161 protein-coding genes, 1 other RNA gene, 3 pseudogenes and 1 riboswitch are annotated in these 186,845 nt (G+C 33.7%); of the genes and pseudogenes, 60 read left to right on the top strand and 105 right to left on the bottom strand.

Going from position 1 to position 186,845, the window contains the following annotated elements:
- Positions 1-600: 600 nt before the first annotated feature.
- The 3 genes from EKL95_RS10555 to nagB form a co-directional block, all read right to left on the bottom strand.
- Positions 601-2,220, bottom strand: a complete 1,620-nt coding sequence (locus tag EKL95_RS10555; protein ID WP_126453416.1) for an ABC-F family ATP-binding cassette domain-containing protein — start codon at positions 2,218-2,220, stop codon at positions 601-603.
- Positions 2,221-2,406: 186 nt separating this feature from the next.
- Positions 2,407-4,434 (bottom strand): beta-N-acetylhexosaminidase, encoded by a 2,028-nt coding sequence (locus EKL95_RS10550; protein WP_126564203.1) that lies wholly within the window; start codon positions 4,432-4,434, stop codon positions 2,407-2,409.
- Between the two features lie 24 nt (positions 4,435-4,458).
- On the bottom strand, positions 4,459-6,396 hold the full coding sequence (gene nagB / locus EKL95_RS10545) for a glucosamine-6-phosphate deaminase (RefSeq protein ID WP_126564202.1): 1,938 nt from the start codon (positions 6,394-6,396) through the stop codon (positions 4,459-4,461).
- Between the two features lie 346 nt (positions 6,397-6,742).
- Between nagB and EKL95_RS10540 the strand changes: the two genes are divergently transcribed.
- A complete protein-coding gene (locus tag EKL95_RS10540; RefSeq protein ID WP_126562186.1) occupies positions 6,743-8,404 on the top strand; it encodes an MFS transporter in 1,662 nt (553 codons plus the stop codon).
- A gap of 120 nt (positions 8,405-8,524) precedes the next feature.
- On the opposite strand, the gene fsa is transcribed toward EKL95_RS10540, so the two are convergent.
- From fsa to ffs, 3 genes are all read right to left on the bottom strand, one after another.
- Complete coding sequence (gene fsa, locus EKL95_RS10535; RefSeq protein WP_126564201.1) at positions 8,525-9,181, bottom strand: fructose-6-phosphate aldolase; 657 nt, start codon at positions 9,179-9,181, stop codon at positions 8,525-8,527.
- Between the two features lie 140 nt (positions 9,182-9,321).
- Entirely contained in the window at positions 9,322-10,125 is an 804-nt protein-coding gene (locus tag EKL95_RS10530) for an SDR family oxidoreductase (protein ID WP_126564200.1), read from the bottom strand.
- Between the two features lie 111 nt (positions 10,126-10,236).
- Positions 10,237-10,334, bottom strand: an RNA gene (ffs, locus tag EKL95_RS10525) — signal recognition particle sRNA small type.
- 86 nt (positions 10,335-10,420) lie between these two features.
- Here ffs and EKL95_RS10520 point away from each other — a divergent pair.
- Positions 10,421-11,497 carry a glutaminyl-peptide cyclotransferase gene (locus EKL95_RS10520; RefSeq protein ID WP_126562189.1) on the top strand — a complete coding sequence of 359 codons (1,077 nt, stop codon included), beginning with the start codon at positions 10,421-10,423 and terminating at the stop codon, positions 11,495-11,497.
- An 11-nt stretch (positions 11,498-11,508) separates the two neighbouring features.
- Positions 11,509-12,747, top strand: coding sequence for an imidazolonepropionase (hutI, locus tag EKL95_RS10515; protein WP_126562190.1), 1,239 nt, complete (start codon positions 11,509-11,511; stop codon positions 12,745-12,747).
- A gap of 48 nt (positions 12,748-12,795) precedes the next feature.
- Here hutI and EKL95_RS10510 read toward each other — a convergent pair whose 3' ends face one another.
- Entirely contained in the window at positions 12,796-13,680 is an 885-nt protein-coding gene (locus EKL95_RS10510; RefSeq protein WP_126453393.1) for a hypothetical protein, read from the bottom strand.
- A 100-nt stretch (positions 13,681-13,780) separates the two neighbouring features.
- Between EKL95_RS10510 and EKL95_RS10505 the strand changes: the two genes are divergently transcribed.
- Positions 13,781-14,818: a formimidoylglutamase gene (locus EKL95_RS10505; protein ID WP_126459968.1), complete on the top strand. Its 1,038-nt coding sequence runs from the start codon at positions 13,781-13,783 to the stop codon at positions 14,816-14,818.
- A gap of 111 nt (positions 14,819-14,929) precedes the next feature.
- Positions 14,930-16,183, top strand: a complete 1,254-nt coding sequence (locus EKL95_RS10500; RefSeq protein WP_126453388.1) for a DEAD/DEAH box helicase — start codon at positions 14,930-14,932, stop codon at positions 16,181-16,183.
- A 538-nt stretch (positions 16,184-16,721) separates the two neighbouring features.
- Here the strand turns inward: EKL95_RS10500 and EKL95_RS10495 are convergent.
- The 3 genes from EKL95_RS10495 to aroC all read right to left on the bottom strand — a co-directional run bounded on the left by EKL95_RS10495 (position 16,722) and on the right by aroC (position 20,536).
- Complete coding sequence (locus tag EKL95_RS10495; RefSeq protein WP_126459974.1) at positions 16,722-18,008, bottom strand: dicarboxylate/amino acid:cation symporter; 1,287 nt, start codon at positions 18,006-18,008, stop codon at positions 16,722-16,724.
- Positions 18,009-18,087: 79 nt separating this feature from the next.
- A complete protein-coding gene (locus tag EKL95_RS10490; protein ID WP_199736821.1) occupies positions 18,088-19,368 on the bottom strand; it encodes a dicarboxylate/amino acid:cation symporter in 1,281 nt (426 codons plus the stop codon).
- A 106-nt stretch (positions 19,369-19,474) separates the two neighbouring features.
- Positions 19,475-20,536, bottom strand: coding sequence for a chorismate synthase (gene aroC, locus EKL95_RS10485; RefSeq protein WP_126453382.1), 1,062 nt, complete (start codon positions 20,534-20,536; stop codon positions 19,475-19,477).
- Positions 20,537-20,719: 183 nt separating this feature from the next.
- On the opposite strand from aroC, the gene EKL95_RS10480 reads away from it, so the two are divergent.
- Positions 20,720-21,559 carry a UDP-2,3-diacylglucosamine diphosphatase gene (locus EKL95_RS10480; protein WP_126459977.1) on the top strand — a complete coding sequence of 280 codons (840 nt, stop codon included), beginning with the start codon at positions 20,720-20,722 and terminating at the stop codon, positions 21,557-21,559.
- A 103-nt stretch (positions 21,560-21,662) separates the two neighbouring features.
- Positions 21,663-22,172: a hypothetical protein gene (locus EKL95_RS10475; RefSeq protein WP_126459978.1), complete on the top strand. Its 510-nt coding sequence runs from the start codon at positions 21,663-21,665 to the stop codon at positions 22,170-22,172.
- A gap of 46 nt (positions 22,173-22,218) precedes the next feature.
- Here EKL95_RS10475 and EKL95_RS10470 read toward each other — a convergent pair whose 3' ends face one another.
- The 11 genes from EKL95_RS10470 to EKL95_RS10420 form a co-directional block, all read right to left on the bottom strand.
- A complete protein-coding gene (locus tag EKL95_RS10470; RefSeq protein ID WP_126564198.1) occupies positions 22,219-22,650 on the bottom strand; it encodes a protease complex subunit PrcB family protein in 432 nt (143 codons plus the stop codon).
- Positions 22,651-22,696: 46 nt separating this feature from the next.
- Positions 22,697-23,830: an N-acetyl-alpha-D-glucosaminyl L-malate synthase BshA gene (gene bshA / locus EKL95_RS10465; protein WP_126459984.1), complete on the bottom strand. Its 1,134-nt coding sequence runs from the start codon at positions 23,828-23,830 to the stop codon at positions 22,697-22,699.
- Between the two features lie 77 nt (positions 23,831-23,907).
- Positions 23,908-25,920, bottom strand: coding sequence for a heavy metal translocating P-type ATPase (locus EKL95_RS10460; RefSeq protein ID WP_126564197.1), 2,013 nt, complete (start codon positions 25,918-25,920; stop codon positions 23,908-23,910).
- 1 nt (position 25,921) lies between these two features.
- On the bottom strand, positions 25,922-27,103 hold the full coding sequence (locus EKL95_RS10455; protein ID WP_126459990.1) for an MFS transporter: 1,182 nt from the start codon (positions 27,101-27,103) through the stop codon (positions 25,922-25,924).
- 46 nt (positions 27,104-27,149) lie between these two features.
- Positions 27,150-27,770, bottom strand: coding sequence for a phosphatase PAP2 family protein (locus EKL95_RS10450; protein ID WP_126564196.1), 621 nt, complete (start codon positions 27,768-27,770; stop codon positions 27,150-27,152).
- A gap of 144 nt (positions 27,771-27,914) precedes the next feature.
- Positions 27,915-30,911 carry a glycoside hydrolase family 3 N-terminal domain-containing protein gene (locus EKL95_RS10445; RefSeq protein WP_126564195.1) on the bottom strand — a complete coding sequence of 999 codons (2,997 nt, stop codon included), beginning with the start codon at positions 30,909-30,911 and terminating at the stop codon, positions 27,915-27,917.
- 13 nt (positions 30,912-30,924) lie between these two features.
- Positions 30,925-31,407 carry an ABC transporter ATPase gene (locus tag EKL95_RS10440; RefSeq protein WP_126459999.1) on the bottom strand — a complete coding sequence of 161 codons (483 nt, stop codon included), beginning with the start codon at positions 31,405-31,407 and terminating at the stop codon, positions 30,925-30,927.
- A gap of 90 nt (positions 31,408-31,497) precedes the next feature.
- On the bottom strand, positions 31,498-32,289 hold the full coding sequence (locus EKL95_RS10435; RefSeq protein ID WP_126453357.1) for a (Fe-S)-binding protein: 792 nt from the start codon (positions 32,287-32,289) through the stop codon (positions 31,498-31,500).
- A 111-nt stretch (positions 32,290-32,400) separates the two neighbouring features.
- Positions 32,401-33,732 (bottom strand): (Fe-S)-binding protein, encoded by a 1,332-nt coding sequence (locus EKL95_RS10430; protein WP_126564194.1) that lies wholly within the window; start codon positions 33,730-33,732, stop codon positions 32,401-32,403.
- A 5-nt stretch (positions 33,733-33,737) separates the two neighbouring features.
- Positions 33,738-34,703 (bottom strand): MlaD family protein, encoded by a 966-nt coding sequence (locus EKL95_RS10425; protein ID WP_126460005.1) that lies wholly within the window; start codon positions 34,701-34,703, stop codon positions 33,738-33,740.
- Between the two features lie 562 nt (positions 34,704-35,265).
- A complete protein-coding gene (locus EKL95_RS10420) occupies positions 35,266-36,423 on the bottom strand; it encodes an N-acetylmuramoyl-L-alanine amidase (RefSeq protein WP_126460009.1) in 1,158 nt (385 codons plus the stop codon).
- Between the two features lie 83 nt (positions 36,424-36,506).
- On the opposite strand from EKL95_RS10420, the gene EKL95_RS10415 reads away from it, so the two are divergent.
- Both EKL95_RS10415 and EKL95_RS10410 read left to right on the top strand, forming a co-directional pair.
- On the top strand, positions 36,507-39,257 hold the full coding sequence (locus EKL95_RS10415; protein WP_126564193.1) for a putative LPS assembly protein LptD: 2,751 nt from the start codon (positions 36,507-36,509) through the stop codon (positions 39,255-39,257).
- Positions 39,258-39,306: 49 nt separating this feature from the next.
- Positions 39,307-39,687 (top strand): RidA family protein, encoded by a 381-nt coding sequence (locus EKL95_RS10410; protein WP_126460017.1) that lies wholly within the window; start codon positions 39,307-39,309, stop codon positions 39,685-39,687.
- A gap of 155 nt (positions 39,688-39,842) precedes the next feature.
- On the opposite strand, the gene EKL95_RS10405 is transcribed toward EKL95_RS10410, so the two are convergent.
- The 4 genes from EKL95_RS10405 to EKL95_RS10390 all read right to left on the bottom strand — a co-directional run bounded on the left by EKL95_RS10405 (position 39,843) and on the right by EKL95_RS10390 (position 47,728).
- Entirely contained in the window at positions 39,843-40,694 is an 852-nt protein-coding gene (locus EKL95_RS10405) for an N-acetylglucosamine kinase (RefSeq protein ID WP_126460020.1), read from the bottom strand.
- 140 nt (positions 40,695-40,834) lie between these two features.
- Complete coding sequence (gap, locus tag EKL95_RS10400) at positions 40,835-41,839, bottom strand: type I glyceraldehyde-3-phosphate dehydrogenase (protein WP_126460023.1); 1,005 nt, start codon at positions 41,837-41,839, stop codon at positions 40,835-40,837.
- Between the two features lie 75 nt (positions 41,840-41,914).
- Entirely contained in the window at positions 41,915-42,901 is a 987-nt protein-coding gene (gene pfkA / locus EKL95_RS10395; RefSeq protein WP_126460027.1) for a 6-phosphofructokinase, read from the bottom strand.
- Positions 42,902-43,285: 384 nt separating this feature from the next.
- Positions 43,286-47,728 carry a translocation/assembly module TamB domain-containing protein gene (locus tag EKL95_RS10390; protein ID WP_126460030.1) on the bottom strand — a complete coding sequence of 1,481 codons (4,443 nt, stop codon included), beginning with the start codon at positions 47,726-47,728 and terminating at the stop codon, positions 43,286-43,288.
- A 193-nt stretch (positions 47,729-47,921) separates the two neighbouring features.
- On the opposite strand from EKL95_RS10390, the gene tsaD reads away from it, so the two are divergent.
- The 8 genes from tsaD to EKL95_RS10350 all read left to right on the top strand — a co-directional run bounded on the left by tsaD (position 47,922) and on the right by EKL95_RS10350 (position 55,949).
- On the top strand, positions 47,922-48,944 hold the full coding sequence (tsaD, locus tag EKL95_RS10385; RefSeq protein WP_126555958.1) for a tRNA (adenosine(37)-N6)-threonylcarbamoyltransferase complex transferase subunit TsaD: 1,023 nt from the start codon (positions 47,922-47,924) through the stop codon (positions 48,942-48,944).
- A gap of 3 nt (positions 48,945-48,947) precedes the next feature.
- Complete coding sequence (locus EKL95_RS10380; RefSeq protein WP_126460036.1) at positions 48,948-49,652, top strand: 16S rRNA (uracil(1498)-N(3))-methyltransferase; 705 nt, start codon at positions 48,948-48,950, stop codon at positions 49,650-49,652.
- A 76-nt stretch (positions 49,653-49,728) separates the two neighbouring features.
- On the top strand, positions 49,729-50,367 hold the full coding sequence (locus EKL95_RS10375; protein ID WP_126564192.1) for a DUF4159 domain-containing protein: 639 nt from the start codon (positions 49,729-49,731) through the stop codon (positions 50,365-50,367).
- A 508-nt stretch (positions 50,368-50,875) separates the two neighbouring features.
- Positions 50,876-51,823, top strand: a complete 948-nt coding sequence (locus EKL95_RS10370) for a zinc metalloprotease (RefSeq protein ID WP_126564191.1) — start codon at positions 50,876-50,878, stop codon at positions 51,821-51,823.
- A gap of 261 nt (positions 51,824-52,084) precedes the next feature.
- On the top strand, positions 52,085-53,029 hold the full coding sequence (locus EKL95_RS10365; protein ID WP_126453317.1) for a zinc metalloprotease: 945 nt from the start codon (positions 52,085-52,087) through the stop codon (positions 53,027-53,029).
- 75 nt (positions 53,030-53,104) lie between these two features.
- Positions 53,105-54,196, top strand: coding sequence for an AI-2E family transporter (locus EKL95_RS10360; protein ID WP_126460045.1), 1,092 nt, complete (start codon positions 53,105-53,107; stop codon positions 54,194-54,196).
- 2 nt (positions 54,197-54,198) lie between these two features.
- Entirely contained in the window at positions 54,199-55,380 is a 1,182-nt protein-coding gene (locus EKL95_RS10355; RefSeq protein WP_126564190.1) for a THUMP-like domain-containing protein, read from the top strand.
- 2 nt (positions 55,381-55,382) lie between these two features.
- Positions 55,383-55,949 carry a hypothetical protein gene (locus EKL95_RS10350; protein ID WP_126460051.1) on the top strand — a complete coding sequence of 189 codons (567 nt, stop codon included), beginning with the start codon at positions 55,383-55,385 and terminating at the stop codon, positions 55,947-55,949.
- A gap of 4 nt (positions 55,950-55,953) precedes the next feature.
- Here the strand turns inward: EKL95_RS10350 and EKL95_RS10345 are convergent, their stop codons facing one another.
- Complete coding sequence (locus EKL95_RS10345; protein WP_126564189.1) at positions 55,954-56,613, bottom strand: M15 family metallopeptidase; 660 nt, start codon at positions 56,611-56,613, stop codon at positions 55,954-55,956.
- 31 nt (positions 56,614-56,644) lie between these two features.
- Between EKL95_RS10345 and EKL95_RS15320 the strand changes: the two genes are divergently transcribed.
- Positions 56,645-56,773, top strand: a complete 129-nt coding sequence (locus EKL95_RS15320; RefSeq protein WP_255416245.1) for a hypothetical protein — start codon at positions 56,645-56,647, stop codon at positions 56,771-56,773.
- Between the two features lie 96 nt (positions 56,774-56,869).
- Here EKL95_RS15320 and EKL95_RS10340 read toward each other — a convergent pair whose 3' ends face one another.
- Positions 56,870-58,789 (bottom strand): amino acid permease, encoded by a 1,920-nt coding sequence (locus tag EKL95_RS10340; protein ID WP_126515645.1) that lies wholly within the window; start codon positions 58,787-58,789, stop codon positions 56,870-56,872.
- Positions 58,790-59,025: 236 nt separating this feature from the next.
- Positions 59,026-61,941, bottom strand: coding sequence for an FAD-binding and (Fe-S)-binding domain-containing protein (locus EKL95_RS10335; RefSeq protein WP_126564188.1), 2,916 nt, complete (start codon positions 61,939-61,941; stop codon positions 59,026-59,028).
- Positions 61,942-62,177: 236 nt separating this feature from the next.
- Here EKL95_RS10335 and EKL95_RS10330 point away from each other — a divergent pair, with 236 nt between their 5' ends.
- The 5 genes and pseudogenes from EKL95_RS10330 to EKL95_RS15440 form a co-directional block, all read left to right on the top strand.
- Positions 62,178-63,707, top strand: coding sequence for a glycoside hydrolase family 10 protein (locus tag EKL95_RS10330; RefSeq protein ID WP_126564187.1), 1,530 nt, complete (start codon positions 62,178-62,180; stop codon positions 63,705-63,707).
- A 26-nt stretch (positions 63,708-63,733) separates the two neighbouring features.
- Positions 63,734-65,008 (top strand): MFS transporter, encoded by a 1,275-nt coding sequence (locus EKL95_RS10325; protein ID WP_126460066.1) that lies wholly within the window; start codon positions 63,734-63,736, stop codon positions 65,006-65,008.
- Between the two features lie 167 nt (positions 65,009-65,175).
- A complete protein-coding gene (locus tag EKL95_RS10320; RefSeq protein WP_126562204.1) occupies positions 65,176-66,789 on the top strand; it encodes a glycoside hydrolase family 3 protein in 1,614 nt (537 codons plus the stop codon).
- A gap of 204 nt (positions 66,790-66,993) precedes the next feature.
- Complete coding sequence (nhaC, locus tag EKL95_RS10315) at positions 66,994-68,460, top strand: Na+/H+ antiporter NhaC (protein WP_126556001.1); 1,467 nt, start codon at positions 66,994-66,996, stop codon at positions 68,458-68,460.
- A 94-nt stretch (positions 68,461-68,554) separates the two neighbouring features.
- Positions 68,555-68,785: pseudogene (locus tag EKL95_RS15440) on the top strand (integrase core domain-containing protein); the annotation flags it as partial.
- Positions 68,786-68,895: 110 nt separating this feature from the next.
- Here EKL95_RS15440 and EKL95_RS10305 read toward each other — a convergent pair.
- The 7 genes from EKL95_RS10305 to EKL95_RS10280 all read right to left on the bottom strand — a co-directional run bounded on the left by EKL95_RS10305 (position 68,896) and on the right by EKL95_RS10280 (position 74,545).
- The gene (locus EKL95_RS10305; RefSeq protein ID WP_126460076.1) at positions 68,896-70,680 is read right to left on the bottom strand and encodes a DUF885 domain-containing protein; all 1,785 of its coding nucleotides are present in this window, start codon (positions 70,678-70,680) and stop codon (positions 68,896-68,898) included.
- 166 nt (positions 70,681-70,846) lie between these two features.
- Positions 70,847-71,026: a hypothetical protein gene (locus tag EKL95_RS10300; protein ID WP_126460079.1), complete on the bottom strand. Its 180-nt coding sequence runs from the start codon at positions 71,024-71,026 to the stop codon at positions 70,847-70,849.
- Between the two features lie 9 nt (positions 71,027-71,035).
- Entirely contained in the window at positions 71,036-72,328 is a 1,293-nt protein-coding gene (locus tag EKL95_RS10295; RefSeq protein ID WP_126562206.1) for a type II toxin-antitoxin system HipA family toxin, read from the bottom strand.
- Complete coding sequence (locus EKL95_RS10290; protein ID WP_126556010.1) at positions 72,328-72,675, bottom strand: helix-turn-helix domain-containing protein; 348 nt, start codon at positions 72,673-72,675, stop codon at positions 72,328-72,330. The genes EKL95_RS10295 and EKL95_RS10290 overlap by 1 nt, the downstream gene beginning before the upstream one ends.
- Positions 72,676-72,941: 266 nt before the next feature.
- The gene (locus EKL95_RS10285) at positions 72,942-73,823 is read right to left on the bottom strand and encodes an IS3 family transposase (RefSeq protein ID WP_233589413.1); all 882 of its coding nucleotides are present in this window, start codon (positions 73,821-73,823) and stop codon (positions 72,942-72,944) included.
- Entirely contained in the window at positions 73,820-74,119 is a 300-nt protein-coding gene (locus tag EKL95_RS15215; RefSeq protein ID WP_233589295.1) for a transposase, read from the bottom strand. Before EKL95_RS15215 ends, EKL95_RS10285 begins: the two co-directional genes overlap by 4 nt.
- 60 nt (positions 74,120-74,179) lie before the next feature.
- Positions 74,180-74,545, bottom strand: coding sequence for a hypothetical protein (locus EKL95_RS10280; protein WP_126564186.1), 366 nt, complete (start codon positions 74,543-74,545; stop codon positions 74,180-74,182).
- Between the two features lie 1,224 nt (positions 74,546-75,769).
- Between EKL95_RS10280 and EKL95_RS10270 the strand changes: the two genes are divergently transcribed.
- The 4 genes from EKL95_RS10270 to EKL95_RS15060 are packed head-to-tail and all read left to right on the top strand — an operon-like array spanning position 75,770 to position 77,409.
- Entirely contained in the window at positions 75,770-76,525 is a 756-nt protein-coding gene (locus EKL95_RS10270) for a hypothetical protein (protein WP_126515701.1), read from the top strand.
- Between the two features lies 1 nt (position 76,526).
- Positions 76,527-76,952 (top strand): DUF5675 family protein, encoded by a 426-nt coding sequence (locus EKL95_RS10265; protein WP_126564185.1) that lies wholly within the window; start codon positions 76,527-76,529, stop codon positions 76,950-76,952.
- A 15-nt stretch (positions 76,953-76,967) separates the two neighbouring features.
- The gene (locus EKL95_RS10260; protein WP_126564184.1) at positions 76,968-77,246 is read left to right on the top strand and encodes a hypothetical protein; all 279 of its coding nucleotides are present in this window, start codon (positions 76,968-76,970) and stop codon (positions 77,244-77,246) included.
- Positions 77,233-77,409: a hypothetical protein gene (locus EKL95_RS15060; RefSeq protein WP_199736819.1), complete on the top strand. Its 177-nt coding sequence runs from the start codon at positions 77,233-77,235 to the stop codon at positions 77,407-77,409. Before EKL95_RS10260 ends, EKL95_RS15060 begins: the two co-directional genes overlap by 14 nt.
- Before the next feature lie 198 nt (positions 77,410-77,607).
- Here the strand turns inward: EKL95_RS15060 and EKL95_RS10255 are convergent, their stop codons facing one another.
- From EKL95_RS10255 to EKL95_RS10115, 34 genes and pseudogenes are all read right to left on the bottom strand, one after another.
- Complete coding sequence (locus EKL95_RS10255; protein ID WP_126564183.1) at positions 77,608-78,450, bottom strand: macro domain-containing protein; 843 nt, start codon at positions 78,448-78,450, stop codon at positions 77,608-77,610.
- Positions 78,451-78,453: 3 nt separating this feature from the next.
- Positions 78,454-79,020, bottom strand: coding sequence for a TIR domain-containing protein (locus tag EKL95_RS10250; protein ID WP_126564182.1), 567 nt, complete (start codon positions 79,018-79,020; stop codon positions 78,454-78,456).
- A 170-nt stretch (positions 79,021-79,190) separates the two neighbouring features.
- Complete coding sequence (locus EKL95_RS10245; protein ID WP_126564181.1) at positions 79,191-79,613, bottom strand: DUF6943 family protein; 423 nt, start codon at positions 79,611-79,613, stop codon at positions 79,191-79,193.
- Positions 79,614-80,318: 705 nt separating this feature from the next.
- Positions 80,319-80,822, bottom strand: a complete 504-nt coding sequence (locus EKL95_RS15210; RefSeq protein WP_233589412.1) for a DUF4372 domain-containing protein — start codon at positions 80,820-80,822, stop codon at positions 80,319-80,321.
- Between the two features lie 590 nt (positions 80,823-81,412).
- Positions 81,413-82,627, bottom strand: a complete 1,215-nt coding sequence (locus EKL95_RS10235; RefSeq protein ID WP_126564180.1) for an efflux RND transporter periplasmic adaptor subunit — start codon at positions 82,625-82,627, stop codon at positions 81,413-81,415.
- Complete coding sequence (locus tag EKL95_RS10230; protein ID WP_126564179.1) at positions 82,624-83,877, bottom strand: efflux RND transporter periplasmic adaptor subunit; 1,254 nt, start codon at positions 83,875-83,877, stop codon at positions 82,624-82,626. Before EKL95_RS10230 ends, EKL95_RS10235 begins: the two co-directional genes overlap by 4 nt.
- Positions 83,878-83,879: 2 nt before the next feature.
- Positions 83,880-85,133: a TolC family protein gene (locus tag EKL95_RS10225; protein ID WP_126564178.1), complete on the bottom strand. Its 1,254-nt coding sequence runs from the start codon at positions 85,131-85,133 to the stop codon at positions 83,880-83,882.
- The gene (locus EKL95_RS15315; RefSeq protein WP_126564177.1) at positions 85,120-87,057 is read right to left on the bottom strand and encodes an efflux RND transporter permease subunit; all 1,938 of its coding nucleotides are present in this window, start codon (positions 87,055-87,057) and stop codon (positions 85,120-85,122) included. Before EKL95_RS15315 ends, EKL95_RS10225 begins: the two co-directional genes overlap by 14 nt.
- Positions 87,054-88,352 carry an efflux RND transporter permease subunit gene (locus EKL95_RS15310; RefSeq protein ID WP_126564176.1) on the bottom strand — a complete coding sequence of 433 codons (1,299 nt, stop codon included), beginning with the start codon at positions 88,350-88,352 and terminating at the stop codon, positions 87,054-87,056. The genes EKL95_RS15315 and EKL95_RS15310 overlap by 4 nt, the downstream gene beginning before the upstream one ends.
- An 8-nt stretch (positions 88,353-88,360) precedes the next feature.
- A complete protein-coding gene (locus EKL95_RS10210; protein ID WP_126564175.1) occupies positions 88,361-88,828 on the bottom strand; it encodes a heme-binding domain-containing protein in 468 nt (155 codons plus the stop codon).
- Between the two features lie 86 nt (positions 88,829-88,914).
- Entirely contained in the window at positions 88,915-89,649 is a 735-nt protein-coding gene (locus tag EKL95_RS10205; protein ID WP_126564174.1) for a DUF3347 domain-containing protein, read from the bottom strand.
- A 210-nt stretch (positions 89,650-89,859) separates the two neighbouring features.
- Entirely contained in the window at positions 89,860-90,003 is a 144-nt protein-coding gene (locus EKL95_RS15435) for a heavy metal-binding domain-containing protein (RefSeq protein ID WP_410503655.1), read from the bottom strand.
- Positions 90,004-90,033: 30 nt separating this feature from the next.
- Entirely contained in the window at positions 90,034-90,198 is a 165-nt protein-coding gene (locus EKL95_RS14960) for a heavy metal-binding domain-containing protein (RefSeq protein WP_158614861.1), read from the bottom strand.
- 81 nt (positions 90,199-90,279) lie between these two features.
- On the bottom strand, positions 90,280-90,840 hold the full coding sequence (locus EKL95_RS10200) for a helix-turn-helix domain-containing protein (RefSeq protein ID WP_126564173.1): 561 nt from the start codon (positions 90,838-90,840) through the stop codon (positions 90,280-90,282).
- Position 90,841: 1 nt separating this feature from the next.
- Positions 90,842-91,702 (bottom strand): DUF3347 domain-containing protein, encoded by an 861-nt coding sequence (locus tag EKL95_RS10195; RefSeq protein ID WP_126564172.1) that lies wholly within the window; start codon positions 91,700-91,702, stop codon positions 90,842-90,844.
- A gap of 153 nt (positions 91,703-91,855) precedes the next feature.
- Positions 91,856-92,224, bottom strand: a complete 369-nt coding sequence (locus EKL95_RS10190) for a hypothetical protein (RefSeq protein ID WP_126564171.1) — start codon at positions 92,222-92,224, stop codon at positions 91,856-91,858.
- 672 nt (positions 92,225-92,896) lie between these two features.
- A complete protein-coding gene (locus EKL95_RS10185; RefSeq protein WP_126564170.1) occupies positions 92,897-94,921 on the bottom strand; it encodes a heavy metal translocating P-type ATPase in 2,025 nt (674 codons plus the stop codon).
- A gap of 17 nt (positions 94,922-94,938) precedes the next feature.
- Positions 94,939-95,157, bottom strand: coding sequence for a GDCCVxC domain-containing (seleno)protein (locus EKL95_RS15200; protein WP_233588609.1), 219 nt, complete (start codon positions 95,155-95,157; stop codon positions 94,939-94,941).
- A 51-nt stretch (positions 95,158-95,208) separates the two neighbouring features.
- Positions 95,209-95,547 (bottom strand): annotated as a pseudogene (locus EKL95_RS15195) (MerC domain-containing protein); the annotation flags it as partial.
- 28 nt (positions 95,548-95,575) lie between these two features.
- The gene (locus tag EKL95_RS10175) at positions 95,576-96,829 is read right to left on the bottom strand and encodes an efflux RND transporter periplasmic adaptor subunit (protein ID WP_126564168.1); all 1,254 of its coding nucleotides are present in this window, start codon (positions 96,827-96,829) and stop codon (positions 95,576-95,578) included.
- Between the two features lie 11 nt (positions 96,830-96,840).
- Complete coding sequence (locus EKL95_RS10170) at positions 96,841-101,163, bottom strand: CusA/CzcA family heavy metal efflux RND transporter (protein WP_126564167.1); 4,323 nt, start codon at positions 101,161-101,163, stop codon at positions 96,841-96,843.
- Positions 101,164-101,309: 146 nt separating this feature from the next.
- The gene (locus EKL95_RS10165) at positions 101,310-101,627 is read right to left on the bottom strand and encodes a DUF6660 family protein (RefSeq protein WP_126564166.1); all 318 of its coding nucleotides are present in this window, start codon (positions 101,625-101,627) and stop codon (positions 101,310-101,312) included.
- Between the two features lie 30 nt (positions 101,628-101,657).
- The gene (locus tag EKL95_RS14955; protein WP_158614860.1) at positions 101,658-101,801 is read right to left on the bottom strand and encodes a hypothetical protein; all 144 of its coding nucleotides are present in this window, start codon (positions 101,799-101,801) and stop codon (positions 101,658-101,660) included.
- A gap of 199 nt (positions 101,802-102,000) precedes the next feature.
- On the bottom strand, positions 102,001-102,186 hold the full coding sequence (locus EKL95_RS15430) for a protein kinase domain-containing protein (RefSeq protein WP_126564165.1): 186 nt from the start codon (positions 102,184-102,186) through the stop codon (positions 102,001-102,003).
- A 79-nt stretch (positions 102,187-102,265) separates the two neighbouring features.
- Positions 102,266-102,403 carry a 5'-nucleotidase gene (locus EKL95_RS15425; protein WP_126564206.1) on the bottom strand — a complete coding sequence of 46 codons (138 nt, stop codon included), beginning with the start codon at positions 102,401-102,403 and terminating at the stop codon, positions 102,266-102,268.
- A 14-nt stretch (positions 102,404-102,417) separates the two neighbouring features.
- Complete coding sequence (locus EKL95_RS15055; RefSeq protein WP_199736825.1) at positions 102,418-102,600, bottom strand: hypothetical protein; 183 nt, start codon at positions 102,598-102,600, stop codon at positions 102,418-102,420.
- 8 nt (positions 102,601-102,608) lie between these two features.
- Positions 102,609-103,856 carry a type II toxin-antitoxin system HipA family toxin gene (locus EKL95_RS10150; RefSeq protein ID WP_126564164.1) on the bottom strand — a complete coding sequence of 416 codons (1,248 nt, stop codon included), beginning with the start codon at positions 103,854-103,856 and terminating at the stop codon, positions 102,609-102,611.
- 191 nt (positions 103,857-104,047) lie between these two features.
- A complete protein-coding gene (locus EKL95_RS10145; RefSeq protein ID WP_233584074.1) occupies positions 104,048-104,284 on the bottom strand; it encodes a helix-turn-helix domain-containing protein in 237 nt (78 codons plus the stop codon).
- A 328-nt stretch (positions 104,285-104,612) separates the two neighbouring features.
- The gene (locus EKL95_RS15190; protein WP_126564163.1) at positions 104,613-106,664 is read right to left on the bottom strand and encodes a hypothetical protein; all 2,052 of its coding nucleotides are present in this window, start codon (positions 106,662-106,664) and stop codon (positions 104,613-104,615) included.
- Complete coding sequence (locus EKL95_RS10135; protein WP_126564162.1) at positions 106,642-109,839, bottom strand: Eco57I restriction-modification methylase domain-containing protein; 3,198 nt, start codon at positions 109,837-109,839, stop codon at positions 106,642-106,644. Before EKL95_RS10135 ends, EKL95_RS15190 begins: the two co-directional genes overlap by 23 nt.
- A 146-nt stretch (positions 109,840-109,985) precedes the next feature.
- Positions 109,986-110,657 (bottom strand): hypothetical protein, encoded by a 672-nt coding sequence (locus EKL95_RS10130; RefSeq protein WP_126564161.1) that lies wholly within the window; start codon positions 110,655-110,657, stop codon positions 109,986-109,988.
- Between the two features lie 131 nt (positions 110,658-110,788).
- Positions 110,789-111,448 (bottom strand): ATPase, encoded by a 660-nt coding sequence (locus tag EKL95_RS10125; RefSeq protein WP_126564160.1) that lies wholly within the window; start codon positions 111,446-111,448, stop codon positions 110,789-110,791.
- Positions 111,432-112,370 carry a transcriptional regulator gene (locus EKL95_RS10120; RefSeq protein WP_126564159.1) on the bottom strand — a complete coding sequence of 313 codons (939 nt, stop codon included), beginning with the start codon at positions 112,368-112,370 and terminating at the stop codon, positions 111,432-111,434. The genes EKL95_RS10125 and EKL95_RS10120 overlap by 17 nt, the downstream gene beginning before the upstream one ends.
- Before the next feature lie 186 nt (positions 112,371-112,556).
- Positions 112,557-112,892 (bottom strand): helix-turn-helix domain-containing protein, encoded by a 336-nt coding sequence (locus tag EKL95_RS10115; RefSeq protein WP_199736816.1) that lies wholly within the window; start codon positions 112,890-112,892, stop codon positions 112,557-112,559.
- 214 nt (positions 112,893-113,106) lie between these two features.
- Between EKL95_RS10115 and EKL95_RS14950 the strand changes: the two genes are divergently transcribed.
- Positions 113,107-113,280 (top strand): hypothetical protein, encoded by a 174-nt coding sequence (locus EKL95_RS14950; protein ID WP_158614859.1) that lies wholly within the window; start codon positions 113,107-113,109, stop codon positions 113,278-113,280.
- Between the two features lie 178 nt (positions 113,281-113,458).
- Here EKL95_RS14950 and EKL95_RS10110 read toward each other — a convergent pair whose 3' ends face one another.
- Both EKL95_RS10110 and EKL95_RS10105 read right to left on the bottom strand, forming a co-directional pair.
- Positions 113,459-115,114 carry a helix-turn-helix domain-containing protein gene (locus EKL95_RS10110; RefSeq protein WP_126564158.1) on the bottom strand — a complete coding sequence of 552 codons (1,656 nt, stop codon included), beginning with the start codon at positions 115,112-115,114 and terminating at the stop codon, positions 113,459-113,461.
- A gap of 149 nt (positions 115,115-115,263) precedes the next feature.
- Positions 115,264-115,515, bottom strand: a complete 252-nt coding sequence (locus EKL95_RS10105) for a hypothetical protein (protein ID WP_072944922.1) — start codon at positions 115,513-115,515, stop codon at positions 115,264-115,266.
- Between the two features lie 4 nt (positions 115,516-115,519).
- Here EKL95_RS10105 and EKL95_RS10100 point away from each other — a divergent pair, with 4 nt between their 5' ends.
- Positions 115,520-116,128 carry a hypothetical protein gene (locus EKL95_RS10100; RefSeq protein ID WP_126564157.1) on the top strand — a complete coding sequence of 203 codons (609 nt, stop codon included), beginning with the start codon at positions 115,520-115,522 and terminating at the stop codon, positions 116,126-116,128.
- 427 nt (positions 116,129-116,555) lie between these two features.
- Here EKL95_RS10100 and EKL95_RS10095 read toward each other — a convergent pair whose 3' ends face one another.
- A complete protein-coding gene (locus EKL95_RS10095) occupies positions 116,556-117,401 on the bottom strand; it encodes an RteC domain-containing protein (RefSeq protein WP_126564156.1) in 846 nt (281 codons plus the stop codon).
- 321 nt (positions 117,402-117,722) lie between these two features.
- Here EKL95_RS10095 and EKL95_RS10090 point away from each other — a divergent pair, with 321 nt between their 5' ends.
- Complete coding sequence (locus EKL95_RS10090; RefSeq protein ID WP_126564155.1) at positions 117,723-118,565, top strand: HipA family kinase; 843 nt, start codon at positions 117,723-117,725, stop codon at positions 118,563-118,565.
- Between the two features lies 1 nt (position 118,566).
- Positions 118,567-119,454 (top strand): hypothetical protein, encoded by an 888-nt coding sequence (locus tag EKL95_RS10085; protein ID WP_126564154.1) that lies wholly within the window; start codon positions 118,567-118,569, stop codon positions 119,452-119,454.
- Positions 119,455-119,577: 123 nt separating this feature from the next.
- Here the strand turns inward: EKL95_RS10085 and EKL95_RS10080 are convergent, their stop codons facing one another.
- From EKL95_RS10080 to EKL95_RS10070, 3 genes are all read right to left on the bottom strand, one after another.
- A complete protein-coding gene (locus tag EKL95_RS10080) occupies positions 119,578-120,513 on the bottom strand; it encodes a hypothetical protein (RefSeq protein ID WP_126564153.1) in 936 nt (311 codons plus the stop codon).
- Positions 120,514-120,775: 262 nt separating this feature from the next.
- Positions 120,776-121,735 (bottom strand): hypothetical protein, encoded by a 960-nt coding sequence (locus tag EKL95_RS10075; RefSeq protein WP_126564152.1) that lies wholly within the window; start codon positions 121,733-121,735, stop codon positions 120,776-120,778.
- A 147-nt stretch (positions 121,736-121,882) separates the two neighbouring features.
- A complete protein-coding gene (locus EKL95_RS10070) occupies positions 121,883-123,484 on the bottom strand; it encodes a DUF4435 domain-containing protein (RefSeq protein WP_126564151.1) in 1,602 nt (533 codons plus the stop codon).
- A gap of 1,742 nt (positions 123,485-125,226) precedes the next feature.
- Between EKL95_RS10070 and EKL95_RS10060 the strand changes: the two genes are divergently transcribed.
- The 3 genes from EKL95_RS10060 to EKL95_RS10050 all read left to right on the top strand — a co-directional run bounded on the left by EKL95_RS10060 (position 125,227) and on the right by EKL95_RS10050 (position 132,255).
- Entirely contained in the window at positions 125,227-128,277 is a 3,051-nt protein-coding gene (locus EKL95_RS10060; RefSeq protein WP_126564149.1) for a SusC/RagA family TonB-linked outer membrane protein, read from the top strand.
- 239 nt (positions 128,278-128,516) lie between these two features.
- The gene (locus EKL95_RS10055) at positions 128,517-129,680 is read left to right on the top strand and encodes a RagB/SusD family nutrient uptake outer membrane protein (RefSeq protein ID WP_233589409.1); all 1,164 of its coding nucleotides are present in this window, start codon (positions 128,517-128,519) and stop codon (positions 129,678-129,680) included.
- A complete protein-coding gene (locus EKL95_RS10050; RefSeq protein WP_126564147.1) occupies positions 129,667-132,255 on the top strand; it encodes a S9 family peptidase in 2,589 nt (862 codons plus the stop codon). The genes EKL95_RS10055 and EKL95_RS10050 overlap by 14 nt, the downstream gene beginning before the upstream one ends.
- Before the next feature lie 45 nt (positions 132,256-132,300).
- On the opposite strand, the gene EKL95_RS10045 is transcribed toward EKL95_RS10050, so the two are convergent.
- The 3 genes from EKL95_RS10045 to EKL95_RS10035 form a co-directional block, all read right to left on the bottom strand.
- Positions 132,301-132,552 (bottom strand): hypothetical protein, encoded by a 252-nt coding sequence (locus tag EKL95_RS10045; RefSeq protein WP_126564146.1) that lies wholly within the window; start codon positions 132,550-132,552, stop codon positions 132,301-132,303.
- Between the two features lie 116 nt (positions 132,553-132,668).
- The gene (locus EKL95_RS10040) at positions 132,669-134,177 is read right to left on the bottom strand and encodes a MauE/DoxX family redox-associated membrane protein (protein ID WP_126564145.1); all 1,509 of its coding nucleotides are present in this window, start codon (positions 134,175-134,177) and stop codon (positions 132,669-132,671) included.
- Positions 134,178-134,278: 101 nt separating this feature from the next.
- Positions 134,279-135,184 (bottom strand): helix-turn-helix transcriptional regulator, encoded by a 906-nt coding sequence (locus tag EKL95_RS10035; protein WP_126564144.1) that lies wholly within the window; start codon positions 135,182-135,184, stop codon positions 134,279-134,281.
- A 439-nt stretch (positions 135,185-135,623) separates the two neighbouring features.
- Here EKL95_RS10035 and EKL95_RS10030 point away from each other — a divergent pair, with 439 nt between their 5' ends.
- The 8 genes from EKL95_RS10030 to EKL95_RS09995 all read left to right on the top strand — a co-directional run bounded on the left by EKL95_RS10030 (position 135,624) and on the right by EKL95_RS09995 (position 143,682).
- On the top strand, positions 135,624-135,917 hold the full coding sequence (locus EKL95_RS10030; RefSeq protein WP_126564143.1) for a hypothetical protein: 294 nt from the start codon (positions 135,624-135,626) through the stop codon (positions 135,915-135,917).
- Between the two features lie 423 nt (positions 135,918-136,340).
- A complete protein-coding gene (locus EKL95_RS10025; RefSeq protein ID WP_126564142.1) occupies positions 136,341-137,393 on the top strand; it encodes a DUF4917 family protein in 1,053 nt (350 codons plus the stop codon).
- Positions 137,394-137,585: 192 nt separating this feature from the next.
- Entirely contained in the window at positions 137,586-138,545 is a 960-nt protein-coding gene (locus EKL95_RS10020) for a hypothetical protein (RefSeq protein WP_126564141.1), read from the top strand.
- Between the two features lie 243 nt (positions 138,546-138,788).
- A complete protein-coding gene (locus EKL95_RS10015; protein ID WP_126564140.1) occupies positions 138,789-139,244 on the top strand; it encodes a hypothetical protein in 456 nt (151 codons plus the stop codon).
- A 167-nt stretch (positions 139,245-139,411) separates the two neighbouring features.
- A complete protein-coding gene (locus EKL95_RS10010) occupies positions 139,412-140,191 on the top strand; it encodes a hypothetical protein (protein WP_126564139.1) in 780 nt (259 codons plus the stop codon).
- A 209-nt stretch (positions 140,192-140,400) separates the two neighbouring features.
- The gene (locus EKL95_RS10005) at positions 140,401-141,318 is read left to right on the top strand and encodes an alpha/beta hydrolase (protein WP_126564138.1); all 918 of its coding nucleotides are present in this window, start codon (positions 140,401-140,403) and stop codon (positions 141,316-141,318) included.
- Between the two features lie 210 nt (positions 141,319-141,528).
- The gene (locus EKL95_RS10000) at positions 141,529-142,557 is read left to right on the top strand and encodes a DUF2971 domain-containing protein (RefSeq protein ID WP_126564137.1); all 1,029 of its coding nucleotides are present in this window, start codon (positions 141,529-141,531) and stop codon (positions 142,555-142,557) included.
- A gap of 225 nt (positions 142,558-142,782) precedes the next feature.
- A complete protein-coding gene (locus EKL95_RS09995) occupies positions 142,783-143,682 on the top strand; it encodes an alpha/beta hydrolase family protein (protein WP_126564136.1) in 900 nt (299 codons plus the stop codon).
- Positions 143,683-143,764: 82 nt separating this feature from the next.
- On the opposite strand, the gene EKL95_RS09990 is transcribed toward EKL95_RS09995, so the two are convergent.
- The 7 genes and pseudogenes from EKL95_RS09990 to EKL95_RS09960 form a co-directional block, all read right to left on the bottom strand.
- Positions 143,765-144,007, bottom strand: coding sequence for a hypothetical protein (locus EKL95_RS09990; protein WP_126564135.1), 243 nt, complete (start codon positions 144,005-144,007; stop codon positions 143,765-143,767).
- A gap of 122 nt (positions 144,008-144,129) precedes the next feature.
- Positions 144,130-144,360: pseudogene (locus EKL95_RS09985) on the bottom strand (tyrosine-type recombinase/integrase); the annotation flags it as partial.
- Positions 144,361-144,595: 235 nt separating this feature from the next.
- Positions 144,596-146,767, bottom strand: coding sequence for a TonB-dependent receptor family protein (locus EKL95_RS09980; protein ID WP_126564133.1), 2,172 nt, complete (start codon positions 146,765-146,767; stop codon positions 144,596-144,598).
- 26 nt (positions 146,768-146,793) lie between these two features.
- Positions 146,794-147,891, bottom strand: a complete 1,098-nt coding sequence (locus EKL95_RS09975) for a cytochrome-c peroxidase (protein ID WP_126564132.1) — start codon at positions 147,889-147,891, stop codon at positions 146,794-146,796.
- 402 nt (positions 147,892-148,293) lie between these two features.
- Positions 148,294-150,522, bottom strand: coding sequence for a carboxypeptidase-like regulatory domain-containing protein (locus tag EKL95_RS09970; RefSeq protein ID WP_126564131.1), 2,229 nt, complete (start codon positions 150,520-150,522; stop codon positions 148,294-148,296).
- 60 nt (positions 150,523-150,582) lie between these two features.
- Positions 150,583-150,921, bottom strand: a complete 339-nt coding sequence (locus EKL95_RS09965) for a heavy-metal-associated domain-containing protein (protein ID WP_126564130.1) — start codon at positions 150,919-150,921, stop codon at positions 150,583-150,585.
- A gap of 77 nt (positions 150,922-150,998) precedes the next feature.
- Complete coding sequence (locus EKL95_RS09960) at positions 150,999-151,349, bottom strand: hypothetical protein (RefSeq protein WP_126564129.1); 351 nt, start codon at positions 151,347-151,349, stop codon at positions 150,999-151,001.
- Between the two features lie 528 nt (positions 151,350-151,877).
- Between EKL95_RS09960 and EKL95_RS09955 the strand changes: the two genes are divergently transcribed.
- The 13 genes from EKL95_RS09955 to EKL95_RS09900 all read left to right on the top strand — a co-directional run bounded on the left by EKL95_RS09955 (position 151,878) and on the right by EKL95_RS09900 (position 164,286).
- Entirely contained in the window at positions 151,878-152,969 is a 1,092-nt protein-coding gene (locus tag EKL95_RS09955; protein ID WP_126564128.1) for a phosphatase PAP2 family protein, read from the top strand.
- A 12-nt stretch (positions 152,970-152,981) separates the two neighbouring features.
- A complete protein-coding gene (locus EKL95_RS09950; protein ID WP_126564127.1) occupies positions 152,982-153,758 on the top strand; it encodes a phosphatase PAP2 family protein in 777 nt (258 codons plus the stop codon).
- Positions 153,759-153,766: 8 nt separating this feature from the next.
- Positions 153,767-155,953: a TonB-dependent receptor gene (locus EKL95_RS09945; RefSeq protein WP_126564126.1), complete on the top strand. Its 2,187-nt coding sequence runs from the start codon at positions 153,767-153,769 to the stop codon at positions 155,951-155,953.
- Positions 155,954-155,961: 8 nt separating this feature from the next.
- Positions 155,962-157,137: an MFS transporter gene (locus EKL95_RS09940; RefSeq protein WP_199736814.1), complete on the top strand. Its 1,176-nt coding sequence runs from the start codon at positions 155,962-155,964 to the stop codon at positions 157,135-157,137.
- A gap of 329 nt (positions 157,138-157,466) precedes the next feature.
- Positions 157,467-157,533, top strand: a riboswitch (Fluoride riboswitch).
- A gap of 30 nt (positions 157,534-157,563) precedes the next feature.
- The gene (locus tag EKL95_RS09935; RefSeq protein WP_199736812.1) at positions 157,564-158,874 is read left to right on the top strand and encodes a voltage-gated chloride channel family protein; all 1,311 of its coding nucleotides are present in this window, start codon (positions 157,564-157,566) and stop codon (positions 158,872-158,874) included.
- 3 nt (positions 158,875-158,877) lie between these two features.
- Entirely contained in the window at positions 158,878-159,225 is a 348-nt protein-coding gene (locus tag EKL95_RS09930) for a DUF190 domain-containing protein (RefSeq protein WP_126564124.1), read from the top strand.
- Positions 159,219-159,797, top strand: a complete 579-nt coding sequence (locus EKL95_RS09925; protein ID WP_126564123.1) for a phosphatase PAP2 family protein — start codon at positions 159,219-159,221, stop codon at positions 159,795-159,797. Before EKL95_RS09930 ends, EKL95_RS09925 begins: the two co-directional genes overlap by 7 nt.
- 100 nt (positions 159,798-159,897) lie before the next feature.
- The gene (locus EKL95_RS14850) at positions 159,898-160,077 is read left to right on the top strand and encodes an MFS transporter (protein WP_148103995.1); all 180 of its coding nucleotides are present in this window, start codon (positions 159,898-159,900) and stop codon (positions 160,075-160,077) included.
- 77 nt (positions 160,078-160,154) lie between these two features.
- Positions 160,155-160,427: a thioredoxin family protein gene (locus EKL95_RS09920; protein WP_126564122.1), complete on the top strand. Its 273-nt coding sequence runs from the start codon at positions 160,155-160,157 to the stop codon at positions 160,425-160,427.
- Between the two features lie 62 nt (positions 160,428-160,489).
- The gene (locus EKL95_RS09915; protein ID WP_126564121.1) at positions 160,490-160,852 is read left to right on the top strand and encodes a metal-sensing transcriptional repressor; all 363 of its coding nucleotides are present in this window, start codon (positions 160,490-160,492) and stop codon (positions 160,850-160,852) included.
- 1 nt (position 160,853) lies between these two features.
- Positions 160,854-163,256 carry a heavy metal translocating P-type ATPase gene (locus EKL95_RS09910; protein ID WP_126564119.1) on the top strand — a complete coding sequence of 801 codons (2,403 nt, stop codon included), beginning with the start codon at positions 160,854-160,856 and terminating at the stop codon, positions 163,254-163,256.
- Between the two features lie 5 nt (positions 163,257-163,261).
- On the top strand, positions 163,262-163,603 hold the full coding sequence (locus EKL95_RS09905; RefSeq protein WP_126564118.1) for a heavy-metal-associated domain-containing protein: 342 nt from the start codon (positions 163,262-163,264) through the stop codon (positions 163,601-163,603).
- A complete protein-coding gene (locus EKL95_RS09900) occupies positions 163,600-164,286 on the top strand; it encodes a cytochrome c biogenesis CcdA family protein (RefSeq protein ID WP_126564116.1) in 687 nt (228 codons plus the stop codon). Before EKL95_RS09905 ends, EKL95_RS09900 begins: the two co-directional genes overlap by 4 nt.
- A 289-nt stretch (positions 164,287-164,575) precedes the next feature.
- Here the strand turns inward: EKL95_RS09900 and EKL95_RS09895 are convergent, their stop codons facing one another.
- Both EKL95_RS09895 and EKL95_RS09890 read right to left on the bottom strand, forming a co-directional pair.
- Positions 164,576-164,818 carry a hypothetical protein gene (locus tag EKL95_RS09895; protein WP_126564114.1) on the bottom strand — a complete coding sequence of 81 codons (243 nt, stop codon included), beginning with the start codon at positions 164,816-164,818 and terminating at the stop codon, positions 164,576-164,578.
- A gap of 122 nt (positions 164,819-164,940) precedes the next feature.
- A complete protein-coding gene (locus EKL95_RS09890) occupies positions 164,941-166,188 on the bottom strand; it encodes a site-specific integrase (protein ID WP_126564112.1) in 1,248 nt (415 codons plus the stop codon).
- Between the two features lie 1,062 nt (positions 166,189-167,250).
- Between EKL95_RS09890 and EKL95_RS09880 the strand changes: the two genes are divergently transcribed.
- From EKL95_RS09880 to EKL95_RS15045, 4 genes are read left to right on the top strand one after another with little or no spacing between them, the layout of a single operon-like run.
- Positions 167,251-168,006, top strand: a complete 756-nt coding sequence (locus tag EKL95_RS09880; protein WP_126564110.1) for a hypothetical protein — start codon at positions 167,251-167,253, stop codon at positions 168,004-168,006.
- Position 168,007: 1 nt separating this feature from the next.
- Positions 168,008-168,412 (top strand): DUF5675 family protein, encoded by a 405-nt coding sequence (locus tag EKL95_RS09875; protein WP_126564108.1) that lies wholly within the window; start codon positions 168,008-168,010, stop codon positions 168,410-168,412.
- Between the two features lie 4 nt (positions 168,413-168,416).
- Positions 168,417-168,695 carry a hypothetical protein gene (locus EKL95_RS09870; protein WP_126460100.1) on the top strand — a complete coding sequence of 93 codons (279 nt, stop codon included), beginning with the start codon at positions 168,417-168,419 and terminating at the stop codon, positions 168,693-168,695.
- A complete protein-coding gene (locus EKL95_RS15045; RefSeq protein ID WP_199736810.1) occupies positions 168,682-168,858 on the top strand; it encodes a hypothetical protein in 177 nt (58 codons plus the stop codon). Before EKL95_RS09870 ends, EKL95_RS15045 begins: the two co-directional genes overlap by 14 nt.
- Positions 168,859-168,965: 107 nt before the next feature.
- Here EKL95_RS15045 and EKL95_RS09865 read toward each other — a convergent pair whose 3' ends face one another.
- Both EKL95_RS09865 and EKL95_RS09860 read right to left on the bottom strand, forming a co-directional pair.
- Positions 168,966-169,919 carry a Fic family protein gene (locus EKL95_RS09865; RefSeq protein ID WP_126564106.1) on the bottom strand — a complete coding sequence of 318 codons (954 nt, stop codon included), beginning with the start codon at positions 169,917-169,919 and terminating at the stop codon, positions 168,966-168,968.
- A gap of 83 nt (positions 169,920-170,002) precedes the next feature.
- Positions 170,003-170,338 (bottom strand): DUF6943 family protein, encoded by a 336-nt coding sequence (locus EKL95_RS09860; protein WP_233589408.1) that lies wholly within the window; start codon positions 170,336-170,338, stop codon positions 170,003-170,005.
- A 220-nt stretch (positions 170,339-170,558) separates the two neighbouring features.
- Between EKL95_RS09860 and EKL95_RS14945 the strand changes: the two genes are divergently transcribed.
- Complete coding sequence (locus tag EKL95_RS14945) at positions 170,559-170,711, top strand: hypothetical protein (protein ID WP_158614858.1); 153 nt, start codon at positions 170,559-170,561, stop codon at positions 170,709-170,711.
- Between the two features lie 670 nt (positions 170,712-171,381).
- Here EKL95_RS14945 and EKL95_RS09855 read toward each other — a convergent pair.
- The 16 genes from EKL95_RS09855 to EKL95_RS09780 all read right to left on the bottom strand — a co-directional run bounded on the left by EKL95_RS09855 (position 171,382) and on the right by EKL95_RS09780 (position 186,725).
- Entirely contained in the window at positions 171,382-171,837 is a 456-nt protein-coding gene (locus EKL95_RS09855; protein WP_126564104.1) for a hypothetical protein, read from the bottom strand.
- Positions 171,827-172,231, bottom strand: a complete 405-nt coding sequence (locus EKL95_RS09850) for a multiprotein-bridging factor 1 family protein (protein ID WP_126564102.1) — start codon at positions 172,229-172,231, stop codon at positions 171,827-171,829. The genes EKL95_RS09855 and EKL95_RS09850 overlap by 11 nt, the downstream gene beginning before the upstream one ends.
- Before the next feature lie 12 nt (positions 172,232-172,243).
- Positions 172,244-172,783, bottom strand: a complete 540-nt coding sequence (locus tag EKL95_RS09845; protein ID WP_126564100.1) for a hypothetical protein — start codon at positions 172,781-172,783, stop codon at positions 172,244-172,246.
- A 278-nt stretch (positions 172,784-173,061) separates the two neighbouring features.
- Positions 173,062-173,706, bottom strand: coding sequence for a hypothetical protein (locus EKL95_RS09840; protein ID WP_126564099.1), 645 nt, complete (start codon positions 173,704-173,706; stop codon positions 173,062-173,064).
- A gap of 147 nt (positions 173,707-173,853) precedes the next feature.
- On the bottom strand, positions 173,854-174,240 hold the full coding sequence (locus EKL95_RS09835; RefSeq protein ID WP_126564097.1) for a hypothetical protein: 387 nt from the start codon (positions 174,238-174,240) through the stop codon (positions 173,854-173,856).
- Between the two features lie 92 nt (positions 174,241-174,332).
- The gene (locus tag EKL95_RS09830; RefSeq protein ID WP_126564095.1) at positions 174,333-174,875 is read right to left on the bottom strand and encodes a murein L,D-transpeptidase family protein; all 543 of its coding nucleotides are present in this window, start codon (positions 174,873-174,875) and stop codon (positions 174,333-174,335) included.
- Between the two features lie 87 nt (positions 174,876-174,962).
- On the bottom strand, positions 174,963-175,784 hold the full coding sequence (locus EKL95_RS09825) for an endonuclease/exonuclease/phosphatase family protein (RefSeq protein ID WP_126564093.1): 822 nt from the start codon (positions 175,782-175,784) through the stop codon (positions 174,963-174,965).
- On the bottom strand, positions 175,765-176,133 hold the full coding sequence (locus EKL95_RS09820) for a TIGR02281 family clan AA aspartic protease (RefSeq protein WP_158614857.1): 369 nt from the start codon (positions 176,131-176,133) through the stop codon (positions 175,765-175,767). The genes EKL95_RS09825 and EKL95_RS09820 overlap by 20 nt, the downstream gene beginning before the upstream one ends.
- A gap of 160 nt (positions 176,134-176,293) precedes the next feature.
- Positions 176,294-176,902 (bottom strand): hypothetical protein, encoded by a 609-nt coding sequence (locus tag EKL95_RS09815; RefSeq protein WP_126564089.1) that lies wholly within the window; start codon positions 176,900-176,902, stop codon positions 176,294-176,296.
- Positions 176,903-176,904: 2 nt separating this feature from the next.
- Entirely contained in the window at positions 176,905-178,206 is a 1,302-nt protein-coding gene (locus tag EKL95_RS09810) for a hypothetical protein (protein ID WP_126564088.1), read from the bottom strand.
- Between the two features lie 14 nt (positions 178,207-178,220).
- Positions 178,221-178,721: a hypothetical protein gene (locus EKL95_RS09805; RefSeq protein ID WP_126564086.1), complete on the bottom strand. Its 501-nt coding sequence runs from the start codon at positions 178,719-178,721 to the stop codon at positions 178,221-178,223.
- Between the two features lie 2 nt (positions 178,722-178,723).
- Positions 178,724-179,932 (bottom strand): hypothetical protein, encoded by a 1,209-nt coding sequence (locus EKL95_RS09800; protein ID WP_126564085.1) that lies wholly within the window; start codon positions 179,930-179,932, stop codon positions 178,724-178,726.
- Positions 179,929-183,366 carry a hypothetical protein gene (locus tag EKL95_RS09795; protein WP_126564083.1) on the bottom strand — a complete coding sequence of 1,146 codons (3,438 nt, stop codon included), beginning with the start codon at positions 183,364-183,366 and terminating at the stop codon, positions 179,929-179,931. The genes EKL95_RS09800 and EKL95_RS09795 overlap by 4 nt, the downstream gene beginning before the upstream one ends.
- A 5-nt stretch (positions 183,367-183,371) precedes the next feature.
- Entirely contained in the window at positions 183,372-184,811 is a 1,440-nt protein-coding gene (locus EKL95_RS09790) for a hypothetical protein (protein ID WP_126564082.1), read from the bottom strand.
- Between the two features lie 10 nt (positions 184,812-184,821).
- The gene (locus tag EKL95_RS09785) at positions 184,822-185,247 is read right to left on the bottom strand and encodes a hypothetical protein (RefSeq protein WP_126564080.1); all 426 of its coding nucleotides are present in this window, start codon (positions 185,245-185,247) and stop codon (positions 184,822-184,824) included.
- A gap of 2 nt (positions 185,248-185,249) precedes the next feature.
- Positions 185,250-186,725 carry a hypothetical protein gene (locus EKL95_RS09780; protein WP_126564078.1) on the bottom strand — a complete coding sequence of 492 codons (1,476 nt, stop codon included), beginning with the start codon at positions 186,723-186,725 and terminating at the stop codon, positions 185,250-185,252.
- Positions 186,726-186,845: the final 120 nt, after the last annotated feature.

Raw genomic sequence — 186,845 nt, 5'->3', positions numbered from 1 at the left:
AATTTTGCGGACTTGTTTCATAGGCTAAAATTAAGATTATTTCTTAACTTAATGTGATGGCTAAGTTAGCATGTCCAATTTGACCATATTCATCTACAACACGTTTTTCTTTTGATAGAATATTAATGAAATTATGACCTAATAATTCTTTAAATTCATCTTCTAATATAATATCATCTTTGGTTTTATTATATTACTTTTATGTTTAATTATGGTGGTTAACCACTATTTTGTGATTTTATCCTCTAAATTTCACAATAAACTTAAATAATTATGTAACAACGCTATACTTGAAACCTGTAATTTTATATTTCAAATTAAAGATAGAAATCATGCTAAAAAAATTAACCAGACTATTAATGCTTTCATTGGTACTAATATCATTTTCAAGTTGTTCAATAATAGGAGGAATATTCAAAGCTGGAGTAGGTGTTGGTATATTTATAGTTGTTGCCGTTATCGTTATTATCATTTTTATCATTAATAAGATTTTCGGTAAGAAATAATGATCGTTTAATTAAGATTGACAATTAAAAACTTCTTTTAATAAAAATATCCCGCAATTGCGGGATATTTTTAATCTTAAATATAAATTACTTTTTATACAATATACATTTTAGCTCTCAATTCCTGAACTTTTTCATCATCTAGGTAATCATCAAAAGTCATGTAACGGTCAATCGCTCCATTAGGCGTTAATTCAATTACTCTATTAGCAACCGTTTGCGAGAATTCATGATCATGAGTGGTGAAAATCACAGAACCTTTGTAGTTTTTTAATGAATTATTAAAAGCTGTAATGGACTCTAAATCCAAGTGATTGGTAGGTTCATCCAGCATTAAAACATTCGCTCGTTCCATCATCATTCGAGACAACATGCAACGCACTTTTTCTCCTCCGGATAATACTCTGCAGGTTTTTAAGGCTTCTTCTCCTGAAAAAATCATTTTTCCAAGAAAACTACGAATATTTACTTCATCACGCTCCTCTTCAGTTTTTACCCATTGACGCAACCAATCTACAAGAGAATAATCGTTTTCGAAAAACGAATGATTATCTCCTGGTAAATACGCTTGGTTTGTTGTAACTCCCCAATCATAAGTTCCGGAATCCGCTTTTTGATTTCCATTTAGAATTTCGTAGAAAGCGGTAGTGGCACGTGAATCTTTTGAGAAAAGAACGATTTTATCGCCTTTGGCCATATTCAAATCTACGCCTTTAAATAAAATATCTCCATCTACAGAAGCGCTTAAATTTTGCACATTCAAAATTTGATCTCCTGCCTCACGCTCTTGGTCAAAAATAATTGCCGGATAACGACGACTTGATGGTTTTATTTCGGAAATATTCAGCTTGCTAATCATTTTTTTACGAGAAGTAGCTTGTTTTGATTTGGCTACATTCGCACTAAAACGACGAATAAATTCTTCTAATTCCTGTTTCTTTTCTTCTGCTTTTTTGTTTTGTTGCGCGCGTTGTTTTGCTGCTAATTGACTTGATTCATACCAGAATGTATAGTTTCCGGAATAATGATTTATTTTACTGAAATCTATATCCGAAATATGCGTACAAACAGAATCCAAAAAGTGTCTGTCGTGAGAAACTACAATTACGGTATTTTCATAATTGGCCAAGAAATTCTCTAACCAGGCAATGGTTTCAAAATCCAGATCATTGGTAGGCTCATCCATAATAAGTAAATCCGGATTTCCAAAAAGCGCTTGTGCCAAAAGGACACGAACTTTAATTTTTCCCTCAAGATCTCCCATTAAAGTATAATGATGTTCCTCTGTAATGCCTAGATTTGATAACATCGATGCCGCGTCGGAATCAGCATTCCAACCGTTCATCTCTTCAAATTGCACTTGTAACTCGCCTATCCTGTCCGCATTTGAATCATTGTAATCTAAATATAAAGCATCCATTTCTTTTTTGATCGCATACAAGGTTTTATTCCCCATCATAACGGTCTCCAATACGGTGCTTTCGTCAAACATATTGTGGTTTTGGTTTAAAACCGACATACGTTTTCCTGGTTCCAAATGAATATGTCCCGAAGTTGGGTCCATTTCACCGGCGATTATTTTAAGAAAAGTAGATTTTCCAGCGCCATTGGCTCCGATAACTCCGTAGATATTACCGTGAGTGAAGGTAGTATTTACTTCGTCAAACAAAATTCGTTTGCCAAACTGAACTGATAAATTATTTACTGTTAACATGAATATTTATTTTATAAAATTTTTGCAAAAATACGAAAAAAATAACGATTTACTGAATTCCAAAAAAATCCATTTTTAACGGTTTTAATTTACGGATTAGAACAATAATTAACAGAAAAAAATCCTGACACAAATTATCAGGATTTCAAAATTCTTACTTCATAAAGCCAATGTTACTTTTCTTGTTTACAGCAATTTTTTTAAACTACCGTAAACTGCTAATTCTACATCGGCGGGACTTCTGGTATTGCATTTCTCTAATAAATCTTCCAATACAGTTTGACTTACTTTTTGTTTTTTATCTATTAAAAGCAATAGCTGCTGGGATACATCACTCAAACTTTTAGACAAGGGCAAAAGAGGTTGCGCCAGCGGCGCATTGGCACTTAAAGCAATTAAATCGGAATTTAGGACGATCCACTTCTTAAAAAAGTCAGTCACTATCCCTTTATTCTCCTTGCTTTTATTTGCTAAATATACATTGACTGCAACATTAAAATCTAGTGCTTCCGAAGCATCCGCATTACAAGCATCCGCAAATAAGGTCAACGGAGAATGCATGCGGTATTTCTTTCCGCCACCATTACGTTTGTAATTTTTCAGTGGTTCACAAAGGTTTGAAAAATCATTCAATGCACGCGTATCTTGATTGTTGCTGATGTTTCTTAAAATCACTTCTTTGTTTCTAATGTGAGTAATTCCGAGTTCTTCTAATCGAAAAGAAATCGTTTTCAACCTTTTGCGTAAGCTGTTCATATCGGTAACAGATTCATCAGACCATAATCGCTCAGCTATCGCAGCGGTTCGTGGCCAAATTCTGGAATCTATATTTAATGGCGTTACGAGTTCACTCCACATCGCTGCTTCTCCTCCTAAAACCCTTGCTTTTTCCTCTGGACTAAGAATTATCTTTTTGGGTATGGGATCATTCAAATAATGACTTTCAATACCAAGCATCAAATCAATATAATATCCATTTGACAACACTGTATTGTAACCGCTTTTTGCAGCTTTGATCAATGCTCCACCGGCTTCTTGCCCTTCGTTAGTTCCTCGCCAAGCATGAATTATGGCGTCTTTAGACATGTTTTCAGTCATTATTTCTTCCCAACCCATTAATTTTTTGTTGTATTTTTTCAAGATTGGAATCAACTTCATATTAAAATAAGTTTGCAAATCATGATTACTGGCCAGATTATTATCCTTTTTAAATTGCTGAATAGCAGGATTTGCATTCCACTCCTTCCCATTGTTTTCGTCACCTCCAATATGAAAATAACTACTTGGAAATAACGGGCACACTTCATCAAAAATCGAACTTAAAACTTCGTAGGTTTTTGGATTTATAGGGTCTAAAGTCGCATTGAAAATCCCTGAATTTCTTTGTACTTCATACGTGATTTCCCCCTCACCTACTTTACTTCCTATTTCAGGATAGGCAGTCAGCAATGCCGATGCATGTCCAGGAACATCTATTTCAGGAATAACCAGAATCCCTCTTTCATCAGCATATTTTACAATATTTTTAATTTCTTCCTGAGTATAAAAATTTCCATCTGAGGCTAATTCTGTCAATTTTGGATGATTTTTTAATTCAATTCTCCAACCTTGATCATCGGCTAAATGCCAATGGAAAACATTCATTTTCATCGAAGCCATAGCGTCCAGATTTCTTTTGATAACATCTACCGGTTGAAAATGTCTTGCCGCATCAATCATCAGGCCTCTCCAGGTAAAACGTGGCGAATCCGAGATTTCAACAACCGGAAAGTAAAATGACGTACTATTATTCTGAAGCAATTGTAATAACGTCTCCAAACCATGCAAAGCCCCTAAATCACTTGTGGCATTAATGGTTATTTGATTAGAAGCAATTTTCAATTCGTAACTTTCATCTTCATTAATTTCTATTTTTCCGTTGCGAACACAATTTATCTGCAATTCAGCTTCCGGACTTTCGTTGACTTCTGTCAAAAAACTTTGTTCGAGAAACAATCCCGTTCTGCCATCTAATCGTCGCAGGAAATTGGTTGCGCCTATAAAAATTCTGGGATTAGGATTCCCGGTAATATTCACTTTAAATTTTTTGCTTAAAGCAAAAGTGCCAGCGGTCAACTTTATATTTTGTGGCCAAGGCATCAGGTTTAATTGCTCGGTGGTAATTTGTGCATTCGAAACAAAACTTACTAATAATAGGATCAAAAAGTATTTCATAGTTTATAGGTATTCAATATGTTTTTAATAGTCAAAACGTTTAAAAGCTTCGATGGCTTCATATTCTGCCAGTCCTAAATCATCATATAATTTTGCTGTATGTTTATTGCGGTCTTCGGCACGCACCCAAAATTCTCTGGAATCATTACCTTGAAACATCACGCGGTCTTTTTGCGATTGATGGTATAAAATTGCGTGTCTTTTTAGCATTACTTCTTCTGGACTTAATGGTACTGCCATGTCTATTTCATGAATTTCCCATTCATGCCAAGCACCACGATATAACCACAGCCAGCAATCATTCATAAACGATTGTGGTTTCAACGCTGCCATAGCAGTAAAAATAGCATTAAGACAAACTTCATGCGTTCCGTGCGGATCCGCAAGATCACCAGCGGCAAAAACCTGATGCGGTTTTATTTTTTCGATAATCGCTTTTACAATAGCAATGTCATCCGCGTGGATTGGGTTTTTCTTTATTAGTCCCGTCTCATAAAAAGGCATATCCAGAAAATGGATATTCGATTCATTTAACCCAATGTACCGAACGGCTGCATACGATTCTCTGCGTCTGATAAGTGCTTTAAGTTTCCGAACTTCAAGAGAATCTATTTGATTTTCTGACTTGTTCCTCAGGAAATCAATAACGGATTGAAAATCAATTTTAGTTTTAGCATCTCCAATGAAATCAGTACAAACCTCAGCAAATTTTAAGGCTTCGTCATCTGTAACAGCGATGTTTCCTGAAGTTTGATACACTACATGAACATCATGTCCTTGTTTTATTAATTTAGAAAAAGTTCCTCCCATGGAAATCACGTCATCATCTGGATGCGGACTAAAAAGAATCACTCTTTTCTTATCAGGATTAGCCCTTTCCGGTCTATGGGAATCATCAGTATTAGGTTTACCTCCTGGCCATCCGGTTATGGTGTGCTGCAACACATTGAACATGTTTATATTCAAGTCGTAAGCTGAACCTTCTAATGCTAAAAGATCAGACATTCCATTATTATTGTAATCTCTGTCGGTCAATTTCAAAATAGATTGATTGGTACTTTGACACAGCCAAACAATTGCTTTGCTTTTTAACTCTTGAGTCCAAATACATTCGCCCACTAACCACGGTGTTTTGAAACGGGTTAATTCTGAAGCTGCCAATTGATCTAAAACGAACGTAGCATTAGCATGATTTTGCAAAAATGTCGCAGGAACTTCAGAGCTAATATCGCCTTGAATTGTTCTTTTTATTATATCTGCTTTGTTTTGGCCCCAGGCCATTAATACAATTCTTTTAGATCTTAGAATCGTAGAAACTCCCATGGTAATTGCTCTTTTAGGAACATTGTCAATCCCATTAAAATCAGATGAGGCATCGACTCTTGTAATGTGATCCAAAGTAATTATGCGAGTGCCCGAGTTGATATGGGATCCTGGTTCATTGAACCCAACGTGACCCGTACGACCAATTCCTAATAATTGAAAATCAAGTCCGCCAGCATTTTTAATATTCATTTCATAATCAATACAGTATTGATTCAGTTCTTCAATAGCTATCGTTCCATCTGGGATATGTATGTTTTCAGGCTTAATATCGATATGATTAAAAAGATGCTGGTGCATGAAATAATGATAGCTTTGGTTATTTTCTTTTGTCATCGGATAATATTCATCCAGATTAAAAGTGACTACATTGCTAAAACTAAGTCCTTCTTCTCTATACATTCTAACTAGTTCTTCATACACTTTAATAGGTGAAGAGCCAGTAGCCAAACCAAGAACACAAGATTTATTTTGCTTTTCTTTTGATTTAATCAATTCAGCAATTTCCTGCGCTACAATTACAGAGGCTTCTGTTGAGTTTTTGAAAATTTCATTATGAATTTTTTCAAATCTAGTTTCTTCGAATTTACCGGCACTTTTATAATTGATATCTTTTTTTCTTCTTAAATCACTTTTCATATCGTGTTTTTCATACTGAATTATAAAGATAGTTTTTTTAAAAGAGTAAGGAAAATAAAAAATACCATAAATCAGATTGCTTCGAGTATCCAAAAAAATGGAGATTATGAAAATCTTAAACTATTTCTATAGATAAAGTACATTTAATCCCAATTTCAAAGTTACCGTCGTTTTAGAATTAGCAAAAAGGTTAAAAAAAAAGCATCATTTTTTAATAAAACGTGGTGATTCAATAATTATAACAATATTTAGTCTAAATTATTTTTTTTTAATTTACTTAACAAATATATTTACGGTCTTACAGCTATAAAAGTATTTAGTTTTAATCATTAACCAATGTATACTTATGAATTCAGAACAAACAAAGTCTAACAATTCCGCGCTTTACACGCTCATAACCGTATTTTTCTTTTGGGGTTTTATTGGAGCATCAAACGGAATTTTTATTCCATTTTGCAAAGCTAAATTTGGCTTAGACCAATTTCAAAGTCAACTTATCGATTTTGCTTTTTATGGGGCTTATTATATCGGAGCTTTATTGCTTTTTATTTTTAGCAGTATCGCCAAAAAAGATATTTTAAACGGTTGGGGATTCAAAAAAGGAATTATTTACGGATTATTGATAAGTACGTTTGGAGCTCTGCTTATGATTTTAGCGGTAACACAAGGAAGTTATTTGTTTATTCTTGGTGCATTATTCATTGTAGCTCTTGGTTTCTCACTGCAACAAACATCGGCACAGCCGTTTGCTGCTTCACTGGGCGAACCACATTCAGCATCAAGCAGACTAAATCTTGCTGGTGGAATCAACTCATTGGGCACCACAATAGGACCGATAGTGGTTTCTATCGCCTTGTTTGGTGTTATTGCAGGAGTTAATATCGAAGAATTTGCTCAAAAACCAGATTCATTAGATTCTATGAGAATCCTTTATGTATTTGTTGGTGCACTCTTTTTATTGGCAGCAGCCTTATTCCATTTTTCTAAAAAGTTACCGGCCGGAAAAAGTGATTCTACTTTTGAAACGGCGAATAAAGCAATGAAAACACTAATTGCGATCACTGTAATTTTGGTTGCTATTTTTGCCTATATCTTTTCTCGTTATGAAGATGCTGAATTTATTACTCGTTTTATCGAGAACAAAGAAAAAGATTACTTAGGATTAGCCTTAACGGTTTCTACACTTTTGGTAGTTGTTATTGGATTATTTTTCGCCAATACAACGGCTCAAAAAAATCCTGAAGGATGGGGAGCCATGAAATACCCACAATTAGTTTTGGGAATGTTAGCCCTTTTCGCTTACGTAGGTGTCGAGGTAACTATAGGAAGTAACCTTGGTGAATTATTGGTGACTGCTGATTTTGGTTCAATAGCTGGACCTGCTTTAGCGCCCTATATGTCTATGTATTGGGGAAGCTTAATGATTGGGCGTTGGGCAGGAGCCATTACAGTTTTCAACCCGTCATCTCAACTAAAGAAAATTTTACTTATCGTAGTTCCTTACATAGCTTTTGGAGTCGTATTAGCCGCTAACGCTATTTCCGGACAAGATGTAACACCTTTATATGCTTATGCATTTGTAATTTTGTTCCAAATCGCTGGTTTCTTTTTAGGAAAAGATCAACCGTCTAGAACCTTAATGATTTTTGGTTTAATGGGAATGACAGCCATGCTTATTGGTTTATTCACTACGGGTACAATCGCTATTTTTGCTTTCATGAGCGGTGGATTATTCTTAAGCATCATGTGGCCTTCTATTTTCTCATTAGCAATTGCAGGTTTAGGAAAATATACCTCCCAAGGTTCAGCCTTCTTGGTGATGATGATTTTGGGTGGTGGTATTATCCCGCCATTACAAGGAAAACTAGCAGATATTATAGGAATTCATGCTTCTTACTTCATTCCTGTTTTATGTTTCGCATTCATCGCATTCTACGGATGGAAAGTAATTGGAATTTTGGAAAAACAAGGAATCGGAAAAGAAGTAGAAGTTGGTGGCGGACACTAATCAAAAATATAATACCAAACCATATTGAAACCAAACCAATAAAAAAAATCCCATTTCAAATTTGAAATGGGATTTTTTTATTCAATTCGCTGAGACTCAAAATGGCTCACCGAGCATTTTTTATTTATTTCCTTTCTCAAAATCAGCCACAAATTGCGCCAATCCGATATCAGTCAATGGGTGTTTTAATAAGCCGTAAATGGCAGAAAGTGGTCCGGTGATCACATCAGCACCAATTTTCGCACAGTTTACAATGTGCATCGTGTGACGCACTGAAGCAGCCAGAATTTGAGTTTCGTAACCGTAGTTATCATAAATTAATCTTATTTCTTCAATCAAAGCCAAACCGTCTGTAGATACATCGTCTAAACGACCAATAAACGGAGAAACATAAGTAGCTCCCGCTTTAGCAGCCAATAAAGCCTGACCAGCCGAGAATACTAAAGTTACATTTGTTTTTATACCTTTATCCGAAAAGTATTTAGCAGCCATCACTCCCTCTTTAGTCATCGGCAATTTTACCACGATTTGCTCGTGTAAATCCGCCAACTCTTCACCTTCTTTTACCATTCCGTCGTAATCCAAAGCATTTACTTCGGCACTAACATCACCATCAACAAGATTACAAATGTCAACATAATGTTTCAAAATGTTGTTTTTTCCTGTGATTCCTTCTTTTGCCATTAATGTTGGATTAGTTGTAACACCATCCAAAACGCCCAACGCCTGTGCTTCCTTAATCTGAGCTAAATTAGCCGTGTCAATAAAAAATTTCATATTATATAATTTAATTGTGTGTTTCTAATTCTTTGGGCGTGACCCAAGGGTCGGGCTTTCCGCTTCAATCTTTTATTTTTTAAAGAAAAAATAAAAGGATTTTCACTGTAATCCCTCACGCTAATAAATTCGGTGCAAAATTACAACTTATAATGGCTCATCAGCATTTTTTCATATACTTTATCTGGTAAAATTCTTTTCAAAACAATTGAAATTTTTTGCATAAAAACGCCCACTTTATAATGAATTTTAGGTTCTGGAGTTTGGATAATCTGATAGACCGCTTCAGCCATTTCATTTGGATTACTGCCGCTGTCCACATGTTCATCCATCGTTTTCAAGGTGTTTCCGTACGGAGTTTCGTAAGCGGAACCCTTTAGCACCGGAGCATGAAAACGTCCCGAAGCAATATTTGTCGCAAAATCTCCCGGAGCTACATTCGTAATATGAACTCCAAAGGATTTCACTTCCATTCGCAACGCTTCAGTGATGAGTTCAAGGGCACCCTTTGAAGCAGAATAAACACTTCGATACGGCAAACCCATATATCCCGCAATAGAAGTCACGTTGATGATTAATCCTGATTGTTGTGTACGCATTTGTGGTAACACTGCTTTCATTACTTCAATTGGGCCAAAAAGATTAGTCTCAAAATTATTCTTAATTTCATGCATCGGAATTTCTTCCAATGGTCCCGTAATCCCAACACCAGCGTTGTTAATGACAACATCAAGCCTTCCGGAGGTCGCAATCACTTTGGCTACAGCTGCATGAATCGAATCCGAATCCCGAACATCTAAAGCAATTAGAGGAAAAACCGAATTTAAAATTCGTTCCGGATTTCTACTAGTTCCGTACACAACAAAACCTTTATGGTGTAAAAATTCGCCAATAGATTTCCCTATTCCTGAAGAACCGCCTGTTATTAAAACTACTTTATTCATGATTATTGATGTTTATTGTACGAAAGATCCAAAAATAAAAAAATCCTCCCGAAGGAAGACTACTTATTTGTGTGAATTTAGAAAAGAATCTGAAATAAATTTAGATTAAAAAAATGGCAAGCGACCTACATCGCACCGCTCAACCACGTACCCTTGCTATGTTCCCATCCTGGGGGAGTCTGCAGGAGCTGGTCGTGTAGGACTTGCCGGTGCAAATATACAATCTTTTTATATTTTTACAAGAGCTTTAATCATTAAAAAATAACGTTATATTGGGGTATCAAAAATTCAAACAATGAAAAATCATAACTTCCTATCTATCATTTTATTAGGAATCACTTTAGCAAGTTGCAACGAGGAAAAAAAAGGCCAAAACACTTTATTTACCTTTGATAATTCTAAATTTTCAGCATTATATACCCCACAAGAAGTCCTTTCTTTAGCGGTTTTGAATCCCAATTCAAAAAAAGTAGATAGCATTATTTACTACGTCAATGATAAAAAAATTGCTTCTAAGAAAGGTCTTGATAAACTATCATTGGAATTAAAAGATCAAAAATTAGGAAACCAAGACCTGAAAGCCCTTGTTTATTATGAAGGACAAACCGCTGAGGCTACTGGAAGAGTAGAATTAGTTTCCGGCATTCAACCAAAACTATTAAAATATACCATTGTAAATACCTATCCGCACGACATTCAAGCCTACACGCAAGGATTAGAGTTTTACCGTGACACGCTGTATGAAGGAACTGGAAACGGTTCTGGAAACAGTTCTGGAATAAAAGGGATTTCGAGTTTAAGAAAAACAAACTATAAAACTGGAGAAGTATATAAAAAAGTAGAACTGGCTGACAATTATTTTGGGGAAGGAATTACGATTCTCAACAACAAAGTATACCAACTGACTTGGCAAAACAATGAAGGATATGTGTATAATGCTGATACTTTCAAAAAAGAAAAAACGTTCCCCTATTTCAAATCAATTGAAGGTTGGGGATTGACAAATGACGGAACTTATTTATACCAATCAGACGGAACCGAAAAAATTTGGATCATTGATCCAATCACATTCAAAGAAGTAGATTACTTGAACGTATATTCCTTTGAAACAAAAATAAAAGCAATCAATGAACTCGAATGGATTGATGGTAAAATTTATGGAAATGTGTACCAGAAAGATGCCATTGCAGTCATCAATCCTAAAAATGGAGCCGTTGAAGCAATTATCAATCTTGCTGATTTGAAGAAAAAAATTACCCAATTACCTGATACAGATGTCCTAAACGGAATTGCCTACAACCCAAAAACCAAAACCATTTTTGTGACCGGAAAAAACTGGGATAAAATGTTTGAAATCAAAGTTTCTGAATAATTTTATATAAAATGACAACGCTACTTATCAATATCAAAGAATTACTCCAGATTAGGGAAACTGCTATTGCTAAAGTTTCCGGTGCTGAAATGGCAATTCTTCCCACCATCAAAAATGCCTTTTTGGTCATTAGTGACAACCTGATTGCTGATTTTGGATCAATGGATAATTTGCCGGAATTACATGCTGACAAAATAATTGATGCCACTGGCAAAATAGTTTTACCTTCATGGTGTGACAGTCACACGCACATTGTGTATGCGGGAAATAGAGAACAGGAATTTGTAGATCGGATTAATGGCTTGTCGTATGAAGAAATCGCCAATTGTGGTGGTGGAATTTTAAATTCAGCTACAAAACTCAACGAAACTCCCGAAGATGAAATTTATAACCAATCCAAGGTGCGTCTGGAGGAAGTCATGCAACTGGGAACCGGAGCTGTAGAAATCAAATCAGGATATGGCTTGACGCTGGATGGAGAATTGAAAATGCTTCGAGTGGTTCAGCGGCTATCAAAAAATTATCCCATTACTATAAAAGCAACTTTTCTGGGTGCTCACGCTTTTCCATTGGAATATGCAACAAACCATCAAGGTTATATCGATTTAATTATCAACGATATGCTTCCTGAAATTGCCAAAAACAAACTGGCAGATTTCATCGATGTGTTTTGTGAAGCGGGTTATTTTACTGTTGAAGAAACCCGAAAAATTATGGAAGCCGGAATTAAATTTGGCTTAAAGCCAAAAATTCACGTCAATCAGTTCAACTCAATTGGCGGAATTCAAGCAGGAATTGAATACAACGCGTTATCAGTAGATCATTTAGAGGTTATGAAACCGGAAGATATCAAAGCGTTGAAAAATACCGACACAATGCCTGTTGCATTGCCTTCTTGCTCATATTTTTTAAGCATTCCCTACACTCCCGCACGAGCAATGATCGCGGCAGGACTTCCTATTGCCCTTGCAACGGATTACAATCCGGGCTCTACTCCTTCAGGAAACATGAATTTTGTTGTAGCAACGGCATGCATCAAAATGAAAATGACTCCCGAAGAAGCCATCAATGCTGCCACAATAAATGGAGCTTACGCCATGGGAATTTCTGAAACTCATGGAAGCATTACTATTGGCAAAAAAGCAAATCTAATTATTACAAAACCCATTACATCCTATTACCAGCTTCCATACGCTTTTGGCAGTACTCTAATTGAAACGGTACTGATTGAAGGTGAAATTATTTCATAAAAAAAGAGGAACAGCACGTTCCTCTTTCCTAATTATTTCAATTTTTGATTATCTCAACACAAAACTTGTTTTTGAAACTAAAACATCTTTATTAAAAATATTGATAAAATACGTTCCTTTAGCAAAATCTTTCCCTTTTAAATCCTCAGAAACTAGAATTGTTTTGTTTTCATATTTCACATTAGTTGCAAAACTGTATGTTAACGTATTCTCACCAAAATTTTCCGTTTTCTTGTCTCCTAAAACATTGTTTTTGCTGTCAATTACTTGTACGTAATACATTTTGTCACCGGACATAGCAATTTGATTTTCAGCAATCGTAAAATTAACTCTTAAAACATCGGCTCTACTTGCTTTGTCTGTTTCAATTTGTTTTCCAGAACTTCTTAATTTAAAAGCTGTTCCTCTAGTATTTAAAACCGTTAATTTAGATCCTTTTTCAACCGCTTTAGATAATTCTTCGTTTTGTCCAACTAATACTTCGTTGTATTTTTTAGATTCTCCCAAGACCACTACAGTACTGTCTCGTTGTGTAGTTAAGGTTGTGTTTTCTTTTTTCAACCCTTCATTTTCAGCCATTAAAACTTTCATATTTCCCTGCAAAGCATTGAATTGAGTTCTGTATTTAGATAATGAAGCTACATCCCCTTTGGACTTACTCAAATCATTCATCAAGTTTACTACTTTATCTCTTTCTTGAATTAACTCATCAGACATGGATGTGTTTTCAGCAATTGCGGCATCATACGTTGATTTTAATTCCTGCAAATCTTTCATAACCGATTCTTTTTCGGTCAATGTAGTTTTCAATTCTGTTTTAACGGTATCTGCGTCGGAAGTCATTTTAAAAATGTAAACCAAACTCCCCACTAATAAAATAGCCAACACTGCTATAACCGCCTTAAGACTTGAACTGCTTTTTTGATTTTCCATCTTTTAATTAATTTAATTTCTACAAATTTAACAATATATAACTAATGAATAACGCAAGTTGATACATTTATATTATTTTTGGGAAAAAATATTTTTTTTAATGGAAAAAATTATACGCTTTACAATTCATGATCTTGCAAAAATTACGAACCACAGAAGTGGCGAGATAAAGTTTGGAGAAAAAATGATAACCATCCCAAAAGATGTTGATTCAATTGATTTTCTAACAACCTGTGAGGCTAAATATGTATTATTTGGTATTCCCGAAGACATTGGAATAAGAGCTAATTTTGGCCGACCCGGGGCGGCTTCAGCTTGGGACAGTGCCATAAAAAGTATCGCTAATATTCAGCACAATCGTTTTTGTAAAGGAAGTCAGTTAATTGTTTTAGGGCAATTAGACGTAAGTGAGAAAATGCAGGAAGTAGAACACCTTGATTTTAATGATATTGATGATCGTTTTAAGTTAAGCCAATTAGTTGAAAAAATAGACAAAGATGTCTCTCATATCATTTTTAACATTATAAAATCAGGTAAAACTCCAATAATCATTGGTGGCGGACACAATAATTCATACGGAAATATAAAAGGAACTGCACTCGCCAAAGGCAAACCTATTAATGCAATCAATTTTGATGCGCATTCTGATTTTAGGATTATAGAAGGACGTCACAGTGGCAATGGTTTTTCGTATGCTTATGAAGAAGGTTTTTTGAAAAAATATTTTATTTTTGGACTACATGAAAACTACACTTCAAAAAGTGTGTTGGATATCATTAAGAAAATAGAGGATCGAGTTCGTTTTAACACCTATGATAGTGTAAGTATTAGAAGAGAAAAAAACTTTGATCAGGAAATGGCGCTCGCTTCGGAATTTATAAATGATGATTTTTTTGGAATAGAGATCGACTTGGATGCTATTCCTAATATTGCCTGCAGTGCCATGACTATGAGTGGATACTCTGTGGAGCAACTTAGGCAATTTATATACTATTTTGCCAAAAATAAAAATGCTGCCTATTTACACATTTGTGAAGGCGCACCGGATTTAGGCGAAGAAAAAAACAATCATTTAATAGGTAAACTGATAGGCTATCTGGTGACTGATTTTATTAAATCGAACCAGCAGATTGTCTAACTGGTTAAATGATAAATTGCTTAAACGAATACCTATTAACCTAATCGATAAATAACACTACCTTTGCAGCACTATCTATGTACTTAATACATGATATTTAATATTTAAAATATGTTATTCGAAGATTTATCACTTTCAAAAAGTATACAAAAAGCCGTATTTGAACAAGGCTATTTAGAAGCAACTCCAATACAAGAACAAGCCATTCCAATCGTATTATCAGGTAGAGATATGATTGGTTGTGCCCAAACCGGTACCGGAAAAACGGCCGCATTTGCCATTCCTATTATTCATCAATTGCATAGAATAGTAGGGTCCTCTAAAAAAGCAAGTCCAATCCGTGCTTTAGTCATCACCCCAACCCGAGAATTGGCCGTTCAAATTGGACAAAATTTTGACCAATATGGAAAATACACAAACTTAGTGCAACTTACTATTTTTGGTGGCGTTTCTCAAGTGCCACAGGTAGAAATGCTAAAAAAAGGAATTGATATCCTGATTGCTACTCCAGGACGTTTGCTAGACTTAGTCAAACAAGGTTTCATCGATTTAGACCATTTGCATACTTTAGTCCTTGACGAAGCGGACCAGATGCTGGATATGGGATTTGTAAATGATGTCAAAAAAATTGTAAAACTGACCCCTAATAACAGACAAACCTTATTTTTCTCGGCTACAATGCCAATGGCCATAAGAGAATTAGCCGAAATGTTTCTGAAAGATCCTGCAACAGTTACCGTATCTCCTGTTTCTTCTACAGCTGAAAACGTAGAACAACGCGTATATTTTGTTGAAAAAGCAGAAAAAAGAAATTTGCTGTATCATTTAATTAAGAACGAAAAACTGTCTAATGTTTTGGTTTTTTCAAGAACAAAACACGGAGCTGACAACGTTGTAAAAGCATTGCGCAAACACGATATTGCTGCCGAAGCGATTCATGGTGACAAGTCTCAAAATGCCAGACAACGCGTTTTAGAAGGATTCAAGAATAAAGAAGTGAATGTTTTAGTGGCTACTGATATTGCAGCCAGAGGAATTGATATTGATCAATTACCATTTGTCATTAATTTTGATTTACCCAATATTCCCGAAACGTATGTACACCGAATTGGCAGAACCGGTCGTGCCGGAAATGAAGGTGTTGCAATTTCTTTTTGTAGCAAAGATGAGCACCAATATTGGAAAGACATTCAGAAATTAATAAAAGTAGATGTAAAAACCGTAAGTGATCACCCATACGGTTGGCATTCAGGAAGTCCTGAAACCGCTCCCGCGGGAACTCAAAAGAACTCAAACCGCAGTGGTGGAGCTCATAAATCAAGAAAATCAGAGGTTTCCAAACAAAATAAAAAACGCTGGTATTAAATTCGTTATACTGACTTACATCTGTAATAAATCACTTTTTAACTGTCGTTAAAAAGTGATTTATCGTTAACGTGTTATTTTTAAGCGTTTTAATGAAAATATTATTTGAATTAAATGACCTTAATCTTCTTGAATTTCAATACTATCTATTTTTGTCATGTACTAAAGAAATTACTATAGAAAATTTATCCTTTTGAGTAATGGCTTTGTACAAGGCAATTTTCGAAATTTTCAAGGATTTTTCGAAATCAGCATTCTTCAGGTATTGTGACGCATGATCCGTTAATTTTACGATCTCATTGTTTCATGCCGTTTACGTTTGTGCAAGTACGTCATCACTGAAAAAGTTAAATACAAACACTATTAATAACACAATATACACCTGATTCATAAGTGATTAAGTTTAATTAAATATAAATTTATGCGCCAATAAATAATAATTTATTTTAATCAATTAAGTGTCAAAAGTGAACTATTTTGAAGTCTCATGAATTTCAAATATATTAAATCCACTTCATGGTGTACAAAGAACTATTAGTTAAAAATTAATTTCTTTTGGTTTATTTAATTTCCCTACAGATTTGGCGACAATAGTTGCAATAGTTGCATCACTTGTTACATTGACTACAGTTCTGCACATATCCAAAGGTCTGTCAATAGCAAAAATAAGCGCTAGCCCAGCTTCTGGAATTCCAGCTTGACCAAGAACAATAACAAGCATCACCATTCCGGCACTAGGAACCGCTGCTGATCCTATAGAAGCCAGTGTTGCAGTAACAACTATCATCAATTGTGTACTGAGGTCTAAAGCTTCCGGAAGCATTGCTTGAGCTATAAATATCGCAGCTACTGCTTGATACAAGCTAGTTCCATCCATGTTTACTGTTGCTCCCAGAGGCAAAACAAAACTGGAAACCTCTTCATCAACTCCTAAACGCTCGGTAACACATTCCATGGTAACGGGCAGTGCAGCTGCACTTGAACTTGTTGAAAAAGCCAATAATTGGGCGGGCGCAATGGCGTTAAAAAACTGTATTGGATTTACTTTTGCAAAAATCATTAATAAGCTTGGATAAAACACAAACATCATCAAAAACAAGCCAAGCAAAACCGTTAATCCATAGATTCCCAGCGCTCCTAATGTTGAAAAATCTGGAATTTCGACCATCAGTGCGGCCATCAGTGCGAAAACACCAACTGGTGAAAAAAGCATGATAATGTCAATAATTTTCAGAATTACATCATTCAATCCCTTAAAGAAATCAACGACAGGTTTTGATTTTTTTTCTTCAATTAAAATGAGACCGATCCCAATTAAAATAACAAAAAAAATGACTTGCAACATACTTCCATTATCACTTAAAGCTTTAAAAAAATTATCTGGTACAATATCTATCAAAGGTTGCAGTGGCCCACTATTTTTAGCTTTTACCGCCAATTCAATTTTTTGAGAAGCATCAACCGAAAAATTTTCAAGTAAGCTTATTCTGGATTCTTCGTTAATGTAAGTTCCGGGCTTAATTAAATTGGCTAACAACAAACCAATAATGACTGCTATTACTGTGGAACATAAGTAAAAAAAGACTGTCCTTCCTCCTAATTTAGAAAGTTTAGAAATATCTTTTAAATCTGCTAATCCAACAATCAATGAAACCACAATTAAGGGAACAGCAATCATTTTGAGTAAGTTTATAAAAATAGTTCCAAAAGGTTTTATCCAGTCAATTACGATTCCTTTTTGTTCTAAGTTTTTCATTACTAATCCAAAAAGGAGTCCTAGAATCATTCCTAAAAGAATTTTCCAATGTAAAGCAAGTTTTTTCATAATTTTAAATTCATTTGAATCAGACAAACTGATATTTTACAAAAAAAAACTCCTCATTATTTGAGGAGTTTTTTATTATTTAGTCTAATGAAACCGTTTCGGAATCCTCGTCTTTTTCCCAGCTTCCAACTACCGATGTTGCTAAAGCATTTCCTAACACATTGGTTGCGCTACGAAACATATCACAAAAATGGTCAATAGGTAAAATTAAAGCAATTCCTTCGATTGGAATGTCAAACATACCACAAGTTGCAGCAACAACCACTAAACTCGCTCTTGGTACTCCTGCAATTCCTTTACTGGTAAGCATCAAAACTAAAAGCATGGTCATTTGCGTACCCAAATCCAAATCAATTCCGTAGGCTTGCGCAATAAAAATACTGGCAAAAGTCATGTACATCATACTTCCATCCAAGTTAAAAGAATACCCGAGCGGCAACATGAAAGAAACAATTCTGTCCTTGACTCCAAAACGTTCTAATTCTTCGGTCAATTTTGGAAAAACAGCTTCACTGCTGGTTGTTCCAAAAGCAATAATCAATGGACTTACAATTCTTTTTAGCAAAACGGTCATTCTGCTTTTTAGAAATACATACCCCACAACAATCAACACGACCCAAAGTGAGGAAATTCCAATTAAGAAAGAACCAAAGAACTTGAAATAGGTAATTGCCAATTCCTGAAAATCTCTAACCGCAAATACTCCTGCTATAGCACCAAATACTCCTATTGGGGCAAACTTCATAACGTAGTTTACCATTTTCAGAACAATATGAGATATTTTATCCAAAGCATTTGTCACTGGCTTCACATAATCACCTAATGCAGCCGCTGCCAGACCAAAGAAAATCGAAAATATTACAATTTGTAAAATTTCATTAGTAGCCATTGCTTCAAAAATACTTTTAGGTACTATATGCTCAATAAAGTTTTCAAAAGATATGTTTTGTGTTTTCGCTGTGACTTCTGAAACTGATCCCATATCAACATTTGATAAATTAAGGCCAACTCCCGGTTCTAGTATGTTTACAAAAAACATCCCCAATAACAAAGAGATAAATGAAGCTGTAAAAAACCATCCCATCGCTTTTCCTCCAATTCTCCCCACCGCTTTGATATCCCCAAGTTTCGCAATTCCTACCACCAACGTCGTAAATACCAATGGCGAAATAATCATTTGAACCAGTCGAATAAAAATAGTAGCCAGAATTTTAATTTTGTTACTAAAATTTTGAGCTGCTTCCGGTGAAATAGAATTATGAATGATAATGCCTAAAATAGCACCCAAAACCATAGCTATTAATATTTGCCCTGTTAATCCTGAAAAAAAGGACGGCTTTTTAGTTGTATTCATATTCATTAAATTGGTTATAAGATTGTAGGATCAACCTTGATTATAAAAAAAATTTTACTCGCAGTCAGGTAAAAAATGGTATTGTAAAAAACATAAAAAGTATCAACAATTACTACTGATATGTTTTATTTATCAAATAAAAATCAGCTAATACAATGGCTGCCATTGCCTCAACAATAGGCACAGCACGCGGTACTACACAAGGATCATGACGCCCTTTTCCAGTCATTTCTGTAATATTGCCTTTATTGTCCAGTGATTCTTGTTTTTGCATAATGGTGGCCACAGGTTTGAAAGCCACGCGAAAATAAATATCCATTCCGTTACTGATTCCTCCTTGAATTCCACCTGAAAGATTGGTTTTTGTCGTTCCGTCAGCATTGTATAAATCATTATGCGCACTTCCTTTCATCTTAGCGCCTTCAAAACCACTTCCAAATTCAAATCCTTTTACGGCATTAATAGAAAGCATTGCTTTGCCAAGTTCTGCGTGAAGCTTATCAAAAACGGGCTCTCCTAAACCAATAGGTACATTTTGAATCACACAGGTTACGGTTCCGCCCACAGTATCCCCTTGTTTTCGGATATCACGAATATATTCTTCCATGATTACCGCTGCCTGTTCATCTGGGCAACGAACCGGATTATTTTCGGTTTTCGAAAAATCTAAATCTTGGTAGGGTTTGTCTAAAAAAATAGGTCCTACAGAAGAAACGTATGCATTAATTTTTATGTCTGGCAACATTTGTTTTGCTACAGCTCCCGCCACAACTCTACTGGCAGTTTCCCGCGCAGAACTGCGTCCACCGCCACGATAATCCCTAACCCCATATTTTTTTTCATACACATAATCCGCATGACTGGGTCTGTAATTGTCTTTTATATGAGAATAATCATCTGATTTTTGATTGGTATTAGGAATAATAAAACCTATGGGTGTACCGGTGGTTTTACCTTCAAAGATTCCGGAAAGAAATTGAACGTCATCCGGTTCTTTGCGTTGAGTAACTATTGCTGATTGGCCTGGCTTTCTGCGGGACATTTCAAATTGAATTGCTTCTAAATCTATTGTTATTCCGGGAGGACAACCGTCTATTATCCCTCCTAAAGCGTCACCGTGAGATTCTCCAAAAGTTGTTATTCTAAATAGTGTTCCGTAGCTATTTCCTGCCATACTGATTAGTTTTGAACAAAAGTAGTATTTTAGTTTAAAGTTCAAAATTTTAACCACTAAACTTTTGAATAGCAATATCTATTTATTGACTTTAAATTAATATTGAAAACTATTTATTAACCTTTAATCGCATTTCAATTCAGTAGAATTCCATTAATTTGATAAAATTCAAATTCAAACACCTTGAAAAAAAGAAAAGTCGAGTTAGTGGTGATTTCTGATGTACATCTGGGGACTTATGGAAGTCATGCTAAAGAACTTTATAATTATTTATCTGCAATTAAACCTAAAATTTTAGTCTTAAATGGAGATATTATTGATGTATGGCAATTTAGAAAATCCTATTTTCCCAAAGCGCATTTAAAGGTTATCCAAAAAATCATCAGTTTTGCTTCAAAGGGAACAAAAGTCTATTATATTACTGGAAATCATGATGAAATGCTCCGAAAGTTTAGCGATATGAGTATGGGTAATTTTGCATTGGTGGACAAGTTAGTCTTGGATCTTGATGACAAAAAAGCCTGGATATTTCACGGTGATGTCTTTGATGCTTCCGTACAACACTCAAAATGGATTGCAAAATTAGGCGGTTTAGGATATGATTATCTGATACTTTTGAATCGATTTGTAAATTGGTGCTTATCAAAAATAGGGAAAGAGCCCTACTCTTTTTCTAAACAAATAAAGGCTGGTGTAAAAAAGGCAGTAAAGCACATTTCGGATTTTGAAAAAACAGCCACGGAACTCGCCATCGAAAACAACTACGATTATGTAATTTGCGGTCATATTCACGAGCCAAAAATAATCAAAAAAGAGAATAAAAACGGGGCTACTTTGTATTTGAATTCCGGGGATTGGGTGGAGAATTTAACCGCATTGGAATACAATAAAAAACGTTGGAAATTATTTCACTACTCAGAAACTAATTATGCTGAAGATGAAAATCTTTTTGAGATGGAGGATTTAATCAGTACTCAGTATGTTACACCTGCTATTTTCTTTAAAAAAACTATTTTAGATTAATGGTGGTTTTATATCAAAAGTGTGAATTATGAAACATTTACAATTAATTTTGTAAATTTAATCACAAAGTTAGTAATATCTTTGTATTTATAAAAATTTACTTATGAAAAAAATTATTTTATCGGTTATAATGCTAATTGGATTAGCATTCACCTCACAAGCACAAGAGATTTCAAAAAATGCACTAGGCCTTCGTTTTGGTGACAGTGGTGGTTTTGGTACTGAGATCACCTATCAAAGAGGTTTAGGCGATAACAATCGTTTAGAATTAGACTTAGGTTGGAGAAACAGAAATAATTATAACAATGATAATTATGATGACAATGCCATCAAATTAACTGGTTTGTATCAGTGGGTATGGAACATTGATGGTGGATTCAACTGGTATGCAGGTATTGGTGGTGGTGTAGGAAACTACAATAGAGATTATTATGATAATAGAAATTATAATAATGGAACTTTCGCATTTGTTGCCGGAGATATAGGTATCGAATATAATTTTGATATTCCATTGTTAATCTCTTTAGATTTCAGACCAGAGTTTGGTGGTAGCGATTATTACAGAAACAATTACGGTTCTGATGTAGCTTTAGCTCTTAAATACCAATTCTAATATTTCAAAAGAATAAAAAAAATGCCACTAGAAATAGTGGCATTTTTTATTTTATAAGAATCTCTTTCTTGGAATTTATTTTCACAACACAAAAAGGAGTCGTAAAAGCTTGTGTCACCATACTACCCGGCTCAGGATTTGTTTCTTGAACTGTTATAATTATATTTTTATCCGTTTCAATTACATTATCAATTCCTATGGCATATCCGCCAGTGGTTTTCTCTCCCATATTCAAAACAACAAAATTAGCATTCAGAATATCATTAGCATTAATCTTATTTTTTAAGTTTGCATCATTCTGCAGCATTCTAATTTCGCTTGGCTCAGAAAGAATCTCAAAAAAACGGATACTAGCTCCACCATTAGTTTGCTGAGTCAAAACTTCATATAGCGCTGTAGTGGCATCTGTACTTTTTAAAGAAACGCTACCGCAGGAAACGACAGTTATAGCAAGGAACGACAGCATTACTTTTTTCATTTTTATGTTTTTACATTTAATAATTTCAAAAATAATTCCTGTGTGTCTATAAGTATTTATTAATGGCTTTTTGATATAACTCTTCGTAAAGGGGCAAAATATTTTTTATGTCAAATTGTTTGGCAACAGCTAATGCGTTTTCTTTAAATTTAGCAAGCGTCAAATCATCTTTTAGAATTTTCAATGCGTTTTGAGCCATTTCCTCTGTATTTCCTACATCACTTAAATAGCCGGAAATGCCTTCAAAATTAACTTCGGGTAAACCGCCTGAATTACTAGAGATAACAGGAACTTTACACGCCATAGCTTCAAGGGCTGCCAAACCAAAACTTTCTGTTTCAGATGGGAGTAAAAACAAGTCAGTTAAGCACAAAATCTTATCAATTTCGTTGCTGTTACCAAAAAAGATTACCTTGTCTAGTATACCCAATTCCTGACATAAATATTCTGCTTTTTCTTTTTCAGGGCCATCACCAACCATCATCAATTTAGCCGGAATCTCTTTTTGAATATTATAGAAAATTTTAATGACATCCGGAATTCGTTTTACTTTTCTAAAATTACTGATGTGCGTTATAATTCGTTCATTTTCCTTGGCCATGACTGAACGTTGACAAGGAATGTTCAGGTTATTTGTATTTTTATTCAATTCAATAAAATTAGGAATAACCTCAATTTCATTTTTTATATTGAATAATTTAAGCGTGTCGTCTTTTAAACTTTGGGATACTGAGGTAACAAAATCTGATTTATTGATACTAAAAGTGACTGCTGGCTTATAAAACGGGTGATTCCCTACCAAGGTGATGTCTGTTCCGTGTAATGTTGTCACCATTGGAATATCAATGCCTTCGTCTTTCAGCATTTGTTTTGCCATATAGCCCGCATAGGCATGAGGAATAGCATAATGTACATGAAGCAATTCTATTTTATATAATTTTACCATATCGACTAATTTGCTCGATAAGGCCAATTCATACGGTTGGTAATGAAACAATGGATATTCAGGCACATTTACTTCGTGGTAATGCACATTTGGACTTAAAAGTGCCAAACGTACGGGCTGACTGTAAGTTATGAAATGTATTTCATGCCCGCGACGAGCCAATTCCAGTCCTAATTCTGTAGCGACAACACCACTACCTCCAAAGGTAGGATAACAAACTATTGCAATTTTCATGTATTTAATTTAATGAAACGAAATTAAGAAAAATAGGAATGTGTTTTATGGAATTTTAAGTTAAATGCAATACAAATTTAAAATTTCATTCGCTGAATTCGAACGGCATTTAAAATCGCCAATAAGGCCACCCCCACATCTGCAAAAACCGCCTCCCACATAGAGGCAAGTCCAGCAGCTCCCAGAATGAGAACTATTAGTTTTACGGAAAAAGCCAATCCAATATTTTGCCAAACGATTTGTTTTGTTTTTTTTCCAATGGTGATAGCGGTAAAAATCTTAGTGGGCTGGTCATTTTGAATGACAATATCAGCCGTTTCAATAGTAGCATCGCTTCCTAAACCACCCATAGCAATTCCCGCATCTGCCAGAGCAATGACTGGAGCATCATTTACTCCGTCTCCAACAAATGCAACTTTTAATTTTTGGTTTAAAAGTGCGGTTACTTTATTGACTTTATCTGCTGGCAACAAATTTCCGTAAGCTTCATCAATATTTAATTCTTTGGCTACAGCCAAAACTACCGCTTGATTGTCCCCAGAAAGTAATATTGTTTTGATATTTATTTTATGTAAACTTTCAATAGCTGCTTTTGCATCTTCTTTTATTTCATCGGCAACAAGAAAATAACCTGTATATTTTTGATTGATGGCAACTACAACAATAGTGTACGGAATAGCATCAAGATCTGTGTCATAATCAATATGGAATTTTTTCATCAGTTTAGGACTTCCCACCAAGATTTCATTTCCATCTACAACACCTTGCAAGCCAAGGCCTGGAATCTCAGTGAAATTAGAAACAACAATTTCATTTTTAGGATTTTTGGCAAATTCTACTATTGCGGAACCAACCGGATGCGTCGATTTAGCTTCAATTGCTGCAGTATAGTTAACTAAATCAGACTCCAGAATTCCTATCGACACTACTTTCTGAACTTTAAAAACGCCTTTGGTTAAAGTCCCTGTTTTATCCATCACCACTACCTGAATAGCTGCCATAGTATCCAGAAATGTAGATCCTTTAAACAATATTCCGTTTTTACTTGCGGCGCCAATTCCGCCAAAATACCCTAACGGAATGGAAATCACCAAGGCACACGGACAGGAAACCACCAAGAACAGTAAGGCTCTGTACAGCCATTCCTTAAATATATACGTTTCTGCAAATAAGATTGGCACTACACATATAGCAATAGCGAGATACACTATTATTGGCGTGTATATTTTAGCAAACTTCCTAATAAATAATTCTGTTGGTGCTTTTTTAGCAGTGGCATCCTGCACCATCTGGAGGATTTTAGATAATTTGCTGTCTGTAAATGCAGTAGTCACTTCTACTTGAGCAATAGAAGTGCCATTGATCATTCCGGTAAGAATTGTATCTCCTTTTGACTTAGAATCCGGTTTGCTTTCGCCTGTTAATGCAGCAGTATTGAAAGTGGCATAATCCGAAAGCAACATTCCATCTAATGCTAATTTTTCTCCGGGTTTTAATTCTATGACAGCTCCAATAGCCACTTCCGAAGCTTTAATTGCAATCACATTTTGTCCCATTACAACGTTTGCAACATCAGGTCTTTGATCCAGTAATAATTTTATATTTAATTTTGCTCTTTTAACGGCGAGCATTTGGAATAATTCACCAATGGAGTAAAATAACATGACAGCCACTCCTTCGGCATATTGACCAATTCCAAACGCACCTAATGTAGCTATTCCCATTAGAAAAAATTCAGAAAAAATAGCTCCTTTACCAATACTAGCGTAAGCTTCTTTCAAAACTGGAAGCCCTACCGGAATGTAAGCTGCAACATACCAAACGATTCGAAACCAACCATTAAACCAAGATTGAGGAAAGTAATTATCAAACAATAAAGCAATCAGCAATCCTATAAAACTAATTATAGATGGTAAAAACATTCTGAGGGTGCTTTCATTTCCGTTAGAATGATCGTGATCTTCCTCATCGTGATTTTCTGACTCACTGTGAGAGGAACAACATCCTGCATCTTGCTCTGCTTTATTTACTTTTTTTTCTTCTACTGCGCAACATTTGTTGTCAGGTAAAGTTTTATGTTGGGATGCCATTTTAAATTGTTTTATATTTAATGAAAAACGAAAAATAAATAATAATAAGTAATGTGGTTATCCCAGTAATAAAAAATGTAGTATTCGCACCAAATTGATACCAAAGGACCCCGGCAAAAGAACTGGCCAATAAGGCGCAAATACTTTGAAATCCAGAATAAGTTCCAATAGCAGTCGCAGTATCTTTTTTATCAGAAATATTACTGATCCATGCTTTCGAAATCCCTTCGGTTGCAGCAGCATACACACCGTAAATTAAAAATAATCCACCAATAATATAACTGTTTTTAGTAAATGCCATTCCAAAATAGACAATTGCAAATAGAAAAAGTCCAAAAGTAAACATTTTCTTCAATCCAATTTTATCAGCAAAAATTCCTAATGGAAATGCACAAAGAGCATAAACCAAATTGTAAAAAATATAAATCTCTATTACCACAGTATCATTTAAACCTGCTTGCTTCGCTTTTAAAAGTAAAAAAACATCGGAACTATTGAATAAGGCAAAAGCTAATAGTCCTGTTACTACTCTTCGATATTGTGCAGGACTTGTTTTCCAATAGCTAAGAAACGAGAAAAACGAAATCTGTTTTACCTCCTTTGCCTGTACCTTAAGTTTATCGTTAAGCAAAAAAGAAGCAAATACCGCTAGTAAACCTGGAATAAAAGCAACATAAAAAAGCATTTTATACTGTTGTGGATAAAAATGCAGATAAATCAAAGCCATAACAGGTCCTAGAACGGCACCAAACGTATCCATTGATCTATGAAATCCAAATATCTTTCCTTTCGTTTCAGCAGTTGCTTCATCAGATAAAATCGCATCTCTTGCACCAGTACGAATTCCTTTTCCGAAACGATCAATTGCTCTGGCAAAAAATATCCAAAGAGGGAAGACGAATACCGCCATCATGGGTTTTGAAATAGCACTTAAACCGTAGCCCAGACGCACAAATGGAACACGTTTACCTGAACTATCAGATAACTTACCAAAATATCCTTTACTTAATCCAGCTAAAGCCTCGGCAAAGCCTTCTAAAACACCAATTAATACAATCGAGAACCCAATCGATTTAAGGTATATAGGCATTATTGGGTAAAGCATTTCGCTCGCTGTATCCGTAAATAGACTAACCAGTGATACTATCCAGACTGTTTTTGAAATATAATTTAATCTTTTCATTTTGAATTATTTTACGTTTTCATAGAACAGTAAACAGTATAAACCGTTATTTTTCCATTCTTGATCTTTTCTTGTTAAGCCATTTATTAGCCTTATAGGTTAGGTAGGCCGACCCACTTCCTAAAACGGCTCCTGCCACTACATCGCTTGGATAATGAACGCCTAAGTGCATTCGAGAATATCCCACGGCACTTGCCCATACAAAAGACGGTGCAATAACATACCATTTATGATACGCTAAACTAAGTGACGTTGCCGTTGCGAAAGCTGACGAAGTATGTCCCGAAGGAAATGAATAACCCACGGTCGACGCTGCTTGATCAATATCAGGATAGGTTTTAAATGGTCGCTGTCTTTTTATAGTATGTTTCAAAGCGGTAGTAATAAATGCATTTACTAAGAATGCTTCTCCAACAAAAATTGCCTCTTTCTTGGCGGCATTATCTTTCTTTAATAAACCAACCGAATATATAATAATAGGAGTAACAAGACCGATGGGAACCGCACTATTCGTTATTAATTTAAAAGTAGGATCTAAATTCTTATTTCGATCAACATTGATATCTCGTAGAATATTTATATCATTATTTTGAGCATTTACAAAAGTCATGCAAAAAAGCCATACAATTAAATTGATTTTTGCAATTACAGTATTCTTATTTTTCATCCTATTGTTTTTATCTCAAATATACTATAATACAGGTGAACTTTGTAACGAAACACTTCTAACAAAATCATTTTAAAAAAAATAGTTCAAATGAAATTGACTATAATTTCATTTGAACTATTTTATTATTACGTTAACGTTTGCTTAGTTTATAATCGCTTCATAAATTACCCTTTGGATATCTTCCCGAATATTTTCTTTCGATAATCTATTTTCACTTGCAATTGGGAAAGTTCTATTAGATAAAAACACATAAACAATTTGCGTTTCAGGATCAGCCCAAGCCATTGTACCTGTATAACCAGTGTGACCAAAACTCGTCATTGAAGCACAACCGCACGTAGGTCTTACAGCACCTAATTGTGGTTTATCAAAGCCCACTCCTCTCCTATTTCCGGCGGCACAAAAATAGCACGTATTGAAATCATCAAATGTTTTTTCAGAAAAATATTGCCGGTTTCCATAATTTCCTTTTTGTAAATAAAGTTCCATTATTTTAGCCACATCCATAGCATTCGAAAAAACACCTGCGTGACCAGAAACACCGCCTTCTAAAGCAGCGGACAAATCATTGACATACCCTTGTAAAAGTTGACGACGGAAATAGGTATCTGTTTCCGTTGGCGGAATTCTGTTTTTATCAAATTTAGTCAATGGATTAAAACTTGAATTGTTCATCCCGAGTGAACGATAGAAATTTTCTTGAATTAAAACATCTAATGGTTTACCCGTTGTCTTTTCTAAATAATCCTTCAGAATCATAAAAGTAAGATCACTGTATTTGTATTCTTTTTTTAATGACAGTTTACTCTCAACAATCATTTTCATAATTGTGTCACTAAAATCATTTCGTATAAAAAGACTGTCTCCTAGTTTTTTCGAAAACTGCTCTTCAGCAATTTTTCTAAAATAAACATCAGAAGGAGATTGCGATTTATTCATTGTAGCCTTGTAAAATGGTATTCCTGCTGCTAAACCTGCATAATGCGACAATAAATCCTTGAAATTAATATTTGCCTTATTGGAATCTTTAAAAATAGGAGACATTGATCCTAATGTTGTTTCCAAATTTATTTTTTGCTGATCGTATTGCTGCATCACATTAGGCAATGTAGCTATAATTTTCGTTAATGAGGCAACATCATAAATATCGGAGTCTTGCACTTTAATCGTTCTATCATACGTATGATGACCGAATGATTTTTGATAAATAACTTTTCCTTTTCTGGCTACCAATACCTGAATTCCAGGAGTCATTTTAGCGTCAATTGCTTTAGTAGCAATACTGTCAATTTTTGATAAAATCGTTGAATTCATCCCAACATTTTCTGGAGTTGTGAATCCCAGCCGATTCAATTTTTCTGTTGGCAAACCATCATTTACATTAAAACTAGTATTAATAGAAACCGGTAGTTTCCCTTTGGCTTCAATAGCCCCAAAAATTAGTTCTGCCGAAACGACCTGTGCAACTGCACTATTTTGATAAGAAACAACTAAACCTTCAATATCTTCAAAATTTATAATTGGTAATAAAGCGTATGGTTTTGCAAAAACATCCAGAATTACAGTATTATTTTGGGCTAGAAATTTAATTTTTGCCAACTCATCCAATCTTAGATCATGATTACTAAAAGCAACATCTGATTTGTGATAACCAATGATTACGGTTGTAAAAGGGTGTAATTTCACCTGAAGACTATCCAAATTCACATCTGAAATCACAGTTACTTCAGTGTATTTTTTTAAAGTTGAAACAAAAACATCATTGTTGTCATCTCCCATTTTTACATAAGCGATTTTTTGTTTGTCCAAATTTTTAATCGGCAAAACAGCAGCCGTGTTTTTTAGAACGGTAATTGCATTTTCATACAACTCATAGTGTAAAGCTTTATTTTCAACTGAATTCAAATCGGTGTATAAATTTTCAGTGGCAATTGGTTTAAAATTATTCAAATTCGCTTTGTACTTGAATTTCAGAATTTTTTTTACGGAAAAAGCCAATCGTTCCTCCGTAAATAAATTTATAGAATACGCAAATTTAAATTTCTCAATAGCAGCAGGAACATTTTCAGGAAACAGCAGCACGTCATTACCGGCTATAAAAGCTTCAAAATTGATTTCACTGGGTAATTTAAATTCGCTTACACTTTTCATATTCAAAGCATCTGTAAAAATAAGTCCTTTGAAACCCAATTCTTTCTGAAGAATATCAGTAACCACATTATAGGAAATTGAGGAAGGAAAATTAGGTCTTGGTTCTATGCTGGGAACGTTTAAATGGGCTACCATAACGGACGAAAGTCCTTCATGAAACATTTTTTTGTAAGGATAAAACGCTAGGTCTTGTAATTGTTCTTTTGAGGAATTTATGGTCGGTAATTTTTTATGAGAATCCGTATCCGTATCGCCATGTCCCGGAAAATGCTTTCCTGTTGAAAATATGCCTTGACTTTGCACCCCTTTCATCAAAGCAATAGCATGTGCTGTAACCTTGAATTTATCTTCACCAAAAGAACGAAAACCTATGATAGGATTTTTAGGATTGGAGTTGATGTCAAGAATTGGAGCAAAGTTAAATTGCAATCCCAATCGCTTGCTTTGTTGTCCTATTTGAACACCTACTTTCTCCAATAATTTCATGTCTTGGATGGCTCCAAGAGTCATATTCCAGGGATAACTGTAGGTAGAGTCCAATCGCATACCCAAACCCCATTCCGCATCACTACCAATAAACAATGGAGTTTTTGACTTGGATTGAAAACGGTTGGTTAATTTTGCCTGACGAACAGGTCCACCTTGAAAGAAAATTAATCCTCCAATTTTATGATCTGTTATGAGTGTATCAATAGCTTTAATATGCGTCGAATCTTTATTGGAATAAGCGGCAACCATAAACAATTGTCCAAATTTTTCCTCTAAAGTCATTGCACTGTAAACACTATCAACCCATTTGTTGCCTTGAGGAGACAACTCAAAAAGTGTGGGCATATTACTTAAAGCAATACTGTCTAAATTTTCAATTTTGGACGGAATGTTGGTTACAATTACTTTATTCTTATTTGTTTTTGTACCAACACAACCAACAGCAATAAAAAGAAATAAGACATAAAAAAAACTATTTCTGATGCTTATCTTTTTCATCTGACTATTTTGTTTAAAAAAAACGACTGTGCCAGCTATCAATGGCAGGAACTTCCCAGGATTCATTGTATTCTTCTATATTATTAACTAAATTATTGAAAACGATGGTATTTTCAGTAACCGCTTTATCTTTTACCATTTTCTTGAAATCAATCAACGGCTTGTGTGCTATATGTTCTCCAAGTTTGAAGGTAACGTTCATTTTATCCAATAAATCTACGGTATATTTTTGTTCTAAATTTTGAATAAATTCTACAGAGGAATCTATAGAGCATCCTGTTGCAGCTTGTACATCCTGATTTACGGCAATAATGATAAACCGGTTGTATTTTAATTGGTACGAGGATTCTAGACTAGTACCATGCGCAGCCCAACCTTCCAGAAAAGATTGCAAGGCGCTTTCTATTTCAGAAAATTCGGCATCCGAAAATTTTCTGTTTGATTGATAAATCCAGATTTTAGATTCTTCGGGTAAATTTTCAAATGGAACGTACATACGATTTTAGATTTGTGATTTTAGATTGTAGATTTATGAAGTTAGGTGTAATAAATTATAGAGCATTGCTGATTACTTAGACACTGTACACTAAAGATCCTGCGCATTAGCAATTAGTTCCGCAATATCCATCACTTTTACTTCGCCTTCTTTTTCTTTATTTTTAATACCGTCCGTCATCATGGTATTACAAAAAGGACAGCCTGCGGCAATAATTTCTGGTTTTGTTTCTAATGCCTCCTCGGTTCTTTCTATATTGACTTCCTTATTTCCAGGTTCAGCATCTTTAAACATTTGGGCTCCACCTGCACCGCAACATAAACCGTTAGCTTTAGAACGCTTCATTTCAACTAATTCAGCATCCAATTTAAGAATCAATTCTCTTGGTGCTTCATACACATTATTAGCTCTTCCTAAATAACAAGGATCGTGAAAAGTAATTCGTTTACCCTTGAATTGTCCACCTTCAATGGTCAGCCTTCCGTCATCTAACAAGGATTTCAAAAACTCCGTGTGGTGAACCACTTCATATTTTCCGCCTAATTCCGGATATTCATTTTTTAGTGTATTGAAACAATGTGGACAAGCGGTAACAATTTTTTTTGCTTCGTATGCATTCAAAACCTCAATATTCATCATGGCCTGCATTTGAAACAAAAACTCATTACCAGCTCTTTTGGCAGGATCACCTGTACAGCTTTCTTCAGTACCTAAAACGGCAAAAGGAACATTAGCCCGATTTAAAATCCGAACAAAAGCCTTCGTTATTTTCTTCGCTCTATCGTCAAAACTTCCTGCACAACCCACCCAAAATAAAACTTCTGGTTGTTTCCCTTGAGCTAACATTTCGGCCATGGTAGGCACTATTAAATTCTCTGACATACTATCTTGTTGATTCGGTTATTTGCTTATTTGGTTAATGACAAAATCTTCATTTGTAAATCGGTTATTCGTAATACAAATAGCCTATTAAACAGTGACGCGATTTAACGCCTATTCGTTTTTCCAATTCAATCGGTCTTGCTGATTGTATTGCCATGGCGCACCGTTATTCTCTATATTAGTCATCATGGCGTTTATTGGCATTGGTGCCGCACTTTGTTCCATTACTAAATAGCGACGCATATCCATAATAATTGAAAGCGGGCTAATGTTTACAGGACATTCTTCCACGCACGCATTACAAGAAGTGCATGCCCAAAGCTCTTCTGGTGTGATGTAATCGTTTAATAATGTTTTGTTGTCCGGAATAAAAACACCTTTATTGGCATCAATATTTCTTCCTACTTCTTCCATTCGATCTCTGGTATCCATCATAATTTTACGTGGAGACAATTTTTTTCCTGTAATATTGGCTGGACAAGCTGACGTACAACGACCACATTCTGTACAGGTATACGCATTCAATAATTGAACCCAGTTTAAGTCCTGAATATCACTGGCACCAAATTTACTTGGAACCGCATTCTCATCCACTGGTGCTGCCGCAAAAGGATCAGCATTAGGATCCATCATTAACTTCACTTCTTTAGTAACGGATTCTAAATTATCAAATTGTCCTTGCGGATTTAGATTTGCAAAATACGTATTTGGGAATGCTAACAGAATATGTAAATGTTTTGAAAAATACAAGTAATTCATAAAAATTAAAATACCCACAATATGCAACCACCAGAATATCTCTGAAAGCAACATTACCAATTCATTTGATATTCCGTTAAAGATAGGTTCAATAAATTGACTGATAGGAAACCAACCGGCTTTTATAAAATGAGAAAAACCTCCGGGGACATTTTGTAAATGCAAATCAGAAGCGTTCATCAATAAAAATAATGTCATAAGAACCACCTCAAAATACAAGATATAGTTTGCATCATTTTTTGGCCAGCCTTTTAAATCAGAGCTTACAAATCTTTTCAATTTGATGGCATTTCTTCTGCTCCAAAAAGCAAAAACTGCTACTAAAACTAAAAAAGCTAAAATTTCGAAAGAAGCAATCAGCACATCATACGTAGTTCCTAAAAAAGCAAAAACACGATGTGTCCCAAAAAGTCCGTCGATAATAATTTCTAGCAATTCAATATTTATAATAATAAAACCCACATAAACAATAACATGCAATGCTCCAGCGATAGGTTTTTTGACCATTTTTGATTGACCAAGAGCTATCATGGCCATATTAATCCAGCGCGCTTTTGGATTATCAAAGCGATTTACATCCGTTCCAAGATTGATATTTCGTCTGATTTTTTTAACACTGTTGAAAAAATAACCAAAACCAATTACCAATATAACGGCAAATAAAATGTTGTCTAAGTAGCTCATAATTGCTATTTTATTTCATTAGATATAGAATCATTTACAGGACCTACATACGGTTTATTTTTCTTTCCAAATAAAGAAATATTGACATATCGAGTGGGATAAAGTCTAATATCTTGTAATAATAATTCTAATTCTTTTGTGGCGTTTTTTATGTTTTGGTAGAAAGCCTCGTCGTTTAGCAATTTACCCATAGAACCTTTCCCAGATTCTAAACCACTCATAATACCATCAACTCTTCCTAGAGTTGCATTGAGATTTTTTACCGTTTTTCCAAGATCGGCTTTATTCAAGGAATCTGATATTTTAGAAAAATTACCCGATATTTTAGAAAAATTGCTAACGACTCCGTTGATTTGTGCTTTATTCGTTTCTAATAAAGTATTGACATTTAAGGACACTTTATGAAATTGTTCAATGGTTTTGCTCAATTCAGCTAGAGTGAGTTTTAAATCCTGCTGCCCTTTTTGATCCAGAACGTTATTAAAACCGGAAATTAATTTATCCGTGCTTAACAATAGTTTTTCTAGTTTTTCCTGAAGAGGTGCTAATTGATCCCCTACTTTATCAGTAAGTCCTAATTTCACTCCGCCTTGCAATTTCTGACCATCAAGTGCCAAGCTTTTATCTTTAAAATTAGGGATAATTGCAATTTGTTTTCCTCCAATAAATCCTGGCTCATAAATAGAAGCCCTACTGGATTTAGAAATAGGAAAATCAGTTTTCAATTGCAATTCAACTAATAATAGTCCTGTGTTTTCATTTATGGTAATACTATTTACTTTACCAACCACCAAACCGTTCAGGGTAACAGGTGAGGATGTGGCTAGACCTTCAACACTTTTATATTCTACATAAAATGTTTTATAATTTGTGAAAAGATCTCTTCCTTTCAAAAAACTATAGCCCCAAATAAATAATAAAATAGAAGCAATTACTAAGATAGCAGTTTTAATTTCTCGTGTTATTTTCAAAATTCAAGTATTTTTTACAAATTTAATGTAAAATATTTTAAGTTGTTGTTATTATTTAAGAGCTTATTCTACACTTATTTTTTCTCCAACATTAAATGCAATTAAGTGTCCGGACGTATCTTTTTAGGTTTAACCATATCGATTTTTTTTTGCTAAATAATAATCTGATATTTAGATTTATAGCTAATACTAATGATCCTGTCATCCGCTATCAGTAGAAGCTCTTCAGACACTTTGAAATTAGATGCTTTTAACTTTTTATTTAATAAAACCAGTTATAGTTTAACAAATATGTTGTTTTGGGATAGACTACTTGAACGTCGTACGCATCTTTAGATCTGTTTTTTTAACTTTAATATTGTCGTAAGCGCATTTGCTTTTCAACAAAACTATTGTGCAAATTTACTGGGTTTTTACCGCCGTGACCGCATTAAAATAAAATAAATCGGTCTGAGAAAAAAAGTTCAACAAGACCAATAAAAATACTTTTAGAATTGCGAATTCGCTCGTATTATTTTCGAAATAAAACTTATTTTTTTAATCAATACTACTGTAGCACTTGTTATTTAATCGCTTCTTGAATGCTTATTTTTTCTCCATTTTTAAAAGCGATCAAAAAAGCAGTATCATATCCTTTCTCTTTTGCCTCTGTTAATTGCTTTCTTGCTTCATCGTAATCCGTTGTTTCTCCATACATATATTTGTAGACTCTATTTTCATAGGCAACAGAGATATTTTTTAATCCTTTAAAATTTCTAGGCAGGAGCGCTACTTTTTTGATACTAGCCAAAAGTTGCACTTTGAATGAGGTTTTAGTATTATCGATTGCTTTTTTAGTTTCAATAACTTGAAGGTTTGTTTTTGATTTTAAAGGCGTTGCAGTATCCTTAACTTGTTTTTCAATAATTTTTTGCGAAGGCTTTACTTCAAATGCTTCCGATTCTCCACTTCCAAAATATTCTTTTTTATAATCGATTATAGCTCCTGCAATGGCTTTGGCAATTTCGTTCTGGCCTTCTTCTGAATTTAATCTATTTCCTTCAGTCGGATTAGAAATAAACCCCATTTCTATCAATACTCGTGGCATGTAGGCTTTATGAAGCACCATAAATGGCGCTTGTTTAACTCCTCCTCCACGTATTTTTTTTCCTAAATCTGCAAAAGCATCTTCTACCTTACTGGCCAGTGAAATACTGTTGTCTAAATATTCTTCCTGCATCAAGGTCATCCCAATCATAGTTTCCGGAGAGTTTGGATCAAATCCTTCATATTTTTGTTTGTAATCTTTTTCAAGAGTGATTACAGAATTCTCTTTTTTAGCCGCTTCTAGGTTAGAGGCTATCTTACTTAAACCCATCACGTAGGTTTCTGTACCATCGGCAGCGGTATTTCTGTTGGCATTACAATGAATTGACACAAAAATATTAGCATTGAATCTATTGGCAATATTGGCTCTTTCAATTAAGTCAATAAAAACATCTGTTTTTCGTGTAAAATTCACATCAATTTGTGGAGTAGCTTCTAATAACTTACCAACTTTTAGAACGACAGCCAAAGCTATGTTTTTTTCTATTCGTCCTTCATATACAGCACCAAAATCATGATCGCCATGCCCCGCATCAAGTGTTACTTTAAAAACATTAGATTGACAAAAGGCTGATAGCGATATTATCGTCATCAAAAAAGTTATTGTAATTTTAATTTTATAGGTGTTGTGCATAAAGCTATAAGTTAATTTAATTAGAAGACTAAGGGTATAAATTTATTTATTTGACTATTTTTGACAAAAATTTATATGTAAGTTTGACATCTCAAAAAACAGGCCATAATTTTACAAAAATAGCATTTAAACCTTTGCATACAAACTTATTTAATATCGTTTTATTATCAATCTTCCTATCCTTAGGGTCTGGAAAATTATATTCTCAAGATATATCAAAAAAAAAGACGGCGATTTCCGTTAGTAAACAAATAGATAGTACTACTTTAGGAACTATCAAAAAGGTTCCTACTGTTGCAACTACTACAAAAGAGAAGGATTCAATACAAAAAGACAGTATAAAGCCTACCAAAGCATTCCTTGACGGAAAGGTAAAATACAAAGCCGATCAATATGCTAAAATTGATCAAAAGAAAAAGCTCATTACTTTGTATAATAACGCAGAATTGTATTATCAAGACATTGAATTGAAGTCTGGTATAATTGTAATGAATTATGAAAAAAATGAGGTATATGCCGGTCGCATCAAAGATTCTACAGGAGCTTATACACAGTTTCCAAATTTCAAACAGGGCACTAATGTTATTGAACCTGATTCTATCCGATTTAATTTTAAAACAAAAAAAGCTTTAATTTGGAACTCACGATCAGATCAAGGCGAATTTAAAATAAAAGCAACGCAGACCAAAAAAGAAAATGATTCTGTTTATTTTCTAAAAGGAGCCCGTTTTACTACTTCAAAAGATGTAGACAATCCAGAATATTATTTTCAAACCAGCAAAGTAAAATTCATCCCAGGTAAAAAAGTAGTTACGGGATTGACTAATATGGTTATTGCAAATGTTCCTACTCCAATTGCATTGCCTTTTGCTTTTTTTCCAATGAGCCAAGAAACCAGCATTTCAGGATTAATTTTACCAAGCTATAACGACTCCAACAACCGAGGGTTTTCGTTGCAAAATTTAGGGTATTATTTTGCCTTGAGTGATAATTATGATTTAACCGTATTAGGCGATTATTATACTAATGGCAGTTACGGGTTGCGTTTTGAATCCAGTTATGCCAAAAGATACAATTATAGAGGAAACTTAAACATTCGATTTGAAAACTTAATTACCAGCGAAAGAGGCTACCCTGATTACTTAAAACAAAATATTTATAACATACAATGGTCCCATTCCAAAGACTCTAAATCGAATCCTAATTCTAGTTTTTCGGCCTCTGTGAATCTTGGAAGTAGTAAATATTTTCGACAATCTATCAATCAGATAAATATTGGTTCAAATCTAAATAATACCTTAAGTTCTTCTGTGTCGTATTCAAAAACATTCACTTCAATTCCACAAGTTAGAATGTCATTGACTGCAACTCACTCGCAAAATACACAAACCGCAGAAATCAATATGACACTACCTACACTACAACTGAGTGTGGATCGGATTTATCCTTTTGTGGGGAAAGACGGCGTAAAAAAAGGATTTTTCAAGAACATCAATTTACAATATAATCTGAATGGCCGAAACAGCATTGTTACTACCGATTCTTTATTCTTCAAGCCACAAATGTTCCGGGATGCAAAAATTGGTTTCCAACACAGTATTCCGTTAAGCACCAATTTTAAATTATTTAAATATTTCAGTGCGTCTACATCCGTAAATTATGAAGAAATTTGGTATACCAAAACAATTGAAAGAAGTTTTGATCAAAACCAAAGCACCGTAGTCGATAAAACGGTTAATGGCTTTGATGCCTTTAGAACCTATTCCTTCTCCTCAAGTCTGGGAACCACTATTTATGGAACTTTTAACTTTGGTGAAAACAAAAAGATAAAATCAATTCGGCACGTCATGAGACCATCTGTTTCGTATGGGTATACCCCAAGTTTCGAAAAATATTATGACACCTACGCATCCGATGCAACCGGGACAATGACAAAACAATATTCCAGATTTGAAAGCGGGATTTTTGGAGCCCCAGGATTGAATAATTCGAATTCGTTAGGATTTGATTTGAGCAACACTTTTGAAGCAAAAGTTACTGATAGCGATAGCACCAAGGTTGAACCTAAAAAAATAATGCTGCTGAATAACTTAAACCTATCTACCAGCTATAATTTAGATGCAGATGGTGTCAATTCATTAGCTTTTGCGCCGATACGAGTTAGTGGTGGTACCCAACTTTTTCAAAATAAAATGAATGTCAATTTTGGCGCAACGTTAGATCCCTATGCGATTGATAACTCCGGAAACCGAATTAATGTCTTTAATATTAACAACGGCGGCAGCCTTTTTAGAATGACAAGTTCTAATATGACTTTAAATTACTCTATTTCCAGTAAAGGAAATGATAAAAAAGAAAAAGACACAAATGAACAAAGTCGAAGAAATGGGGGCCGTGGAGATGATCTGTTCGGTACCAATACGGACTTAGGAGACAACAGGAGAAGTCAGTTTGACGAAGAAGAGGAAGATGATGGAGAAGATAAAATTTCTGAGTTTTTTAATTCAAAATTACCATGGGATATGACCTTTGCCTATTCTTTGACCTATGGAAACAATAATAGAGAGAATCAAATCATTGGTAACTCGATAATGATTTCAGCTAATGCTGATATCACTCCAAAATGGAAAGCAGGAATATCAACCGGGTACGATTTTGTTCAAAAAGGAGTTACCTTTACTCAGCTTCGTTTTGAAAGGGATTTATTAAGTTGGAGAATGGATTTTAACTGGTCACCATTTGGTGATAATGCAAACTGGGGATTCTTCATTGGAATAAAATCAGGCGTGCTCAGCGACATCAAATGGGACAAACGAAGTACTATAAATCGGTAATTAGGCCAGGAGACTTTTAAACTAAATTGAATTACATAAAATAGAACGTATGAAAAAGATAATTTTTACAGAAAATGCTCCTGCACCAATTGGCCCGTACAACCAAGCAGTCCTAAAAGGAAACACATTGTATGCATCAGGTCAAATTGCAATAAATCCGGCAACTGGAACGTTAGTTCTTGATTCAATCGAAGCCGAAACAGAACAAGTCATGCAAAATATGAAAGCAGTTCTGGAAGCCGCCGGAATGACATTTGAAAACATAGTAAAAACCACAATATTTATTATGGATATGACCGATTTCGGGAAAATAAATACGGTTTATGGTTCCTATTTTAACGAGAAAACTGCTCCGGCACGGGAAACAGTTCAAGTGGCCTGTTTGCCAAAAAATGTGAATATTGAAATCTCAATGATCGCTATTCTTTAGTGCTTTTTTTCCGCTTTCATTATTAAAACAAGAAAAACGGTTGAAACGATTTCAGAATGTCCGTTATAAATTAGTTATAAATTAAAAACCACTGTTGATTTACTTGCTCTAAAGTAAATTAACAGTGGTTTTTGATAAAAATAAACTCTGAAAAACTATTTATTTGCAATATGATATGCAATTAAACCATCAATAGGTCGTCGCAATACATTGCCTAATTGCAACTCATATTTATCAAATATTTCTTGCAGCTCTTCTTTGAGATAAAAGGCTATGGACCCCACAAAATGAACTGGAATTTCTTTGCAGTTATCGTATTGTTTTATGTAATTTTTCACAAAAGATTTCATTCCTTTGAAAATAATTTTTCTGCAGAACTCCGTTTCTTTGTGCTGAATCAGGAACTTCGCAAAAGTCGCTAAATACGCATTTGGATTGGGTTCTTTGTACAATTTGCTTTTTATAGCATCTGGATCAAGGTTGTATTCTTTCTCGAATTCAACGGCCAGTTCTTTTGGCATTTTATTAAAATAGTACTTTCTGATTAATTCTTTTCCAAAAACATTTCCGCTGCAATCATCCATGGCGATATATCCCAATGACTGTACTTTTTGATGGAGTTCTTTGCCATCAAAATAACTGCAGTTTGATCCGGTCCCCAGTATAGAAACAATTGCTTTTTCTCCCTTTGGAGTCGTTGCATAAACGGCTGCATAGGTATCTTCTTTGACATCTATAATAGCATTAGGAAAATACTTTTGAAAAACCTGAGACAGTGCAATTTTCATTCTTTCAGTACCACAACCTGCTCCATAAAAAAACAAATGGGTTGCATTTTTCTTGTTTTGCAAAATATCAAAACGATCATTTAAGCGTTCAATAATTTCATCTTCTTCAAGTACTTCAGGATTCAATCCTAAGGTTTGAGTTGTAAACAATATTTTACCATTTGTATCTATTGCAATCCAATCGGCTTTGGTAGAACCACTATCAACTATTAATCTCATTTTTTTCTGGTTTTTGGTTTTGTTCTTATATTTCCTAATACTTTCATAAAGGAAGGTATTAACAAAATATAAATGAAAAAGGGAATAAAAAATAAAGTCCCGTTACTATAAAGATAACGGGACTTTGTAAATATAATTAATTATTTTAAACCTGCAATATGTACTGATAAATCGATCAATTTGCTTGAATAACCATACTCATTATCATACCAAGATACAATTTTGAAAAAAGTAGAATTCAAACCAATTCCTGCATTAGCATCCACAATTGAAGTACGGGGATCCGAAACGAAATCTTGTGATACTACAGCATCTTCGGTATATCCTAAAACACCTTTCATAGTGGTTTCAGAAGCTGTTTTTAGAACAGCCATGATTTCTTCATAGGTTGTTTCTTTTGCTAATTTAACGGTCAAATCTACTACTGAAACATCTACAGTAGGAACACGCATAGACATCCCTGTTAGTTTTCCGTTCAATTCCGGAATCACTTTTCCTACTGCTTTTGCAGCACCTGTACTAGATGGAATCATGTTGACTAATGCTGATCTACCGCCACGGAAATCTTTTCTTGATGGTCCGTCATTTGTCATTTGAGTTGAAGTTGTTGCATGAATAGTAGTCATCAAACCTTCAACAATTCCAAAATTATCATTGATTACTTTGGCCAAGGGAGCCAAACAATTTGTAGTACAAGAAGCATTAGAAACCACTGTATCTGAAGCTAACGCTTTGTCATGATTTACACCCATTACAAACATTGGCGCATCAGCAGAAGGTGCAGAAATAATTACTTTTTTAGCACCACCGGTGATGTGTGCTTTTGCCGTTTCAATAGTAGTGAAAAAACCAGTACATTCCGCTACAACATCTACATCTACTTCATTCCATTTTAGATTTGCAGGATCTCTTTCTGCAGTAATTCTGATGTGTTTATCGTTTACAAAAAGTTTTCCGTCTTTCACTTCTACTTTTCCGGCGAAACGTCCGTGAACTGAATCGTATTTTAATAAGTAAGCTAAATGATCTACATCTAATAAATCGTTAATTGCAACTACTTCTACATTATCTCTGTTGTACGATTCTCTAAAAACTATTCTCCCTATTCTTCCAAAACCGTTTATTCCTAATTTAACTTTTGACATTTTACTTTAATTTTTGTTTATTTAAATATTAACTTGCTCTAAAGTCTAATTTCCTCACTATAAACTTTAATCCCTTTATGTAGACATTATGTCTGAAACTCTTAATAATTCTCTATCAATTTCTGTTTTGCCTTTAATGGCTTGTTCCAAAGGTGTCAATGAAACTGTATCGTTCTTTAACCCTACCATGAACTTTGACTTGCCTTCCAGCAAAGATTCAACTGCTTTTACGCCCAATCTACTGGCAAGAACCCGATCAAAACAAGAAGGGGAACCGCCACGTTGCATGTGGCCCAGAACAGAAACTCTAACATCATATTCCGGCAAATTAGCTTCTACGTAATCTTTTAATTCAAATACGTTTTTCCCTATTTTATCTCCTTCTGCTATTACAACAATGCTGGATGATTTACCAGAAGCCTTGCTTTTTTGCAGGGATTCTAATAATCGCTCTAATCCTAAATCTTCTTCGGGAATCAGAATTTCTTCGGCACCGGCACCAATACCGGCATTCAAAGCGATGTGACCGGCATCTCTACCCATCACTTCTACAAAGAATAAACGATTGTGTGAACTTGCGGTATCTCTAATTTTATCAATGACATCCACAACGGTATTCAAAGCGGTATCATATCCTAACGTATGGGTGGTCCCAAAAATATCGTTATCAATAGTTCCCGGAATTCCCATTACTGGAAAATCAAATTCATTATTGAACAACAAACCACCGGTAAAAGTACCGTCGCCCCCTATTACTACTAGAGCATCTATTCCTGCTTTAATCAGGTTATCGTGTGCTTTTTTTCTTCCTTCTGGAGTTTTAAATTCTAAAGAACGTGCTGACTTCAAAATTGTCCCTCCTTTATTAACAATGTTGTTTACGCTACGAGGTCCCATTTCTTTGAAGTCGCCTTCAATCATTCCCTGATATCCTCTGTATATTCCTATACATTCAATAGCATGATACGCACATGTCCGAACAACGGATCGAATTGCTGCATTCATACCTGGTGAGTCTCCTCCCGAAGTAAGAACACCAACTTTTTTTATTGTTTTTGGCATTATTTAAGTATTAAAGTGTAAAACTAGCAAACATTCAGCACTTACAGAGCCGTGTTTTTTATAAATTAGTTAAGCAACCAAAATTCAAACGTTTTCGTTAATAAGTTTTCGAAAAATCAAAATAAAACGAATTTTATTTAGCAAAATAAAAAAATAATGAATTTTTATTTGATAATTAACAATTTAAGCGTTTTTATGATTGTTTTATGACAATGATCCATTACGTATTTACAAATGAGGAATTAAAAAAAAACGTCCTTGTGGTAAGTCTGAAATTCTTTTAATTGGTACTGAAGCAGATATTGTTAATCTCCTATCCTGATCCTGATTCTCATTCTCATTTGTATGAATTCTTGGTTCTGATTCCTCCTGTTTACAAAAAAATTAGTTTTCCTCCGGGACTAAACCTTCTTGATTATTTTTGGTTTTTTCTGTTTTGGGTTTTTTAGATTTCATAAAATTAATATAATCCGGAGATAAGTCAGAATCTTGATCTTCAGCGGCGGGCACTGTCACTCTGTCTATTTTTAGATTCGTAAAAATTTTATTGACTAACTCCTTGAAAGTATCAAAATCTACTTCGTAAGAAACTCCTAAACCTTGGGTATAACCAATCCCTTGCCCAATATAATTGATATCATTTTCTTTATTAAACAATCGTAAATTAAGTGTTCCATCTTCATTAACCCTATATAGCACTTCAACATCTCCTACGATAGCGGATTCATTAATCCCACCAAAAGGAACTCCTAGTTTTCCATTGATCGTTATTCTTTCGTTTATTTTGGATGAAATTGTTGCAACAAACCGTCCATCTGTTTCTCTTCCTATTCTTCTGTCGGCTCCAATGAAATTCAGACCCACTTTGAATTTTTCATCGTCAGATTGTATTATTCCTCCTAAAAGACTAGAGGCGGTCTCAAACAAACTTCCTGAAAAATCAGATTGACTTACTCCTTCCGGACTTAAAAATCCACCGGAAGATAATAAATACAATGCTTGAGTTTGTCTCACGTCCTTATCATTTAACTTATATTGGATTTCTGATTTTAACACCGTGCTGACTGTTGGAAATTCAATATTAAAATCGGGTTCCGGACTAGTCAAATCGCCTCTAATTCCTATAACTACTTCCACGGGGACTTTCGTATTAAAAGAAGCATTTTCTAACAAAATTGCAGGATTTGCAGTAGTTTTGTATACTGCTTCAAGATTTAACTGTGCGCGCATCGGATTCCCTTCCCAGGAAATTGACCCTCCTTTTTTGACCTCAAACTTCTTGTCTATCAGTCCTCCATATTTAAAATTATAAGTCCCTTCATACGCTTGAAAATCACCCCACATATTGAATTTCCCCGTCGTGTTTATTTTAAACAACAAAGAGCCAAAACCTTTCCCCTTCATTCCGTGACCTGTGTTTCGGTCTAGAATTACCTCTACTTCGGCATCCGGTGTAATATCAAAATCAAACTCCAATTCAAGGCCATTATAATTCCGGGTATTTTCTACAATACCGTTCCTTACATTGTATTTTTCTTTTGCAGTCAGGAAATGAAGAAAAATATTATCACTTACACTTTCGGCATTATTAATAGGAATTTTTATGGCTGTTCCTTTCTCTGATTTTGCAGCTACTTTTATAAACAATGAATTAGTTGGTCCTTTTATAGTGGCAACTCCATCTATAAATGCAGTACCATAATAAGCTGAATCTTCAGTATCCTTAGTATCTAATGCTAGAAGCCTTTTTGAATTAACGGTTAAATCTAATTTCCAATCCGAAAAATTAGTATGCCCAATACTTCCGTTTAACTTCCCTACAGTGCCAAATTTTGTGTCTGTCAAGGTATTGTTTCTAAACAAGAATCGGTCATCGGTCAGGTCTATAATTGTGTTATCACTTAAACCGTAATCCACATTCAGGTAGGGTATGGTTATTCCTGCTTGGTCAAGGTACAGCCTGCCATTTATACTAGGTTTCTTAAGATTTCCTTCTATGGTAGCATTACCGGCTATTGAACCTCGTATATTAGACAATACTTCACCACCCAAAGAGTTCAAGGTTGCGATATTAAATTTATCAAATTTTAGCCTCAAATCAAGAATGGTTTCTTTATTGACAATTTCAAAACTACCATCCGCATTAAATGATTCAAAATTTTTGTTCTCTAAATTAGAATTTATGGTAAACTTGCTAAGATTTTCATCACCTTCAATTTCAAAATTTAAAGTTCCTAAATCTATTTTATTTAAATTCAAATTATCAATAACTATAGAAGATGTAGGCTGAAAAACATCTTTATTTTGCTTGAAATTTACTTTTCCATTTATATTTCCATGTGCAATAAATTTATCATTAGCAGGCGTGATTTTGTTTAGATCCACATCTTTAAAACTCAGTTGTAAATCCTTAATTGTAGTATCTTTAAAAAGGCCCACTAAAGAAATTTCCTGTTCTTCATGTGACAGCACAATGTTATCAATATTGAAATTTTGAAATGATTTATCAAAAACAACTTTATTATCAGTTGCTTCTTTTTCGTTCAAAAACCACAAATAATCTTTGAATTTCACCTCTGATTTACTAATTCCAACTACATTATTGTTATCCTGATTAATAGTATGGTATAAATTCAGATTAAAATAATCTTCTGCTTTTGGTCCCCCTTTAAACTCCGAACGAAAATACAGTGTGTCTTTCATTGTGACATTTATCAGACTAAAATCACGTATTTTATAGTATTTTGTTTTTATACTGTCCAGTTCTATGTAGGCATTATAAAGCGGATTTTTATTGTCTACCGAAACTCTTATATTATCAAGTATATTGTTTGAAGCTATAATTTGAGGCGAATTAAAATTGAGTTTAAATTCCTGATTATCGGAGTTTATATTTCCTTTAATAATGGTGTTGGGTGCAATAGAAATATCAGGGTAAAATATTTCAATTATTTTATTATATATAGAGAAATTAAACTTAAGAAACTGTCCTTTCTTTACCTTGTTGGGTTTAAAATTCGTGTACAGGCTTCCCAAAGAATTCTTTACCAGGTTTTCCAATTGGTTAAATTCATATTTACCCACAATTTCACCCTGAACAATATCTGGTGAATTTACAGTCATGGTTCTTACTCTATTTTCATCAAAAGTTGAATTTATGGTAAAATCATCAAAATTATACGTGTCTTTTGCATTTTGATAGGAGGTTTCGTTGATATACACATTTCCTTGAAAATTTTCTACAGTATTTCCTGACGCCTGAACTACCACATCGCCTCTAAATACAGCAATAGAATCCTTAATTAACTTTAATTTATTCAAATCTGCGTTTTCAACATTAATGTGAAAATCGTATCTATTGTCTTTTTTGCTTAAATCCAATAAACCTTCAAAATTCATACTTAAATTAGGATCTTTTATGGCAATTTGTCCTCTGTAATTCGGGTTTTTAAGGACTCCATTGACATCAATATTCGTGTAATTGTATTTTTTATACTCTATTTGGCTAATGCTCCCTTTGATAGCTGTGTCCAGGTATTTTTCTTTGAATCCTTTACCATCGATATCCATATTCAGACTTACCTTTCCTAGTTCTTTTTGATCCAATAAAGTTCCAATATCAAAATTTTCTAAAATAACGTTCCCAATATAAGAAGCCTTATCAATAACATTTATATTTTTTATTTCTAAATTAGAGATTACTTTACCTAACGCCGTTATCATAGAAAAATCAGCTTTGACAACAGTTGTAGAAACATTTGAAACTCCAGAAGCTGAAAATCGTCCTAATTTTTTTAGAGAACTGGGTAATTTATTTCCAAGAATATTAGGTAATATAACTATCAAATTATCATAGCTAGAGGTTAATTTGTCAAATCTGGCATACATCGAAAATTTCTGCCCTTTTTTAGCAAACAAGTTTTTAAAATTAATAGCACCGTTGATCTGTGTTTTCCGATCATCAACTAATTTTAAATTTTTGAATTTCAAATCATTAAGCGTTCCTTTAATAGATGCTTTGATATAAAAATGTTGATTTTTCCCTATTTCTTTATAAAAGTAACGAATATCATTTGAAGCAATTGAGGCAGCATCCAGTTTAATATCAAAGAGTACTTTATCGGTAAAATTAGAAAAATATTCAATTTTATAATTTAACAATACAGTCCCTTTTAAGGTGGATTCTTTGGTCAACAAATTCAGATTTTCTAGTTTTAAGTTTTTTCTGGAATAACTGAATTTTGAGTTTAAATTTTTAACATACAAACCCCGAAAATCTAAAAATGACATTTTATCAATCATAGTCGTTACATCCTGACCGTAAATTTTAAAATTCGTTACGGAAGCATTCAGTTTAGTAAAATCCAGGTCTTTTGGAATTTCACGATTTAGATCTGTCAAAATAAAATGACTATCGTAAATTTTTAATTCCTTTACGGTGAGCAGAAACTTTTTTGTTGATGGTCTTCCGGTTTCAAAAGCGGCTATAAATTTATCGAGATTAGACTCTTTTTCATTTTTGTACGTTTTTAAATTAAATACTAAACCACTCAACCGCAAATCACCAAAAATCAGATCACCGTCCAGCAATTTTTTACCTTCTAAAATAGTCGTTGCAATTCTATCCGAATAAATTAAAGTGTCTTTGTGGTGATCCAGAATCAATACTTTTTTGAATTTTACACCTCCAAAAACAGATATAACAACTCCGTCAATAGCAATATTAGTTCCAAAGTCTTTATTGAGACTTCGGGTGAAATACTGTGCTATTTTAGTTTGAACAAATGGTAGGGTAAGAGCAATACCAAGTACAAGTAAAAGTAGGATTAGTCCAAGTAGAGACCGAAATACTATTTTTTTTATTTTTTTGATACCTACTATATATTTAAATTTTCTAAAATTTCATTTTGCCTCTGGAAACTCCTGTGCCTTAAATAAAAATTCTTTAATTTTGGCCTTTACAAAATTGTTATTTTTTGTAAACTAATCATCAAATGTAACTCCAAATTTATGCCTTTTTATGCAAAATCCCGAGGTTTTTATTCTTGCCATTGAAAGTTCTTGTGATGATACTGCAGCGGCCATTTTACACAACGATAAAGTATTGTCAAATGTTGTTGCTAATCAGCTAATTCATAATCAATATGGTGGCGTAGTTCCTGAGCTCGCCTCACGTGCACACCAACAAAACATAGTTCCGGTAGTCGATGCGGCGCTTCGAAAGGCAAATATACAAAAAGAACAGTTATCTGCAATTGCATTTACACAAGGTCCGGGACTCATGGGTTCGCTACTGGTAGGGAGTTCGTTTGCAAAATCACTTGCCCTGGCCTTACAAATTCCTTTGATTGCTGTAAATCACATGCAAGCTCATGTCCTGGCACATTATATAGAGGAAGAGGGCTATGAAAAACCCACTTTCCCGTTCTTGGCCTTAACTATAAGCGGTGGACATACACAAATCATCAAAGTAGATCATTTTTTTGACATGACCGTAATTGGTCAAACCACTGATGACGCAGTTGGAGAAGCTTTTGACAAAAGCGCTAAAATTTTAGGACTTCCCTACCCTGGTGGCCCCTTAATTGATAAATATGCGCAATTAGGAAACCCAAAAGCATTTGTGTTTACAAAACCTAAAGTTCCAGGATTAAATTTTAGCTTCTCCGGTTTGAAAACTGCTATTTTATATTTTATTCAAAAGAAAAAATTAGAAAATCCAAACTTTGTTGCTGAGAATCTAAATGATATTTGCGCATCAATCCAACATACTATTATTGAAATTTTAATGGACAAATTAAAATTAGCCGTAAAAGAAACCGGGATCAAACAAATAGCCATCGGCGGAGGCGTTTCTGCTAATTCCGGAATCCGAAATACATTAAAGGAAACAGAAAACATATATGGTTGGAAAACCTTTATTCCTAAATTTGAATACACTACTGATAATGCTGCAATGATAGGAATTGTAGGATATCAAAAATTTTTAACCCAAACATTTGAAACTTCATCTGTTGTTTCTAAAGCAAGAATACAATTATAAATTATGCAATTATTCTTTAACCCTACTATTACAGAATCCACGACAATTTTTTCTTTTGATAAAGAAGAAAGCAAACACATTATCAAAGTATTACGCAAGAAAGATACCGATATATTATTTGTAACCAATGGCTCAGGCTACTTATTTAAAACAGAAATAACACTGGCATCCGACAGTAAATGCACCGTTAAAATCCTTTCGTTCGAAAAAGCCCCAGTTGCAAAATTTCACATACATCTGGCTGTAGCGCCAACTAAAATGAATGACCGTTACGAATGGTTTTTGGAAAAAGCAACCGAAATAGGCATTCACGAAATCACACCTATTATTTGTGATCACTCAGAGCGAAAAGTTATCAATAATGAACGATTTGATAAAATTTTATTAGCTGCCATGAAGCAATCTAACGAATTATACCTGCCGAAATTAAATCAGGCCATATTGATGAAAGATTTTTTAAAACACAACTATGAAGGCCTTAAATTAATTGCCCATTGTGAGGAAACGGATAAAAAATCATTGAAATCCGTTTTGAAACCAAATGAAAATGTGACCCTACTAATAGGCCCTGAAGGTGATTTTTCAGAAAAAGAAATTGCATTGGCAATTGACAACAAGTACATTCCGGTTTCATTAGGAAATACAAGGCTACGAACAGAAACGGCAGCAATAGTGGCTTGTCACAGCATACACTTTGTCAATGAATAATAATAAAACGTGTTTGGATTGCTGAACAATCAAAAAAAACAATGCACAAAATGGGTGCAAATAATAGAAATTGGCTATGAAAAAAATATTTTATTTACTCTTATTATTTTCGGTCGTTTCATTTTCGCAGGAAATTGCATTGTTAAAATACAGTGGTGGTGGCGATTGGTATGCAAACCCAACATCATTACCCAATTTGATAAAATACTGCAATGCAACTATAAATACCCAAATAAAAACAAAGCCAGCCACGGTTGAGCCTGCTAGTCCTGATTTATTTTCATACCCTTATGTGCATATGACCGGCCATGGAAATGTAGTTTTTAGCGCTGCTGATAGTGACAATCTTAAAAATTATTTGCTGGCAGGAGGATTTCTTCATATTGATGATAATTATGGAATGGACCAATACATCCGAAAAGAAATCAAAAAAATATTTCCAAATAATAGTCTAGTGGAGATTCCTGCGAATCATGCCATTTTTCAAAAACCATTCTCATTCCCAAACGGATTACCCAAAATACACGAACATGACGGTAAACGACCTCAGGCTTTTGGACTTTTTATAAAAAATAAATTAGTACTGCTTTATACCTATGAATCCGATTTAGGAGATGGATGGGAAGATCCGGAAGTCAATAATGATCCAGTAGCGATTCGAGAAAAAGCATTAAAAATGGGGGTAAATATTATCAATTATATTTTTAATAATTAACACGGCTTACCAATAATTTATTTTGAGTAACAATCATCGTATAATGTCGTGTTTTACAATTAGACAACAAGAAGTAACAAATTGATTTTAAGATACTATTTTACATTTTTTTTGACTTTATGACTTTTGAACTTTCGAGTTCTGTAGCGCTATAATTCTTAATATCCTTCTTTGAAAGATGCCATCGCTAACAATCAAATAAAAAATACAGATTAGTATTAATTGTGAAAATAAATAGTTTGAAAAATCCACCATTACTTTCTTTTTTTAGAGGTAAAATTAGCATTAAAGAATCATTTAATAAGAATAATATTAATTACAATCTCCCTAAATATATTTTATTAAGACCAGAGGTAAATCAAGAACACAACAGCAGAAAGAGGCTACTAAAAAGTCATAATTGATATTTATTTCATGAAAAAATAGATATTTATTTTTTTTCATGAAATAATTGTTATAAAATTGTTAAATCATTAACCAAATCTATTAATTTATAACAAACTCGATTATGAAAAATTTTTTTTTACCTGTTGCAGCATTTTTAATGCTTTTCTCTTGTCAAAAAGATACAACAGAAACAACTTCGGAAGCAAGCGCTGTATCTCAACGCGGTTGTGCCACTCAAGAAGTTCTTGCTGCACAAATGAAAGCAGACCCTACATTAGCCTTGAGAATGAATAAAATTGAAGCATTTACCCAAAAAGCTATGCTAACTGGCAGATTAGTAAATGGTAAAATCGAAATTCCTGTTGTAGTTAACGTATTGTACAAAACTGCAGCAGAAAACATTACTGATGCTCAAATTCAATCTCAAATTGATGTGTTAAATGATGATTTTAATGCTACAAATTCAGATTTCAGCAGTACTCCCGCTATGTTCTCTGGAGTTGCAGCGAATGTTGGTATTACTTTCGTTTTAGAAACAATAAATAGAAAATCTACTACTAAAACATCTTGGGGAACCAGAGATGCTATGAAAAAAACAAAACAAGGAGGTTTAGATCCTACTTCACCAGAAACAAAACTTAACATGTGGGCCTGTACTATTGGCGGTGGGATATTAGGTTACGCTCAATTTCCTGGAGGATCATCAGCTACTGATGGTGTTGTAGTCGATTCAAAATATTTTGGATTATCTGGATCAGGTGCATATCCTTATAACTTAGGAAGAACAGCTACTCATGAAGTAGGCCACTGGATGAACTTACGTCACATTTGGGGAGATGCTACCTGTGGAAGCGATTTAGTTTCTGATACACCTACACACAACACTGCTAATTATGGTGTTCCTGCTTATCCTCATTACAGCACATGCTCTGGAACTCCTGTAGAAATGACTATGAATTACATGGATTACACAGATGATAGGGGTATGTATATGTTCTCTAATGGCCAAAAATCAAGAATGGCTGCAATTTTTGTTACAGGCGGAGCAAGAGCAGGTTTTGGAGTATAATTCCTAAATAAATTTATAAAATAAGCGACCTAAAAAGTCGCCTATTTTTATTTATCAGCATTACCTCTTTATATTTCTTCATTACGATAAGTAACCTATTAACAGCATAAATTTTATTTAAATAGTCTTTACTGTTCTTATCCAAAAAGCAAGATTTAAATTATTTTATAAATAAGTAATCATAAAATTTTTTTTTAAATAAAAATTGTTATAAAATTGTGATATAATAAACCAAATCTATTAATTTATAACAAATTCATTATGAAAAAAATTCTTTTATCTGCTGTAGCATTATTAATGCTTTTTTCTTGTCAAAATGACACAACAGAAATTACTCCATCAGCTGATGCAGTTACAAAACGTGGTTGCGCATCTCAAGAGGTGTTAGCTGCCCAAATGAAAGCTGATCCGTCATTAGTTTTGCGAATGAATAAAATTGAAGCTTTTACTGACAAAGCAATGTTATCTGGTCGCTTAGTTAACGGTAAAGTAGAAATCCCAGTGGTCGTAAACGTTTTATACAGAACTACAGCTGAAAATATTTCGCTGGCACAAATCCAATCCCAAATTGACGTATTGAATAAAGATTTTAATGCTGCAAATTCTGATTATAATTCAGTTCCCGCAGCATTTTCAGGAGTAAAAGCAAATGTTGGAATTACATTCGTCTTACAAAGTGTAAAGAGAAGATCTACTACTATAACATCTTGGTCTACAGATGATTCTATGAAAAAATCAACAAATGGAATCGTTCCAACTACACCAACAACTGTATTAAACATGTGGTCTTGTAATCTTGGTGGCGGTATTCTAGGCTACGCACAATTTCCTGGAGGTGCATCGTCTACCGATGGAGTAGTAATGGATAACAATGCATTCGGTACTACCGGGACAGTAACAGCGCCATTTAATCTAGGAAGAACAGCAACTCACGAAGTAGGACACTGGATGAATTTACGTCACATTTGGGGTGATGCTACTTGTGGAAGCGATTTAGTTTCTGACACGCCTACGCACAATACTGCTAATTATGGTGTTCCTACCTACCCTCATTACAGTACATGCTCTGGTACTCCTGTAGAAATGACTATGAATTACATGGATTATACAGATGATAGAGGTATGTACATGTTCTCTAACGGCCAAAAATCAAGAATGGATGCAATTTTTGTTTCTGGTGGAGCAAGAGCGAGTTTCGGAATATAATTTTTAGTTTTTTAGAATTTAAAACTCGCTACTTGTTAGCGAGTTTTTTTTATCTTTAGCCCTTAATATAAAGATATGATTACGTCAAAAACCATTTCTAGCGGCATTATCCGTGCGCTACTTACCTTAGTGCTAGGTGCTTTAGTGCTGTTCTTTTTCTACCAAATTCAATCGGTGATAATTTATCTTGTAGTATCCTTTATATTCACAATGATTGGAAATCCTATTTTAGATTTTTTTAAACGGAGATTAAAATTTAATCATCTCTTTGCTACTATTACCACTTTGTTTATTTTTATACTGATTATATTTGGTTTCATAATGATGTTTATTCCTTTGATTTTATCCCAAGGACAAAATTTATCACTGCTCAACACAGCAGAAATTGAAAAAAATATAATTGAGTTAGCCAATCAGATCAGTGTGTTTTTGGAAAGTCATCAAATTGATTCCTCACAAATACTTAAGGAAGCCAACATTTCCTCTAAAATAAATTTTAATATCATTCCAAATTTTCTAAATGCTATTTTGGGAACAATCAGTAGTTTTGTTGTGGGACTGGCTTCGGTACTGTTTATTACTTTTTTCTTTTTAAAAGACCGATTAATGTTTCTTTTAGGAGTAAAAAAATTAATTCCCAATAGTCACGAATTTCAAATTTTAAATTCACTGGAAAAGATCAACCATTTACTATCGCGTTATTTTATTGGATTATTGCTTCAATTATTTATTGTGTTTCTTTTATACTTCATAGTCTTAGTCATTTTTGGTATTCCCGATGCAATTGTTATTGCTTTTTTATGTGCTGTATTGAATATTATCCCCTACATAGGTCCATTAATTGCATCGGTGTTAGCCGCAATTTTGACTATGATCAGCAATTTAGGTGGTGACTTCCAATCCGATATTTTACCTACGACAATTTACGTTCTTATTGGTTTTTGGATCGTTCAGATTATTGATAACAATTTATCCCAACCTATTATCTTTTCAAAAAGTGTCAGTTCACATCCCTTAGAAATATTTCTGGTTATCTTAATTGCCGGTTTTCTTTTTGGAATATTGGGAATGATTGTAGCCGTTCCATTGTATACAATAATTAAGGTGATAGGGAAAGAATTTTTTCCGGAAAATAAGATCATTCAATCATTAACTAAAGACCTTTAATTTTGGATTTAATGATTTTAAATCCTGAAGTACAAGTATTTATCAATGCTAACATTGGTACACACGTAGCAACATTAGCATTACAAAAAAATCCCTTTCCCAATGTGGATTGGATCACCATTTTGAACCAAATAGACGCTAAGACAAAAGCAAAAGATAAATTGCCACATTGGTTCTTGTCCCAAAACATCATTTATCCAAGCAAACTTTCAGTAGAACAAACGTCTTCTGAAAAAACAGCTTCTTATAAAGCTTCTATTGTTACTGGTGATCACTTAATCGATTTGACTGGAGGTTTTGGTGTGGATGATTTTTATTTTGCACAAAAAATAAAAGAAGTGGTTCATTGCGAAATTAATCCCGATTTATCTCAACTTGTAAAACACAATTTTGAGCAATTACGTGTTCCTAATATTACTTGTTATACCGGAGATAGTCTGGCAACCTTAACCGCTTTAAAAACAAACTGGGACTGGATTTATATTGATCCTTCCAGAAGAAATGATACCAAAGGAAAGGTATTCATGCTTAAAGATTGTTTGCCAAATGTTCCTGAAAATCTAACTTTTTATTTTAAAAATACAAATGCTATTCTCATAAAAACGGCTCCTATTCTTGATATTACTGCCGGACTAACGGAATTACAACACGTGAAACAAATTCATATTATAGCCGTTGAGAACGAAGTTAAGGAATTGTTATGGGAACTTCATGCAGCTTATTCCGGACCAATACGCATTAAAACTGTCAATATCCTCAAGGATAAAAATGAAACTTTTGATTTTATTTGGAATGAAGATGCTAGTTTTTCAAATTTCAGCTTACCTCAAACCTATTTATACGAACCCAATAGTGCTATTATGAAATCAGGTGGATTTGATGAAGTGGGATCCTTTTACAAAGTCAATAAACTACACAAGCATTCTCACTTATACACTTCTATTGACTTAATTCCCTTTCCGGGTCGTGTTTTTGAAATTCAAAATACATTTTCCTATAACAAAACAGCGATGAAAAATTTTTTAGAAAACAGTAAAGCCAATATCACAACTCGGAATTTTCCGGACAGTGTAGAAAGTATTCGGAAAAAATGGAAAATAAAAGACGGAGGAAATATATATAGTTTTTTTACAACTGATGAAAATAACCATAAAATAGTTTTAATTTGCACCAAAATATCATAAAAATGAAATTCATAATTACATTAACTTTCTTTTTCTTCAGTTTGAGTCTTTTTGCACAAAAACCATGTGATTACAGTGAAAACGTTACTGATTCAATAGGAACCTATAAATCAACTAAAGAATATATGATTAGTGAAAAAAAATTTGCCGGAAACTCCAGCTATATTTTCTATTCACTGGCTTTAACGGATGGATTACCAACCTTAAACATACAATTTATCCAAAAAAGCAAGGGATTTATAAAAGCGAATTGTTTTGATAAAAATTCAAAATTGTTTTTACAACTCAACAACGGAAAAATAATTACGTTAATACACACTGATCAAGAAGATTGTGGCACTTTGATTCGTGATGACAATGGATACGATAACCGGATCAATTCTGCAGCATTTATGTTTATGAAGGATAGTTTTGAAGAATTAAAAAGTTCTCCAGTTTCTATGATGCGCATCAAATATTTAACTGATACAGAGGATTTTATTATAAAAAAGGAATTTAAATCGGAATTAAACAACGAAATTTACTATCCGGAAACCTACTTTATAAATACGATAAAGTGTATCGAATAATAGTTTATTTACATTCCCATTTAGTATTAGAAATAGTGTCATTCAACCCTGATTTTACATTATAATGCCACCATTCCGAATCAAATGAATTAAAACCACTACTAATCATTGTTATTTTCAGCAGGTTTCTATTTGCCTTTACTGTGTGCGAAACAGTAGGATAATCATGACTCGCTTCGACTCCAAAAAAATCAAAACCAGTACCCATATCTAATTCTTTTCCACTGCTGTTCACTAAAGTAAGGTCTACAGCTCCCCCTCTATTATGAATTGATCCCTTCGAGGGATTAGCCACGTACTTAGGATTAGGTACAATTTCCCACATTTTTTTCTGAATATCTAAAGGGCGATAGCAATCAAAAATTTTAATCTTATAGCCCTTTTCCATAAACTTCTCATTGGCTTCAACAAGTGCACGAATGGTTTTTAACCGCAAAAAACATTCTGCGCAATCATATACTTTTGCGTTCAGGAAATTGTCTGTTGTGGCGTATTTCATATCATACAGAAAATCTTGACTGTATTCTTTCAAATTTACAAATAGCGTATCATTGCTAATTGAATTCTTTTTTTCATCCGTTTTAGAAATCAAATTTTGGGATTGACAACTAACAATACAAAAAAGAAAACTAACAAATACAAGTGGTTTGACAATAAAAATCATGCGTTTATTTTTTATAAAAATAAGGTAAAAAATGGTGGTATCAATTATTACCTATGAATTAATCCGTTCAGTAGTCGTTTCAATTTTGATAAAACAATTGGATTTCCTGCAATTTCATTATATAAAGGAAGAAAATATGATGAGCTATAAAAACAAATAAGTCCTCTAAATTGATTTTAGAGGACTTATTTGTTTTTCCTAATAGTGATCTAAATGCATAGTAAGACCCTGACTGTTTTAGAATTTTTTCGTGTTCTTAATTTAATTTGCTGTTTTTTCGGCTAAAGCCAAAATAAATGACCAATCCAATCAAAAGCCATATTCCAAAATAAATCCAGTTCCAAACACTCAATTCAGCCATCATGTACAAACAACAAATCAATCCCAATAGCGGTATCAAAGACAAATTTGATTTAAAAGACCAAACGGATAATCCAGCTAAAACAATCAAGAAAATCCACATTGGAATTTTGTGTTTAAATAAACTAAAACCGCTTTCATATTTCACTGCATCAGCAATTGGCAAACCCGCTATAACAGCAGCATATTTTGCATCATCTTGTTGATATTGGCGTAATAAATGCTCTAAATCCGGCGTTTCATCAGTGCTGTTTTTAGCATCAATAGTGACTAAATAATTGTATACTTTTTGGGTTTCTTCTTTGTTTAACGAGGTGATGATAGCGGATGAACTGTTGATTTGAGTTTTATTGGTAATAAAATCCATTGTTCCTTTTTTATTGTAACCAAAAGCAAACACCAATCCCATAATAATCAAAACTGGCAATATGAATTTTGAATTTACATAAGGAGTTTTAAATTTTCCACGAGGTATATCGGTTCTGTTTTGTAACACTAAAACTCCGGCACAAACCAATACAAAAGCGAATAACGTTCCAATACTGCACAAATCTGTAACCAATGTTAAATTCAAAAATAAAGCGGGAACTGCTACTACAAACCCGGTAACAATTGTCGCATACGATGGTGTTTTGTATTTTGGATGTACTTTTGAGAAACGTTTTGGCAACAAACCATCACGACTCATACTCATCCAGATACGCGGTTGTCCCATTTGAAAAACCAATAAAACACTTGCCATAGCCACAACCGCACTGACGGCAATGATTCCGGACATCCATTTTAGGTCTAATTTTTCAAATACAAAAGCCAAGGGATCACCTACATTCAACTGGTCATAACGCACCATTCCGGTAAGTACCAGAGCAATGGCAATATATAAAACGGTACATATTATTATGGCCCACATCATTCCTTTAGGCAAATCACGTTGTGGATCTTTGCATTCCTCAGCCGTTGTCGAGATAGCGTCAAACCCAATGTAAGCAAAAAACACTGCTGAAACTCCTTTTAAAACTCCTGTAACACCATTAGGTGCAAAAGGATCCCAATTTGCAGTATCCACATAGAAAACACCAACCGCTATGACTAAAAGAACAATACATAATTTGACAACCACCATGATATTACTCGCATTTCGAGATTCTTTCATTCCGCGGTAAATCAATGCCGTAATCAAAACAATAATCAGTAGTGCAGGAAGATCTGCCACAAAATGAAACGATCCAATAACCGGCGAAGTCGTCCAGGCTGTATAAGCATCCTGTAAAGCAGGACTTAAGTTTGCAAATTCTTTGCCTCCTTGCATTAGCGCAATGGCATCGTCAAAACCTCTGGAAGCGGACAAAAAATCCATTTGAACCCATTGTGGTAAGTGAAGCCCGCCACTTTCAAGTAAACCCGTAAAATAGTCACTCCACGATATGGCGACCGTTATATTCCCCACAGAATATTCCATTATCAGCGCCCAACCAATAATCCAGGCTATTATTTCTCCAAAAGCCACATACGAATACGTATAAGCACTTCCGGAAACGGGAACCATCGATGCAAATTCAGCATACGCAAAAGCAGCAAAACTACAGGCTATAGCAGTAAACAAGAACAAAAAGATAACTGCAGGCCCTCCATCAGAACTAGCTTTACCAATCGTACTGAAAATTCCGGCTCCTACAATTGCGGCGATACCAAATGCTGTTAAATCACGCGCCGTTAAATGTTTTCCTAATGCATTATGGCCATCGGCATCTCTTTTTTCAACCTGTTTTAAAATATCTTGTACTGTTTTTTTTCTAAATAAACTTGAAGATGCCATAAACTAAACTTTATCATTAAAAATTAATAAACTGTAAATTGTATGCTATAATTATGAAAATAGTTCAAATTATCTTCAAAATTCAAAAGTATAAAACAATTTTAATTAATGGAGTTTCTCTAACTATTTTTTTATTTATTTTTTATAAAAGTTAAATCAATTTTTTTTTATAGTAAATAAGTCAAATTTTGCTATTCATCTAATTAAAAAATAATTTTAAAAAACAGCTGCAATTATTATTTCAACCAGCTTTTTAGAATCGTGACCGGATGCAAGGCTTTTCTACTGGTACCATCAAAAATCTGATGGCGGCAACTAGTTCCTGCTGCTGCGATGGCCACTGTTGCATCAGTAGCTCTTATTTTTGGGAACAAGGTGTCTTCTCCCATTTGCATGCTGATTTCATAATGTTCTTTTTCATAACCAAAAGAGCCAGCCATACCACAACATCCCGAATTATAAATCGTAACTGAACTATTTTTAGGGACATTCAACATTACAAAAGTTGCTTCCATAGTACTCAATGACTTCTGGTGACAATGTCCGTGAATTTTTATTGTTTTTGCAACATCAGAAAATTGTTCTGGATGAATTTTACCTTTTGTAATTTCATTTTTAAAAAACTCTTCAATCGTAAATACATGTTGTGCTAATTTTTCAGCACCTTCCTTATCGTCAGCCAATCGAATGTATTCATCTCTAAAGGTCAATATTGCTGAAGGTTCTATTCCTATCAACGGAAAATCAGTAGTAACATAATCCGAAAAAACAGCTACGTTTATGTTTGCGATTGCTTTGGCTTCTTCCAGAAAACCTTTAGAGATAAAAGCCCTTCCGCTTTCCTCATGATCCACCATAATTACTTCATATCCTAATGCTGTCAATAACTCGTACGCATCAATGCCTACTGAAACATCATAAAAATTAGTAAATTCATCACAAAACAAACATACTTTTCCGTTTACAAAAGAATCACTTGGTGCTTGATTCCAATTTTTCTCATACCATTTTCTAAAGGTTTGCGGAGCCAGAGGCGGTACTTCTCTTTTTGAGGCAATTCCCATGGTTTTTTTTACCAAAGGCAAGTTCAGCATGAAATTCGTAAACTTTGGAGTGATACTCCCCAGTCCATTCAATTTCGCATTAAAAGCAAATACTTTATTGCGCCATGAAAATCCATTCGCTTTTTGATAGTGGTACAGAAACTCTGATTTCATTGCTGCCACATCCACATTACTGGGACATTCACTGGCACAAGCCTTGCAGCTCACACACAACTCAAATACCTTATATAATTCTTCATGATCGAACTTATTGTCTTTTTCTGAATGCGTCAAATATTCCCGCAGCGCATTGGCTCTGGCGCGCGTCGTATCTTTTTCATTCCGCGTGGCGCGATAGCTAGGACACAAGGTTCCTCCAGCCGAAGGTAATTTTCTGCAATCACCAGAACCATTACATTTTTCCGCAGCACGCAAAATCCCCATACTATCAGAGAAATCCTGAATAGTTTGTATTTCCGGTTCTACTCTCCCCGCTTCCATCCGAAGATTTTCGTCCATTTTGAAAGCGTTTACAATTTTTCCCACATTCAAAATGGTGTTGGGGTCAAAAGCATGTTTGATTCTTTTCAATAATTCATAATTCTGTTCTCCAATCATAAAAGGTAAAAACTCTCCACGAACAATACCATCCCCATGTTCCCCGCTCAAGGAACCTTTATATTTTTTGACTAAAACAGCCACTTCGGTTGCGATGTTTCTAAATTGGTGAATCCCTTCTTTTGTTTTCAAATTCAAAACCGGACGCAAATGCAATTCTCCTGCACCGGCATGCGCATAATAAATAGCACTTTGACCATGACGCTCCATCATTGCGGAGAATTCAGCAATATAATTAGGCAAATCACTCAATTCAACAGCGGTATCTTCAATAGAATCTGCCGCTTTATTGTCGCCAACAATACTGCCTAAAAGTCCAAGACCTGCTTTTCTCAGCTCATTTACTTTATCAATATCTGCTCCGTAAATTTTTGGCAAAGCATACCCAAAATTATTTCGTTCTAAATCGGAAATCAAAGCATTGGCCTGTAATTCAGCATCTTCCATACTGTGATACGAGGCTACTTCAAGCATGATAACCGCTTTTGGTTCTCCTTGAATGAAAAATCTATTTTTAGCCTGTTCCCGGTTGGTTTTGGTACAATCTAATATTGTGTCATCCATCATTTCACAAGTGTACAAATGGTGTTTCATTGCGGTAACCACAGCTTCTAAACTTTCCTGAATGGTATGAAAATGGGCCACTATCATCACATTATTTGTTGGCGGTAGCGGATCTACTTTCAGCGTAATTTCAGTGGTAAATGCTAAAGTTCCTTCGCTTCCACAAAGGAGTTTTCCTAGATTTATAGTGCTTTCGGTTCCTCCAAAAAGTTCCGATTTCAATACTAAATCAACTGCATATCCGGTGTTTCTTCTGTGAATTTCAGGTTTCGGAAATTCTTTTGTAATCTCTTTTTGGTTTTCTGTGTTCGAAAGTTCTTCATAAATAGTCTTGTAAATAGAACTTTCAAGCGTGTTCCCTTTTGTTTTTTCAATGAATTCAGCAGAAGTCATTTCTTTAAATACTGCCGAACTTCCATCACTCAAAACTGCTTTAATTTCCACAATTTTATCTCGGGTAACTCCGTACCGAATTGATGTAGTTCCAGATGAATTATTACCTACCATTCCGCCTATCATACAACGATTGGAAGTCGAAGTATTGGGGCCAAAAAACAATCCGTGCGGTTTTAAATATAAATTCAGTTCATCCCGAATTACTCCTGGTTGTACGGTAACGGTTTTTTTAATAGAATCAAAAGCGACAATTTTCGTAAAATGTTTCGAAACATCCACGATTATTCCACTACCTACAGTTTGACCTGCCAATGATGTTCCGGCAGTTCTAGGCGTAATTGAAATTTTATTTTTTGCTGCAAAGCGAATAATTTTTACAATATCTTCCTCTGTTTTTGGAATCGCTACAGCAAGCGGCAGGATCCTGTAGGCCGAAGCGTCAGTGGCATACAATGTTTTATGAAGGTCATCATATAAAAGAATGCCTTCTAATGATTGAGATAGTTCTTGTAACGGAGGCGTAATTGACATATTGTGGAGTGAATTGCTGTTATTTTCACAAATATAAATATATAGTGGTGTATACTTTAAAAACTAATAAGAAATATTCAAATCCTTTTATTATTTAAGGTAAAGTATTCTTTAATGTTATTTTGAAAAAACGGCAAAGAAATTGCGCTGATAAAAAAAGTCGAATTTTAAACCCATTTTATCGGGTAAATTTCACTAAAAAAACTATTTTTGAATACTTTATAAACAATACTCTAATGAAAAATCGCAAGCACACTCTTTTGCTTATTTTATTCTTTTTACTATCTTTTTCGATTGGTAACGCACAAACATCCGCTACAAATCCCAAAAATGAATTTAGAGCCGTTTGGATTGCTACAGTGGTGAATATTGACTGGCCTAAAATGAGTACTGATAATGTTGCCAAACAAAAAGCAGATTATATTGAGATTTTAGAGGCTTATAAAAAATTAAATTATAATGCAGTCATTGTTCAGATTCGAAGTGTTGGTGATGCTTTTTATCCAACCCAATTAGCACCTTGGTCCCGATTTTTGACCGGTAAAGAAGGACAGGCACCAAAACCTTATTTTGACACCTTAGCGTGGATGATTGCTGAAACGCATGCCAGAGGTTTTGAATTTCATGCTTGGATGAATCCATACCGAGCCACAATGGATTACAATACTGCACTTTTAAGTCCTCAACACGATTTTTTTAAATATCCCGAATGGATGATAAAATATGGTGGTAAATACTATTACAATCCTGCTTTGCCTGAAGTTCAAAATCATTTGACAGCTGTCGTGGAAGAAGTCGTTACAAATTATGACATTGATGCCATTCATTTTGATGATTATTTTTATCCGTATAAAATAAAAGGCGAATTATTTGACGACACTGATTCTTTCAAAAAATATGGAGATGGATTGGATTTAGCGGATTGGAGACGTAAAAATGTGAATGATTTTGTAAAAAGTGTTTCAATATCGATCAAAAAAATCAAACCGTGGGTGCAATTTGGCATCAGCCCATTTGGTGTCTGGAGAAATAAATCAGTAGATCCAAGAGGTTCCGAAACGGAATCTGGGCAAACTAATTACGATGATTTATTTGCTGATCCGTTAGCGTGGATGGAAAACAAGTGGATTGATTACCTTGTTCCGCAGCTATACTGGAGTATGGATCACCCTAAAGCTTCCTATTCGAAATTGTTGCGTTGGTGGTCTGAAAATTCAACAAATACGGCAATCTATATTGGTAACGGATCATACAAAATCAATACCGACTCTGACAAAAGATGGAATAATCCATACGAAATCCCCAACCAAATAGACATTACCAGATCATATAAAAATATTCAGGGTAATGCTTTTTTTAGTGCCAAATCATTTTTAAACAAAAATCAAAGTGTGACTCGATTACTGAAAAACAACCAATACAAATATCCTGCACTTCCTCACGTTGTTCCAAATTTTGTCAAAAAAGTAATCGCTGTTCCAAGGGCAAACGCACTGGTTAAAAATTCGATTTCTTCTAGTTTTTATGTTCCTTATCCTGAAAATAGTCAAGTGCGTTATGTGATGGTTTATGGATCTACATCTGAAACACAAATTGATGTGAATGATCCGAGCCAAATCATCAACAAAATTGCTTTCAATGAGAAAAACCCAGTTGAAATAGTAATTCCTACTTATAAATTAGATAAAAATAATTCCTGCGCCATTACATTCATCGATTTTTATGGCAATGAAAGTGAAGCTGCTTTTGTCAATTTTACGCTATAATTTTAATTGAATATAATTTGCCTTAAATGAAAACAGACAATAGACCCTGGTATTGGATTCCCGTTTTAAACTTTGCTTCAGGCTTGCCGTATGCTATTATTATTTCGGTTTCGGTAATAATGTATAAAAACCTAGGAATCAACAATGAGGATATTGGTATATATACCAGTTTACTATATTTACCATGGGTAATCAAACCGCTGTGGAGCCCTTTTATTGACCTCTATTCGACTAAAAGAAAATGGTTTTTGAGCATGCAATTACTGATTGCAGTTGCATTTTTGATTGTGGGTTTGACCATTCCTATGAATAATTTTTTCATGCTAAGTCTAGCTGTTTTTTGGATGGCGGCATTTGCATCAGCCTCTAATGATGTGGCCAGTGATGGCTTTTACATGTTGGCTTTAGAGAAAGACCAACAATCCTTTTTCCTTGGAATCCGGAGTACATTTTACAGACTTTCTATGCTTACCGGAAACGGATTAATTGTAGTTATTGCTGGTTATCTGGAACAGGAATATGGAGACAAACAAAAAGCATGGTCCTACACCATGGTAATTGTAGGATTAATTATGACGGTAATTACCATTTACAATTATTTTTCGACTCCAAAAATTGAAACAAAAATTGCAGAGGCAAAAACGGAATCAGTCCCAAATAAAAGCTTCGGAGTTGTTTTTGCTACTTTTTTTCAAAAGAAACAAATTGGTTTAGTTTTGGCTTTCATTTTATTATTCAGATTAGGAGAATCTCAGTTATTAAAAATGTTAACTCCTTTTTTAATAGATCCTATAACTGCAGGAGGCATGGGCTTAACCACACAGGATGTTGGCGTTATCTATGGGACTTTTGGCGTGATTTCGCTTACTTTGGGCGGCATCTTAGGCGGTATAGCCATTTCCAGAGATGGATTAGGAAAATGGATGTTACCCATGATTTTAGCCATGCACTTACCTATAATAGGATTCATACTATTATCCCATTTTCATCCCGGTTCCGTTTTCTATATTTATGCGACGGTGATTGCGGAACAATTTGGTTATGGTTTTGGTTTTGCGGCTTTCATGATGTACTTGATTTATGTGGCTGATGGCGAATCAAAAACCTCTCACTACTCTATTGCAACCGGATTTATGGCGTTAGGAATGATGCTTCCGGGAATGTTGAGCGGATTTATTCAAGACTATTTGGGCTATGGAAATTTCTTTATTTGGGTGTTTTTGGCAACCATCCCTGGATTAATTTTATCCCGCTTTTTGATTTTTCCTGCAAATTTCGGTAAGAAAACAGAACAAGAATAAACAAACTAGCTTTTTTTTAAACATATAAGTCATATAAGTTTATTTAAGAAAGTAAGACTCTCTTAAAAATAACTGTTTTTTCACAACCCTTTTAAATAATTATTTATTCTGTGTAATTTGACTTACGTGACTTATTTGTTTAAAATTAACATCATATTCATTTTATAATGACAATAGAACAAAAAATAGGACAATTTTTTTTTCCAGCCGTTTTCATCAATGATACTGAGGAAAACATTCAGGCTACCGAACGATTAATAAAAGAGCACAATATAGGTGGATTGACTTTTTTTCACAGCCGTGCCAGTGCAGCAACCAATTATGAAACTACAAAAAAAGTAGTCCTGAATGATGGTAGTTTTCAGCGTTTAAAAGAACTCATAATCAGATATCAAAATTGTGCTACGACTCCGTTATTAATGAGTATTGATGCCGAATGGGGATTGGCTATGCGCGTAGAAAAAACACCACAATATCCGTATGCGATTACCCTTGGCGCTTTGCCTGACAATAAAAAAAATCTGGTTTATGAAGTGGGCAAACAAATAGGTTTAGACTTAAAATCAGTTGGGATTCATTATAATTTATCGCCATTGGCGGATATCAATAACAATCCGAATAATCCTGTAATTGGCTACCGTTCTTTTGGTCAAGACAAAAAAAAAGTAACTGATTTTGCGCTGGAATATCTCAGAGGACTTAATGATACTGGTGTTTTAGGCTGTCTCAAACATTTTCCCGGACACGGAAATACTAATGTTGATTCGCATTTGGGATTACCTATTTTAAAAGAAACTCTCGAAGAATTAGTAGCCAATGAACTGGTTCCGTTTATAAAAGGAATTGAGAACAAAGTCGATTCGATTATGATTGGCCATTTGGCAGTTCCTGCTTTGAACGAAGGAAAAAACACTTCGGCAACGCTGTCAAAATCCGTGATTGAAACCCTTTTGCGCAAGCAATTGGGCTATGATGGTTTAGTGATTTCGGATGCTTTGAATATGCACAGCGTTTCTAAATTATACGATCAAAAAGGGCAACTGGAATGGGAAGCTTTTAATGCTGGTAATGATATTTTGTGCTTTGCCGAAAACGTACCCGAAGGAATACAGGAAATCCTAAAAAACGCAACTCCGGAACGGATTGAAGCTAGCTTTAACCGGTTGTGGAAATGCAAACAAAAAGCAGGTATTATAGACGGAACTTCTAAATTACTGCATCTTTCCCGGAATGCTTTTGATTTTAAAACCACTTCTGAATTAAACTCAAAAATTGCTCAAAATTGCATTACTAAAATAAAAGACACCCGCAATACCGTTACGCTTTTTGATGCAAAAAACAGAGCGAATCTAGCCAAAATAAGTCTGTATAAAAACACTGAAAATTCTTTTTTTAAAAATTTATCGGCCGCATTGCCTTGTCCTGAATTTTGCTATGAAAGAGGAGATACCATAGCCCTGAATGAATTAGATGAACTGCTACTAGATTTTGATACTATTCTTATTGCTTTGTTTGTTCCAAAAGCCAAACCAATGAATAATTTTGATATAGAGGATTTTGTATTGCAGTATTTAGAAAAATTATTTATTTCAAAAAAGTGTTTTTTATATGTCTTTGGAAACCCGTACGCATTACAGATAATTCCTAACTTAAGTGCTACTGCAGGAATCGTTCAAGTGTATCAGGATTTTTCGGAATTTCAAGAAACAGCAGCACACCAATTACTGGAAAACATGGAGTGTAAAGGAGCTCTGCCGGTGCAAATATCAACTATTGAATAGACTCATAAAATATTTGATTTTCTCTAAAAAGGACTACGGATTGTGAAAAATAGCCAAAAAATAAATTCCGAAATATTTTAAATCCCGAATGGTTTAATTTGAAAGTTCTACTAATAAAATCTACAAAAAACCAAAACTGATAGAGCAGCCACTTTAGGATATAAGGCTTTTTTTTATCTATATTGCACATCCAAACACTATAGAATGGATATAAAAATCAACAAAAATAAAGAATTATCAATAGGACAAGCGTTGGTTCCTGTTCTAGCGCTCATCATGCTGCTAGGTTTTAATGTATTCGTTTACGGTGATGATGCTTTGAGCGGAAGCAATCAATTTGTACTCTTGCTGGGTGGAGCTGTTGCAGCAATTATAGGTTTTTTTAATAAGGTTACCTATCAAAAAATGATTGATGAAGTGGCCGAGAACATCAAATCAACCGTAGGCGCTATCCTGATCTTACTTATGGTTGGAGCATTAGCGGGAACTTGGTTGGTAAGTGGCATTATTCCTTCGATGATTTATTATGGGTTACAAATTTTGAGTCCAACGGTATTTTTGCCTGCGACATTGCTAATTTGTTCTATAATTTCTATTGCTACCGGAAGCTCCTGGACCACCAGTGCTACGGTAGGTATAGCATTAATTGGTGTTGGTGGCGCATTGGGTTTTGATTTAGGAATGGTTGCAGGGGCCGTTATTTCCGGAGCCTATTTCGGAGACAAATTATCGCCCATGTCAGACACAACAAACCTCGCCCCTGCTATGGCCGGAACCGATTTGTTTACGCACATCAGATATATGATGATAACAACAATTCCTACGTATATTATTACTCTAATTTTGTTTATTATTCTGGGTTTGACAGTGGATATTAAAGGAGATGTGGATATAAAAACACTGCTGAATGATATTGAAAGTTCTTTTACTGTTTCGGGATGGTTATTTATAGTTCCCGCTGTTGTTATTGGATTAATCATAAAAAAAACAGAACCGCTAATTGCTCTTTTAGCAGGAACTCTTCTGGCTGCTGTATTTGCAATTCTATTTCAACCTCACATCATCAATCAAATTTCTGGTGTCAACAACATGACTTTACAATCCGGTTACAGAGGAATAATGGATGCCATAACAACTAAAGTAAGCATTCCTACTACAAATGAAACCCTTGCGGATTTATTTACTTCTGGAGGAATGCAAAAAATGCTGGGAACTATATGGTTGATTCTTTGCGCAATGGTTTTTGGTGGCATTATGGATGCAATTGGCGCATTGGCAACAATTAGTAAAGCCCTCTTAAAATTAGCACACACCACTTTTGGTTTATTTGCGTCTACCGTAGGGAGCTGTTTGGCATTAAACATTACAGCTTCGGATCAATATTTAGCCATTGTAGTTCCGGGTAAAATGTTTGCGAAAGCCTATAAAAATAAAGGTTTAGCCCCTGAAAACTTAAGTAGAACATTAGAAGACGCCGGGACTGTAACCTCGGTATTAATTCCTTGGAATACCTGCGGAGCGTACCAATCAGGAACATTAGGTGTGCCAACATTAGACTATCTTCCTTTTGCCTTTTTTAATCTTTTAAGCCCTTTTATGACTTTATTATTTGCTGCTTTCAACATAAAAATAAGACAATTACAAAGTGATGCGAACAATACATCTATCTAAATAAAAGTTATCATGTAACCACTAATTCTCATCATCGATTTAGAAAACATCAAAACCTAATTCTAGATTTAGAAATAAATAAGAAAATGCTGTAGCTGAAAGAATAAATGGAATATTAAAGCAGGAATTTATGATTGACAAATACAATCTAGATTTAAAAGTTATGAAGCAAATTGTAAAAGAATCAATCAGCATATACAATGAATTAAGACCTCATTATTCTAATTTCATGCTGACTCCAAACAAAATGCATTTACAAAATCAAATTAAAATGAGGACATATAAAACAAAAAACACTTACAAAAACGTTTTTGCAAGTGTTTAATTAAATATTTTTATCTAATAATCTGTATCGGTTATTCAGGACAAGACAACTTAATAACTTCGTTAGGTTTTAAAAAAACTATTGTTTCCCAATTAATACTTATATTCTCCTTAGTTACTTTGTTCAGAAGCCCAATTATCCATATAAGTTTCAAACACATTTAAAGGCACGGAACCAACCTGCAAAATGGCATCGTGAAACTTTTTGATTTCAAACTTGCTGCCTAAGCTTTTGATGTATTTAGCTTTCAATTCCGAAATTTTCAATTCCCCTGTTTTATAGGAAAGCGCTTGTCCTGGCATTGCCATATATCTTTCTGTTTCTGAAACAGAAGCTTGCTGCTCTCTTCCCCCTTTTTCCATCATGTATTGGATTGACTCTTCTCTTGTCATTATTCCGGTATGCAATCCAACGTCTGTCACTAATCGTATCGCTCTAAATAATTCTGATTTGTAGGCAGCCAATTTTTGATAAGGATCGGTGTACAATCCTAGTTCATCACCCAATGATTCGGCATACAAAGCCCAGCCTTCAGAAAAAACGGAATAGCCAGCAAATTTTCTGATTTTAGGCATGGATTGATTCTCTTGCTGTAAGGACAATTGAAAATGGTGCCCCGGAATTGCTTCATGTATAAAAAGATTGTCCATCCCCAACTTATTGAATTTAGTAGCGTCAACGATTGGAACATTAAAATAACCGGGTCTGCTACCGTCCGTTGTGCCTCTTTCATAATTGGCTGCCGACGTCGCCGCTTTAAATTTTTCAATTGCCTTCACCTCGAAGGCTGTTTTAGGAACAATATTGAATAATTTTTTCAGCTTCGGCTCTATGATGGGCAGGATGGCTCTGTAACTTTCCAATATTTCTTCGTCAGTGGTGAAAGGAAAAAAGGAGGGATCAGTCAGGGCATGATTGAAAAATGCAGTTCGGTCTCCCTGAAAGCCAATTTTTATCTTGAGGTCATCGATCTCTTTAGTAATCTGTTCCACCTCTCGAAGTCCCGTTTGGTAAATTTCATCCGGTGTTTGATTGGTAGTGGTGTTTACTCCAACAAAATATTCATACATTGCTTTTCCATTGGGCAAATCATTGTAGCCCGATGTGGTTCTGGATTTTGGCAAATAAACATTTTTTAAATAATCGGCCAGTTTTCGGTAAGTAGGGATTATTTTAGTGTTGATTGCCTTTTGATAGGCCAATCGTATCGCTTTCTTTTCTTTTGCAGAAAAGGAGCTTGGCATATTCCGAACGGGTTCATAAAAGATATTTTTAAGTGTATCTGTCGCAATTTGAGCTTCCAGCTGCGGAATCATTTTAATCACCAAGGCTTTGGGAAGTACCATTTTCATTGCAACGCCTTTGTTAAAATTAGCTATCGCAGTATCGGCCCATATCGTAAAACCATCAATTCGTTTGAGCCAGTTTTCATAATCTTTCGCTGTTTTAAATGGTTGAGAACTTTTTCCTGAACCAAGAGAAGGTAATGAACTGGGATAGCCCCTAAACTGGCTAAAGGGAATGTATTCAAGATGGAATGTTTCTCTTTCCAGGGCTTGCTTTATTTGGAGACTTACGATGTCGAAAGAAATTTTATCAAAAGAATTCAGCTTGTTTCTATCAAACGATGCTAATTGTTTTTGATACACGATGGTAAAGTCGTGTTGTTTTTTTAGGTAGGGTTCAGCGATATCGTTCGGAAATAAATCGTTGTACCTGTTGTCGCCTCTTTGTGTAGCTGTCAATGGGTTTAATAGCAAGCCTTCTTCGTAATAATTATCTAGAAATTTGCTGAATTTAGCATTGCTTGAGTTTTTTTGTGCCATTACAATTGTGCCGGTGAAAACAAAAAGCAGGACTGCTATTTTTCTAAGAAGAGATTTTAATTTATTCATATTAAGGATTATTTAGAAAATGATTTAATACTACACGCTTGATTAGTCTTTCGATTAAATGGCTGCTATTAGGGTATTTATGTTAATTTTTTTTTTCAATATGCTAATTTATGTTTTATTTTTTTAACTATTGCAATTATTTAGTTTGTCCTCAAAGCGCTATTATTTACAATACCATTTCCAGTTTGTACTTTAACTCAAAATAGTTTTGATTTACTTCTATTACTTTTATACCGGCTTCTTCAATAGCGGTTAATTCTTCTTTTTTTGATCCATCTGCATCAAAATAGAAGAGTATATTTTTATCACATTCTGTAAGTGTTTGTATTACTTTGTCTGCAAACATGTTTTTTACTTATAAAATTAGATGTGATCTAGCAATACTCTCTTTCATTTTATTCTCCACATTTGCGGCTTCAGCGAATTCGTACCATCTTTTCACAGCCTGATCAATTTGCTGGATGATAGTATTCGCCTTTTTTATATTCATTGATTTTGCTACTGTCAGTAAATCTTCTCTGGTAATATAGGTTCTCTTTCCATTAATACTTAAGTTATGCTGACTTACCCAATCACTATCAGGGCGATAGGCAAAACAAATATCATAAGCAGGAGAAAGTTCCCAATCACCCTCTTTCTTTAGTCGAAATGCAAAGTTTTTTGTATGGTCATCACAATTGCGTGCTATTACATTAAACACCATCCTTCTGTATAACTGTTCCGCTTGTGGATACGGTAGTTTTAATAAACGCATGGTTTGAAACAACTGTTCGTAACTAAAACTCGTTATTTGGTTAAAGTCATAGTGTTGCATTGCGCATAACGTTTGTATGTGGTGTTTTTGATCGCCATTTTCTCTATCAAAACGTTTCGTCATGAAATGCGCTCTACCATTTTCTTCGTATAAACGGCATTCCATCATTTCAATTCCGGCTGCTCTTGCCATCAGATAATAAGCCATTTCAATTCTACCATAGCCAGTACTTGCACCAAACTGCACATCGCTTACCGTATCAAGTTTGATTAACCAATGTTCAAATCCTTTTGGGGCATTTGTTTGTCCGGATTTTACCTGTCCTGTTTTTTCGTTATAGGCAATAATGGCTTTTGGACGAGCACCACCAGCTGAGGTTCCAATTTTAAGGATGTTCATCATGGCTTCTTGCTCGTTTTGGTTTAGATTGGCTGTAAAACCTTCTCTTTTGTACAGCATTTTTTGAGAGATGGCTACCAAGCTATCCACTTCTATATCAAAAGCTCTTTTATTGACATTAAATTGGGAAGGTTCAAATTCAAGCGCACCCATACCACGGGTTCCTATAAAGCAAAGCATTTCAACAGGGTTCATACTGTTTTCCGGTCGACCATTTTGGGCCAGCCAACTGTTAATTAATTGGTTTCCATAATCATCTGGCAATACATCTGCCAGCAATCCAGGAAGTCCTTTAAATGTTTTAATTTCTTTTAATTCTGTGAAAGTAAAAATACGTCCACGAGCATTATTGGCAGGCATTTTTAATGGGGCTAAATCCCAGTTTTTCGCCAAGAATTTTGCCTCATATTCAAAACTAGCTACTCCCGTTTCTGTATTCCAAGCAACAGCTCCCACCGTTTCATTCCATATTTTAACAAATGCCGTTGTTATCATTACCAATCTGATTTTTTATTAGAATCATTGTCACTGTTTCTCGCTCGTTGTCTTTTTTGCTGATCTAGTTTAGCTAACTCTATAGGACTTATTTGTTCTTGTATCTTGAAAACCTCCATAATATAGAGAAGGTCTAATACTCTTAATACTTGTAGCAAGGTTGGGACTGTTATTGTTCCCCCTTTTTCTAGTAAGCTGAGTGTAGAACGGCTTATATTTGCGGCTCCGGCAACCTCTTCCTGCGTTTTGTTCTGCGATAAGCGATGGTGTTTAACAAAAGCACCGATGGTTTGTGCTAAAGCGTTATCGCTCATTGCTATCCAGTTTATGTATGATGTATCATTCATAAAGTAGTTATTTATGATTTAATGACTGATGTGTCATACAAATATAGCTAATTTTAACGAAAAACTCAATAAATAACTTTAAAAGACTATTTCATTAAGAATGTTTTGGTCTTCATCTTCATCTAAAATTTCCATCGGTACATATTCTTCACAAAAGGATTTAAATTTGTCTTCCGAATTTTTATCCCAGAAAATGATTCTTTCTTGATTTAAATGCCTAAAACTTTTTTACATACTGGATATGCAAATAAAACCCGCAGTATTAGTTAAGCAACATTTTTAAAATTATTTTTCTGTTTCCAGAATTCTTCTATTGTTTTGTAATCTAAGGCGGAATGCCTTCTTTTTCTGTTGTACCAGATTTCAATAAAATCAAATATATCGAGTTCCATTTGCTCTTTTGATATAAGTTTATTACCATAAATTTGTTCGGTTTTCAAAGTCTTAAAAAAGCTCTCAGCTACTGCATTATCCCAACAATTCCCTTTTCTACTCATACTCCTTGTAACCATTTTATAGGAATCAATCACATTAGTAAACTTCTTGCTGGCGTATTGAATGCCTCGGTCAGAATGAAATACCAATCCTTTTTCAATGCTTCGGTTTTTAATAGCCATTCTCCAAGCCGCCAAAGAAGTTTCCTCTACACTCATCCCGTTACTTAGACTCCAACCTATAATTTTTCTGTCATAGAGGTCTAAAACGGTTGTTAAATATAAAAACCCTTCTTTTACTCGAATATAAGTAATGTCCGATACCCAAACTTTTGAAGGTTCTGTAACCGAAAATTCCCTATTTAAAACATTGGGTACAATTAAATACTTATGCTTAGAATTTGTGGTAACCTTGAATTTCTTGCTTAATTTACTTCGTAAACCCAGTTGATTCATATATTTAGCAACTGTAATCCTTGATAATTTATTGCCTAAAGAAGCCAACTCGGCAGTCATTCTTGGACTTCCATATCTTTGTTTTGAATTAAAATAAATGGATGTTATTTTTTCTTTAACAAGCTCAACTCTTTGTTTTCTATCTGAAACAGACCGACTTTTCCATTGATAATAACTTCTTTGACCAACTTGCAATACTTTACACATCTTTTCAATCGGAAATATCTTTTCATTGTTTCTGATGAAAGCATAAATCATCGACCGTTTTTGGAAAAGATGCCAATTGCTTTTTTTAATATATCTCGCTCTAGTTCCGCATCTTTGAGTTTTCTTTCAAGCTCAGAAATTAGCTCCTGTTCTGGCGTTTGCTTTAAATTGCCATTACCTGGAAAACTTCCTTGTCCAAACTCTTCGTACTCTTTTCTCCATTTATACAATTGTGGAGCTGTAACTCCTAATTCTCTGGCCAGTTCTGAGATGTTATGTCTCTCATAACTCAATTGAACGGCTTTCTCTTTAAAAGCTCGGTCATAAATTTTACGCACTTGTTTCATATGTTAAAATTAAGGTTTTATTCTTAACTTTTTATGCAGGTAAAGTTAGCAAGTCCATACCTATTGTTCAGTAATTACAATGATTAGCACCCCTGATGTCCTCGTAATAATAGTGTATGCAAATTCAAATGCTTCTTTTTCAAATTCTAAAGGAATATATGTTGACCAAATCACACATTCTTTTTTCAACCCTTTCAAACTCAGAATGAAATCCGATTCTACCTTTATATTTTTTCGAGATAACAGATTCCTTAAGTTATAATCTCTTTCTAAAATACAGGTGTTTTTTAGATCAAAAATTTTGTAGTGCTCGATTATGCTTTCTATTTTAGGAATAAGTACTTCTTCGGATTCACCATATACTACAATAGGTCTTGCAACTGGAGGAGTACCTTTATATGGTACAATATTAGAAGAGCCTTTCATTTTGCCAGCTTCCGTGGACCATTTATCTGTTTCTACTCAATTCAATTCTTTAGCCATTTACAGTAATTCGAGTGTAGATAGGTACTAGACCGTTTACACTAGCTTTGGCTCTCTTTGCGTAAAAGAGAATAGATACTTTTATTTTCATTGCGGTAGCCTTTTAATTAGTATTCAATTTAGATTTCTAAAGGATATCAAACAAGATGTTCAAATAGTGAAAAGGTATTTGGACAAATGTTGAACTGGTAACTTTTGAGATAGGTGTCACTTAAAAAAATAGATTTTCAGTGACACCTCAAAAGACACCTAAGTTTTGAGATTTAATGAATAATTTGATTTACCGCAAATGAAAAAAACCCCCTAAATCATAAGATTTAGAGGGGTTTGCTTCGTTTTGTATTTCTACTGGCGGAGAAAGAGGGACTTTATAATCATTTGTAAAACGCCTATTTTCAATGCCTTGTGAATTGAATTATATTTGGGTAACCGAATTTACCCCCTATTAAGTCGTGATGAATTCTATTAATTTTTGCACTGTAAAAATACGGAATAACGTAGACATATCCAATAAAATTAGGGGTAAACATCATCAAAAAATGAACAGGTTACTGAACATGTAGTGTTTCATTTATTGATAGAGTAGCGTTTAAAAAATGAACGGATAACTTAAAAAATACTGTTAAGATTATGATCACCTAAAAAAGAATTTTTTATCCAATAATCAATGGTTCAACCTGTTCAATTTTTAGGCTCGTAAATTGGCAAAATTCTTCAATGGACACGAACTCATCCTCTAGTTTGTTTAACTTAATTCTCATTTTTTGAAGTAGTCTAATGCTTTGGCGATAACTCTTTCCTGTTATGCGTTGTATGTCCTTAGGGTAGATACATAGTCTCTTGTTTTTGGATCTCATACTCTATCTATAGCTTTGATTGGGCTTTGCCTAACTTGATACCTTTGTGGTTCAACTTCTGGCACTCCATAAAAATAGTAAATAATTCCTTTGGTTTAGAAGCGGAAATTTACTCCTGTCAATGGTGGTTGTGAATGGATATTTATGTCTATTTCTGCCATTTGTGTCACAAAGTGACATACGGAATAGGAACCTCTTTTTTATCTCACTTAATAGCTTAAAATTTGTTTAGAAATCAATCGAAAGATGTTGCAACAGGATAATGATTGAGGGAATTTGAAACAATTATTAATTTAAAATTTTAGAAATTATGGCAAGGCAAAAAGGCATAATTAAGTTGAAAGGTACTATCGGCGATATTACTTTTTACAAAACCAAAGATGGGCATTTAGCACGTGAAAAAGGCGGCATTGATGCAAGCAGAATTGCGAGCGATCCTGCGTTCCAGAGAACGCGCGAGAATGGAGCCGAATTTGGAAGAGCAGGAAAGGCAGGCAAAGTTTTGAGAACGGCAATGCGAACTTTGCTGATTAATTCTGCTGATAGCAGAATGGTAAGTCGATTGACTCAATCTATGATTAAAGTCATTCAGGCGGACATGGTAAGTGAGCGTGGATTGCGAAATGTAATTGATGGTGAGGCAGAATTACTTGCCGGTTTCGAATTCAACATTAGAGGAAAGCTGGGCACTGCTTTATTTGCTCCTTTTGTGGGTACTATTGATCGTGCTTCGGGTGATATTATGGTTGATTTGTTGCCGTTTGTTCCTGCGAACATGATTGCGGCTGCAAGTGGAACAACGCATTTCAAAATCATATCTGCAGGTGCGGAAATTGATTTTGAAGCAGAAACCTTTGTAGTTGCCACTTCAGAAACGGATATTCTACCTTGGGATTCGAATCAAACTGTTGCTATCAATCATGTCAATCCGGTTACTCCGGGCAGCACAAAACCATTGTTTTTGGCTTTAGGCCTTGAATTCTTTCAAGAGGTAAATGGTAGAATGTATCCTTTGAAAAATGGCTCTTTCAATCCATTGGCATTGGTTCAGGTAAGCGGGCTGTAAGATGGTTTTTGTGTTGAATAGAACGTATTTTCCCAAGGGAACGCAAGGGGTTTTAGAATGGAACGGCACAATAGTTTGTTATACCATCGAATTGCCCTGGTTGGGAAACCAAAAGCGTATTTCTTGTATTCCCGAAGGAGAATATGTTTTGCAGAAACGATTTAGCCCAAAATTCAAATGGCACTTGCATTTGATGAATGTTCCGGGAAGAGATTTGATATTAATCCATACCGCCAATGATGCTAAAACGGAATTATTGGGTTGTATCGCAACTGTAACACTGCACACAGGAATAGGGAAAGGAAGTTTTTCCCGAAAAGCGTTAGAAAAGTTAAAAGCGTTAGTTTATAAAGCTTTGGTCTATAATGAAGAAGTGAAAATAAAAATCCAATCTAATCCTTCGACTCCGCTCATGATGACAAGGTAAAAAAGTAAAGAAATTATGAATATAGTTCAACGTGCGAAAGCACCAACCCCAAAGTTTTTTAAGGTTTTGAGAAGTATTGGAATGGCTCTATTGGCTATCAGTGGTAGTATTATTGCAGCTCCGGTAGTTTTACCTGTAGCCGTTGTCAGTATTGCCGGTTACGCTGCCCTCGCAGGAGGAGTCATTTCAATAATCAGCCAAATCACGGTTGATGATACAGCGAACCGAGAGCAGGCCATTACCAATCGATTGAAAAAAGACAATCAAAATTTACCGCGAGATGGAATCAAATAACTCCTTGCAAATCGGAACCGCATCCGGAACTTTATTGAGTGTGATGCCAAATATTGTTTCTGAAGATATTCTAAAAACGATTATCTTAGCGGTAATTGGAGCTATTATTAGTTTCTTAATTTCTCTCCTTTTAAAAGGATTGACAAAATCTAAAAAGAAATAGTCTGGTTATGATTGGTAACCTTTTCCAGACTAACTAAGAAAGCCAAGTCGTGAGACCTGGCTTTCTTAGTTTAACTTTTTGCCGCTTTGTGAAGGCTGGGATTTTCAACACTAAACTTCATCAGAAGCACAAAGCTTTAATAAAGCACTTCACTGTCATAGAAGCACGAAACCCCCGGTATAAGCAGTGGCATTTAATCTACAAACCTAATTCTGTAGATTTGAAATTAAACAAATCTATCTTACCAATTTTATCTTTGTGTATAATAATTGACAGTTTAGCTGGATGTTTAAATTTCATTTCACTTAACCTAAATGTCCATAACATAATTTTCAATAAATCCTCGTCTCTAATATTTTTGTGTTCTTTAATTCTTGTTATTCCAGAACCAAAAATTGGAACAGATACTGATTTTTGGGCATACACACGGTTTACTCTATCCCAAAAATTTATTAAAAATTCTATGTATTCAGGCATAGTTAAAACAGCTTTATTATGACTGTCAAACTTTGAAAAGGCGGTTAATATAAAATTATTAAAAACGAAAATAGTGCTTAGTTTATATTTTAATGCTTTACCTCCTAACTTTCTATTTACATTTGCATCTTCAACGTCATCATTATCTGTTTTTTGAATAATAAAATCATCTAAATCTTGAACATTCGTAGTTAAATGATTATTAATATAAATCCCATTTAATGAACTACTAGCAATAATGTTTTCATCAACAATAGTATCAAAATATTCATTAAATGGTATTACTTTAAATCCATCTTCTGAAAACAAGTCTCCGCTCTTAATAATTACTGTACTACCATCAATATCAATTTTTACATTTGTTAAATAATTTGCTCTAATCCATATTGCAAAATACACAAATATTAAAAGTATAAAAATTATGTATCCAAAACACTTCAAGTAATCTTTGTAATCTTCAGGAAAAACATTGAATAGAAGTATGAAAGATAATATACCAGATATTACTGAGAAATAAACCCAAAATTTATTTCTAACACCTTTATTAAAAAAATTAACTTTCATAATTTAATGTTTGTAAAAAAAATCACCTGCTTTACCAGCAGAATCTACGCGTAATTCTGAATCACTTAATGCAACTTTTATTGTGTCTTTTTTTAAGGGAATATGAAGAACGGGAACTTTATGTTTTGAATCTCTAAAAACAGGCAATTTATTCCATAAATTCTTCACAGTATTATTGAGTCCTTTTTTGTCAATAGTTAATAATTCTTCTTTTGATTTTAAATCTGGATATATTACAATTACCGGTAGATTTAATGTGTTGATTGCATAATCTACTTCTTCTCTTAATGCTTTAGAGTTAGAAGTATAGTCGCTTAGAAAAAGAATTAAATTTTGAGAATTTCTTAAACGTTGACGAAGTCTTGGTTTTAGAGTTGTTTCCCAATCACTGTTATCTCGCACGTTAAAAGTTGTATTGTGAGCATTGTTAAAGGGAAATAAACTATCCAATCCTTTCCACGCTTTTAACATATTATAATAACAAAAATCTTTACTTGCGTGAGCGCCTAATGATGATTCATTAAAAGGTTCACTTACATAGAAAGCTGAATAATTGTAAATTTTACTCATTATTTATTTTGATTAAATTGGTTTATACGGTGTTTTTTGGCTTTTGCCGCTAACTTGCAGATTGGTCTAACAAAATCATCACAATTTACTCTTATTTGGGTGGCTTTATATGATGAACTACAGCTTTTATTATTTTCAAAGATACATAATATACTACAAGAATTGTTTTTTTATTTCTTGCAGTAGCGGTTTAAAATGGCTCTCCGCATTTCGTTGATAAGTGCAATATTCTGATGCAATTGATCCTCTTTTTGTTCCAACAACCTCAACGCCTGAATTTGTTTTTTATGCAGCTCGTGTTCCTGTAGCATTTCATTTACCTTTAAGTTAAAATCTTTTTTAAAATCGTCGATTCGTAAAAATGAAATTACGGATCCAATTAAAAATTGGTGCCAGAAATTGGATTTCCAAAGGCTATAAGCAAGCCAGTAGACCGTTTCGGCATCCTTTTCGTCTGGGAACATAATCACAAAACTGTTGGTAAAGGGTTCTTTTTGGGGCTTTCCACTATTCATTCCTTTGTTGAGGATAAAGATTTGGTTTCCCTTGTAGGTGGTGTCTTTTTGGTGAGTCTTGATGATGAAATTCGGCATGGCGTGTTGGTTTTAAAAATTCGACCTTAATTTTTTGAAAAGAAAAAAGAGAAAAAAAGAAAGCCATAAAAAGAGCAGAAATGACGAACGGGAACGGAGGAAGGCACGACCGACTGAAAGTGAGGAATGGATGCTAAATTTGCTGGATTTTTTTCTCTTTCTTTTCAAGAAAATTGCACTATGGTTGTTGTGTAGGATTTTAACACCCCCAAGCACCACAAGGAATGGAGCTATAATGAAGCGATAGCGGAATTATAGCGGAATGAATGAGGAGCGCAGTGGCGGGGTTGCGGCAATCGAACAGCTACGCTAGACCGAGAACGGAACGAAGTTTACATAGTGTAGAGAAGGGATAGCAGCGTGAAACGGCGGGAAAAAAATATAAGTCAGCCTTTGGCGTTCCTTGATTTAGGGCAAAGTGACGTTTTTCACGTAACGGAGCCAACCCCGATGGCTGTGCGAAAGAGCAACCGCTGAAAAAATAAAGGGCGACAGACATGATACTGCTGGAATGAAGTGCAACGTAGCTTGCGGAGTATAACGGAATGAAGCGGTATTGTGGATGTAATAGCCCTGCCGAACGCAGGAAGAGAACGTGTGGAGATGAGGAACGTAACAGTGCAAAAAAACAGCTGTCCCGCCTTTTCTTTTAGCGAGACTGCTGTTTTTTTAGTACTGTGAAGTGCCTGCGGAACGGAGGGAAACCTAACTATTGATACAGTGTACCGAAGATATAGTTACACAAAATGTTCTCATGAAAATGTAAGGTTTACTGACTGGAGCTGCCGAACGGAACAAAGAGAACGACCGAAGAGAGACCGCTTGATTGCTGATAAACTCAAAGGTTCTTTTATTTTCTCTGTCATAGTATTTTATTTTTCTTAATTTTAATTTGCTTTTCGCACTTCCTTTATCAACTTCAACTTCAATTATTTCATCCGATAAAGTGCTCTTTTTTGGAAGATGGCTAATTCTGACAGCTTCCTCTTTACCCGATAAACCGAGCATTCCGCCAGCAACTTCACGCAAAGAATTACACTTTTCTAAGCAGCAAAAAACCATACTAAACAAATGATCCTTGCATTTGAAATGCTTGACATACCTATCGGAATCATGCTTTTTAACAGCTTTCTGAATCATTGAATCATCTATTAAAGAAATCAACTGTCCGAATACAGATTTAGTCGAAAAATACTTATTTTTACCCATCGTTATTTAAATTTTGCAACTCAAAATTACGATGTTTTTAAGAAGCCATTAATTTGGCTTCTTTTTTATCGGACAACAATGATTATAAATCAATTTCATTTCGGAAGAATAGTCGGTCACCAAATACATATCACCTTCTAATTTAAAAAAAGGAATTTCAGATTTCCCTTTTGCCTTTATTCCTTTATTAACGACAACGCCATTAGCTAAGGCATCCTTTAGTACTGCATCGCTTTTTTCTTTTATCTTGTCTGCAATGGCAACAAAACCAATTACAATTCCATCTACATCAATATAATGCCAAGCGTGTTCAATAGTTGTTTTATAGCCCTTTTAGATAATATATCAATTACTGTTATTTTATCTGTACTGGGAGCAATTGGAATTTGCTTTTTGATCATCCATTTTCATCACTTTTAAAATTGTAAGTAGAATATGCTTTATTCGTACAAGTTTCAATTCGTTATTTATTTGCTATAGTTTTCCAACCGCTATCAATAATTTTTGCAAAGTATTCAGATAATATTTTTTTCTTTTTGAACACCATCGTAACAGTAATACTAGAGGTATGTGTCATTTCTTTCTAAACACTACATTTCCATTCCCGCCATAGGATCATTTCCTTTACGAAATTTGTATTCACTGTTTATGGCGTAGGCCCCGGTAACAACCACTTTTTTGGTTTGATCCATTTTCGATTTAATTTCAATCATCCCATTAATTTCTGCTCCTGTTTCCACCATTACGCTTTCAAATACTCCCGGTCTTTTTTCAATCCAGATGTAAGAAGCATTTTCTTCTCTTATGACCGCATCACTAGGTATAAATAGACCTTTTATATTGGATTGTGTCAATCTTGCAATTGCTTGCATTCCGGGTTTTAATAGCAAATTTTGATTAGGTATTTCCATTCGAATTAAAAGCAATCTGGTATCCGGATTTATTTCAGGATTGATGAAGGAGATTTTTGAAATGATGGATTTATCAGGAAAATCAGTAAATGAAACTGTGGCTTTTTGTCCAAGTTGCATGATTTTTGCATAATTTATATTTACCTGTGTTTCGAGCCAAAGACTATTTAAATTCGACAATTTAATTATACCAGCACCCTCCATTGCATAGCTGCCTTCTGTTGCTATTATCTCTGAGATAGTTCCACTGCTATTACTATAAAAAATAGTGTACGGAGAAATTTCTTTATTCGATTTTATAGTCTCAATTTGGGCATTGGATAAACCAAAGAATAATAGTTTTTGTTTGGCAGCAATAAGCATCGTACGTGCATTTTTTCCAAAATCACCCGGCATGGTAAGTTGTTTATATGCTGTGAAGTAATCTTGTTTAGCAATAGCAATATCTTCGCTGTACAATTGATATACTGGTTCGTTTTTAGCAACATAATCTCCCACTGTTTTGAAGTATAATTTTTCAATTCGCCCCATTGCTCTGGCAGAAATGGTATTAATTTTCTCTTGATTAATTGTTAAAACTCCTGTATAATTTTGCTCTAAACTGCTTTGAGTTGTTGCAATAGTTTGCATGGTGATGTTCCCCAATTGCAGCTGCTGTTTACTCAAGCTTATCTCATTTGCAGCTGTGTCGTCACTTTTTATAGGCGTTAAATCCATATGACAAATGGGACATTTTCCTGGTTTATCTTCCTTTACTTGAGGATCCATAGAACAAGTGTAAAAAATAATTTCTTTACTTTTATGTGCGCTATGGTCTTCTTTGTTCTTGGTATTGCAAGCTATAAATACAGTAAGTAGCAGTGATAGCGTGACTATTATTTTTATGTTTTTCATAATTTTTCAGTTTTAATAAAGCTTTCGCTATCAATTAAATAGTGTGCATTTTTAGCGAGGATATCTTCAACAGAAATTCCACTGATGATTTGAATAAAATCATCTATTTCAATTCCTGCTTTTACTACAGTTGCTTTAAAACCATTATTCATTTTTATAAAAACGATTTTCTTGCTGCCAATACTCACTAATGCTTGTTTTTGTAACCAAACAGCTTTCGTCGGATTTGTTTTTACAAAGCCTTGCAATCGCAGACCTATGGGAAATTTTAGTTTATTGTTGTTAAAGTATACCCTAATTCTATTGGTTTTATCTGCTGGATTAAATTGAGTTTCAATAAAATTTATTTGTGCATCGATGAATTCGTTTTTGTCTAATTCTGTCGTGATTTTGATAGATTGATTGGTTTTAATTAGACTATTGTATCCTTGGCTAACATTAAAGATACCCCATACTTTATTGGTATTTACTAATTTAAAAACGACTTCTCCTTTTTTTATGTAATTTCCTTCCTTTATGTTTAATATTTCTGTATTGTTACTTGCAGTTTGCATTGTCGAATTGCTTGTATTATCCATTTTTTCTGTTCCTTGAACAATTCCAGAAGCTGGACTGTAAATTGAAACTAGAGGATTTACTTTTTTGGAAGAAGACAATGTGTTTATTTGCTTATTTGTCATTCCATAAAGCAATAATTTTTTCTTTGAGGCTTTAATAATTGACGTATTATCGGAATCATTGGAAACTAAATAAATAAAATTTTGCTGTTCTGTCAATAATTCAGGGCTGTATAAATCAAATAATTTCTGTCCTTTAGTTACTTTTTGGTACTTGTAATTGACATACATTTTTTCTATTCTTCCACTGATTCGAGCAGCAATATTTACGGAGGAATTTGGATCATAGGCCACTATTCCGGGTAAGTTGATCTCACTGCTTAATGTAGTGTCTTTGGCTGTTGTAGTTTGATAATCCCCGACGATAAAATTATCAGTAGGTTTTAAAAAATTGTCAATAGAATTGTCTTCCTCAGCTTGACTTTCTGTTATTTTTTTCACCAAAGTCATTCCGCAAATAGGACAGTTTCCGGGTTTATCTCTAATGATTTGAGGGTGCATCGAACAAGTATAAATCTCGCTTTGATGTTCCAATTCCGAATGACTGTCTGATTTTATTGTAAAGAAATAGACAGCAAATCCTATACTAGAGATTACGATTAAAATTAAACTATATTTTAAATATTTATTCATAATTATTTGATTTCTAGTTGTTTTTCGATTTCTACTTGTGTGCTTAAAATATTTTGTAATTTATCCAGAAGATCAAGTTGGGCCATATTTAATGCTTCCCAAGCATCCAAGACTACAAACAAATCTCCCGTATTATTCTGCCAAGCTAATATTGCAGTATCATAGTTTCGTTTTAAGGCAGGAATGATATTTTTTTCAGCAATATCATATTGTTTTTTTAGGTTTATCAATTCGGTACTCATACCCGAAATCATTCCTGCTGCTTCATTCAAAATCATTTGCTTTTGCCAGTTAAGACCTTCATTCTTGATTTTAAAACTGTTGATATTGGCTTTATTCATTTTTGTTGACCAAGGCATTGGAATAGTAATCATCCCCATCAGAGAAAATTGTTTTGGCTGTTCTCCAAAGGCGAACATATGGTCGTATTTTACACCAAACTCTGGCAATAATTTTGATTTTTCAGTTTCAATTTTTAATTGATTTAATACCATTGTTTTTTCAATAGCTTTAACATCACTTCGGTTTTGGGAAAGTGAAATTGTATCTGCTTTTATGGCATCAAAATCATTTAATTTGTAAGCTTCATCTATTTCAAACGAAGTGTTTTTGTCTCTAGCCATCAATGTATTCAGCATAATTCGCTTCTGGGAAATATCGTTTTTTAACATTACAATCATACTTTCTAATGCACCGTATTGCGATTTTGCTTTGTAATAAGTTGGTAATTTATCCATATTATACTGATAGCGTATTTCCATACTTTTTATCATATATCCTAAGAGCAATAAATTATCATCCGCTATTTTTATTTTTTTATTTAAAACCAGCCATTGGTAATAATTTGTTTTTGCCAGTGCCTTTAATTGATTAATTGTGTACTCTTTATTTTCTTTTTCAACCGATGACATGGCGTTCATGTAATTGAAATCAGACTTAAGTTTTCTGGCATTCGGGATCATTTGTGTAACGCCCACCATGTAAGATCCCATGCCCGGAGACATTTCACTTGCTTTCCACATTTTGGTATTGTAAGGTGCCATAAAAAACCCAGTTTCCACTTGTGGTGCCATCCAACTTTTGGCACCTTTTGCAGCTGCATCCATACTTTGAATATCAGCATCATACATTTTTAGTTGTGGATTATTTGTTCTAATATTAGTCAAAACAGCATCCAACGAAAGTGTTTGTGCCACCATATTAGCAGTACTTAAAATCAAACAGCTTATTGCGATATAATAGTTATTCTTTAACATCTATAAGTTCTATTTTGCCTTTTGTTTTTAATTCTCGAAGTTTCACCATCTCAAAAACTATAGGGGTTACTAATAATACATAAATTGTTGAGGTAATTGTACCCCCAATGAGTGGAACCGTAATTGGCAGCATCACATCGGCACCGGTTCCTGTTGCCCAAAGAATAGGGATTAATCCAAATAAGGAAACAGAAACGGTCATCAATTTTGGTCGCAACCTTTTGGCAGAACCATCAATAATGTACTGTTTCAAAATTGCTTCTGTAATTGTTGCCGCACTGTTCCCGTGTTTTTCTACCATTTTATTCATTGCTTCATTTAAATAAATAGTCATTAACATAGCGGTTTCAATTGCCATTCCAAACAATGCTATAAAACCAACTGCGACTGCAACGGATAAATTTATTCCATAAAAATAGACCATAAAAATCCCCCCAATTAAAGCAAACGGTACGGTTATCATTGTAATCAGTGCTTCTTTCATGGAACGATAAGTGAAGTACAGAATAAGGAAAATAATGATTACAACTATAGGTAAAATCAGGCGTAATGTTTTATTGGCTCTGATTTGGTTTTCCCACTGTCCACTCCACTCCACATAATAACCTTTTGGCATTTTAGTGATCATTGCATTCAATTTTTCTTGTGCTTCTTTTACGGTACTTCCTAGATCACGATCTCGTACATTAAATAGTACACTGCCTCGTAGCATTGCGTTTTCGCTATTTATCATTGGAGGACCATCGCTTATTTTTACATCGGCAACGGCTTCCAATGGAATAGGACCAAACTCCATTGTTTGCACTTGAAGTTTTTTTAATGCCTCAATACTATTTCTGTATTCTTGAGCATATCTTGCATTTACCGAAAATCGTTGTCTTCCCTCAATGGTTGTGGTGAGTTTCATGCCGCCAATAGACGCTTCTACCACGTTGTTTATATCATCTATTGTAAGTCCGTATCTTCCGATAGCCTCTCTTTTTGCCTCGATATCGATGTACTTTCCGCCAGTAATCGGTTCCGCATATAAATCTTTTACGCCAGAAGTACCTTCAAGGGCTTTTTTTATTTTTTGAGATAAAACATTTATCGTGTCTAAACTTGCTCCGTAAATTTTTATTCCTACATCGGTTCTAATACCAGTAGCAAGCATATTAATCCTATTAATAATGGGCTGTGTAAAACCATTCGTTACTCCTGGAATTTGAAGTTTATTATTTATTTCATTAACAATATCTGCTTTCGTTTTGTCTTCTCTCCATTCGTGTTGCGGTTTTAGCAAAACAATCGTTTCAATCATACTTATTGGACTGTTGTCGGTTGCTGTATTAGCGCGTCCGGCTTTTCCCAAAACATGAGCCACTTCGGGTATTGATTTTATCAATTTGTCTTGCACTTGCAAAATTCTTTTTACCTCAGAATTGGATACATCTGGTAATGTTACAGGCATAAAAAGTACGGACCCTTCATCTAAAGGCGGCATAAATTCGGTTCCCAAACGGGTAAACATTAAAACGCCAATCAGGAGCGCAATTATATTAATACCTAATACTGTTTTCCTCCATTTTAAACAAAAAATCAAAATAGGTGTGTAAATGTTCTCCAGTTTTTTGTTAATTGGATTTTTGTTTTCTGGACGAAGTTTGCCTTTAAGCAGAAAACTAATTAGGACTGGAGTAAGAGTAATCGCTAAAAAAGCATCTACTATAAGTATGAACGATTTGGTCCAAGCCAACGGGCTGAATAATTTACCTTCCATACCCGTGAGAAGAAATACAGGTAAAAAGGAAGCAATCACAATGAGTGTTGAATAAAAGACCCCTGGGCCAACTAATTTTGAAGACTTTTCTATAAGTTGTAACTTTTCTTCAGAAGATAAGGGGTCGTGTTCTTTTTTGAATATATTTTTTATTTTATCTATCATTTTATTTCCGAATTATTTTGATTGCTGTCTATTTTCTCTTGCTCCTCCGAAATTGTCCTATAGGCATTCTCCACCATTACAATTCCGTCATCGACGACAACACCAATAGCTAATGCAATTCCAGTTAATGACATGATATTAGATGATATCCCAAAGGCTTCAAGCAAAATAAATCCAATAGCTACTGATATAGGCAATTGTATTAAGATAATTAAAGCACTTCGCCAATGAAAAAGAAAAAGTAGTATAACAATTGAAACAACAATCATTTCTTCAATTAAAGTTCCTTTCACCGATGCGATAGCTTTTTCAATCAATTCACTTCGGTCATAAGACGTTTTAAAAGAAACGCCTTCAGGCAATCCTTTTTCAACTTCTTTCATTTTTAATTTAACCGCTTTTATCACTTCATCTGCATTTTCACCATAACGCATGACTACAATTCCTCCCACAACCTCACCTGTTCCATTTTCGTCAAAAATTCCCAAGCGTAAATCGCCACCCATTTGTATCGAGCCAATGTCTTTTACTTTTACTGGAACAGAATTATAATTTTTAACAGCAATTTCTTCTACATCTTTTATGTTTTTTATGTAACCCAAACCTCTTACTATGTAAGACATGTTGCTCATCTCAAATTTTCGACCACCAACATCATTGTTATTTGCTTTCACTGCATTCATCACTTCCATAATATTCACATTGTAATATTGCATTTTCAGTGGATCTAACACTAATTGATACTGTTTTTCAAACCCACCAAATGATGCTACCTCAGCCACGCCGGGAACAGTTTGTAATGCAAATTTTACGTACCAATCTTGCAAGGCTCTTTGTTCTCCCAAGTCCATGCCGTTAGTCTCTAAATGATACCAAAAAATATGTCCTACTCCAGTTCCATCTGGTCCTAATGTAGGCACTACATTTTGAGGCAACAATCGTTGGGCATAATTTAATCTTTCCAGTACCCGAGTTCTTGCCCAATATATGTCTACATCATCTTCAAAGATGATATATACGAAACTCATCCCAAACATAGAGGAGGCACGAATATTTTTGATTTTTGGAATTCCTTGTAAATTGGAGACCAATGGATAAGTAACTTGATCCTCGATGACCTGAGGACTTCTTCCCATCCATTCGGTAAATACAATAACTTGATTCTCTGATAAATCAGGAATGGCATCAATAGGGTTTTGTTGCACGCTGTAAATACCCCAAGCGAGTAAGCAAGCTGAGACGAGTAAGACTACAAATCTGTTTTTTAGTGAAAATGAGATTAATTTTTCTACCATAATATTTATTATTCTACTGAAAGACTATCTTTCGTTTTTTTAATCCAATTGATTATTTCCTCTTTTTGTGTTGGCGTCAAAATGGCATTTTTATGAATTAATGTGTAAGATCCCAAAGGCATTTCATCGGATTTTATTTGTTTGATGATAGCTTCTAGTTTGTTTTCTTGTTTTCGTTTGGAGTACTTTCCAAACTCATTAAAGTTCAAATCCTTTTTACCATCTTTAATGTGTTCTTCCATAAAAAACCGTGCGGGCTGAATGTAAGAATATAATGGATAATTGGTATTGTTACTATGACAATTGTAGCAAGATATCCGTAAAATAGTTTCAACATTTTTAGGAACATCATACATTTTTGTAAAATTTGCAGTTAATTCCTGCTCATAACTTTCATTACGAGCAGGTTGATATAACTGCATCAACAAAAAAATTACAAACCCAATTACAAGTATTTTCTTGATGATTTTTTTCATATGAAGATAATATTTGTTTTTTAATGGAATATGGTATCGCCATTCTTCAATCTAATTTATGATTTTGGAATCATGGCGATTTCATTTTATAATTGTTTTTTCATAGAACCGCAAGTGAGCATTTTCGAACCGTAATAAGGATTTTTTATTTCTTTGTTTTCACTTATCCAAATCGCCCCTTTTCCTTCATCATACATAGGACAAAAGTCTTGATATAGTTTTTGTTTTGCTCCAAATATTTTTATCAAATCATTCACATCTTTACTCAACATCGCAAAATGTTCTCTTTGGTGGTCAATTTTTCCACCATTATCGCCAATGTGTTCTGCATGTTCTTTCGCATCATCGGCAATATCGATATATTCTGTTTTCAATTTTGGACCTATTAAATTGGTATTGACTTTATTGAAAGTGGCATATAATGCTTTACTCGCGTCGGCTGCTCCTTTTGTATCGTCTTTTGTGAGTGCGTTTTTTACTTTTAAATAATTAGAAATTATTTCATTTGTAGAAAATGTTGTCTGGGTAACCGACGTAGCTTCAGTATTTACTTCAACTGGTGTCGCATCATTGTGACTATGACTTCCATCAGTATGATCATGAGTTGCTTCATTTTGTGCAACTGGTTCGGTTAATTCCATGCCACATTTTGAGCATTTTTCACCTTTTTTTCCTGTTACTTCGGGGTGCATAGAACACGCATACAATTGTGAAGTACTTTCTGTTTTTTCTGAATCAGTAGTTACAGCTTCTTTATTTTTTTGGTTACAAGAAACTAGTACAAATGCCATTGCTATGGCTGATAGGATTAGATTTTTCATTTTATTATTTTTTTAGAATTGTTAATTGTTATTATTGCTATTGGTAACATTTTTTATTATTGGCTTCTTACTTTTTAGACTTTTTTTTAGTCATTTCCTTTCCGAATTTAGGACATTCCCCTTAAGTGTCTGAAATAGAGCCGTCCATTGGGCAAACATATTTTGTCACAATTTTTCTTTTAGGTTGACTATCTTTTGTAGTTTGGGTAACTATTTTTTCGGTGATTTTACCATTTTCATTGCGCATTTAGAATATTCTCCTGGTTTATCAGAAGTTGAGCCGTCCATTGGACAAACATATTTCGTTACAGTTTTACTCTTAGGTTGACTTGCTTTCGTAGCGTGGGGATTAATTTTTTAGGGGATTTTTGTCAATTCCATTCCTCATTTACTACATTTTCCTTGTTCTGAACTTACTTCATCAAGATGCATCGGACAGCTGTAAGTTGTTTTTTGAGCATCCTTTTGCGAAGATTTTGTAGTTTCTTGAGCTGATGCCAATGTATTTACTGCTAAGAATACGCTTAGTACGATAATTAATGTTTTCATTTTTAGTTTAAATTAATATGACAAAGGTCTTTCAGTTATTAAATTGAATGATTGTAATGTTTTACAACAGATTTGTAACATTTACAGATTTTCTAATCCAACCCTATCATTGTACTTTAAAATTTTGAATTGTGAAGGCGTATATCCTGTTTCTTTTTTGAACTGATTAGACAGATAAGACACACTGCTATAGCCCATTTTATAGGCTATTTCAGATATAGAAATTTCATTGTTTGAAAGAAATCCTTTTATTTTTTCAATCTTATGGTCTATATAAAATTGCTCTATGGTTTTGTTTTCAGTTTCAGAAAATACATTACTCAAATAATTATATTCTTTATTTATATTAGATTGAATATAGGTTGATAGCTTCAAATGTTGCAATTCCTCATTTTGGTTAACAAAACTGTTCACTAATGATTTGATTTTTTCTACTATTTTTTCATTTCCTTTTTTAATAATTGTAAATTCAAATTGGGCGAAAGCCTTTTGAATTTCATCTATTTGATGTTTTAAAAGCTCTTCTTTTATTTCAACTTCGCCTAATTCGATAGCGACAATGTTATAACCAAATCTTTCTAACTCTGATTTGACTATCATCGTACATCGATTACACACCATATTTTTGATATATAGTTTCATTTTACTTAATCGTTTCTATTGTTTTTCCACAACTCAACATTTGTGAACCGTAGTACGGATTTTTAACTGTATTTTCTTTACTCAACCAATTGGCATCTTGCATCGGACAATATTGATAATAAACCGGTTCAGTAAATTTTGAAACTTTTATTAGCTCATACGTGTTTTTTGATAATGATTTGAAAAGTTCTCTTTGCTTTTGGATCTCTTTTGCTTCAGAAATATTTTTTGCATCAGCAGTTAAGTCTTTAAAAACTTTCATCCACACCATATGGACATCCATTTTCAATGTTTCCATTTTTACAGAAGATATAGCTCTTAATAAATCCATTGCCTTCATAGAAGCCGTTTTTCCGTCTGTTTTTACCAAGGCATCTTTCAATAAGAAATAATTGTCGAAAACTGATTTTAGTTGGTTTGTTTCTTGTTTTTCAGACACAGAAGAATCTTTAGATATTTTCATTCCTGCCGTTTCCATTTTAGTTTCTGTGGGTTTTGCTTCCATTTTTACTGCCACTTTTGCTACGCGATCATATTGACAACATTCCGGAAGTTTTGAATATGCAGCATCTGGAGCAAGAAATTTATTACTGTCATAACCCGCAAGTGCAATACGTTTCAGTATTTCGTCTTGATTGGTCTTTTTAGTATCATAAGTAAGTGTAGCCATTTTAGTGTCTTTATTCCAATCAACATTTGCAATTTTTTTGAGATTTCCTGCTTTTTCTATGGTAGTTTCGCACATTGCGCAATTCCCGAATATTTTTACGGTTTCGGTTTTAGCGTTTTTAATTTGCGCGTTAACGACTATGACTGATAGCAATAGAGTTATTGCCATCACTATTTTTTTTAGTGATTTCATTGTAAATTAATTTTAAATTGAATTAGTTAAACAAGAACAAAATGACCACACAACAAAGCCATACTTTTGAAAATGAAATTAACTGAGAAATTAAATGATTTAAAGCAATAATTGCTTTTTATTTGACACAATTATGGATATCAAATTTAAAATTTAGCCTATTTTTGGTATAAGCCATAAAGAATTGAAACCAGAAGAAATGGAGGTTTCGTAATTGTAAAAATTTTGTTTTTCTGAAAAGAAATTAAATATATTTTTATTAAAATTCAATTCATTAATAAAAACAGATGTGTTGCAAGAAGAGGCACAACCACATTTAGAATGGCTGCATTTTCCTCCGCAACCCTGGTCGTTTTTGGTTTTTGAATGACTATTGTCTTTACAACAATCCTCTTTATCCATTTTTGAGGAAGTCTCTTTTGAAGAAGAATGTTTCGATGAATTATTTTCACACGCAAAAGTTACTGCCGGCATCAAGAGGAAACCAAGAACAACGATTAATAAAATGTGAAACTTTTTCATTTGTGAAAAAAACATGAATATTATACCAAAGGTATAGAAATAATCTTAATACACGTTAAAGACTTACTGTTTTTTTACAACTACTTAGCTTTAATTTTTATTCTCATTAAAAGTATTATTAAGGAAGCGAATAGATGAAGACTAAACTACTTTAATCTTTGTTATGAGTGTTAATCTCATCTATGTAAAATTTTAAATCATATAAATGGATTAATTCCTCATCGTTATCCGGTATTTGCGCCAGTTGATACAAAAATTGCAGTTTTTGAGGAAAACTATTATACCGAAATTTTGAGTTTTCTCATCATGCTCTTAGATAGAAATTTGAATTCACTAGCTTTTAATAATATCTCATCGAAGATATGCGCTGTTCAAATCCATCGATAATTTTATCAAATTCTTTCGTTGATTCAATGAAAGTGATACATTTTCAATTCTTCATTTGGGATGCGTTATCTATTAAATCAGTTTACTGGTTTCATAATCAATAATTACATTTTGTTTAATTTATTAAAATTATTAGTATAGATGTTACAAGTATTCCGTAAATTAAAGACAATCTTTTTTATGTTCTGGTGTTTGAATGGAGTAATGAACATAGTTTTTCGGTGTTTGTAAAAAAACGTCTATCTTTTTACAATATGCATTCTTAACTTTGAATCATAACCAACTCTAAAACTTCATTCTTTGGATTCTAACCGCATTTATAATTGCCAATAAAGCCACGCCCACATCGGCAAAAACGGCTTCCCACATTGTGGCTAAACCACCCGCACCCAAAACTAAAACAATAGCTTTTACTGAAAATGCCAAACCAATGTTTTGATAAACAATTTGTTTTGTTTTCTTGCCAATGTTTATTGCTGTGAAAATTTTTAAAGGCTGGTCATTTTGAATAACAATGTCGGCAGTTTCAATTGTTGCATCACTTCCTAAGCCGCCCATTGCAATACCAGCATCGGCAAGGGCAACTACTGGCGCATCGTTTACTCCATCGCCAACGAATGCAATTTTTAGGTTTTTCATTTTTAATTCTTCCACTTTTTCTACCTTGTTTTCCGGTAATAAATCGCCATATGCTTGGTCTATGTTTAATTCTTTTGCCACTGCATCTACAACGGCTTGTTTATCGCCCGAAAGCATTACGGTTTTCACGTTTATTTTATGTAAACTCTGAATTGCTTCTATGGCATCTTCTTTAATTTCATCAGCAATTAAAAAATACCCTGTATATTTTTGATTGATTGCAATAACGATAATCGTGAAAGGTATCGTATCGATTGCGACATCATAACTGATGTTAAATTTTTTCATCAGCTTTACATTTCCTGCCAAGATTTCCTTTCCGTCCACTTTTCCTTTAAGTCCATGTCCTGCAATTTCTTCTACGTCAGTAACGATAGCATCTTTTTCTGAACCTTTTGCGTATTCGATTATAGCTGTTCCAACTGGATGGGTCGATTTAGTTTCGAGCGCGGCTGTAAATTTTACTAAGTCGGCTTCGGAAATATCTACAGCAACCACTTTTTGTACTTTGAAAACCCCTTTGGTCAGTGTCCCTGTTTTGTCCATAACCACTACTTCAATGGATGCCATTAGATCTAGAAAATTAGATCCTTTAAACAAAATTCCGTTTTTGCTTGCTGCACCAATGCCACCGAAATAGCCTAATGGAATAGAAATAACCAATGCGCATGGGCAGGATATAACCAAGAAAATTAAGGCTCTGTACAACCAATCACTGAAAATGTAGTTTTCTACAAATAGTATTGGAAGCAAACAAATCCCGATGGCAAGAAACACTACTGCTGGCGTATATATTTTGGCAAACTTCCTGATAAATAATTCCGTAGGGGCTTTTTTGGCTGTTGCTTCCTGCACCATTTCTAAAATTTTAGATAATTTACTATCGGTGTAGGCAGTTGTTACTACGACCAGAACTACGGTATTTAAATTAATCATTCCGGCAAGAACGGTATCGTCTTTTTGTTTAGTGTCTGGTTTGCTTTCTCCTGTTAGTGCTGCGGTGTTAAACGAGGCCGTATCAGAAAGTAGTTTTCCGTCTAATGCTAGCTTTTCTCCTGGTTTTAATTGAATAATTTCGCCAATGGTGATTGTGGATGCTTTTTTTATAGTCGCATTTTCTCCATTCATTACTGTTGCTTCATCAGGTCTTTGGTCTAATAATAATTTGATGTTTGTTTTTGCTCTTTGAACAGCCAAGGTTTGAAATACTTCACCAATGGCATAGAAAAGCATTACCGCAACACCTTCGGGATATTCACGAATTGCAAATGCACCAATGGTAGCAATGCTCATCAATAAAAATTCCGAAAACACTTCTCCTTTGCGAATACTTTCGAATGCTTCTTTTAAAACGGGGAAGCCTACAGGAACATAGGCAACTCCATACCAAATTATCCGAACCCAACCTGTAAACCATGTTTGCGTAAAATAATTGTCAAAACCAATAGCCCCAAGGAGTAAAATGAAAGAAATAATTGCGGGCAAAAACATTTTAAAAGTACTTTCATTCCCGCCTGAAGGGTCATGGTCGTGACCGTCATCATCAGCATGTTCGGATTTGTAGTCAACGGTACAACATCCCGTTTGTTTGTCGGTTTTGTTGTTTATTTTTTCTTCCAGTGTGCAACAAAGCTGTTTGCCGTTTGCATCGTATTTATGTTTGTGTTTCATTTTTTTTATATAATATGTTAACAACAATTATCTCCCGCCTGTATTGGTGGACATTTTACGGAACCGTAGCTACAATAAACACAACAATCACCCTCTAATGGTTTGATTATTGTTTTACATTTTACGCATTCGTAAAAGAATTGGCACGCGTCGGTTGGCATTAATTCCTCTTTTTTGTTTCCGCAGTTGGGGCAAGTTAAAGTTGATTTTAATTCAACCGTTTTCCCTTCATAGATTGTACAAGTTTTGCAATTTCCGTGAAGTTTATTTTGGTAATAATTTACGATTGTAGCAATCAGAATCCCAAACATTCCGGTATAAATTAAATAAGCTGGATTTTCTATTTTGCTAAAATAATAAGCAAAGAATATTACTATTCCACTCGGAATCGCGATCAGCAAAGAATACAAACAAAGATGTTTTCGGTAGGAAATGTAAAGTCCGCCAATTGAAATTAAAACCATCGATTGAAAAATCCACATTGTCCAACCTCCAAATAGTTCTATACTTCCAAGTCCCAGTGCTGATGCCCCGAAAGCAAATAATGGAAAACAACAAGGGGAAAATAGTGCCGTAATGAAAAGCCCTATTGTTCCTAGTTTGTCGATGTTTGCTTTTAGTTTCATATTTTTAATTATCGTAAGGGTTCTAAAATTATTCTTCCCCTTTGTTAGTCAATTTTGCATTTACAAAGAAGGCTCCTTTTGTTGCGATTTTAGCATTGGCTGGAATGTTTTTTACTAATGTGATTGCGGTATAGCCCATATTCGAAACGCCTTTTACCACTTCAATTTTTTCGAAATTGGTATTTTTTGATTCTTGTTCTTGACCTTTTGCTTTAGGTTCTTTCTCTGTTTCGACTTCTTCTGGTTTTTCTTCTTCGGCTTGTTTATTGGTAACAACAAAAATATAATCTTTGCCATCTGCACTCACAATTGCATCGGTAGGTACTGCACTTGTAGTTACATCATTTAAACTTACAATTGCGGTTATATTCATTCCATCAATTAGTCCCGATTTATTGCCTTGAACTCTAGCGTGCACGGGTATTGATTTACTATCGTTCTCAAAAGAGGCACCTATTGAATATACTTTTGCATTATAATCTTCGCCTGAATTATTGGTTATTCTGAAATGTATAATTTGTCCTACTTTTAACATTGGCAAATCTTTTTCGAAAATATTCAAATCCAAATGCAGCTGCGAGTTGTCTACAATTTCGGCAACGGGAGATGATACATCTACATAACTGCCAATTTTGGAAAAGATATTACTAACAGTACCACCGATAGGACTTGTAACGGACAAAGCAGAACGTAAATTACCATTGTTTAAACTATTTGGATTGATGCCCATCAGTTGGATTTGTTGTTGCAATGAAGCTCTTCGAGTTCGCATTGATTTTAGTTCCGCATTCGCGCTTTGGTAATTTTTTAAAGCTCCAGCGTTTCCTTCGTTGAGTTCTTTCTGTCTGGCCACTTCTTGTTCCGCAAAGGTAATTTTACTGGAAGTACTTAAATATTCTTCTTGTAACTGTATAAATTGTGGATTGGCTATTGTAGCGATCACTTGCCCTTTTTTTACAAAATCGCCCAACTGTACATAGATGTTTTTTATAACACCACCGTACATAGAAGTTGCATTGGCTTTGTTGTTATTAGGCACTCGCAATGCGCCATTAGCTTTAAGTGTAGCCGTTAATTGCTTTTGTTCAATAGTTCCGTATTGAATGTCTACAGTTTTTATTTGTTCGGCTGTGAGCGAAGCAATTGTTGGTTCGGCTTCTTCTGTTGTTGCTTTTTGTTCCTCTTCTTTTGGATTAGTTTCTTTATTACCACAGGAAATCAGAAGTAAGCAAGTGGCAATAAGCAAAAGATAATTCTTATATTTTATTTTTAAAGATTTCATTTTTTTTAAATTTATTTGTTTGTAAAATAATTGTATTCAATAATTGCTTGGTTGTATGCATTTAGATTATCTAAATAATTTTTTCGTATTTCGATGGCTTGGCTTAAATAAATTGAAAAATCAGCATAACTTATTTCTCCTGCCTGATAGGATTGATTTGCAGCTTTTATAATTTCTTCGGCTTGTTGCAAACCCAAAGTTTCGTAAAATTGTAAACCTTGTATGCTTTTTTCCACTTCAGTTTGATATTGAGCTAAAGAAGATTTAAGTATTTGTGTTTGGTATTGCAATTGTTGTTCTTGTACTTCTTTTTCAGTTTTGGCAGCTTTTATTTTGTTTTGATTGGCTCCGCTTCCAAAAATCGGAAATGAAGTTGAAAATGAAAAACCACTAAAAGGATCTTCAACACCGTATAATTTTTGCGAAAAGACACGACCGGAAAATTCAGGTAAACGATTGCTTTTTTGAATAGCAATTTCGCTATTGGCAATCATTACATTTTGTTGTAATAAAAGAAGGTTTGGATGGTTGTCTGACGAATTTTGCATGCCGTATTCTAACTTTTCCAATGATTTTGGAAGTGGCAAAATCGCTTCTGAACTATTCAATAATTGCATTAATGCTTGTTGTTGCATTACCATTTCTTTTTGAAGTTGTGTGATGTTGGTTTCAATTTCTTTCAACTTTACGTTTGCCGAAATTTTTTCGATACCAGCGCTTTCTCCTGTTTTTACTTTTACTATTGTAGTTTTTAGCAATCCAATATAAATACTGTCTAATCGCTGAAATAAAACCGTTTTGTCCTGTAAATACCATAATTGATAATATACAGAACGTATATTTTTTTTCAATTCCGTATTGATTACTTCTTTGTTAAATTCATAGTATTTAGTTTGCTCACGATAGTAATTTTTCTTTGCTTGATTTACCTGTGGCATATAGAAACTTTGTTGTAATCCGATTTTCCAAATTCCCGTTTTATCCGAAGGTCGCAGATCTTCATTTTCTACAAAGATGCCCGTTTTTGGAAATTCCTTGTTTCCCTTTATCAAAAGCTTATTTTTTGAAATTTGCGATTGATTAATATTGTTTTGCAAATTATCTTTTAATCCTAAATTCAGAACATCATCGATACTTTTTCGTGATTGCGCCTGACTAGTATTGAATGATAAAAACAATCCAATAAATAAAATTGTTGCAATTGATTTCATTCCTGGTTTTCTTTTTAATTTAATTTTTGTATTAAAAATAATATAGAGCAAAGGCAAAACAAATAATGTTAAAAATGTAGCAGACAGTAAACCACCAATTACAACCGTTGCTAATGGTTTTTGGACTTCAGCACCTGCACTGTGGGATAATGCCATTGGCAAAAATCCTAGCGAAGCTACGGTAGCCGTCATTAATACAGGGCGTAATCGTATTTTTGTTCCTTCAATTACCCGTTTTATGACATCGTCCCAACCTTCTTTTTCGAGTTGATTGAATGTGCCCACTAATACAATTCCGTTTAAAACTGCTACACCAAATAATGCAATGAAACCAATTCCTGCCGAAATACTAAAAGGCATTCCGCGTAAGAGTAAAGCAAATACACCTCCAATGGCACTCATTGGAATTGCCGTAAAAATTAAACTGGCTTGTTTCATAGAATTGAATGTAAAATACAAAAGCATAAAAATTAGAAGTAACGATATTGGTACAGCTATCATCAATCTATTGGATGCTTTTTGTAAGTTTTCAAATGTGCCACCATACGTGAAATAGTAACCCGATGGCAACTTTACTTTCGTAGCCAACTTTTCTTGAATTTCGTTAACCACACTTTGGACATCTCTATCTTGGATATTGAAACCAATTACAATTCTGCGTTTTCCTGCTTCACGACTTATTTGCGCTGGGCCAAGTTTAAAATCTATGTTTGCCACTTGCGATAAAGGTATTTGATTGCCTGTAGGTGTTGGTATCAATAGATTGTTTACATCATCGATACTTCGTCTTGACGTACTGTCTAAACGGACCACTAAATCAAATTTTCGTTCGTTTTCGTAAACTACACCTGCTGCTTTTCCTGCAAAAGCAGTACTTACAATACTGTTGATGTCTTCAACATTTAATCCATAATTTGCAATACGTAAACGGTCGTATTCGATATTAATTTGCGGTAAACCATCGACTTGTTCCACTTGTGGTGATGAAACCCCTTTTACATTGACAATCACATTTTCCACTTTTTTGGCATATACGGAAAGACTATCCAAGTTTTCGCCAAATATTTTTATGGCAACATCTTGTTTAATTCCTGTCATTAATTCATTGAAACGCATTTGAATGGGCTGACTTTTTTCGATAAAAACACCTGGTATTACGCTTAATTTTTCTTCTATTGCATCGCCCAGTTCATCATAGGATCTGCCAGATTTCCATTCCTCTTGTGGTTTTAAAATAATCATCATATCTGTAGCTCCTGGTGGCATTGGGTCAGTAGGCACTTCCCCAGCACCAGTTTTACCCACAACAATTTTTACTTCTTCAAATTGCTTGGCAATTCTTGCGCCCTGCATGGAGGTTTCGATACTTTGGGATAAAGATGTTTCGAGTGGCATTTTAAATTCAAATGCATAATCTCCTTCGGCTAAAGTTGGAATAAACTCGCCACCCATTTTGCTAAAAATAAAAAACGTAACTAATAATAATGCGATAGTAATACCAACGACTTTGTATTTTATTTCAATCACTTTTACTAAAAGGGGTTCGTATTTTTTATACAAAAAGTCCATCATTTTATCAGAGAATGTTTTTTTATGACTGATAAGCTTAGGCAAAAACAAAGCACTCATCATCGGAATATAGGTTAGTGAAAGTATCATTGCACCTATGATTGCGAATGAAACCGTTTTTGCCATTGGACCAAACATCTTTCCTTCAATTCCGACTAGAGATAAAATTGGAAAATACACTATCATAATAATGATTTGTCCAAAGGCAGCACTACTCATCATTTTTTTAGCACTGTTTTCTACTGCAATATCCATTTCGAGTTGCGTGAGTTTTGCCTTGCTCTTATTATGTTCCAGAAAATATAAGGATGCTTCTACGATAATTACTGCTCCATCTACAATTAAACCGAAATCTATTGCGCCCAAACTCATTAGATTTGCACTTACTCCAAAAATTTTCATCAATCCCAATGCAAAAAGCATTGATAGCGGTATTGCAGAAGCAACAATAAGTCCGGCACGTAAGTTTCCGAGAAATAACACCAATACAAAAATTACTATTAATGCTCCTTCGATTAAGTTTTTTTCAACAGTAGAAATGGCACGGTTTACAAATGTACTTCTATCAATAAATGGTTCAACGATTACATCATCAGGTAATGATTTTTGTATAATAATCATTTTTTCTTTAACTCTCTTTACCACTTCGTTACTGTTGGCACCTTTCAGCATCATCACGATACCGCCCACCGCATCTACTTTTCCATTATAGGTCATTGCGCCATAGCGTACAGCACTTCCAAATTGTACTTCGGCAACATCTTTTATAAAAATTGGAACGCTGTTAGGACTGCTTTTTACAACTATGTTTTTTACATCTTCCAAGGAAGTCACTAACCCAACACCACGAATAAAGTAGGCACTTGGTTTTTTGTCAATATATGCACCTCCTGTGTTTTGATTGTTTTTTTCTAAAGCGTTGAAAATGTCAGGAATAGTTACTCCCATTGCTTTTAGACGATTTGGATTAACGCCCACTTCATATTGTTTCACTTTCCCACCAAAACTATTTATTTCGGCTATTCCTGGTGTCCCGTTAAGTTGTCTTGCTACTATCCAGTCTTGCATAGAACGTAAATCCATTGCTGAATATTTATTTTCACTTCCTTTTTTTGGATGCAAAATATACTGATATATTTCACCAAGTCCTGTACTTACCGGTCCTAATTCTGGTGTTCCAATGCCTTGAGGAATTTGGCTAATGGCTTCTTTTAGTCGTTCACTGATTAATTGACGTGCAAAATAAATATTTACATCGTCATCAAAAACAACTGTAATTACAGATAAACCAAAGCGAGAAATGCTCCGAGTTTCCTCTAAATCGGGAAGATTTGCAATACTTTGTTCTATTGGAAAAGTCACTAATTGTTCTACTTCTTGACCTGCCAATGTTGGGCAAAGCGTAATAATTTGTACCTGATTGTTTGTAATATCCGGGACGGCATCAATGGGTAATTTAGAAGCACTCCAAACTCCCCAAATAATGAGAAATAAAGTCATCAAACCGATGATGAATTTATTATTGATACTAAAATGAATGATTTTGTCTAACACTTTTGAAAATGATTAATGTTTAATATTAATTTATAATTTACAGCTATTGAAGGTATCAAATACCGTAAAGTGATTAATGGAAAACAACAGTGTGACTAATGCACAAGTCATTAATCGCTATTCATTTAAACATTAATCAAAAAAAATTAAGCATTAATTTGTGGCGGTTGCCAGATACTTCCGTAGAAATTGGAAGTTAAAATTGATTTGTATGCAGGTGTTTTTTTGTCAATTATTGTTTTGACAGAAAATAAATTATAAACGCAAATGGTATTATAAGCGAAACCTTGGCATCCACAACAGTTACAAACACATAAAGGAGAGCACGCATCTTTATTTTGATTTTGTTTTGCATTATGAATCTCCGTAACTTTTTCAAACGAACCAATCTGATCCTTGTCTGCACAAGGCATACAGGAAAGTAGTAATAAAACAATGGATAATATGATGTTTGTAAGTTTCAAGACAACAAATGTAGGTGTTTTATTTAATTTTCAATACATATTATTATATTGTACCTTCTCAAAAATCTCTAGTTCTTTACTTACTTCTTCTTTCCCAGCTTGCTCTTCGTCAAAAATACGTTGCACAATATTCCAGTAGAAGATGGTTCGATCATAATCAACTGCCTTCTGCATTGTCATTAGATGGATCAATAGATGCCTTTATATCATGGATTATGAATTGGTTTTGGAACATGGGAAGTTTTTAAATGAGGAAACCTGTGGTCTGATGCACTAGAATTATATCTTCTACCGATAAATATCTGAACGGATTTTTAGCAGTTAAAAGTTCCATAAGCGTGACTCCAAATACATAAATATCAATCCGAGGGTCTTATGTGGTATCTTTTTTATAAGAGAAGGATTCGGGACTTCTGTTAAGTTTGGTTCCAGAATTTTTATTTGCCACACCAAAGTCTGCAATTTTAATAGTGCCGTTGTGGGAGAATAGAATGTTTTCAGGTTTGATATCATGATGAATAACGCCTTTTTTATGTATTACTCTTAGGCAAGTAGTCAATGCCTAGACCCATTCGATTGCTAATGCAAGAGTTACTTCCTTATTTGATTTTTTTTCTTGTAATATCTCAAGACTAATTTTATTTATTCGCAATACCAAAAGGGATATGAACCAACGGGGTTTTAGTGGATTTTGTATTCAAATGAACTAATTGGTCATCAAAATAGATATGTAGTTTGACTACATTTAATATTCTGCTTTTATCAACACCACCCATTAAAAATAATTCATCTACTGGAACTGGAACTGATCTCCATCTATAAACAAACAATGTGAAGCTGTCAGTATATAAACTTTGTCTTTGAAGTTATCCTGATAGTAGATGACACCACTACCGATATAATCATTGTTTAGGAAATCCTTTAATCTTACGGTTAACGTTGTAATTATTTTGTCAAAAGATGATTCTATCATAATGATATTTAGGAATTAAATGCTTTTACCATCAATTCTTGTTCTCCTCTTGAAATACCTATTTGACTAGCAATGTTTTTCCAATTGCTTGTTGCTTGGAGTACTTCTTGTATGATGGTTTCCATTTGTTCTTTGTTTAGGCGGAAATATTCTCCAACACTTTTTGCTAATTCGAAATCAAGGTCGTTATTATCGGTATCGATATTTAAAGCCAAACCATCCTTTTCAATTGAGGGGTTTAGGTCATAGGCTGGTGACAATATCCAACCTTCTTTGGTCAGGATAAAGCCGTGGTTTCTTAAATGGTCATCTGTGTTTGAAATAGCTATGTTAAACACTATTCTGCGCCATAATTGGTATAAGTTAGCTTCTATATTTGTTCCATGATTACTAATAAATTCGGCTATGTCTAAATAGCTTGCCGGATTGTCCCGGATTGTATCTTCATTGTTTCCAGTCATGGTCATTGCGGATGCAAAGTGTATTCTCTCTCCGTTTTCTCTGTCGAAACGTTTTGTGAAAAATGTATGGTAGTTCCCCATTATTTTTTCGATACGACATGGTGCCATTTCTATACCCGCATTTATTGCCAATTTATAGGATAGGAATTCCCAGGCACCTTTGTCTGTGGTGTCGGTTTTGGATGGGAATTTGGCAATCCACAGGCTTTTATCATTGTCTAAGATATTGGCTTTTGGTCTAGCTCCTCCGAGTGAGGAACCTGGTGCCATCAGGACAGATAACCATTTTTTTACCTCATCATTGTCATCGTCGTTTTCAAAATTAGCAGCTGCATTTTGTAGTTCGCGAATGGATGACCAAGGCGGTGTTGAAGCTGTTTTGTTGTTGTCTAAAAAATCTCCTTCCGGATTTATTTTGAAGCGTAATGCTCCCATACGACTTTCATCGTAAACACCTAACAGAAAATCAATATCATAGAGTGTTGGTGCTTTTTCTCCTTCTTCTTTTGCCCATTGCGCCGCTCTCCGCTTCATCAGTGTTCTTCCCCAAGTGTCGGGCATACTGTCCAAAAAGATTCCGAAGTTTTCTTTTTTGTTAGGGTATTGTGGTCCACCATATAATTGAATGTCCGGGTCTAACAGGAATTTTTGTTCTGATTTTATCCAGTCTTTATTGTATTCAAAGCTGAATGCTTTTTTGCCTTTAGCTTGTTGTGCTGATAAGATGCCAATTATCTTGGGTTCAGGTAAACCCTTCCAATGTGCATATACGTATATTTCAGTTTTTATAGACATCTTATATTGTTAAATTGAGATTATACCAGACTGCCACTGGCAGTCCTCCTCTTAAAATCAAATATTGCAAATGGGCGTAAACGTATATGTCGGTTTTGTTAGTTGCCATTTTATATTATTAATTTACCACCCCTCCCTTTGGGCACCCCTCCAAAGGAGGGGAATTTTAGTGCGAGTTAAGTAGAGTGGTTTTATTTTAGAAGTTCGAGGTCTTGGAGTTTTCTTCCGAGTTCATCGTCTGAAGCTAGTTTTAGGAAATCGTCCTGAAGGCCTAATACTCTGAGTACATTGAAATAAGCACCCATTGCCACACTTGTGTTTCCTAACTCGATTAGGTGTAATGTGGATCTTGAAATGTCGGCTCTCTCCGCGACTTGTATCATAGTGAGTTTTCTTCTTTTACGAGCCATTTTTATGTTTTCTCCCATTTGCTCCAATATCTTGTCATACTTTGGGAATACGGTCTGTTTTTTCGTTGCCATTTTTTAAAATGTTCGTTATTCTGAACAAAAATAGCCTTTATGTTTTAAATAGCAAACATTTGTTTTTATTTCTTATTTCTTATGATAATAAAGTAATGACAAAGAGTGGCTTTATATTCATCCGAAAGAAGTGTTACTGTTTAAAAAGATACCGCTACAGTTTGGAATATAACTATTTTCCTCAATCACTATTTTTGCTCACTTATACCATATAATTTATATCTTTTAATTTGTATAGATTTTCCATTATTGCGTTTATAATTTAATTTCTACTTTATGAATTTTTAACTTCATCCTCAATATTTTCAAAATTTGAAAGGCCTTGATTTATAATCAATTCAACATCTTCTAATGTTTTTATGTTTTTAATTAACTCATATTTTGGATATATTTTTTTCAGTATATTTTTAAATTGATTTATGTTGATGTTTTTATTATCCATTTCTAGAGTCATAGTTATTTCATCTTTAGGGGATAAATAAGGTTCATATAATTTATGATACGAATTACCAATTGCGCCTGAAAAAGGAAATAAAATTGGTTTAATTCTTCCTCCATGAAGTATTTGGTCAACAGCAATTCCGGGATAAGGGTCAATGTAAAAGATAATTCTAATACCTAATTGATATGCTTTTTTTGAACAAAGTTCGCAAGGACTAGCAGTTGTAAAAAGAATACCATTTTCAACACCTAACCCACCTGATTTAGTAAGTTGCAACATAGCATTTTCTTCGGCATGTAATGATCTTGTATGAACTTGATTTGATTCTCCTTCATAATGATTATGGATAGATTTAAAACAAAATGAACAATTTTTACCATTAAGCTCATCTTTTTTAAGTTTATAATCTTCTTCGAAGTAATCAACTATTGCGTCTTTAAAATTGGAAACGGAAGTGTCTTTATATTTGTAATCAGATGTACTTGTTATGTTTCCTTTCTCAAATTCACTATAATGAACACTATTCACTATGTCGCCATTAAAATAATCCTCAACATTTCTAAGATTACATGGTGTATGCCCTTTTGCTACGTCATTCCAACCAATAGACTTTGCAATAAAATTCTTATCAGTAATCACTGCACCTACTTGTCTTGAAATACATCCAGAATTTAATTTTGCAGTGTAAGCTATCTGCATATTTCTTTCACTAGCGCTAGGTGTAATTAATCCCGGCTGATAAATAAGAGAAACAAGTTTCATCAATTGTTCTTCTCTTGTTAAGAAAGTATTAGAAATTTTTTCTTTTTCAATAGTGGTTGCTCCATGATCTTTTTCGAATAATTCTAAAAAAGAATCAATTTGATCAACTTTAAGATTAAAAATATGATAATCACTTTTTTGAATACAGTTTTCTACGTTTGGTGAAGTAAATATTCCTTTTGAGAAATCTTTATTTTTATATTCTGTTTCATCTAAATCAATTAATTTTTCTACTAATTCTAAACGTTCAGATTTATTAGTTATTTTATTAAAAAATCTTTCATCTAACCTTTCCTTTGAGTTCTCAAGAATATCTTTAGTAGCAACCATATAAAATGCAGAATAGCGTTCTTTAAAAAAAGTAATTTCTAAAGAGTTCCTAAGTGAATCAATAACAATTTTTGTTGATTTAGATTCCAAAAAATTAAATTTCTTTCTTGCTTTTATAATTTTATTTATTAACTCAGCAATGGTGTAAACATTATTTGGGTCAGTGTTGCTATCAATACCTGATTTTCTAGATTTTCGAATGTTACATGAAACAGAATGAAACAGACAGGTCCTTCTAAAATAGTTTCCTTCAGCTTCTAGAATTTGCATAAAATCATTTGTAAATTCTATAAATTCTTTACCAAAAAAAATTTTGTTCAACAACAATAAACTATCAGTGTTCTTTATGGTTTCAAAGCTTACTAATTGATTAATACTCGCTAATAAAGTTTTATGTTTAACAAAAGTTTCTTCTAATTCGACAAACTTTTTTTTAACTAACTCTTTATTGTCTTCGGCTTTATTTTGTCTATAATATTTATTTAAAAGGTTCCTAATTTTAAAAAAATCACTTCCTGTTTTTTTTACAATGTATAATAATAAAACTTTTTTGTACTCAATAATATCGTATTGTTGCCAATTGTTTCCATAGGACAAATAATTCTTAGTAATCTCAAATTTTCTTTTAAATACTGGGTCTGAAAAGCTATTAGCTTCTCTTAGACCATTACTCAAATTAATAAAATCTTTACTTAATAAATCTGAAATTTGTGAGCATCCTGAACCAGTTCTGCCAGTAAGTCCAATTATTGTAAAATCTGTCCTATGTTTATAAAGTTCTTTTAATTTCATATTTATTTTCTATTATACTAATTTCCTCCCCACTCAAACCATACAAGGCATACACCATATTATCAATGGTTTTTTCGGTGGTTTCTATTTGATATTTTAGGATTTGGGCTTTGGTTTTGTTTTCTTCAAATAGGTCTAACCATTCGAACTCGTCTTTTTTGGTGAGAGGTGTTTGTCCTGCTGTTTTAATGGCTTTGTTGAGTTCTGTAATGAAATCAGCAAAGGTTAATTCGCTCCAGTTTTCTAGTTTTTTAGGTAGTTTTTCAAGTTTGTATTGTCCTGAAAAATACTTATTGAATTTACTCATTAACTTTATTAATTCGTTGTATAGAATCATTATTTGTGTAGTAATTTCAATTAATGGTTGTTGCATCTCATTACTCACAACTTTAATTGGAAGCTTAAACAATTGTATTGGTTTTACTTCTGGAAAAATTCTTTTTCCTTCATTTACTAAATCTTGATATAAAAAATTCATAAGTGAAGAATTTAGAATAGAAAGAATGTAGTTATAGTGGATTTTTGAATCGTCTTTTAATTGAATAATAATACCGCTTTTCAAGCAATACCAGTTTTCAGAATCGTATGAAGCAATAATTCTATCTGCTGTTTGTCTTATCAATATTTTAGGTGTTTCAAATAACTTTTGACGTCGAGGTCTCAACATCACATACCAAGGAATAGTTCCACTTTTAGTCTCAACTCGATTTTCTAATTTATCTTTATAATTTGATAAATGTGATAAGCTATTTGGAAAATTCTTAATATCTAATTTTGAAGAAAAGTAAATTATTCTTTTATCAGAAATTGGATTTAAATAATACCGATTTATTTCGCCGCCAATTACAAGTTTTTTTAAAATATCATTTTCTAAATTTAGATTTGCAGCTTTTTTTGACTCCAAAACAAATGCTTCTCCAAGACCGGGGCTAATCCCTGTAGCAACATCTGCGGTAACCTCTTTCAAAGTCATACTTTGCGAATAGCATTTGGTTACAAGCTTTTTGTTAGGTTTGTAATTAAAGCTGAAAGATTGATTGTTTTCTAAATCTTCATTTTTGATTTTATAATAAATCTTGTCAATTTCTAATGGTAATAATTTTCTATCAGTAGACGTAAAATCAGAAAAAGAAATCTCCTTTTTATATTTTCCTCTAAAAAAACTAATTATGCAAGTTGGCGTTGCCACATCAGAAAAAATATTATCGCCTAAATCTAAAACACCATTTAAAGTTTCTTTTGTTAAGATTAATTTTCTTGTCTTTTCGAATTCAATTTGGTTTAGAAAACTTGAGGGTATTATAAATGAGCATACACCGTTTCCGTTTGAGATATTAATTATTTGCCCGATAAAATAATTGAAAGATTCGGGTGTTCTTATATGAATGTTTGAAAATTTAGATTTTAAATATTCTTTTTCCTTTATGTTAAAATCAGCACCATAAGGGGGATTCCCAATAATCACATCAAAACCCCCTTTAGCAAACACTTCCGGAAATTGTTCTTTCCAGTTGAACGCTTTTTCACCCGCAACGACTTTGCTCTCGATAAGCGAGTTGCCGCATTTGATGTTGTTGTTTAGGCTTGTCAGTTTTCGTTTGGGTTGGGCAGTGCGCAGCCACAAGGAGAGTTTTGCAATCTCGATGCTTTCCTCGTTGAGGTCGACCCCATAGATGTTGTGTTCCAGAATTTGGTTTTCGATATCGGGAAAAACAAAGAACCCTCCAAAGAGTTGTTTGTTGAGTTCGTCTAGGTAGGCGTGTTCCCTAATCAGGAAATCTAAGGCTTGGTTCAAGAAAGCACCGGAGCCACAAGCCGGGTCACAAATGGTGAGGTCCAAGAGCCATTCGCGGTAGTCCTTGAGTTGCAGGTCCAGTTTTATGATCGTGGTGGTTTGGCGGTTTTTGCGGCCTTTGACATATTCCTCGCCAATTATTCCCAGTTCTTGTTTTTTCTCGGTGCAGAGTTTACCAATGGTGTTGTCGACTATGTATTTGGTAATGTATTTTGGGGTGTAGAAAACACCGTCTTTCTTGCGTTTGGTTTTTTGTTTGTCGAAGTCGGTTCCTTCAATTTCGGCATTGACACTTTCGATTTCGTTCAAGGAATGTTCGAAGATGTGTCCCAGAATATTGACATCTACCTGACTTTCAAAATCATAGGTCGAAAGCTTTAAGGTATGGCGATAGAGCAGGTCGTTATCTATGATAACGGCATCCAGAATAGTATCGGGTTGGAAGAGTCCACCGTTATAAGCAAAGATTTCTTCTTTCTTGTCGGTGCCTTTGCGACCCGTATCGAGGTAGCCAAAGTATTGTTTGTAGCGGTCGTATAATGGCACTTCCACATCCAAATCGGCCAAGGCTTTCCAATCTTTGAGAACGGTATTGATTGAGTTTGGAGCCAGCAGTCCGCGGTCTTCTGCAAAGAGAATAAACAGAAAACGGTCGATCAATTTTTGTGATTTTTGGAAAAGAATCAGTTTGGTGGTTTTTTCGGTTAAGTCATTCAATAATACGTTAGCCCGGTTTTGCTTGACTAAATCCCGGTACAATTCGCGTTTGAATACCGAATAATCACCATAGAATTTTTTGGTAATATTTTCTTCTTCCACCACCGAAGCTTCTTTAATGCTGAGTGGTTTGTTGGCAAAGATATTTTCTTTAGCCAGACAGAGGTAGAAGATTTCAAATTCAATGTGGGTGAGGGTAAAAAGGTTGAATTCCTCAAAGTCCACCGCATTGTTGATGTAGAATCTCAACTTTTCGAAATTGGAAGTGATGACATAGATGCAACCCGTTTGGTTGGCTTTGTAATCAAATGCTTGTTGGCGGATGCTTTCGAGGTCTTTTGTATTGGTTCCTTTTAGTTCAATTACACCGAGGGCATTTCCGTCTTTGAGAATAGCGCCATCTACTTTTTTGGCCCCTTTTATGTTTTTGAGTTCCGTGGTCAGATTAAAGTTAGCTGCTGGATTTAGTGTGTAGCCCAAAATGTCCACAAATAATTCGCGCAAGAATCCTTCCTGGAATTGTTCCTCCTTACTGTTGCGAATATTTTCCTGAATGGCCGCATTATGAAAATACTTGACGTATTTTTTATAGGCTTTTTGGATTAAGGCAGAATCTTGTTGGCTCAAGTATTTCTTGAGTACGGAGGGCTGAAATAATGACATTGGTAACGCTTTTGTTTGAGAATCTAAAAATACACAATTTGAAAGTAGTGTAAGATTTTTGTTATTAACAAATTCGGTTGATAAATAACACTACTTTCAAAGTTAGAATAGGATTGATTTTTCAAAGTTATGCGGAGTAAATGGGATTACCTTACGGTTTCCCACATTTTGAGAAAATAATTATTTAATTCCACGCCGTTTAGATTGTCCAGAAACAATTGAAAATCGTACAATTTAATCAACCCGTCCTTGTTATCCGGTACTTGTGCCAACTGCACAAAATTGATGTTTTGGTATAGGGATTTTTCTCCTAAAATGTCTTGCATGATGATGAAAATAGCTTGTTGTAACGTCTTTGTATCACAATACAAATTGTAACTTTTTAAAAAAACTACAATGTCTACCTTATGCGATAATTCATGATACTCCAGCGGTAAAAAAGTGAGTTCGCTGGCTTTTAAAGTCATCTCATGAAAGATATACGGTTCGTCAAGACCTTTCATAATTTCTTCAATTCTTTCGGTTGGTTGGATGAATGCGATGAATTTCCAGGTTTTCAATTGCGGTGCGTTATCAATTAAATTGATTACCTGGTTAAAGTATTCCGGGTTGCCATTTGCGGTTAAAATTAGCTCGAATTTTCCATTTTCGGTTTTCGGATATACAATCATAAAGTCAACTTCTTTGCAATAGTAGCTGAGGTTTTTGTTTATCCAAAAGCTGATGTATTTTTGGTTTTTAGGGGTTTCGTTGATGCCGTTTTTGATGGTTTGATTGTTGTCTTGGAACCAGTTCCAGAAGGTGTTGATTTTTTTCATTTTTTTGTAGTGAGTGGTGAATAGTGAGTGGTGAGTTGCTTCTCTCGACTGCGTTCGAGATGACACGCTTGAGATGACACGCTCGTGATGAGGTTGCTTTGCTTCGTGTCTCGCAACTCCTCGCAATGACTTTATCGTTTGTCTTTCGTTCTACTATCAAATGTTATTAAATTGAACATTTGTCGCATTCTGGAGCGGAGGCGGTTGCCGTAGTTGTTTTCGATTTCGGAGGCGGAAAGGTTTGTGGTGATGTGCGTGACGGATTTGTTTTCGACAAACTGTTCGTAACGGCTGATGAGTACCTCAGCCATGACGTTGCAATCATTTCCGAAGTGCTTTATTTGCTGTTCGGCACCAAAATCGTCAAAGCAATAACCGGTTAGTTTTGATTGATTGGCTTGCTTTAGCGTGTAGCAGTTGATGGCCTCAAAGCCATTTTTGGCAAATTCAAACGAGACTTCCCTACATGTTTTGATTTTGTACTCAGACGCATGATAAGCAAAAGGACGTACTAAGTTCATTAGGGATGTTTTTCCGCAACCTATTGAACCTGATAATAGAATTCCTTTTGATAAGTCTATATTTTGGTTTATGGTAGCTTTCTCATCTTTTATCATATAAATCAACAATTTGTAGATGGTGGGGTGATCCATTTCGCTGATATGAAACGAACTTCCATAGGTTGTTTTTCCTTGGTTCTCTAGGTATTCGAGACATTTTTGAAAATTATACACTTTGAAACCTTTGTGGACCAAGAAGGTTTCATGGACTGATTTACAATGGTTCGTCATAGTTTTTTTGGGTTGCTGTGTGCAAGTGCATCGGTTTTGGTCGGGCGTTGTAATCTATTTTTGGAGTGTTTGTTGCAAACTTAGCTGTGTTGAGCATCCAGTTTCTTGCTGCTGCTTTCCAATCTTTCATTTTTGTTTTTCCGCCTATGAGCCAACCGATGCTAGAGTAGTAATTGAAAAATTTATTGGCTTCTATTTGGGAGCTTTCCTTGAAAGAGAAGTATTCCATTATCATTTCGAGTGATGGCACTGTGGTTTCAAAAAATAAATCGAGTTCAACAGCTTTTTCTTTTTTGGCGCAACTTTTTTCTTTTTGCTGCCCGCTTTCAGTTTGTTTTTTATTGGTAGCAGCGAATACTGGAAGTATTTGCTGCCCGGTCTCCGTTTTTATTTCTTTCTCTTTTGGATTTATCAAAGGATTCAAATTTTGAACTGGTTTATTTCTTGAAATTTTTTCTATATCTATTTTTGTATTGTTTAAATTGTTTTTAGGTGTTTGTTTTTTATTATATATATAGAGCTGTTCATTTACCTGTTCAATGACTTGTTCATTTTTTGATTCAGTCAAATTGTGAACGGGTTCATTTTTTGAATGGGTTGGTTGTGGTATTTTTGAAATTGTTTTTTCTTTTTCAGAAAAATTGGTCATAATGATGTTGGAGCAAGAGTGTGGATTGAATGTTGGATTGTATATCATAAATCCTAAAAGTTCTAATTCTCTCATGCATTTATGATACGTTGCTTTTGAATTGATTTTGCTGGCTTTCATGATTTCTTCCCGAGAAATGCCTGTTGGATTCTTGAATCGATTTACGTTCCAACATTGGAAAAGTGCCAAATAGAGCGAAATGTGCGTTGGATTTAGGCTGGGTTCATAATTGATCTTATTGAAAAATCCGGTGAGGTGTTTGATGTAGTTCATGAGATAGTGTTCAGTGTTCAGTTTTTAGTATTCAGTTTGATTAACCATAAGGAGTACGGAATTGAGGTAAGAGCATAAAGTTGATGAGATTGCTTTGCCTTTTAGGACAAAGTCCTCGTGCCATCCTTCGTCGATATTTGTGAGATTACTTCATTCCGATAACTAGTGGAACGAAGCAATGACAGTTCATTTGAATAAGTTTGGAGAAGCACTAACCTTGTTGTTTTCCAGTACTTTATCAATGTCTTGATTGGCGTAATAGATAGTGCCACCTATTTTGGTATAGGAAAGTGTTCCATTGATACGCAGGTTTTGAAGTGTTCCGGGAGAGATATTTAACAACTTTCGTACTTCGGGGGATTTTAGCCACTGTTTCTGCTGGAGTGGTTTGGATTGTATGATTCCTTTTAAATCATTGAGAAGAAGACTTCGAAATTCGTTTAAGTCTTCCATTGTAATTAATTGCTCGCGGTACATTCTGTTTTTAGTAGCGTTGGTGGAGCTGTTGCTTTCAAGTGCCATAACTTATGTTTTAGGTTGTTATGGTACAAAAGTGTTGGTATTGGTTGATTTTATATCACAAGTGGTTCACAAGTTGTGAAAGAAAAAAGGAGCATTTATTTTGAAATGGTTGTGGTTATTGACTTTTTTTAATAAAAATATAAGAGCGGATATAAGAAGTACGTTTATGTAAGAACTGATTTTTTGTTTGAAGAAATCTTTACTTTTTTCATTGATGAAAAAAGTAACAAAAAAATCAAGCCTGCGTACCCCTGTCGGTCAAATTAGTTTTCGAGTGCTAAAAGAGGCAGCACTCGCTGCGCTCAAACAGCTTTTCTTTTTGCGCATTCTTCAAACATTTGACACTCGACTGCAGATGCTAATGACGTTTGGGTCTGGTAAATATTAGCGAGTTGGCTAAACATATTTAAAATCTTAAACGTCATTTTATATTGTTTTTTTTGAAATAAAATTTATGCCTTGAACTGACGTTTTGAATAATTATACCCAGCGGGTTATATGAGTGAGTAGAGCTAATTTTTTCTAGTGTTTTTTGAGTGTATAAAAATCATACCAAAAAAATATTTTTAATTGTTTACTGCTATTGATTTGTTTAATTCCGTACAGAAGTAGCTAGGGGATATTCCTGTACGGGATTTAAATGCTCTTGTGAAGTTTTGAGTAGAACCAAATCCAGCTTCTTCTGCTAGAGATTTGTTTTTGTAAATACGGTATTTATTCTCACTTTTAAGCAATTCTATGATATGATCAATCTTAAGATCAGTGATATATTCAATGATTCCTTTGTTACGGTATTTTGCAATTATTTTTGAAGCATATTTGGTATTTGTATTCAATAAAGAAGCCAATTTCAATAAATTCATCTCTTTTTCGAGATACTTTTTACTGATTTCGAATTTTTCCAATTTTTTTAGGATTGCAGCAACTACTTCAGGATTGATATCGAGTTCCTTACTTCCGTTTGCTACAAATAATTTCGATGTTTCCGGTTGGCGGTTCATCAGCTCTTGGAATAATTTTTTAGATCTAAAATGTCTGTAAACAAGGAATGAAATTATTGACATCAAGACTGCTGTGGTACTAATGGCAATATTAGTTATGGAATTATTGGAGTTTTCTAAATTACGTTGCGTTTGCAGTAGTTTTTCAGTATCGTATACTTTAGTTATTTTTCCTGAAAGGTATTTGTAATTGTGTTCTAATAATTGATCGATTTTTAAGAGTTGATCTACGTAAAGTAAATGTGCTTTTTTATCATTTTTAATTAGAGAATAATCAATTAGCAGTTCATAGGCCTCCCTTAATTCCGGACTTATATAGTTTTGCTGTTGGAAAATTATATCTACTTTTTTGAAATAGGCTACGGCTTTTTCTTTTTGATTTTGAGACCAATAATTTTTACCGATATAAAAATAAGCAAGAGTTTCATTGGCAAAATCTTTATTACTCTTAATATCCGGTAATGCCAACGATAATTTTTTTATAGCATCGACATAGTTGTGTTTAAAAGAGTGGTTTATACCTTCAGAAAATAGAAAGTATGATTTCATTCTAAAAATTTCAAATTGAATTGCCGCTTTTATTCCTATTTGATTTATTTGACTGCTTAATTGGTATTTATTAACTCTGCTGTAACATTGACCTAATGAATATAATGAATTGACATAGGCGTGATCATTTTGCTCTTTAAAATAAGTAACGCACTCTTTGAATAAACTTATTGCTTCGTGATAAAATCCAAGATAATATTTAGTTAGCGCTTTGCAGTATTTTAATTTGTAAATAAGATATTCGTCGTTTGTCTTGGAAATATAGTCCTCGGCAATGAGGTAATTGTCCAGTGCTTTCATCATCTTTTTATCATCATAATATACTATTCCTTTTGTCATATAAGCGGATCCAATCAATTCAGCACTGTTTGTTCTTTTAGCAGCAATAACCAAACTGTCAGCATATAGGTGTCGGAGTTTTTTATCGAATTTATATATTAAGGATTTATAGGCGAGAGCCATTTGCTTATCGTTTCTTTCGGATTTGGCTTTAGCTAACCAAGACTGTGCATATAAGCGTTCTTTTAAACTATCACTTTCCTTATAATTTATTTTTTCATTGAAGTAGTTACAGTCTTTATTTGAGAGACTATCTGGAATTATAAACTTTTTTTGAGCGTTTAAGCTGATAAAAAAACAAAGTAAAAGTAAGATTAAGTAGTTTTTTTTCATGTTCTAAAATGGGGATTATAGCGTTTTAAAAACAAAATAGAGGAGTTGGGTCTCTATTTATCAGGAATAAATGTAGCTAAAAAACTTCAATAATTAAGATAATTACCCTGAGAGACCCTAAATGTATTTTTTGAATGTTAAGTTGTTGGTTATGTACTAATTGTTCCTGAATTGACTGTTGTCAATTCAGGAATTACACCTATTAAATTCCCGAATTGAACAGCAGTTGTGTTGTGTGTTACGGAGTACACATTTAGTTTTGCCCTGAATTCAAATGGTTTTGTTATGAGCAAAATCGCCACTGTTCCCATTACCCCGGGTGAAAAGAACTGATGAAAAAAGTAATCAGTAACATTTAAAACATTTACAAAAATGAAAAAAGTATTTTTATTCCTAGCCATTTTAATGTGCTATTCCATTTCGCTTATTCTGCAGTCTTGTAGTACTGATTCTGAATCAACTATTGACAATGCACCCAATAGTTTTGAAAAGAGAACGCACTACACTAAATACAACTCAATAAGTAGTCGTATCATTCCAGCTAATAGTGCTAATCCTTATGATGAGGCAGGAAGAAGACTTTATAAGAAAAAGTCTTATGTCATTCTTCAAAATCTACAAAAAGGTAGTGTAATTAGCAGCGTGAAGAGTAGTGATACCAATTCTTTATCATCAGGAAAAGTATCGCCTATTCTTTCGGATAGTCTGTCTGAATTAGTTGCTAATTGGGATTTATCAGTAGAAGCCAAATTAAGTTTTAGTCGGTTTATTAATTCCTTGCTGCTTCTTTCAAAAACGGAAGAACGATATGAAGTTCTATATGATTTTATAGTTGCTTATGAAGCGAGTGTTTTGATAAATGAGACGTTTACGGAAAATGATAAAGAGGTTGTTTTAACGAATTCATCAGTTGTTCGGTATGAAACTTATGAGGAGTCAATAACACCTCCAAAGAATAAAGATCCTGATTGGACTATTCTTTTTAGAGAAGTTAGTTCATCAAAAAAGTACTAGCTGTTGATTTGTAATAGAAATTTTATTTCTAAATAATTAGTTTGATACGGCTGTCCAGATGGGCAGCCTTTTTTTAGTTTGTCAGATTTTTATTTTAAATGGTGTTCGCAGGATCTTTGATTTGTATTTTCAATAACTAATGGTCTCTGATGATAGTTTTTACTTTTTTCCTTGATGAATAAAGTAACAAGAAAATATTCATGGTTTATTATTGTTTTTTAGTATTCATGACCCGAGCCTGAAAGGCGAACGGATGAAATAATCTTCGATTTCACTGCCTGAAAATTCAAAACGTAAAAACTACCTCAAAATTCCATTCCGCGCCCCTGGTCGTTCGCCTTTCAGACTCAGCTTGCGGAGAACTGCCATTCCGTTTTTCGTTGTTTTTTGACGTTTTTAATTTAAGGTCGGATTTAAAAGCCCAAATTTAATTTTCATCTGCATCATCCATGCGGATTATTAGTTTGTTTTTGAGTGTATTCATAAATTTTGTCCTATCGGATTTCCTGTTGCGAATTTCCAGAAAAACCCTGTTGAATTGGCCCAATTCGATTTCTAAAGAAGACTCGAAAAAGGTTATGACTTCTTTGAGCCCTGTGGCTCCATTATTAAAAACGCCTTCTGAATGCAGTGCATAAATCAATTCTATCAGATCTACTTTTGATCCAGTCCATTTCAGGCTTTTAGAGAGTGGAGAAGGCGATTGTGTGATTATTGCCTTTCTTTCTAGTTTTTCCATTTGCTCCACCAGAAAATTTTTTATTTCATCGTTCGCTATTATGCGAGCCATCTTATAGTCGTGAGAGGTTGCGAAGCGATGGTCTATTTGAAAATAAACACTGTCCATCATTAATTTAAGGTCGTATTTTTCGCGTATATAATATTTGCTGTCAAGACAGTTGTTAGCCGTTCGGCAGTAGCGGTAAAATTCCTGGTTTTGTTTGAAGAAAACTTTTAATTTAAGAAGTTCTGAGTTGTAATATTTAGCTATTGTTTTAAGGGAGCCCAATGGCTTGTTGGTTTCTATAGTATATATTTCGCTGTAGTAAATCAGTTTAGCCGCAAATTTTGGTTTGATGTCGCGAAAGAACTCTATTTCTTCTTTCTTGTTCAACGATTTATATTTTATGAAAAAGGATTTTAGCCTCTGTAAGGCAGTAACGCTACTTTTAATGGCTAATTCGGCCGATTGAATTGGATTTTCTGTTTGCAGATGGATTACTTGTAATTGCTGTTCTAATTGGGACATCAAAGATTCAGAAAATAATTTCATTGAAGCGGTTTAAGATTTACAAATTGACTTTTTGGTAATTGAATTGGGCTGTAAATCTATTTGATGATTGCTATTGTTGCAAATGGAGTGGTGTGCGATTCCCGAATTGAATAGTGAAATTCCCGAATTGCATAGTAGTTATAATTTTATTTTTTTGCATTTATGATGACATCTAAAATTGTTTAAATAAGCTGTGGTAATCATGGATTGCGATGTTGTATGATCCTTTAAATCTGCAAAGTAGGTTTTTAGTAAATGCTACTAAAAACAGTTTTTTTTAAAGAAATACTACTATATTTACTATAAACTATTATAAATTGTATGATTGACATTCTCAAGGTTAAAACAGAACTTTTGTTGGAAGAGACAAAAACATCAGGTCATGCTCCTTTAAAGTTTATGTGTAATGATAACAATTTGTATTACTGCAAATACTTAGTTGATTTTGATCCAAAAGAGATTAATTGCCTTGCTTATGAAATAGTTTCGCATTATCTATTGAAAGCGTTGGATATCCCTACTCCAGATATTGCTTTGGTCCAGATTTCCGAAGGAACTTTGGATAAAAGTATAATTAAAAAGAACAGACGCCTTCGTATAAACCATATTTGCTTTGGTTCTAAAGGAATAGATCCTTCAGAAGAAATTAACGAATTTGAAACCTGTACTAACAAAAGAGAATACAATCGAATTGAAAATCCAGAAGATGTTATCAAAATTGCTCTTTTTGATTTGTGGATTAATAATATAGACAGGGGACGATTTATCAATCCAGGTTTTAATTACAATCTATTGGTTGTTAGATCTGGCAGCAAACGTAAAATAATGGCATTTGATCATGCTTTTGTTTTTGGTGGAGTTCAGCAAATAGGAGTTTTTAATTCAAAAATGCCCTTTGAAAATCAGGATAAGTTTCATCAATCGGATTTTTACAAGAGCTTTATTCGTTATATGGACGAAGAAGAAATAATTGAAATTGTTGATAATTTCATACCTTTGTTGAAAATTTCCCATAAGGAGGTTATTGATGCCATTATTTTTCAATTAGCTGATGTATGGAAATTAACGCCTAATTTAGCGGACCGAATACAAGAATATTTGTTTTGTGAAGAACGAATTGAAAAAGTAAAAGCCGTTATATTGCACAGTAAATCCATTTATTAAAATGAAAACATTTTTTAGCATTGTCAGCATTCAAACTAACCCTATTTCTTCGGAAAAAGTGGTTATGGGCGTATTGGCTATTACTGAAAATGAGATTTATTTTGATTATTCTAAAAGCAAATTGGGACTATTAGATAAATTGGCGCCTACCAAAATAGGGATTGGAAGCATGGCTAAAAATGCCTTGCAGCAAATCAAGCAAAAAGTAGCTGAGACTAATAAAGCGTTGACCAAAGACCAACAGCAATTAGTATTTTCAAATTCGATTTTCTCTAAAGATTATATTTCTTATTTGAATAAATACAATAATGGTATTTTGCATTTTACGGAACCTGCATCTTTGCCTTTTGATTTTACTGCCGAGAAATTTATGCAGTATTATTACAATTTTGTAGGTGAAACGATAGCTATAGAAACCAAGAAAGAAATCGTGACTTTTGCCAAAAAGATAAAACCTGCTTTTGAAAAAGAAGGTCTTGACGAAAAAGCGGATCTAAAATTTACTTTTGACCCTTTTAATTTCAAAGGTATTCTAAAAGAGACACATATTCCGCTGATTACTAAAAATGGAGCCATTAGTGCCATTCAAATCGTTGATTTTAGTCTAGGAGAACAAACGGTGGTGCATCATTTGTATGAAACAAAAATTATAAAAGAAGCTTTGAATGTCTTTGCGAAAAAGGCCAATACTACAGTTAAAAAAATTAAAATTGCTTTTGAAGAACCCATTCAAGGTACATTACAATATGATTTGTTTGATTTGAGTATTCAAAACTACAAAGATGATTTTGATTTTATTACACCAGATATATTAGAAAAAGAAACGGAATTGATTTGTAACTCTGACAATATCAAGTTTTCTGAATTTCTTTTGACTTTAGAATTATAGAAATGACCTCTCGGCCCTTTCTTTTTGCATTACAGTTTCTAGTTGTTCTTTAAAACTTTTAACTACACTTCACATTGAAGTCACGGAATGCAATTCCGCGCCATCGGTTCATTATCTATTGGCCTATATGTCGGCCTTTGGGGCTATAAGTTTTATGACCTTTTTATATTCCTCAAAATCTTTTTGTTCCTCAAAAATTATATCATAAACGCATTCATCGTTTTCGAATACTTTACTAAATTTTGCATTAAACTGGTTGAATAGAAGTTCCATTAATCCTATACCCATCGTATCTTCTTTTGACAGTGATAGTCCGATATTGATTTTCTTTTGCCATCCTTTTGCAGACAATCTTAGAAATCCTCCTCCCTTCATGGGAACTAGAACTAAATTACCAGGGTATTTTTTTTGTAAATTTAGCTCGATGCAATCGATTAGTTCAAAAACATATTTGAAATATATGTGAGCATTTTCTTTTGCAATCTTTTGTAAAAAAACTAGTTGTTGGCGAGGGTCTTTTTTCAAATTATGCGTCACATCATCCATTCCATCATAATATGACGTCTTAAATGTTTCAGGGTAATCCTTAAAAATTAAATCCGGAGCTGCATGTGAAAAACCATTCCTAAAAACATTTTTATATTTCAAAAGTTGCCTCTTTTGTTTACCAGATATTATTTGTTTGCGAGCACATTGATTTATGGTTTCATGCATATCCAAATCGAAATAGGGATACATTTTATCCCAACAGTCCTTCCAAGGGTGAGTAAGTGGTCTTAATTGCATTTCATCTTCAATAAGGGCAAGCTTAAGAAGTCTCTCTAGTATATAGTTTGTTAGGGTTATTGTAGCAGTGTTTGCTTCGATAGTCAGGCATCTTACAGCTTCTCCTATATTAACTGCCAGTTCCATAAAAATAACGGGCCGATAGTCGAGATAAGACTTATACTCATCAAAGTTGTTTTTATATGAGGCAGAGAAAAACTCTTCATGATTATCTATTAATTTTAGCTGAGTATTGACTTTCCCGTTGGTTATTTCGGATCCTTGTTTAGACATGTTTATTTATTAGAACTGTTCATTCTTCACCATGGTTGGATTTTCACTTGCACTTAACGTCAGTTCATCTAAAACCTCCAGACAAACTTTATTTTGTTATTTAGAAAGTAAATATATAGGATTTAAACTATAATTCAAATTCTTTTTGGCAGCATGTATAACATTTTAAGTAGGCACTCGATGTAATCAAGCACCAGAGAACTTGCGATAGTACCTCGTAGAGCTGGGTAATTCCACTAAAACTCTATCTATACAATTGCTGTTATGCCTTGTATTTTATTAATTTCAATTCTCCTTTGTCATTTCTTATGCAATTGTACCAAGGCAATTTTCTAAATCCAAATTTCGTAATTTCTTCAATATCTGAATCTATGTAATTTTGAGCTTTAATTTCAGTAGTAATCAATGGAAGGATAAAATTACCAGCTTCAGATTTCAAACAAATTCGTGGATTAACATCTGTTGTAATACTTAAAAACCCAGAACCAATCATTCCGTCAAATAATGTAAAAGTTGAATCATGCAACAATGATAAAATACAAACAATTAAATCATTTTTATGTTCTTGTATTTTTTTTAAATCAAGTTTGTGGTCTAATTCAGTACTTAATTTTTTTAATCCTTTTGTGAAATCATCAATTATTTCTTTTTGTGTAAACGCTGGTTTTCCTGTTATTGTACCTCTAATAAATTTCAACAAGTCATCAAGAAAGAAAAATTCATGTTGATTTAAAGTTGTTTTCGTAATATAATAACCATTGTCTTTTTTGTACGAATTAGAAACTAATTTTTTTACTTGAGTTTTGTTTAATTTATAATATTTTAAGAATAAAGCATTTTCGATATCATCAATTCCTGAAAGAATAATCAATTCGAAGAGCTTTTTGTCTATTTTTTCTGTTTTAAAATAATTGTTTAAAACGGCATCACTAAAAAAACTTTCAGGTTGATGTTTATTCTCTTCTATAAAATCTTTCGTTAAGATTTGTATTTGATTGTCTTTAATAAATTTCAATTTCGCATATCTAACATCAACTTTTTTATGACAAATTCCTGAGTTTCTTTCAGAATGAGCTACAAAATGACAGATTTCTTTCAAGAAAGTTTCATCTTTTAGTTTTTCTCTAATTTCAATTAATAGAAGTTTAATATCGTCCTCGTCAAAAAGACCGTTTTCGATATGAAGAATTCTTTCTTTAATTTTCTGTTCTTTTTTTTGCATCAATAGAAGAGTGTAGAGTTTTTTTATGAGGCATAACGTTCTGGTGCTGGGAATGGTTAGGAAATTAATGAATAGCAGAGTTTTGGCTGAACGGAATTATGATTAAAACGGCAATTCCACTAAACCCACAATCTCGCTAAATGGCGGTTATGTGACGTTTTTAATTACCATTAAGTCAATTCCCTCTCTTAAAATAGTTGCATTTTCATCTTTTCTCTTTAGCAATGTAATTACCATTTTTCGATATTCTTCTTTATTCCTAATTCCAATTAATTCGCAAACTTTAGATTCTGGTATTAAAGCTTTTTTTAAATTAAACAAGCGTAATACAGTATTATAATCATTGTTTGTTATTGCCGTTTCAAAATCTGACTTGATATTGTTATACAATTCTCTTTTATTAATAGCTTCAAATAAACTATTTATTTCAATTTCAGTATCATCAATTTTTTGAGATTGGAAATTGGAAAGTTTATAATATTCTCGCCTTAATAATTCCTTGTAATGCAATAAAATTTGCGACTCTAATTGACTCGAAAAGAAACTAATTAAATTACTTTTAACTTGCAGAAAAACTTCATCTGCATTTTTTCCCATATGCGTAGCTAAAGCTTTAACAATATTTTCTATAAGTAACAAATTTTCAGCTTCTGCGACATCAAGAACCCAAATTTGCTTTTTATTTAAATTAATTACATCTCCAATTTGTCTCCTATCACGATCTACAATTCCATAAGATTGAATGTTATGAAAACCTTCTAATTCATTAAAAGACTTTACGCACTCAATAACCTTGTCACAACTACCGAGTGGTTTTAAAGTATAATTAAAATAAATTTGCTCATAAATTTCATAATCAATACTGCTATTGTCTCCTTCTAAAAATATAATAGGTTTTCTACTCCCTAAAACTTCTAAATATAATTGTTCAGGAATAGGCATTGTATTGTCAAGTATTTCATAATCCCATAATCCAGTACTTTCGTATGATTTAGCCCATATTTTTGTTGCATTTTGTCTTGTAAAAGCAAAATCTATATCGTGAGTTAAATATACGAATGAACAGTCTTGTCTTTCATTTTCAATTAAATCAAAAAGTATTTTTATGAGGGATTTGTGAATGTGCATTTCAGGTTCATCAATAATGATAATTGAATTCTCAGGAGAACAAACTACTTCTCCTGCTAAATAGAAAATTACTCTCTCTCCATCACTCATTTCAGAAGCATTATAGATTTGCTCGACTTCACCAGTTGGATAAGTTTCTATAACTCCAGCTTTTTTAGATAAACGTCTATGTGGAAGAACAATTTCCCATATTTTCTGAATTCTATCCAACTTTGTATTTGGTTTTTCCCCACCTTTTTCTTTATAATTTAATGATGATTCATATTCTTCAGTATGTAATAATACCATAAGTTTTTCATAATCATTAAGTAAAAAGGTATTTATATTTCCTCCCCAGCGGCTATCTCTCCAACCTGAATTTTTATAGTAATCATTCTTATCCCAACTTCCATATAGAAATTCACTTTCAGCTACTTCCTTAGACTTAGTACTAACAAAATTAGGAATTGATAATGTTTTTTGTGCAGAAACTCTATGTGAAAACTTCTTATATCTTTCTTCTATATTCGCTCCAAATCTTGTTTTTCCAGATCCATTTGCACCGATAATTACGAGTTGTTCAAACTCAATTTCTGGTTGAGTGTTAGGACTGCCTTTTTTTAATGGTAATTGGATCTTCATAATTCTGTAATTTTGTTGGGATGGTAAAATGTCACATAACTTGTATATAACATCAACAAGTAACGCTTTTTTTAAAGTTTGACCATATTTCAAGCTATATATTCTAGTTCGCAAATAAAGACTTTTATAAGTATTGTTACAATACCCACATTTAGTGATATTTTGACTTAAATTAAAGAGTATAACAGTAAGCTAATTCCAATGTGGCATCTTTTCTATTTATCCATCTTTTTCCAGCTACCATTATAATGCCTATCCCTCAAATGCTTATAAAACTTCCCTGTCATATAAAGACCTAAAAGCCATACCACAACAAACCCAATGATTTCATACCATTCCATATTTTGAATCTTTAAGTAAGGTCAAAATAGGGGTTTAATTTTTTATGCGGTATGCAATTTGGAAAATTCAATATGCAATTTGGGAGTTTTAAAAAATAAAAAAGATGCCTCTCTGAGCATCGTTTTTATATAATCTTATTATTTTCTATAATTCTAATAATTTAAAAAATTCCGACAACTTGATATTTCTTGATTCGCAAATTTTTTTAAGAGTATTAACAGGAATATTATAATTTGATCCTTCGATATTAAGCGAAGTGTTTTTAATTTTTCTAACGATGCTTTCTTCAATATTATGATCCAATGCAAATGACCTCTGAGATTTATAAGGCTGAATCCAGTTACTGAAAATATAGTTACAAATAATGTTGCTAGTTGCTGTCATTAATAACAAAGAAAAGTCAATCAATAAAAAATAACGCGTACTTTAGTACGCGTTTCAAAGTATTTTGTTATATTTGTTTTATCATTACGAATATGTAATGTATTTTTGCGACTCTTCATATAAAATATTTGAAGCATTCGCTTTGAATCTCGGCTCGAAACTTGGCAGTTTAAAACCACGAGATGATAAGTAAGATGCTCACGTCTATAGGCGTGGGCTCACTTATTCGTGGTAGGTATGCCAAGTACCAGAGACGTTTATGCTGAGTTCCATGCCTTTTTTATTTTCAATAGGCACTACTTAAGCTTAATTTTCTCAGCACCGCTTCATCCTTTTTCATAGTCTCGCAGCAGTTTTAACCGCTAAATAAACCATAACTATGAAATAAAAAAAAATACTATTTATTTAATGCCTGTGCTGTTTCTTTATTTTGAGTTAGTGTTTCAGTGCAGGTTCTTTTTTTGATTCAGATAAAAGAGCAAAGAAGTTATTGTTTTAAATTTTGAATTGTGATGAAGAGTGATGGCAATAATGCAAAAAATCAATCTTCCTTTATATAATTCTTACACCAAATTACCCTAGCAATACAACTGGATTTACAACATCTAAATTTTCACTATGAAATACTACAAACAAATAAAAATAGGAATAATTATACTTTTTATAGCAACGATGTTCATGTGGTTTTATGGTTATAATAGCGTGAACTGAACTGATGTTAAAATTCACATCGTCAGGTGAATAGAGGTTATTAATTATTTTAAATTTTGAATTGGGTTAAAGAATTTAGAACGTAGAATATAGAGACAATAACATCCAATATAAATCTAATTAAAAAGTATGCCTATGATAGAATAATAATATTGAGATTGCTTTGCTTCTCTCTGGTGCGTCGAACCTCGAAATGAGATTGCTTCGTGCCTCGCAATGACAAAAAAGGCCCTCCAACCGTCTGGACAACTGCATAGAGGACCAATGCTAACAAAACTAACGTTTCATTTAACTAAACCAAAATTATGAATATATTTTCATTTTACAAGGGATGGCCGGCGATTCCTTTGATTTTAGGGATTTGCTTATGCGATTTTCCTGCCCATGCCGCAACAATCAACCCTTCCGCTTTTGCGACGGTAACAAAAAAAATTATACCTCAACAGCAAGTGCAAGTCAGTGGTACTGTAACTGATGGTACAAACCCTTTAGCCGGTGTGACCATTTCCGTAAAAGGAAAAGCTACAGCTGGAACTATTTCGGACTTTAACGGGAACTATACGCTAACTGCATCAGCAGACGATATAGTAGTCTTTAGTTTTATGGGATTTGTAACTGTTACAGAGCCTATAGACGGGCGTAAAGTAATAAACGTACAATTACAAGAAGATGCTACCCAACTGCAGGAAGTTCACATCAATGCGGGTTATTATTCTGTCAAAGAAAAGGAGCGCACCGGAAGTATTGCCCGTATTACAGCTAAGGATATTGAAACACAACCAGTAACAAATGTGCTTGCTACGATGCAGGGAAGGATGGCTGGGGTTAATATTACCCAGACAACGGGAATGCCAGGTGGGGGATTTGATATCCAGATACGGGGACAAAACAGCCTGCGGTTTGATGGTAATAGCCCCATGTATATCGTGGATGGTGTGCCTTATGCTTCTGAACCCATTGGAAGCCTTTTTACGTCTGGACATTTGCCACGAAGAACGAGTCCGTTAAATAGCATTAATCCTGGGGATATAGAAAGTATAGAAGTATTGAAAGATGCCGATGCAACCGCTATTTACGGGTCGCGCGGTGCCAATGGTGTTGTGCTTATCAGCACCAAAAGAGGAAAAGCAGGCAAAACTAAATTCACGGGTAGTGTCTCTAGTGGTTCAGGCCATGTCACCCGCTTTATGAAGCTAATGAATACCGAAGAGTACCTTGCAATGCGACGTGAAGCGTATGCCAATGACGGCGTTACGGATTATCCGGCTAATGCCTATGACATTAACGGAACATGGGATCAAAACCGATATACGAACTGGCAAAAAGAATTATTGGGAGGGAACTCCAGTATTAGTACTATGCAAACCTCATTGTCAGGCGGTTCAAAGCAAACGCAATTTGTATTAAGTGGTACTTATAATAAAGAGACTACTGTGTTTCCGGGTGACTATAAGTACGAAAAAGGCAATGTTCACCTGAATCTTAATCATGAGTCGGAAGACCAACGGTTCAGGATTAATTTTACTACGGGTTATGTGGTACAAAACAATACTATGCCGACAGCTGACTTTACGGGAGCAGCTCTAAGCTTAGCGCCCAACGCACCTTCGCTTTATGATGCCTTAGGGAATTTGAATTGGGAAAACGGTACTTTTGAAAATCCGCTACAATTACTTGCGACGGACTTTAAAGGGAGAACTAATGACCTTATTGCTAACTCACTGCTTTCGTACAGTCTGTTTAAGGGATTCGAACTCAAATCGAGTTTTGGTTATAGCGATTTGCGTTACAAAGAATTAAATCTGTTGCCTTCAACAATGTATAACCCCGCATATGGTTTAGACAGTTCCTCATCGTTGGTCTTTGAGAACAATACCAGCCGTAATTCGTGGATTATTGAGCCGCAGGCTAACTACCAGTTTACAGCAGGGCAATTCAAGATAGATCTGCTTGCCGGTAGCACTTTTCAACAGCAGATGTCGAACCAAGTTGTGCATATGGGCTATGGATTTTCAAGCAATGGTCTCCTTGAAAATCCGGCATCGGCATCCCTATTCTCCATTATGAACAGTGATGCAACGGTGTACAAATACCAGGCTTTTTTTGGCAGGGCAAATTTTAACTGGAAAGGCCGCTATATTATCAATATGACGGGTAGAAGAGATGGATCAAGCCGGTTTGGGATTGCTAACCGGTTTGCAAGCTTTGGGGCTGTTGGGGCATCATGGCTTTTCGGTGACGAACCAATTATAAAAAAACATGCAGAATTCCTCAGTTTTGGAAAGCTACGAGCCAGTTATGGTACCACTGGAAATGATCAGATAGGAGACTATCAGTATCTTGATACCTACAGTACATCTGGTAGCAATTATGAAGGCATAAGCGGTTTACAACCGACAAGATTATTCAATAAGGACTTTGGATGGGAAACCAACCGAAAACTTGAAGTAGCACTAGAAACAGGATTTTTGAAAGACCGTATTTTTTTGACTGCGGCTTGGTACCGAAATCGTTCGAGCAGTCAATTACTAGGTGTGCCTTTACCAGGAACTACCGGCTTTAACTCGATACAGGCAAATCTTGACGCAGAAGTACAAAATAGTGGTTATGAATTGACCTTACGTACGTTGAACCTGCAAGGCGATAAATTGAGTTGGACAACGAATTTCAATTTTACTAGTGCTAGGAATAAACTGCTCTCTTTTCCGGATCTGAAAGGTTCGTCTTACCAATCTCAATTTGTCATTGGTCAACCATTGAATATTGTTAAGGTATTCCATTATATTGGTCTTGACCCGCAGACTGGTACTTATCAGTTTGAGGACTTAAACGGTGATGGCCTACTATCGGCTAATGATGACAGGGGGTTTGTAAAAGAACTGAATCCGAAGTTTTATGGGGGATTGCAAAACCAGTTGAAGTACGGAGCGGTGCAACTGGACTTTTTGTTTCAGTTTGTTAAGCAGGAAAACTATACTGAAGCATTTGGAACCGTTTTGCCGGGAACCATGTCGAACCAGCCAGCATCATTTGTGTCACACTGGCAAAATCCGGGAGATAGTGGTCCTAATCAGCTTTATAGTACGGGAATCAATCCTACTGCCCAGCGTGCAAACACTCTTTACTCCCAAAGTGATGCGGTTATAGCGGATGCTTCTTACATCAGGCTGAAGAATATTTCACTCACGTATGATTTGCCGAAACAATGGACAAAATCCTTTAGCTGCAAGCTGAGCGTGCAGGGGCAAAATGTACTTGTCCTCACTTCTTATAAGGGAGGGGATCCCGAATTTAAGACTGCAGGTTTCATGCCTCCTTTACGCGTTTATACTTCTACATTACAAATCACTTTTTAACTGAAGCCATGAAAAATATACTATCAAAGAAAGCAATGTTACCTATTTTGATTATAAGTATTGCTATACTGGTTACAAGCTGCGATAGCTTCACAGAAGTTGACCTTCCAGATTCACAGCTTACTGCTGATGCTGTTTTTGAAGACCGTCTTACCGCTAATGCCGCGATGACTGATATTTACACAAAAATGCGCGATAATGGACTATTTACAGGCCTATTTACAGGGTTTTCGAACCAGTTGGGGCTCTACAGTGATGAACTTACCTCCTATTATAATCCAGGTAGTTTATCATTTAATTACGGTACTAATGCTTTGCAAGCATCGGGAACAGAAATAGCACAATTATGGAACAGTAGCTATAGCCAAATTTATGCTGCCAATGCCGTGATTGAGGGTGTGGATCATTCTGTTTCTCTGCCAGAACCTGACCGTAACCAATTGAAAGGTGAAGCTCTTTTTGTACGAGCGTTGATTCATTTCTATTTGGTAAATTCCTTTGGTGGTGTGCCGTATATTAGCACTACCAATTATGCAGCCAATCGCATTGCGCATCGTACTGCTGAAAATGATGCACTACTCTTAGTTAAATCTGATCTTGAACAGGCTATTGCACTTTTGCCCGACTCCTATATTAGTTCAGAACGTGTAAGGCCAAACCGCTATGCGGCTTATGCCATGCTGGCGAGAGTTAACCTTTATCTCCATTTATGGGATCAGGCTTCTAATGCTGCTTCTGCTGTTCTGAACCAAACAGATGTTTATGTATGGGAGAATGATCTTGATAAAATTTTCCTTAAAGAAAGTACAACTACGATTTGGCAATTGATGCCTGCTATGATGGGAGACAATACAAAGGAAGCTAAAACATTTGTGTTTTTTAACGGACCGCCACCTTCATCATCACTTTCTCCGACCATTCTTACTGCGTTTGAGGCTAATGATCAAAGAAAAGTACACTGGACAAAAATGATTACAACGGGTATTAATAGTTGGTCTCACGCTTATAAATATAAGGAGTTTTCCAACACGGGGAGTTCTGTAGAATACTCGATTGTGCTCCGACTTGCTGAGCAGTATCTGATTCGTGCTGAAGCCAGAGCGCAGCAAGGTGATTTGATTGGCGCTAAAGAAGATTTGAATAAGATAAGGAATACAGCAGGTTTAGGGGATACACCAGCATCAACTAGTGCAGAAATTATCACTGCCGTGCTAAAGGAACGCCAAACGGAACTTTTTTGTGAATTTGGACACCGCTTCTTTGACCTAAAAAGAAATGGCTTATTGGATACTGCATTGTCTCCTGTGAAATTGGGTTGGAATACTACAGATAGATTACTTCCGCTACCTCAAAAAGAATTGTTGTTAAACCCAAATCTGGCCCCACAAAATGATGGTTACTAGAATAGTTCAGAGAAAGAAAAAACTTCGTCATTCTTTTTTCTTTCGCTTAGTTGCTTCTTGTTTTTTGCTAGTGAGCTTCCCTTCAATAGGGCAGGTTTTACAAAAGAAAACGGTACCGGAAGAAGATTATCATTTATGGAGTGATATGCTATCGCACAGTATTTCTGACAAGGGAGGTTGGGCAAGTTACAGCCTGCAATACGATACAGCTGATACGCTATTTGCTATAGCAACAAAAAGCAGAAAAAAATACGCATTTCCTCATGGTACAAATGGGGAGTTTAATGATGAAAATTGGTTTGCGTGTAAGCAGAATGATACGTTGGTTTTGCAAGACTTAACATCAGGAAAAGTGAATTACTTCCCGAAAATTAGTAGCTATTCGTTTTCGGGCAATGGTAAATACTTAATACTGATTAGTGATGATCAAAGTGGCAACCAACGCTTAACTGTAAAAAACATGCTTGGTCAAACCGTGGCTAATGCTGATAATGTCAACGAATGGATATGGAATACACGCAAGGATGCGATTGCCTACGTTACTGGAAAAGATAAAGTGGAAATACTTGAAATCTTTGACAATTTTATAAAAAAAGAGATACCGGTTTTAACAGATGGCGCGATTAAAAACCTGAGCTGGCTTAACCAAACTATTGCCTTTATTCAAAATAATGGCTTGAGAGGCAAGCTGTATGCCTATCGGTTAGATACTGGGAAGCTTTTATCATTTGTTCCGGAAAGCTGTTCCAATTTTCCTAATAATATGATCATAGGCGCTGGTTTTAGTTCGGTTACTATTTCAAATGATGGAAATCGGATCTTTTTCAAGTTGAAAGAAAATGTGCCGAATGAAGATACAGCCGAAGTTGTTCAAGTATGGAATGGAAATGATAAGCAAATCTATCCCAATTTAAAAATGTACGGTGACGTTACATTACAGGATAAAGTTGCAGTATGGTTTGTAGATTCGGGTCGATTTTTGCAGATTAGCAACAGGGAAGAGCCCTCTGCACTAATTGGGCGTACCGCAGAATATGCGTTGACTTGGAATGAATTCGAATCTGAGCCACATTTTGATGGTATAGGATCGAGAGATATTTATGTAACTGCAGTTCAAACGGGTAGAAAGCGATTATTGCTCAAAGGATATCCTGGGACGGGAATGGCGCCGGCATTTTCTCCCAAGGGCAATTACTTATCTTATTCAGTAAATGGTGACTGGTGGGTGTATGATTTCAAGAAGGACGAACACCGAAATATTACTCAAGATTTGGGCGTTCCAGTTCGTGATATCGATTATGATCGTGCGGGGCAAGTTCCTTTATATGGTATTGCAGGGTGGAGCATAGACGACAACTCTCTTTTCATTTATGACCAGTTTGATATTTGGATGATTAGCGCTGACGGAAAGACAAAGAAACGGCTGACCAAGGGACGTGAAAATAAAACTACTTTTCGTTTTGCAACTGCCCAACGCAGGCTCCTCTCTAAGTTCGATTACATGGATCGAACGACTGCAATCATCAGTAATTCAACGCAGTGGATTTTATCTGCCCAAAATGCTACGACAGGGTATAGTGGATTTTATAGATACGATGGGACAACTGGTGCGCGTCCAATTTTTTGGGAACACAAAAGAACTGACCGTGTGGTAAAGGCGAAAAATAGTAACGTTTTTACTTTTATCTCGCAACATTTTGATGCGCCCCCTGAGTTGCTGTTTGTCGATGCTCTTGGGAAACCAAAAGAATTGTATCGCAGCAATTTGCAGCACCACAATTATTTGTGGGCTAAGGTTGAGAAGGTTTCGTATGTTGTAGATGGAAAACCCTTATCGGGTGTTTTAATTTATCCTGCGGGTTTTGATCCTACGGTCAAGTACCCTATGATTGTTAGCATTTATGAAAGACAAGGAGGTAGTTTACATCGGTATGTTAAGCCGACGCTATTGAACGAGAATGGGATTAACTTTACGGTATTGTCGTCAAAAGGTTATTTCATCCTGTTGCCTGATATTGTCTATGAAATGCGGCAAACAGGTGAATCAGCAAAAAAATGTGTATTGGCTGCAGTTGATGCGGTGCTTTTAAACTTTAGTATAGATCCTGCAAGAATTGGATTAACAGGGCATTCTTTTGGTGGCTTTGAAACGGATTATATCATAACGAAAACAAATCGGTTTGCCGCGGCAGTCGCCGGGGCAGCTATTACAGATTTGGTATCAAGTTATCTTTATTATAACAGTAATTATGCGACTTCAGATTTTTATCGATATGAAATTGATCAGGAACGTATAGGAATGTCTTTATTTGAAGATATGTCAAGTTACCTCAACAATTCACCGGTGTTACTGGCTCAAAATGTAACGACACCTTTATTGGCATGGACAGGAGATGAAGACAAACAGGTACATTATTTTCAAAGCATCGAGTTTTATTTTGCTTTGAGAAGGTTGAAGAAAGAACATACTCTACTTATTTATCCCGAGGAATCTCACACAATAATAGACAAGGAGAAACAGGCTGATCTCACAAAACGAATTGAGGCTTGGTTTGCGAAATATTTAAAATCTTAAATTGAAAAGCCGTCACATTTTTTTGTGACGGCTTTTCTTTAAAAATTAAGGATTACTTCTAAACAACATCGTTGGACATTGGTTGTCGCTTATGCGACGATACAACTGCGAGTTATCAATGCTTGACTTACAAAGCTGACCTTGAACGTTATCACACGATTCTACAGGTTGACAAGGTTGGGCAGCACCAATTACCTTTTTATAACCCGTTTCACTAGCAAGTACGGTTGCCTTTTTTTCCATCGCATTTGAGGATAAAGCACCAACTAATCCGAGAGCAACAAACGCTACCGGCATACCGAATTTTAAAATTTTAGTTTTCATAATCGTAAAAATTAAAAGTTTTGATCTACTCTTTTTTACAGGTTTTCGATCTTGTCCTGCTATTTGGCCAATAGATTGCTTAGTCGGGTTTACGACCGACTCTGTTTTTTATAATTAGCTGTAATTATGGGCTGTAGTTTGTAGCTTATAAGGTGATTTCCCACTAGGGCGTAAAGCTTATCACCATGTACTATTATATCACGTAACTTTTGTTTGTCGACATCGTAGACATAGAAGCTTTCGAGATAGCTATTTGAAGAGATATTATAGCTATCTACAATACTGGCTAGTTTCCACATTTCTAAGCTTTCATATCGACCGGGGATATTACTGTTGACAAAGAGTATATTACCATAAACAGCTGCATCTTTATTTACTAGCAACGGCTTTTTTGCAAATTTTCGTTCCCCACGTTTTTCTAAATCTACCAATTCAATATTTGAATGTGCGATCGTGTCTATTGTATTACCTCTATAATCTAAATTTAGTTTAGGATCGGCGACGATAAATTGATTGCGATAGGCATACAAGTAAATTATTCTGTTAATTTCATTACTATACATTAATGAGCCATCAGTATCGAAAAGGCCATCAATCTGTTTTTGCAATAAATTATGATTTAATACTGTCTTTTCATTGGAGAGTAGATCAACTTTCCCTACTAAACTTTCTCCACTACCCCGTTTTTGTACTCGAACTGCCAAAGAGGTTGAGTCAATAGCTTCTGCATAGGTAAAGTACTCAGAGCCACTTTTGTATAACTCAGCCTTCCAGTCTGAAATTTTACCCCTAAATATGCAAGGAACCGTTCCGTCATAAATATAAAAATAGGGGCCGTTTACTCTAATTGTCAGTGAACGAAATGGCAGGTCGATTTTGTCAAGCGTAATATTGTGTATCGTTGTTTTATTTAACGCTGTATCTACAACGGTCATTAATAATTGCGAGGTTGTATTTCCCAAGTAAACATGATCACCATCTGCCCCAGCAAAATAGTACGACCTTAATTTGAGGTTATAGTCCTTGATTTTGGTTGCAGGGGCACTTGATAAACGCCGCACAAATTTATTGTGATAGCTATGGATGTTTTCCGAGATTAAAAATAAAGCTATTACTATAATAATACCTGTCAATGCAGAACTGGACACCACAATTAATTTCCTTTTTATAGTACTAAATGGTGTTGGTTGCAACCACAATCCAATCAGTGCCAAGAAAACAAATCCTATGTTAAAAATCAAATGCTCGTGCCAATTCATTTTTTCTAAAATACCTCCACAGGAACAAGGAACAAATACGCTATGATTTAAAATAATATAGATGTAAACTGTAAATATTAGCATTAACACGAAAGATGATACCAAGGCTGGATACCTAAACTTTGGTAAAACTAATAAGATGACAATTAAAAATTCAGCTGACGGAACCGCCCATGCTACTTGTTCGGCAAAAGAACTCAACAGCGGTGACTGTCCTAGTTGCTGTTTGAAATTTTCGAAATCAAGTACTTTGTTGGTCGCTGCATAAGTAAAAAGCAAAATAAAGAGCCAACTTATGAAATTTACTATAACACTTTTAATTTTTTCAGAAATTTTCATAAGTTGCTTTTTTAGTCTTGTAAAATTCTACAATATAAAAGTATAATGTTATGCAAATCAGAACTTTCGTTATCCAAAATAGAGTTGAAGCTGTTCAGTATTTAATTAGCTTCATTCGGGCTACGATCCACTTCACTCGGTGCATACTTAAATCTTTTTTTAAATGCTTTATAAAAGTTGAGGTAGGTATTAAAGCCATTCATTATTGCAATTTCTTTGAGTGGAATCTTTGTTTGCAGGATCATCAAATGTGCTCTTTTTAATCTTTCATCGTGATAAAAATTATAAATACTTGTTTTGAAAAATTCACGAAATCCAAGTTTCAATTTGTATTCATTACAATCAAAAAGCACAGCTAATTCTTTAAGGGTTGGCAGTGGTTGCTCCAAGTGATTTAATATGTAATCATAAAGATTTTGCATGACGATAGCTTCGGATTGTCTTTCTGGATTTATTTTTATTACATACTTCGGGTCTGACAGCAATTCTTGCAATATCGTAGTAATTGAGTTTACTATTATTTTGTCACTGTAACGCAGTCGTGAAATGGTGCAAAAAGCAGGAAGTAATTTATTATTACCCGTAACAAAAATAAGCTGAACGGTGCTATGGTAATTGTCATCTAGTGACGCTTCCTTCTTTTTTTGATTCCAAATACTGAAGGATTGTGGTGCGATAAATTTTCCAAAGTCTACCTGAAATAATTCTTCAGATTCATAGTATAGTGCTTGTAGAGCGTGTGCATTATAATTGCTGATAAGAAAGTTATCGTCTAAGATAAATGTTGTTTGTACTAAGTTTTGATAACTGTAATGAGGGTTAACGTAACCTGATTGGAGTAGTATATCATGCATTTCTCCAGCGAGGTTATTAAGCATTTCAGACATCTTGCCGACTTCGTCGTCTTGATCTGTTTTGATAATTCTAAAAGCGAGATTACCAGTTGCCATTTCAAAAAGCATTTGGTAAATCGCCTTTATGCGTTGTTGTATTTTTTGATTTTCCATTAGATTAAGTAGTGAGAAATTGAATGTGGAATATCAAGACAAGTGCTTGAAAAGACAGACAAAACTATATAATGTAATTTTTATTTACTAAAAGTATAGTATTCAATTCGGGAATTGAATAGGTGTTTTTTAGAAAAAAATGAGCGGTGAATCGTTTTTTAATTTCATAAATCAATGTGTAATTCTTGAGGCGCTCTATAGTTGAGGTGTGGAGTAATAGGATTTATTGTAGTTTGGTTTTTAGGTGTTTAGCTGAGATGGAATGTTTTTGAGTTTAGGAGGAATTATGATAAAAACGGTAGTTGGAAGAGTAAGGGGAAGAGGTAGAAAGATGCTGAGAGGTGTCTTTTTCTTGACATTTATTTTTTGATAATGAGGAAAACCGTAAAGTTTGGTGTTTTAGAAAAGATACATTTGATGAATTTTAAAAATATAAATTATGGTAAGCTATGACGAAAATGACTTGATTAATAATGATTATGTCAACACAACTACAAAAGGAGATAACCCCAATTATACCGCTATTCGTGATCGAGAAAGGGTAAGTAAAAAAGAACTTTACGAAGTCGTGTGGTTCTGTGATGCTTTCGTAAAGGGTTATAAAGTGCCTAAAACCAAAGAAAGCTTTCAAAAGGTTGAAAAACTATTGAGGCTTCCACAAATAAGCGGCGTTGTAATGCGTAAAGAACTTATTGATTTTGTAGCTAAAAATTGGAATTCTAAGTTGGTTTAGGCGTGTTTTTTAAGATGTTAAACTCAATCATTCAAAGAGCTCCTGTAAAAAGGGCTTTTTGATTTCATACTAAAAGAGAACCTGTATGATATAATAGGAGTTGTTGTGATTAGGGTTGCTAGAATATGGTTAAGAGGGAAGATTTATGAGCGTTTGAGGAATAGGCATAATAATGATAGTTGGAAGGATAGACGAAAGAAATGAAAAGATGCCGTTATAGAATTAGCTTTCTATTGGATATTCCATTTAAGTCAAAATATCACTAAATGTGGGTATTGTAACAATAGTTAAAAATGATTTTATTTACGAACTAGAATATATAGCGTGAAATACGGTAAAACTTTAAAAAAAAGCTTTACCTGTTGATGTTATATAAAAGTTAGTATCCATTTTGCGAAAACGACAGAAAAACAGAGAAAATTTATGGAAGTAAAAGATTTAATGACCTATAAAGAAGTTATCGATTCGCTAAATGCAAAGAAACGACAAAAACATTTATTATTTGGTAATGGATTTAGTATTGCTTATGACCCAACTATATTTTCATATAATGCTTTAAGTAAGTTTATTGATGATATTGATAACGATCTTTTGAAAAAACTTTTTGAAGTAATAAATACAAAGAACTTTGAATTAGTAATGCAGCAATTAGATAATTTCATTGAAATTGCAAAAACGTTTAGTACAGACCAAAACTTAATTAAAAAAATAATTGAAGCTAATGAAATTTTAAAGACAAGCTTAATTGAAGCAGTTCAAAAACTTCATCCAGAACACGTTTTTAAAGTTCCCGAAGAAAAAAGCAAATGTTGTCATTTGTTCCTTAACGAATACCTTTCCAAAGAGGGTAAAGTTTTTTCTACAAATTATGACTTACTACCTTATTGGATTTTAATGCGTAATGAATCGAAATTTGCAATAGATGGATTTGGTAGAGAAGTTGAAAACCCTGATGAAGTATTGAGAAAACAAGACCCTATTTTTTCCGAACTTCAATGGGGTAAACATAAAAAAGAGCAAACTATTTTTTACCTTCACGGTGCATTATTAATATTTGACACAGGCATTGAAATTGAAAAAGAAACTTACGATATCGAACATTATCTATTACAAAAGATAAATGAAAGAATGGCTGATAAATCTTACCCAATTTTTGTCACAGCCGGAAGTGCTCAAGAAAAACTTAATCACATTTCTCACAATAAATATTTATCATACTGTTACGATGAATTAACTGAAATAGAAGGTTCTCTTGTCACTTTTGGCTTTAATTTTGGAGAATATGACACTCATATTATTGATGCCATTAACAAGGCTGCAAAACAAGGACAAAGAGCAGGAAACAAATTACACAGCGTTTATATTGGTGTTTATTCAGAAGAGAATCTTAACTATATAAAAGAAATTGAACACAAATTTAGATGTAAAGTAAACATTTACAACGCTGCAACAGTACCAATTTGGGAAGATAAGTAAAAACGGCTACTAACAGCTTTGAGCTAGCTGAATTTTAGTTGAATTATCGTTTCGCATCAAGTTTTCGTTAAGTAGGAAATTGAGCGGTTACGAATTTCCAGTCAACTTAAAGTGGCAAAACGTTAACTACAAGTTTACCGTAGATTACTAAAATTAAACAACTTAACATAAATACTTTTAAATTTATAATTAATGGATAAAGCAAGAATTAAGGATACTGATGAAATTGTTATGGCAGACACTATACTTGATCTTTATCCAAATTATAGTGAGCTAGAATTTGTATGTATTGATGAAATATGTTCTGTTCGTATGTCTCCAACTTGTATTAAAAAGACAGAACGTAAAAAACCACATTTTAAAAAATACAGAAATAGAGAACATATAGAAACCTGTGAATACGCCACTTTAAGTAAATTATACCAAAAAGGAGGAGATCAAAAATTAAATAAAATAGAAATTAATAAAATTGGTTACCCATCTGTTTTTATTTTAAATGATGATGAAGAAGATTTTAAAAAAATCACTAAAGCCAGACTTGATAGTAAAGACGAAGGAGTTTCTGGCCGTGGTAATGCAATTTCAAAAGTTTATGAATTTGATGATGAAAATGTCAAGTTTGATAGAAAAAATAGAGTTCAAAGTATTGATAGAATTGTAAATTGGTATTTAGGTTTTCCACACAATAGAGATGTTGAGATAGAAATAAATTCTATAAAAATCGCATATAGATACTTTTTCAAACAAATAAAATATTTCACAGATCCTATAAAATTGCAAAATGAGAGAATATTTTATGGTAAGCTTATATTATCAAAAACAAACAAAAATGTATTTGATAAATATACTGATTGCGTTTATTTTAATTTATTGGCTTATAAAGATGAATTCAAAAAAAAATCTAATTATTCTGTTAAAATTGATAAAAAGTTAATATCAAAACATAGTTTATCTAGGTTGAAAAATAAGTATGACAAATTATTTGACAAAGCATTTACGGAATTAGAAGAAGGAACAAACGAACCTAATTTCGGTCTGTATGTTTTCGTTTATGGGACGATTGACGAGAATAATGATACCATTATGAATGTCAAACAAAATCATATTACTTTTAGATATGATGAAGTTAGAAAAACAATTATTGAAGTTTAAAATAATTACTAAACAGTTTTATGAATATTTAATACATTGAAAATAGAACCTGTAGTAAACAGCTAGAGCTTTGTTGGGCTTGAAAAGTCAACAATGAAGCCTGCGTTGAACGGAACCGGGGTAGTTTGAAAAGAAAAATAATTACGGTTTAAATCACATATATATACTTTCTAATTAATAAAATAAAGTTCGTTTGGAGGTTTTTAGATGAACTGATTTACAGGCAATTTAAATAATATTATCGTGAAAAAAGAAACCAAAAATATTTTCATAACAATAACAATAAATTTAGTTGTGGCGGCTTTAATATTTTTGTTTTTGATAAATTTCGATTTAACTGAATTCATAAAATTTATTTCAAGCTTATTTTTAAATTTTTTCATAGGAATACTTGGTCTGTATTTTATAGGATATTTAATCGGGCAAAACCTAAATAAGCTAAAGAATAAAAATAATAAATATAATGTCTTGCATGGTGTTCTAGCAATTTTTGGAGTTTTATTTTTCGGAACATTAATTGGATCTACAATAGGTTTTTTGCAAGAAGGACTTCCTGATGGTTACGAATATAACTTTAAAGAAGAATTATACGATTATTATTTTAAACCATTTTTTTGGATTTTTATGTTTGGATTTGTTCCAACTCTAGTAAGCGGAATTATATTAGGATACAAATTAAAAACTACCTATCACATCTAAAGGTTTCGTTGCTTGCGCATCACGAACAATGAAACCCGTGTTGAACGGAATTGGAGGTAGTTTAAATCCTGTATATTTACTTCCTAATTAATAAAATAAAGTTCTTCTGAATATTTTTAGATGAACAGAAGTTAGCAGCAATTTTAAAAGAACTAAAAACTAGAAAAATGAAATTAACTATCTTATTATTATTATTATCACTGTTTGTTGCGACAGCTACATTAGCACAAAACCGTTCAAAATTTTATCATAAGATAAAGAAATCTGATATTGAAAGCGGTTACGTAAAACTCGTTTATAAAGACAAAAATGGAACTGTAAAAGATATTTCAGTATGTAGTGAATACCTTAAAGGAATTATCACATTAGACAAAGGAGTTCCTGTTATTGATTTTTGGTCCATTAGTGATGACAATGATGCTGACATTTCTACATGTATTTCAAACGACACAGAACTAGGAAAGTTTGAAATAGATTTAACACCAAGAAAAAAAGTTGGGGACCCTACAAAATACATTATTATTCCATTTCGAGCTTGGACATGGGGAATAGGAACTACTCCATTTAGATATAGACCAAAAACAGAAAGTTCCTTTTCTACTATTTCGTCAAATTTAGGTGTAAGTCTTAATTATGGACGAACATTTGGTTGGTCAACAATCAGCCCAAGAGCAATAAACAATTTCTCCATTACAGTTGGACCTTTTGTTGGCATGTCATCAGTTGACTTGAAGAAAAGTACTGTAAAGAGTCCGACAACTTGGACAACTGACAGAACAAATGCAGCATTTACTTATGGGATAAATTCAATTTTTGCTAGAAATAATTTTGGACTAGTCTTATCTCTTGGTTTTGACAATAATTTTGGTGAAAATTCAAAAGAATGGAGTTATCAGAATAAACCGTGGTTTGGAATAGGAATAAATACAAGTCTTGGGATGTTCTAGAAAATAAATAGTTACTAGAAGCTAATCTTTCAATGTGTTAGCAGTACAACTAATGATAACTCATGTCGAACGGAACTGGAGAAAGTTCAAAAAGAAAAATAATTGTAGTTAAATCACATATATTTACTTCCTAATTAATAAAATAAAGGTCGTTTGGGGGGTTTTAGACGAACGGATGTTACCTGCAAGCTTAAACAACAACAACTAAAATGCTAAGACTGAAATTAACCATTTTTACACTCTTCATTCTGACAAATTCATTTGGACAGAAAATAGAAAAAGTATTTCTTGACAAAAATGATTCTAGCAAAAATTGCTACACAATAATTTATCCGCCAAAACTTCCTTGGACAGGATATATTTTTCTAATTCCGGGTTTTGGTGAAACAGCAGAAAATGTTTTACAACAAACTGACTTACCTAAACTTACAGCTAAAAGTGGACTTTTGACAATTATTCCAACCTTCCAAGACGGTGTTTTATCTTTTGGTGTAGACACTTTAAGCCAACAAACTTTTGACAAAATTCTTAAAGATGTAACCTCTAAACACAAACTTATTGACCAAAAATTTTATGTTGGTGGATTTTCAATTGGCGGTAGTTGTGTCATTAAATATGCTGAAAACGCAGGAATTAAACCAACAGCAGTTTTTGCGATTGACCCACCACTCGACTTTGAAAGATTTTATAATTCCGCAAAAAGAGATATTCGACTTTCAAAAGACAACGAGGCCAATCAAGAGAATGTTTATATGGTAGACAGAATTGAAAAAGAAACTGGTGGAAGTCCAACAACAAACCTTACCGAATATTACACTATTTCGCCTTACTCATTTTCAGACACAACCCAAAGAGCAATTAAACAATTAATAAAAATGCCTTTGAGAATTTACACAGAACCTGACATAAATTGGTGGTTGAAAGAACGTGGTGCGGACTTTACGAGTATGAATGCGACAGAATGTTCCGCAATGATTAATGAACTAAATAGACTTGGAAATCAAAGTGCAGAATTAATAACAACACAAAATAAAGGTTATAGAAAACCTGACAATAGAAGACATCCACATTCTTGGAGTATTGTGGATAATAATGAATTAATTGAATGGTTACTAAGACAGAAATAAAGCCAGCAGTTAACAGCAAGGTTTTCGTTGCGTGCGCAGCACGAACAATGAAAGTTGTGTTGAACGGAACCGGAGGTAGTTGTAAAAAGAGAAATAATTGTAGTTTAAATCACATATATTTACTTTCTAATTAACAAAATAAAGTTTGTTTGGAGATTTTTAGACGAACTGGAGTTGTAGGTAATTACCCAAACGTTACATTTAAAAAGGATGTTAGTATACAAGTATAGAGGAGGAAATGAAGAAGTTTTTCAAAGAGATTTAAGCTCGATTGAAAAAAATTACTTTTGGAGTTCTAGTATTGATGAACTGAATGATCCATGGGAAACAATAATACAGTCAGAAAAATTTATAACACAATCTAAAACAATTAGCTGGTTGTATGGAAAACATACAAATGAAAAATTATATAATCTTAATGAAGCACTAGAAAGTTTTCTTTCATTGAATAAAAGAATTGGAATTTATTCTTTATCAAAAACCTTTTTGGATGAATTGCTTTGGGCGCATTATGCAAATTCGCACAAAGGATTTTGTATAGAATATAATTTAGAAGTTTTACTCGATACTTTTAAGACAGAAAAAGTATTTTCTTTTCCTGTAAAATATAATAAAGTTCCGCCAGACATAACTCTTGCAGATATCAACACCAAAAATGGTGGACTTATTCACAAATTATCTGGTTTTAAATCTAAACGATGGGAATATGAAGAAGAGCATAGAATAATTACAGATTATTCAGGAAAACAATCATATAATCATCAAGCTTTAAAATCAATATATTTCGGTTTAAGAATGTCTGAAGAACATAAGTTAGAAATGTTTGACAGGTTGAAAGGTAGAAACATATTTTTTTTTCAAATTCAACATCTTGAAAAGTCATATAAATTTGAAGCTATCAGAATTGAAAATCCTTTTGGAGAAAATATCCATTATTTAAAAAATATTCCTGCTTCCGTTACTAAAGATAAAGCTATTTCTTTTGAAATAAAGCAAAAAAATTTTTATAAACTTAATTCAAAAGGTGTTATTACGATAATGCTTGAATCAATAATTGGAAAATCAGAAATCGAATGGTTAGCGAATAAAATTTGTGATGAAATATTTCATACAGCAGAGAAAGTTTTTATTTTCTATTATCTTGAAGATCAAAAAAATACTGAGGTCGCATGGGCAACATCGCATTTTACAAATGGGAAACTAGAAATCAATATAAATGATTTTATTTTATCAATGTAATTGCCTCCAGCAGCTAAGGATCATTGTGTGCTTAGCTCAAACAACGAAACCTGTGCAGAAAGGAACCGGAGGTGTTTAAACAAGAGGAATAATTGCAATTTAATCCTGTATATTTACTTTATGAATAACAAAATAAAGTCAGTCTGGAGGTTTTTAGAAGAACTGACGTAATAGGCAATACTAACGCAGACTGGAAAATCTAACGTAATTTTTATATTAAACTAAATGAACATAAACTTTTCTTCTAACTTATTTCTTTGGTTACTATTAATAACTTTACCAGAAATGGTATTTTCTCAATCGGCTGACTTTACCATTCAAGATGTAAAGTTTGAAAGTCAGGGCGTCACTCTTGCGGGCTCAATTTTAACACCTAAAAAAACAGTTGCAGCAGTTGTAATTGTTCACGGGTCTGATCCTGTAAAAAGAGAAATGGACTTCGCAATACGTCTTGCCAAAGAAGGTGTTGCTGTATTGACATATGATAAACGTGGAGTTGGGGAATCGGGCGGTGTATATGCAGGGCCATCTGTTGGTACTAATAATATTGACACTACTAATCTTAATTTATTATCTCACGATGCAAGTTCAGCTGTAAACACATTTCGAACCTATTTGAAAGATAAAAAAATACCAATTGGATTAGTTGGCTTCAGTCAAGCAGGATGGATTATCCCAATTGCTGCAAGCAAAAATCCACAAATAGAATTTATGGTTTTATTTAGTTGCCCTACAATTACAACTCTAGAACAACTTCGATTTCAGTTTTATACTAACGGCAACAATAATTTTTGGGAAAATCATACAGAATCAGATGCTCGTGAACATACTAAAAATGACCCAGACAGGTATCAATTCGTTGCGACTGACCCAAAAATTTCTCTGAATACTCTTTCAATTCCAGGACTTTGGCTTTTTGGCGAGAAAGATATCCAAATTCCAGTAAAGTTATGTATAGAGCAACTAAATACATTCAAAGTTCAAGGTAAACCTTTCGAATATACTTTGTTTTCAACATTAGGTCACAATACTTCTTCCGGCGATATTACAGAAACTGTTGATATTTCAATTCAATGGATAAAACAGAAAGCTTTGAATATTAAGAAGTCTAAAGTATCAAAATAAAGCACTGCCTACAACAGATAAGGCTTCGTTGGGCTTGAAAAGCCAACAATGAAGCCTGTGTTGAACGGAACCGCTATAAGTTTTATTTTTCTGATTTGATCTCTTTTATCATACGCTCGAGTTTTTCTCGCTGTTGTTTTGCTTTTTCATCATATGCCTTTTGCCTTCTTTCGAATGTGGTTTGATTCAATTGGAGCTCTTTTTCCAAAGACAAAGTTTTATTACAACTATAAATCAAGAGAGCCAATAACAATGCAATACTGCAGAAATAAAAACGATATTCCAATAAAAGAAATTTTAGTGATTCAATTGTTTTTGTTAGCATGTTATAAGATTTAAAATGTTCTTTTGAAAAAATTTCCAGACTAAGATAAATGTACTACAAATTACCTGACTTGAACTATCTATTCTAAACTCATTATGAGCTATATTAGGAAAGTAGAAATTCTAATTGGCATTTTTGATAATTTTATCATTATTGCAGTTTAACATTTTGTTTCTTAAAACCATCATATCCTCACTCACTTTTTTATCTAATATTTTAGCGTAGTGCTGCGTAGTTCTGATGTTTTTGTGTCCTAACATTTTGCTCACACTTTCAATGGGAACACCATTTGTGAGTGTTACAGTCGTCGCAAAAGTATGACGAGCAATATGGAAAGTTAATTCTTTTTCGATTTCACCAACAGACACACCAAGCTTTAGACAAGTATATGCGCCACTTCACGGACGAGTTTTTAACGCACCTACCAAGTCAGAAAAGTTAAAAATGAGCAAGTAACCCAAAGTTTCAAGACAACGAACTTTGGGAAAACATGGTACATCAAAGTATAGATATCTTTCTTAAATAAAAAACACACATATCAAAAAAAGAAATGTGTGTTTAAAAATTGAAATATAAGTACTTTGTTTACTAAAATTTAGCTGTAAATCCAAGATAGAAACTTCGTCCCACGGCAGGTATAATGCCTGGCCCAGGATATTCATCAGTTCTACGAGTGAAATAGGATTTATCTGCTAAATTATTAGCGCCTAACTTGATTGCAAAATTATTTAATTTATAGGAAGCACTCCAGTCCCAAACCGTATAAGAAGGAATATGACCCGCAACTGGATCTTCGCTAGTCATAACATTAGAAGCATCTCCATAAGCATCTCCAACGTAATTGTACTGTAAAGTGGACGATAATTTATCAGTGTTAAAAATTAAGCCTATGCGGTTTATGGTTTCGGCGGCCGCTTCGACTCTTTTTCCTTTAAATTCTCCTGTTGTATATTTGGCATCTATATAAGAAAATGAATTGAAAATGCTTAAACCAAAATCAGATTGCGAATTAAAGTATTTTATAATATTAAACTCGATATAACTTTCGATTCCTTGGTGTACACTATTGGCAATATTTTTTCTAACAGAATAATAATCTCCTGTAATTGGATTGGTTGCTAATGTTACCCCGATACGGTTGTTGTACGCCATATAAAAAGCTCCAATATCAAAATTAAGGTAATTTCTGATGGTTCCTCTGTAACCTATATCACTATTAAATCCTTTTGAATCTTTCAGGTTAGGGTCTATTTTTGAACTAGTTCCAAAAGGTTCTAATTGGCTGTAATCTATCGGACGGTATGCCTGAGAAATATTGGCATAGAGACTGGTGTTTTTTCCTGGTTTTAACTCCAATCCAAGTCCTGCTAATGCAAAAGTTCTATTTCTAACTTCACCTGTAAGCTGTATGTCGCCTTCTACTTCTTTATGTCCCTTGGCGGTACTTCTTAAATATTCAAATCGGAAACCGGGAGTGACGGTAAAATTTTTGGAAACTTTAAAAATATTTTCTACAAACGGAGCTAGATTGGTGGTGGTAAAATCTAAATCATATCCCCAATCTCCTATAATAGATAAATCAAAATCACTATTTGTGGTTCCTTCTCCGCCGCCTTGACGCTTAAACCAAGCATAACTTTGACGCACACCACTTGCAAAAGTTGATTTTTGATTCCCCAAAGAATAATTTTGGGAATAGCGCACTTCAGTTGTGGTATTGTTCATTTTTTCGATACCTACTTCTCTTGGGACATAGGTTCCCGTTATTGGGTCTGTGTCATCTGTGGCTCCGGCTCCTCCGTCTTCATTTCTCCAAACCAACGAACGACCGCTAAATAAATAGATTGATTTAACGCTCAAAGTGCTGTTTTCCGAAGGCGTATAATTGGCGTAAGCCGTAATGATATTCCAAGGGCTTTTTAGCCAGTTTCTTGCTCGTGTCGAGGCTTTTGGGTTAGCGTAAAATAAACTATCAGTTAATCCGCCTGGCATTTTTATTTTATTTCGAAGTAAAGAATATTCAACGCCAAAATTTAATTTTTCAGAATGATTGTATTGTATTTTTCCAAATCCAGAAACTTGCGATTGCTGACTGTTGGGTCTGTAGCCTTCCATATTTCGGTATTGTAAAAAGCCGTAGTAACTTATTTTTTTATAGTTTCCACCAACAGAATTAAAGGAATTAAACAACCCATAGCTTCCTATTGTTTGTGAAGTAATAAATTCAAATGGTTTGTTTTTTGGGGCATCTTTGGTGACATAATTGACTAAACCGCCAAATTGTGAACCAAATTGCAACGATGCAGCACCTCGAACCAATTCGATGCGATTGACAGCTTCCATTGGTGGAATGTAATACGATTCATTATAACCATAAATATCAGCACTGATGTTGTACCCATTCTGTCTGGTATTCATCTCTACACTTTGTGACGGATTAAGTCCACGTGTTGCAATTCCGTTGGCGGTAAATCCACTACTCTCTGTTTCTACAATATTTAAACCTGGAATTCTTCCTAGTATTTGTCTGGTATTATTGACTGCTTTATTGGCATCGAGACTGTCAACAAGAATGATTTCACTTTTTTTACCAGCATAAATGATTCCGTCTTTACTATCGGGCAAGTGACCTATCCCATTTACGGTTTTAAAGCCTTTGACAATAACTTCTTTCAGGGAGTTTTCGGTATTTTCTTGCGCTTCTATGGTTTGCAGTCCAGCTAAGGCAAGAAGGGTAAACATTATTTTATTGAATTTCATATTGTGATTTTTGTAGTATTAAAAAATTATTTTCGGTAATGATCGGTAAGCGTTCCAAGAAATGTTTCTAGTTGACTTTCTTCTTGGGCAGTCATCTTTAAATTACCTAATTCGTCTCTATTTACGTTTTCAAGTACTTCGGGAGTAGCAAATTCGTTTGGGTTTACATCTCGAACATTATAGAAATGGATGACTTCTTTTAAGGTTTTAAAGGATCCGTTATGAAAGTAGGGGGCTGAAATAGTAATGTTTCGTAACGTAGGAACTCTAAATTTTCCGTTGTGCTCGGGTTGCGAAACAATAGCTCCAATACCCAGATCAATAAAGTTGGCTCCAGCAGGATTTACGGCTGTTGATTGGTTGTAAAATGGATTTTTTTCGTTTCTGGGCACTCCTATATTATCATAGCTAAAATCAGTAAACAAAATTTTTCCCGTTCTTTCGTCAGGTTCTAAAACGTGACATTGTGCACATTTTCCTTTTCCTTTAAAAACGGATAATCCTTTCTTTTCATCATCCGTAAATTTGATCAACTGTTTGTTGAAATAATCAAATTTTGAGGTAAAAGAATTCACTTCTTTTGATGTCTCAAAAGATGCTAATGCATCGGCGATGTAGGACATTAATTCTTCGTCGGTCTTTGCTACCCCGTATTCTTTTTCTATTTCGGAATAATAGGATGTCTTTTTTATTTTTGAAATAACATCTGCAATATCCGCATTGTTCATTTCTACTGGATTAATAAAAGGGTGCCTGAGTTGCTCTTGTAAATTTGGGGATCGTCCATCAAGAAATAATCCGCCAATATAGGTTTCATCCGTAGTATTATAGGTACGCTCCGGAGAAAAAACGTTGTAGGCTAAATTTGGAGAATTTCTATTTGCAAAAGCACCAGTTATGGCACCTTCAGATACATCTCTGAGCAAAGGATCACTAAAGCCAGTTTCTGGTGCGTGACAAGAAGCACAAGCTTGACCGATAGGTTTGGAGAGGTTTTTATCGAAGAAAATTAATTTCCCGATTGCTATTTTATTACTAACAACAGGTACATATTCGAAATCATCAGCACAACTGGATAGCGTTATCATTACTACTAAGCCAATTAAAAAGTATTTTTTGCTCATTTATTTAGAATAGTTAAAAATAACGGTGCAAATATAAAATTCATTTCCGTTTTGACAAACTTATTTAGACTAAATATTAATAATATTTTAAATTAATTTTAACAGTTTTGAATTTCAATGTTTTACAAAAAAAAAAAATTTTTTTGGATAAGATTTTGTTTTGTTGTGCTGGACAAAAATATACAAAACCTATCGTTGCCGAAGATCCCTTTGTGATGAATAGTTCGGCAGAAAGGCAATTATGCAAAACTCGACTTTTGCTTAAGCATATCTTTTTCAGGACAAAAAAAAGAGTAGAATATCTTATTTTTCTATTCTTCTAATGAAATCTAATTCTTTAAGGACTTTTTCAGTACCCTCTCTGTATGATTAGGCTTTTTTTGTTTAATTCAAAATTTTGGTTCATTCATTTGTAAGTTTGAAACGAATGCCAACATAAACCTCTCTTCCCCTTGTTGGCCCCCAAACAGATGAAGTGTCAAAGTATTGACCAAATGGGTCTTGCCAACTAATAATTGGTTGTTTCTGTCTGAAATCAAATACATTTTCACATCCTGTGTAAACTTCAATCTTTTTAAAAATATAAGTAAATTGAGCGTTTACCAAAGTATATGGTTGTGAAAAATCAGGTCGTTGAAATTCTACTGGATTTGATTGTGTGTCTGGTAATCGTTGTTCACCATACCAATGCACATTTACATCAAAATGGAATTTGTTTGTTAAGGGTTTATAACTGTAAGTCGTCAAAACTTTATGTGCAGGATTGAAAGGTAATAATTGTTTTGTTCCATCTATTTCTCTGTAAACATCTAAAAAGTTGTAGCCCACTTTAAATTCAAAGCGCTTCCAAATTTTAAAATAAAGCTCTGTTTGAAAAGCATTACTTATGCTTGTTCCAGTAAAGTTTTTAATGATTGCTTTTGTTGGGTCGGTGTCATAGTCAGGAAAAATTTGATTTTGAAAATCAGTTCTATAAAAATCTGCACTAATATAACCCGAAAGATTATTGCTTTCAAATTTTTGAGTAAAGTTAATTCCAAAATTTGTTGCTCTTTCTGGTCTTAATTGCTCTGCAAAAACGATGTCCCTTGAACTAACCAATAAGCCTATATTTTCACTGAATAAATTAACTGTTCTCCAGCCTGTTCCGATACTGGCACGAAAAATAGTTATTGGCGTAACGTCATATTTCAATAAAGTTCTTGGAGTAAGAGTAAAGCCAAATTGGTTATGTTGGTCGCCACGAATACCAGCAATCCAAGTTAATTTACTATTTAAAAAACTCATTGAATTTTCAGCAAATACACCTGGAATATTCTCCACTTTATTGTAATTCCCTGCGTAAGTTCTTTGCAAAGATGTATCAGTGAAAGCAATGTCTTCATTGAGATCTAAGAGACGGTAACTAATACCTGTTTTTAATGAATGTCTCTGGGAATAGACCAATTCAGATTGCAGATTACCATAAAAATTTGTTTGCTGTGCGTTGTATTTTACCGTTCCAAAAAAAGATTTTTGGTCTTGATGAAATGAAGAAACAAATAAAGTTATTTTATGATTGTCATTAAAACGATAAGCCGTTTTTGTCCAAATTTCAGGCTGATTAATATTAACCGTTTGCCCGTAAATAGAAGTGCTGCCTTGGTCGTTATCTGGATTATAGAATCTTTGACCTCCAATTCGTTTTTCATTCAAAAATCGTAAACCAACTCTACTGCTCCAGCCCCAGTCTTTGTCGTTTCCGTATTTCCATTTATTTGAAATCATATAGCGTGTCAATAGGGGTAAATCGAGAAAATTATCCTTGTCACGGTCAATTTTATTTGCAGGTTGTACTGTATGAAATGCAGTAAGATTACTCCACTTGGCTTTTTTAAAAGCATAGTTAGCATTAAAATGTTTTTCTTCAAAATTATTCATATACACATTAAGCAATAATTTATCAGTGTTATCAGGATCTTTGGTTTCAACATTAATTTGCCCGCTAATACTTTCATATCCTTGCAAAACGCTATTAGCACCTTTTGATACATAGATGTTGTCAACCAATGTTCCGGGTATTCCACTAATCCCATACGTGTATGACAAACCTTGTATCATTGGGAAGCCGTCAATCAAAACTTGATTGTAAATGCCAGATAATCCCAAAATGCGAAGTTCTTTTGAGTTGGTTATCACATTAGTTGTTTGTGGTTGCACAGTCGTTTGTGTTTCAAAACAACCTGCTAAATCACAACAAGCAGCCTTACCCAATTCTTTTTGAGTAATGATTTCTGTTTTAATAGCAATCAAATTAGATAATGTAACCTTATCTCTATTTTTTTTAATAACAACCTCATTTAATATGTTTTCCTTTTTCAACTTGAATACTACAAATGTTTGATTGGTGATTTCTATCGTATCTGATGTATGTCCTTCAAAACTTGCAATTAATTTTTTATTGCTGATGTCTTTGATTGTAATTTCAAATTCTCCTTTGTCGCCTGTGGATGTTCCTGTTTTTTGGACAAGCCAACCTACATTTGCGCCAATAAGCGGTTCCTTTTTATCGTTGGTAACTTTTCCTAAAATAGTTTGAGCTAATAAACCACACGGAAACAGTAAACCAACAATGAAGATGTATTTTTTCATTGTGATTTTTTTTAAATAAGGCAAGGTTTATTAGAAAATAAATCTTGCCATATTCTTTGTTTACTGTTTTATTTTGTATATTTTTTCTTCAGGATTCTCACAACTACCTGTATTTTCGATAGTTTTATGGATTTCAATTTCAGTAACTATTGCAGGGTTGAATGTTATTTGAAACGAAGATGTTGTTCCCATTTTGCCTGATTTGCAGCTGCTCACACCTTTCAATTTTTCTACATTGGCAGCAATCATTTTCAAGTCCATCGAACAAGTAATTCCCTTTACTTTTATGGTAACTGTTTTTGTGCTGTCGGTATTTTGTGTTGTTTTTTGAGCAAACGCAATGCTTGTTGAGGTAATCAATATAATGAATACCAAAACTAATGATTTTATAAATTTCATTTTTTTGATTTTAAAATTGTTAACAATAAAGAGATATTGCTTCGAAGTTGTCGGAGCAAAAGTTTAATTTAATATTGTTAAACAATTTTAGGAGGTTGCCAAAAGTCAGGTGCGAATTGAGAAGTAAAAACTGATTGGTAAGTAAAATTTTGGTTAGTTGAAATTTCAGGTTTAGATATTTCAGCAAGCTGATTTGTAGAACATTGCAACACACAAGAACTGCAAACTTGAAAAGGATTACAAGATTTTCCCGAACGGTCGTCTTTATGTTTTTGTTGGCTGGATGATTTTTCGTTGTCAGCAATCGGTTTGTATTGTCCGTCACAACAAGTTTGGTCATTGTTATTTTGCAATGAAATCAAATCTATTCCTGGCTTAATAGCGAGGAATAAAATTATTGTTACTAATATGAGTGTTGAAAATTTCATTGCTTTGCAAATATACGACGTTTATATATTAGTTGTGTGAAATGATTCGAAACCGTATAAAAAATAGATAAACCGACAAAAGAGCACATCAATTGCCAACAAAATAATATTATTGTTTGTACATTTGCAACGATGAAAGGATACATTAAAATAGTACTTCTAATTCTGATATCGTGTTGCTATGTCAACACCGTATTTGAATTTTCAGATATTGAAGAAAAGCAAAATTTTGACAAAGAAAGTCATTGTTATATTTCTCAAAATACTTTGAAGTTAAATATACCCGAAACTACAACTCAAAGCAAGGTAACTATTTTTAAATCTGATGATCAACCTCGAATTGTCCTATTTCCTGTAATTATTTCCAAAATAACTACAAACAATTACCTGAATGAATTCTTTCTACCTCCACAAAAGCGTTATATTATTCACGCTTCACTATTAATTTGAATTTTATTTATTGAAATTTTAGTTGCATAATATTATGTGACTAATTTTTTTATTTAATTAAAATTAAAATTATAAAAAATGCAAAACACATCACTTTTGGTGCTTTCCTTTTTTGAAGGATTAGTGCTGCACCTTAATAATTATTTAAAATCGAGAGTATTTAACAAATATACCCGACAACGAAATATCCTAATTTTAGCTACAATTGTTTTTAATTTTGCTTCGCTGCACGCACAAGAAAAAGATAGTTCAAATACTACAATCCCAAAAATTGAAAAATTAGATACTCAGGAGTTCAAGATTAATAACAATTTATCCTATCAATATAAAAAGCCAAAGCTCTTTGAGTTCATAACCAAAATACCAAATAGCTTTAGTATTATGGGAAATATGTTTATGCAAAAAAAGAATCTAATTTGGTTTGGTGCATCAGTAGGAAGTACATTAGCTACCATCCCTTTTGACCAAAAAATAACCGATAACTCACGAAATTTTGGTGATCAAATTGGCTTTCAAACAGGACATAATTATTCGGGACCAATAAAAATGTTTCCCAAAAACATTAACTCTGGAATCTATCGAGTTGGAAATGGATTTACATCACTTCTAGTTGGGGGTGGATTGTTAACTTTTGGTTTAATAAATAAAAACTACAGAGCAATTCACACATCTAGTGAAATAATGGAAGGCTTAATCGCATCAGGAATATTAGTTCAATCTTTTAAAAGAATATCTGGTCGAGAAAGTCCATCTGTTGCAGAGGAGAACGGTAATCCTGGTGGAGCGTGGAGGCCATTTCCTTCCTTTAGTGCTTACCAAAAACACACACCTTATTATGATGCTATGCCATCGGGTCATATTACTACTTTGATGACAACAGTTATGATATTTTCTGAAAATTATAAAGAAATTAAATGGATAAAGCCTGTAGGTTTTGGTTTGATGGGATTGATGGGTTTTGAAATGTTGCAAAGCAAAGTGCATTGGGCTTCTGATTATCCCATCGCAATTTTTATGGGTTATATAATTGGGAAAAGTATTGTAAAGGGAAGAATAGTTGAAAAAATAAATTCAAATGTTGGAATGATAAAAAATTTCAAACCAAAATTTAATTATTCATTTTCGTCAAATCAAAATTACAATTTAGCAACAGTAAACTTAACATTTTAATTAAACTAAAAAATGAAAGCATTGATACAAAACTTAATTTTATTTGCTATTCTTTTAATTACAATTTCTATAAACGCACAGGAAGCAATTAAAAAGGATAGTATTATTATAAAAGGAAATTCTTCTTTAAAATTCAATTACAAACAACTTATTATTCCGACTCTTTTAATAACCTACGGAGCTATAGGTACTGAAAAAATTGACTACCTGAAAGAATTAAATTTTGAAATCAGGAGAGAAGTTATTGATGATATAGACCAAAAAACTTCTATTGATGATTTCTCGCAGTATGCTCCAGCTTTAACTGTTTACGTATTAAATAATTTAGGAATACAAGGAAAAAATAACTTAAAAGATAGAAGTGTTATTTTAGGAACCTCTTTTTTATTGGTTTTTACTTCCGTGACAGCATTAAAACGCATTACAAACATTGAACGTCCAGATGGTTCTTCATACTCTTTTCCATCAGGACATACTGCAACTGCTTTTGCTGGTGCTGAATTTCTTTGGCAAGAATACAAAGACAAATCTATCTGGTACGGAATTTCAGGTTATGCTGTCGCAACTGCAACTGGTATTTTTAGAATAACAAACAATAAACATTGGCTAACAGATGTTGCCGCAGGTGCAGGCATAGGGATACTAAGTACTAAAATTGCTTATTGGTTAAATCCATACATTAATGAAAAAATATTCAAATCGACTAGAGAAAAAAAAACAGTGTCAATGATAGCACCTTTTTATAATGGTAAAGAAATCGGATTAGGGCTGATAGTAAATTTAAAATAAACATACAAATGAAAAACGCAACAAGTAGTAAACATAAAATTCTATTTATAATATTCTTTCTTTTAAATCTAAATTTAATTTTTGCACAGAACACTTTAAAGGCAATCATCAAAAATGAAAAAACAAAAGAAGCCCTTAATAGCGTTTCTGTATTCCTAAATGGAACTCAATACGGCTCAACTTCTGACGAAAAAGGATTTGTAGTCCTTGAAAACATCCCCAACGGTAAACAAACCATTGTGTTCAGTTCTTTTGGTTACCGAAAAATTGAAAGAAACATTTTATTTCCTCAAAATGAAACCATTGAAATATTTCTTGAACCAACATCGGAAGATTTAGAAGAAGTTAAAGTTACCTCAACAAGAAGTAGCCGAACAATAAAAAACACTCCGACTCGAATCGAAGCGATCGCAGCGGGCGAATTAGAAGAAAAATCTTCAATGCAACCCGGAAATATCAAAATGTTACTTACCGAAAGTACAGGAATTCAAACCCAACAAACTTCCCAAGTCTCAGGAAGTGCAAGTATTCGCATTCAAGGATTAGACGGAAAATATACGCAACTTTTACAAGACGGATTTCCATTGTATTCAGGTTTTGCAAGTGGTTTGAGTATTTTGCAAATTCCACCATTGAATTTAAAACGTGTAGAAGTTATCAAAGGTTCCACTTCAACACTTTATGGCGGCGGAGCCATTGCGGGATTGATAAACTTGATTACAAAAGAACCAACCGAGACAAGAGAAATTTCGTTTTTGACAAACATAAATCAAACACAAGCGTTAGATTTAAGCGCTTTTTATGCTGATAAATACAAAAAATCAGGACTTACAATGTATGTTTCGAGCAATTCTCAAAATGCTTATGATGTGAATCATGACGGATTTTCAGATATTCCAAAATTTGACAGATATACCATAAGTCCAAAATTTTTCTATTATCCAAACGAAAAAACAACATTTAGTTTAGGTGTAAATGCAGGATTTGAAAAACGAATTGGAGGAGATATGCAAGTGATTGATAACAAATCAGATGTTACGCATACGTTCTTTGAGCGAAATAACAGTAATCGATATTCGACACAAGTAAAATTTGAAAAAACATTTGACAATAAAAATATATTGACAATTAAAAATAGCGTTGGATATTTTAACCGAAAAATAGATAAACAAACTTATAATTTTGAAGGGCAACAAGTAGCTACTTTTACAGAAGCCAATTATTTAATCCCTAACGAAAAATCAGAATGGAATTTGGGAGCGAATTTAGTTTCGGATAATTTTAAACAAATGAATTTAGTGGCTGACAAGTTAGATTATTACAATGCTGCCTTTGGTGTTTTTGCTCAAAACAATCTGAACATAACCGAAAAATTCATTTTGGAAAGCGGATTGCGTTTAGACATTACAAACAGAAGCAATGTTTTTGTTTTGCCTCGTCTGTCATTATTATATAAAATCAACGAAAAATTATCTTCACGATTTGGCGGTGGTTTAGGTTACAAATCACCTACCATTTTCTCGGAAGAATCCGAAGAAAAATCATTTCAAAATATAAATTCACTTGACTTTTCAAAAGTAAATCCTGAAAAATCGTATGGATTAAATGCTGATATTAATTACAAAACTACCATTTTTGACGAAGTAAGTTTTGCCATTAATCAAATGTTTTTTTACACCATTATCAAAAATCCGTTGGTTCTTAATCCAGTTCCCCTGACGGTAAATTATGCCTTTGAAAATGCCAACGGAAATATAGAAACCAAAGGTTTTGAAACAAACGTAAAGCTTCGTTTTGAAGACATTTCCTGTTACATTGGTTATACCTATATTGATGCAAACAGAAATTTTAATAATACTACAACTATAAATCCATTAACGGCTAAACATAGAATAAATGCAAATTTGATGTATGAATGGGAAGAGAAATTGCGAATTGCATACGAAGTTTTTTATGTTGGAAATCAGTATTTGACAACTAATGAAAAAGTTAGAGATTATTGGGTTATGGGAGTTTCTGGAGAATACAAATTCAAGTATTTCAGCATATTTTTGAATCTTGAAAACTTTTTGGACAGCCGACAATCGAAATGGGAGAATATGTATTCGGGAACAATTCAGAATCCACAATTTAGAGAAGTTTATACGCCAACAGACGGATTTATTTTAAATGGTGGGATAAAAATTAGACTGTAAAAATGCAAATGAAAACAAAAATAATCACACGAACCGTCTGGATATTATCCATAGTCAGTTTGTTTACTGATACAGCAAGTGAAATGCTTTACCCAATTATGCCGATTTACTTAAGAACAATCGGATTTTCTATTGTTTTGATTGGTGTTTTGGAAGGTTTTGCAGAAGCTTTGGCAGGTTTAAGCAAAGGATATTTCGGGAAATTATCGGACAATTCCGGAAAACGAGTTCCGTTTGTGCAATTGGGTTATGCATTAAGCACTATTTCAAAACCAATGATGGCAGTTTTTACTTTTCCGCTTTGGATTTTCTTTGCACGAGCTATTGACCGCTTCGGGAAAGGAATTCGCACAGGTGCAAGAGATGCTATTTTATCGGATGAGGCAACTCCGGAAACAAAAGGAAAAGTTTTTGGTTTTCATCGATCAGTGGATACTTTTGGAGCAGTTATCGGGCCAGCATTGGCATTAGTGTATCTATACTTTTATCCACAGGATTACAAAACACTTTTTTATGTCGCTTTTATTCCTGGGCTACTTGCTGTATTGGCTTCCTTTTTTTTGAAAGATAAAACTAAAGCCCATCCAATAGAAAGTAAACCGACACCTTTTTTCTCCTTTCTAAATTATTGGAAAACAAGTCCATCACAGTATCGAAAATTAGTAATCGGATTATTGGCATTTACATTATTCAACAGTTCCGATATTTTTTTATTGCTAAAGGCAAAACAGGCAGGATTAAATGACACGGCAGTGATTGGAGTTTATATTTTTTACAATTTGGTTTATGCACTTTGCGCATTTCCAGTAGGAATTTTTGCAGACAGAATAGGATTAAAGAAAATGTTTGTTTTTGGGCTTTCTTTGTTTGCAATCGTATATTTTGGGATGGCCTTTAGTACGAATATTTATGCTATTGCAATGCTGTTCTTTATTTATGGCGTTTATGCAGCAGCAACTGAGGGGATTTCCAAAGCTTGGATTAGCAATATTTCCGACAGAAAAGATACGGCAACAGCAATCGGAACCTATTCAGGTTTTCAAAGTATTTGTACCATGTTAGCGAGTTCATTAGCAGGCTTAATTTGGTATCAATTTGGTGCAAATGCTACATTTATAATTACTGGAATAGCAACAGTTTTTATAATCATTTACTTCTCTTTTTTTGTAAAAAATCAAACATAGACAAATTTAGGAGTGGTTGGACTTTTTTTTACATTTCTATTTTTACCTTCTTATTTCCCTTTATTTACCTACACAGGATTAACGCTTGGAATCGGAAGTTTTGAAATCTTTGGAGGTTGGACAATTGAAATGAGAAAACATGTATTTAGGAACAAATACAAAAACCGCAATTTAGAGAAGTTTACAAACTAACAGATAGATTTATTTTAAATAGTGGGATAAAAGTGAGATTATTATTTTGTTTCAAATGTTGCTCAAGAAGGAAATAATTTGACTTTTAATTAATCAGTTAAAAAATTTGCTAAAAATAAATTTAGCATTACTTTTACGGTTCTATAGGAAATGGTGTTCTTCCTAATCCAACCGCCCTAAAAAGCTGATGACGCCTGATTAATAAATTATTTAACTAATTTAATCAGGATAATTGTGTCTTACAATAAGCAAAAAAAGTCAAATAGTAAAACAACTCAATTTAAATTAATTTTTAGAAAATATCCTGCAATACCCTATCTAATCAAATGGTTTTTAATTAGCTCCATAATAGGTATTTGTGTGGGTTCTGTTTCCGCAGGTTTTCTTGTTTCTTTAGATTGGGTAACCTCTTTTAGAGAAAGCCATCTTTGGCTTATTGCCCTTTTACCAATTAGTGGATTACTTATCGGTTTGCTTTATACTTATTTTGGCAAGGACATTGAAGCAGGTAATAATCTATTGCTTGACAGTATACACAACCCAAAAGAAACTATTCCTTTCAGAATGGCTCCATTTGTTTATCTCGGCACTATTGCAACTCATTTTTTTGGAGGGTCAGCAGGTCGAGAGGGGACGGCATTACAAATGGCTGCAGCGATTGTAGACCAATTTACTAAGCCTTTAAAACTCAATGTGAGTGAACGTAAAATATTGCTTATTGCCGGTATTTCTGCGGGCTTTGGTTCTGTTTTCGGGACCCCATTAGCTGGAGCAATATTTGGGTTGGAAGTTTTTTTAATTGGGCGAATACGTTATAATGCAATCTTTCCCGCATTTGCTTCGGCAATTCTAGCTGATTTAGTTACTAATTTGTGGCAGGTAAAACACATACACTATCATATTGATTTTATACCCCAAATTTCATTACTTCTCATTCTTTACAGTATAGTGGCAGGAATAGCTTTTGGCTTATGTGCGGCTTCATTCAGTAAAATTATCCATGCAACTACCACTTTATTTAAAACTAAAATCGTTTACCCTCCACTTCGTCCATTTATAGGCGGAATCATAGTTGCATTAACTGTTTTAATAATTGGGACTACAAGGTACATAGGTTTGGGAATTCCAACAATCGTGCAGGCATTTGATGAGCAATTACCGATGTATGATTTTGCCCTGAAAATGGCTTTCACTATTATAACGCTTTCAGCAGGTTTTAAAGGAGGTGAGGTAACACCATTGTTTTTTATAGGTGCAACTTTAGGGAGTGCATTGTCCTTATTTATCCCACTGCCAACAGGACTTTTAGCAGGCATGGGATTTGTCGCTGTTTTTGCAGGAGCAACAAATACCCCTTTGGCTTGTATGCTAATGGCAATAGAGATTTTTGGTGTCGAATGCAGTATTTATGCAGCAATAGCTTGTGTGGTTTCTTATCTATTGTCAGGACATAACAGTATTTACACAAGACAAGTCATCAATGAAGTAAAATATTCTCAATTTAAAAATCATTCTGGAAAAATAATTAATGAAGATAAAAATTAAAATATGGAAAATAACGTAACTATATTAAGAATAGACTTTGATTATAGTCAAACGGGAAAAGAACAATCTTTTTGGAAACACCTTTGGAGCAGTACCTTGAGTAACGTATTTTTTAAAAAATCCAATATCAAACAATCTAATCTGTTTACTGCTAAATCAGGGTGTTTGAATTACGAAACAATTAAAATTTATAATTCTGAATTACTCTCCTCGATAAATCCGATGTGTTTAGAACTGATTGACAATGATAAGAATATCAAAATGTTTATTCAGCAAAGTAAAGAGTTGTTAGAATCCGCAATAATTGTTTTAGTAAACCCAAACTCCAAACTCCAAAATATAAAATGCTAGAGAAGATAAATCAAATAGACACAAAACTGTTTCTCTTTTTAAATGGAAAACACAATTCCTTTTTTGACCCCATTATGTATTGGGCGAGCCACAAATGGTTTTGGTTGCCATTCTATGTATTTTTAGTATTTATAATTATTAGAGAATTTCATAAAAAAAGTGTTTACATTCTTATTGGTATAGGAATATTAATTACTCTTTGCGATCAGACTGCCTCTAATCTTATAAAAAGTTCAGTAAAGAGATTAAGACCATCTCATGAGCTGGCATTACAACATCTGGTCTATTTAAGTAAGGCTGGACCTGGAGGGAAGTATGGTTTTATTTCTTCACATTCTGCAAATGTTTTTGGTTTGGCCACCTTTTTAATTTTACTGTTACCTGCAAAGTATAATTGGTTAAAGATAATTTTATTGTTTTGGGCAATCCTTGTCGCTTACAGCCGAATTTACAATGGAGTGCATTATCCTCTCGATGTAATAGTAGCTATGTTTTTAGGAATATTTTATGCTATTATAATACATTTTTTCTTGAATAAAATTTTAATTAAAAAATCAAATGAAGCTGTTTAATTATATTTCTAAAACCTTTTAGGTACTTTCTTTACTCAGTATATTAACTGATACAGCAAGTGAAATGCTTTTCCCAATTATGCCAATTTACTTTAAAACAATGGGATTTTCTATTGGTTTGATTGGTTTTTTGAAAGGCTTTGTAGAAGCTTTGGCAAGTTTATGTAAAGGATACTTTGGGAAAATATCGAACAATTCCGGAAAACGAGTTTCGCTTGTACAATTCGGTAATGCATTAAGCACTATTTCAAAACCAAAAGTGCTTGAAAAAATAAATTGAAAAAAGTTTGGAGACCCCCCCCTGCCCAGATGCATCTTTGTAAAGTAATTAATTTTAATCATTAAAATCGGAATACAATGAAACGACAAATTGAAGTATTTACAGCTGGATGTCCGGTATGTGAGCCTGTAATGAAAGCAGTACAAGAAATGGCTTGTGATTCTTGTGAAGTAACTGTTTACAATCTTGTTGAACAATGCGATTCAAAAGTTTGTGTTGACAAGATGAAAGAGTACAACATTACTTCCCTGCCTGCTGTAGCTGTAGATGGAAAGTTGCTTGCTTGTTGCCAAAATAAAGGCGTGAGTAAAGAAGAATTAGCAGCAGCCGGTATTGGTAAAGCCATTTAATTTATTAACCATACAATACAACTTCTAATTTTGGGAGTTGTATTGTATTTAATTGAATCATTATGTTACCAAAAGATTTAACAAAAGACCTTAAAGACCGTTTAAGCAGTATAAAAGGTCAAGTTGAAGGAGTAATAAAAATGCTAGATAAGAGTGATGACCCTGCTCAAATATTAAATCAATTTAAAGCAGTCAACAAAGGGTTTGAAAAAGCTCAACACCTGCTATTGGACGAAGTGTTCAGAAAAGCATTGGCAATGAAGATTGCCGTGGCATTAGATACTTGCCCAGGGAATTGTGGACAAGAAGAAAAAATCATAATAATTAGAAATCAATTTCCTGATTTAGAATTATATGAGCTAACAGATAAGATGAAAGAAATGAATATTATCGAAGATTTCATACTTAAAATTAAAAAACAATAGTATGGCAATAGAAAGTGTACAAATGAAAGTTTCGGGGCTGATGTGTTCTTTCTGCACTATGAGTGTTGAAAAGGCATTGAAACGGTATCCTGCAATTAATAGCGTGATGGTTAATCTTGTTCATGGAATTGTATTGGTTGAAGCTGATACTGCTAAGATGAGCCGAGAGCAATTGGCTGAAGCTGTTGAGAAATTAGGTTACGAAGTTTCTTCTACTGAAGTACAACAATATAAAACTGATGAAGAACTTTTTAGTTTGATAAAGCAACGAGGTACTATTGGAATGGTAGTTTCGGTTATTGATTTACTTATTGATCCTTTAAATTTGTTTGGACTTACACAACAGTATAGAAGTTATTTTAGTTTGGCTGTCGCTACCTTTGTTTTGTTTTGGGTAGGATACCCAATACTTCGTAAAACAATTATGGCTGTTAGACAAAGAGTAATAAATGCTAACGTATTGTTGTCTGCTGGTGCATGGGGTTCCTTTATTGTAGGCGTTTTCTCTTTATTCAATCCTGCATTACCAAACTTTCTGCCAGTTGCTGCATGGTTAATGTCTTTACATTTATTCTTTGGTTATTTTAAATTAGATACCCGTAAAAAAGCGTCAGATGCAGTACGTAAACTTATTAATCTGCAACCTGCTAAAGCAAGAGTGTTAAGAGGTGAACAGTTTGTCGATATACTTATTAATGACGTTTTTGTAGGTGAAATTGTTGAGATTAGACCAGGTGAACGTATTTCTTTAGATGGTGTTATCGTGGATGGTGGTGCAAGTGTTGATGAAGCAAATTTTACAGGTGAAAGCATACCTGCTATAAAAGAGGTTGGTGATAATGTTATTGGTGGGACTTTAAATCTTGATGGTGCTTTACAAATAAAAGTTTCTAAAATTGGTCAGGATAGTTTCCTTAATCAAATTGTTGGTTTAATGAGCAGGATAGCTGAGAAGAAACCGCCTGTAGAATTGTTGGCTGACAAACTAATGAACTATTATGGACCTGTTGTATTTATTGTTGCTGCTATAGCTTTTGTTGTATGGAGTGTCGCTACAGGTAACTATATACAAGCAACACTTGTGTTGCTAACTACTGTTATCATGGGCTATCCTTGTGCATTGGGCATAACAACTCCTATGCTTGCCGCTATAGCAGGTGGTAAAGGAATTTCTATTGGTCTTTTAGTAAAAGCAAGTGAAGTATTTTATGGATTGTCAAAAGTAGATACAATTGTATTTGATAAGACTGGTACACTTACTTATGGCAAACCTACCGTTACAGATGTACATACTTTTAATAGTAATAATATTGAATTGTTATCAATTGCTGAAGCATTGGAAAGTAAATCTGAACATCCGATAGGTCAAGCTATTGCTTTCTTTGCATCAAAAGAAGGTGCTCCAAAATTATTAATCAATAATTTTAAAGCTATCCCTGGTAAGGGTGTAACAGGCAATATAAATGGGGAAAACATATCAGCTGGCAAACATTCTTTTATAGAACAAAGTGGTGTTGATGTTTCAAATGAAGTAAAGAGTCTAATACTGTCCTTAGGGAGTGATGGAAAAACTGCTGTACTTATTTGTAAGGATAATTCTGTTATTGGAGTTATTGCTTTACAAGATACTCCACGCACTACAGCAAAACAAGTAATTACAAAAATGAAGCTAAGAGGTATGAGAACCGTAATGCTAACAGGTGATTCCAAACAAGTGGCGGAACCAATAGCAAAGAGATTAGGAATTGATGAAGTACAAGCTGAATTATTACCCGATGAAAAAGCTAATGCGATTGAAGCATTACAAAAGAAAGGTTATAAGGTTGCAATGGTAGGTGATGGTATAAATGATGCTCCTGCTTTGGCTCAATCTGATGTAGGTATAGCCATAGGTGCAGGGACAGATGTTGCTATAGAAGCTGCTGGTGTTATACTAATTGGTGACAGATTAATCGATGTTCTAAATGCTGTCATCTTAGGAAAAGCAAGCTATAAGACAATGACAGGTAATGTTATTGTAGCGGTATTATTTAATATCGTTGGAATGTTGCTTGCGACATTTGCTTTGATAACTCCTATGCTTGCTATTGTAATAATGATTGTAAGCATTTTTGCCATCTTAATTAATACACTTCGTATTAGAACATTGAAACTTGAAAGTGTTTCTTTAGAAACATCTGATGCATTAACTGAAACGAGGTTTAAAGTTTCTAATATGGTTTGTGAAGGCTGTGCAGGAAAAATTACAGATATTTTAAAACAGGTTAAAGGGGTAGAAAATGTCGAAACTAATGTATTTAAAAAATTAGTTTTTGTGGAGTTTATGCCTCAAGAAACTAATGAAGAAAACATTGAATATGCGTTGAAAAAGTCTGGATATACAATTCAAAAAAACTTAAAATAATAATTATGAAACTACAAATAAATTTATTGCTAATGCTTTCATCTATATTCATTGCACCTACATTTGCAGGTTGCCAACAAAATTCATCAAGCAATGAAGTTTCTCAATTAATAGAGAATGGAAAGAAAGTAATCATACATATTGAAGGTATGTCATGTATGTCGTGTGTAGCAAATATAAAAAAAAATCTGTTGAATATTGATGGAGTGATAGAAGTAAAGGTAAGCCTTCAAGACAGAAATACTATAGTAACGTATAATCCTGAAAAAGTTACAACAAAGCAATTGAAAAGCTGTATAAATAAGTTAGGTTATAAGGCTGGTAAAATAAAAGAATTAAAAGCATGATATTAGAGGATTTTTTAAACCAATTTGTAAGCTCTCTTCAAGAAGGATCTATTGTCAGTTTAGGGATTACTTTGTTGGCAGGAATAATTTCGAGTGGTGTTTGCCCTTGTACTTTACCCGTTGGACTTGGTTTTGCAGGCTATGTTAGTAGTGCCTCTGTTCGTGAATCTAAAGCAGGTTTTTTAATAACTTTTTCATTCTTTTTAGGTATTGTATTTAGTTTAACATTATTAGGAGCTATTGCAGGCTATTTAGGAGCTTTCTTAACGGAAACTTTTGGAAAATATTGGGCAATGGTAATGGGCATAGTATCGTTAATTGCAGCTGGAATTGCTTTTTACGGACCTTATTTACGTGTACGCCAACTTGAATCTCTGCGAAGACCGGGAATTGGCGGGTCATTTTTATATGGGGCAATTTTTAGTTTAGGAACATCCGCAGCACCATTATTACTATTGCTATCTATTTCAGCAGCTAATGCAAGTGTTTTTTATGGTTTAATTTTAGCCCTTTTATTTGGAATTGGAAGAGGATTACCTTTTTTGGTTGTCGGACTTTTTGCAAGCTCTGTTTCAAAACTTGCCAAATTGACTTGGTTAAGAAAAAGCATTCAAATTATAAGCGGATTGGCGTTACTTTATTTAAGTTTCTATTTTTTTACCGTTTTTAGTTTCTATCTTTAAATCAGAATAACCATTCTTTACATTTTTAGAAGGAACTTCTTTTTTTCATTCTGTAACAGTAATGGTACACTATTTAAGTGCCATTGGTAAGATGCCGGAAATGATAGTTGTAGCGATAAATGCAATAGAATTATTTGAAAAGTCATTGTCCTTGAAAGAAGTATCCGAAACTATAAAGAAACTAGAGAAGCTACAAGCGCGGAAGTATAACCGCCGCTAGCAGTTAGCGTCCGTTGCGTGCCTAGCGCAAGACAATTAAACTCGTGTTGAACGGAACCGGTTATAAGTTTTATTTCTCTGATTTGATCTCTTTTATCATACGCTCGAGTTTTTCTCGCTGTTGTTTTGCTTTTTCATCATATGCCTTTTGCCTTCTTTCGAATGTGGTTTGATTCAATTGGAGCTCTTTTTCTAAAGACAAAGTTTTATTATAACTATAAATCAAGAGAGCTAATAACAATGCAATACTGCAGAAATAAAAACGATATTCCAATAAAAGAAATTTTAGTGATTCAATTGTTTTTGTTAGCATGTTATAAGATTTAAAATGTTCTTTTGAAAAAATTTCCAGACTAAGATAAATGTATTACAAATTACCTGACTTGAACTATCTATTCTAAAATCATTATGTGCTATATTAGGAAAGTAGAAATTCTAATTGGCATTTTTGATAATTTTATCATTGTTGCAGTTTAACATTTTGTTTCGTAAAACCATCATGTCCTCGCTCACTTTTTTATCCAATATCTTAGCATAGTGCTGTGTGGTTCTGATGTTTTTGTGTCCTAACATTTTGCTCACACTTTCAATGGGAACACCATTTGTGAGTGTTACAGTCGTTGCAAAAGTATGTCGGGCAATGTGAAATGTTAGCTCTTTTTCGATTTCACAAACGCCGGCTATCTCTTTTAAATAGGCATTCATTTTTTGATTGCTCAAAATAGGAAGTAGTTTGTTTTGATTGTTGCATTCCGGATGGTCCTCATATTTATCAATAATCATTTGTGTTATTGGAAGGATTGGAATTTTTGAAGCGGATTCTGTTTTCTGGCGGTGGGTGAATATCCATTTCTCTCCGTCGATTCCAAGGCTTATATGCGATTTTGTTAGGTTTTTGACATCAATGTAGGCTAAGCCTGTGAAACAGCTGAAAAGGAAGATATCGCGCACTAGCGATAATCGTTCTGTTTTAAAATCTTTGTTGAGTATATTTTGGATTTCGTCTTCTGATAAATAGACTCTTTCTACTTCTTTAACTTTCGATTTGTAGTTTGCAAACGGATTTCTTTCTATCCAATGGTTGGCTATGCAAATCTTGATTATTTTGTTGAAATTCTTTAAGTATTTTACGGCAGTATTGTTGGCGCAATTGCGAACGCTTCTCAAGTAGAATTCATAATCGGTAATAAACGCATGATCTATTTTGTTAATGTCTATATCTGATACTTTGTATTTCCATTCCAGAAACTCTACCGTATGCTTCAAAGAAGTGTTGTAGCGTTCTAATGTTCCAGGTGCATATTCTTTACCAACCAATTCTTTAATTTTGTTATTGTGATCTTTAAAAATAGGGATAAGGGTTCTTTGACGTTCTTGGGTTCCGAGCAGTCTGTTTTTAAGTGCCTCAGAAGTTATATTGATGTTTTTATGGATAAGTTCCATTTGTACATCAATAATCTTGATTTTGAACATGTCTAGATGAGTATTTATTGAACGGGCTTCTTCTGAACTGCCCTTCATTTTGCCAGCTTCCGTGGACCATTTTGAAATTTCGACAAATCTATTTGTGCTCAATTCAATTCTTTGGCCATTAACAGTAATTCGAGTGTAGATAGGTACTAAACCGTTTACACTGGCTTTTGCTCTCTTTGCGTAAAAGAGAATAGATACTTTTGTTTTCATTGCGGTAACCTTTTAGTTGAACTTAAATTTAATTCTAAAAAGACTTCAACACAAGATGTTTGAATAGTAAACAGGTTATTAAACATGTAGCTATTCAACAAATGAACATGTTATCAAATATGTTCAAAAGCCTTGTGTGTTCTAGCCTGAGATAAAAATCGGTTACCCAAATGTTTTGAGTTTTAGGGTACCCGAATTTATCCCCTTATGGACACGCATTAATGAATATTTTGGAGGGGGTATAAAAGTAAAAACCCTCTAAATCATACGATTTAAAGGGTTTTAATTCAATTTGTATTTCTACTGGCGGAGAAAGAGGGATTGAAAACTCTTTGCTATGTGGTTGATATATATAGTGTTATATATGTTTTTTATTCAAGTGCCCCTACATGTGCCCCTTTAAATTTTTACAGTTTTTCAGCTGTGTCGATACTTGTAAATTTACAAAAAAACTTCTAAAAAAGGGATGTTATTTGTCAAAATATGAACACGTTAACTATTAATTATTAAACAGGTAAAGTTTAAAATTTGAATACCTCAACCATAATTTTCAACCAATTATCAATGGTTCAACCTGTTCAATTTTTAGGCTAGTGTATTGACAAAATTCCTCGATTGACACAAACTCATTTTGGAGCTTATTGAGCTCCTTTCTAATTTTTTGAAGTAGTCTAATACTTTGACGATAACTCTTCCCGGTTATGCGTTGTATATCTTTCGGGTAGATGCACAATCTTTTGTTTTGGATTTTCATACTCTATCTATAGCTTTGGGTGGGCTTTACCATACATGGAACCTCTATGATTCAATTCTAGCACTTTATAAAAATAATAAATTTTTCCTTTCCTTCAGTAGCACCATTCAATTCCATTTTTGATTCTTATAAAAGGGTATTTGTGTCTGTTTCTGCCATTTATGTCATAAAGTGACATATGGAACAGCAGCGTCTTTTTTATCTGATTTAATAGCTTAAAATTTGTTCTATAATCAATCCAAGGTGTTGCAACAGGATGATGATTGAAGGAGTTTTAAAGGAAAAATTAATTTTAAATTTTAGAAATTATGGCAAGACAGAAAGGCATAATTAAGTTGAAAGGTACTATCGGGGATATTACTTTTTACAAAACCAAAGACGGGCATTTAGCGCGTGAAAAAGGCGGCATCGATGCAAGCAGAATTGCGAGCGATCCTGCCTTCCAGAGAACGCGTGAGAATGGAGCCGAGTTTGGAAGAGCAGGAAAGGCAGGTAAAGTTTTGAGAACTGCAATGCGAACTTTGCTTATTAATTCTGCCGATAGCAGAATGGTAAGCCGATTGACTCAATCTATGATTAAAGTCATTCAGGCGGACGTTGTAAGTGAGCGAGGATTGCGAAATGTTATTGATGGTGAGGCAGAATTGCTTGCCGGTTTCGAATTCAACATTAGAGGAAAACTGGGCACTGCTTTATTTGCTCCTTTTGTGGGGACGATTGACCGTGCTACGGGTGATATTATGGTTGATTTATTGCCGTTTGTTCCTGCGAACATGATTGCGGCTGCTAATGGAACTACTCATTTCAAAATCATATCAGCAGGTGCTGAAATTGATTTTGAAGCAGAAACCTTTGTAGTTGCCACTTCAGAAACGGATATTCTACCTTGGGATTCGAATCAAACCGTAGATATCAATCATGTCAATCCGGTTACTCCAGGCAGCACAAAACCATTGTTTTTGGCTTTAGGTCTTGAATTTTTTCAAGAGGTAAACGGTAGAATGTATCCGTTGAAAAATGGATCTTTTAATCCATTGGCTTTGGTTCAGGTAAGCGGGCTTTAAGATGGTTTTAGTGTTAAATAGGACGTATTTCCCTGAGGGAACGCAAGGAGTTTTGGAATGGAACGGCACAATAGTTTGTTATACCATCGAATTGCCCTGGTTGGGAAACCAACGACGTATTTCTTGTATTCCCGAAGGAGAATATGTTTTACAGAAGCGATTTAGTCCCAAGTTCCAATGGCACTTGCATTTGAAAAATGTTCCAGGAAGAGATTTGATATTAATCCATCCCGCCAATGACGCCAAGAAAGAGTTATTGGGCTGTATCGCAACTGTAACACTGCACACCGGAATAGGGAAAGGAAGTTTTTCCCGAAAAGCGTCAGAAAATATAAAGGCTATCGTATATAAAGCTTTGGCTAATACTGAAGAAGTGAAAATAATAATCCAATCTAAAAAAAAGTAGCAGTATGAATATAGTTGAACGTGCAAAAGCACCTACCCCGAAGTTCTTCCGGGTTTTGAGAAGTATTGGATTGGCTTTATTGACCATCAGTGGAAGTATCATTGCAGCTCCGGTAGCGTTACCTGTAGCCGTTATCAGTATCGCTGGTTACGCAGCCCTGGCGGGAGGAGTCATTTCGGTAATTAGCCAGATCACTGTTGATGATGAGGCCAAGCGAGAGCAGGTCCTTGTTAACCGGTTGAAAAAAGACAATCAAAATTTACCGAGAGATGGAATCAAATAACACCTTGCAAATCGGAACCGCATCTGGAACTTTATTGAGTGTCATGCCAAATATTGTTTCTGAAGATATTCTAAAAACGATTATCTTAGCGGTAATTGGAGCTATTATTAGTTTCCTAATTTCGCTCCTTTTAAAAGGATTGACAAAATTTAAAAAGAAGTAATTCGGGTTTGGCGTGGTAACCTTTTCCCGAATTTGTTTGAAAGCCTGGTCGCGAGATCAGGCTTTTTTTATGTTTAGATAATTTACATTGGATAATATTTACAATAATTATTTTATCAGGTATTTTGTTTTGTTCAGAGTTCCTACGATTTCAAACAGATTCAGTACGACCCCTTTTTTTAAGTCTCTACTTGCTGTTGCAGATGATATATCTTTAAAGATATTCATGTACTCTTTTCTTGTGAATTCTTTGAGTCCAAGTGTAATAAAATGATCTAATCTGTCAATATCCCGTAAAATTCGATTGTTGTAATTGAGTAGACTTTTTAAAGACTCGTCAATTACTCCAAGCATGTATTCAATAAAAATAGTAGATTTTCCGACCTTATCACTAAGCGCTAATGCATTATAATACTCGGTTTGTGATTGACTAATTAATGTTTCAAATGGGAGGTATTCAAAAACCGGATATTCAGATCTTAAAATTAAGGTTTGCCACAATCGGCCCATTCTGCCGTTACCATCTAAAAAGGGGTGGATGAATTCCATTTCATAATGAAAAACGCAGCTTTTTATTAAAGTCAGTTCCTCCGAATCTTTGAGATATTCAAACAAGTCCTTCATTAAATAAGGGACATTGTCATGCGGTGGAGCAATATGTTCCACTTTAGTTCCTTTCACAATTCCAACAGCCTGTTTTCTATATTTTCCCGCGCTGTCGATTAATCCTTTCATTAATTCCTGATGTGCTTTTAAGAAACTTTTGTCTGAGGAATAGCTATAGTCTTTTAATTTTTCGTAGACTTTAATTGCGTTTATTACTTCAATTACATCTTTTTCAGGACCAATTACTCTTTTGTTTTCGATTAAAGCGGTTATCTGTTCCTCTGTCAAAGTGTTCCCTTCAATTTGAAGCGACGAATGAATGGTTTTAATTCTGTTCTGCTTTCGAAGTTGAGGAGATTGTTTGCTGAGGTACGTAGCGTTTACTTCTCCAATCTTTTCGGAAATAGAACGTATCAGTTTTAAAATATTCGGCGTTATGTCGTAAGGAGGTTTCATTGATGCTATCATTTGATAGTATCAAAAGTAATTTTTTTACGGTTATTTTCCAATAGTATCGTAATTTTATAATTGCTTTTTTTTTATTTACAATACCTCAACAATATAACCCGTTTCATTTCATTTATGAGTACAATATTCTTCTGGAATTGATCCTCTTTTTGTTCCAACAACCTCAACGCCTGAATTTGTTTTTTGTGCAGCTCGTGTTCCTCCAGCATTTCATTTACTTTTGAGCTAAAATCATTTTTGAAATCGTCAATTCGTAAAAATGGAATTACGGACCCTACTAACGATTGGTGCCAGAATCTTGCTTTCCATAAACTATAAGCCAACCAGTAAACCGTTTCGGCATCTTGTTCGTCTTGAAATAGGATTACAAAAATATTGGTGAATGGTTCTTTTTGGGGTTTTACCAATTGCGCTGTTATTGTTTTTTTGGTATTGGTGAATTCCGCTTCGCTCCATTTCCACTATTCATCCCTTTGTTGAGAATAAAGATTTGGTTGGATTTACAAACTGTACTTTTTTGGTGTTTTTTAATGATGAAATTCGGCATGACGTATTGGTTTTAAAGACTCGACCTTAATTTTTTGAAAAGAAAAAAGAGAAAAAAAGAAAGCCACTAAAACAGCAGAAATGACGAACGAAAATGGAGGAAGGCACGACCGACTGGAAGTGAGGAATGGATGCTATGTTTGCTGGATTTTTTTTTCTTTCTTTTCAAGAAATTGCACTATTGTGGTCGTGGAAGATTTTAACACCCCCAAGCACCGCAAGGAATGGAGCTAAAATGAAGCGATAGCGGAATTATAGCGGAATGAATGAGGAGCGCAGTGGCGGGGTTGCGGCAATCGAACAGCCACGCTAGACCGAGAACGGAACGTAGCTTGCGGAGTAGAGAGAAGGAATAGCAGCGTGAAACGGCGGGGGAAAAATATAAGACACCCGCCGCGGCGGGGTACCTTGATTTTGGGCAAAGTGACGTTTTTACGGAATGGCGCCAACCCCGATGGCTGTGCGAAGGAGCAACCGCTGAAAACATTGAGGGCGGCAGACATCATACGGCTGGAATGTAGAGAAAGGAAAGAGAGAGCTTTTAGCGTAATGACATGGAGCGTTAAGCGAACGAATGACTGTAACGAAATGAAGCTGTATTGTGGATGCATAAGCCCGACCGAACGCAGGAAGAGAACGTGTGAAGATGAGGAACGAAACAGCGCAAAAAAAATAGCTGCTGTTTTTCAAGCTGCTGTTTTTTTTAGTGCTGTGAAGTGCCTGTGGAACGGAGGAAGGAGGCTTTTTCTGCCGACGACCGACTGGAACAGCCGAACGGAACAAAGGGAACGACCGTAGAGAGACCGCTTGTTTGCCCGTATCTTATTTTTACGATAATTTTTATTAAAAAAATGTCCCAAATATTTACAATAAATGGGACAAATTATATTATCTATTTTGACTATTAACTACTCCCTTTTTCTATTAAGTTATTGGGATTAATAACTGGTAAAATAAAATCACTCAAAGCAGTTCCTTGAAAACGTGTCATAAGAATCCCTCTTGATGTTGAATAAGTAATCGATGCCAAAGCATTTCCAAGTGATGGATGTAATGTAACGGTTTGGTCTTTTTCCAGCGTTGTCAATTCTTCGATGTTATCTACATAAAAAACATAAACAAAACTGAATGCTCCAATGGCTTCTTCAATATCGGCTTCTTTACTTTTGGTTTCAACATTAACCGAGAAATCAGCTTTTACTAATTTATCATCTAAATTAAATCCAAGTTCAAAATCAACATTGAAGGTGTGGCCTTCTACTTTTTCAATCTCAAAATCAAATGGACTGTTTATTTGTCCTTTAATAATTTTAAAATCTACAATTTCTATTTTATCTGGCTGTAACATATTAGCTGACATTTGCTAAATGCGTTTTTGATTTTGCATTAGACTTTTTCCAAACATTTGTATATTCAACATCGGTATTAATGTGTGCATTTTTATACACAGTTACATACGTTCTAGTTCCTACCGAAGAGGATATAGGTTTTCTATGAGGCACATTGATAATTGTTTCTCCTAGTTCTGCTTCTAATTTTGCTAGAGAACGCAATGTGAAATTATGTTCTCCTATTAGCCATTTGTTGATTTCCGAAGGTCTTTTTTCTAACTTATCGGCTAAATCTTTTTGACTAAATCCTTTTGCTTTCAATAGCTGATTTACTCGTACCACTATATCAGCATACAACCTTGCGAAGATTTTTGTTTCTTCGGGTGTTTCTGCTAGAATTCTTTGGGCTACTTTGCTTCTCATAGTTTTGAATTTTTAGAGGATGATTTCATTTGAACCATCATAATTAGTTAGTTTTCTGTTTTTTTCATCTACAATAATGGAGTCATCACGAATAGCTTCATCAATTCGTTTTGCGAATTCACAAGCTGCTCTCCATTCTAAATGTAATGAACTTTTTTGATTTGTTGGGCCATCTTTAATACCTCCATTGAAAAGGATAACTATATTGTTTGTGATTTTTAAGGCGTATAATCTTAATGGGAATTCTGGAAAATGGTAGGTAATATTTTCGACTGTTCTTTTTCCTTGAACCGGTAATCCTTTAACTTCGTTTTCATCTCTATTGAATAATTCATCAACTGCGCCGTGATCGTCTCCAATTGCATATATAATATGTGATAATAATTCTTGATTCGCTTCTTTGTATGCTGGGATTGCATCATACTTTTCGAAGAATAAATCAGTTTCATTTGTGATAGCATTATCATATTTTACAGTGTAAAAAGTGCATTTTGCACCTTCATCATCCCATATTTCTAGAGCAAATATATTCACTTTTTTATTTGTTTGCAAACAAAAATACACTTTTAAGTGTATTTTATGATTATTTGTTATACTTGTTTGTTTGTTTGTTTTCAAATGTAAGAATACAATAGTGAATTATCAGCTGTTGTATTCAATAACTTCAATAAAATTTGTAAATCTGAAATATCATTATCGGAATGAAATTTTCTGCGATCATCCCAATTTTTAAAGTTGACTTGTCGTTCTCCCCATATTGCCCAAACTAGTTTATAATTAACAATAAGAATTCTAGGTTGGATATTTAGGAGGGCATAGGCTGAGGAAATTTAATTATCATCCTCTTTATTTTTTTCTTCATTTCGTCTTAATAATTCTGAAAAAACGAATATAGGGTCATCGCCCGTTTCTAATAAAGTTTTAAAGGACCAAAAAACGTCCTTTGTTATATCAAAATGTCTTTTAAGATCCTCATCTATTTCACCATCAAAAAGCATATAAGATATTAAATCCCCAGAATGTGTAAACCCTACATAGTTGTATTTTGTACTTACTATAACAACCCCAAAACTTAATAAACTATTAAAGTGAGCGGCTAAAAGCAAAAGGTCATTGCTTTTATCTTCATCAAATTCTTTCAATATAATGCTAGTGAATGCTAATTTCTCCTCCTTAACGGTGTAATTAAAGTTTAAAACATTATTTTCATCAACACTGAATGAGGTTTCAATTCGCTTTTCTGATTCATATTGACCAAAAGTCCAACCTTTTTTTTGGTTGTATTTAATAAGGTCTTTCCAAACAAATTTAGATCGTTTTTTTACATTTAAAATTCTGTAAAAACGTTTAAAAGTATATTTGATTTTGATGAAAAAGGGAGTAATCCATTTCATAATATTATTTTTAAAAAAATTATATAATACTGGAAAAAAGCTTAGCATTCCAATAAGAACTATTATTCTAATTATATCCATAAATAGCTATTTTTGCTAGTTTTTTTCTTAACTTTTTTCTTAACTTTTTTTGCTGGATAAATCAACTAGTCTATTATATGCAAACAGTCATTTCAATCAAATTTTAAAAACATCAATTTTGAATTTTTAATTCCTTCAAAAAACAATTTAATGGTTTTGTTTGCTTTTAAATAAGTAGTGTATAAAACTTATTAATAGCCAAATAATAGAAAATAAAATCAGCCCCTTTAAATTAGAATAAACATCTTCCTTGTCAAATCGACCGTGTATTTTTTTACCAAAGAATTTATTAGAATACTGTTGAGAAATTTCTATTGTTACCCCAAATAAAAAAAGAAAAATAAATATAAAAAGTTGTCTCTTTACAAATAAAACATTTAAGAATAGAGCGGCAATAAAACAAAACATCGAATGTAATTCTTTATCATAATGTCTGAATACTACAGGAAGTTTAATCATAAAACCCACAATTGCAATTAAAAAACAAATGAATGTAATTATTAATTTATGATATTCTTTAAACTTTATTTCCATAATATGTTTACCCTTGTTTGTGTTTTCAATATTAATAAATCAACTCTTTTATGACGAATGCAATCGAAACTTTCTAAAAACAATAATTTGATTTATGGTACAATTTTGATAGTTGTGCCTATTTTAATATGTTTGAACAGTTCTTCCATCTCACTATTTGTAACAGCAATACATCCATTTGTCCAATCGAAACAAGTGTGAAACCTGCCAATAAATCCTAATCCATTCATCATCCCGTGTATTTTTATATCACCACCGGTTGGCTTACCAAATCGTTTTGAATTTGCAATATCGTTATTATTAGGGTACGAAATACCTAAGTTTTTATACGCAATACTGTTAGGGTTTCTGGCATTTATATGATACTCCCCTTCAGGGGTTTTATTATCTCCTTGAAAATGTTTTGCACCTTTTGGATTTTTTCCTAATGCAATATTATAAACCTTTATTAATTTATTAGCTGAATAAGCGTAGAGTTTTCGTTCTGATTTGTCAACTTTAATAAAATCTATTTTTGAATTTAAATTTAATATATTAGTTGATTTAAATATATAAAAACAATAAGCACCTAGAACCATTAAAAAAATAATTACAAATATGATACTTTTTTTTACTCCACAATTCACTATTTCCATCTGTTATTTAAATTTAAAATAATTTAATTTAATGCTTTTACTACTGTATGTTTTCTGCAAATTTGAGTTTTTCCTTAATTGAATTTCTTAATTCAAGGAAAACTCAAACCAAATAGGGATGTGGTCTGAAATCATTCGGGCTTCCTTCAAAGAATTGAAATTTCTGTAAAAAGGAAGAACACCAGAACTTAGTTTCTTAATTTTTGCATTATAAAACATATTGTCAAATTCAGATGCTAGACAATCCCCGTTCTGGCAATCCTTTTTTAAGGAAGTTTTTTGATTTACTAGTATCGGTAAATAGCCCATTTTCTTCAAAGGAAAAAACACCGTGTGCGATTGTGGACAATTGAAATCACCAACAAAAATCAAATTCAAAGATGGATATTCAGCTGGTAAAAATTTAAAATATTTTATCTCCGTTTCGGGTTGCATCTTTTTAGTTATGGCGTGAAAATTAACCACCGTAAATTGTTTGTTTTCATATTGAAAAGTACAGAAGTAAGGTTCTCGGTCAATCTCCAAATGATATTTTTTTTCTAACCAGGCTTTCCCAATTTTATTTAGAGTGGCTGTCTTCCAAATAAACGCATAACGTTCCGTCTTATAGGCACTACTGGATGTAGGATCACTTATTACATAATCCCATTTACTTCCCTTGCGATTCAATTCATCGGCTAGTTTGGCTACGGCTTGGGCGCCACCATAACCAGCTACGACTTCCTGTATGGCAATGATGTCGTAGTTTTTTAAAGTGTTTGCAATAAAATTTATTTCAACTTCAGACTTTGATTTCCCAAAGTTTTGAATATTCCACGACACTAGTTTAACTTGCGCAAATAGAGTAGTAGTGCAAAATAAAAGGAACAGGAATAGTTTTCTATTGAATTTATTCAAAAGTGATTTCATTTTTTTTATAATCAATTGACACTTTTCCGAATTGAGCCAAAGCTGATTGTCCTAGTAATAGAGGAGCTTCATTATTATGAACGATTGAAGCTTTCACATTCTTTAAAGTTCTATTTCCTAACTTTACAGTCCGAAGATTTATTATTGTTCCTTCAGCTATACTACCATCAGCAATTTGATATTGTTGCGACCCCAGGATATCCTCTTTTAAAAGTTTTCCTTGTCTGTATAAGAACATCGCCTCTACATCCGATATAGTAATATCGGATGCGCCAGTATCAAAAATAAAATTCATTTTTGTTTCATTAATAAAAACGGGGATTTTATAAACACCATTATCTTCAGACATCAAAACCATGGTTTTACTATCTCTAGTTGAGCTAGATGTCTGCTCGACATGTTGCTTTGAATTTCTCGAATTATTTCTACCAGATCGAGAACAACCATTACAGTCGACAAATAATAAAGACAAGATAATTGTCAAAACACTAAATAAAATTTTTCTCATATTAATTTTCTATTTTTCCTATTTTTGGAATAATTTGAATCAAAAATTGTTGGTTTTTATATTCTTTATTGCCTGTATGTCTTCCAACACCTCGCACACCACTGCCTGCTATTTGTAGTTCACAAAAAGCGGGATCAAAATAGATGTTATTTTTCTGCCACAATTTATATAGTGATAATGCTCTCAGGTAACTTAATTCGTCATTTTTTGAGTACACAAAATTAGAAGCCATACCTTCAATAATTATCATGTATTTTATATTTTGATTACTATATTTTGTCTTTAACCTCTTGATTAAGCTTTCAATGTTTTTACCAACTTCTAATAGGTATGCTTCATTATTTACGGGTATTACACTAGATTTAGCAGCAAATTGAATTTGCTCTTTTAAGGAAAACCGTTTGTACTCATCCTGATAATAAAAATAACGGCTATCCAATTCTTTTACAGAGTTCTGAATTTCAACAATTCTTTTTAATTGCTCAACAGTTGTCTTCTGCTGTCTCTTCATCATTGCAATTGTCAGAACAAATAAAACAAGCATGATAAAAAATAAACTGGTCATTAAATCGGCATAACTGGCCCAGAAAAAATTTGTTTTTTTTGACATAATTAATTGACCAATAATTTATAAACTGACCATAAACAGTATCCTATTCCAATAGTTGCTCCAGATCCGAAAAAAGCAAGTGAAAGATACTTGATGTTTTTAGGCAACTGAAAATCAATTTGTTTTTGATTCTTTAAGACTTCTGTTAATTCCATTACGCTGTTCCCTAATTTATCTAATTTATCATTTTGCGTGGAGGTTGATTTTTCAATACTAGACATCGTTTTTTCTAATTTACCTAATTTTTTAAGTTCATTTAGATTCCCTCTATCGTTCCCCAATAAATTCTCTAAAAAGCTTTCTTCTTTGATGGTAATATTTCTAATTGATTCCATTTGAGCATCAATATGTTCTTTCAGTTTTTCTAAACTTTTAGTAATCGAGTTATCTACATCAATGACCGCATCAGAAATAAATTGTTTTCTATTGGAAACTTCTTGCAATTCGGATTGTAAGATGGTAATGATTTCTCTATTTGCAGTAATATTTGTACCAATTGCTTCAGCAACTAATTCTATAGATTGTGTTCTTTCTAATTGGTTGCCAATTTGAAAATTTAATTTCTGAGCATTGTCTACAAAAGAATTTACCTGATGTAAGTACGTATTAAATTTTTCAAATTCTTTAGTACTCGTTCTTAATTCTTGTAAAACGGTAACATTAATTTTTGCCAATTGAGCAACATCAACATCTTTAAGCTCATTCATTAAATTAACCTGGCTATCGAAAGATTCCAAGATCTTACTTAACACTCCATTAAAACTAACTACATTAGTAGAAAAGGTATCATTGAATTTAAGTAAATTAGCTTGTAATGAATAAATACTTGAAGTGGTGTTTTGTGATAAAACAGGTAAAAGGTGCGTTTGAATCCAAGTAAAGAAATCATTTTTAAGACTTTCAGCCTGTGTTTTAGCTCCCTTATACTTCCATCCAGAAAGTAATACGGTGAGTAAAAGACCGGTAAAACTAGCAATCATAGCTATTTTTACTCCGCCAATCAGAATGTCAATTGCTTTTTCAAAATTCTCATCGCTAATACTTGGCATAGCGAACAGTCCTACGACTATTCCTAACATAGTCCCCATCAGTCCTAAATATAAAGGGATTGGCAGCAATGTGTTAATTTCTTCATCAACGGCATCGGTATTTCTTTCTACTACATCTTTTATTAAATTAAAGTCACTTACTGCTCCTTTATTTCTTATTAAATAGGTGTTTACAGAGGTCAGAACTTTATCGAAAATTACATTCGATTCACCAGTTGATTTTATTAAGGTAACTTCAATATATTTTGGTTCCATGATTTTTATTCGTTTTATGATCCGTATTTTTTGTTTTTAAGTTTAGACCATCCCATATCTTCATACTGATATCTTTGTGATTTTGGTATTTTCTCCTCTAAATTACCCTTACTCATCCAAATCATTACTTCTTTTGTGTCATCTATAGTAATTGTTTCACCTAATAAATCTGAATCAAACTCATCATTAATTATTGATGCGTTATAGTTATTTTTATTTTTAATACTTTCAACAATATTTTGAATTTTTAGATTTTTCCCCTCACTTATATCTTTTTTCTGTACTATGTTTACCGATGAAGATAAACCACTATAACTATTCAGGTTGTTCAGTATGTCATCTGTTGTTATCGTTTTTATCTGATCTTCACGGATAAAGACTTTTACCGTTTCAAAGTCATGTGCATTAGGTAAAATGGTTTTGAAAAGTGCTATTTTTTTAGAAGTGGTTAATGCCACAAGGATTTGTGCAACAACAATAATTAATATCAGTGCGCCTATAATGTAATCATGCATATCTATTCGTATTTAATTTTAGCTTTTGTTGTTACGACCCATTTATCGCTTCTTTTTTCTGCAATACCGGGCTTAATTGTATTAATACTTTTGGCATTTTGATTTAAAGCATTTTGAGATTCACATACTGGATCTAAGTACGTATGTGGATAGTTTACTGCATCTTTAATACCTATTTCATCAGAATGAAAAATAAATGAAGCTTTTGATTTATCTTGATTATCAACTGTAAATTTATATAAGGATTGAGTTGGCTTAAATGTGTTTGAAAGACTACTTAAATCAAAATTATTTTGATCAGGTGTAGCCATATAGAATTCTTCTTGAATTGGTTTTGGTAGGACTTCCAAAAAAAAATGAGTATTTGTTTCTGAAACTGGATTCGCTTCTGTGTCTTCTCGCAGATTTTTTTGTCTTAAATTTTGGAGCTCAGCGTTTAAATCTTTAATCTTATTTTCAAGATCTTTATTCTTTCTTTCTAGATTACCGTCCTTATCTGATAACACAATTTGACTAAAACTTGATGCACTGACATTCTGACGTTTAAATTTTTCTATCTTATTAATATAATCTATTTTAAGTTTTGATTTTTGTTTATATAGAGTAATAAATAAAATAATAGATAATATAGATAGTCCTATTGAAAAAAACGACCAAAAATTAAAACTATAAAAAGTTGCTGCTGCAGGAGGTATTGTATTATTTCTAACATCCATGTCAATAGTCGAAAGAGAGTCTTGGTTTTCAGTAGCTGAATTTTCTAATTTTCCCAATTCAGTAGTTGATTGATCCGGATTTAAATTTGTTTCAGTTTCTTTATTTTGAATAAAGATTTCTATTTTCGATTTTATCGGCGCGAAAATGTTTTTCAATTTTCTTCTTTCAGCAAAGGCATATATTTTACTATATTGTTTTTTGTCAGTAAAAACCTCGTCAGTAAAAAATCTTAAATTGTCGTTAATATTTGTCTTTTCTTTTAATTTTTGAAACTCATTAAATAAAGCGATTGTACTTTTTTCTGTTGCAGGGATAGCGCTTAAAGTTAACGGCCCATTGTCACAAGTAACTTTGTTAATATCTGGTAAGGCATCATTGACACATATACAAGTTACATAATCAACAATACTGTTTAAATCAGTTGATTCTTTACTTTGCGCATTAATAGTAACTGCAATAAAAAGTAGTGCAATTAGTGTATATATTATTCTCATACTGTTTGGCTGTTTAACTCTGAATGGATATTGTAAGCTAGATGATTGATTCCGCCAATTAGTGGATAGAAGAATAAAGTTTCGTCTATATTTTCATCTAAATCACCTTTTAACTCTTTTTTCTTCTCTTGTAAAGCTATTTTTAAGTTATCCAATGCATTTTCCTTTAGGCACTCTTTATAAGCTTCTAAATGAGTTTGATTTATCCCAAAATTATTTTTAAAACTTAATTCTTTATTTAGAGAAAAAAACCAATCTACAAAATTGTTGTATTCTTCAATAACATCATTTTCTATTTTTGAATCAATTTGATTGTAGGATTTTGATGTATTAGGAATTAATATTTCTTCTTTTGAACCCAGCAATACTGATTTAATAACTTCAATATTAGTTTTTTCGTTATGCGGAAACATTAAAGCTCCTTTGCAGCTAATTTCTTTTGGATTTTCATCTTGTTTTAATTCTATTTTTGAGACTACGTTCTCTTCAAATACCTGTTTAAAAATAAGCTGAGTTAATTCAGTTAATGCATTTAATTTATCACTACTATCTGCAATATTTATTATTTTAGAACCTGTACCACTAAAGGTTATATATCGTGGATGGTTTAATTTTTTTGACTTCATTAGTTTGGCGATATGATAAATAATCGAAGTGTAAAAAAGAAGAAACACAATTTTAAAGTCACCATTCAGTTTTAGATCCTTGCTAAATGAAATTGGAATATTATTATCTATTATTTTTTTGTTTTTTTCAATTGAAAAGAAAAACGCGATAATATCTTCAGATTTCCCATCCTTTTTTACAGCATCAAGTACTTTTAGTAAATCATACTGATTGTTCGACTCTAACAAATGTTTAATTTGATCTATATATTTTAGAATGAACCCATTTATTTTTGATGATCTACCAAAAGCATCTCCAAATATAGCGTTTGCCGCAAAACGGAAAGAAGTTAAAAGTTCAGAATTGTTATTGGTGTATACTACAACATCCGTTGTTCCTCCACCGATGTCGATAGAAACTACTGGATTAGCTAATGCATTTACCCCAAGATGTGTATTATAGTAGTAGAAAGGAGCAATAGATTCTGAAATTTTTTCAGGAGCAATTGATGTATTAATATATTTTTTAAATAACTCATTCCATTTACTTTCAAGAAGCCTTATTCTATACATTGACATACTTGAAGGATAAAGCCAAATCAGTTTTGTACGATTTAAATCTCCTCCATTTAACAGTGTTTTATTTCGAATTAAGAACAGAAGGTTTTCAAAATAAGCATCGATTACTTTAATTTCATTTGGATAAGTAGTGTAGTCTGACCATTTTAGATTTGTTCTTATACACGAGCTGTCTGGGATTACATATTTTTCATAAACAAAAGGAATGTTAAAATCCGATAAAGCGTAGGTATCCTTATTTAAATCCAAGTGCTTTTTTGAATTTATAATAGTCCTTTGGGGAAAATGAAATTCAGAATTTTTATTTAGCTCCTGGGGTATAAATTCTTGAAAAATTAAATCAGTTAAATTATTAGCTCTTACCGCATTTATAGATTTTATTGTCGCTGGGTTTTTTGAATCATATAAAGTTGCATTCTGAAGATCATTTTCATTAATTTCAAAAGGTTTTGGGTCACCATTATCTTTACGATATTCAATATGTGTGTTTGTAGTCCCAAAATCTACCGCAAAACTAAATTCAGATGAACCTTGAGGTAAAGTCTTGAATAGTGGAATTATTAAACCATTTGCCCAGTTGTTTTTTACTTCGATATAATCAAAACCTTCTTCAATTACATAATATTTTGTTGAAATAAAATCAATTGATTTTTCACTTCTTTGTTTTGCAGCTTTTTCTTTTACTTCTTTATTTTGGTCGTTTTTATAGAACTGAAGTATATAGTTGTTATTCTTATTGTGCTCAAGAATATCTCTATCCATAAAGGCTACTCTATAGAAGTTCTGACTGTCTTCAGCTAATTTTATGAAAGGAAATAAGGTCAATCCAAATTGATTTTCAATTATCGCACCTCGATTTCTGTTTAAATCAGGCTCTGTAATTTGGTATTCATTCGCTGGCGGATAATAGGTTCTTTCATAGGTTACGTATTTTTTATCTTGAATTGGAATTCGAAGCGTAACATGGACTCCGCCTGTTGAAGCTTGTTTTATTTCAAGTGTTTTTTTTCCATCTGCTGTAACACCTTGTAAATCTTCAATGTTAAAATAATCAAAATATTGTTTTTTAATAGGTAACAAAAAACCTTTGGAAATTTCACCGGAATTTAAAGAAAAGTTACCATCAAAGAATTTTTCTTTATGGATTGGATAAATGGTTCTAATAATGTAAGGCTCCAATAGATCACTAATAGTTAAGTAAGGATAGATTGAATCATCGAATGGGAGCTTTCTTTCTTTTAATGGTTTGTCGTCAAATACCTCTGCTCTATTTTTTTTATCCCAAAGAGCAGTAGTATAGATTATTTTTTCAGAAAAATCGTCAATAGGAAGTACTAGGGGTTTTATTTTATCTTTGCATTTATTAGAATTAATAACAAAACCACTTTTGTCCTGAATATTAGATGGACTTTCTGCCTTTTTACGAAGTGGAAAACCTAATATTTCGACAATACTTCCATCTGATCCAGTAGTTAGTTTTTCAAATTCCGTATTGAAATTTTCTAATGAATAATCGTTTAAGATACTCCTTTGCTCATGAGTTAGCATTTTATAATTCATTTCCAAATAATCATCTACAGCTTTAAAAAGCGGATTAAATCGAGGCATGAATTTTCGAATACCAAAAATAAATTTCACGTAATTAAAATCTCTTTTATATAATGGTTGGTACTGATCATCAAAAACAATATCAGTTCCGAATCTAATATCTATATTTAATTTATTAGCTGAAGTAAAGAACAAACTTGCAGGTGAAGTACCTCCAATAATATTAAGTTCATTTTTCCCTAATTTATAATTCAAGAGATAAAGTCTTTCAATTTTATCAAAATTGTAGGCTTTTGCGTCTTGTTCTAAATACAGTTTCAGTGTTTCTCCTAATAATCGATGTTTCTTGTTTGGAGATTGTAATAACTTATTTAAATCATTGCTTTTATCCCAAATTATTATATTTACTTTTTCTTTTAATTTATCGATATTAAAAAATATTTCACCTACATCAAAACAATCAGAAACCATTTTATGAAAAATAGTTTTGCCGTCAACTTGATTTGAATTTGCTAAATTTTCAAATGCAGTTTTGACTAGGTCAATTCGTGCAAACGGGCTAGGGATGGAAGTGATTTCTTTGTTTGCAGAAGATCCGTTAGGATCTTGAATTGCTTCTATGGCATTTTTACCATATGCTGTTGATGTTTGCCAATCTTCAATATTATTGCTGCCATCATGGAATCTAAATACTTTTGCCATTTTGCTTAAAAGTTATATTTTTCTGTTACTAAAGCTTCTGTTGTTGTGTAAAATAAGTCCATGAATTGTTGTTCCTTGGACCCATTATTACTTGTTGTTTTGTCTTGTTTAGAAAGCATATAATTATACCTATTATAGTTCTTTCCACCAGATTCTAACCATCCAATATAAGGTGTAATACCTTTTACCATATCAAATAAATTGGTGTCATTCACATCTAAGTTCAAAGGAGAGAAACCTCTTTGATTGTAATTCATCTCATTCAACCATTCCAAATAATATTGATTGAATTTTTTTAAATAATTACTATAGAATGGTTGTGTTAAAAGGGTAGTGATATTTAAATTTTTTGCCCAAGTTTGATCCGAACTATCTTGGATTTTATTATTCAGATAAAGTAAAAATTGAGTATACTGAGTTAATGGTTTTTTTAGAAGTATTTGAGTTAGATCTCCTAGATTCTCATAAATTACAGATTGAGAATTAGATTTAATTCCATATTCTTTATAGATTGGATTTTCTGCTTTTCCTTCATAATTGTTTAAGTTGGATGATTCTGTTTTAGCAAAATCAATTATAGAAAGTGCTGCAACAACCTCAAGGAAATGGGCATCATTTTTTTGGTTAACAGAACCCTCCACATTTGGATAGTCTTTTGTTAAGTCATCACCTAAATAATATAAAGCATTAACTGAGTTATTACCACTAATGTTTTCTTCGTAATACGATAAAGCGGCTTTTGTTTTTGAGATAAAAGTCGATTTATCAATTTTACTATCTGCATCTGAAGCCACCCCAAAATAAGGAAGCATTGTGATAGCACCTATAGGTGCATCCTGAAGGTATTTCCATGTTGGCAAATTATGATCTGCTCCTCTTATGTTTTTTACTAATAATGGAAATCCAGCAGCTCCAGTACCGCCAAAAATTGAGCTTATGATAAAAATCCTATCATCTTGATTGAAAGATGATGCAAATTTTAGAAAATCTTCAGATTGTTTGAATTGGTTTAAGACTACACTTCCAATATTTGGATTTCCTTTGAAACCAACCTCCATATCAGAGTTTAGGTTTTCTTCGGAAAATAATAAATTTATTAAAGCTTTATTATTGTCGTCTAATCCACTGTATTCAATGTAATCTTTAAATCTATCGTTTTTAACATCACTTAATGTAAGTCTAAAGTTTTGGGTAATGTTAGAAATTTTAGTTTTGTAGAATTGATTTTTATCTGCATCAGTAAAACTCAACTTACTGTGAATGTTTTGGTAGTTTTTTAAAATATCGATTGTGCGTGTAACATCACCATTAGCTTCATCAGGATCAATAATAATTGGAACCACTTCATATTGATTAATTTCTACACCAGTCGCTAAAAGCATTGCCAGTGATTTTATTACTCTTGAACCAGTCCCGCCAATTCCAAATACATATAATTTTGCCATAATTTATTTTTTAAAAAGGTGTTTTACTAGCACGAACACTTTTGAATTTTAATACCATTGAAAATAAGAAACTGAAAACAGCAGCCCACAGCAAGTTTACCATTGAAAAACTAATATGTTCAGTTGTGTATGGACTACCATCTGAGGATGTAGAATAGAAATTTTCCATTGTAATAACACTATAGTAGTAAGCTGAAATAAAGTTCACTATACCAATTACCAAAATCCAAATAAACCAAAACCTTTTTTTAAAAAATCCATTATAATTAGAAATGAAATAGTAATAGCTTGCCATAAGTACTAAAGAAGTGCAGAGCATGATAACTCCTATTATTGAAAAAATTCCTGACTCGTACATGTCATCAGAAAAATTTTCGATATAAAATAAATCTAAAGGATGGAATCCATCATATAAGGTTGCGAAAAAATCGTTCATAATTATTTTTTAATATTAATGGTTAATTCTAAATAGTTATTATTGTCTGACTCTGTTTCATACGCTTCACTAATCCCTTCAATCAAGTATTTAATACCGAATGTACTATTAGGGCTTTTTAGGATATTACTATCATCATTGGTACTGGTAGTATAAACCCACTGTGGAATTTGTTTGTTTATAGTGAAAGTTAAGTTTGTTAAATTTGGTTTAGTCGATTCAAATACGATATAATGCGTTGGTGCTGCTTTAGCTTTGGAAAGCATATTTATTGAAGAAGATCCAAGCTGTTTTTTGTCGAACTTGAAGATGCCTTTTATCTTAAAATCACCTTCTCTAATACTATAATTTGATTTATCAAAAATATAACTATCTTCAATAGGCACTTTACTTAAGTCTAAGGCTACTGAAAAAATAAAACTTGAGCTATTTCTACTATTTATGTCTACGTCTTTAATGCCTTGCACTGCTCCATTATTTTTGTATTCTCTATCAGGTTTATAACTACCCGAATCTTCTTTCGTATTTATTACAGAATAATAAACTTCTTTAGAATAGTCTTTTAATGTTAAGTTGTATTTATTCTCAAATCCTTCTACTTTGTTTTTTGATAGCTCAATATTTGAATTAAATTTCATCATTGCTTTTTCACTTCCAATTATACTCATATAATAGGGCCTAGATATATTATTTAATTGTGTTTTTTTATTGTCTTTGTCATAATAAGTGCCATTAAAAGACGAGTTCAATTTCACAATAGTTGTGGCCAATGGCTCTTTATTTTTGAATTTTGTTAAAAAAGCATCTTTTGTTAAACTTTTTTGGTCACTTAGTAAGTCTTCTGTTTTGTTACCTTGTATAGAATAAATACAATCTGATACAAGAATCGAAATTGTGTTTTGGGATGTTTTTGTCAATATTTGTTTGAAAATATTATTCAAATTACTTGAATAAGTGTCACCTACTTTGAATGTTTTTGCATTTAGAGATTTTGAAAAATTCACGATATTACCTTCAATATTAGTTGGGTATATAGCGGAATTGATAAAATTTATTTTTAAGTTCTTTTCATCATAATGATATTTTAGCATAACTAATAAGTCGCGAATGGCACCTTTAAATTGCGTGTTTCCTTGCACATAGCCATTCATGCTACCCGAATTTTCTATATAAACATTTACAAAATAATCTTTAGACTCATCTGTGCTAATCCTTTTTTCAACTTTTTCTCCCTTTTTCTCTAAAAAAGAAATCAATTTTAGTTCATCAAAACTTCCATTTGTAAAAAATTTTTTAAATTTTCTTTCGTTTTCAAAAGGTTTTATAAGATCAGCTAATTTGCCAAATTCATCTGTAGTTATTTTGGAGTCAGATTTAGAGTATTCTAATAGAGAATCTTCAAAGAGATCATATTCATCATTACAACTAACGGTAGTTAAGAGCAGTACGAGCATCAAGAATCGAAATAGTTTGTTCATTGGGTTATTTTATTTTAATAATAATAGTTCCTTCACTGACGTCTGGACATGCTAACTTAGCCATCACATTAAGTTAAGAAATAATCTTAATTTTAGCCTATGAAACAAGTCCGCAAAATT

It is taken from the genome of Flavobacterium sp. LB2P53, from assembly GCF_003970305.1.
Lineage (GTDB): Bacteria > Bacteroidota > Bacteroidia > Flavobacteriales > Flavobacteriaceae > Flavobacterium.
The sequence above is the reverse complement of the archived record's forward strand: the minus strand, read 5'-3'. Positions and strand labels throughout refer to the sequence as shown.

Coding starts and splice junctions, on each gene's coding strand:
- EKL95_RS10350 (WP_126460051.1), top strand. CDS start 55,383: ATGAAATTCATAATTACATTAACTTTCTTTTTCTTCAGTTTGAGTCTT.
- nagB (WP_126564202.1), bottom strand. CDS start 6,396: ATGAAAAGTGATTTAAGAAGAAAAAAAGATATCAATTATAAAAGTGCC.
- EKL95_RS10445 (WP_126564195.1), bottom strand. CDS start 30,911: ATGAAAAAGATAAGCATCAGAAATAGTTTTTTTTATGTCTTATTTCTT.
- EKL95_RS09780 (WP_126564078.1), bottom strand. CDS start 186,725: ATGAACAAACTATTTCGATTCTTGATGCTCGTACTGCTCTTAACTACC.
- EKL95_RS10050 (WP_126564147.1), top strand. CDS start 129,667: ATGATGGTTACTAGAATAGTTCAGAGAAAGAAAAAACTTCGTCATTCT.
- EKL95_RS10440 (WP_126459999.1), bottom strand. CDS start 31,407: ATGTACGTTCCATTTGAAAATTTACCCGAAGAATCTAAAATCTGGATT.
- EKL95_RS10420 (WP_126460009.1), bottom strand. CDS start 36,423: ATGCACAACACCTATAAAATTAAAATTACAATAACTTTTTTGATGACG.
- EKL95_RS15320 (WP_255416245.1), top strand. CDS start 56,645: ATGGTGGTATCAATTATTACCTATGAATTAATCCGTTCAGTAGTCGTT.
- EKL95_RS09940 (WP_199736814.1), top strand. CDS start 155,962: ATGAAAACAAAAATAATCACACGAACCGTCTGGATATTATCCATAGTC.
- EKL95_RS10095 (WP_126564156.1), bottom strand. CDS start 117,401: ATGAAATTATTTTCTGAATCTTTGATGTCCCAATTAGAACAGCAATTA.
- EKL95_RS09975 (WP_126564132.1), bottom strand. CDS start 147,891: ATGAGCAAAAAATACTTTTTAATTGGCTTAGTAGTAATGATAACGCTA.
- EKL95_RS09995 (WP_126564136.1), top strand. CDS start 142,783: ATGAACATAAACTTTTCTTCTAACTTATTTCTTTGGTTACTATTAATA.
- EKL95_RS10035 (WP_126564144.1), bottom strand. CDS start 135,184: ATGGAAAATCAAAAAATACAACAACGCATAAAGGCGATTTACCAAATG.
- EKL95_RS10405 (WP_126460020.1), bottom strand. CDS start 40,694: ATGAGATTAATAGTTGATAGTGGTTCTACCAAAGCCGATTGGATTGCA.
- EKL95_RS14950 (WP_158614859.1), top strand. CDS start 113,107: ATGAAAAAAGTAACAAAAAAATCAAGCCTGCGTACCCCTGTCGGTCAA.
- EKL95_RS10130 (WP_126564161.1), bottom strand. CDS start 110,657: ATGAAAAAAATCAACACCTTCTGGAACTGGTTCCAAGACAACAATCAA.
- EKL95_RS09815 (WP_126564089.1), bottom strand. CDS start 176,902: ATGTCAAAAAAAACAAATTTTTTCTGGGCCAGTTATGCCGATTTAATG.
- EKL95_RS09915 (WP_126564121.1), top strand. CDS start 160,490: ATGTTACCAAAAGATTTAACAAAAGACCTTAAAGACCGTTTAAGCAGT.
- EKL95_RS10080 (WP_126564153.1), bottom strand. CDS start 120,513: ATGTCTAAACAAGGATCCGAAATAACCAACGGGAAAGTCAATACTCAG.
- EKL95_RS14850 (WP_148103995.1), top strand. CDS start 159,898: ATGGGATTTTCTATTGGTTTGATTGGTTTTTTGAAAGGCTTTGTAGAA.
- EKL95_RS09965 (WP_126564130.1), bottom strand. CDS start 150,921: ATGAAATTTATAAAATCATTAGTTTTGGTATTCATTATATTGATTACC.
- EKL95_RS09840 (WP_126564099.1), bottom strand. CDS start 173,706: ATGGATATAATTAGAATAATAGTTCTTATTGGAATGCTAAGCTTTTTT.
- EKL95_RS09960 (WP_126564129.1), bottom strand. CDS start 151,349: ATGAAATTTTCAACACTCATATTAGTAACAATAATTTTATTCCTCGCT.
- EKL95_RS09870 (WP_126460100.1), top strand. CDS start 168,417: ATGAATATAGTTGAACGTGCAAAAGCACCTACCCCGAAGTTCTTCCGG.
- EKL95_RS10040 (WP_126564145.1), bottom strand. CDS start 134,177: ATGAAAATTTCTGAAAAAATTAAAAGTGTTATAGTAAATTTCATAAGT.
- EKL95_RS10175 (WP_126564168.1), bottom strand. CDS start 96,829: ATGAAATCTTTAAAAATAAAATATAAGAATTATCTTTTGCTTATTGCC.
- EKL95_RS10300 (WP_126460079.1), bottom strand. CDS start 71,026: ATGTTTGCAGACAAAGTAATACAAACACTTACAGAATGTGATAAAAAT.
- EKL95_RS09835 (WP_126564097.1), bottom strand. CDS start 174,240: ATGGAAATAAAGTTTAAAGAATATCATAAATTAATAATTACATTCATT.
- EKL95_RS10285 (WP_233589413.1), bottom strand. CDS start 73,823: ATGATTTATGCTTTCATCAGAAACAATGAAAAGATATTTCCGATTGAA.
- EKL95_RS10365 (WP_126453317.1), top strand. CDS start 52,085: ATGAAAAAAATTCTTTTATCTGCTGTAGCATTATTAATGCTTTTTTCT.
- EKL95_RS10085 (WP_126564154.1), top strand. CDS start 118,567: ATGAAAACATTTTTTAGCATTGTCAGCATTCAAACTAACCCTATTTCT.
- EKL95_RS10460 (WP_126564197.1), bottom strand. CDS start 25,920: ATGGCATCCCAACATAAAACTTTACCTGACAACAAATGTTGCGCAGTA.
- EKL95_RS10430 (WP_126564194.1), bottom strand. CDS start 33,732: ATGAGCTACTTAGACAACATTTTATTTGCCGTTATATTGGTAATTGGT.
- EKL95_RS09800 (WP_126564085.1), bottom strand. CDS start 179,932: ATGAGAATAATATATACACTAATTGCACTACTTTTTATTGCAGTTACT.
- EKL95_RS10435 (WP_126453357.1), bottom strand. CDS start 32,289: ATGTCAGAGAATTTAATAGTGCCTACCATGGCCGAAATGTTAGCTCAA.
- EKL95_RS09950 (WP_126564127.1), top strand. CDS start 152,982: ATGAAAGCATTGATACAAAACTTAATTTTATTTGCTATTCTTTTAATT.
- aroC (WP_126453382.1), bottom strand. CDS start 20,536: ATGGCAGGAAATAGCTACGGAACACTATTTAGAATAACAACTTTTGGA.
- EKL95_RS09790 (WP_126564082.1), bottom strand. CDS start 184,811: ATGGCAAAATTATATGTATTTGGAATTGGCGGGACTGGTTCAAGAGTA.
- EKL95_RS15315 (WP_126564177.1), bottom strand. CDS start 87,057: ATGATAGATAAAATAAAAAATATATTCAAAAAAGAACACGACCCCTTA.
- EKL95_RS10530 (WP_126564200.1), bottom strand. CDS start 10,125: ATGAATAAAGTAGTTTTAATAACAGGCGGTTCTTCAGGAATAGGGAAA.
- EKL95_RS10375 (WP_126564192.1), top strand. CDS start 49,729: ATGAAAAAAATATTTTATTTACTCTTATTATTTTCGGTCGTTTCATTT.
- EKL95_RS10295 (WP_126562206.1), bottom strand. CDS start 72,328: ATGATAACAACGGCATTTGTTAAAATATGGAATGAAACGGTGGGAGCT.
- EKL95_RS10470 (WP_126564198.1), bottom strand. CDS start 22,650: ATGAAAAAAGTAATGCTGTCGTTCCTTGCTATAACTGTCGTTTCCTGC.
- EKL95_RS10245 (WP_126564181.1), bottom strand. CDS start 79,613: ATGCCGAATTTCATCATCAAGACTCACCAAAAAGACACCACCTACAAG.
- EKL95_RS14945 (WP_158614858.1), top strand. CDS start 170,559: ATGACGAACGAAAATGGAGGAAGGCACGACCGACTGGAAGTGAGGAAT.
- EKL95_RS10360 (WP_126460045.1), top strand. CDS start 53,105: ATGATTACGTCAAAAACCATTTCTAGCGGCATTATCCGTGCGCTACTT.
- EKL95_RS10380 (WP_126460036.1), top strand. CDS start 48,948: ATGCAATTATTCTTTAACCCTACTATTACAGAATCCACGACAATTTTT.
- EKL95_RS10250 (WP_126564182.1), bottom strand. CDS start 79,020: ATGAGTAAAATTTACAATTATTCAGCTTTCTATGTAAGTGAACCTTTT.
- EKL95_RS09895 (WP_126564114.1), bottom strand. CDS start 164,818: ATGCTAACAAAAACAATTGAATCACTAAAATTTCTTTTATTGGAATAT.
- EKL95_RS09905 (WP_126564118.1), top strand. CDS start 163,262: ATGAAACTACAAATAAATTTATTGCTAATGCTTTCATCTATATTCATT.
- EKL95_RS09880 (WP_126564110.1), top strand. CDS start 167,251: ATGGCAAGACAGAAAGGCATAATTAAGTTGAAAGGTACTATCGGGGAT.
- hutI (WP_126562190.1), top strand. CDS start 11,509: ATGACAACGCTACTTATCAATATCAAAGAATTACTCCAGATTAGGGAA.
- EKL95_RS10475 (WP_126459978.1), top strand. CDS start 21,663: ATGAAAAAAATTATTTTATCGGTTATAATGCTAATTGGATTAGCATTC.
- EKL95_RS10190 (WP_126564171.1), bottom strand. CDS start 92,224: ATGAAAAAGTTTCACATTTTATTAATCGTTGTTCTTGGTTTCCTCTTG.
- EKL95_RS10370 (WP_126564191.1), top strand. CDS start 50,876: ATGAAAAATTTTTTTTTACCTGTTGCAGCATTTTTAATGCTTTTCTCT.
- EKL95_RS15045 (WP_199736810.1), top strand. CDS start 168,682: ATGGAATCAAATAACACCTTGCAAATCGGAACCGCATCTGGAACTTTA.
- EKL95_RS09855 (WP_126564104.1), bottom strand. CDS start 171,837: ATGTCAGCTAATATGTTACAGCCAGATAAAATAGAAATTGTAGATTTT.
- EKL95_RS09970 (WP_126564131.1), bottom strand. CDS start 150,522: ATGAAAAAATACATCTTCATTGTTGGTTTACTGTTTCCGTGTGGTTTA.
- EKL95_RS09865 (WP_126564106.1), bottom strand. CDS start 169,919: ATGAAACCTCCTTACGACATAACGCCGAATATTTTAAAACTGATACGT.
- EKL95_RS10235 (WP_126564180.1), bottom strand. CDS start 82,627: ATGAAAAACATAAAAATAATAGTCACGCTATCACTGCTACTTACTGTA.
- EKL95_RS10195 (WP_126564172.1), bottom strand. CDS start 91,702: ATGAAATCACTAAAAAAAATAGTGATGGCAATAACTCTATTGCTATCA.
- EKL95_RS09920 (WP_126564122.1), top strand. CDS start 160,155: ATGAAACGACAAATTGAAGTATTTACAGCTGGATGTCCGGTATGTGAG.
- EKL95_RS10010 (WP_126564139.1), top strand. CDS start 139,412: ATGAAATTAACTATCTTATTATTATTATTATCACTGTTTGTTGCGACA.
- nhaC (WP_126556001.1), top strand. CDS start 66,994: ATGGATATAAAAATCAACAAAAATAAAGAATTATCAATAGGACAAGCG.
- EKL95_RS10125 (WP_126564160.1), bottom strand. CDS start 111,448: ATGACGAACCATTGTAAATCAGTCCATGAAACCTTCTTGGTCCACAAA.
- EKL95_RS10135 (WP_126564162.1), bottom strand. CDS start 109,839: ATGTCATTATTTCAGCCCTCCGTACTCAAGAAATACTTGAGCCAACAA.
- EKL95_RS10335 (WP_126564188.1), bottom strand. CDS start 61,941: ATGTCAATTACGCCTCCGTTACAAGAACTATCTCAATCATTAGAAGGC.
- EKL95_RS09925 (WP_126564123.1), top strand. CDS start 159,219: ATGCTAGAGAAGATAAATCAAATAGACACAAAACTGTTTCTCTTTTTA.
- EKL95_RS10090 (WP_126564155.1), top strand. CDS start 117,723: ATGATTGACATTCTCAAGGTTAAAACAGAACTTTTGTTGGAAGAGACA.
- EKL95_RS09850 (WP_126564102.1), bottom strand. CDS start 172,231: ATGAGAAGCAAAGTAGCCCAAAGAATTCTAGCAGAAACACCCGAAGAA.
- EKL95_RS09910 (WP_126564119.1), top strand. CDS start 160,854: ATGGCAATAGAAAGTGTACAAATGAAAGTTTCGGGGCTGATGTGTTCT.
- EKL95_RS10185 (WP_126564170.1), bottom strand. CDS start 94,921: ATGAAACACAAACATAAATACGATGCAAACGGCAAACAGCTTTGTTGC.
- EKL95_RS10495 (WP_126459974.1), bottom strand. CDS start 18,008: ATGAAAAAACTTGCTTTACATTGGAAAATTCTTTTAGGAATGATTCTA.
- bshA (WP_126459984.1), bottom strand. CDS start 23,830: ATGAAAATTGCAATAGTTTGTTATCCTACCTTTGGAGGTAGTGGTGTT.
- EKL95_RS09955 (WP_126564128.1), top strand. CDS start 151,878: ATGCAAAACACATCACTTTTGGTGCTTTCCTTTTTTGAAGGATTAGTG.
- EKL95_RS09785 (WP_126564080.1), bottom strand. CDS start 185,247: ATGAACGATTTTTTCGCAACCTTATATGATGGATTCCATCCTTTAGAT.
- EKL95_RS10075 (WP_126564152.1), bottom strand. CDS start 121,735: ATGCAAAAAAAAGAACAGAAAATTAAAGAAAGAATTCTTCATATCGAA.
- EKL95_RS10555 (WP_126453416.1), bottom strand. CDS start 2,220: ATGTTAACAGTAAATAATTTATCAGTTCAGTTTGGCAAACGAATTTTG.
- EKL95_RS10265 (WP_126564185.1), top strand. CDS start 76,527: ATGGTTTTTGTGTTGAATAGAACGTATTTTCCCAAGGGAACGCAAGGG.
- EKL95_RS10550 (WP_126564203.1), bottom strand. CDS start 4,434: ATGAAATACTTTTTGATCCTATTATTAGTAAGTTTTGTTTCGAATGCA.
- EKL95_RS10500 (WP_126453388.1), top strand. CDS start 14,930: ATGTTATTCGAAGATTTATCACTTTCAAAAAGTATACAAAAAGCCGTA.
- EKL95_RS10520 (WP_126562189.1), top strand. CDS start 10,421: ATGAAAAATCATAACTTCCTATCTATCATTTTATTAGGAATCACTTTA.
- EKL95_RS10320 (WP_126562204.1), top strand. CDS start 65,176: ATGACAATAGAACAAAAAATAGGACAATTTTTTTTTCCAGCCGTTTTC.
- EKL95_RS10325 (WP_126460066.1), top strand. CDS start 63,734: ATGAAAACAGACAATAGACCCTGGTATTGGATTCCCGTTTTAAACTTT.
- EKL95_RS10200 (WP_126564173.1), bottom strand. CDS start 90,840: ATGAAACTATATATCAAAAATATGGTGTGTAATCGATGTACGATGATA.
- EKL95_RS10025 (WP_126564142.1), top strand. CDS start 136,341: ATGGAAGTAAAAGATTTAATGACCTATAAAGAAGTTATCGATTCGCTA.
- EKL95_RS10455 (WP_126459990.1), bottom strand. CDS start 27,103: ATGAAAAGATTAAATTATATTTCAAAAACAGTCTGGATAGTATCACTG.
- EKL95_RS15210 (WP_233589412.1), bottom strand. CDS start 80,822: ATGGGTAAAAATAAGTATTTTTCGACTAAATCTGTATTCGGACAGTTG.
- EKL95_RS10255 (WP_126564183.1), bottom strand. CDS start 78,450: ATGAAAGTTAATTTTTTTAATAAAGGTGTTAGAAATAAATTTTGGGTT.
- EKL95_RS14955 (WP_158614860.1), bottom strand. CDS start 101,801: ATGCAGAAGGCAGTTGATTATGATCGAACCATCTTCTACTGGAATATT.
- EKL95_RS09945 (WP_126564126.1), top strand. CDS start 153,767: ATGAAAAACGCAACAAGTAGTAAACATAAAATTCTATTTATAATATTC.
- tsaD (WP_126555958.1), top strand. CDS start 47,922: ATGCAAAATCCCGAGGTTTTTATTCTTGCCATTGAAAGTTCTTGTGAT.
- EKL95_RS10120 (WP_126564159.1), bottom strand. CDS start 112,370: ATGAACTACATCAAACACCTCACCGGATTTTTCAATAAGATCAATTAT.
- EKL95_RS10330 (WP_126564187.1), top strand. CDS start 62,178: ATGAAAAATCGCAAGCACACTCTTTTGCTTATTTTATTCTTTTTACTA.
- EKL95_RS10000 (WP_126564137.1), top strand. CDS start 141,529: ATGTTAGTATACAAGTATAGAGGAGGAAATGAAGAAGTTTTTCAAAGA.
- EKL95_RS09900 (WP_126564116.1), top strand. CDS start 163,600: ATGATATTAGAGGATTTTTTAAACCAATTTGTAAGCTCTCTTCAAGAA.
- EKL95_RS10070 (WP_126564151.1), bottom strand. CDS start 123,484: ATGAAGATCCAATTACCATTAAAAAAAGGCAGTCCTAACACTCAACCA.
- EKL95_RS10145 (WP_233584074.1), bottom strand. CDS start 104,284: ATGGGAGAAAACATAAAAATGGCTCGTAAAAGAAGAAAACTCACTATG.
- fsa (WP_126564201.1), bottom strand. CDS start 9,181: ATGAAATTTTTTATTGACACGGCTAATTTAGCTCAGATTAAGGAAGCA.
- EKL95_RS10005 (WP_126564138.1), top strand. CDS start 140,401: ATGCTAAGACTGAAATTAACCATTTTTACACTCTTCATTCTGACAAAT.
- EKL95_RS10210 (WP_126564175.1), bottom strand. CDS start 88,828: ATGAAAAAAATCATCAAGAAAATACTTGTAATTGGGTTTGTAATTTTT.
- EKL95_RS14960 (WP_158614861.1), bottom strand. CDS start 90,198: ATGAAAACATTAATTATCGTACTAAGCGTATTCTTAGCAGTAAATACA.
- EKL95_RS09830 (WP_126564095.1), bottom strand. CDS start 174,875: ATGGAAATAGTGAATTGTGGAGTAAAAAAAAGTATCATATTTGTAATT.
- EKL95_RS09930 (WP_126564124.1), top strand. CDS start 158,878: ATGGAAAATAACGTAACTATATTAAGAATAGACTTTGATTATAGTCAA.
- EKL95_RS09890 (WP_126564112.1), bottom strand. CDS start 166,188: ATGAAAACAAAAGTATCTATTCTCTTTTACGCAAAGAGAGCAAAAGCC.
- EKL95_RS10505 (WP_126459968.1), top strand. CDS start 13,781: ATGGAAAAAATTATACGCTTTACAATTCATGATCTTGCAAAAATTACG.
- EKL95_RS10060 (WP_126564149.1), top strand. CDS start 125,227: ATGAATATATTTTCATTTTACAAGGGATGGCCGGCGATTCCTTTGATT.
- EKL95_RS15055 (WP_199736825.1), bottom strand. CDS start 102,600: ATGATAGAATCATCTTTTGACAAAATAATTACAACGTTAACCGTAAGA.
- EKL95_RS09875 (WP_126564108.1), top strand. CDS start 168,008: ATGGTTTTAGTGTTAAATAGGACGTATTTCCCTGAGGGAACGCAAGGA.
- EKL95_RS15190 (WP_126564163.1), bottom strand. CDS start 106,664: ATGAAATTAAAAGAACTTTATAAACATAGGACAGATTTTACAATAATT.
- EKL95_RS10045 (WP_126564146.1), bottom strand. CDS start 132,552: ATGCCGGTAGCGTTTGTTGCTCTCGGATTAGTTGGTGCTTTATCCTCA.
- EKL95_RS10510 (WP_126453393.1), bottom strand. CDS start 13,680: ATGGAAAATCAAAAAAGCAGTTCAAGTCTTAAGGCGGTTATAGCAGTG.
- EKL95_RS10345 (WP_126564189.1), bottom strand. CDS start 56,613: ATGATTTTTATTGTCAAACCACTTGTATTTGTTAGTTTTCTTTTTTGT.
- EKL95_RS10110 (WP_126564158.1), bottom strand. CDS start 115,114: ATGAAAAAAAACTACTTAATCTTACTTTTACTTTGTTTTTTTATCAGC.
- EKL95_RS15060 (WP_199736819.1), top strand. CDS start 77,233: ATGGAATCAAATAACTCCTTGCAAATCGGAACCGCATCCGGAACTTTA.
- EKL95_RS09810 (WP_126564088.1), bottom strand. CDS start 178,206: ATGGAACCAAAATATATTGAAGTTACCTTAATAAAATCAACTGGTGAA.
- EKL95_RS15310 (WP_126564176.1), bottom strand. CDS start 88,352: ATGGTAGAAAAATTAATCTCATTTTCACTAAAAAACAGATTTGTAGTC.
- EKL95_RS09820 (WP_158614857.1), bottom strand. CDS start 176,133: ATGTCTGAAGATAATGGTGTTTATAAAATCCCCGTTTTTATTAATGAA.
- EKL95_RS10540 (WP_126562186.1), top strand. CDS start 6,743: ATGAATTCAGAACAAACAAAGTCTAACAATTCCGCGCTTTACACGCTC.
- EKL95_RS09980 (WP_126564133.1), bottom strand. CDS start 146,767: ATGAAATTCAATAAAATAATGTTTACCCTTCTTGCCTTAGCTGGACTG.
- EKL95_RS10150 (WP_126564164.1), bottom strand. CDS start 103,856: ATGTCTATAAAAACTGAAATATACGTATATGCACATTGGAAGGGTTTA.
- EKL95_RS09795 (WP_126564083.1), bottom strand. CDS start 183,366: ATGGCAAAAGTATTTAGATTCCATGATGGCAGCAATAATATTGAAGAT.
- gap (WP_126460023.1), bottom strand. CDS start 41,839: ATGTCAAAAGTTAAATTAGGAATAAACGGTTTTGGAAGAATAGGGAGA.
- EKL95_RS10115 (WP_199736816.1), bottom strand. CDS start 112,892: ATGGCACTTGAAAGCAACAGCTCCACCAACGCTACTAAAAACAGAATG.
- EKL95_RS10020 (WP_126564141.1), top strand. CDS start 137,586: ATGGATAAAGCAAGAATTAAGGATACTGATGAAATTGTTATGGCAGAC.
- EKL95_RS10490 (WP_199736821.1), bottom strand. CDS start 19,368: ATGAATATGAATACAACTAAAAAGCCGTCCTTTTTTTCAGGATTAACA.
- EKL95_RS10280 (WP_126564186.1), bottom strand. CDS start 74,545: ATGAAAGGCTCTTCTAATATTGTACCATATAAAGGTACTCCTCCAGTT.
- EKL95_RS10340 (WP_126515645.1), bottom strand. CDS start 58,789: ATGGCATCTTCAAGTTTATTTAGAAAAAAAACAGTACAAGATATTTTA.
- EKL95_RS10105 (WP_072944922.1), bottom strand. CDS start 115,515: ATGGCTAGGAATAAAAATACTTTTTTCATTTTTGTAAATGTTTTAAAT.
- EKL95_RS10410 (WP_126460017.1), top strand. CDS start 39,307: ATGAAAAAGATAATTTTTACAGAAAATGCTCCTGCACCAATTGGCCCG.
- EKL95_RS10270 (WP_126515701.1), top strand. CDS start 75,770: ATGGCAAGGCAAAAAGGCATAATTAAGTTGAAAGGTACTATCGGCGAT.
- EKL95_RS10100 (WP_126564157.1), top strand. CDS start 115,520: ATGTGCTATTCCATTTCGCTTATTCTGCAGTCTTGTAGTACTGATTCT.
- EKL95_RS10205 (WP_126564174.1), bottom strand. CDS start 89,649: ATGAAAAATCTAATCCTATCAGCCATAGCAATGGCATTTGTACTAGTT.
- EKL95_RS10260 (WP_126564184.1), top strand. CDS start 76,968: ATGAATATAGTTCAACGTGCGAAAGCACCAACCCCAAAGTTTTTTAAG.
- EKL95_RS10030 (WP_126564143.1), top strand. CDS start 135,624: ATGGTAAGCTATGACGAAAATGACTTGATTAATAATGATTATGTCAAC.
- EKL95_RS09805 (WP_126564086.1), bottom strand. CDS start 178,721: ATGCATGATTACATTATAGGCGCACTGATATTAATTATTGTTGTTGCA.
- EKL95_RS09990 (WP_126564135.1), bottom strand. CDS start 144,007: ATGCTAACAAAAACAATTGAATCACTAAAATTTCTTTTATTGGAATAT.
- EKL95_RS10450 (WP_126564196.1), bottom strand. CDS start 27,770: ATGAAAAATAAGAATACTGTAATTGCAAAAATCAATTTAATTGTATGG.
- EKL95_RS10305 (WP_126460076.1), bottom strand. CDS start 70,680: ATGAATAAATTAAAATCTCTTCTTAGAAAAATAGCAGTCCTGCTTTTT.
- EKL95_RS10230 (WP_126564179.1), bottom strand. CDS start 83,877: ATGAATAAATATTTAAAATATAGTTTAATTTTAATCGTAATCTCTAGT.
- pfkA (WP_126460027.1), bottom strand. CDS start 42,901: ATGCCAAAAACAATAAAAAAAGTTGGTGTTCTTACTTCGGGAGGAGAC.
- EKL95_RS10290 (WP_126556010.1), bottom strand. CDS start 72,675: ATGAATGATACATCATACATAAACTGGATAGCAATGAGCGATAACGCT.
- EKL95_RS15425 (WP_126564206.1), bottom strand. CDS start 102,403: ATGGGTGGTGTTGATAAAAGCAGAATATTAAATGTAGTCAAACTACAT.
- EKL95_RS15215 (WP_233589295.1), bottom strand. CDS start 74,119: ATGAAACAAGTGCGTAAAATTTATGACCGAGCTTTTAAAGAGAAAGCC.
- EKL95_RS09825 (WP_126564093.1), bottom strand. CDS start 175,784: ATGAAATCACTTTTGAATAAATTCAATAGAAAACTATTCCTGTTCCTT.
- EKL95_RS10225 (WP_126564178.1), bottom strand. CDS start 85,133: ATGTTAAAGAATAACTATTATATCGCAATAAGCTGTTTGATTTTAAGT.